The organism is Streptomyces sp. NPDC042371, from assembly GCF_056437465.1.
This window is the reverse complement of sequence record NZ_JBWKAP010000002.1, coordinates 622744-851018: the sequence shown is the minus strand read 5'-3', so window position 1 is coordinate 851018 and position 228275 is coordinate 622744. Positions and strand designations below refer to the sequence as shown.

Here is a 228275-nt window from a genome sequence, read left to right as displayed (position 1 = left end):
CCTGGTGTGCATCGCCACCGGCGGCATGGAACTCGGCGCGACCACGATCATGATCTACGGATTCCGGGATCGTGAACTCGTTCTCGATGTCTTCGAGCTCATCACCGGCCTGCGGATGAACCACGCGTACGTCCGGCCAGGCGGCCTCGCCCAGGACCTGCCGCCCGGCACGGTGGACCAGCTGCGCGAGTTCGTGAAGACGATGAAGAAGAACATCCCGGAGTACGACAAGCTCGCCACCGGGAACCCCATCTTCAAGGCCCGCATGCAGGACGTCGGCTATCTCGACCTCGCGGGCTGCATGGCCCTCGGCGCCACCGGACCGGTCCTGCGCTCGGCGGGCCTCCCGCACGACCTGCGCAAGTCCCAGCCCTACTGCGGGTACGAGAACTACGAGTTCGACATCCCGACCGCCGACACCTGCGACTCCTACGGACGCTTCCTGATCCGCCTGGAGGAGATGCGGCAGTCGCTGCGCATCGTCGAGCAGTGCATCGACCGGCTCGCCCCCGGACCGGTCATGGTCGAGGACAAGAAGATCGCCTGGCCCGCCCAACTGGCCCTCGGCCCGGACGGCCTCGGCAACTCGCTCGACCACATCAAGAAGATCATGGGCACCTCCATGGAGTCCCTCATCCACCACTTCAAGCTGGTGACCGAGGGATTCCGGGTCCCGCCCGGGCAGACGTACACAGCGGTCGAGTCGCCCAAGGGCGAGCTCGGCGTGCACGTCGTGTCCGACGGGGGCACCCGCCCCTACCGGGTCCACTTCCGCGACCCGTCCTTCACCAACCTGCAGGCCATGGCGGCGATGTGCGAGGGCGGCCAGGTCGCCGACGTCATCGTCGCCGTCGCGTCCATCGACCCCGTGATGGGAGGCGTCGACCGGTGACCACCACCCCTTCGGAGCAGGGCGCGGGCGTCAGCCTGGGCATGCCCCAACTCCCCGCCCCCGACTACCCGGCCGACGTGCGGGCCCGCCTTGAGGTGGATGCCAAGGACGTCATCGCGCGCTACCCGGACTCCCGGTCCGCCCTCCTCCCGCTGCTGCACCTGGTGCAGTCCGAGGAGGGCCACGTCACGCGCACGGGCATGCGGTTCTGCGCCGAGATGCTGGGCCTGACCACGGCAGAGGTCACGGCCGTCGCGACCTTCTACACCATGTACCGGCGCAAGCCGTCCGGTGACTACCAGGTCGGCGTCTGCACCAACACGCTGTGCGCGGTCATGGGCGGCGACGCGATCTTCGACGAACTCAAGGAGCACCTGGCCGTCGGCAACGACGAGACGACCGGGGACGGCAAGATCACCCTTGAGCACATCGAGTGCAACGCCGCCTGCGACTTCGCCCCCGTGGTGATGGTCAACTGGGAGTTCTTCGACAACCAGACCCCGGAGTCCGCCAAGCGGCTCGTCGACGACCTGCGCGACGGCAAGGTCGTACGGCCCACCCGCGGGGCGCCCTTGTGCACGTACAAGGAGACGGCCCGGATCCTGGCGGGCTTCCCGGACGAGCGGCCCGGCGCCGTCGAGGCGAGCGGCGGCGCGGGCCCCGCATCGCTGATCGGACTGCGCCTGGCCAAGGGCGAGGAGCCGCAGCCGCGCGTGGTCCACCCGCGCACGGGAGGCCCTCAGGACGAGGCCCCCGCCGAGCACCTCAGCTCGCACGACGCGCCGCAGCAGACCTCGGCGTCCGACCCGGCGCACCCGGCGGGGCCGACCGCCGAGGAGGGGGAGTGATGACCTTGGCAGCCGAGATCGACAACGAGACCAGCCCCGAGAAGCTGCTGGCACCCGTGCTTTCGGCGTTCTGGGACGAGGAGAAGTCCTGGACGCTGGACACCTACCGACGGCACGAGGGGTACGAAGGCCTGCGCAAGGCGCTCGCCATGGCCCCGGACGACGTCATCGCGTACGTGAAGGACTCCGGGCTGCGGGGCAGGGGCGGCGCGGGATTCCCCACCGGAATGAAGTGGCAGTTCATTCCGCAGGGAGACGGCAAGCCGCACTATCTAGTGGTCAACGCCGACGAATCGGAGCCGGGGACCTGCAAGGACATCCCGCTCCTCTTCGCGAACCCGCATTCCCTCATCGAGGGGATCGTGATCGCCTGCCATGCGATCAGGTCGTCGCATGCCTTCATCTATCTGCGGGGTGAAGTCGTCCCCGTACTGCGCAGGTTGCACGAGGCGGTCCGCGAGGCCTATGCGGCGGGCTACCTCGGGAAGAACGTGCTGGGCAGCGGGCTCGATCTCGAACTCACCGTGCACGCGGGCGCGGGCGCGTACATCTGTGGTGAAGAGACCGCACTGCTCGACTCGCTCGAAGGCCGCCGCGGCCAACCGCGACTGCGTCCCCCCTTCCCTGCCGTCGCGGGCCTCTACGCATGCCCCACTGTCGTCAATAACGTCGAGTCCATCGCGTCCGTTCCCGCGATCCTGAATCGGGGGAAAGACTGGTTCAAGTCGATGGGCAGCGAGAAGTCGCCCGGCTTCACCCTCTATTCGCTGAGCGGGCACGTCACCAACCCCGGTCAGTACGAGGGGCCGCTCGGCATCACCCTGCGCCAGCTGCTCGACATGAGCGGCGGCATGCGCGCCGGACACCGGCTCAAGTTCTGGACACCGGGCGGCTCCTCGACGCCGATGTTCACCGACGAGCACCTCGACGTCCCCCTCGACTACGAGGGCGTCGGCGCCGCCGGATCGATGCTCGGCACGAAGGCGCTGCAGTGCTTCGACGAGACGACGTGCGTCGTGCGGGCCGTGACCCGTTGGACCGAGTTCTACGCGCACGAGTCCTGCGGCAAGTGCACGCCCTGCCGCGAAGGAACGTACTGGCTGGTGCAGTTGCTCCGGGACATCGAGGCCGGCAAGGGCGTCATGTCCGACCTGGACAAGCTGAACGACATCGCCGACAACATCAACGGCAAGTCCTTCTGCGCCCTGGGTGACGGCGCGGCCTCGCCGATCTTCTCCTCGCTGAAGTACTTCCGTGCGGAGTACGAGCAGCACATCACCGGCAAGGGCTGCCCCTTCGACCCGGCCAAGTCGACTCTCTGGGCCGACAGGCCCGCTGAAAGCGCGCAGGTGAACGCATGACAGTGACCACCAACAACGCTCCCTCCGGGGGCGGGGAGGCGGCGGTTCCGCCGGCGGATCTCGTCTCGCTGACCATCGACGGCATCGAGATCAGCGTCCCCAAGGGGACGTTGGTCATCCGGGCCGCCGAGCTGCTCGGCATCGAGATCCCGCGGTTCTGCGACCACCCGCTGCTCGACCCTGCGGGCGCCTGCCGCCAGTGCATCGTCGAGGTGGAGGGCCAGCGCAAGCCGATGGCGTCCTGCACCATCACGTGCACCGACGGCATGGTCGTGAAGTCGCAGCTGACCTCGGCCGTCGCCGAGAAGTCGCAGCGCGGCGTGATGGAGCTGCTGCTCATCAACCACCCGCTGGACTGCCCCGTCTGCGACAAGGGCGGCGAGTGCCCGCTGCAGAACCAGGCGATGCAGGTCGGCGACTCGGACACCCGCTTCGAGGGCAAGAAGCGGACGTACGAGAAGCCGGTGCCGATCTCCACCCAGGTGCTGCTCGACCGCGAGCGGTGCGTGCTCTGCGCCCGCTGCACCCGCTTCAGCAACCAGGTCGCGGGCGACCCGATGATCGAACTCATCGAGCGCGGCGCTCTCCAGCAGGTCGGCACCGGCGAGGGCGACCCCTTCGAGTCGTACTTCTCCGGGAACACGATCCAGATCTGCCCGGTCGGCGCGCTGACCTCGGCGGCGTATCGCTTCCGCTCCCGGCCCTTCGACCTGGTGTCGTCGCCCTCGGTGTGCGAGCACTGCGCGGGCGGCTGCGCGACGCGCACGGACCACCGGCGCGGCAAGGTGATGCGTCGGCTCGCCGCGGACGACCCCGAGGTCAACGAGGAGTGGATGTGCGACAAGGGACGCTTCGGCTTCCGTTACGCGCAGCGCCCCGACCGGCTGACGACACCTCTGGTGCGCGACGCCTCGACCGGTGAACTGGAGCCCGCCAGCTGGCCCGAGGCCCTGGAGATCGCGGCCCGCGGTCTCGCCGCCGCGCGCGGCCGGGCCGGGGTCCTCGTCGGCGGCCGCCTCACCGTGGAGGACGCCTACGCGTACAGCAAGTACGCGCGCGTGGCGCTCGACACGAACGACATCGACTTCCGCGCGCGCGTGCACAGCGGCGAGGAGGCCGACTTCCTCGCGGCCCGGGTGGCGGGCCGGGGCCGGGACCTCGACGGGACGGGCGTCACGTACGCCTTCCTGGAGAAGGCGCCCGCCGTGCTGCTCGCCGGGTTCGAGTCCGAGGAGGAGGCGCCCGGCGTCTTCTTGAGGCTGCGCAAGGCCTGGCGCAAGCACGGCCAGCGCACCTTCTCCCTCGCGCCGTTCGCGACCCGCGGCCTGGAGAAGGCGGGCGGCACGCTGCTGCCCGCGGCGCCCGGCACCGAGACCGAGTGGCTGGACGCGCTCGCGGCGGGCGTCGGCCTGGAGGCTCCCGGCACCGAGGCGTCCGAGGCGCTGCGCACCGAAGGGGCGGTCATCGTCGTCGGTGAGCGGCTCGCGGCCGTGCCCGGCGCCCTCACCGCCGCCGTGCGGGCCGCCGCCGCGACCGGCGCCCGGCTGGTGTGGATCCCGCGCAGGGCCGGGGAGCGTGCCGCCGTTGAGGTGGGCGCACTGCCGTCGCTGCTGCCCGGCGGGCGTCCGGCCACCGACCCGCGCGCGCGGGACGAGGTCGCGGCCGCCTGGGGCGTCGCCGAACTCCCGCACCGCCACGGCCGCGACACCGGTCAGATCGTCGAGGCCGCCGCGACCGGCGAGCTCGGTGCCCTCCTGGTGGCGGGTGTCGAGGTCGCCGACCTGCCGGATCCGGCACGCGCGCGTGTGGCGCTTGACGAGGTCGGCTTCCTGGTCTCGCTGGAGCTGCGGCCCAGCGAGGTCACGGACCGGGCCGACGTGGTCCTGCCCGTCGCCGCCGTCGCCGAGAAGCCGGGCACCTTCCTCAACTGGGAGGGCAGGGCGCGGATGTTCGACGCCGCGCTGAAGCCGGACCAGATGACGCGCAGGCTGGCACCCACCGACGCGCGCGTGCTGCACATGCTCGCCGACGCCGGGGACATCCACCTGGGCCTGCCCGACCTGCTGACCCTGCGCCGAGAGCTGGACCGGCTCGGCGGCTGGGACGGACCGCACGCCACGGACCCCCTGGAGACCGGCACCCAGCCACCGCGGCCCGCCGCGGGCGAGGCCGTCCTCTCGGGCCACCGGCTGCTGCTCGACCAGGGCCGTCTGCAGGACGGCGACGAAGCGCTGGCCGGTACGCGGCACGCCGCCCACGCGCGCGTGTCCGCTGCCACCGCGGCGGAGGCGGGCGTGCAGGACGGCGACCTCCTGTCGGTCGCCGGACCGGCAGGGACGACCGAACTCCCGCTCCAGATCACGGAGATGCCCGACCGCGTGGTCTGGCTGCCGCTGAACTCGACCGGGGGAGGCGTCACGTCGGACACCGGCGCCCGCCCCGGCGACCTCGTCCGCATCGGCCCGGCGGTCCTGCCGGAGCCCACTGAGGCCCCGGAGGTGACGTCGTGACGCACACGCTGGTGCCGCTTGCGGCGGAAGACCTGTCCATGTTCGGCCGTGACCCCTGGTGGCTGGTCGCCTTCAAGGCGGTCTTCTGCTTCGCGTTCCTGATGGTGACGGTCCTCCTCGCCATCGTGTGGGAGCGCAAGGTCGTCGCCTGGATGCAGCTGCGCATCGGCCCCAACCGGAACGGTCCCTGGGGCCTGCTGCAGTCCCTCGCGGACGGCGTCAAGCTGATGCTCAAGGAAGACGTGATCGTCAAGCGCGCGGACAAGGTGGTCTACGTCCTTGCTCCGGTCATCGCGGCGATCCCGGCCTTCATGGCGATCGCGGTGATCCCGTTCGGGCCCGCGGGCAACGAAGTCTCGATCTTCGGCCACCGCACCACGATGCAGCTCACCGACCTGCCGATCGCGATGCTCTACATCCTCGCGGTCGCCTCCGTCGGCATCTACGGCATCGTGCTCGCGGGCTGGAGCTCCGGATCGACGTACCCGCTCCTCGGCGGTCTGCGCTCCTGCGCGCAGATGATCTCGTACGAGATCGCGATGGGCGCGGCCTTCGCCTCCGTCTTCCTCTACTCGGGTTCGATGTCGACGTCGGCGATCGTCGAGGCGCAGGCGGACCGCTGGTACGTACTGCTGCTGCCCGTCTCTTTCATCATCTACATCGTGACGATGATCGGCGAGACGAACCGTGCGCCGTTCGACATGCCGGAGTCCGAGGGCGACCTCGTCGGTGGCTTCAACACCGAGTACTCCTCCATCAAGTTCGCGATGTTCATGCTCGCCGAGTACATCAACATGGTGACCGTCTCTGCGGTGTCGGCCACGCTCTTCCTGGGCGGCTGGCGGGCGCCGTATCCGATCAGCACGTTCTGGGAGGGCGCGAACCACGGCTGGTGGCCGATGCTCTGGTTCGTGATCAAGGTCCAGCTGCTGCTGTTCTTCTTCATCTGGCTGCGCGGCTCGCTGCCCCGCGTCCGTTACGACCAGCTGATGAAGCTCGGCTGGAAGGTCCTGATCCCGGTCTCGGTCGTCTGGCTGATGCTGGTCGCCACGGTCAGGGCGATGCGGAACGAGGACTACGAATTCACCTCGATCGCGCTCTATGTCGGCGGCGGGGTCATCGCGCTGCTGCTGCTCTCCGTCGTCGTCGACATCTTCCGCGACAAGCGCGAGAAGGAAGCCGCCGCGGAGGAGGAGAAGCCGGTCGCCTTCGACCCGATGGCGGGCGGCTTCCCGGTGCCGCCGCTGCCAGGCCAGAGCCTGCCACCCGTCCCGCGCCGACGCTCGCGCCAGGAGCGGGAGTTGATTGTCAGTGGTGGCCCGGATACTCAAAGTGACGGATCCCGAAGTGACGGAAAGGAGGCGTCCGATGGCTGAGTCGAACCAGGAGTCACACGAGTCGAACCAATCGAACCAGGGGTTCCAGAACCCTGTCGCGGGCTTCGGCGTGACCTTCAAGGCCATGTTCAAGAAGCGGCTGACCGAGCAGTATCCGGAGCAGCAGAAGACCACTGCTCCCCGCTTCCACGGCAGGCACCAGCTGAACCGCCATCCGGACGGCCTGGAGAAGTGCGTCGGCTGTGAGCTCTGCGCCTGGGCCTGTCCCGCGGACGCCATCTATGTGGAGGGCGCGGACAACACGGACGAGGAGAGGTACTCGCCCGGTGAGCGGTACGGCCGCGTCTACCAGATCAACTACGCCCGCTGCATCCTGTGCGGTCTGTGCATCGAGGCGTGCCCCACGCGCGCGTTGACGATGACGAACCAGTTCGAGCTGGCCGACAGCAGCCGCGAGAACCTCATCTACACCAAGGAGCAGCTGCTCGCCGGTCTCGAAGAGGGCATGGTCGACTCGCCGCACGCCATCTTCCCCGGCACCGACGAGCAGGACTATTACCGGGGCCTGGTGACCGAGGCCGCGCCGGGCACGGTGCCCCAGGTCGCCCTCTCCAAGGGAGAGGCGCCCCAGGAGGCGGCCGCGGACTTCGGGGACGGCGAGCCCGCTTCGGAGAAGGTGACCGGCCGATGACGCAGCTCGCCGCCTACTCCACCTCCTCCACCGGCGAGGCCTTCCAGTTCTGGGTGCTCGGCACGGTCGCGGTGATCGGCGCCCTGTGCACCATCCTCATGAAGAAGGCCGTGCACAGCGCGCTCTGCCTGGCCGGGACGATGATCATCCTCGCGGTGTTCTACCTGGCCAACGGCGCGTACTTCCTGGGCATCGTCCAGATCGTCGTCTACACCGGCGCGATCATGATGCTCTTCCTCTTCGTGGTCATGCTCGTCGGCGTCACCGCCGCCGACTCCCTGACGGAGACCATCAAGGGGCAGCGCTGGCTGGCGCTCCTCTGCGGGCTCGGCTTCGCGGTGCTGCTCTTCGCGGGCATCGGCAACGCCTCGGTGAAGGAGTTCAACGGCCTCGGCAAGGCGAACGCGGGCGGCAACGTGGAGGGCCTCGCGGGGCTCATCTTCACCAAGTACGTCTTCGCCTTCGAGATCACCGGTGCCCTGCTCATCACGGCGACGGTCGGCGCGATGGTGCTCACCCACCGCGAGCGCACGGAGCGTGCCAAGACCCAGCGCGAGCTGTCCGAGGAGCGTGTGCGCGAGGGCAAGCACCTGCCGCCGCTGCCCGCCCCGGGTGTGTACGCACGGCACAACGCCGTGGACATCGCGGGCCTGCTCCCCGACGGCACCCCGTCGGAGCTCACGGTCAACAAGACGCTGCGTGAGCGCGGCCAGATCCGCGACGTGTCGAACGAGGCGCTGGACGACCTGCGGGCTCTTGAGCAGCGCTCCACCGATCGTCTGGAGCGGCCCGACCTGCGGCGCAGCGACATCGGGCGGACCGAGGAGGCGTCGAAGTGAACCCCGTCAATTACCTGTACCTCGCGGCGCTGTTGTTCACGATCGGCGCGACCGGCGTGCTCATCAGGCGGAACGCGATCGTGGTGTTCATGTGCATCGAGCTCATGCTCAACGCCTGCAACCTCGCGTTCGTGGCCTTCTCCCGGATGCACGGCAACCTCGACGGCCAGATCATCGCGTTCTTCACGATGGTCGTCGCCGCCGCGGAGGTCGTGGTCGGACTCGCGATCATCGTGTCGCTCTTCCGCTCCCGCCACTCGGCCTCGGTCGACGACGCCAGCCTGATGAAGCTCTGAGGGGTCGCTGAATCGTGGAGAACTTGATTGCGCTGCTCGTCGCGGCGCCTCTGCTCGGAGCGGCCGTACTGCTGTGCGGCGGGCGGGCACTGGACCGCGCGGGCCACTGGCTCGGCACGCTGCTGGCGGCCGCCTCCTTCGTCATCGCCGTGGTGCTCTTCTCGGACATGCTGGGCAAGGGCGCCGAGGAGCGCTCGCTGTCGCAGCACCTGTTCAGCTGGGTGCCCGTGGAGGGCTTCCAGGCGGATGTCGCCTTCCAGCTCGACCAGTTGTCGATGACGTTCGTCCTGCTGATCTCCGGTGTGGGCACCCTGATCCACATCTACTCGATCGGATACATGGAGCACGACGAGCGGCGCCGCCGCTTCTTCGGCTACCTGAACCTGTTCCTCGCGGCGATGCTCCTCCTTGTCCTCGCCGACAACTACCTGCTCCTGTACGTCGGATGGGAGGGCGTGGGCCTCGCCTCGTACCTCCTGATCGGTTTCTGGCAGCACAAGCCCAGCGCGGCCACCGCCGCGAAGAAGGCCTTCCTGGTCAACAGGGTCGGCGACGTGGGCCTCTCGATCGCCATCATGCTGATGTTCACCACCTTCGGGACCTTCGCCTTCGGGCCCGTCCTGGAGGCCACGGGGGACACCAGCGAGGGCAAGCTCACCGCCATCGGCCTGATGCTGCTGCTCGCGGCGTGCGGCAAGTCCGCGCAGGTGCCGCTGCAGTCCTGGCTCGGTGACGCGATGGAGGGCCCGACCCCGGTCTCGGCCCTGATCCACGCCGCCACGATGGTGACCGCGGGCGTGTACTTGATCGTCCGCTCCGGCGCGATCTTCAACGGCGCACCGGACGCACAGCTCGTCGTCACCGTCGTCGGAGCGGTCACGCTCCTGTTCGGTGCGATCGTCGGTTGCGCGAAGGACGACATCAAGAAGGCCCTCGCCGGGTCGACGATGTCCCAGATCGGGTACATGATCCTGGCCGCGGGCCTCGGCCCCATCGGCTACGTCTTCGCGATCATGCACCTGGTGACGCACGGCTTCTTCAAGGCCGGGCTCTTCCTCGGCGCCGGATCGGTCATGCACGGCATGGACGACGAGGTCGACATGCGGAAGTACGGCGGCCTCCGGAAGTACATGCCGGTCACCTTCGTGACCTTCGGTCTCGGCTATCTCGCGATCATCGGCTTCCCCGGTCTGTCCGGCTTCTTCTCCAAGGACAAGATCATCGAGGCGGCGTTCGCCAAGGGCGGCACGGAGGGCTGGATCCTCGGCTCGGTGGCGCTCCTGGGCGCGGCCATCACCGCGTACTACATGACGCGCGTGATGGTCATGACCTTCTTCGGAGAGAAGCGCTGGCAGCCCGATGCGGACGGCAACGAGCCGCACCCGCACGAGTCGCCGAAGTCCATGACCATCCCGATGATCGTGCTTGCCTTCGGGTCGGTGTTCGCGGGTGGCTTCTTCAGCATCGGCGACCGCTTCATGCACTGGCTGGAGCCGGTCACCCAGCACGACCACGGCGACTCGCCGCTGAGCGCGACCACGGTCACGGGCGCCACCATGGTGGTCCTCGTCATCGGCGTCGCCCTCGCCTACGTGCAGTACGGACGCAAGCCCGTCCCGGTCACCGCCCCGCGTGGCTCGGTGCTCACCCGCGCCGCCCGCCGCGACCTCCTCCAGGACGACTTCAACCACGTCGTCCTGGTGCGCGGCGGCGAACACCTCACGCGGTCCCTGGTCTACGTCGACCACACCCTGGTCGACGGCGTCGTCAACGGCACGGCGGCCTCGGTCGGCGGCCTCTCCGGACGGCTGCGCAAACTGCAGAACGGCTACGCCCGCTCCTACGCGGTCTCGATGTTCGGCGGCGCTGCGGTGCTCATCGCCGCGACCCTGCTGATGAGGGCGGTCTGATACCGATGTCCTTTCCCCTGCTGACAGCGACGGCGGTCCTGCCCGCGGTCGGCGCGATCGCCACGGCAGCCGTTCCGGCCGCCCGGCGGACCGCCGCCAAGTGGCTCGCACTGCTCGTCTCGCTCGCCACGCTCGGCCTCGCGGTTACCGTGCTCGTGCGGTTCGACCCCGACGGCGACCGCTATCAACTGACCGAATCGCACGCCTGGATCAAGGAGTTCGGGGTGCGGTACGAGCTCGGGGTCGACGGCATCGCCGTCGCGCTCCTCGCGCTCACCGCGCTCCTGATCCCGTTCATCATCCTGGCGGGCTGGCACGACGCGGATCCCTTGGAGACCAAGTCGTCGCGCTGGCGGCCGACCCAGGGCTTCTTCGCCCTGATCCTGGCCGTCGAGGCGATGGTGATCATCTCCTTCGAGGCCACCGACGTCTTCCTCTTCTACATCTTCTTCGAAGCCATGCTCATCCCGATGTACTTCCTCATCGGCGGCTTCGGAGACCGTGCCCACGCGGGCTCGGACGAGAACGCCTCGGCCCAACGCTCGTACGCGGCCGTCAAGTTCCTCCTCTACAACCTCGTCGGCGGCCTCATCATGCTGGCCGCCGTCATCGGGCTCTACGTAGTGGCGGGCAACTTCTCCCTCCAGGAGATCTCCGCCGCGCGCGCGGACGGCTCGCTCGACATGGCGACCAACACGGAGCGGCTGCTCTTCCTCGGCTTCTTCTTCGCCTTCGCGGTGAAGGCGCCGCTGTGGCCGCTGCACACCTGGCTGCCGAACGCGATGGGGGAGTCCACCGCCCCGGTCGCCGTACTGATCACGGCCGTCGTCGACAAGGTCGGCACGTTCGCGATGCTGCGGTTCTGCCTCGGGCTCTTCCCGGAGGCGAGCGACTGGGCGACGCCGGTCGTCCTCGTCCTCGCGCTGATCAGCATCATCTACGGCGCGCTGCTGGCGGTCGGCCAGCGCGACATCAAGCGCCTGGTGGCGTACGCGTCGATCTCGCACTTCGGCTTCATCGTCCTCGGCATCTTCGCGATGACCTCGCAGGGCCAGTCCGGCGCGACGCTCTACATGGTCAATCACGGCATCTCGACCGCCGCCCTGATGCTGGTGGCCGGGTTCCTGATCTCGCGCCGCGGCTCGCGGCTCATCGCGGACTACGGAGGAGTGCAGAAGGTCGCACCGGTGCTCGCAGGCACCTTCCTGATCGGCGGTCTGGCCACGCTGTCGCTTCCCGGGCTCGCGCCGTTCGTGAGCGAATTCCTGGTCCTGGTCGGCGCGTTCGCCCGCTATCCGGTGGTCGGCATCATCGCGACCGTCGGCATCGTGCTCGCCGCGCTGTACACGCTCGTCCTCTACCAGCGGACGATGACCGGCCCCGTGAAGGCGGAGGTCTCGGCCATGCCCGACCTGCGGGTGCGTGAACTGGTCGTCGTCGCTCCGCTGATCGCCCTCCTGATCGGCCTCGGCATCTACCCGAAGCCGCTCACCGATCTGGTGAACCCGGCGGTCGAGCACACGATGTCCGACGTGCAGAAGAAGGACCCCCAGCCCGATGTGGAGGCGGCCAAGTGAGCGCATCAGCCGTCCACAGCCTGTGGACAACTGCGGCCGATCCGATCGACAAGATCGACGCGCCCAATATCGAGTATGGGCAGCTCTCGCCGATGTTGATCGTCATCGGCGCGGCCGTCATCGGAGTGCTCATCGAAGCCTTCGTCCCGCGCAAGACCCGTTACTACGCCCAACTGTTCCTCTCCGTGGTCGCCCTGGCCGCCGCCTTCGCCGCGGTGGTCGGGCTCGCGGCCCGCGGCTTCGGCACCACCAAGGCGCAGATCGCCGCGATGGGCGCCATCGCGGTCGACGGCCCCGCGCTCTTCCTGCAGGGCACGATCCTGCTCACGGGCATCTTCGTGATCTTCACCTTCGCGGAGCGGCGCCTCGACCCGGAGGCGCACGGCAATCGCGTCGACTCGTTCGTGGCGCAGGCCGGAGCCGTACCGGGCAGTGAGGGCGAACAGGCCGCCACCAAGGCCGGGTTCGCCACCACCGAGGTGTTCCCGCTGGCGCTCTTCGCCATCGGCGGCATGCTCGTCTTCCCCGCGGCCAACGACCTCCTGACGCTCTTCATCGCGCTGGAAGTCTTCTCCCTGCCGCTGTACCTGCTGTGCGCGCTCGCCCGCCGCAAGCGCCTGATGTCGCAGGAATCCGCCGTCAAGTACTTCCTGCTCGGCGCGTTCGCCTCGGCATTCACGCTCTTCGGCATCGCGCTCCTCTACGGGTACGCGGGTTCCGTGTCGTACGCGACGATCGCGGACGTCGTCGAGGGCAACGTCAAGACCGTGGACCCGGCACTCGCCGACACCATGGGCAACGACGCGCTGCTCCTCATCGGCGTCGCGATGGTGGTGATGGGGCTGCTCTTCAAGGTGGGCGCGGTGCCGTTCCACATGTGGACCCCGGACGTGTACCAGGGCGCCCCGACGCCCGTCACCGGCTTCATGGCGGCGGCGACGAAGGTGGCCGCGTTCGGTGCGCTCCTCCGGCTCCTCTACGTGGTGCTGCCCGGTCTGCGCTGGGACTGGCGGCCGGTCATGTGGGGCGTCGCGGTCATCACGATGCTGGGCGGCGCGATCATCGCGATCACGCAGACCGACATCAAGCGGCTCCTCGCGTACTCGTCCATCGCGCACGCCGGTTTCATCCTCGCCGGTGTCATCGCCACCACCCCGGACGGCATCTCCTCCGTCCTCTTCTACCTGGCTGCCTACTCCTTCGTGACCATCGGCGCCTTCGCTGTCGTCACGCTGGTGCGGGACGCGGGGGGCGAGGCCACGCACCTGTCCAAGTGGGCGGGGCTCGGCCGGAGGTCTCCGCTGGTGGCCGCGGTCTTCGCGGTCTTCCTCCTCGCCTTCGCGGGCATTCCGCTGACCTCCGGGTTCACCGGAAAGTTCGCGGTCTTCAAGGCCGCGGCGGAGGGCGGCGCGGGACCGCTGGTCGTGGTCGGTGTGCTGTCGTCGGCGATCGCCGCGTTCTTCTACATCCGAGTGATCGTCCTGATGTTCTTCAGCGAGCCGAAGGCGGACGGCCCCACGGTCGCCGTGCCCTCGCCGCTGACGATGACGGCGATCGGTGTGGGCGTCGCGGTGACGCTGGTCCTGGGCGTGGCCCCGCAGTACTTCCTGGATCTTGCGAACCAGGCTGGGGTCTTCGTCCGGTAGCCCTTTCCATTTCGAACACACGTTGCCGCCCGGCATCCCGAGAAGGGGTGCCGGGCGGCGGCCTGTGGATAACTGTCCGGGGTGTCGGTGAGGAGCCCTATCGTGGAGGCAGTGGTCGAGGCAGGACGTACGGCGGGGGACAGGGCGATGGATGGGACCAAGGGCATGAGCGAGGTGACGGCGTCGGTACCGACGCCGGGCGCGGCAACCGGCACGGTGACGGAGAGCGACGCCCTGCGCACGCTCCACCGCGTCTTCGGGTATGAAGCCTTCCGCGGCGAGCAGGAACCGATCATCGAGCACGTGGTGGGCGGCGGGGACGCCGTCGTCCTCATGCCGACCGGCGGCGGCAAGTCCCTCTGCTATCAGATTCCGGCCCTGGTCAGGCCGGGCACCGGCGTCGTGATCTCCCCGCTCATCGCGCTGATGCAGGACCAGGTGGACGCGCTGCGGGCGCTCGGCGTGCGCGCCGGGTTCATCAACTCCACGCAGGACTTCGACGAGCGGCGCGTGATGGAGGCGGAGCTTCTCGCGGGCGAGCTCGACGTGCTCTATCTGGCGCCGGAGCGGCTGCGCCTGGACGCGACCCTGGACCTTCTCGGCCGGGCCAAGATCTCCGTCTTCGCCATCGACGAGGCGCACTGCGTCGCCCAGTGGGGCCACGACTTCCGGCCCGACTATCTCGCGCTCTCGCTCCTCGGGGAGCGCTGGCCGGACGTGCCGCGGATCGCCCTGACCGCCACGGCCACCGATGCCACGCACCGGGAGATCACCCAGCGGCTCGGCATGCCCGACGCCAAGCACTTCGTGGCGAGCTTCGACCGGCCCAACATCCAGTACCGCATCGTGCCGAAGGCCGAGCCGAAGAAGCAGCTCCTCGCCTTCCTGAAGGAGGAGCACGCGGGCGACGCCGGGATCGTCTACTGCCTGTCGCGCAATTCGGTCGAGAAGACCGCCGAGTTCCTGTGCAAGAACGGCATCGAGGCCGTCCCGTACCACGCGGGTCTGGACGGCGGCACGCGCGCGACGAACCAGTCCCGCTTCCTGCGGGAGGAAGGCCTCGTCGTCTGCGCCACGATCGCCTTCGGCATGGGCATCGACAAGCCGGACGTCCGCTTCGTCGCCCACCTCGACCTGCCCAAGTCGGTCGAGGGGTACTACCAGGAGACGGGTCGCGCGGGCCGCGACGGCCAGCCCTCCACGGCGTGGATGGCCTATGGCCTCCAGGACGTCGTGCAGCAGCGCAAGCTGATCCAGGGCGGCGAGGGCGACGAGGCGTTCCGCCGCCGCGCCTCCTCCCATCTGGACTCGATGCTGGCGCTCTGCGAGACCGCCCAGTGCCGCCGCGCCCAGCTCCTGACCTACTTCGGCCAGGAATCGGCCGCGCAGTCCTGCGGCAACTGCGACACGTGCCTGACCCCGCCCGAGACCTGGGACGGCACGGTGGCGGCGCAGAAGGTGCTCTCCACGGTCGTGCGCCTGCAGCGCGAGCGCGGTCAGAAGTTCGGCGCGGGCCAGATCATCGACATCCTCCTGGGCAAGAAGACCGCGAAGATCATCCAGTTCGACCACGACCAGCTCTCGGTCTTCGGAATCGGCGAGGAGCTGGCGGAGGCCGAGTGGCGTGGTGTGATCCGGCAGTTGCTGGCACAGGGCCTGATCGCGGTCGAGGGGGAGTACGGCACGCTGGTCCTCACCGAGACGAGCAGCTCCGTCCTGGGCCGGGAGCGCGAGGTGCGGCTGCGCAAGGAGCCGAAGCGGGCTCCGGTGGCGCGATCGTCCAAGGGCGAGCGCAAGGCGAAGTCAGCGGCGGCGGTCGCCGAGCTGCCCCAGGAAGTGGTCCCACTCTTCGAGGCGCTCCGTGCCTGGCGCGCCGCCCAGGCGAAGGAGCAGGGCGTCCCCGCGTATGTGATCTTCCACGACGCGACCCTCCGCGAGATCGCGACTCTGCGACCCGCGTCCGTGTCGGACCTGTCGGGCATCAGCGGAGTGGGCGAGAAGAAGCGGGCGACGTACGGCGAGGGTGTGGTCGGAGTCGTCGCGGAGTTCCTGGGCGGGTCGCCTGCGGTCGGCGAGGCGGCTCCGGTCGGTCCGTCGTCGAGTGGGCCCTCTGGCGGGGCCGAGCGGCTGGTGAGCGATGAGGTGGAGCCGGACTGGGGGGATGAGGAGCCGGACTGGACCTCATAGGGAGCTTCGCCGCCTCAGCGCCCCCGGCCCGGCGAGCGCTCTAGGCCTCCTCGACGTCACGCATGATCTCGGTGAGGTCCAGCGAGATCGGGAAGGCACGGACCGACGCTCATCAGTGCTCCCTCATGGGGTCTCCCCTGCTCGAACGAAGTTGAGAGCTTGGGGAAGGAGTCTCACCGGGTGGTTCAGCGTATCGGGGAGGAACCCTCAAAGGTGCCCACGCACGTGTGAACGAGTGTCGGGGTCTTGCCCCGGCAGGGGCGCGTTCGGCGGGGTCAGGGCGCGCCCCACGCCTCCCGCACCGCCCGGAGGGCCTCCGCTTCGTCCGCTCCCAGCGCGCGGGCCGCCGTGGCGAACTGCCGGGCCAGCGCGGCAAGTTGTGCCGGGTCAGGATCGGAGGTACCCGCCGGAAGCGGGGCGACCCTCGTCCCGGCGCCCCGGCGGGTGTGGATCAGGGAGGCCGATTCCAGCTCGCGGTAGGCGCGGGCCACGGTGCCTGCCGCCAGGCCCAGGTCGGCGGCGAGCTGGCGGACGGGCGGGAGGCGTTCGCCCTCGGGGAGGCGGCCCGTGGTGATCAGGGCGGAGAGCTGGGCCCGGATCTGTTCGTAGGGCGGGACGGGGCTCGTCGTGTCGACCCGGACGGCGGCGCCTCTGGCCGGGCCCGTCATCGGCGGCCTGCCCGGGGGGAGGCGATCGTGGTCAGGGACCACGTCATGGTGGACGCCGCGGAGAGGGCCACGGGGATCAGGATCCAGCCCGCCCCGGACGCGCCCATGCAGTCGAGGCCGAGCAGGGCACCGGCGGCGAACGTCGTGGTTCCCAGCAGGGGAGTGGAGACCAGCAGACCCCAGGCCGCGGTGATCGCCAACGCCCGGTCGCGGCGCGGCTGTTCCTCCGAGGGGCGGCGGGTGATGCGGCGCAGGGACCACGCGCACGCGGCCGTGCCGATGGCGAGCGAGGCCAGGACCGGTGCGCCGTAGAAGAGTCCGGGCCAGGGGCCGACCGTCTCCGTGATGCCCTGGCAGGTGGCGGAGAGGGTGCGCCCGGCGCGGCCCTGGTCGTCCGGTGCGGCCATGGCGGCCGCCGTGACGAGGAGGGTGATCAGTGCGAGCGCCTGGGCGGCGAGCAGGCGGGTGGTCCGGGGCGGCACGTAGTCCCGGGCTCTGCGCGGTGTGAGGTCGGCGCTGCGGACCGCGCCGCGTGGTGGAGGTGTGAGGGCGTCGCCGAGCAGTACTCCTGCGACGGCGCAGAGGCCGAATGCCGGGATGGCGTACAGGATCCCGATGCCCAGGCCGTCGTCACGGGAGGCCGCGGCCCAGGCCACGGCGGCACCGGTGGCCAGCCCCGCCCAGCGGGCGTACAGATCGACGCGGGCGCGCGCGGCTGTCTCTGGAGGGACGGGTGGGAGTGGTGGGGCGATGTGAGTGCGGGTGCGGGTGCGTGTGTCCGTGCCCGTGCCGGTGTCGTGCATGTGTGAACCCCCGAGTGAGTGGTGCCGGGTGGTCGGGCCCGGACCTGTACTCAGCGCTCGCTTGTATCAAGCGCCGAGTACAAGTTCACCTCACTCGGGGATTTGTGTCAAGCGGTCGGTACAAGTTGCCGGTACAAGGGCGTCGGGCTCAGCGTGCGGACGCGATCCGGCCCGTCACCTCGCCGAGTCCGACCTTGGTGCCGTCGGGTCCCGGCGCCCAGGCCGAGAGCGTGACCACGTCGCCGTCCTCCAGGAACGTCCGCTTGCCGTCGGGGAGTTCGAGGGGGTCGCGGCCGTTCCAGGTGATCTCGATCAGTGACCCGTACTGACCGGCCTCGGGACCGCTGACCGTGCCCGAGCCGTACAGGTCGCCGGTGCGCAGTGAGGCGCCGTTGACCGTCATGTGCGCCAGCTGCTGCGCGGCCGTCCAGTACACGGTGGAGAACGGCGGCTCCGAGATGACCTGGCCGTTGAGGGTGACCGACATGCGCAGGTCGTAGCCGCCGGGCTCGTCCGCCACGGACTCCGCGGAGTCGTCCAGGTAGGGCAGGAGCTCGTGCGTGCGCTCCGGGGGCGCGATGCGAGCCGAGTCCAGGGCCTCCAGCGGGGTGATCCACGCGGAGACCGACGTGGCGAACGACTTGCCGAGGAACGGCCCCAGCGGAACGTACTCCCAGGCCTGGATGTCGCGTGCGGACCAGTCGTTGAGCAGGGTCAGTCCGAAGACGTGCTCCCGGAAGTCCGCCAGCGGGACGGGGGCCCCGTGCTCGGAGGAGGCGCCGACTACGAAGCCGACCTCCGCCTCGATGTCGAGCCGGACGGACGGGCCGAAGACCGGGGCCGCGTCTGTGGGCGCCTTGCGCTGGCCCGAAGGGCGGACGACGTCCGTCCCGGACACGACCACCGTGCCGGACCGGCCGTGGTAACCGATCGGCAGGTGCTTCCAGTTGGGGGTCAGTGGCGTCGGCGAGTCCGGGCGGAACATCTTGCCCAGGTGGGTCGCGTGGTGCTCGGAAGCGTAGAAGTCGACGTAGTCCGCCACCTCGAAGGGCAGGTGGAGGGTGACTTCGGAGAGGGGGTGCAGCAGGGGGCGTACGGCCTCCCGGTGGGCCGGCACCGTCACCCATGCGGTCAGGGCGCGCCGCACGTCCGACCAGGCCCTGCGGCCCGCGGCGAGTAGCGGGTTCAGCGTGGGCCGGGCCAGGAGCGAGACGTACGGGGAGCCGAGTGCGGCGGCCGCGGCGCCCGCGTCCAGGACGTACGAGCCGAGCCGCACCCCCACCCTGCGTCGTCCGTCCGCCTCCCCGGCCAGGGAGAACACGCCGTAGGGAAGGTTGTGGGGTCCGAAGGGGTCGCCCTCGGGAAGGCCGAAGGGATCGCCTCCGGGAAGGTCGGTGGAGTCACCGGCGGCCGGGTCGAGCGGGGTCTGCTCGGACATGCGTACCTGCCTCGCTTTCCTTAGGGGTGTGCCACACGTTACGTGTGGAGACCCCTGTTGCGGCAGTGTCTAAAGAGTTAGCAATGTCCGGATAAGTCTTGCTGGACTTTCCGATTCCGGCCTAGCTTTCTTTGGGGGACGCGGGCTGGGTGGGGTCCCATTCGGTTTGGCATACGTGGGGGGAACCCGTGGCCAGGATCGCCGCCAGTGCGCCGCTCGCGCCGGACCGGAACGTCCCGGGACTGATCGTCAAGTTCGGCGACTACCCGTTGCACCACGGTGGTGTGGGAGCGATCCGCAGCCTCGGCCGACTGGGCGTTCCCATGTACGCGATAACGGAGGACCGTTACACACCGGCCGCCGCTTCCCGCCATCTGACGGGCGCCTTCCCCTGGCCGACCACCGGCACCGAAGAGCCGGAACGACTGGTGGAGGGGTTACTTCGGGTCGGGCGCCGCATAGGCAGACCGGCCGTTCTCATCCCCACGGATGAGGAGGCTGCCGTCCTGATCGCCGAACATCAGGACGAGCTCTCCGGAGACGGCACGGGATTCGGCGGATTCCTCTTCCCGCGCGTGGAAGCGGAATTGCCCCGGCAGTTGGCGAGCAAGCAGGGCCTGCACGGACTGTGCGTGGAGCACGGCATCGCCTCGCCCACGGCCACCTTTCCGGAAAGCCCAGCGGACGTCGCGGAGTTCGCGGCCAGTGCGCGGTTCCCCGTGGTGGCCAAAAACCGCGAGGCCTTCACGCGGCGGAAGTGTCCCGCGGTGCACGGCACCACCCGTATCGAGACCCCCGGCGGCCTCCTCGCCCTCGCCCGTGACTGGGGCGAGCGGCCCGGCGTGATCCTCCAGGAGTATCTGCCCCGGGAAGAGGCCGAGGACTGGATCGTGCACGCGTACTTCGACGCGAACTCCGTCCCGCGCGCGTTGTTCACAGGGGTCAAGGTCCGCTCCTGGCCGCCGCATGCGGGGATGACGTCGAACGCGTACGTCGTCGACAACCCGGAACTCGCCGATCTCGCCACGCGTTTCATCAAGCAGATCGGCTTCACCGGCATCATCGACCTGGACCTGCGCTTCGACCGGCGCGACGGTCAGTACAAGCTGCTCGACTTCAACCCCCGCATGGGCGCCCAGTTCCGGCTCTTCGAGAACGAGTCGGAGATCGACGTCGTCCGTGCCCTGCACCTCGACCTGACGGGGCGCGCCGTCCCCGAGGGCGACCAGCGCACCGGCCATCGGTATGTTGTGGAGAACATCGACCTGCCCGCCCTCCTCGCATACCGCCGCAGTGGATACACGACGCCGCACGCGCCCGTCCGCGCGAGCGGGACGGAGCTCGCGTGGCTCGCCGCCGACGACATGAAGCCGTTTTTCACGATGCTCGCGCGCTGCGTCAGGCCCGGGGTGAAGCATCTGCACCAGCTGTGGCGCACCCAGCGCCGCGGCAGCACCACCGCAACGTGACTTCCTGGGGAGGGACTTCGTGACGCAACCGGTAGCAGTCATCGGGGCCGGGCCGTACGGCCTGTCCACCGCCGCCCATCTGCGGGCGCGCGGCATTCCGGTGCGGGTGTTCGGCGACCCGATGGTGAGCTGGCGTGCCCACATGCCCCAAGGGATGCTGTTGAAGTCCACGCCCGTCGCCTCCAGCATCGACGCGCCGCAGCGCGGCCACACCCTCGCCGACTACTGCGACGCGGCCGGTGTCCGGCGCCTCGTCACGGACGAGGACATCATCCCGGTAGAGACCTTCGTGGCCTACGGAGAGTGGTTCCAGCACCGGCTCGTCCCCGGGCTGGAGCGCGTGAAGGTCGTCTCGGTGGACCGCCGCGCCCCGGCTGGTGGTCAAGGAGGCTTCGATCTGAAGCTGGACTCCGGGGAGCAGTTCACGGCCCGCGCGGTCGTCGTGGCGACGGGTCTCTCGGGCCTCTCGCGGCTGCCGCGCGAGCTCGCAGGGGCGGTGCCGGACGGGCCTTCCGCCACCGGCCCCGTCTCGCACAGTTCCCACCACCACGACCTGACCCGTTTCGCGGGGCGCGACCTGATCGTCGTCGGGTCGGGCCAGTCCGCCCTGGAGACGGCCGTGCTCGCCGCCGAGGCGGGCGCGCAGGTGAGAGTGGTGGCCCGCGGCAAGGGGGCGGTGGCCTTCGGTGAACCGCCGTGGCGGCAGCCGAAGTTCCGCCCCGAATCGCCCTTCGGCCGCGCCTGGTCGCTGTACGCGATCAGCTACCACGCCGATCCGTACCGCCATCTGCCGCCCCAGGCACGGCACTTCCTGGTCCGGCGCGTCCTGGGGCCGCTCGGCGCGTGGTGGCTGCGGGACCGCTTCGAGGGCAAGGTCCGCACGCACGAGGTGCGCCGGATCAGGGCCACGCGCGTGGCGCAGGGGCAGCCCGTCCTGACGGTGGAGACGCTGGGTGGCCGCGTGGCGGAGCTCTCCGCCGACCACGTCATCGCCGCGACCGGGTACCGGGTGGACCTCGCGGCGATGGACTTCCTCGGCCACGGCCTGCGCGCCCGCCTCGCGGCGAGCCGCGGCACGCCGAAGCTGGGCGCCGGATACTGCTCGTCCGTCCCCGGGCTGTACTTCACCGGGATGCTGGGCGGTTCGTCGTTCGGCCCGGTGATGCGGTTCGTGTGCGGCACGGAGTTCGCCTCGCCGCGCCTGGCGCGGCACTTGGCGGCCGCGTGCGGCTGACGGACAGGGGGGCGTGCGTGAGGGTTCGGCGCGGGCCGTGCGCCAGGGGTCGGCGCAGTACCGCAGGTGGTGCCGCATAGTCGGAACGAGGCATGCCGGAATGTAATCCTCCACTTTCCGGTGAACCGGCGGGGCGTCGATGCGGTCCGGTCTCACCCACGCGTATGCGCACCTTGCCAAGCAGCTTCCGGCGGGGCCCAGGATCCGTATTCTCTGGATCATGTCCGCTCCCCTCGCATATGCACTCATCGCCACTGACCTGGACGGGACGCTGCTGCGCGGCGACGACACGGTCTCGGACCGGTCGCGGCGGGCGCTGGCCGCCGTGGGCGAGGCGGGCGCCCGGCACCTCGTGGTGACAGGCCGCCCGGCCCCCCGGGTCCGCCCCCTCCTCGACGAACTCGGCTACGACGGCCTGGCCGTCTGTGGCCAGGGCGCTCAGCTGTACGACGCCGGGGCGAACCGGATGGAGTGGTCGGTGACGCTCGACCGCGAGCTCGCCGAGGCCGCGCTCGGGAAGATCGAGGCGGAGGTCGGGCAGGTCCACGCGGCCGTGGACCAGGACGGCGTGGAGGGCCTCACGCTCATCGAGCCGGGCTACGAGATGCCGCACCCCACGCTCCCCGCGGTGCGGGTGCCCGCGCGGGACGTGCTGTGGGAGGAGCCCATCAGCAAGGTGCTGCTGCGCCATCCGAAGCTGGCGGACGACGAGCTGGCGGCGGTGGCGCGGGACGCGGTGGGCTCGCTCGCCTCGGTGACCATGTCGGGGCCCGGCACGGTGGAGCTCCAGCCGTGCGGGGTGACCAAGGCGACCGGGCTCGCGCTGGCCGCTGAGCGGCTCGGCCTGACGGCCGCCGACACGATCGCCTTCGGGGACATGCCCAATGACATCCCCATGTTCCTGTGGGCCGCACACGGGGTGGCCATGGCCAACGCCCATGGGGAACTAAAAGCGGTGGCTGATGAGTTGACCCTCTCGAACGAGGACGACGGCATCGCCGTCGTCCTCGACCGTCTGCTGCGAGCGCAGGGCCCTTCCTGACCCGCGGCCCTTCCTAGCCCGCCGTCCGCCGGATCCGCCGCTCCCAGGTCCGGTGGAAGACGACCTCGTCGCCGTCCTTGCACACCACCTCGTTCGAGGTGATGAAGTCCGCCGCGTCGCAGGTGATCTCCGAGCGCGTCTCGACGCGCGTGTCCCAGCCGAGGTCGGGCCGGTGCAGGCGGATCGTCCAGTCCGAGCGGGTGCGGGCGCTCAGCGGATCGTCCTCCTGGATCGTGTACGTCTCCACGGCGTCCTCGGTGAACTCCAGCCCGTCGGGGTACACGCGCGTGCCGCCGTAACGCGGGTCGACCTCTAGCCGCCACTCGCCCTTGGCGACATCGCGTACGACAAGACGCTCGGGCCGCTGCTCGTCCAGGGTCGCCGGATACACCACGCCCAGTGGCTCGGACTGCTCGGCGGGTCCGAAGGTGATCGACGGGTCCAAATCGCCTTCACGGACCGGCAGTTCCAGGGAGCTGCCCACCGGCTCCAGGGTGAAGCCCACCGAGTCCGCCTGCGGCCAGATCCAGGGCCAGTAGGCGGAGGACACCGCGAGGCGGATGCGGTGCCCCGGCGGGAAGGTGTGGCCGATGCCGTTGAGCTCGAAGGTCACGTCCTCCGTGCCACCGAGGGGCCAGGGGTCCACGCGGTCCCTGCCGTTCCGCGCGGACAGGTTGAGCACGCCCCGGGTGACGAGGGTGGACGAGCCGTCCGGCGCGATGTCGCAGAGGCGGGCGACGGCCTGGCCGTACGGCACGTCCATCCGCAGCCGCAGGGTCACCCTGGGGCGCCCGAGGACCCGTACCTCCGCGGGGACCTCGAACTCGAAGCACGCCGACTTCGCGTCCTCGTCCCGCTGGTCCGGCGGCAGGTCCGCGTCGTTACCGAAGGGGAAGTAGCGGCCCGCGTCCAGGCCCGTGTGCTGGGGGGAGTCGACGACGACGGGCGTGCCCTGGAGGGCGTACCGGACGGGGGTGACGTTCGGGGACGGCCAGGACGGGTCGCCGACCCAGCCGCCGGGCAGCTCCGGGTAGACCGTCGCGGGCGGGTGGGAGTCGCTGATCCAGGAGCGGAGCTTCGGCTCGGCCATCACTCCGGTGTCGATGCCCTTGAGGTGGTGGTCCCACCAGCGCAGGGTCTCCTGGAGGAACCCGATCGAGGGGCCAGGCGGCAGGCCCCGGTCCGGGTACTGGTGCGACCAGGGGCCGATGAGTCCTCGTACCTGGTCGTCGGGGAGGTGCTCGACGAGCCGCAGGACCGTGTCGCGGTACGGGTCGTGCCAGCCGCCCACCGCGAGGACCGCGGCGCCGATCGCGGAGTAGTCCTCGCAGACGCTGCCGTGCCGCCAGTAGTCGTCCCGGGTCTGGTGGTCCAGCCAGGTGTGGATGAACGGCTCGACGGCCGCCAGGCGCGTCAGCCACATCTCGCGCCACGCGTCACCCACGAAGTACGGGTCCGGCGGGCGCGAGACGAAGGCCAGCATCGTCGCCGCCCACGCGTGCATGTCCACCGCGAGGACGGAACCGCCCATGTAGTGCACGTCGTTGTCGTAGCGGTCGTCCGCCGAACAGACCGTGACGATCGCCTTGAGCGGCTCGGGCGCGAGCGCCGCGATCTGGAGGGAGTTGAAGCCGCCCCAGGAGATGCCGAACATGCCGACCTTGCCGCTCGACCACTCCTGCGCGGCCAGCCAGTTCACCACCTCGACGCCGTCGGCCAGCTCCTGCGCCGAGTACTCGTCGGTGGGCAGGCCATCACTGTTGCCGTGCCCGCGGACGTCGACCCGCACGGAGGCGTAGCCGTGGCCCGCGTACCAGGGGTGCCGCTGCCAGTCCCGGGGCGCCGTCCAGTCGCTCAGGCGGTAGGGGAGGTACTCCAGGAGCACGGGGACGGGCTCGTCGGTGACAGGGCGCCACACGCGCGCGTAGAGCGTGGTCCCGTCGGCGAGGGGTACGCGGAAGTCCTCGCGGGTGGTCTCGTACGGGTAGGAGTCGCGGATCTGCATGAGTGGAACCTCAGTGGACGGGGTGTCCTCAGTGGACGGGGTGCATGGTGCGGCGCAGCCACGGCGCCAGTGCGATCACGGCGATGCCCGCGAGCACGGCGATCGCGCCGTTCACGCCGAAGTACGCCGGGTTGGAGACCTCTCCGTACAACTTCACGACCTGCGCCTGGATGCCGTTGGCGAGCGCGAGGGAGAGGAACCACAGCGCCATGGTCTGGCTGGCGAAGGCCTTCGGGGCGAGCTTCGTCGTCGCCGACATCCCCGAGGTCTCCAGGAGGATGTCGCCGAGCCCGAGCAGCAGATACGAGCCGACGATCCACCAGGCCGCCATCTTGTACGTGTCGTCGGCGTGCCCGGAGGTGGGCAGCATCATCAGGAGGAACGACAGCCCGCCCAGGATCACGCCGAACGCGATCTTGTTGGACGCGTGCGGCTGGCGCGGGCCCATCCGCGCCCAGACGGCGGCGACGACCGGCGCGAGCGCCACCTCGAAGGCGCCGAGCGCGGAGGCGTACCAACTGGCGGGGAAGTGGTAGCCGAGGATCGACGTCTCGGCGTTCGACGCGGCGAGCAGCATCATCGTCGAGTACGCCTGGAAGAGGATGAAGTTGAAGACTACGGAGGCGAGGAACAGCACTACGTAGGGACGCAGTCGGCGTCTTTCCTCGCCCGTGACGCGCGGGCTGCGGAACATCACCGCGAAGTAGACGACCGGCGCGATCACCGAGATGAGGGTGAGCAGGTCGACGAAGCGGTCCATGGTCAGCCAGCCGATGGCGGCGAGGAGCCCCGCGAGCGCGGCGACGACGGCACAGCCGACGACGATCATGAGCACCGCGCGGCGCATCGCCTCCCGAGGCAGGGCGAACTCCGCGGAGGCCTTGCGCCCGGCGAGGTGACGCCGCCCGGCGACGTACTGGATCAGACCGAAGGTCATGCCGATGGCGGCCGCGGAGAAGCCCCAGTGCCAGCCCTTGTGGTCGCCGAGCCAGCCGGTGATCAGCGGGCCCGCGAAGGCACCCACGTTGATCGCCATGTAGTACAGCGCGAAGCCCGCGTCGCGGCGCTCGTCCTCGGTGCGGTAGAGCTTGCCGACCATCGAGGCGACGTTCGGCTTGAGCAGGCCGGTGCCCGCGCTGATCAGGCCGAGGCCCACCCAGGTCATCGTCGGCGTCGGCACGGCCATCGAGTAGTGGCCGCAGGCGATGAGGATGCCGCCCCACAGCACCGCGCGGTAGGAGCCCAGAATGCGGTCGGCGAGCCAGCCGCCCGCCACGGAGACCAGATAGACCAGAGTGCCGTACGCCGCTGACACCGACGCGGCCGTACCGGCATCCATCCCCATGCCGTCGTTCGCGACGGAGTCGGCGAAGTAGAGGACGAGGATGGCCTGCATGCCGAGGAACGAGAAGCGCTCCCAGACCTCCAGGCCGGAGAGCGTGAGCAGGCCGCGCGGCTGCCCGAAGAAGGCGTGGTCGTCACCCGGCGGGGGGTCGTCGGGCGGCTCGGCGGGCGGCTCGTACTCGGCCGTAGTACGGGACAAAGAGTCTTCTCCCGGTCGTTACGGTTCTTGTGGTGCAGGACGGGCTTGTCAGTCGTATGGGCTGATCAAGAACATACCGGTGAGCTTCGGTCGCCGCGCGGGCTGGTGTGCCGGGCGGTGCGGAAGGGGCCTCCCGCACCGCGCCGACCAGGGCTTCGACGTGCGACGGGCGGGCAGGTGCTCGCCGTGATCGAAAGTCGACCGGATACGCTGACTTGAGTGATGGCAGCGACACATCGACAAACCCGTGTCATCGACCGAGATCCAATGATCGACCGAGTTGGCCGTGTGATCGTCAGCAGACAGGAGAACCTCTCGTGACCGTCGTCGGGCCTTTCGGGCTGAGCGTGCGGGACCAGGCTCTCGAAGCCGATGTCCAGGTCGGATTGGCGGCTGTCGAGGAGGGACTGCTCGAGGCCACCAAGAGCGAGGTGCCCTTCATCACCGAGGCCGCCCAGCACCTCGTCCGTGCCGGGGGCAAGCGTTTCCGTCCGCTGCTCGTGATGCTCGCCGCCCAGTTCGGCGACCCGTACGCGCCGCGTGTCGTGCCCTCCGCGGTCGTCGTCGAGCTGACGCACCTGGCGACGCTGTACCACGACGACGTCATGGACGAGGCGGACGTGCGCCGTGGAGTACCGAGCGCCAACCAGCGCTGGGGGAACTCCGTCGCCGTCCTGACCGGCGACTTTCTCTTTGCCCGCGCCTCCTACATCCTGGCCGACCTCGGCCCGGAGGCCGTCCGCATCCAGGCCGAGGCGTTCGAGCGCCTGGTCACCGGCCAGATCCTGGAGACCGCGGGGCCGACCGAGGGCCGCGACCCGGTCGACCACTACCTCGACGTGCTCAGGGGCAAGACCGGCTCGCTGGTCGCCGTCGCCTGCCGGTTCGGCGCGATGATGTCCGGCGCCGACGAGACCGTCGTCGACGTCCTCACCCAGTACGGAGAGCGGCTCGGCGTCGCCTTCCAGCTCGCCGACGACGTGCTCGACATCGCGTCCGACTCGCACGAGTCCGGCAAGACGCCGGGCACCGACCTGCGCGAGGGCATCCCCACGCTGCCGGTGCTGCGCCTGCGCGAGCGTGCGGCGCGGCTCGGCCTCGCCGAGGACATCGCGCTGTGCGAGCTGCTCGACTCGGACCTCACGGACGACGCGCGGCACGCTGAAGCCCTTGTGCGGCTGCGCGCGCACCCCGCGCTGGAAGACGCCCGCAGGGACACCGTCTGCTACGCGGAGGGCGCACGGGCCGCGCTGGGGCCGCTGCCGGAGGGCGACGCGAAGGCGTCCCTGGTGGAGCTCTGCGACCTGGTGGTGCACCGGGCGGGCTGAGAGCCCTTCCTTACGATCGGCGGTGTCGACCCCCTACGGGATGGGGGAGGCGCCGCCGTTTCATGTCATCCCAGGGCAGTACGTGGAGTTGCGCCCGGGGTCTGACGCTTCTCGTTGGCCGATTTGGTCGGATGGAGTCCAGCGAGAACAACCACTCCTGACCAATTCGGGTGAGAATGGCGGCACAGGGTGGACGAAGGCACGTACAGGTAAGGCCGCCGCCGACCACGGAGGTAAGGCAGACAATGGCACCGTACGAACCGGAGAAGGACACCAGCGAGGCCGGGGAACTGCGCGCGGGACGCCGCAAGGCGGCCCGCTATGCGGTCCCGATCGCGGTGGCGGGGGTGGCGGCGGCGACCATCGGGCTCGTCCCGGCGCTCGCCACGTCGGGCGACCCGGACCTGCCGAAGGTCACCGCACAGGAGCTCATCGAGAAGATCGCCGCTTCGGACACGCAGCAGCTGTCCGGCAACGTCAAGATCAGCACTGACCTGGGCCTGCCGTCGGTCGGCGGCATGGCGGGCGGCTTCGGTGGCGGTGGCGGCGCGGACCGGGGCGAGGACGGCGGGCAGAAGGGCTCGGCGGCCGACCCCAAGAGCAAGCTGATGGAGCTGGCGTCCGGCACGCACACGCTGCGCGTCGCGGCCGACGGCCCCGACAAGCAGAAGGTGTCCGTCCTGGAGGACGCCGCCGAGTACAGCATGATCCACAACGGTGACGACGTCTGGGCGTACGACAGCGCGTCGAACGAGGCCTACCACGCCAAGGACGAAGGCGCCTCTTCGGAGAAGCACGAAAAGGGCGCCGACAAGGGCGAGAAGGGCGTACCGAAGGGGCTCGACGGTGAGCTGCCCTCCACCCCCAAGGAGTTCGCCGAGCAGGCCCTCAAGGCCGTCGACAGCACCACGTCCGTGAAGGTCGACGGCACCGCGCAGGTCGCGGGCCGCGACGCGTACCGCCTGGTGATCAAGCCGAAGCAGTCCGGTTCGACGATCGGCCAGATCACGGTCGCGGTGGACGAGAAGACCGGTACGCCGCTGAAGTTCACCATGACCCCGGCCTCCGGAGGCGCGGCCGTCGTCGACGCGGGCTTCACGAAGGTCGACTTCGGCAAGCCGTCCGCGGCCACCTTCGACTTCACGCCGCCCAAGGGCACGAAGGTCACCGAGGCCGACGAGCACGGCAAGGAAGGCCGCGGCTTCAAGGACAAGGGGGGCAAGGGCGCCGAGGAGTTCGGCAAGGGCGACCTCAATGAACCGAAGACCATCGGCGAGGGCTGGAGCACCATCGCCGAGCTGAAGCTGCCGGGTGGCCAGGGCCTGCCGACGGCCGGTTCGGGCGACGTCCCGCCGGACGCGCAGAAGCTGATCGACTCGCTGGGCGACCAGGTCGACGGCAAGTTCGGCTCCGGCACGGTCTTCTCGACCCGCCTGATCAACGCCCTCGTCACCGACGACGGCAAGGTCTACGTGGGCGCGGTCACGAAGGACGCGCTGGTGAAGGCGGCGAACGACGCCCACTAGCGGGAGGCGTACCTGAGGTGCGCACGCCCCCGGGCAACGGCGGATGGAAGGTGCCGGTCGGCACCTTCCATCCGTCTCGTCGGTCCTCCGACGAGACGGAACAGCGGACGAGGGAGGGCTACGTGCCGGGCACCAACGGCATTCCGGTGGGGGAAGCGGACGCGGTGAAGCACGTCATCGAGACGCATGGGCTCACCAAGCGCTACGGAAAGCACCTCGCCGTCGACGGGCTCGACCTCACCGTCCCGGAGGGCAGCGTCTTCGGCTTCCTCGGGCCGAACGGCTCGGGTAAGACGACGACGATCCGCATGCTGATGGGCCTCATCGAGCCGACCTCCGGACGCGCCCAGGTCCTCGGCCGCGCCATGCCGCGTGCCACGCGCAGCGTGCTCCCGCACGTGGGCGCGCTGATCGAGGGCCCCGCCCTCTACGGCTTCCTCTCGGGCCGCGACAACCTCCTGCGCTACGACTCCGCCGACCCCACCGCCGACCCGCGGACCCGGCGCGCGCGGGCCGAGGCGGCGCTGGACCGGGTCGGGCTCACCGCGGCCGCGGGCAAGAAGGCGAAGGCATACTCCCTCGGCATGAAGCAGCGGCTCGGGCTCGCCGCCGCGCTGCTCCAGCCGCGCAGGCTCCTCGTCCTCGACGAGCCGACGAACGGCCTCGACCCGCAGGGGATGCGCGAGATCCGCACCCTGGTGCGGGAGTTGGCGGCGGAGGGCACGACCGTCTTCCTCTCCTCGCACCTTCTCGACGAGATCGAGCAGGTCTGCACGCACGCGGCCGTGATGACCCAGGGGCGCCTGATCACCCAGGGACCGGTCGCCGAACTCGCGGCGGGCGCGCGGGGCAGGCTCGTCGTGACGACACCGGACACGGGCGACGCCGCGCGCGTCCTGAAGGAGCACGGCGTGACCGACCTGGCCGTGACGGAGGACCGCGTGACGGGTGAACCACCGGCCCAGGACGAGAGCGGCCGGGAAGTGGAGCTGGCCGAGCTGAACGCCGCGCTGGTCGGAGCGGGCGTCCGCGTCCGCGGATTCGGACTCGAACGGGCCTCTCTGGAGGATGCGTTCGTGGCACTGACGGGAGAGGGTTTCGATGTCGCGGGCTGAGGCCGTTGAGGCCGCTGAGGTCATGGACGGCTCCGGGCCGGAACCGGCGGGCGGCCCGCGGGAGGTCCGTCGGCTCTGGACGCTCGGCCTCTTCCGCAGCGAGCTCGGGATCACCTTCCGCCGCTGGCGGACCCTCGCGCTGCTCGGTGTGCTGGCCGCCGTGCCGATCCTCGTCGGCATCGCCGTCAAGATCGAGACCAGCGACGGCTCCACGATCGGCGGGGGCGGCGACGAGGGCGGGCCCGCCTTCATCGCGCAGATCACCAACAACGGCCTGTTCCTGGTCTTCACGGCGCTCGCCGCGACCCTGCCGTTCTTCCTCCCGATGGCGATCGGCGTCATCGCGGGGGACGCGGTAGCGGGCGAGGCCAACGCTGGAACGCTGCGGTACCTCCTGGTCGCGCCCGCGGGACGGACCAGGCTGCTCCTCGCGAAGTACGCGACCACATTGACGTTCTGCCTGGTCGCGACCCTGGTCGTGGCCGTGTCGGCGCTCGCGACCGGCGCGTTGCTCTTCCCGCTCGGCGAGGTCACCACGATCTCCGGCACCCGTATGGGCTTCGGCGAAGGGCTGTTGCGGGCCCTGCTGATCGCGCTCGTCGTCGCCGTGTCACTGATCGGTGTGGCGGCGCTCGGCCTCTTCGTCTCCACGCTCACGAGCAGCGGCATCGCGGCGATGGCGACGACCGTCGGACTGCTGATCACGGTCCAGATCCTGGACCAGATCCCGCAGCTGCACGGCCTCCACCCGTACTTCTTCTCGCACTACTGGCTGTCCTTCGCCGACCTGATGCGCGAGCCCGTCTACTGGGACGACATCATCAAGAACCTGCAGATGCAGGGGCTGTACGCGGCCGTGTTCGGCTCGGCGGCGTGGGCGCGGTTCGGGGCGAAGGACGTCATGGCGTAGGGGGCCCGTCCGGGGCGCCGCTGTCAGTTGTCGTACGGGTAGCGGGCCAGCGGCGGCTCCTGCGCGAAGAAGGTCTTGGCGCGCGCCAGGGCCTCGTCGTCCTCCAGGACGTGGCCGGGCCGGGTGCCGTTGCCGAGCAGGACGCCGCCGAAGTGCATGGGGAAGAAGGCGGCCGTGCTGCGCAGCGTGCCGATGAGCGGCTCCGCCACCTCCTCCTCGCGGTGCGCGAGCGCCGTCACGCCCCACAGGGTGCGGTCCTTGAGGGTGTCCTTGAAGGCGATCTCCGGAGTCTCCAGCCACGCGTCCCAGTAGTCGAGGTAGCGCTTGACGGTGGCCGACAGCGAGTACCAGTACAGGGGCGACACGATGACGATGTCCGTGGCCTCCAGGGTGGCGTCCAGGAGCGTCGCTTCGTTGTCGCCGGTGGGGCGGGGGCGGGCCCGGGGGCGGGTGCCGTCGTGGCGCCGGTCCTCGAAGTCGGGCAGCGGCAGCTCCGCCAGGTTCAGCCAGCGCTGCTCCACGTCCGAGGGGAGCTGCTCGGCCGCCTTGCGGGCCAGGATCTCCGTGTTGCCCTCGGGGCGGGCGCTGCCGAGGACGAAGAGGAACTTGCGGGTCATGGGATCCCCCTGGGTTGCTTGCGCACGGCGTTGCTTGCGCGCGGCGATTGCTTGCACGTGCACTATATGCACGTGCAAGCAATGCCGTCCAGGGTCAGGGAGGGTGCCCTCAGGGCGCGCCGCAGGGCCTGTTCTGTGAAAGGCCTGCCCTGCGGAGGGGCCTGTTCTACGAGAGGCCTGCTCTACGGGGGGCCTGTTCTGCGAGAGGCCTGCTCTACGGAGAGGCCTGCTCTACGAGGAGAGTCCCCACACCGCGTACGCGACCGCGTCACTGTTGCGGTCGAGCGCGGTCCCGTCGATGTTCGACACGCCGTCGCAGGACGAGTGGTAGCACTTGTCGAACGCCTCGCCTGCCGTCCCGCCCCACTTCTCCGCCTGCTCGGCCGACTTGGTGGTCTCGGCACCGCTGAACACGCCGCCGACCGGCACGCCCGCCTGCTGGAACGGCGCGTGGTCGGAGCGTCCGTCGCCCTCGTCGTCCGGCTCCGTGGCGACGTTCTTGCCCGCGTAGTAGTCCTTGAAGGTCTTCTCGATCGTGGGGTCGTCGTCGTAGACGAAGTAGCCCGCGTTCGGGGAGCTGAGCATGTCGAAGTTCAGGTAGGAGCTGATCTTCGAACGGTCGGCGCCGGCCAGACTGTCGACGTAGTGCGAGGAGCCGACCATGCCGATCTCTTCGGCGCCCCACCAGGCGAACCGCAGGTGCTTGGTGGGCTTGTACTTCTCGCGTGCCACGGTGAGCGCGGTCTCCAGGATGGCGGCGGAGCCCGATCCGTTGTCGTTGATGCCGGGTCCGTCGGAGACGCTGTCGAGGTGGGCGCCCGCCATGACGACCTTCCCCTCGTCGCCGCCGGGCCAGTCGGCGACCAGGTTGTAGCCGGTCTCGCCGCCCGCATTGAACTCCTGGACGGAGGTGGTGAATCCGGCGTCGTCGAGCTTCTTCTTCAGTTGGTCGATCGAGGCTTTGTACCCGGCGCTGCCGTGCGCCCGGTTGCCGCCGTTCGCGTCGGCGACGGACTGCAGGTCGGCGAGGTGGGCCTTGACGTTCTCGACGGAGATGTCGGGAGCGGCGGCCGCCTTCGGGGCGGGTGTCGCGTTGGATATCGCGCTGGTCGTCAGGAGTCCGGCGACGGCTATGACTGCGGCCGCGGCGGAACGTCCGGGAACGGAGAGTTTCATGTGGGGGGCTCCGGTTTCCGTGGGTGACATGCGAACTCGTACGCGGTGTGGCGCTTTGCGGATTGCGGTCTCTGGTCTGTGGGGTTGTGAAGTCCGTTTTGCCGACGGCGAGTTGTGGGGTGCTCGGGGCGTAGGGCCCGTTGCGTGTGACCGTCGACGAGTCGCGCGCGAGTTCGGAGTTGCCTGATGGTGCGGGCGGGACTGAGGTGACGTCAAGACCGCAAAACGGGCAGCGGGTTCCGGATAGCGTGCGTACGCGCGCGGGGACACGCCGCGTCTGTCGCGGTTGCACGCGCGCGTGGAGCTCGTTCGGTGCTCGCATTCACGGGCGTACGTGGACGACCCACCCCGGTGCGTAGGTGCCGGGCACCTGGTGGCGGGGCCAGGTGCGGGCCCAGTCCGGGGGTTCCGCATCGCGCAGGACCAGGGCGGTGGAGCGGCGCGGGTCGCCGGGGCCGCCGGGTGCGCAGCCGGTGGCGTACGCGACGGGGATCACCGAGGTGTTGCCGCGCAGGACGCAGGAAGGGTCGTCCCTGTCCCCGGCTCCGGCTCCGGCTCCGGCTCCGACGCCGTGCTCATGCAGGACTTCGGCGACGCGCGCCCAGTCGCCCCGGGCGCCCGCCTGGATCGTGGCGTTGCTCTGGGTGAGGGGGAGTTGAACGGCGAGATGTCCGAGGAGGGCGAGCCCCAGGGTGGCGGTGGCGACGTACGGCCGACGGGACGCGAGGGCGCTGTCGCCGAGGGCGAGCACGCCGAGGGCGGCGGCCGGGGCGAGCAGGGCGTGGGTGGGGGCGAGGAAGCGCGGAGCGGCGTAGGGGACGAGGAGGAGGTAGGGGAGGGCGACGCACAGGGCGGCGACCACGGCGAGCAGACACCCACGGAGGTCCGCGGCTCGGAGGGCTGTGGCGGCGGCTGAAAGGCCCGTGGCTCGGCGGCCCGTGGTGCTGGACTGCCGCGGCTCGTGGCGCTCTCGGCGCGCCCCGGAGCCGCCCCGCGCGCTCCACCACACCCCCACCGCCACCAGGAAGGGCAGCACCAGCCACCACTCCGCCGCGAGCGGGCAGATGTGGTCGCTGTCGCAGGGGCGGCAGAGCAGCGGCCCGTCCATGACGGTGAGGTGGTGGACGAAGGAGAGCAGGGGGCGCAGGGTCCCCTGCACTTCACTGGCCTCCGTCAGCCGCTCGCGGGGCCCGCCGAACCGTACGTACGCCTCGACGACCCACGGCAACGCGCCCGCCGCGAGCCCGCCGAGCACGGTCAGGGCGCGGCTCCACCCCCGCCAGGCGGGGACCAGCAGGGCGGCGGCCAGAAGGGGGGCGCCCAAGGCGAAACCGTCGTTGGGCCGCATCAGGGTGGCCACGGCGAGGCCGGTGAAGATCCCGGCACAAGTGGCGGGGGACTGGCGCGCCCGGAGGAAGAGGCCGACCGCTCCGACAGCACCCATGGCGGTGTAGTGGTTGGGCATCGCAGCGCTCGCGTAGAACAGCACGAACCACAGGCCGCCGTAGAGCGCGGCGGCGACCGCGGCCGCCGCGGGCCGCCCCAGTGAGCGCAGCCAGGGGCGGAACCCCAGGTAGAGGGCGGTGGTCGAGAGCAGCGTGAGCCACACCCTGAGCAGCACGACGGAGTCGCTCCAGGCGGCCACGGGCACGATGAGGAACGGGACGCCCCGCGTCCGGGGCGCGCTGAACGGCGTGGCGGGGGCGTACGGTGCGAAGCGGCTTGTGTAGACGGTCTCGTCCCAGCCGAGCGGCAGGGTGAGCGGGACGAGGACGAGGGACAACAGGGCGAAGGCGGCGCAGACAGCCAGGAGGAGGTGGTGGGCGCGCGACTGCGATGCCATGCGGACAGGCCTCCCTGATCCGACGTGCCCGACGTGCCCGACATGGCTGACGTGCCCGGTGCGCCCGGTGTGCCTACCCTCGCGGGCAACTGCCCTGGGCGGTCAGTGGACGCAGAACTCGTTCCCCTCCGGGTCCTTCATGATCACCCACTCGCCTCCCGGCTCCTTGACGTGCCGCGCCACGGCGGCGCCCAGCGTTTCGAGGCGGGTCACCTCATCGTCCCGGCGCCCCGGCCCGGTGTGCACGTCGAGGTGCAGCCGGTTCTTGCCGCTCTTGGCCTCGGGTACGCGCTGGAAGAGGATCCGGCGGCCCAGGCCGGTGCCGCTGGCCTCGTCGTACGGGTCGTCGGGGTGCCGGACGGCGATCAGATCCCGCCAGGCCCGGCGGCCGTCGAACTCGAGGGTCGCGGCCTCGGGGGCGGTGCCGAGGCCGAGGAGGCGCTCGATCAGTGCGCTGTTGTCCTCGACCTGATAGCCCAAGGTCTCGGCCCAGAACGCTGCTTGGGCGTGCGGGTCGGTGGCGTCGATGACGAGTTTCCAGTGCAGGGTGGTCATGGTAACCAGCTATAGCGGTTACGCGATGCCGACGCGCGCCACTTCGGCGAACCTCTGTCACCTAGGGGCCGATTGAGGGTCAGGTCGGGGCGGTCCCGGATCGTGCGGGGGCGGTGCGAGCGGCACTCTGGAATGGCTCGGACCGCGAGCGGGACGCGGCCTCCTCCTCGGTGGCCCGCGCGTCGTAGTCGGCCCGGGCCGCGGCGATCTCGTTCTGGTGGTCCTCCGTCCAGGAGACCAGGGCCTGGATCGTGTGGTGCAAGGTGCCGCCGAGCGGGGTGAGTTCGTACTCGACCCGGGGCGGCACGACGGGGTGCACGGTGCGCTTCACGAGGCCGTCGCGCTCCAGCTGTCGGAGCGTGACCGTCAGCATCCGCTGGCTGATGCCGTCGATCTCGCGCCGCAGTTCCGTGAAGCGCAGACGACGACGGTCCAGGAGGGCGATGACCAGCAACGACCATTTGTCGGCCACCCGGTCGAGGATCTGCCGCACCTGGCAGTCCTCGCGGGTGTCCCACTGAAAGGGATCCGCTTCGCCGTAGTCCACGGTGCCCGGGAGGTTACTCGGTGACTTTGAAGTGCCTTCTTCCACGACTCCCGATGCTGGCGCAGGATGCCATTGGTTACAAGAGGGAACCGACCCTCATCCGCGTAACCGCCCCTGCTTGCTGTGCTGCCTGTAAGGAGTCCCGTCATGAGTGCACGCGCCTGGGCGTTACTGCTCGTCCTCTGCGGCACGATCTTCCTCGAAGGCATCGACATCGCGATGATCGCGATAGCGATCCCGGACATCAGGTCCGACCTGGGGCTTTCGACCGGCACGGCCGCGTGGGTCATCAGTGCGTACGTCCTCGGGTACGCCGGGTTCACGCTGCTCGGCGGCCGGGCGGCCGATCTGCTCGGCAGGCGGCGGATGTTCCTCGGCTGGCTGGTGGTCTTCATGGCCTTCTCCGGGCTCGGCGGCTTCGCGACCGAGGGCTGGATGCTGGTCGTGGCACGGTTCGTGACCGGGGTGGCCGCCGCGTTCATGACTCCGGCCGCGATGTCGATCATCACCACCTCGTACGAGGAGGGGCCCGAGCGGAACAGGGCGCTGCTGATCTTCGCCGGGACGTCCGCGGGCGGCTTCTCGCTCGGCCTGGTGGTGGGCGGGCTGCTCACCGAACTCGGCTGGCAGTGGGTGTTCTTCACGCCGGTGTTCTTCGCGGGCGTGATCCTCGCGGTGGGGGTCCGGCTCATTCCGAAGCGGGCGGACGAGGTGGACAGGGCGGGCGAGACGGGCGGGGCGGGCGCGACGGACAGGGCGGGCGAGACGGGCGAGGCCGGGGTGGCTGCCCCGCACGCCCCCCGAGACCCGCACACCCCGCACACCCCACGCGTCCCGCGGCGGTTCGACCTGCCCGGTGCCGTCTCGGCGGCCGGGGCCATGCTGTTGCTGGCCTTCGGTATCGTGCGGCTGGAACACGGCTTCTCCGGCTGGCCGTTGACGGTCGGCGCGGCGGTCGCGGGGCTGGTGCTGGTCGCCGTCTTCGTGCGGGTGGAGCGGCGTACGGACGATCCGCTGGTGCGCCTCGGGATCTTCCGCACGGGGTCCGTGGCGCGGGCCGGGACGGGAGCGCTGCTGTACCTGGGGGCCTTCATGGGCTTCCAGTTCGTCCTGACGCTCTACCTCCAGGAGCTGCGCGGCTGGTCGTCGTGGCAGACCGCCGTCGCGATGATCGTGCTGGGCTGCGACGTGTTCCTGTCGCCGACGCTCACGCCGCGCCTGGTCCGGAGGTTCGGCAACGAGCGCGTGATCTTCGGCGGCTTCCTGCTGGCCACCGTGGGGTACGGCGTCTTCCTGCCGGTCGGCGCGGACTGGCCCTACCTGGCGATGTTCCCGACGCTGCTCCTCGCGGGCCTCGGCTTCGCGCTCACGCTCGGCCCGCAGATGATCGCGGCGACGGACGGTGTGCCGGAGAAGGAGCAGGGCCTGGCGAGCGGGCTGCTGCAGACGGCCACGCAGTTCGGTGCCGCGATCGGGATATCCGCGGTGACGGCCGTCCACGGCCTGGTCTCGGGAGGAATGGGCGGAGGGGGCGGTGGCGGCGCGGATCTGTCCGCGTACCGCGTGGCGTTGATGGTGCCGTTGGTGATGGCGGCGCTGGGTGCGACCGTCGCGGCGGTCGGCGTACGGACGGCAAAGGGAAGGGCCAGCGCCCCGCTCCCCGAGCCCCGGCAGGCCGCTCTACCTGTGTGCGAGGCGAGCTAGGACCCTTCTGCCCCGCACCCCTCAAACCGCGCCCCCCCTCAGACCGCGACCCGCACCCCTCAAACCGCGACCCGCACCCCTCAAACCGCGCCCCCCGCCCCTCAGACCGCGACCCGCACCCCTTAAACCGCGCCCCGCACCCTTCAGACCGCAGCCTCCCGCTCACCCCGCTCAGCGGCGGGCCCGGCCCCGACCTCCGTACCAGCCTCTGCCGCCAACACCCGCGCCGCAGCCAGCCGCCCCGCGTTCCGCCGTGCCGTCCGCAGTGCGTCCCACGTCAGGAGGGAGAGCGCCAGCCACACCAGGGCGAAGCCCGCCCAGCGTTCGGCGGGCATCGCCTCGTGGAAGTACAGGATTCCGAGCAGGAACTGGAAGACGGGAGCGAGGTACTGCAGGAGACCCAGGGTGGAGAGCGGCACCCGGATCGCCGCCGCCCCGAAGCAGACCAGGGGAGCGGCGGTGACCACGCCGGTGGCCGCGAGCAGCGCCGCGTGCCCGGTGCCCTCCGTGCCGAAGACGATGTCGCCCTGCGTGGCGAGCCACCCCAGGTAGGCGACGGCGGGCAGGAACTGGACGGCGGTCTCGGCGGCCAGGGACTCCAGGCCGCCGAGGTTGACCTTCTTCTTCACCAGGCCGTACGCGGCGAAGGTGAAGGCGAGGCAGAGGGAGATCCACGGCGGCCTGCCGTACCCGAACGCGAGCACGAGCACCGCGGCGACCCCGACGCCGACCGCCGCCCACTGCACCGGCCGCAGCCGCTCGCCGAGCAGCAGGACGCCGATGGCGATGGTGACCAGCGGATTGATGAAGTAGCCGAGGGACGCCTCGACGACGTGGCCGGAGTTAACGGACCAGATGTAGACGCCCCAGTTGACGGTGATGACCGCCGCGGCGACCGTCACCAGCAGAAGCCTGCGCGGCTGGCGCAGCAGCTCGCGCGCCCAGTCCCAGCGTCGTACGAAGAGCAGCGCGATGCCGACCACCACGAGGGACCAGGCCATCCGGTGGGCGAGGATCTCGACGGCACCGGCCGGTTTGAGGAGCGGCCAGAAGATGGGGACGAGGCCCCACATCCCGTAGGCGGCGAAGCCGTTCAGCAGCCCGACGCGCTGCTCGTTTCTTCCCGACGTCCCGGCTGCTCCGCTGTCCACGGCTCCTCCTAGGTGCACGGCAGTCCCACTGCTGCCGCACTGAAGGTAGCGCCGCGAACCCCCGCCTGTCATGCCCGTAAACAAAGGACAGTCATGACGGGGGAACCGGTCCTCAGAGCGCCGCGGCGACGGCCTCGGAGAGGGGCGTGGTGGGCCGACCGATGAGCCGCGCCAGGTCGCCGCTGGTCCCGGCGAGCAGGCCTCGGGCGACCGCCGCGTCCACGTCGACGAGGATCGCGGCCATCGGCTCCGGCACCCCGGCGCCGGTCAGCACGGCGAGGTGCTGCTCGGCGGGGACGTTGGCGTACGAGATGTCCTTGCCGCTCTGCGCCGCGATCTCCGCGGCGTACTCGGCGAAGCCCCACGCGACGTCGCCGCTGAGCTCGTACACCTTGCCCTCGTGGCCCTCGCCGGTTAGCACGGCGACGGCCGCCGCGGCGTAGTCGGCACGTGAGGCGGAGGCGACCCGGCCCTCGCCCGCGGAGGCGACGACGGCGCCGTGCGCCAGGACCGGGGCCAGGTGCTCGGTGTAGTTCTCGTGGTACCAGCCGTTGCGCAGGAAGGTGTGCGGCAGGCCGGAGTCGAGGATGATCTGCTCGGTCTCCTTGTGCTCGGCGGCCAGCTCGAAGTCGGCGTCGGGGCCGCCGAGGATGCCCGTGTAGGCGAGGAGCGCGACGCCCGCCGTGCGCGCCGCTTCGACGACCGCGCGGTGCTGCGGCACGCGCTGCCCGACCTCGCTGCCGGAGATCATCAGGACGCGGTCGCCCGCGGCGAAGACGCCGTCCAGGGTCTCGGGGGCGCTGTAGTCCGCTATCCGCAGCTCGACGCCGCGCTCGGCGAGGTCGGCGGCCTTGCCCTTGTCGCGCACGACGGCCGCGATCTCCCCGGCGGGGACCCGGGCGGCGAGCAGCCCCTCGATGACGAGGCGGCCGAGGTTTCCGGTGGCTCCGGTGACGACGATGCTCATGGCTGAAATCTCCTGATGAGTGGCGCTTCGGTGCGGTCTGCCACTCACCCTAGCCGGGGTACTAACTATTCGTAAGTACCCACTTTGAAGTAAGGTACTTGCATGGCCGTAAGTAATGCGAAGCCGGGCACCGAGGCGATGTGCCCCTACCGACTGGTCCTGGAGCACGTCACCAGCCGCTGGGGCGTGCTCATCCTGATCGCGCTCGAAGAGCGCTCGTACCGCTTCAGTGAGCTGCGCCGTGCCATCAGCGACATCAGCCGCGTGAGCGAGAAGTCGCTGACCCAGACCCTGCAGACCCTGGAGCGCGACGGCCTCGTGCACCGCGACGCCAAGCCGGTCATCCCGCCCCGCGTGGACTACTCCCTGACGGACCTCGGCCGCGAGGCGGCCGTGCAGGTCAGGACCCTCGCGGCATGGACGGAGCGGCGCATGGACGACGTGCAGGAGGCGCGCCGGGCATACGACGAGGCCCGGCCCTGAAGGATCAGGACCGGGCCTCGTCGTGCGGAGCCGGGACGGCTAGCCGACGACCGTCCACGTGTCGCCACCCGCGAGCAGTCCGGCCAGGTCGCCCTTGCCGTTCTGCTCGATGGCGCTGTCGAGCTGGTCGGCCATGAGCGTGTCGTAGACCGGACGTTCGACGCTGCGGAAGACGCCGATCGGGGTGTGGTGCAGCGTGTCCGGGTCGGCGAGCCGGGAGAGCGCGAAGGCCGTGGTCGGCGACGTGGAGTGCGCGTCGTGGACCAGGATGTCGCCCTCGGTCTCCGGCGTGACGGCGACGACCTTGAGGTCGCCGGTCACCGCGTCGCGTACGACGCCCTTCGATCCTTCGGTGCCGAAGCGGATCGGCTGCCCGTGCTCGAGGCGGATCACCGCCTCCTCGGCCTGCTGCTTGTCCTTGAGGACCTCGAAGGCGCCGTCGTTGAAGATGTTGCAGTTCTGGTAGATCTCCACCAGCGCGGTGCCGGGGTGCTCGGCGGCCTCGCGCAGCACCGAGGTGAGGTGCTTGCGGTCGGAGTCCACCGTGCGTGCCACGAAGGAGGCCTCGGCGCCGATGGCCAGCGAGACCGGGTTGAAGGGCGCGTCCAGCGAGCCCATCGGCGTCGACTTGGTGATCTTGCCGACTTCCGATGTGGGGCTGTACTGGCCCTTGGTGAGACCGTAGATCCGGTTGTTGAACAGCAGGATCTTCAGGTTCACGTTGCGGCGCAGGGCGTGGATCAGGTGGTTGCCGCCGATGGACAGCGCGTCGCCGTCACCGGTGACCACCCACACGCTCAGATCCCGCCGCGAGGAGGCCAGACCCGTCGCGATGGCCGGGGCGCGGCCGTGGATGGAGTGCATCCCGTACGTGTTCATGTAGTACGGGAAGCGGGAGGAGCAGCCGATGCCCGAGACGAAGACGATGTTCTCCTTCGCCAGGCCCAGCTGAGGCATGAAGCTCTGCACCGCGGCCAGCACGGCGTAGTCACCGCAGCCGGGGCACCAGCGCACCTCCTGGTCGGACTTGAAGTCCTTCATGGACTGCTGGGCCTCGGCCTTGGGTACCAGGGAAAGCGCTTCGATCGTGCTCCCGGTCCCCTCCGGTCCGGCCGTTTTCGTGTCAGCCATCGATGGCCTCCTTGAGAGCCGTGGCGAGCTGCTCGGCCTTGAACGGCATTCCGTTGACCTGGTTGTACGAGACGGCGTCCACCAGATACTTCGCCCGGATCAGCGTGGCGAGCTGACCGAGGTTCATCTCGGGGATCACCACCTTGTCGTAACGCGCGAGGACTTCGCCCAGATTCCGCGGGAACGGGTTGAGGTGGCGCAGATGGGCCTGCGCGATGGACTCACCCGCGGTGCGCAGCCGCCGGACCGCCGCGGTGATCGGCCCGTACGTCGAACCCCACCCGAGGACCAGCGTGTCGGCGTCGCCGCCTGCGTCGTCGACCTCCAGGTCGGGCACCGCGATGCCGTCGACCTTGGCCTGGCGGGTGCGGACCATGAAGTCGTGGTTGGCCGGGTCGTACGAGATGTTGCCCGTGCCGTCCTGCTTCTCGATGCCGCCGATGCGGTGTTCGAGGCCCGGCGTGCCCGGGATCGCCCACGGGCGGGCCAGCGTCTGCGGATCGCGCTTGTAGGGCCAGAACACCTCGGTGCCGTCGGCCTCGGTGTGGTTCGTCCCGGAGGCGAACTGCACGCGCAGGTCGGGCAGTTCGTGGACCTCGGGGATGCGCCAGGGCTCCGAGCCGTTGGCCAGGTAGCCGTCGGAGAGCAGGAACACCGGCGTCCGGTACGTCACCGCGATCCGGGCCGCCTCCAGCGCCGCGTCGAAGCAGTCCGCCGGGGTCTTCGGCGCCACGATCGGCACCGGCGCCTCGCCGTTGCGTCCGTACATCGCCTGCAGCAGGTCGGCCTGCTCGGTCTTGGTCGGCAGGCCCGTGCTCGGGCCGCCGCGCTGGATGTCCACGATCAGCAGCGGCAGTTCGAGGGAGACGGCCAGGCCGATGGTCTCCGACTTCAGCGCCACACCGGGCCCCGAGGTCGTCGTCACCGCCAGCGAGCCGCCGAACGCGGCGCCCAGGGCCGCGCCGATGCCCGCGATCTCGTCCTCGGCCTGGAAGGTCCGCACGCCGAAGTTCTTGTGCTTGGACAGCTCGTGCAGGATGTCCGAGGCCGGGGTGATCGGGTAACTGCCCAGGTAGAGCGGCAGATCCGCCTGCTTGCCCGCCGCGATGAGACCGTACGACAGGGCCAGGTTCCCGGAGATGTTGCGGTAGGTGCCGGTCGCGAACGCCTGGGAGGCCGGGGCGACTTCGTAGGAGACCGCGAAGTCCTCGGTGGTCTCGCCGAAGTTCCACCCCGCGTGGAACGCCGCGATGTTCGCCTCGGCGATCTCCGGGCGCTTGGCGAACTTGGCTCGAAGGAACTTCTCCGTGCCCTCGGTCGGCCGGTGGTACATCCACGACAACAGCCCGAGCGCGAACATGTTCTTCGAGCGCCCCGCGTCCTTGCGGGAGAGGTCGAATTCCTTCAGGGCCTCCACGGTCAGCGTGGTCAGCGGCACCGGGTGCACGCTGTAGCCGTCCAGGGAGCCGTCCTCCAGCGGGGAGGTGGCGTAACCGACCTTCTGCATGGCGCGCTTGGAGAACTCATCGGTGTTCACGATGACCTCGGCGCCGCGCGGCACGTCACCGATGTTCGCCTTCAGCGCCGCCGGGTTCATCGCCACCAGGACGTTCGGGGCGTCGCCCGGCGTCAGGATGTCGTGGTCGGCGAAGTGCAGCTGAAAGGAGGACACGCCCGGCAGCGTTCCGGCCGGTGCGCGGATCTCGGCGGGGAAGTTCGGCAGCGTCGACAGGTCGTTGCCGAAGGACGCCGTCTCTGAAGTGAAGCGGTCACCCGTGAGCTGCATACCGTCACCGGAGTCCCCCGCGAAGCGGATGATCACCCGGTCCAGGCGCCGCACGTCTTTGTCACCTGCGGGCTTGCGTTGCTCTCCGACGAGTGCTCCGTCGGCCTGCTCGGCTTGGCTACTGACCTGGCTGGTCACTGAACTGGACCTCCCTCGAGGCGACTGAGCGGAATCGCCGGGACGACCGGCACTCCCAAGGTCCACCCTACGTCTGTAAGGGTCGCCTTCCTGGGGTTGTTCGCATGGTGGATGCACTTCTGAGACACCGTGTTGCACTGCTTTGCCATGGTTTGCCTCGCCCCCCGGTCCTTCATGGATGACGCTCCCCGCTCATCCTTTGGTTCTAGGACTTGCTTCCCGTGACCTGCTTCCGGCCGACTCCGGCCGCCTGTGACGCTGCGCGACTTTCCGTGACCCGCCGTGGCCTTCCCAGCTTCCGCACCTGCTCCCGCCGCTGTTCCCGCTTCCGCCCCCGCTGGTCGCGCCCCTCGATCCCGGTGTCACCCGACCGTGTCCCGGGAGTGTCCGGGCGGGCCCCTCGGTGCCCCTTTTCGGGGGTTCCGCGGCACCCGACCGGTACTCCAGTGACGCCCGACCGGGACTGTGGCCACAGCTCCGGACCGGCGCCTTCCGCCGCATCTGACAGGGTGTCAGTTATTCAAGAGTTGAGGTAGGTGAGGACCGCGAGCACGCGTCGGTGATCCCCGTCACTCTGGGACAGGCCGAGCTTCAGGAAGATGTTGCTCACGTGCTTCTCGACGGCGCCGTCGCTCACCACGAGCTGCCGGGCGACCGCCGAGTTCGTCCGTCCTTCGGCCATCAGGCCGAGTACCTCGCGTTCGCGCGGAGTAAGCCCCGCGAGCACGTCCTGTTTGCGGCTGCGGCCCAGCAACTGCGCCACGACCTCCGGATCGAGCGCAGTGCCCCCGTCCGCCACCCGCACCACGGCGTCGACGAACTCCCGCACCTCGGCGACCCGGTCCTTGAGCAGATAGCCCACGCCACGGCTCGAACCGGCCAGCAGCTCGGTGGCGTACTGCTCCTCGACGTACTGCGAAAGGACCAGGACCCCGAGCCCCGGATGCTGATGGCGCAGATACACCGCGGCGCGCACGCCCTCGTCGGTGTGGGTCGGCGGCATCCGCACGTCGGCGACGACCACGTCCGGCAGGGCGTCCTGCGCGGCGAGGTCGGTGATCGTCTTGATCAGGGCCTCCGCGTCACCCACCCCGGCGACGACGTCGTGCCCGCGGTCGGTCAGCAGCCGGGTCAGGCCCTCCCGAAGCAGCACTGAATCCTCGGCGATGACCACCCGCACTTTGTCCTCCACTTTTTGGCCCCCCGGCACTTTTGTTCCCCCGGCGCGCTTGTCCGGCCCGGATCGGTCCGACATCGGTTGTGTCAGCCGAACACATGGCGCCGAACGCGGGCGCCGAACACTCGGCACCTCAGTATCGCGCGATCCGCCGCGGCCCACCGGCCCGCTCGCCGGACTGGTGCGCCGGTGGCCCACCGCGCGCAGCGCGCCGCCCCCGGCTCGGTGTACGAACCGGGGGCGGCGCGCTGCCGACGGGAACGCGTGTGCGGGTGGGCTCAGCTCAGGCCTGTCGCCACGGCAGTTCCGCCGTGATCGTCGTCGGTCCGCCCACCGGCGAGTCGACGACCAGGATTCCGTCGACCGCGTCGAGCCGCTCCGCGAGCCCCGCGAGGCCGGAACCCGCCGACACGTCCGCGCCGCCCGCCCCGTCGTCGGTCACCTGGAGCATCAGCCGGTTCTCGGCCCGCCAGACGTCGACGCCCGCGGCCTTGGCGCCGCTGTGCTTGCTGATGTTCTGCAGCAGCTCGGAGACCGTGAAGTACGCGATGCCCTCGATGGCCGCCGCGGGACGGCTGGTCAGGTCCACCTCGACGTGCACCGGGACCGTGCAGCGGGCGGCCAGCGAGGAGAGGGCGGCGTCCAGGCCGCGGTCGGTGAGGACGGCGGGGTGGATGCCGCGGGCCAGGTCGCGCAGCTCCTGCAGGGCCACCTTCACCTCGCCGTGCGCCTCGTCCACCATGCGCGCCGCGGCCTCCGGGTCCTCGGTCAGCTTCTCCTTGGCCAGGCCCAGGTCCATGGCGAGGGCGACGAGGCGGGCCTGTGCGCCGTCGTGCAGATCGCGCTCGATGCGGCGCAGGTCGGCGGCCGCGGTGTCCACGACGACGCCGCGGTCCGACTCCAGCTCGACGACGCGGGTCGCGAGCCGCGAGGGGCCGAGCAACCCGTAGACCAGCACGCGGTCCACGGTCGTCAGGGCCCGCAGGATCCACGGGGTGGCCAGCGTGACGAGGAGTCCTGTCGCGGCCGTGATGCCGATCTCGAAGGGGTTGTCGAGGTAGATGCGGTGGCCGTCGTCCCCGCCGTACAGCTGGATGCCGTCCTGTCCGCCGTACATCGGGAAGAGCCAGAACCACAGCGGGTACGTGAGCATCAGCCAGCCGTACGACCAGAAGACGATCGCCACCGTGAACGAGAAGATCGACCACGGCAGCATCAGCAGCGAGTACAGGACGTGCCGCCAGGACGCGCCGCTCTTGAGGATCGCGCCCATCAGCGCCATCGGACCGCCGCCCTTGGGGCGCAGCTGCTCCGGCGACGCGACGTCCAGGCCGAGCAGCCCGCGCGCCCGCGCCCGCTCCAGGGCGCCGATGCCGCGGCAGCCCGCGAGACCGGCCGCGAGCACCGGGATGCCGATGAAGGTGATCAGCAGGCCCGCGCCGAGCGAGAGCATGGTGATGGCGAAGACGAAGGACATGATGCCGATCGGCAGGCTCAGCATCGTGTAGCCGAACTCCCGCCAGGTGCGGGCCTCGACGGGGGCCCGCAGTCCGGCGGGCAGCCGGTGGCTCCGCCGCTCCTCGACGTCGGTTCCCCGGAAGTCCGGCCGGTCCATGTGCGGGTACCCCTGTCCGTAGTCCGTGGCCATCGTTGCCGTCCGTTTCTGCGTCTGTGTCGGTGTGGTTCCAGATTCGCCGGTGCGGCGGTCCACGACCATGGAGCGGGTCGGCGTCTTCGACCGGGGGTTTTCCCTACCTTTGAGGGCTGGGGGGACGGGGTCCGTCACTTTCGGGCGCCGGGCGCGGCGTCCGTCGAGCGGTCCCGCCACGGCAGCTCCGCCGTGATCGTCGTGGGCCCGCCCTGGGGCGACTCGATCACGAAGAGCCCGTCGACCGCGCCGAGCCGGTCGGCGAGGCCGGACATGCCCGTGCCGCCGTCGAGCCGCGCCCCGCCGCGCCCGTCGTCCCAGACCTGGATGAGCAGCCGCTCGTCCGCCCGCCAGACCTCGACGCTCGCGGACCTCGCGCCGCTGTGCTTGCTGACGTTCTGCAGCAGCTCGGAGACCGTGAAGTACGCGATGCCCTCGATGGCCGCCGCCGGGCGCGCCGGGAGGTCGGCGGTCACCTTCACGGGCACGGTGCAGCGCGAGGCGACCGAGGAGAGCGCCGCGTTCAGGCCGCGGTCGGTGAGGACGGCGGGGTGGATGCCGCGGGCCAGGTCGCGCAGCTCCTGCAGGGCCAGCTTCACCTCGCCGTGCGCCTCGTCGACCATCGAGGCCGCGGCGTCGGGGTCCTCCAGGAGCTTCTCCTTGGCGAGGCCCAGGCCCATGGCGAGGGCGACGAGGCGGGCCTGTGCGCCGTCGTGCAGATCGCGCTCGATGCGGCGCAGGTCGGCGGCCGCGGTGTCCACGACCACGCCACGGTCGGACTCCAGTTCGGCGATCCGCCGCTCCAACTCGTCGGAGGGGGAGAGCAGTCCGCGCACCATCGCCCGGTCCGCGTTGGCGAGGCCGCGCACGATGAAGGGCAGCACGGGCCAGAGCACGAAGAGCCCGACGGCGGTGATGGCGAAGGTCAGCACGCCCCAGGGCAGCCGGATGAACCCGTACAGCATGGTGCGCCAGCCCACCGGGTCCTTCAGGTTCGACCACAGCCGCCCGAGGAAGCTCTGCCCGCGGTGCCCCGGCATCGGACTCGGCTCGTCCACCTGCACGCCGAGCAGTTTCCTGGCCCGCGCCCGCTCGAACCTGCCCAGGAGGCGCGCCCCGAGCAGCCCCATCGCGAGCAGCGGCAGACCGATCACCGTCACCGTCAGACCGATGCCGACGGACAGCACGCTCACCGCGTAGACGAACCCGACGACCCCCATCGGCAGGTTCACCAGGAGGTGGGCGATCTCCTTCCAGGTGTACCGGCCGTACGCGAAGCGCGCGGGTGGCGGCCGGTCGTCTTGCGGGGGCGTGGTGCGTGCGGTCATACGCGCTAGGGTGCCCGGCCCGACGCCGCAATGCCATGAGGGCGGCCGCCGGGGCGACCGGGGGATAACCCCACCTCGCCGAATCGTGGGGTGACAGGTCCGCGAACCGAGCGGTTGACCGATCCGTGAACTGAGCGGTTGACCGATCGGCGAACCGAGCGGGGTGACTGATCCGCGACCACGTGGCCTGACCGATGCGTGACGCTCTGCTTACCGATCCTTTAGCAGGCCCTAGACTCCCGTGCGTACAGATCGTCGAAAAGGGTCAGGGTCAAGGACGGTCAGGGAGTGAGGGACTGACGTGCACGTGACGAACGTCGCGGCGAGTTACTACCAGTCGTACTCCGTCGTCGGACTGCTCGCCGTCGTCGGCGTGCTGTTCGTCGCAGTGGCCTTCGGCGCGGGGCGGCTGTTGCGCCCCGTGGTGCCCACCCCGGAGAAGCTCCTGACGTACGAGTGCGGCGTCGACCCGGTCGGCGAGGGCTGGGCCCACACCCAGGTCCGCTACTACGTCTACGCGTTCCTCTACGTCATCTTCGCCGTCGACTCGATCTTCCTCTTCCCCTGGGCGACGGTCTTCGCCGCGCCCGGCTTCGGCGCGACGACGCTCGTGGAGATGTTCATCTTCCTCGGCTTCCTGGCCGTGGGCCTGCTGTACGCATACAAGAAGGGCGTCCTGACGTGGACGTGACCCCGGACCCCAACGGGCAGCCCGTGTCGCAACCCGTGCTGCTTCCCGAGCCGAAGAGGCTGGGCGCGCTCGCCCGGCTCGCTCCCGAACCGATGAAGGTGGTCCTCAACTGGGGCCGCCGCTACTCGCTCTGGGTCTTCAACTTCGGCCTCGCCTGCTGCGCCATCGAGTTCATCGCCGCGTCCATGGCGCGGCACGACTTCATCCGGCTCGGAGTCATCCCCTTCGCGCCCGGGCCGCGCCAGGCCGACCTGATGGTCGTGTCCGGCACGGTCACGGACAAGATGGCGCCCGCGGTGAAGCGCCTGTACGAGCAGATGCCCGAACCGAAGTACGTCATCTCGTTCGGCGCCTGCTCCAACTGCGGCGGCCCGTACTGGGACTCGTACTCCGTGACCAAGGGCGTCGACCAGATCATCCCGGTCGACGTGTACGTCCCCGGGTGCCCGCCCCGCCCCGAGGCGCTGCTCCAGGGCATCCTCAAGCTCCAGGAGAAGATCGCGCGGGAGTCGCTGGAGGAGCGGTACGCGACCCCGGGCCCGAACGGGACTCCGAGCCCCCACGGCACCCCGAGCCCCAGCGGAAACGGCGCCCGCCCCTCGGTGGCCGCCCTGCAGAGCGGTTTGGTGAAGGCGCCCGCGCCGGGGAAGGACCAGGCATGACCGGCTGGCTGCCGAGCCCCGTCGAGGAGCTCTTCGGCGCGGAGGCCACGGCCGAGGAGTCGTACGACGTCCTGACCGTCGACGTACCTCCGGCCCAGTGGATCGCGGCCCTCGAAACCGCCCGCACCACGCTGACCTGCACCTACTTCGACTGGCTGAGCGCGGTCGATGAACCGGGCACCGGCTTCCGCGTCGCCGCCCACGTGGTCGCCCTCTCTCCCGTACGCCGACTCCTCGTCCGTACGACGGTCGCGCACGACGCCCCCGTCCTCGCCTCCGCCGTCGACGTCTACGCGGGCGCCGCCTGGCACGAGCGCGAGACGCACGAAATGTTCGGCGTGACGTTCGAGGGCCACCCCGGCCTGACCCCGCTGCTCCTGCCCGACAGCTTCGAGGGCCACCCCCTCCGCAAGGACTTCGTGCTCGCGGCCCGGGTCGCCAAGGCCTGGCCGGGTGCCAAGGAGCCGGGGGAGTCGGAGCACGGCGGCCCCAAGCGCCGCCAGATGCTGCCGCCCGGCGTGCCCGATCCGAACGAATGGGGCCCTCTCAAGGGCCGCCTCCCCGCGGCACCGGCCCGCCCTGCCCGTGGCGCGGGCCGGGCGGCGGGTGCGGGTGCGGGGGCAGGTGCCGGTGCGGGCGCCCCGGGCCGTGCGGCGGCCGGAGAACGCCCGCCGCGCAGGACCCGCTCGGCCAGCCAGGGCTCGGCAAGCCAGAGCCAGACCCCTCCCGAGGGCCAGCCCACCCCGGCCACCGAGGGACAGCCCACCGAGGGACAGCCCGCCGAGGCGCAGCGGCCGGAGACTCCCGCCCGCCCTCCGCGGCGTTCGCGCAGCGCAAGCCAGGGCTCGGCGTCACAACAGGCGGCGCCCCCGGCACCGGAAGCCGCGGCACCTGAGGCCCCGGCCCCTGAAGCCCCGGCCCCCGCGACTCCGGCCGCGGAGTCCGCACCCGAGGCGAAGTCCGACGCTCCGTGGCACCACGCCCGCCCGGCATTCGAGGACCCGGAGAAAAATCCGCAGCCGGAGGCCACCCGCTCTCCGGCCCCCGAGCCCACCGAGCCCCCTGAAGCTGAAGACGAAAACGGCGACCGCACGACTGGAGGCACCGAGTGAACGACGCCCTCGACGTCGCCCTGCGCCTCGTCATCGTCTTCGCGGTGTTCCTGGTCCTCCCGCTCGTCATCGGTCAGACCGAGCACAAGGTGATGGCCCACATGCAGGGCCGCCTCGGCCCCATGCACGCGGGCGGCTTCCACGGCTGGGCGCAACTCGTCGCCGACGGCGTGAAGTTCGCCCAGAAGGAAGACGTCGTCCCGGCCGAGGCCGACCGCCGCGTCTTCCAGCTGGCGCCCGCCGTCGCCCTGCTGCCCTACCTCCTCGTCCTGATCGCGATCCCGATCGGCCCCGACGAGGGCGCGGTCGGCGAGGTCGTCGACGCGGGCATCTTCTTCGTGCTCGCCGTGATGGGCGTCGGCGTACTCGGCTCGCTCATGGCGGGCTGGGCCAGCGCCAACAAGTTCTCCCTCCTCGGCGGCCTCCGCACCGCCGCCCAGCTCCTCGCCTACGAACTTCCGATGCTGCTCGCCGCCGCCTCGGTCGCGATGGCCTCCGGCACGGTCTCGCTGCCCGGCATCGTCGACGCGTTCGAGTGGTGGTGGGTGCCCTGGCAGATCGTCGGCGCGCTGGTGTTCTTCATCGCGGGCCTCGCCGAACTCCAGCGCCCGCCCTTCGACATGCCGGTCGCCGACTCCGAGATCATCTTCGGCGCCTACACCGAGTACACCGGTCTGCGTTTCGCCCTCTTCCTCCTCGCCGAGTACGCCGGGATCGTCGTCCTGTGCGGACTGACCACCGTCCTCTTCCTGGGCGGCTGGCACGGCCCGTGGGGCGCAGACGGCCTCGGCTGGGTCTGGACCCTCCTGAAGACGGCCGTCCTCGCCTTCGTCGTGATCTGGCTGCGCGTCAGTTACCCCCGTCTCCGCGAGGACCAGCTCCAGAAGCTCTCCTGGACCCTCCTCGTCCCGCTCGCCCTCGCGCAGATCGCGCTCACCGGAATCGTGAAGGTGGCGATCAACTGATGCCCCCGATCCCAGGCGCAGGCCTCGCCAAGGGCCTCGCCGTCACCCTGCGCACGATGACGAAGAAGACCGTCACCGAGCAGTACCCCGAGCACCAGCCCGAACTGCCGCCCCGCACCCGCGGCGTCATCGGCCTGTTCGAGGAGAACTGCACGGTCTGCATGCTCTGCGCCCGTGAATGCCCCGACTGGTGCATCTACATCGACTCCCACAAGGAGACGGTCCCGCCCGCAGCCCCCGGCGGCCGCGAGCGCAGCCGCAACGTCCTCGACCGCTTCGCCATCGACTTCGCCCTCTGCATGTACTGCGGTATCTGCATCGAGGTCTGCCCCTTCGACGCGCTCTTCTGGTCGCCGGAGTTCGAGTACGCCGAGACCGACATCCACGAACTCACCCACGAGCGCGACAAGCTCCGCGAGTGGATGTGGACCGTCCCGGCCCCGCCGGCCCTGGACCCCGCCGCCGAGGAGCCCAAGGAACTCGCCGCCGCCCGCAAGTCCGCGGAGAAGGCGGCCGCCGAGCAGCTGGCCGCCCAGCAGTCGGCGGCTGAGCAGTCGGCTGCCGAGCAGGCCGCCGCCGCGGAGAAGCCCGAGCCGCCCCGACCGGAGGGAGACGCGTGACCTTCGCAGCAGCCTCCACGACGGCCGCGAAGGCAGCCGAGACCCAGAGCTTCCTGTCCCCGACGGGCGTCGAGATCGCCTTCCTCCTGGTCGGCCTCGTCACCCTCGGCGCGGCGGTCATCACGGTCACGACCAAGCAGCTGGTGCACGCCGCGCTGTGGCTGGTGGTCGCGCTCGGCGGGCTCGCCGTCGAGTACCTCCTCCTGACCGCCGAGTTCATCGCCTGGGTACAGGTCCTCATCTACGTCGGTTCCGTCGTCGTGCTCCTCCTCTTCGGACTGATGCTCACCAGGGCGCCCATCGGCCGCTCCCCGGAGGCCGATTCGGGCAACCGCGTGGTCGCGCTGGCGGTGGCCGTCGCCGCTGCCGCCGCCCTGGTCTGGGTCGTCGTGGACGCGTTCCGCACCACGGTGATCGACCTGGACGGCGCCGCCCAGGGCTCCACCGACGTGACCGGATCGATCCTCTTCCGGCACTGGGTGCTCCCCTTCGAGGCCCTCTCGGTCCTCCTCCTCGCCGCCCTCGTCGGCGCGATCGTCCTGTCCCGCAAGAACGCCGCCCAGGACCAAGCCGCCCAGGACCAAGCTGCCCAGGACCAGGGGGAGAACCGCTGATGCACCTCCACCTCGCCTATCCCGCCGTCCTCGCCGCCCTCCTCTTCTGCGTCGGCCTGTACGGCGTACTCGCCCGGCGCAACGCGATCCTGGTCCTGATGTCCGTCGAGCTGATGCTCAACGCCGTCAACCTCAACCTGGTCGCCTTCGACGTCTGGCTCCGCGACTCCCTCCACGCGGGACAGGCCCTGACCCTGTTCACCATCGCGATCGCCGCCGCCGAGATCGGCATCGGTCTCGCGATCGTCCTCGCCGTCTACCGCAACCGCGGCAGCTCCGCCGTCGACGACCTCCGCGACACCGCCGAGGGCCCGGGCGACGACCCCGGCGACAGCGAAGCCGCCGACGGCCCCGACGGCCCCGACGAAACCGACATCTCCGACGCAGAGGCCACACCGGCGCAGAAGGCTGAGGCCACCGCGTGACCACGACCACCCTCGCCGTCCTCGTCCCCCTCCTGCCGTTCCTGGGCGCGGCCGCGGGCCTGCTGCTCGGCCGTCGCATCCCCGGCCTTGTACGCCCCCTCGCGGTGCTGCCCACGCTGACTGCGCTGCTGCTCGCCGTCCTGGTGGCGGTCCGTCAGGGCGGTGGCACCGGCGGCGGGAAGGCCTCCGTCGACGCCGCCACCGAGCTCACCCCGACCGGCTCGGTCCCCATCGAGCTCGCCCTGCACATCGACGGCTTCGCCGCGCTCGTCGCCGTCCTGGTCGGCGTCGTCGCGTCGTGCGTGCAGATCTACTCGACGGGCTACCTCCGCGAGGACCCGCGCTACCCCTCGTACGCCGCTCTCGTCTCCCTCTTCACCTCCGCGATGCTGCTCGTCGTCTACTCCGGCGACCTGATGGTGCTCTTGGTCGGCTGGGAGATCATGGGCATCTGCTCGTACTTCCTGGTCGGCCACTACTGGGAGACCCCCGAGGCGCGCGCCGCCTCCCTGAAGGCCTTCCTCGTCACCAAGCTCGGCGACGTCCCCTTCCTGATCGGTCTTTTCGCCCTCGCCGCCGACACCGGCTCGTTCCGCATCACGACGATCCTCGCGACGGTCGCGGACGGCGGCCTGAACCACCCGACGCTCATCGCCCTGCTGCTGCTCGCGGGCGTGGCGGGCAAGTCGGCGCAGTTCCCGCTGCACACCTGGCTGCCCGACGCGATGGCAGGCCCCACACCCGTCTCCGCGCTGATCCACGCCGCGACGATGGTCGCCGCCGGTGTCTACTTCGTGGCCCGGCTCCTCCCCGTCTTCGCCGCCTCCGCGGCCGCCCTGGTCGTCCTCGCCGTGATGGCCGCCGTCACGATGGCGGGCTCGGCCCTCGCCGCGCTCGCCCAGGACGACATCAAGCGCGTCCTCGCGTACTCGACGATCGGTCAGCTCGGTTACATGACCGGCGCCCTCGCCGTCGGCGACCGCGGTGCCGCCGTCTTCCACCTCCTGTCGCACGGCGCCTTCAAGGCGCTGCTGTTCCTCGCGGCGGGCGTGATCATCCACGCCGCGGGCACCAACTCCCTCGCCGCCATGTCCCGCATGAGCGGTCTGCGCGACCGCATCCCCGACGCGTACTGGACGATGACCGTGGCGCTCCTCGCGCTCGCCGCGATCCCGCCGTTCAGCGGCTTCTTCTCCAAGGAGGCGGTGCTCGGCGCCGCCGAGCACACGGCCACGGGCCATGCCGAGTCCGTGCCCACCGCGGCGGGCTGGATCGTCCTCGTCGCCGGTCTGCTCACCGCCCTCCTCACCGCCGCCTACGCGACGCGTCTGTGGCTGCTCACCTTCCACGGCCAGGGAGCGCAGGCCCCCGACCACGGGCGGCAACCCATCGCCATGACCTCCGTGCTCTGGGTGCTCGCCGTGCCCTCCCTCGCCTTCGGTCTCGCCGTCGGCGTCCTGCCGGACTGGTTCGACGGCCACTCGCTCACCCCGACGCTCACCACCTCCGTCCTGGGCACGGGCCTCGCGCTCGTCGGCGGCCTCGTCACCTACGGCGCATGGCGGCACACCACGGCGCTCGCCGCCCGCGTCCCGTTGGGCGCGGTCGCCGCGGACCCCGACGGCGACGGGGGACAGGTGGAGGCGGAGGCCATCGCCACCCACGCGCCCGCGTACGGAGACGTCGCCTCGGCCCCGGACCCGGCCGACCCCGGCCGCCTGCTGCTCGGTCCGCTGCACCGGCACGCGGCCGTCGGCTTCCACCTCGACGCCGTCTACACGGCCCTGTTCGTACGCCCCGTCCGCGCCGCGGCGAGCCTGGTCCGCTTCCTGGACCGCGAGGTCGTCGAGACGTACGTACGCGGCGCGGGCACCGCACCCCGCTGGCTCGGCGCGGCCGTCCGCCGCGCCCAGACCGGCAATGTGCAGACCTACCTGAGCGCGCTGCTCGCAGGCACGGTCGTCCTGGCCGTCGCCGCCGTCCTCGTCGCCACCGCCGGAGCGTGAGCAGCCGTGATCGGTATCAGTGAGTCCGTGATGCAGTTTCTTCTGGCGTTGATCGTCGTCGGCCCGCTCATCGGTGCCGTGGCCGCTCTCCTGCCCGCCCCGCCCGGGCTGAAGGGGAAGTCGCCCGACCAGGCCGTGCTGCGCCACGGTGTGGTCGTGACCGGCGTGATCCTGCTCGCCGCGATCGTCCTCGCGCTCGGCTTCGACCACGACCAGCCGTCGAAGATGCAGGCCACGACCGATATCAGCTGGATCCCCGCACTCGACGTGCGCATCCATCTCGGCATCGACGGCATCTCGCTCCCCCTTCTGGTCCTGACCGCGCTGCTGACCTTCCTCTGCGCGCTCTACTCCTACTTCAAAATGCCCGCGGGCCCGTCCCCCAAGGCATTCGTCGCGCTGATCCTCATGCTCGAGTCCGGCACCCTCGCGACCTTCGCCGTCCTCGATCTGCTGCTGTTCTTCCTGGCGTTCGAGATGGTTCTCATCCCGATGTACTTCCTCATCGCCCGCTGGGGCGGTGAGCAACGCACGCAAGCCGCCTGGAAGTTCATCCTCTACACCCTGCTCGGATCCGTCGTCATGCTGCTGGGCCTGCTCCTCATCGGGCTCAAGTCCGGCACATTCGACATGGTGGCACTCGCCACTGACAACGGCCGGGGACTGACCACATCCGTGCAGGTCATCGCGGTTCTGGCGATCGGTGTCGGGCTCGCGGTCAAGACGCCGATGTGGCCGCTGCACAGCTGGCTGCCCGACGCCCACACCGCCGCGCCCACCGTCGGATCGGTCCTGCTGGCCGGCGTCATGCTGAAGATGGGTACGTACGGGTTCGTCCGGATCGTCCTGCCCATCGCGCCGGACGGAATGCGGGAGTTCGCGCCGTACCTCGCCGCCTTCGCGGTCGTCGGCATCATCTACGGATCCCTGGCCTGCCTCGCGCTCGCCAAGCAGGGCGCGAAGGGCGATCTCAAGCGCCTCATCGCGTACTCGTCCGTCGGTCACATGGGCTTCGTCCTGCTCGGCATCTCGACGATGAGCCCCACCGGCGTGAACGGCGCCCTGTTCGCCAACATCGCCCACGGCCTCATCACCGGCCTGCTCTTCTTCCTCGTCGGCGCCCTCAAGGACCGCACCGGCACGACCGACCTCGACACCCTCGCGCAGGAATCCGGCGCCGCGCTCTACGGCAAGGCGCCCCGCCTCGGCGGACTCCTCGCGTTCGGAGCCGTCGCCTCGCTCGGCCTGCCGGGGCTCGCCGGATTCTGGGGCGAAATGCTCGCGCTGTTCGGCGCGTTCGAGCCCGCCGCCGACCTGAGCCGCCCCGCCTTCCTCACCTTCATGGCCATCGCCGCGTTCGGCACCCTGCTCACCGCCGCGTACATGCTCATCGTCGTACGCCGCGTCTGCATGGGCCCGATGCCGAAGACCACGACCGACGAACCCGCGCCCAAGGCGCTCGCCGACGTCCACGGCTACGAGTTCGCCGCCTGGACCCCGCTCGTCGCCCTCACCGTCCTCGCCGGACTCTGGCCCGCGGCTCTCCTCGGCCTGACCGACCCGGCCGTGCAGAAGCTCCTCACTGGAGGCAAGTCGTGACCGTGGCCGCCGCAAGCGCCGAGAGCGCCACAAGCCTGGTCCAGTCCGTCGACTGGCTCGCGATCGCGCCGCCGACCATCGCGGCGGTCGTCGGCCTCGTCGTGCTCGTCGCCGACCTCTTCGTGAAGGACGGCAAGAAGGCGCTCCTCGGCTGGATCTCCGTGGCGGGCCTGGTCGCCGCCGCGCTCGCCCTGCTGCCGCTCCTGAACGACGACCGCTCGACGTTCTGCCTGACCGGCGGCGGCACGCACGCGTGCAGCTACAGCGCGGACCGCTTCACCCTCGTCATCCAACTCCTCGTCCTCGGTGGCGCCCTGCTCGCCGCCCTGCTCTCCATGAGCACCCTCAAGGACTCCGGCGACGAACTGCCCGCAGGTGAGTACTGGTTCCTGCTGCTCTCGTCCGCGGCGGGCGCCGCCCTGCTGCCCGCATCGCGCGACCTCGCGACGCTGATCGTCGCCCTCGAAGTCGCGTCCCTCCCGGCGTTCGCCCTCGTCGGCCTCAAGAGGGGCGACAAACGCTCCTCCGAAGCGGCCCTGAAGTTCTTCCTCTCCTCGGTCACCGCGACCGCGGTGACCCTCATGGGCGTCAGCTTCGTGTACGCGGCCACGGGCACCCTGCACCTCACGGAGATCGCCACCGAGCTCCAGAACGTCGACGGACAACTGCACACCCTGGCCCAGACGGGCGTCGCCCTCACCCTCGTCGGCTTCGCCTTCAAGGTGGCGGCCGTGCCCTTCCACTTCTGGGTACCCGACACCTACGTAGGCGCGCCGCTGCCCGTCGCCGCCTACCTCTCCGTCGTCGGAAAGGCCGTCGGCTTCACCGGCCTCATCCTCGTCACCGTCGTCGCCTTCCCGTCGTACGCGGACGTCTGGGGTCCGGCGCTCGCCGTCCTGGCCGCGCTCACCATGACCGCGGGCAACGTCGCGGCCCTGCGCCAGCAGGCCACGCGCGCGTACAGCGCGGTGCGCCTGCTCGCCTGGTCATCGGTCGGCCAGGCGGGCTACCTCCTCGTCCCGATCGCCGCCGCCGGATACGCCGACGATACCGCCGGTGCCGAGAAGGCCATCGGCTCCACCGTGGCCTACGCCCTGATGTACGCGGCCGTGAACCTCGGCGCCTTCGCCGTGGCGGCCCTCGTGGGCCGTACGAGGCGCCTGAACCGCGTCAGCGACTACCGCGGGCTGTACGCGCGCAGCCCCCTGGCCGCCCTCGTCCTCGGCTTCTTCCTGCTCTGCCTGGCCGGTCTGCCGCCCGGCATCATCGGCCTCTTCGCGAAGGTCACGGTCTTCTCGGCCGCCGTCGACGCAGGTCTCGGCTGGCTCGCCGTGGTGATGGCCGTGAACGTGGTGATCGCGCTCTTCTACTACCTCCAGTGGACCGCGCTCCTGTTCCGCGCCCCCGAGGGCGAACCGGTCAAGCACCGCGTCCCGGCACCGCTCACCGCGGCCATCGCGCTGACGGCGGTCCTCGGGATCGCCCTCTCCGGAGCGCCCCAGCTGATCCTGAGGTTCTCGGACACCGGTCTGTTCTGAGACCGGCCCCGGGGCCGGGCCCCACAAGGTGCGCGCGTCCGTCACCCGCGCGGCCTACATCGCTCCTGCGTGCACAAGGGAACTAGTGCTCCCCGCCTGGCGTTGACCAGTACGGGAGGGTCCACTGAACAGTGGAAGCACCAGTCAGCAGAGGGTTCCCCCACGCACCACCAGGAGGGCGTACCGTGCACCGCCGGCACAACGGATTGAAGACCGCCGTACTCCTCGGGGGACTGTCCGCGCTCATCCTTGTCATCGGCAGTTTCTTCGGGCGTACGGGCCTGATCATCGCGCTCTTCGTGGCGCTGGGCACCAATGCGTACGCGTACTGGAACAGCGACAAGCTCGCCCTGCGCGCCATGCGTGCCCGCCCGGTGAGCGAATTCGAGGCCCCCGAGCTCTACCGCATGGTCCGCGAGCTCTCCACCCAGGCCCGCCAGCCCATGCCCCGTCTGTACATCTCGCCCACCGAGGCGCCGAACGCGTTCGCGACGGGCCGCAACCCCCGCAACGCGGCGGTGTGCTGCACCGACGGCATCCTGCGCCTCCTCGACGAGCGCGAGCTGCGCGGAGTCATCGGCCACGAGCTGAGCCACGTCTACAACCGCGACATCCTGATCTCCTCGGTCGCGGGCGCCCTGGCCTCCGTGATCATGTTCCTGGTGAACTTCGCCTGGCTGATCCCCGTCGGCCGCTCGAACGACAACGACGGCCCCGGCATCTTCGGAATGCTCCTGATCATGCTGCTCGGCCCGCTGGCGGCCTCCATCATCCAGCTCGCGATCAGCCGCTCCAGGGAGTACGAGGCCGACGCGTCCGGCGCCCAGCTCACCGGCGACCCCCTCGCCCTGGCGAGCGCTCTGCGTAAACTCGACGCAGGGACGAAGCAGTTGCCGCTGCCGCCCGAGCCCCGCCTGGAGACAGCGAGCCACATGATGATCGCGAACCCCTTCCGTCCGGGGCAGGGCATGTCCAAGATGTTCTCCACGCACCCGCCGATGGCGGAGCGGATCGCCCGACTCGAGCAGATGGCAGGTCGTCAGCAGTGAAGACAATTCTCAACGTCATATGGCTGGTCCTCTGCGGCTTCTGGATGTTCCTGGGCTATCTGTTGGCGGGCGCACTGCTCTGCATCACGATCATCGGCATCCCGTTCGGCCTTGCCAGCTTCCGCATCGGCCGCTATGCCCTGTGGCCCTTCGGCTACACGACGGTCGAGCGCCGTGACGCGGGCGCGCCCTCCTGTGTGGGCAACGTGCTGTGGCTGGTCCTCGCGGGCTGGTGGCTCGCTCTCGGCCACATCGTCACGGGCTTCCTGCTCTGCATCACGGTCATCGGCATCCCCCTGGGCATCGCCAACTTCAAGCTGATCCCCGTCTCCCTGCTGCCGCTCGGCCGCGAGATCGTCCGTACCGACCAGCCGTTCGCCGCGCGCTACTGAAGCAGGGCGCACTCCGGTGCAGCAGCCCAAGTACGGCTTGCCCAAGTACGCCCTCGTCGCGTACGACCCCGAGGCCGCTCCGTACGACGAGATCTGGGCACTCTGCGCGGACGCGCACCACTTGTTCGCCGATCAACTGCCGGACCGGCCGGGCGTCTCCGAAGAGGGTGACCCCCCGTCGGACGCGCTGACGGAGCCCCCCGTGCGGCTGCTCGGCTGCTCCCCGCGCGGCGCCCTGAAGGACGCGCTGGAGTCCGGCAGGGGCGACCTCGGCCACGGCAGGGTCCTGCGCCTCGGCAGTCTGGGGCGGCCCCTGCAGCACGCCGTGGAGGGCGAGATCGTCGCCTGGATCCCCTCCGCGCGCGGACCGGGCCTGGTCGACCTCGCCCTTGACCCGTGGACCGTACGACCCCCGAGCGCCGCTGAGAAGGTCTGGGACGCCTGGTGGCCCGGCCGCCCCACGGAGCCCAACCTCTGGGCGCGCGACGGCACGGGCGCCGACGGCCGGTCCCACTGGCTGTCCGTCGCCCGCGCGTACGGGGGGCAGCCCGGTCCGGCACCCGCCCCCGGCGCCACGTACCACCTCGACGGCCGCCACATCACCGACGAACCTGCCTTCTACTGCGCGCTCGGCGAGGCGCTGAACGGCCCCGGAGGGTACGCCGGACGCAGCCCGGACACGCTCAGGGACTACCTCCACGGAGAGGCGGACGCACTGCCGCTCCGCAAAAAGGCGGATGCACCGCCGCCCCGCACCCTCGTCTGGCACGCCGCACACACCGCCCGCACCTGCCTCGGCGTCACACCCCGCACGGACATCCGCCCGCCGTCCTTCGAGGAACTCCTGTCCCTGCTGAGGCAGATGGGCGTAGAGGTGGTCCTGGCCTGAGGAACCGCAACAGCCGACCGGGACACGCCCCGGCCGATTGTCAGTGCCGTGGTCCACCATGAACTCATGACCGACAGCGAGCAGTTGCTGGCCCGTGTCGCCGCCCAGGCGCGCGCCACCCGCCCCTGGGGCTGGGACTCCCTGCCCGCCCCCGTGGACGCGGCCACGCTGGCCCGGGCGGAGGCATCCCTGGGCTTCACCCTGCCGCCGCTGCTCGCCGCGTTGTACACCGGCATAGGAGACGGCGGATTCGGTCCGGAGTACGGATTGTTGTCGCTGCTCGAAGGCAAGTCCTCCGGAGGAGAGCCGGCCGTCGTCGAGAAGTGCCTCGCGCTGCGCGAATCCGACTGGGGCTGGCCCGAAGGCGTGGTGCCGATATCGCACTGGGGCTGCGCGATGTACGCGTGCGTGGACTGCCGCAGCGACGACGCCCAGGTCCTGCTCTTCGAGCCCAACGGCGGTGACCCGCGGCACGCCTGGTTCGTCGACGCCCCGAGCCTCACGGCCTGGCTCACGGCGTGGCTCGACGGCACGGGATGGTACGAGGAGGACAGCGACGGCACGGACCTGCTGCCGTGGCAGGACGCCCGCAAGCGCACGTGAGACGCCCCCTCCGCCCCCGGGATCACGGCCCACGGCGCTGTGTCATATGCCGCACCTAACGGATCACCGCAACCGAGCCTCTCCGTAGACACGTCCTACAGGACAACAGCGCACACAAGCTCTCCGCGCGGGAAAGGCCGGGTCATCACATGGGCATCATCAGCTGGGTCCTTCTGGGACTACTGGCCGGAGCCGTCGCCAAACTGCTGCTGCCCGGCCGCGACCCGGGCGGATTCATCGGCACGACCGTCATCGGTATCGCAGGCGCCTTCATCGGTGGCTGGATCTCCGCCCGCTACCTGGACCGCCCGATCGTCAACGACTTCTACGACGGCGCCACCTGGGTGGCGGCCATCGGCGGCTCACTGGTCCTGCTCGTCGCCTACCGCATCCTCTTCGGCCACTCACGGCGCTGAGACGCCGTCCCACGGTCTGCGGCCAGCAGCAAGGGCGGGCGCCCCATCCGGGGTGCCCGCCCTCCGTAGTCCGTACGACAGTGAACCGTCCGGCGAACCGACTACCGTCTAGCGGTAGTTCACGAACTGCACCGCGAAGTCGAAGTCCTGGCCCTTGAGCAGCGCCTGCACGGCCTGCAGGTCGTCGCGGCTCTTCGAGCTGACCCGCAGCTCGTCACCCTGGACCTGCGCCTTGACGCCCTTGGGGCCCTCGTCGCGGATGATCTTGGCGACCTTCTTCGCGTTCTCCTGGGAGATGCCCTCTTCGATCGAGGCGAAGATCTTGTACTCCTTGCCGGACAGCTGCGGCTCACCCGCGTCCAGCGACTTCAGCGAGATGCCGCGCTTGATCAGCTTGGACTGGAAGATGTCGAGGATCGCCTTGACCCGCTCCTCGCCGTTCGCCTCCATCAGGATCTTCTCGCCGGACCAGGCGATGGAGGCGCCCGTGCCCTTGAAGTCGTAACGCTGCGAGATCTCCTTGGCGGCCTGGTTGAGGGCGTTGTCGACCTCCTGCCGCTCGACCTTCGAGACGATGTCGAAACTGGAGTCGGCCATGTCCTGTGGCTCCTTGTATCGGGGGCTGCGTACTCAGCGGATATGCGGCCGACCGACGCCGACCGCGTCCGCAAAGCCTAGCCACCGCCCCCGTATGGGGTGCCGCTCAATCGGGTGGCGAAGCACCCCTGTGCATCAGGTATCGTTTACGTCGTTGCCACGGAGCGCCGCGAAAGCGGAGTGAGGCAGCAAACCCGGCGGTGTGCCCGAGCGGCCAAAGGGAGCAGACTGTAAATCTGCCGGCTCAGCCTTCCCAGGTTCGAATCCTGGCGCCGCCACATGAAGGTAAACCCCCTCCGATCTGCGGAAACGTAGATCGGAGGGGGTTTCTTCGTTGGTGTCCTGGCCCACTGCCGCCAGTGTCTCGCAGTGTCCCGGGCGGGCCGACGCTCGCCGTTCAGGCGTCGTCGTCCAGCTTCTCCACCACGCGGACGGAGATCTCGGCCAGGGTTCGGAGCTCTGCCGCGGTGAGGTGTTCCAGGAAGAGGGAGCGGACGGCCTGCACGTGCAGGGGAGCCGCCGCCGCGATGGCCTCGCGTCCCGCTTCCGTGATCACCGCGAAGGCGCCCCGGCCGTCCTCGTGGCACTCCTCCCGCACCACCAGCCCCCGCTTGATCATGCGCGCGATGTGGTGGGACATCCGGCTCTTCTCCCACTCCAGCGCCCGCGCGAGGTCCTGATACCGCTGACGGCCCTCCGGCACGTCCGTCAGGTTGACCAGGACCGCGTAATCCGCGGACGCCAGACCGGATTCCGTCTGCAGCAGATGTGACAGGCGGCCGATCAGCCGCTCATGCAGCCGGACGAAACTCCTCCACGCGTGCTGCTCCTCCGCCGTCAGCCAGTTCACACCGTCAGTCGCACCGTCAGTCACGAGGCCGAGTGTAGTGAACTGGTCGATGCGTCATCTACCTACTGGGTCCTCTGCTGGGTCCTCTACTGGGCCCTCTGCTGGATGGGCGTAGGGCGGGGCGCAGGGGGCGGTACTCCGATACGTCGCCGGGGCCGCCCCACCGCCCCCACCCCCAACCCCGTCGCCTCTACGCCCCGGCCGTCTCAGCGACCGGGGTGTTCAGGAGCTGCTGCTCCCAGATCGTCGCGATCCCGGTGGCGCCCGTGTGTTCCAGGGCCGCCAGCTGGTCCTCCGGCGTGATGCGGTCCGTCCGGGCCCAGTCGCGCTGCCACTCACCCATCACGGCCAGCCAGGTGATCGGGGTGACCCCGGCCTGGATCATGCGCTGCACCGCCATGTCGTGGGCCTCGGCCGACACGCCCCCGGAGGCGTCGGTGACGGCGTAGACGTCGAAGCCCTCGCCCGCCGCCTGGATGGCGGGCATGGCCACGCAGATCTCCGTCCACAGGCCCGCGATGATCAGCTTCTTGCGGCCGGTGGCCTTCACGGCGTCCACCACGACCTGGTCCTGCCAGGTGTTGATGAAGGTCCTGTTGATCGGCTTCTGGTCCGGAAAGACGTCCTGCAGTTGCTGGATCAGCAGGCCCCCGCGCTCTTCCACGACCGTGGTCAGGATCGTCGGGACGCCGTAGCCCTTGGCCGCCTTGGCCAGGCCCACGACGTTGTTGGTGACCATCATCGGCTCGTGGCTGTGCAGGTTGGCGAACTGGTACGGCTGGTGATCTATCAGCACCAGGACGCTCTCCTCGGGGGTCAGCAGGGCTTCGAGGCCGGTCTTCGGCGACGTGCTCATAGAGGTCAATCTCCTTAAGGAGGGGGGCGGGCGCGCAGAACCTATTTGGCATTTGGGTGACGCGTCACCTTTCTATATGACACGTCAACTATCCGTCCAGGGCTGGCTGTTCAGGGGCAAGGCAGGGCAGAGCAGAGCAGGGGCAGGCCAGGGGCAGTGAGCTGTCGTCGGTCGGGCAGCGACCGTCGCCGCGTCAAACCGGGCCCAGACGTCCTCGTACGACCGCCGTGGACTCCGGAAGCAGGTGGGAGCCGACGAGGACCGCCTCTTCGGGGACGCGGAGCGTGAGCAGGCTGCGGACCCTCTCCAGGGTGCTGAGGTCGATGTGCGGGTGGAGCGTCTCGATGGTCAGTTCGCACAGCTTGGGGAAGAGGCCCAGCCAGTCCCACGTGGCTCCCATGTCGGCCTCGACCCACAGATGGGTGAGGCGCTGCCCCGGGCACGTCGCGACGAACTCGTCCATGGTGATCTCCCCCGTGATCTTGATGCGGGAGCGTCCTCCGTAGCTGCGCAGCGCGCGCAGCTCAGGCAGGTTCGACACGGGGAAGTAGAGGCCGTCCTCGGCGAGGTGCGCGACCACTTCCTGGCCGTACAGATCCGTCTCGTATCCGCCCCACGCGCGGGCGAGTTCATTGCGGACCCGCAGGTCCGGATGGTTGCGGTACTTGGCGAGCACCTCGATCGCGGCGTCCGTCGCGATCGGCGTGGCCGTCAGCACGGTGAAGTACGCCTCGTCGGCCACCGCGCGGTAGGCCGCCTCCTGTGCCACGGCCTTCGCCTTCTGCGCGTGCGTGGCGAACGGGTCCGGGGCGTTCGGGCGCGGCGGCAGCTCGCGCGGGCCGGGCAGCAACTCCAGTACGACGGGTCCGATCGCCGCCAGCGCACGCGCCTGGTCCGGCGAGCGCGGGGGGATGAGGGCGGCCGCCCGCTCCTGCACCTCCGCCCGCACCGAAGGGGCGAGCTCGGTCGCGTGCTCCAGGCAGGCGGCCGCGAGGAGGTGGAGACGGTCCTTGTCCTGGTGCGAGGTGTCCTCGCGCCTGATCAGGCCGGTGAGCAGGTACGTGCGTTCGGTGGGGCGCGCGTGGGCCACCGCCATCCTGATGACGTCCTCCCACTGGTCCAGGTGCGCATTGGCGATCAGGAAGTCGAAGTCGAGCCCTTCGACGGCCGCTTTCGCCCCGAGATAGTCCTGGAAGGTGCGGTGGACGAAGTCCATGGAGTCGGCGCTCGGCTCCCGGAGCAGGCCACTACGGACGAGCAGATGCCTGTAGACCGTCTCCGGAGAGCCCTGTTCGGCGACCTTGGGCATGGCGGGCAGGGCCTGGCCCAGGAGCTCCACCGCGTCGGTGCGGGTCATCTCGGAGCGGCCGTTGCGGATCATCCAGTAGGCCAGTTTCTGGATCAGCTGGATGTGCTCGGCCTCGCTGACGTGGATGGGGCCCGTCTTGTAGACACCGCGTTCGCGGTCACGCCTGAAGAGCAGCATCGACAGGGCCGCGTCGTAGATCTCCTTGCGGCCCTCCGGGAGGTAGCCGCGGCGGTCCTGGTGCAGTGCGCAGATCAGCCCGCACATCAGCGGGTTGATGGCCAGTCGGCTCAGGTCCTGCTGGGCCCGTACGACACGGAGCAGCTCGCTGGCGTACTGGTCGCTGATGCCCGCCGCCTTGTGCCACCGCTGGATGAACTCGGCGATGTCGTCGCGCTTCATGGGGGCGAGGTCCAGCTCGGCGAAGTCGTCGTCGTTCAGCCAGCGTTCCCGCACGGCCGACGGCCGCGAGGTGACGAGCCAGCGGTTGTCGGGGTAGGCGCTGAGCAGTTCCCGGAGCCAGCGGCGGGCGTCGTTGCGGTCGTCCTCGGGGATCTCGTCGATCCCGTCGATGAGGATGAGCCCGCGGCCCGCCTGCAGCACCCTGTCGATCCACCCGTGCGGCTGGCTGCCCGCGATCGGACAGTCCACGGCCGCCAGGAACCCGTCCGGCGCCGGGAGCGGCGCACCGCTGCGCGTCAGGGTGCGCAGGGGGAGTACGAACGGCACGAGTCCGTAGAGGTGGAGCAGCTGTTCGTCGAAGGACTTCTTCGCCGTGGACACGGCCAGCCACTGGATGAGGGTCGTCTTGCCGGAACCGGCAAGTCCGCGGAGGAGTACGCGGTTGCGGTTCGCGAGGACGTGATCGGCCGGGACCACGGAGGGGGCGGCGCTCAACACGTCGGCGGCCGCGTTCAGCCGGAGGTAGGCCACGTCGAGCCGCCAGCTCTCCGGCGCGCCCGACAGGTCGAGGCCGAAGATGCTCAGCTTGCCGTGCTTGGTCGCGATGTAGTGCGCGTACCGCTCTTCGAAGGGGCTGTCCGCCGGGGACGGCGACCGGGTGATCAGGGAGTCGATCTTCCGGGTCAACTCCTCGATCCCGCGGCTCTGTTCGAGCAGGGTGCGGGGAACGAAGGTGGACCGCTGGGTGAAGAAGTTCAGGATGTGCAGACAGGCGGTGTCCAGGACACCGGCGTGCAGCGTGACCGCGTCGTGGGACAGGCCGAGCGTCGCCGTCCTGTTCTGCGCGCGCAGGTGCTGGGAGAGCGCGAGATGGCCGAGGCGCACGGCCTGCACATCGTCCATCTCGAGTGTCCCGAGGGACCGCAGCGAGTCGGTGACGGCGTGGATGACGGCCTGCTTCTCGAAGGACGGAAGCAGCTCCTCCACGCCGGTCGAGTGCGCGGCACGCTTGACGAGCTCTTCCGCGATCTTGCGCAGGTCCTTGTCGGAGAGCGTGCGCTTCTCGCCCCGGAAGGAGACGAGACGGGACACGCGGATGGGCTTGTCGACGAGGTCCGCCCCGGCGCCCTCGGGCAGGAACAGCTTCTTGATCAGCGGCCCCACGACGCTCGACGCGAGTCGGGCTCCGATCACGGCGGGTTCCATCTGCCCTCCGGGGCATCCATGCGGCGTGACCTGCCAGCCGTCCTGGGGCCAGGATAGGGCCGCGCCCGCAATGGGGATGCTCAACTGTGTTATTCCGTGCGGAAGTTGGGGCGTGCGCCGATGACCTGCGGAAACCGCGGGGATTCAGCCCGGAATTATTTTCGTACGTGCATCCGGGGCGTTCCGCAGGGGTGGCGATCGCCGGGCGCCCCGGATGGGCACACTGATCACATGTCGTCCCGTCGCAGAAACTGCCCGGAGTGCCGCCGCGAGATCGCCGTCGTCGGCGGCCGCTTCGCCCGTCACGACCCGCCCGGTCCGCGCGGCACCGGTGAGCTGATCTCCTGCCCCGGCTCCCGCAGCCAGGCCCACCTGGGCGCCGCACAACCGGCTCTGGACGGTTACGTGGTCCCGGACTGCCCCGGACAGCTCCCGCTGTTCTGAGGGGTTCTCAGAGGCCCTCAGGGGCTCTCAGGCGCCGTCCTGAGCCCCCTCGGCCCCCTCGGCGGTCCGTCCGACCTCAGTTGCCCGCAACCGACTTGACCGCGACCGACACCGGCACGGACCCGCTGACCAGCTCAAGCGTCAGCCCGGCCGTCGCGGGTGTCTCCAGGAGCTCCGCCAGCACCGCGGCCACGTCGTCCCGCGGGATCGGCCCGCGCCCGGTCGACGCCTCCAGGCGTACGAGACCGGTGCCCGCGTCGTCCGTGAGCATCCCGGGACGCAGGATCGTCCAGTCCAGGGCGGCACGCGCGCGTACGGACGCGTCGGCCTCGCCCTTGGCCCGCAGATAGGCGTCGAAGATCTCGTCGCCCTGGTGCACGGGATCGGCGCCCATCGACGACACGACGATGTACCGCCGCACTCCGGCCCGCTCCGCCGCGTCCGCGAAGAGGACGGCCGCGCCCCGGTCCACGGTGTTCTTGCGGCCGACGTCGCTGCCGGGCCCCGCGCCCGCCGCGAAGACGGCCGCGTCGGCGCCGCGCAGATGCCCGGCGACCTCGTCGACGGATGCCGACTCCAGGTCGCACAGCACCGGTTCGGCACCGGCCTCGCGCAGATCGGACTCCTGCCCGGCGTTGCGGATCAGACCGGCGACTTCGTCACCGCGCGCGGCGAGCAGACGCTCCAGCCGCAGCGCGATCTGACCATGACCTCCAGCGATGACAATGCGCATACTCCCGACCGTACGACAGGGCGGACGCGAGCGCTCAACACGCGCGTGGAGACCCGCTGATCCGCCGCCCGCAAACACCCGCCGAGCCGCTGTGCAGAAGCACCACCGCGCAACCGCACACCCTCACGCCGACGGCTCGTCACCCGTCGGCCGCGCGGGCCCCGTCCCCGTAGACCGCCCCTGCCGCGGCAGGTCCAACGCCACCGCCGCGGCGGAATCGCAGTACTCACGCACCGCACTGGTCCGCGCCACGACCCGGCCGCGGTGCACCACGATCCGGCTGTACGCGAGTGACAGCGCACCCGAAAGACGCTCGCCGCGCACGGCGAGCAACTCGGCGGGGAAACCCGCCTCCACCCGCACCTCCGACAGCCCCATGGCCGCCCGCGCGGCCCCGCTCACCGCGCCGTAGGCGTCCTCGGGCCGCAGTCTGCACCGCGAGGCCAGCAGATACGCGGCCTCCAGCGGATCCCCGCGCCCCACCGGGTTCGACAGGTCCCGCATGGCCCCGCTGCCCGCGGCGACCCGCACCCCCGCCGACCGCAGCAACCGCACGGGAGCCACCCCGTGCCGCTCCGCGCTCCCGCAGCCGCCCTGCGGCAGACAGACCACCGTCACCGCGGCCGCCGCGAGTTGCTCGGCGGCGCGTGAGGCCACGTCGGAGGGCAGCCGTCCGAGCCCGGCACACGGACCGATCGTCACCCCGGCCCGCAGGCCGCCCGCCATCGCGGCGAGCCGTCCGAGGCGCGCCGGTTCGTCACCGTCCGTGTGCAGGTCGACGGGGCAGCCGTGCTCCGCGGCGATCTCCAGGACCGCCTCCGCGTACCCCGCGGGGTCGGGGTCGAGATCAGGGCAACCGCCCACTACGGAGGCGCCCATTTTCACCGCGTCCCTCAGCATCGCTAGCCCGTCCGCGCCCGCGACGCCGGTCAGCAGCCGCGGCACGGCGACGGCCGTCAGATCGACCAGTCCCCGGAGCGAGCGCCGCGCCTGCAGCACCGCCTCCATCGGGCCGAGCCCCTGGACGTCCCCGATCCGCACGTGCGACCGCAGCGCCGTGGCGCCGTGCCCGAGCTGCAGCAGCGCCGCTTCGGTGGCCCGGCGCTGGACGTCCGGCGCGTCGTACGAGACCGGGCCCGCCGTGTCCGCCGACAGTGCCGTGTCGCCGTGCCCGTGCGGCTCAGCGGCCGCGGGCAGCAGGAGGTAGCCGCCGAGGTCCACGCGCGCGGCGTGGGCGCTCAGGCTGCCTGCCGTGCCGACCGCCTCGATGCGTCCGTTGCCGAGCCGGACGTCCACGGTCCGGCCGTCGGTGAGCCGGGCGCCGCAGAGCAGCAGGGCCCCGGTGTCCGCGGCGGGGCCGGAGCCGGAGGGCCCGGAGGCGCCGGAGGAGTGGGGCTGCTGCGGCTGGCTGTCGGGCATCGCGCGCTCCTGGGGCTCGGGGGCGGCTGCAGTCGTCGAGGCGTCAAGATCACGCAGCGCGCGTCGAGCCTAGGACGGTGAAAGGCCCGCTTCGAGGAGGAGCGGAATAGTCGTACCGGTGTGGTGCGAGTGCACGGATGGGGTGCTCACAGACGCCTGAGGCGGGCTGCCCGATGCCCTTGGACAGCCCCGGCGAAACGGATTTGGGCGATCGGCGACCAACCGTGTAATGTCTTCATCGCTCGCCCCAATAGCTCAGTCGGTAGAGCGTCTCCATGGTAAGGAGAAGGTCTGCGGTTCGATTCCGCATTGGGGCTCTGATGTCGCGTGATCCTCACCTTCGGGTGAGGGGATCCGGCATCGCAGCGGTGTAGCTCAGTCGGTAGAGCAAGCGGCTCATAATCGCTGTGTCACCGGTTCAAGTCCGGTCACCGCTACTAACAGTAGCCGATTGTGGGGTCGGTCCTTCGATCGGCTACTCTTTTATGCGTTCATCCGTCCATCCGTCCGTCAAGGAGCACTCACGTGGCTGCCACAGACGTCCGCCCGAAGATCACGCTGGCCTGCGTGGAGTGCAAGGAGCGGAACTACATCACCAAGAAGAACCGGCGTAACGACCCGGACCGTCTTGAGATGAAGAAGCACTGCCCGCGCTGCAACGCGCACACTGCGCACCGCGAAACGCGCTAAACACAGGCTCGTACACGAGGCCGTCCCCGATTGTTGGGGGCGGCCTCGTGTCGTGTTTTCTGAAACCAACCGCAGTGAAACCAACCGCAGGAGGTGCCGAGTCCATGGCGCTCGACCAGTCCTTCGTGGGGCGTTCCTATCCCCCCACTGATCCTTATGAGGTCGGCCGGGAGAAGATCCGCGAGTTCGCCGAGGCCGTGGGGGACGCAAATCCCGCGTACATCGACACGGAAGCCGCCAAGGCGCTCGGTCACCCCGATGTGATCGCCCCGCCGACTTTCGTGTTCGCGATCACCTTCAAGGCCGCGGGCCAGGTCATCGAGGACCCGCAGCTGGGCCTCGACTACAGCCGGGTGGTGCACGGCGACCAGAAGTTCGCCTACACCCGCCCGGTGCACGCGGGCGACCGGCTCACGGTGACCTCGACCATCGAGGCCATCAAGTCGATGGCGGGCAACGACATCCTGGACATCCGCGGAGAGGTCCACGACGAGACGGGCGAGCACGTCGTGACCGCCTGGACGAAGCTCGTCGCGCGCGCGGCCGAGACAGCGGCAGAGGAGGCCTGAGGCGATGACGGCGAAGATTGCGTACGGTGACGTCGAGGTCGGCACCGAGCTGCCGGCCCAGAGCTTTCCGGTGACACGCGCCACTCTCGTGCAGTACGCGGGCGCTTCCGGGGACTTCAACCCGATCCACTGGAACGAGAAGTTCGCGCTCGAGGTCGGCCTCCCCGACGTCATCGCGCACGGCATGTTCACCATGGCCGAGGCGATCCGCGTCGTGACCGACTGGGTGGGCGACCCGGCGGCCGTCGTCGAGTACGGCGTCCGCTTCACCAAGCCCGTCATCGTCCCGAACGACGACAAGGGCGCCACCATAGAGGTGAGCGCCAAGGTCGCGGCCGTCCTTGACGACAACCGCGTGCGGGTCGACCTGCTGGCGAAGAGCGCGGACCAGAAGGTCCTCGGCATGTCGCGGGCGGTCGTGCAGCTGGCCTGACGGCTGTCGCCGGTCCACGTGGATACGTAGATGCGTGTGGATACGTAGATACGGCTGTAGGTACGGGTAAGGGGCGTCCTCCATGGAGGGGCGCCCCTTACCCGTACTCCAAGGCGGTCCCCGCGACAGACCGCCCGTGAGCCCCGGGCAACCGCGCCACTTGACTACTTAGTGATTGGCCACTAACTTTCTCGCATGGTCAGGATGAGCGCAGAAGAGCGACGCGAAAGCGTCATCCGCGCGGCGGTCGTCGAGTTCGCCCGCGGCGGCCACAAGGGCACCTCCACCGAGGCGATCGCCAAGCGTGTGGGTGTCTCGCAGCCGTATCTCTTCCGGCTCTTCCCGGACAAGCGGGCCATCTTCCTCGCCGCGTCCGAGCGGTGCTGCCAGGAGACCACCGAGGTCTTCCGCAAGGCGTCCGACGGACTGGAGGGGCAGGCGGCCCTGGAGGCCATGGGGGCGGCCTATCAGGCCCTCATCGCCGATGACCCGGACAAGCTCCTCATGCAGATGCAGATGTACGTCGCCGTGGCGTCCGCGGAGGCGTCGGGCGACCGGGAGTTCGGTGACGCGCTGCGGGCGGGCTGGATGGAGATGTACGACACGGTCCGCCTGGCGCTGGGGGCGGACGTCGGAGAGACGACGCAGTTCCTGGCCTACGGGATGTTGGTCAATGTCCTGGTGTCGATGGGGTTCCAGTCCGATCACCGGGTGTGGTCGGGCTTCTACGAGTCGGTGCAGCCCAAGGCGTGAGCTGTACGGGGACGGGGGGTCTCCTTCTGTGCCCATAAAAGTTAGTCATCAATAACTAACCACAGGGGAAGCAATGCCGGAGCAGAAAGCTCGGACGGAAGCGCAGGCAGAAGCGCAGTCAGGACCGACCACGGCACGCGGGGGAATGGTCTGGGCCCTCGTCATCACCAGCGTCGCCGGGTTCATGGCGGCACTGGACAACCTCGTCGTCACCACCGCCCTGCCCTCCATCCGCGAGGACCTCGGGGGAGCCCTGCACGACCTCGAATGGACGGTGAGCGCCTACACCCTCACCTTCGCCGTGCTGCTGATGTTCGGCGCGGCCCTGGGGGACCGGTTCGGCCGCCGTCGGCTCTTCATCGTCGGCCTCACGGTCTTCACCGCCGCCTCCGCCGGAGCGGCACTCGCACCCGGCCTGGAGACGCTGATCGCCGCCCGCGCGGTGCAAGGTGTCGGCGCCGCGATCATGATGCCGCTCACGCTGACCCTGCTGACGGCTGCCGTTCCACCGGCCAAGCGCGGCATGGCGTACGGGATATGGGGTGCCGTCAACGGCCTCGCGGTCGCCAGTGGCCCGCTGATCGGCGGAAGCCTCACCGAGCACGTCTCCTGGCAGTGGATCTTCTGGCTGAACGTCCCGCTCGGCCTCGTCCTGCTCCCGCTCGCCCGCCTCCGCCTCGCCGAGTCGCACGCCCCCGGCGCGCGTCTGGACGCGGTCGGCACCCTGCTCGCCAGCGGTGGGCTCTTCGGAATCGTGTACGCCCTTGTCCGCGGTCCCATCGACGGCTGGTCCAGTGCCACCGTCCTCGTCAGCCTGACCGCGGGCGTCGTCCTGCTCGCCGGATTCATCCGGCACGGGATGCGCCACAAGGCGCCGATGCTGCCGATGCGCCTCTTCCGTAGCCGTGCGTTCGCCGGAATCAACGCCGCGAGCCTGCTGATGTTCCTCGGGATGTTCGGCTCGATCTTCCTGCTCAGCCAGTACATGCAGGGCGTCCTCGGCTACTCGCCCACCGAGGCCGGACTGCGCATGCTCCCCTGGACCGGCATGCCGATGCTCATCTCCCCGCTGGCGGGCTATCTCTCCGACCGGATCGGCGGCCGCCCGGTCGTCGCCGCCGGGCTCTTCCTGCAAGCCGTGGGCCTTGCCTGGTACGGCGCAGTGGTGGCGGTCGACGCCTCGTACACCACCCAGCTGCCCGCCCTGATCATCAGCGGCGTCGGGATGTCCCTCTACTTCGCCCCGGCCTCCAACCTGGTCATGTCCAGCGTGCGGCCGCAGGAGCAGGGCATCGCGTCCGGCGCCAACAACGCGCTGCGCGAGGTCGGCGGCGCCCTCGGCATCGCCGTGATGTCCTCGATCTTCTCGGCGCAGGGCGGCTACGCCTCCGGGCAGGACTTCGTGAACGGGCTGGAGCCCGCGCTGTGGGTGGGCTCCGCGGTGGTGGCCCTCGCGTCGGTGGCGGCGCTGTGCATCCCGTCCCGCCGGTCGACTCCGGGCGCGCCCGGGGCAACCGCTCCGAAGTCGGAGGACACGTTGGTCGCCGTCTGAACGACCTGAGGAGAACGGCCCCGCCCTGACCGGCGGGGCCGTTCTCGTACTCTTGAGCACGTGCAGGAACTCCACGATGCCCCCCTCGCCCCACTGACCACCTTCCGGCTCGGCGGCCCCGCGACCCGTCTGATCACCGCGACGACCGACGCCGAGGTGGTCGCCGCCGTCCGGGAAGCCGACGACTCCGGAACCCCGCTGCTGCTCATCGGCGGCGGATCGAACCTGGTCATCGGCGACAAGGGCTTCGACGGCACGGCCCTGCGCATCGCCACCCGGGGCTTCGAACTCGACGGCACGCGGCTGGAGCTCGCGGCCGGTGAGATCTGGACCGACGCGGTCGCCCGCACCGTCGAAGCGGGTCTTGCGGGCATCGAATGCCTCGCCGGGATCCCCGGCTCCGCGGGCGCGACGCCGATCCAGAACGTGGGGGCGTACGGCCAGGAGGTCTCCTCGACCATCACCGAGGTGACCGCTTACGACCGGAAGACCCACGAGACGGTCGTGATCCCGAACGCCGAGTGTGAGTTCTCGTACCGTCACAGCCGCTTCAAGGCCGACCCCGACCGCTTCGTGGTGCTGCGGGTCCGCTTCGAGCTGGAGGACGCGCAGGGGATGAGCGCGCCCCTCAAGTACCCGGAGACGGCCCGCACGCTCGGCGTCGAGGCGGGTGACCGGGTCCCGGCCGCGGTCGCCAGGGAGACCGTCCTCAAGCTCCGCGCGGGCAAGGGCATGGTGCTCGACCCCGAGGACCACGACAGCTGGTCCGCCGGGTCGTTCTTCACCAACCCCATCCTCACCGAGGAGGAGTTCACCGCCTTCCACGCGCGCGTGAAGGAACGCCTCGGCGCGGACGTCGCCCCGCCCGCCTTCCCGACCGGCGACGGCCGCGTGAAGACCTCCGCCGCCTGGCTCATCGACAAGGCGGGCTTCACCAAGGGCTACGGAGAGGGCCGGGCCCGCATCTCCACCAAGCACACGCTCGCGCTCACCAACCGCGGCGGCGCCACCACCGAGGACCTGCTGGCCCTGGCCCGCGAGGTCGTCGCAGGGGTCCGGGACGCCTTCGGAGTCACCCTGGTCAACGAGCCGGTGACGGTGGGCGTCAGCCTGTAGAGCACGGCAGGGTGGTTCAAGGGCGGGGTCAGTAGGCCACGCCCACGCCCTGCTTCACGGTCCCGCGGTCGTCGATCATGCCGAGCATCGCGTGCGCCACGTCCGCGCGCCCGATCGTGCGCCCCGAGCGCGGGGAGCCGCCCACGACCGTGCGGTACGTGCCGGTGAGGGGTTTGTCCGTCAGTTTCGGCGGGCGGACCGAGGTCCAGTCCGTCGGGCCCGCGGCCAGCTCGGCCTCCATGGCCGACAGGTCGGTGTAGACATCCCTGAGGACCCGGCCGACCACGCCCAGGACGGCGCGGTCGAGGAACGGCGAGTCCGCGGGCTCCGGGCCCACCGGGGCCGCGCTCACGACCAGCAGCCGCCGCACGCCCTCCGCGTCCATCGCCCGCAGCACACCGCGCGTGAGCTCCGTCGCGACGCCCCGGGCCGCGTCCGCGCGGCTGCGGGCACCGAGCCCCGAAAGGACCGCGTCCCGGCCCGTGACCGCGGGGCGCACCGCCTCCGGATCCAGGACGTCCGCGCGGAACACCTCGAGCCCCTCGCCGGTCACCGTGAGGCGCGCCGGGTCGCGCACCACAGCCGTGACCTTGTGTCCTGCCGTGAGCGCCTGCCGGACGATCTCCTGACCGATGCCACCGGTCGCACCGAACACCGTGAGTCTCATCGCGCACCCTCCCAAGGTGGGTAAGTATTCACTCACCTCTAGAGTGAGTAAGCACTCACCTCCCCGTCAAGCCAGGTTGGACGCCAGCCCATGCAGCAGAAGCCCACCCGGGCCCGCATCCTCGACGCGGCCCACGAACTCATGTTCACCCACGGCCTGGCCCGCGCCACCACCAAGGAGATCGCCAAGGCGGCGGGCTGCTCCGAAGCCGCGCTCTACAAGCACTTCGCGAGCAAGGAGGAGCTGTTCGTGAGCGTGCTGCGGGAGAGGCTGCCCAGGCTGAACCCGCTCCTGAGCGAGCTCGTGGAGAAGCCGGGGGAGCGCAGCGTGCTGGCGAACCTCACCGAGATCGCCCGCCTGGCCAGCGACTTCTATGCGCAGAGCTTCCCGATCGCCGCCTCCTTGTATGCGGAGACCAAGCTGAAGCGCCGCCACGAGGACTCCATGCGCGAGATGGGCACGGGTCCCCACATGCCCATCGAGGCCCTGGACGCCTACCTGCGGACCGAGCGCGACGCGGGCCGGATCGCACCCGACGCCGACACCTTCGCGGCCGCCTCACTCCTCATGGGCGCCTGCGCGCAGCGGGCCTTCGCCTACGACGCCACGGTCGGCAAGGAACCCCCGCAGCCCGTCGAGGAGTTCGCGGCCGCCATCGCCCGCACGCTCCTGAGAGGCATCACACGCTCCTGAAGGGCATCACACGCTCCTGACGGACATCAGCTGACCAGCCACTCGTCCACCCCGGCCAGCATCTTGTGCTGTACGTCGAAGGGCGCGGCCGAACCGCGGACCGACTGCCGGGCCAGCTCCGCAAGCTCGGCGTCCGTGAAGCCGTGGTGCATGCGCGCGATGTCGTACTGGGCGGCGAGCCGTGACCCGAAGAGCAGCGGGTCGTCGGCGCCGAGTGCTATCGGCACACCCGCGTCGAAAAGCGTGCGCAGGGGCACGTCCTCCGGCTTCTCGTAGACCCCCAGGGCGACGTTGGACGCCGGGCACACCTCACACGTGACGCCCCGGTCCGCGAGCCGCTTCAGGAGCCGCGGATCCTCGGCGGCCCGCACCCCGTGCCCGATGCGCGCCGCCTCCAGGTCGTCCAGACAGTCCCGCACCGACGCGGGCCCGGTCAGCTCGCCGCCGTGCGGCGCCGCCAGCAGACCGCCGTCGCGCGCGATGGCGAAGGCCCGGTCGAAGTCCCGCGCCATGCCGCGCCGCTCGTCGTTGGAGAGCCCGAAGCCGACGATGCCGCGGTCCGCGTACCGCACGGCGAGGCGCGCCAGCGTGCGGGCGTCCAGCGGGTGCTTCATGCGGTTCGCGGCGACCAGGACGCGCATGCCGAGGCCGGTCTCCCGCGAGGCGCTCTCGACCGCGTCCAGGATGATTTCCAGGGCCGGGATCAGACCGCCGAGCCGCGGTGCGTACGAGGTCGGGTCGACCTGGATCTCCAGCCATCCCGACCCGTCCCGCAGGTCCTCCTCGGCCGCCTCGCGCACCAGGCGCCGGATGTCCTCCGGTTCGCGCAGACAGGAGCGCGCGGCGTCGTAGAGCCGCTGGAAGCGGAACCAGCCGCGCTCGTCCGTGGCGCGCAGCTTCGGTGGCTCGGCACCGGTCAGCGCCTCGGGGAGCCGCACTCCGTACTTGTCGGCCAGCTCCAGCAGGGTGCTGGACCGCATCGACCCGGTGAAGTGCAGATGGAGATGGGCCTTCGGCAGTTCTCGTACGTCTCGTACACGCTCGTCTCGTACACGCTCCATTCGAGGATCTTGCCGTATGCACCTGGCCTCCCGGTAGCGGCTTTCCCCCTTCGGGTCCCCCTCCGAACGAAGAAACGGGCCGCCTCTCCGAAGGAGAGACGGCCCGCACGCTTCTGCCGGGGCTGCCGGGTGTCAGTCGCGGGCCTCGGCGAGCAGCTTCTGGATCCGCGAGACGCCCTCGACGAGGTCCTCGTCGCCGAGCGCGTACGAAAGGCGCAGGTAGCCCGGCGTCCCGAAGGCCTCACCAGGAACGACCGCGACCTCGGCCTCCTCCAGGATGAGGGCGGCCAGCTCCACGGAGTCCTGCGGGCGCTTGCCGCGGATCTCCTTGCCGAGGAGGCCCTTCACCGACGGGTACGCGTAGAAGGCGCCCTCGGGCTCGGGGCAGACCACGCCCGTGATCTCGTTGAGCATCCGCACCATCGTCTTGCGGCGCCGGTCGAAGGCCTCGCGCATCTTCTCGACGGCGACCAGGTCACCGGAGACGGCCGCGAGCGCGGCGGCCTGCGCGACATTGGAGACGTTGGACGTGGCGTGCGACTGCAGGTTCGTCGCGGCCTTCACGACGTCCTTCGGGCCGATGATCCAGCCCACCCGCCAGCCGGTCATCGCATACGTCTTGGCGACGCCGTTGACCACGATGCACTTGTCGCGCAGCTCGGGCAGGAGCGCGGGGAGCGAGGTGAACTTCGCGTCTCCGTAGACGAGGTGTTCGTAGATCTCGTCGGTCATGACCCACAGGCCGTGCTCGACGGCCCAGCGGCCGATCGCCTCGGCGTCGGCCTCGCTGTAGACGGCGCCCGTCGGGTTCGACGGCGACACGAAGAGCACGACCTTCGTGCGCTCCGTGCGTGCGGCCTCCAACTGCTCGACCGAGACGAGGTAGCCGGTGGTCTCGTCGGCGACGACCGGGACGGGGACACCGCCCGCGAGACGGATCGACTCCGGGTACGTCGTCCAGAACGGCGCGGGGACGATGACCTCGTCGCCCGGGTCCAGGATCGCGGCGAACGCCTCGTAGATGGCCTGCTTGCCGCCGTTGGTCACCAGGATCTGCGACGCGTCGACCTCGTAACCCGAGTCACGGAGGGTCTTCGTGGCGATCGCGGCCTTGAGCTCGGGGAGGCCCCCGGCCGGCGTGTAGCGGTGGAACTTCGGGTTCTTGCAGGCCTCGATGGCCGCCTCGACGATGTAGTCCGGAGTCGGGAAGTCGGGCTCGCCCGCCCCGAAGCCGATCACCGGGCGGCCGGCGGCCTTGAGGGCCTTGGCCTTGGCGTCGACAGCGAGGGTCGCGGACTCGGAGATCGCGCCGATGCGCGCGGACACCCGGCGCTCGGTCGGAGAAGTTGCAGCGCTCATGGCCCCATCGTTCCAGACCCGAAACGCCCCCGGCGGGTGGGTTTCCAAGACCGTCGGAACCCATTCTGTTCGACGGGGGGCCGCAGAGCACGTACACTCACTGCTCGTTGGCCTTCACCGGCCGCTTCCTCTCTACGCACTCCGTGCACATGGGCGGATGCGGTAGGTTGGGGGAAATCAAAGGGTCGTAGCTCAATTGGTAGAGCACTGGTCTCCAAAACCAGCGGTTGGGGGTTCAAGTCCCTCCGGCCCTGCTACACACTCCTTCGCCAGGATGTGTGCGCATGTACGTACTGCATTGCACCGCCGTGCGGCTCAACCGGGCGCGGCACGGCCACGACCCGGAATCAGGTGAGGACGAGTGACGGACGCCGTGGGCTCCATCGACATGCCTGATGCCCAGGACGAGGCGCCGGAGTCCAAGAAGAAGGCCCGCAAGGGCGGCAAGCGCGGCAAGAAGGGCCCCTTCGGCCGTCTCGCGCTCTTCTACCGCCAGATTGTCGCGGAACTCCGTAAGGTCGTCTGGCCGACTCGCAGTCAGCTCACGACCTACACCACAGTGGTGATTGTCTTCGTCGTCATCATGATCGGTCTCGTGACCGTGATTGACTATGGCTTCAGCCACGCTGTCAAGTACATCTTCGGCTGAGCCGAGAGCGAAGGGCGCCGTTCCCGGCGCCCCTTTCGCGCGTTCCACCCCTCTGTATCCAGGAAGAAGCAGCCACCGTGTCTGACCCGAACCTGAACGACGCCATCGAGTCGGCCGAGTCCGTGGAGGACCAGCTCGACATCGTCGAGGCGGCGGACGCCGCGGCGCCGGATCAGGCCGAGGCCGCCGACGCTGCCGCGGGCGAGCCCGCCGAAGAGGCCGCCATCCACCTGGAGGGTGACGCCGAGGCCGTCGCCGAGTCCGAAGAGGACGAGGCCGCTGCCGCCGAGGTCGCCGACGAGGAGCCCGTCGAGGGCGCCGAAGAGGCCGAGGCCGCGGACGAGCCCGAGGAGGAGGCCGAGCCGGTCGACCCGATCGTCGCCCTCCGCGAGGAGCTCCGCACCCTCCCCGGCGAGTGGTACGTCATCCACACCTACGCCGGTTACGAGAACCGCGTGAAGACCAACCTCGAGCAGCGCGCCGTCTCGCTGAACGTCGAGGACTTCATCTTCCAGGCCGAGGTGCCGCAGGAAGAGGTCGCGCAGATCAAGAACGGCGAGCGCAAGACCATCCGTCAGAACAAGCTCCCCGGCTACGTGCTGGTGCGCATGGACCTGACGAACGAGTCCTGGGGCGTCGTCCGCAACACGCCGGGCGTCACCGGCTTCGTCGGCAACGCCTACGACCCGTACCCGCTGACCCTGGACGAGATCGTCAAGATGCTTGCTCCGGAGGCCGAGGAGAAGGCAGCCCGTGAGGCCGCCGAGGCCGAGGGCAAGCCGGCTCCGGCCCGCAAGGTCGAGGTCCAGGTGCTCGACTTCGAGGTGGGCGACTCGGTCACCGTCACCGACGGCCCGTTCGCGACGCTGCAGGCGACGATCAACGAGATCAACGCCGACTCGAAGAAGGTCAAGGGCCTCGTCGAGATCTTCGGCCGCGAGACCCCGGTCGAGCTGAGCTTCGACCAGATCCAGAAGAACTGACGTTCCCTGGAACACACGCTTCCGAACAGGTCAGACGGGCTGCCAAAGCCGGTCTGACCTGCTCGGTTTTTAGCCGCGCGACTATACCCGTTATCGTGGTGCGGTATGCCTCCATCCGGATGACCGGATGGTCGGCTGAAAACTCTCACTAGGACCCGGAGAGAGCAATGCCTCCCAAGAAGAAGAAGGTCACGGGGCTTATCAAGCTCCAGATCCAGGCTGGTGCCGCCAACCCGGCCCCGCCGGTCGGCCCCGCGCTGGGCCAGCACGGCGTCAACATCATGGAGTTCTGCAAGGCCTACAACGCCGCGACCGAGTCGCAGCGTGGCTGGGTGATCCCGGTGGAGATCACGGTCTACGAAGACCGCTCCTTCACCTTCATCACCAAGACGCCGCCGGCCGCCAAGATGATCCTGAAGGCCGCTGGTGTCGAGAAGGGCTCTGGCGAGCCCCACAAGACCAAGGTCGCCAAGGTCACCGAGGCGCAGATCCGCGAGATCGCGACGACCAAGATGGAAGACCTCAACGCCAACGACCTGGACGCCGCGTCGAAGATCATCGCCGGCACCGCCCGTTCCATGGGCATCACGGTCGAGGGCTGAGACTCCTCACCCCGTCTGACCTTTCTCAGTGGTAGGGCCAAGCGCTGGTCCGTACCACGACTCCATACCTGAACCACCAGGAGCAGAAGTGAAGCGCAGCAAGACTCTCCGCGCTGCGGACGCCAAGATCGACCGGGAGAAGCTGTACGCCCCGCTCGAGGCCGTCCGTCTCGCCAAGGAGACCTCCTCGACCAAGTTCGACGGCACCGTCGAGGTCGCCATGCGTCTGGGTGTCGACCCGCGCAAGGCCGACCAGATGGTCCGTGGCACCGTGAACCTCCCGCACGGCACCGGCAAGACCGCCCGGGTCCTGGTCTTCGCGACCGGTGACCGTGCTGCGGCCGCGGAAGCCGCTGGGGCCGACATCGTCGGCGCCGACGAGCTCATCGACGAGGTCGCGAAGGGCCGCCTGGACTTCGACGCCGTCGTCGCCACCCCGGACCTCATGGGCAAGGTCGGCCGCCTCGGCCGCGTGCTCGGTCCGCGTGGTCTGATGCCGAACCCGAAGACCGGCACCGTGACCCCCGACGTCGTGAAGGCTGTCAACGACATCAAGGGCGGCAAGATCGAGTTCCGCGTCGACAAGCACTCGAACCTGCACTTCATCATCGGCAAGGTGTCCTTCGACGACACCAAGCTGGTGGAGAACTACGCCGCGGCCCTGGACGAGATCCTCCGTCTGAAGCCGTCGGCCGCCAAGGGTCGCTACATCAAGAAGGCCGCCATCACCACCACGATGGGCCCCGGCATTCCGCTGGACTCGAACCGCACCCGCAACCTCCTCACCGAGGAGGACCCGGCCGCCGTCTGAATCTGACGGCAGCCGCGTCGCGTACGCGTTCTGTGGACGGGCCCCGCAACCTTTCGAGGTGCGGGGCCCGTCCTGTTTGTGTACGGGCAGTTCGGATAGGTGTGTCAATGGCCTGTGCCAGCGTGCAGGCTCCATGAGTGCCAAGGGGTGGGACAACATGAACAGCACGACCATGCGCCGTGCCGGTCTCTCGATCGCGGTGGTCGCCGCGCTGACGGGCCTCACGGCCTGCGGTTCGGGTGACTCCTCCGACAAGGCGGACGGGGGCGGCAAGGACAAGGGCGGCATCAACCTCAGCCCGATAGCCGCCCTGCGCTCCGTCGAGAAGTCGACCGACAAGGCCGACACCGCCCGGATCGAGAGCTCCACCACCCTGGGCACGGTGTCCTCGATGGACGCGAAGGGTGTCATGGGCTGGTCCGACGGCATCACGGGCAACGTGACGGTGACCTTCACCGGCGGCTCGCAGGCCCAGCAGATGGCTCAGCTCGGCCAGACGAAGCTCGACTACCGCTATCTGAAGAGCGGCTTCTACGCGAACATGGGCGACAAGTTCGCGGACCAGGCGGGCGGGGGCAAGCACTGGCTGGAGTACGACTACGCCACGCTGGCCGAGCTGAGCGGCGCCGCGGGCGAGGCCTTCCAGGACCAGATGCAGAACACCTCCCCGAACCAGTCGGTGAAGATGCTGCTGGCCTCCGGTGACGTGAAGCGCGTCGGCGAGGAGGAGGTCCGCGGCACGAAGGCGACCCACTACTCCGGCAAGGTCGACATCGCGGACTTCACCGCCAAGAGCGCGGACCTGGACGAGGACAAGCTGGCCGAGCTGAAGAAGCAGTTCGAGCAGGCAGGCCTCAGCACCGAGACGATCGACATCTGGGTGGACGACGACGACCTGCTCGTCAAGAAGAGCGAGAAGGGCGACACCAAGAACGGCCCCTTCTCGCAGACGGCCTACTACAGCGACTACGGCACCCGGCTCTCCGTGGAGAAGCCCCCGTCCTCGGACACCATGAGCTTCAAGGAGCTGCTGAACAAGCAGCCCGCGGCATAAGAGCCTGTGTCATCACCCCGGCCGGGTGGCCGTCGTCTGGCACGCACGCTCGCGGCGTTGCCGAAACGCCCTAGTAGCTCCGCTACGAGGACGCTCCGGCGCCTTGCGATCGCACGCACCAGACGACGCCCACTGATCCGACCGGGGTGATGACACAGGCTCTAACTCCTGAGCTGCCCTTCCCACCCCTCAGGTACTCTCGGCAAACAAAGATGTGTCGATCATGTGTTCTTTGTTCCTAGGGGTGGGGTCATGACTGTAGGTGTCGTACGTGGACGCAGGGGACGTCAGCGGGCGGCGGGCGCCGTGCTCAGCACCGCGCTGCTGTGTGTCGGCGCGGTGGCCTGTGGAGGCTCGGACGACAAGTCCGACAACAGCGCGGGGGACTCGGGCAAGATCCAGTCCCGTTCGCAGGTGACCGACGTCATCACCGCCGCGTACAAGAAGACCTCGGCCGCCAAGTCGGCCAAGGTCAAGATGACGATGTCGACGCCGCCCGGCGAGATGGGCAAGGCCATGGGCGGCGCAGGCGAGATGAAGATGACCGGCGTCATGGGCTGGGACCCGACCGTCATGGACGTGACGGTCTCGGGCTCGGCGCTCACGGAGGGTGACCCTCAGGCCCCGGAGAAGATCCGGATGCTCTGGAGCGACAACGTGATGTACATGGACATGGGCGCCAAGGCGGCCAAGGACATGGACGGCAAGCGCTGGGTCAAGATGGACCTCAACTCCATCGCGAAGCAGGCCGGTGACGACAAGCTCGCCAAGCAGATGACCGGCGGCCTGGACAGCATGAACCAGGACCCGGCGCAGCAGCTCGCGATGCTCCTGGACTCGCCGAACCTCAAGCACCTGGGCTCCGCGAAGGTCGACGGCGCGCAGACCCAGCGCTACAAGGGGCGGCTCACCGTCAAGGAAATGATGGAGTCCAACGACGGCCTGAAGGACGTGCTCAGCAAGAGCGAGCGCGAGCAGCTCTTCAAGAACGTCGAGAAGTCGGGCATCAAGGGCTACGACACCGAGGTCTGGGTCAACGAGGACGACTACCCCGTCCGCATGGACATCGACATCAAGACCCCCGAGGGCACGGTGAAGACCTCGCAGACCTTCTCCGACTACGGCTCCGCCACCAAGGTGACGCCTCCGCCCGCCGGGGACACCTTCGACATGATGAAGATGTTCGAGGAGCTCGGGAAGCTCGGCAAGGGCGGCTCGGGCGCCGGTTCGGACAGCGCCTTCTGACCGGATTTGCTTGCCGCGGACCCGTTCGCGTACTCTTCCACAGAAGCCAAAGACCGCTGGTCGTTGCCGTGTTCTCGCAAGAGGGTGCGGTGGCCGAAGGATCCGCTGAAACGGCGGACGACCCGCGCAGGTGACTGTGGATGTGCTCCTGGATCGCATGCGATTCGGTAGAGCTCACGCCCCGTGCGCCTGCGCCGGGGCGTTTCGTTTTGTCGGCCCCTTCTGAGCGGTCCTCATCACCCGGAAGGAGGCCGACGCTCTATGCCGACGCCCGACAAGGCTGCCGCGGTAGCCGAGCTCACGGACAAGTTCCGCAGCTCGAACGCCGCCGTGCTGACCGAGTACCGGGGTCTCACCGTGGCCCAGCTCAAGCAGCTGCGCCGTTCTCTCGGTGCGAACTCCGAGTACGCCGTGGTGAAGAACACGCTGACCAAGATCGCGGCCAACGAGGCCGGGATCAACACGCTGGACGACCTCTTCACGGGTCCGACGGCGGTTGCCTTCGTCACCGGTGACCCGGTGGAGTCGGCGAAGGGTCTTCGTGACTTCGCCAAGGAGAACCCGAACCTCGTCATCAAGGGCGGTGTCCTTGACGGCAAGGCGCTGTCCGCCGACGAGTTCAAGAAGCTTGCGGACCTCGAGTCCCGCGAGGTTCTGCTCAGCAAGCTGGCCGGCGCGTTCAAGGGCAAGCAGTCGCAGGCTGCTCAGCTCTTCCAGGCGCTGCCCTCGAAGTTCGTCCGCACCGCGGAGGCGCTTCGTGCCAAGCAGGCCGAGCAGGGCGGTGCCGAGTAATTCGGCTCGCGCATTGATCGACGCCCACTAGGGCGACGGTCGCAGCGGGCCCAACGTACGCCCGCCTTCATATACACCCGGCACCAGCCGAATTAGTGGAAGGACGCCACCATGGCGAAGCTGTCCCAGGACGACCTGCTCGCACAGTTCGAAGAGATGACCCTCATCGAGCTCTCCGAGTTCGTGAAGGCCTTCGAGGAGAAGTTCGACGTCACCGCCGCCGCGGCCGTCGCCGTTGCCGCCCCGGGCGCCCCGGGTGCCCCGGTCGAGGCCGCTGAGGAGCAGGACGAGTTCGACGTCATCCTCACGGGCGCCGGCGAGAAGAAGATCCAGGTCATCAAGGTCGTGCGTGAGCTCACCTCGCTGGGCCTGAAGGAGGCCAAGGACCTCGTCGACGGCACCCCGAAGCCGGTCCTCGAGAAGGTCACCAAGGAGGCCGCCGAGAAGGCTGCCGAGTCCCTCAAGGGCGCCGGCGCCTCCGTCGAGGTCAAGTGACTTCACGAGTCGTCTGACTCTTTTCCCGTACGTACGGCGTAACGCTGTAACGCACGGGCCGCCAAAGGCGATCACCCATGTGGGTGGTCGCCTTTCGGCGTTCCCGGGGCTCCCGCGGAGGGTGCCTTGCGATGTCGGTCCCGACGAGTATGGTGATCTTCGTTGTGCCTCGGGACGGCCCGTGACGGTGACGATCTCAGAGTGATGTCGGGGCAGGGGGGCCTTGACGAACCGCACGCAGCGCGCAATTCTCAGGACGCGTCGTGACAACGATCCGGATCCGAGGCATGGATCGGCGGCGAAGAGGGCAGTATCGATGTGCATCGAGGGCGTGGCTTGCAGCAGGGGTTGAGAACAACGAGGGTCTTCAAAAACCCGCACTGGACATCAGTGGGCCGAGTGGCTACACTGACCCTTTGCGCTGCCTGTTAGCTGCCTCCTGCCCGTCACCAGGGGCATGCCCATGCTTGAGCACTGTGGACCTGACTCTCCCTGACCTGGGATGTCTGTCTCTGTGTCCAGCCTGGGACCGGTACGCGCGTAGTGAGTCCGAGCCCTCGGAAGGACCCCCTCTTGGCCGCCTCGCGCACTGCCTCGACCGCGAATACGAACAACGGCGCCAGCACCGCCCCGCTGCGCATCTCCTTTGCAAAGATCAAGGAGCCCCTCGAGGTTCCGAACCTTCTTGCGCTGCAAACCGAGAGCTTTGACTGGCTGCTCGGCAATGACGCGTGGAAGGCTCGTGTCGAGGCGGCTCTGGACAGCGGACAGGACGTCCCCACCAAGTCCGGTCTGGAGGAGATCTTCGAGGAGATCTCCCCGATCGAGGACTTCTCTGGGTCGATGTCCCTGACGTTCCGCGACCACCGTTTTGAGCCTCCGAAGAACTCGATCGACGAGTGCAAGGAGCGCGACTTCACGTTCGCCGCCCCGCTCTTCGTCACCGCCGAGTTCACCAACAACGAGACCGGCGAGATCAAGTCGCAGACGGTCTTCATGGGCGACTTCCCGCTCATGACGAACAAGGGCACCTTCGTCATCAACGGCACCGAGCGTGTCGTGGTGTCGCAGCTGGTCCGTTCGCCCGGTGTGTACTTCGATTCCTCGATCGACAAGACGTCCGACAAGGACATCTTCTCCGCCAAGATCATCCCGTCCCGGGGTGCCTGGCTGGAGATGGAGATCGACAAGCGCGACATGGTCGGTGTCCGCATCGACCGCAAGCGCAAGCAGTCGGTCACCGTCCTGCTCAAGGCTCTCGGTTGGACGACCGAGCAGATCCTTGAGGAGTTCGGCGAGTACGAGTCCATGCGCGCCACCCTGGAGAAGGACCACACCCAGGGCCAGGACGACGCGCTGCTCGACATCTACCGCAAGCTCCGTCCGGGCGAGCCGCCGACCCGTGAGGCCGCTCAGACGCTGCTTGAGAACCTCTACTTCAACCCGAAGCGCTACGACCTCGCGAAGGTCGGCCGCTACAAGGTCAACAAGAAGCTGGGTGCGGACGCTCCGCTCGACGCGGGCATCCTCACGGTCGAGGACATCATCGCCTCGATCAAGTACCTGGTGAAGCTGCACGCCGGTGAGGTCGAGACCGTTGGCGACAGCGGCACGTCGATCGTCGTCGAGACCGACGACATCGACCACTTCGGCAACCGTCGTCTGCGCAACGTCGGCGAGCTCATCCAGAACCAGGTCCGCACGGGTCTGGCTCGTATGGAGCGCGTCGTCCGCGAGCGCATGACGACCCAGGACGTCGAGGCGATCACGCCGCAGACCCTGATCAACATTCGCCCGGTCGTGGCGTCGATCAAGGAATTCTTCGGCACCTCGCAGCTGTCGCAGTTCATGGACCAGAACAACCCGCTGTCGGGTCTCACCCACAAGCGCCGTCTGTCGGCGCTTGGCCCGGGTGGTCTCTCCCGTGAGCGGGCCGGCTTCGAGGTCCGTGACGTGCACCCGTCCCACTACGGCCGCATGTGCCCGATTGAGACGCCTGAAGGCCCGAACATCGGTCTGATCGGTTCGCTCGCCTCGTACGGCCGCGTCAACGCGTTCGGCTTCGTCGAGACGCCGTACCGCAAGGTCGTCGAGGGCCAGGTCACCGACGACGTCGACTACCTGACGGCCGACGAGGAGGACCGCTTCGTCATCGCGCAGGCCAACGCGCCGCTGACGGACGACCTCCACTTCGCCGAGGCCCGCGTCCTGATCCGCCGTCGTGGCGGAGAGATCGACTACGTGCCCGGCACGGACGTCGACTACATGGACGTCTCGCCGCGCCAGATGGTGTCGGTCGCGACCGCGATGATCCCGTTCCTCGAGCACGACGACGCCAACCGTGCCCTCATGGGCGCGAACATGATGCGTCAGGCCGTGCCGCTGATCACCGCCGAGGCCCCCCTCGTCGGCACCGGCATGGAGTACCGCTGCGCGGTCGACGCCGGTGACGTGATCAAGGCCGAGAAGGCGGGTGTGGTCCAGGAGGTCTCCGCGGACTACGTCACGGTCACGAACGACGACGGCACGTACACCACGTACCGCATCGCCAAGTTCTCCCGGTCGAACCAGGGCACCTCCGTCAACCAGAAGGTTGTCGTCGACGAGGGCGCCCGCGTGATCGAGGGCCAGGTCCTGGCCGACGGTCCCGCGACCGAAGAGGGCGAGATGGCCCTCGGCAAGAACCTGCTCGTGGCGTTCATGCCCTGGGAGGGTCACAACTACGAGGACGCGATCATCCTGTCGCAGCGCCTCGTGCAGGACGACGTCCTCTCCTCGATCCACATCGAGGAGCACGAGGTCGACGCCCGTGACACCAAGCTGGGCCCGGAGGAGATCACCCGGGACATCCCGAACGTCTCCGAAGAGGTCCTCGCCGACCTCGACGAGCGCGGCATCATCCGTATCGGTGCCGAGGTCGTCGCCGGCGACATCCTCGTCGGCAAGGTCACGCCCAAGGGTGAGACCGAGCTGACGCCGGAAGAGCGTCTGCTCCGCGCGATCTTCGGTGAGAAGGCCCGCGAGGTGCGCGACACCTCGCTGAAGGTGCCGCACGGTGAGATCGGCAAGGTCATCGGCGTCCGCGTCTTCGACCGTGAAGAGGGCGACGAGCTGCCGCCGGGCGTGAACCAGCTGGTTCGTGTCTACGTGGCGCAGAAGCGCAAGATCACGGACGGCGACAAGCTGGCCGGTCGTCACGGCAACAAGGGTGTTATCTCGAAGATCCTTCCGATCGAGGACATGCCGTTCCTCGAGGACGGAACTCCGGTCGACATCATCCTGAACCCGCTGGGTGTGCCGTCCCGAATGAACCCGGGACAGGTCCTGGAGATCCACCTCGGCTGGCTCGCCAGCCGCGGCTGGGACGTCTCCGGCCTCGCGGACGAGTGGGCCGAGCGCCTGCAGGCCATCGGCGCCGACCAGGTCGACCCCGGCACGAACGTCGCCACCCCCGTCTTCGACGGTGCGCGTGAGGACGAGCTCGCCGGTCTGCTGCAGCACACCATCCCGAACCGCGACGGCGAGCGCATGGTGCTCCCGTCCGGCAAGGCGCAGCTGTTCGACGGCCGCTCCGGCGAGCCGTTCCCGGACCCGATCTCGGTCGGGTACATGTACATCCTCAAGCTGCACCACCTGGTCGACGACAAGCTCCACGCTCGCTCGACCGGTCCGTACTCCATGATCACCCAGCAGCCGCTGGGTGGTAAGGCTCAGTTCGGTGGTCAGCGCTTCGGTGAGATGGAGGTGTGGGCGCTGGAGGCATACGGCGCCGCGTACGCCCTCCAGGAGCTGCTGACGATCAAGTCCGACGACGTGACCGGCCGCGTGAAGGTCTACGAGGCCATCGTCAAGGGCGAGAACATCCCCGAGCCCGGCATTCCCGAGTCCTTCAAGGTGCTCATCAAGGAAATGCAGTCGCTCTGCCTCAACGTGGAGGTGCTGTCCTCGGACGGCATGTCCATCGAGATGCGTGACACCGACGAGGACGTCTTCCGCGCGGCGGAGGAGCTCGGTATCGACCTGTCCCGGCGCGAGCCGAGCAGCGTCGAAGAGGTCTGACGGGTTGGCCGGCCGGACCTCGTGTCCGGCCGGCTCTCCCCGGACCCGTTCAGACCATGATTGAGACTCGACCCCGAAAGAGGGATTGACGACAAAGTGCTCGACGTCAACTTCTTCGACGAGCTGCGGATCGGCCTTGCCACCGCGGACGACATCCGACAGTGGTCCCACGGCGAGGTCAAGAAGCCGGAGACCATCAACTACCGCACGCTCAAGCCCGAAAAGGACGGACTCTTCTGCGAGAAGATCTTCGGTCCGACCCGGGACTGGGAGTGCTACTGCGGCAAGTACAAGCGTGTCCGCTTCAAGGGCATCATCTGCGAGCGCTGCGGCGTCGAGGTCACTCGCGCCAAGGTGCGTCGTGAGCGGATGGGTCACATTGAGCTGGCCGCCCCTGTCACGCACATCTGGTACTTCAAGGGCGTCCCGTCGCGCCTTGGTTACCTCCTCGACCTCGCCCCGAAGGACCTCGAAAAGGTCATCTACTTCGCGGCGTACATGATCACGTTCGTGGACGAGGAGCGCCGCACCCGCGACCTGCCCTCCCTGGAGGCGCACGTCTCCGTGGAGCGCCAGCAGGTCGAGAACCGTCGCGACTCCGACCTGGAGGCCCGCGCCAAGAAGCTCGAGACCGACCTGGCCGAGCTCGAGGCCGAGGGCGCCAAGGCCGACGTGCGCCGCAAGGTGCGCGAAGGTGCCGAGCGCGAGATGAAGCAGCTGCGCGACCGTGCGCAGCGCGAGATCGACCGTCTCGACGAGGTGTGGAACCGCTTCAAGAACCTCAAGGTCCAGGACCTCGAGGGCGACGAGCTGCTCTACCGCGAGCTGCGTGACCGCTTCGGCACGTACTTCGACGGCTCGATGGGTGCCGCTGCACTGCAGAAGCGCCTCGAGTCGTTCGACCTCGACGAGGAGGCCGAGCGCCTCCGCGAGATCATCCGTACCGGCAAGGGCCAGAAGAAGACCCGTGCGCTCAAGCGCCTCAAGGTCGTCTCCGCGTTCCTGCAGACCAGCAACAGCCCCAAGGGCATGGTTCTGGACTGCGTGCCGGTCATCCCGCCGGACCTGCGTCCGATGGTGCAGCTGGACGGTGGCCGCTTCGCGACCTCCGACCTGAACGACCTGTACCGCCGCGTGATCAACCGCAACAACCGCCTGAAGCGCCTTCTCGACCTCGGTGCGCCCGAGATCATCGTGAACAACGAGAAGCGCATGCTCCAGGAGGCCGTGGACGCCCTCTTCGACAACGGTCGTCGTGGTCGCCCGGTGACCGGTCCCGGTAACCGCCCGCTGAAGTCCCTGAGCGACATGCTCAAGGGCAAGCAGGGTCGTTTCCGTCAGAACCTTCTCGGTAAGCGTGTGGACTACTCCGCGCGTTCCGTGATCGTCGTCGGTCCGCAGCTGAAGCTGCACCAGTGTGGTCTGCCGAAGGCCATGGCGCTGGAGCTCTTCAAGCCGTTCGTGATGAAGCGCCTGGTCGACCTCAACCACGCGCAGAACATCAAGAGCGCCAAGCGGATGGTCGAGCGCGGCCGCACGGTCGTGTACGACGTCCTGGAAGAGGTCATCGCGGAGCACCCGGTTCTCCTGAACCGTGCGCCCACGCTGCACCGCCTCGGCATCCAGGCCTTCGAGCCGCAGCTGGTCGAGGGCAAGGCCATTCAGATCCACCCGCTCGTCTGCACCGCGTTCAACGCGGACTTCGACGGTGACCAGATGGCCGTGCACCTGCCGCTCTCCGCGGAGGCGCAGGCCGAGGCCCGCATCCTGATGCTGTCCTCGAACAACATCCTGAAGCCGGCCGACGGCCGTCCGGTCACGATGCCGACCCAGGACATGGTCCTCGGTCTGTTCTTCCTGACCACCGACGGTGAGCTCCGTGACGTCAAGGGCGAGGGCCGCGCGTTCGGCTCCACGGCCGAGGCGATCATGGCGTTCGACGCCGGTGAGCTCGCGCTGCAGTCGTCCATCGACATCCGCTTCCCGGTGGGCACCATCCCGCCGCGCGGCTGGACCCCGCCGGTCTCCGAGGCCGGGGACGAGGGCGTCGAGGAGCGGCCGTACCAGCAGGGCGACAGCTTCCGGCTGCGTACGTCCCTGGGCCGCGCGCTCTTCAACGAGCTGCTGCCCGAGGACTACCCCTTCGTCGACTACTCGGTCGGCAAGAAGCAGCTCTCCGAGATCGTCAACGACCTCGCCGAGCGCTACCCCAAGGTCATCGTGGCGGCGACGCTCGACAACCTGAAGGCGGCGGGCTTCTACTGGGCGACCCGTTCCGGCGTCACCGTGGCCATCTCCGACGTCGTGGTCCCCGAGGCCAAGAAGGAGATCGTCGCGGGCTACGAGGCCCAGGACGAGAAGGTCCAGAAGCAGTACGAGCGCGGTCTGATCACCAAGGACGAGCGCACGCAGGAGCTCATCGCGATCTGGACCAAGGCGACCAACGAGGTTGCCGAGGCGATGAACGCGAACTTCCCGAAGACGAACCCCATCTTCATGATGGTTGACTCGGGTGCCCGAGGAAACATGATGCAGATGCGTCAGATCGCGGGTATGCGTGGTCTGGTGTCGAACGCGAAGAACGAGACCATCCCGCGTCCGATCAAGGCCTCGTTCCGTGAGGGCCTGACCGTTCTCGAGTACTTCATCTCCACCCACGGTGCCCGTAAGGGTCTGGCGGACACGGCTCTCCGCACCGCCGACTCCGGTTACCTCACCCGTCGTCTGGTCGACGTCTCGCAGGACGTCATCATTCGCGAGGAGGACTGTGGCACCGAGCGCGGTCTGAAGCTCAAGATCGCGGTCAAGGGCGAGGACGGTGTGCTCCGCAAGACGGAGAACGTCGAGACCTCGGTCTACGCCCGCATGCTGGCCGAGGACGTCGTCATCGACGGCAAGGTCATCGCGCCGGCCAACGTCGACCTCGGTGACGTCCTCATCGACGCCCTGGTCGCCAACGGCGTCGAGGAGGTCAAGACCCGCTCGGTCCTGACCTGTGAGTCCGCGGTCGGCACCTGTGCCTTCTGCTACGGCCGTTCGCTCGCCACCGGCAAGCTGGTCGACATCGGTGAGGCGGTCGGCATCATCGCCGCCCAGTCCATCGGTGAGCCCGGCACGCAGCTGACGATGCGTACCTTCCACACCGGTGGTGTGGCCGGTGACGACATCACCCAGGGTCTGCCCCGTGTCGTCGAGCTCTTCGAGGCTCGTACGCCCAAGGGCGTCGCCCCGATCTCGGAGGCGGCCGGCCGCATCCGTATCGAGGAGACCGAGAAGACCAAGAAGATCGTCGTCACGCCGGACGACGGCAGCGACGAGACTCCCTTCCCGATCTCGAAGCGCGCCAAGGTCCTCGTGCGTGAGGGTGACCACGTCGAGGTGGGCCAGAAGCTCACCTTCGGTGCCACCAACCCGCACGACGTGCTGCGGATCCTCGGTCAGCGCGCGGTCCAGGTCCACCTGGTCGGCGAAGTCCAGAAGGTCTACAACAGCCAGGGCGTGTCGATCCACGACAAGCACATCGAGATCATCATCCGGCAGATGCTGCGCCGCGTGACGATCATCGAGTCCGGCGACGCGGAGCTGCTGCCGGGCGAGCTCGTCGAGCGCTCGAAGTTCGAGACCGAGAACCGTCGTGTGGTCACGGAAGGCGGCCACCCGGCCTCCGGCCGGCCGCAGCTGATGGGTATCACCAAGGCCTCGCTGGCGACGGAATCCTGGCTGTCGGCCGCCTCCTTCCAGGAGACGACCCGAGTCCTGACGGATGCGGCGATCAACGCCAAGTCCGACAGCCTCATCGGCCTCAAGGAGAACGTCATCATCGGTAAGCTCATCCCGGCCGGTACGGGTCTTTCCCGCTACCGCAACATCCGGGTCGAGCCGACCGAAGAGGCCAAGGCCGCGATGTACTCGGCCGTCGGCTACGACGACATCGACTACTCCCCGTTCGGCACGGGCTCCGGCCAGGCCGTTCCGCTGGAGGACTACGACTACGGGCCGTACAACCAGTAAGGCCTGAGTTGGTCTGTTGAAGGGCGCTCATCCCGTACGCGGGATGGGCGCCCTTCGGCGTTTCCGGGCTCCGGTGGCGGGACAGGACGGGCGCAGAGCCGTCCCGGCGGCCACCAGGGCGGCGGACACGCCGTCGGTGGCACGGTTGCCCCGGAGGGCGGCGTCGTGCGGGCCGAGGGGCGTTCGCGGACGAATCGAAAAGCCCGGCGTGTCGCCCCCCATCGCATTTGTTTTGACCGAACCCGATGAGGTAGGTACGCTCAGACCTTGTGCCTGGGGTGTGCCTGGGCTCGCGCGCGTGTCCTCAACCGCAGCGGGAGTCCTAGAACGGCCACCGTAATCTGCGCCCCTTTCCGCCTTGCGGCGGGAGTCTGCAGCATTCGACACACCCGACCGCGTGGGTCGGCGACGTTCCAGGTTAGCTTTACTATTCGGCACACAGAAACCGGAGAAGTAGTGCCTACGATCCAGCAGCTGGTCCGGAAGGGCCGGCAGGACAAGGTCGAGAAGAACAAGACGCCCGCACTCGAGGGTTCGCCCCAGCGCCGCGGCGTCTGCACGCGTGTGTTCACGACCACCCCGAAGAAGCCGAACTCGGCACTCCGTAAGGTCGCGCGTGTGCGTCTGACCTCCGGGATCGAGGTCACGGCCTACATTCCGGGTGAGGGACACAACCTGCAGGAGCACTCCATCGTGCTCGTGCGTGGTGGCCGTGTGAAGGACCTGCCGGGTGTTCGCTACAAGATCATCCGCGGCTCCCTTGACACCCAGGGCGTCAAGAACCGCAAGCAGGCCCGAAGCCGCTACGGCGCCAAGAAGGAGAAGTAAGAATGCCTCGTAAGGGCCCCGCCCCGAAGCGCCCGGTCATCATCGACCCGGTCTACGGTTCTCCTCTGGTGACCTCCCTCATCAACAAGGTGCTGCTGAACGGCAAGCGCTCCACCGCCGAGCGCATCGTGTACGGCGCCATGGAGGGCCTGAAGGAGAAGACCGGCAACGACCCGGTCATCACCCTCAAGCGCGCGCTCGAGAACATCAAGCCGACCCTCGAGGTCAAGTCCCGCCGTGTCGGTGGCGCGACCTACCAGGTCCCGATCGAGGTCAAGCCGGGCCGTGCGAACACGCTCGCCCTGCGCTGGCTCGTCGGTTACTCCCGCGCCCGTCGCGAGAAGACCATGACCGAGCGTCTGCTCAACGAGCTCCTCGACGCCTCCAACGGCCTCGGTGCCGCTGTGAAGAAGCGCGAGGACACCCACAAGATGGCCGAGTCCAACAAGGCCTTCGCGCACTACCGCTGGTAGTCGCTACCCCCATCGAGACCGAGAGAAGACTGAGCCGACATGGCTACCACTTCACTTGACCTGGCCAAGGTGCGCAACATCGGCATCATGGCCCACATCGACGCGGGCAAGACGACGACCACCGAGCGGATCCTGTTCTACACCGGTGTGTCGTACAAGATCGGCGAGGTCCACGACGGCGCCGCCACGATGGACTGGATGGAGCAGGAGCAGGAGCGTGGCATCACGATCACCTCTGCTGCCACCACCTGTCACTGGCCGCTGAACGACGTCGACCACACCATCAACATCATCGACACCCCGGGCCACGTCGACTTCACCGTCGAGGTGGAGCGTTCGCTCCGCGTGCTCGACGGTGCCGTGACGGTGTTCGACGGTGTCGCCGGTGTTGAGCCCCAGTCCGAGACCGTGTGGCGTCAGGCCGACCGCTACGGCGTCCCGCGTATTTGCTTCGTCAACAAGCTCGACCGCACCGGTGCCGAGTTCCACCGCTGCGTCGACATGATCGTCGACCGCCTCGGTGCGACCCCGATCGTCATGCAGCTGCCCATCGGTGCAGAGGCTGACTTCAAGGGCGTCGTCGACCTCGTCACGATGAAGGCCTTCGTCTGGTCCGCAGAGACCAAGATGGGCGAGGCCTACGACATCGTCGACATCCCCGACACGCACACCGAGGCTGCCGACGAGTACCGCGGCAAGCTCCTCGAGGCTGTCGCCGAGAACGACGAGCAGATGATGGAGCTGTACCTCGAGGGCCAGGAGCCCACCGAGGAGCAGCTGTACGCGGCGATCCGTCGCATCACCATCGCCTCCGGCAAGGGCGGCGACACCACCGTCACCCCCGTGTTCTGTGGCACCGCGTTCAAGAACAAGGGCGTCCAGCCCCTGCTCGACGCGGTCGTGCGTTACCTGCCGTCCCCCCTGGACGTCGAGGCCATCGAGGGCCACGACGTCAAGGACCCGGAGACGGTCGTCTCGCGCAAGCCGTCCGACGACGAGCCGCTGTCGGCCCTCGCGTTCAAGATCGCGAGCGACCCGCACCTCGGCAAGCTCACCTTCGTCCGGATCTACTCCGGTCGCCTGGAGGCCGGCACCGCGGTGCTGAACTCCGTCAAGGGCAAGAAGGAGCGCATCGGCAAGATCTACCGCATGCACGCGAACAAGCGTGAGGAGATCGCGTCGGTGGGCGCCGGTGACATCGTCGCCGTCATGGGCCTGAAGCAGACCACCACCGGTGAGACGCTCTGTGACGACAAGAAGCCGGTCATCCTGGAGTCCATGGACTTCCCGGCGCCGGTCATCCAGGTCGCCATCGAGCCGAAGTCCAAGGGCGACCAGGAGAAGCTGGGTGTCGCCATCCAGCGCCTCTCGGAGGAGGACCCCTCCTTCCAGGTTCACTCGGACGAGGAGACCGGCCAGACCATCATCGGTGGTATGGGCGAGCTTCACCTCGAGGTGCTCGTCGACCGCATGAAGCGCGAGTTCCGCGTCGAGGCGAACGTCGGCAAGCCGCAGGTCGCGTACCGCGAGACGATCCGCAAGACCGTCGAGCGCGTGGACTACACCCACAAGAAGCAGACCGGTGGTACCGGTCAGTTCGCCAAGGTGCAGATCGCGATCGAGCCGATCACGGACGGCGACGCGTCGTACGAGTTCGTGAACAAGGTCACCGGTGGCCGCATCCCGCGGGAGTACATCCCGTCGGTGGACGCCGGTGCGCAGGAGGCCATGCAGTTCGGCATCCTCGCGGGCTACGAGATGACTGGTGTTCGCATCACGCTTCTCGACGGCGCCTACCACGAGGTCGACTCCTCGGAGCTGGCCTTCAAGATCGCCGGTTCGCAGGCCTTCAAGGAGGCCGCGCGCAAGGCGTCCCCCGTGCTGCTCGAGCCGATGATGGCCGTCGAGGTCACCACGCCCGAGGACTACATGGGCGATGTCATCGGTGACATCAACTCCCGCCGTGGCCAGATCCAGGCCATGGAGGAGCGCAGCGGCGCTCGCGTCGTGAAGGGCCTCGTGCCCCTCTCGGAGATGTTCGGCTACGTCGGAGACCTCCGCAGCAAGACGTCGGGTCGCGCAAGCTACTCAATGCAGTTCGACTCCTACGCCGAGGTTCCGCGGAACGTCGCCGAGGAGATCATCGCGAAGGCCAAGGGCGAGTAACTCACCCGAGTTCACGCTTTAGGCTTGACACCATCCGCCGGGGTTCTTCCCCGCAGGGCAGGAACCCGGCGGCTGGCTTCCCAGCAAAGATCACCTGGCGCCGATGAAGCAAGGCGTACAGAACCACTCCGCAGGAGGATTCAGTGGCGAAGGCAAAGTTCGAGCGGACTAAGCCGCACGTCAACATCGGCACCATCGGTCACATTGACCACGGTAAGACGACCCTCACGGCCGCCATTACCAAGGTGCTGCACGACGCGTACCCCGACCTGAACGAGGCCTCGGCCTTCGACCAGATCGACAAGGCTCCCGAGGAGCGCCAGCGCGGTATCACGATCTCGATCGCGCACGTCGAGTACCAGACCGAGGCGCGTCACTACGCCCACGTCGACTGCCCCGGTCACGCGGACTACATCAAGAACATGATCACGGGTGCCGCGCAGATGGACGGCGCGATCCTCGTGGTTGCCGCCACCGACGGCCCGATGCCGCAGACCAAGGAGCACGTGCTCCTGGCCCGCCAGGTCGGCGTTCCGTACATCGTTGTCGCCCTGAACAAGGCCGACATGGTGGACGACGAGGAGATCCTGGAGCTCGTCGAGCTCGAGGTCCGTGAGCTCCTCTCCGAGTACGAGTTCCCGGGCGACGACCTTCCGGTCGTCAAGGTCTCCGCTCTGAAGGCCCTTGAGGGCGACAAGGAGTGGGGCAACTCGGTCCTCGAGCTCATGAAGGCCGTGGACGAGAACATCCCGCAGCCCGAGCGCGACGTCGACAAGCCGTTCCTGATGCCGATCGAGGACGTCTTCACGATCACCGGTCGTGGCACCGTCGTCACCGGTCGTATCGAGCGCGGCATCCTCAAGGTCAACGAGACCGTTGACATCGTGGGCATCAAGCAGGACAAGACCACCACCACGGTCACCGGCATCGAGATGTTCCGCAAGCTGCTCGACGAGGGCCAGGCCGGTGAGAACGTCGGTCTGCTCCTCCGTGGCATCAAGCGCGAGGACGTCGAGCGCGGCCAGGTCATCATCAAGCCCGGTTCGGTCACGCCGCACACCGAGTTCGAGGCCCAGGCGTACATCCTGTCGAAGGACGAGGGTGGCCGTCACACCCCGTTCTTCAACAACTACCGCCCGCAGTTCTACTTCCGCACCACCGACGTGACCGGCGTCGTGACCCTCCCCGAGGGCACCGAGATGGTCATGCCGGGCGACAACACTGAGATGACCGTTGAGCTCATCCAGCCCGTCGCGATGGAAGAGGGCCTGAAGTTCGCCATCCGTGAGGGTGGCCGGACCGTCGGCGCCGGCCAGGTCACCAAGATCAACAAGTAAGCATTCGCTTGCGCGTTGATCGGGGTAACCCGGTTGCTCTGAACTGAGCGCTCAGTAGTACCTCGCAGTATCGGAAGGGCCCGTACGACTTCGGTCGTACGGGCCCTTTTGCTTGCCTGCCGGGCTCTCCGGCAGCTGTGGCACGGGGGACTCGACTGCGTCGACGCGATAGGTGGGGGTCTCGTCGTCGGGTTCGTAGAGGCGCGCCCTGGTGAAGCGGCCGTCGGGGACCGCCGCCCAGTAGGCGCTCGGCCGGACCTCCTCGGTGGGGAACAGGACCGCCGCCCCGGTCGCCACGGCGACCTGTCGTGCCAGCGCCGACTCCGCGGGCGGCGCGGTGACGGACTCCTGCGCATAGATCTCGTAGGACCACGCCAGGTGCCCGCGCAGCCTGGTGTACTCGCACGACACGGGGGCGTCCCAGTTCCGTGCGTCGGGATCGCCCAGGGAGTCGGCGACATCCACGTCCTGGACGCCGACGCCGAAGGCCGATGCCAGGACCGCGGCGATCCTGCCGGGACCCGCCGTCTCGGTGACCAGCAGGTTGTACATCACGGGCTCAGGACCGGTTCCAGGAGCGGCCCAAGGCCCCCAGCCGCTCCCCGTACTCCACCGCGTCCACCCACTCCGGCGGCCACCCCGAAGGCCCGCGGCGCGCTCCGGCGAATGCCCCGGTCAGCGCTGCCGTCGCCGCGGAGGCGCCCGACGTGTGGGCCGCGCGGCGGAGGGCGTTGCGCGGGTGGCTGTCCGTGGTGAGGAAGGCGTACAGGGCACCGGCGAGGACCGCGTCGGCCGTCCAGGCCGCGCCCACCGCCCGGCCGGGCTCATGGCGCGGGGCGCCCGCCCCCACCGCGGTGTCCACGGCCGACAGTGCCGCCAGGCACTCGTCCCAGCCCGCCGCGATGAACTTAGCGGGGTTACGGGCCCCGGCCCGCGCCGCCAGGTCGCCGAGCCAGTCCGTGCGGTACGCGGAGCGGGACATCTGCGCGTGGGCGCGCAGGCGGGGCAGCAGGTCGGCGGGGGCGCAGCGGTGGGCGAGGAGGTCGACCGCGTGGGCCGCCAGGTCGCTCGCGGCCAGTGCGGTGGGGTGGCCGTGGGTGAGGGCCGCCTGGAGCTGGGCGATGCCCGAGCGCTGGTCGGGGGTCAGGTGGGGGGCCAGGCCCACGGCCGTCGCCCGGACCACCGCGGCGCAGCCCTTGGAACCGATGGCGGATGCCTGCTGCCAGGGGGCGGGGGCCGTCAGGGCCGTGCAGGCGTCGAGTGTCGTACGGCCGGGGGAGCGGTCGTTGTCGGGGGAGCGGAGCCAGTTGACCAAGTGCGTGCGCAGGGCCGTGGTGACCGCCGCAGGGGTCAGCCAGGGCGGGGCCGGGAGGGCGCCCCGCAGCGTGAGGGCCCGGCGGGCCTCCGCCTCCGGCACGGCGGCCTGCACCGCGACCTCCGCCAGTGCCTCGGCGATGGCCAGGGCGAGCTGCGTCTGGTCGGAGACGCGGACCGTGCCGTCGCCGGAGAGCGGCAGCTCCATGGACTCCCAGGTGCCGTAGAGCGCAGTGATGCGGTCCATGGGCAGGAGCGAGAGGGGACGGCCCATCGCGTCGCCGATGGCGAGGCCGTGCAGGGCGGCGCCGGGCGACCGCCACACGGGCCGTCGGAAGGGCTGGTCCGCCAGGTCGTACAGGGAAGCCAGGTCCGGGGCCGTCGTGAGCGAGCCGGGCACCACGGCAGGGACGTCCCGTATCAGCTCGTGCAGGACCGCCGTGGGGGCGATGCCCCGCTCCTTGCCGTCGCGCAGCCGCCGCATCCACCGGCCGTCGTTGACCGCCTGGTTCCCGGCGTCCCTGCGGACGATCCACCCGGCTGCGTCGTCACCGTCGCTCGCCCAGACGTAGGTGGTGACGGTGCCGTGCTCGTCCGCCGCCGCGAGGTACCGGACGGGACGGGTGCTCTCGTGCGCGTACTCGGCAGGGCCGCTCACGTACGAGAACGCCAGGTCGTCCTCGAAGTGGGGGTTGATGTGCTTCCGCGGGACGAAGCGCGGCGCGGAGCGGGGGTCGGAACCGGCGCCTGGGCCGGGGGCAGCTGCATCACTCACCCCGCCCACCCTGCACGAACGGAGGCCCGGCGCGCCGACCGCACCCCGGGTTTGATCTCCGTCACGCAGCGGGTACTCTCTTCGGCTCGATTGGCACCAGACATGCCCCGTATGGCAGACTGTCCTAGTTGCTCGGTTGAGTGCCGATGCTGCGCGCCTCCCGCCGGGAGGACCGAAAGCGAGTCCCACAGTACTCGTCGCCCCATCTGTCGAAGGGTCCGCAAGGATCTGCAGGCAGCGCTGAGGCGGACGTACGGGAATCTTTCGGGAAGTGCAGTGCGGTCGCTCGGCCAGGCGCCCGGTGGGTTTCTTCCCCCGGACCCGCGGTCATTCAGGGCCGCAGCCCCTAGCAGGGAACTCCTTCGGGAGAACTGTGTGAGCGGGACTGCGACACGCCCGACCGCGTGGGTCGGCGGAAGTAGAAAAAAGGGCCTTCCGGGGGTCAGAGCTTTCGAGACAAAGGACTACTAAGTAGCCATGGCGGGACAGAAGATCCGCATCCGGCTCAAGGCCTACGACCACGAGGTCATCGACTCCTCGGCGAAGAAGATCGTCGAGACGGTGACGCGAACTGGTGCGTCGGTCGCGGGCCCGGTGCCGCTGCCCACTGAGAAGAACGTGTACTGCGTCATCAAGTCGCCGCACAAGTACAAGGACTCGCGCGAGCACTTCGAGATGCGCACGCACAAGCGCCTGATCGACATCCTCGACCCGACGCCCAAGACCGTTGACTCGCTGATGCGCCTGGACCTTCCGGCCGGCGTTGACATCGAGATCAAGCTCTGAAGGGCGCGGAGAAGATGACCAAGCAGATCAAGGGCATCCTGGGCGAGAAGCTCGGCATGACCCAGGTCTGGGACGAGAACAACCGTGTCGTCCCGGTGACCGTGGTCAAGGCCGGACCCTGCGTCGTTACCCAGGTCCGTACGAATGACAGCGACGGCTACGAGTCGGTCCAGATCGCCTTCGGCGAGATCGACCCGCGCAAGGTGAACAAGCCCCTCAAGGGCCACTTCGCCAAGGCCGACGTGACCCCCCGTCGCCACCTCGTCGAGATCCGTACCGCTGGTGCCAGCGAGTACACCCTCGGCCAGGAGCTGACTGCCGAGACGTTCGAGGCCGGTATCAAGGTCGACGTCACCGGCAAGAGCAAGGGCAAGGGCTTCGCCGGTGTGATGAAGCGTCACAACTTCGCCGGTGGCAAGGCGTCCCACGGTGCCCACCGCGTGCACCGCAAGCCCGGTTCCATCGGTGGCTGCGCCACGCCTGGCCGTGTGTTCAAGGGCCAGCGCATGGCCGGTCGCATGGGCAGCGAGCGGGTCACCACCCAGAACCTGACCGTCCACGCCGTTGACGCGGAGAAGGGTCTGCTGCTCATCAAGGGCGCGGTTCCTGGTCCGAACGGCGGCCTCGTCCTGGTCCGTACTGCGGCCAAGGGGGCCTGAGGTAACCCATGAGCACCATTGACATCCTTTCGCCGGCAGGCGACAAGACCGGGACGGTCGAGCTCCCCGCGGAGATCTTCGACGTCGAGAAGATCAGCATTCCGCTGATCCACCAGGTCGTCGTCGCGCAGCTGGCCGCTGCCCGTCAGGGCACGCACAAGACCAAGCGTCGCGGCGAAGTCCGCGGTGGCGGCAAGAAGCCTTACCGCCAGAAGGGCACCGGCCGCGCGCGCCAGGGTTCGACCCGTGCGCCGCAGTTCGCCGGCGGTGGCGTCGTCCACGGCCCGCAGCCGCGTGACTACTCGCAGCGGACCCCGAAGAAGATGAAGGCCGCGGCCCTGCGCCACGCCCTCACCGACCGGGCCCGCAACGCTCGCATCCACGTTGTCACCAACGTGGTCGAGGGCGACATCTCCACGAAGGCCGCGAAGACGCTGCTCGGCAAGGTCAGCGAGCGCAAGAACGTGCTCCTGGTCATCGACCGTGCGGACGAGACTTCGCTGCTCTCCGCCCGCAACCTGCCCCAGGTGCACATCCTGGAGCCGGGCCAGCTGAACACGTACGACGTGCTCGTCTCGGACGACGTGGTCTTCACCAAGGCCGCCTTCGAGTCCTTCGTGTCTGGCCCCAAGGCCGATGAGACCGAAGGGAGCGAAGCCTGATGGCTATTCGTCACCAGAGCATCGCGTCCAAGGCTGCGAAGGCCGCCAAGGCCGCGCGTGTCGCCAAGGCGAAGCGCATCGCGACCGAGGGCAAGATCGCCGTTGAGCCCACCCCGCTGAGCAAGTCCTTCTCGGACCCGCGCGACGTCCTCGTCAAGCCGGTCGTCTCCGAGAAGTCGTACGCGCTGCTCGACGAGGGCAAGTACACGTTCATCGTGGCCCCGGGCGCCAACAAGACCCAGATCAAGCAGGCCGTCGAGGCGGTCTTCTCGGTCAAGGTCACCGGCGTCAACACGATCAACCGTCAGGGCAAGCGGAAGCGTACGCGCACCGGGTTCGGCAAGCGTGCCGACACCAAGCGCGCCATCGTGACCCTTGCTGAGGGCGACCGTATCGACATCTTCGGCCAGGCCTCCTAACGGAGCGCCCTGGTCCGAATATCGGACGAGGACTGAGAAATGGGAATCCGCAAGTACAAGCCGACTACGCCGGGCCGTCGTGGCTCCAGCGTCGCCGACTTCGTCGAGGTAACGCGGTCCACGCCGGAGAAGTCGCTGGTTCGCCCGCTGCACAGCAAGGGCGGCCGTAACAACGCCGGTCGGATCACCGTTCGTCACCAGGGTGGCGGACACAAGCGCGCCTACCGCGTGATCGACTTCCGTCGTCACGACAAGGACGGCGTGCCGGCCAAGGTCGCGCACATCGAGTACGACCCCAACCGCACCGCGCGCATCGCGCTGCTGCACTACGCGGACGGCGAGAAGCGCTACATCCTCGCCCCGCGCGGCACGCAGCAGGGTGACCGGATTGAGAGCGGCCCTGGCGCCGACATCAAGCCCGGCAACAACATGGCGCTGCGCAACATCCCGGTGGGTACGACCATCCACGCCATCGAGCTGCGGCCCGGCGGCGGCGCGAAGTTCGCCCGCTCCGCGGGTGCCTCCGTGCAGCTGCTCGCGAAGGAAGGCGCCATGGCGCACCTTCGCATGCCGTCCGGTGAGATCCGTCTGGTCGACGTCCGCTGCCGCGCCACCATCGGCGAGGTCGGCAACGCCGAGCAGTCGAACATCAACTGGGGCAAGGCCGGCCGCATGCGCTGGAAGGGCGTCCGCCCGACCGTGCGTGGTGTCGTGATGAACCCGGTCGACCACCCGCACGGTGGTGGTGAAGGCAAGACTTCCGGTGGTCGTCACCCGGTCTCGCCGTGGGGTCAGAAGGAGGGTCGTACTCGTGATCGCAACAAGGCGAGCAACAAGTACATCGTCCGTCGCCGCAAGTCGAACAAGAAGCGCTAGGAGCGGGTTTAGATGCCGCGCAGTCTCAAGAAGGGGCCCTTCGTCGACGACCACCTCGTAAAGAAGGTGGACGTCCAGAACGAAGCCGGTTCCAAGAACGTCATCAAGACCTGGTCCCGACGCTCGATGATCATTCCCAGCATGCTGGGTCACACGATCGCGGTGCACAACGGCAAGACCCACATCCCGGTGTTCGTCACCGAGTCGATGGTCGGCCACAAGCTCGGCGAGTTCTCGCCGACTCGCACCTTCCGCGGCCACGTCAAGGACGACCGGAAGTCGAAGCGCCGCTAGCGCGGGGTGGAAACGACTATGACTAACACCGAAGGGACAACCATGGAAGCCAGGGCCCAGGCGCGGTACATCCGCGTCACGCCCATGAAGGCCCGCCGCGTGGTGGACCTCATCCGTGGCATGGATGCCACGGAGGCTCAGGCGGTCCTGCGTTTCGCCCCGCAGGCCGCGAGCGTGCCGGTCGGCAAGGTGCTTGACAGCGCCATTGCCAACGCCGCGCACAACTACGACCACTCTGACGCCTCTTCGCTGGTCATCAGCGAGGCGTACGTGGATGAGGGCCCGACCCTGAAGCGGTTCCGTCCGCGTGCTCAGGGCCGTGCCTACCGGATCCGTAAGCGGACCAGCCACATCACCGTGGTCGTCAGCAGCAAGGAAGGAACCCGGTAATGGGCCAGAAGGTAAACCCGCACGGGTTCCGGCTCGGTGTCACGACCGACTTCAAGTCGCGTTGGTACGCCGACAAGCTGTACAAGGACTACGTCAAGGAAGACGTCGCCATCCGTCGGATGATGACGTCCGGCATGGAGCGCGCCGGCATCTCGAAGGTTGAGATCGAGCGCACCCGTGACCGCGTGCGTGTGGACATCCACACCGCTCGTCCCGGCATCGTCATCGGCCGTCGTGGCGCCGAGGCCGACCGCATCCGCGGTGACCTCGAGAAGCTCACGGGCAAGCAGGTCCAGCTGAACATCCTCGAGGTCAAGAACCCCGAGGTCGACGCTCAGCTCGTGGCCCAGGCCGTTGCGGAGCAGCTGTCCTCCCGCGTCTCCTTCCGTCGCGCCATGCGTAAGAGCATGCAGTCGTCGATGAAGGCCGGCGCCAAGGGCATCAAGATCCAGTGTGGTGGCCGCCTCGGTGGCGCCGAGATGTCGCGCTCGGAGTTCTACCGCGAGGGCCGTGTGCCCCTGCACACGCTCCGCGCGAACGTCGACTACGGCTTCTTCGAGGCCAAGACGACCTTCGGCCGCATCGGCGTGAAGGTCTGGATCTACAAGGGCGACGTCAAGAACATCGCCGAGGTCCGCGCCGAGAACGCTGCTGCCCGTGCGGGTAACCGCCCGGCCCGTGGCGGCGGCAACGACCGTCCGGCCCGTGGTGGCCGTGGCGGCGAGCGTGGCGGCCGCGGCCGCAAGCCGCAGCAGCAGTCCGCGCCGGCTGCCGAGGCCCCCAAGGCCGACGCTCCCGCCGCTGCCGCTCCGGCTGCTGAGAGCACCGGAACGGAGGCCTGACCGAAATGCTGATCCCCCGTAGGGTCAAGCACCGCAAGCAGCACCACCCGAAGCGCAGCGGTATGTCCAAGGGTGGCACGCAGGTTGCGTTCGGCGAGTACGGCATTCAGGCGCTGACCCCGGCGTACGTGACGAACCGTCAGATCGAGGCAGCTCGTATCGCGATGACGCGTCACATCAAGCGTGGCGGCAAGGTCTGGATCAACATCTACCCGGACCGCCCCCTCACCAAGAAGCCTGCCGAGACCCGCATGGGTTCCGGTAAGGGTTCTCCGGAGTGGTGGATCGCCAACGTCAAGCCCGGACGCGTCATGTTCGAGCTGTCGTACCCGAACGAGAAGATTGCTCGTGAGGCGCTCACCCGCGCTGCTCACAAGCTTCCGATGAAGTGCCGCATCGTCCGGCGCGAGGCAGGTGAGTCGTGATGTCGGCCGGTACCAAGGCGTCCGAGCTGCGCGAGCTGGGCAACGAGGAGCTTGTCAACAAGCTTCGCGAGGCCAAGGAAGAGCTGTTCAACCTCCGCTTCCAGGCGGCGACGGGTCAGCTCGAGAACCACGGTCGGCTCAAGGCCGTCCGTAAGGACATCGCGCGGATCTACACCCTCATGCGTGAGCGCGAGCTGGGCATCGAGACGGTGGAGAGCGCCTGATGAGCGAGAGCAACGTGACTGAAGAGACGAAGGCCGGCCGCGGCTTCCGCAAGACCCGTCAGGGTCTGGTCGTCAGCGACAAGATGGACAAGACCGTCGTCGTCGCTGTCGAGGACCGCGTGACCCACGCGCTGTACGGCAAGGTCATCCGCCGTACGAACAAGCTCAAGGCGCACGACGAGCAGAACGCTGCCGGCGTCGGCGACCGCGTCCTCCTGATGGAGACGCGTCCGCTGTCGGCGAGCAAGCGCTGGCGCATCGTCGAGATCCTCGAGAAGGCCAAGTAGGTAATTCCCGCAAGGGAATTCCAACAAATGTAGCTCTGAGGCATCCCTCAGAGTTCGTTCCGCCAGGCTCGGTAGGGGCCGGTCCCGTAAGGGAGAAGCCCCTACCGGGAACCGGCAGACAAACAGGAGATAGACGTGATCCAGCAGGAGTCGCGACTTCGCGTCGCCGACAACACGGGTGCGAAGGAAATTCTCACCATTCGTGTTCTCGGTGGCTCGGGTCGCCGCTACGCGGGCATCGGTGACGTCATCGTCGCCACCGTCAAGGACGCGATCCCCGGTGGCAACGTGAAGAAGGGTGACGTCGTCAAGGCGGTCATCGTTCGCACCGTCAAGGAGCGTCGCCGTCCGGATGGCTCGTACATCCGTTTCGACGAGAACGCCGCCGTCATTCTGAAGAACGACGGCGACCCCCGCGGCACCCGTATCTTCGGCCCGGTCGGCCGTGAGCTGCGCGAGAAGAAGTTCATGAAGATCATCTCGCTCGCGCCGGAGGTGCTGTAAGCATGAAGATCAAGAAGGGCGACCTGGTTCAGGTCATCACCGGTAAGGACAAGGGCAAGCAGGGCAAGGTCATTGCCGCTTACCCGCGCGACGAGCGCGTCCTGGTCGAGGGTGTCAACCGGGTCAAGAAGCACACGAAGGCCGGCCCGACCGCCAGCGGCTCGCAGGCCGGCGGCATCGTGACCACCGAGGCCCCCGTCCACGTCTCCAACGTCCAGCTGGTCGTGGAGAAGGACGGCAACAAGGTTGTCACGCGTGTCGGTTACCGCTTCGACGACGAGGGCAACAAGATCCGCGTTGCCAAGCGGACGGGTGAGGACATCTGATGACGACCACCACCACTCCGCGTCTCAAGACGAAGTACCGCGAGGAGATCACGGGCAAGCTGCGTGAGGAGTTCTCGTACGAGAACGTCATGCAGATCCCCGGCCTGGTCAAGATCGTGGTCAACATGGGTGTCGGCGACGCCGCCCGTGACTCGAAGCTGATCGACGGCGCCATCCGCGACCTGACCACGATCACCGGTCAGAAGCCGGCCGTGACGAAGGCCCGGAAGTCCATCGCGCAGTTCAAGCTGCGCGAGGGCCAGCCGATCGGCTGCCACGTCACGCTCCGTGGCGACCGCATGTGGGAGTTCCTGGACCGCACCCTGTCGCTCGCGCTGCCGCGCATCCGCGACTTCCGTGGTCTGTCCCCCAAGCAGTTCGACGGCCGTGGCAACTACACCTTCGGTCTCACGGAGCAGGTCATGTTCCACGAGATCGACCAGGACAAGATCGACCGCGTCCGGGGTATGGACATCACCGTGGTCACCACGGCGACCAACGACGCTGAGGGCCGTGCCCTTCTCCGTCACCTCGGCTTCCCGTTCAAGGAGGCGTAAGCGAGATGGCGAAGAAGGCTCTGATTGCCAAGGCTGCTCGTAAGCCCAAGTTCGGTGTGCGTGGCTACACCCGCTGCCAGCGCTGCGGCCGCCCGCACTCCGTGTACCGCAAGTTCGGCCTCTGCCGCGTGTGCCTTCGTGAGATGGCTCACCGTGGCGAGCTCCCGGGCGTGACCAAGAGCTCCTGGTAGTCCCGCTGCCCCTAGGGGCTTTGGGATTGTCCGGAACTCTCGGTAAGTAAAGGGTTGGCAGATGCCCTCCTCCAGATGGCTTAGGCTAGGAGGGTTGGGCGTCTGCCGCCCTGACCGACTTACTACGCCGTAGGTCCCCGCGCCGCACCCGTCCTGCCTCTGAGTGGGGAGAGGGATGGCGCAGATAGGAAACCACGGCGAGAGAGGCCGAAGGCCAATTCATGACCATGACTGATCCGATCGCGGACATGCTGACTCGTCTGCGTAACGCGAACTCGGCGTACCACGACACCGTGGCGATGCCGCACAGCAAGATCAAGTCTCACATCGCGGAGATCCTCCAGCAGGAGGGCTTCATCACGGGCTGGAAGGTCGAGGACGCCGAGGTTGGCAAGAACCTCGTTCTCGAGCTGAAGTTCGGCCCGAACCGTGAGCGCTCCATTGCGGGCATCAAGCGGATCTCCAAGCCCGGTCTCCGGGTTTACGCGAAGTCCACCAACCTGCCGAAGGTCCTCGGCGGCCTCGGCGTGGCGATCATCTCCACGTCGCACGGTCTCCTGACCGGCCAGCAGGCAGGCAAGAAGGGCGTAGGTGGGGAAGTCCTCGCCTACGTCTGGTAGTCGGGAACGGAGGAATAGCTAATGTCGCGTATTGGCAAGCTCCCCATCACGGTTCCCGCCGGCGTGGACGTCACCATCGACGGCCGGACGGTCTCGGTTAAGGGCCCCAAGGGTTCCCTTTCCCACACCGTCGTCGCGCCGATCGACATCGCTAAGGGTGAGGACGGCGTCCTGAACGTCACCCGCCCGAACGACGAGCGTCAGAACAAGGCCCTGCACGGCCTGTCCCGCACGCTGGTGGCGAACATGATCACCGGCGTGACCACGGGTTACGTGAAGAAGCTCGAAATCAGCGGTGTCGGTTACCGCGTCCTCGCGAAGGGCTCCAACCTGGAGTTCTCGCTGGGCTACAGCCACCCGATCCTGGTCGAGGCCCCCGAGGGCATCACCTTCAAGGTGGAGTCCGCGACCAAGCTTTCGGTCGAGGGCATCGACAAGCAGAAGGTCGGCGAGGTTGCGGCCAACATCCGCAAGCTGCGCAAGCCCGACCCGTACAAGGCCAAGGGCGTCAAGTACGAAGGCGAAGTCATCCGCCGCAAGGTCGGAAAGGCGGGTAAGTAAGCCATGGCATACGGTGTCAAGATTGCTAAGGGCGACGCTTACAAGCGTGCTGCCATCAAGCGTCGTCACATCCGCATCCGTAAGCACATCTCGGGTACGGCTGAGCGTCCGCGCCTGGTCGTGACGCGCTCCAACCGCCACATCGTGGCCCAGGTCATCGACGACATCAAGGGTCACACCCTGGCGTCGGCGTCGACCCTGGACACCACGATCCGCGGCGCCGAGGGCGACAAGTCCGCGGCTGCCAAGTCGGTCGGCGCCCTGGTCGCCGAGCGCGCCAAGGCCGCCGGTGTCGAGACTGTCGTGTTCGACCGTGGTGGTAACCAGTACGCCGGGCGCATTGCTGCCCTGGCGGACGCCGCCCGCGAAGCCGGACTCAAGTTCTGAGTCGGTTCCGTAGCTAGCGGAAACAGAGAGAGGTAATTCCAATGGCTGGACCCCAGCGCCGCGGTGGCGGTGCCGGTGGCGGCGAGCGGCGGGACCGGAAGGGTCGCGACGGTGGCGCTGCCGCCGAGAAGACCGCATACGTTGAGCGCGTTGTCGCGATCAACCGTGTCGCCAAGGTTGTGAAGGGTGGTCGTCGCTTCAGCTTCACTGCGCTCGTCGTAGTGGGCGACGGTGACGGCACCGTGGGTGTCGGTTACGGCAAGGCCAAGGAGGTGCCGGCCGCCATCGCCAAGGGTGTTGAGGAGGCCAAGAAGCACTTCTTCAAGGTCCCCCGTATCCAGGGCACCATCCCGCACCCGATCCAGGGCGAGAAGGCCGCGGGCGTCGTCCTGCTCAAGCCTGCTTCCCCCGGTACCGGTGTTATCGCCGGTGGCCCGGTGCGTGCCGTGCTCGAGTGCGCCGGCGTGCACGACATCCTGTCGAAGTCCCTGGGCTCCGACAACGCGATCAACATCGTGCACGCGACCGTGGCGGCCCTCAAGGGCCTGCAGCGTCCCGAGGAGATCGCGGCTCGCCGTGGTCTGCCCCTCGAGGACGTCGCCCCCGCGGCTCTGCTTCGTGCGCGTGCAGGAGCGGGTGCGTAATGGCACAGCTCAAGATCACGCAGACGAAGTCGTACATCGGCAGCAAGCAGAACCACCGCGACACCCTGCGTTCCCTTGGTCTCAAGGGCATCAACACGCAGGTCGTCAAGGAGGACCGTCCCGAGTTCCGCGGCATGGTGCAGACCGTCCGCCACCTCGTGACGGTTGAGGAGGTCGACTGACATGGCGGAGCAGAACCCGCTGAAGGTCCACAACCTCCGGCCCGCCCCGGGCGCCAAGACCGCCAAGACCCGTGTGGGTCGTGGTGAGGCGTCCAAGGGTAAGACCGCTGGTCGTGGTACCAAGGGCACGAAGGCCCGTTACCAGGTTCCGGAGCGCTTCGAGGGTGGCCAGATGCCCCTCCACATGCGTCTCCCGAAGCTCAAGGGCTTCAAGAACCCGTTCAAGACCGAGTTCCAGGTCGTGAACCTCGACAAGCTGAGCGCGCTGTTCCCCGAGGGTGGCGAGGTCACCGTCGAGGCCCTCGTGGCCAAGGGTGCGGTTCGCAAGAACAGCCTCGTCAAGGTCCTCGGCCAGGGTGAGGTCACCGTGGCGCTGCAGGTGACGGTCGATGCCGTCTCCGGCTCCGCCAAGGAGAAGATCACCGCCGCCGGCGGTACCGTCACCGAGCTCGTCTGATATTCCCTCAGACGTGTCGATGACATGAGCGATTCCCAGCCGGGGATGCCCCACAAAAGGGGCATCCCCGGTTGGTCGTTCCTAGGGGGGCACGGTCGCCGGTAAGGTGGCGTGCACTGTCTAAGCTCCGTGCGGTCTGTCCGCACGGTTTTCTTGACTGATACGTATTCGTCGAACCTCAGACCCTTACCTCTGACGCACGCGCGCGGGGGTCGCAGGAGGCACCGTGCTCACCGCGTTCGCCCGGGCGTTCAAGACGCCCGACCTGCGCAAGAAGCTGCTCTTCACACTCGGCATCATCGTGATCTACCGGGTGGGTACGCATGTGCCGATTCCCGGTGTCGACTACCGGAACGTCCAGACCTGCATCGACAACGCCAATGCGAACCAGGGCTTGTTCGGTCTCGTCAACATGTTCAGCGGTGGCGCGCTGCTGCAGATCACGATCTTCGCGCTCGGCATCATGCCGTACATCACGGCGAGCATCATTCTGCAGCTGCTGACCGTGGTGATCCCGCGGCTGGAGGCCCTCAAGAAGGAGGGTCAGGCCGGCACCGCGAAGATCACGCAGTACACGCGCTATCTGACCATCGCGCTCGCGATCCTGCAGGGCACCGGCCTGGTGGCCACCGCCCGCACCGGCACCCTCTTCCAGGGCTGCCCCGTCGCCAGCGAGATCGTTCCTGACCAGTCGATCTTCGTCACCGTCACGATGGTCATCACCATGACCGCGGGTACGGCCTGTGTCATGTGGCTCGGTGAGCTCATCACCGACCGCGGCATCGGTAACGGCATGTCGATCCTGATGTTCATCTCGATCGCCGCGACCTTCCCGAGCGCCCTGTGGGCCATCAAGCAGCAGGGCGACCTGGCGGGTGGCTGGATCGAGTTCGGCACCGTCATCGCGGTCGGTCTCGTCATGGTCGGCCTGGTGGTCTTCGTCGAGCAGGCGCAGCGGCGCATCCCGGTCCAGTACGCGAAGCGAATGATCGGCCGCCGGTCCTACGGCGGAACGTCGACGTACATTCCGCTGAAGGTCAATCAGGCGGGCATCATCCCTGTGATCTTCGCCTCCTCGCTGCTTTACATTCCGGCTCTCGTGGCCCAGTTCGCGGGTGGCAACTCGGGATGGAAGACGTGGATCGAGGCGAACCTGACCAAGGGTGACCACCCGATTTACATCGCCACGTACTTCATCCTGATCGTCTTCTTCGCCTTCTTCTACGTCGCGATCTCCTTCAACCCCGAGGAAGTCGCCGACAACATGAAGAAGTATGGTGGCTTCATCCCGGGCATCCGGGCTGGCCGTCCGACCGCTGAGTACTTGAGCTACGTACTCAACCGGATCACCTGGCCGGGTTCGCTGTATTTGGGTCTGATCGCTCTTGTGCCGACGATGGCGTTGGTGGGCTTCCAGGCGAACCAGAACTTCCCGTTCGGCGGGACGAGCATCCTGATCATCGTGGGTGTGGGTCTGGAAACCGTGAAGCAGATCGAGAGCCAGCTCCAGCAGCGCAATTACGAAGGGTTCCTCCGCTGATGCGAATCGTCCTCGTCGGGCCGCCCGGTGCGGGCAAGGGAACGCAGGCCGCGTTCCTGGCCAAGAACTTGTCGATCCCGCACATCTCCACCGGCGATCTCTTCCGTGCCAACATCAGCCAGGGCACGGAGCTCGGCAAGCAGGCGAAGGCGTTCATGGACGCCGGGAACCTCGTGCCGGACGAGGTGACGATCGGCATGGCGAAGGACCGCATGGCGCAGTCGGACGCCGAGAACGGCTTCCTGCTCGACGGGTTCCCGCGCAACGTGTCGCAGGCGGAGGCGCTGGACGTGGCGCTCAAGGCCGATGACGTGAAGCTCGACGCCGTCCTGGACCTCGAGGTACCCGAGGACGAGGTCGTCAAGCGGATCGCCGGCCGCCGGATCTGCCGCAAGGACTCCAGCCACGTCTTCCACGTGACGTACAGCAAGCCGAAGCAGGAAGGCGTCTGTGACGTCTGCGGCGGCGAGCTCTACCAGCGCGAGGACGACAGCGAGGACACCGTCCGCAAGCGCCTCGAGGTGTACCACACGCAGACCGAGCCGATCATCGACTACTACCGGACCCAGGGTCTGGTCGTGACGATCTCGGCGCTCGGCAAGGTGGACGAGGTCACCGAGCGCGCGATGGACGCCCTCAAGGGCGACAAGTAGTCAGTACGCTGTTTCGGCCGCGGTGCCCTTGGGGGGACCGCGGCCGTACTGTTGTTTACGTACCGGTTCGTTTGTGCAGCCGGTTCGCCGACGATGACGGAAGACGGAGAGCGGTAGCCCCATGGTGCAGATCAAGACCCCCGAGCAGATCGCGAAGATGCGTGAGGCGGGCCTTGTCGTCGCCGCCATCCACGCCGCGACCCGTGAGGCCGCGGTGCCCGGCGCCACCACGAAGGACCTCGACGACGTCGCCCGCAAGGTGATCGCCGAGCACGGCGCCAAGTCCAACTTCCTCGGGTACGGCGGGTTCCCCGCCACGATCTGCACCTCGGTGAACCAGGTCGTCGTGCACGGCATCCCGGACGACAAGACCGTCCTCAAGGACGGCGACATCATCTCCATCGACGCGGGCGCCATCATCGACGGCTGGCACGGCGACGCGGCCTACACCGCGTTCGTGGGCACCGGTCACGCTCCGGAGCTGATCGAGCTCTCCCGGGTGACCGAGGAGTCGATGTGGGCCGGTCTGGCGGCCATGAAGCAGGGCAACCGGCTCGTCGACATCTCCCGTGCCATCGAGACGTACATCCGTCGGCAGCCCAAGCCGGGCGGCGGCAAGTACGGCATCGTCGAGGACTACGGCGGCCACGGCATCGGCACCGAGATGCACATGGACCCGCACCTGCTGAACTACGTCGAGCGCCGCCGCGGCAAGGGCCCCAAGCTGGTCCCCGGCTTCTGCCTCGCCATCGAGCCCATGGTCTCCCTCGGCACCCCCCGCACGGAGGTCCTGGAAGACGACTGGACGGTCATCACCACGGACGGCACCTGGTCCTCGCACTGGGAGCACTCCATCGCGCTGACGGAGGAGGGGCCGATCGTTCTCACGGCTCCGGACTGCGGCAAGGCGAAGCTGGCGGAGTACGGGGTCACGACGGCGCCGGATCCGTTGGGCTGAGGCGGCCGTCGGTGCCGGGCGGGTCGCCTGCTTAAGGATCTTGCCCGTGGGGCAGACTTTCTCGATTCGTCTTTCCGAGTGCACTGACGTAGACTGACGCGTCGGCTCTCGTGCATCCGTGTGTCTGCATTTGGGGACACGGAAGTACGCGGCCGATCAAGGTAGTCGATTCGAAGGGCGAAGCGTGGCCAAGAAGCAAGGTGCCATCGAGATCGAAGGCACTGTCGTCGAGTCTCTCCCGAACGCCATGTTCAAGGTGGAGCTCCAGAACGGCCACCAGGTCCTGGCACACATCAGCGGCAAGATGCGCATGCACTACATCCGCATCCTCCCTGACGACCGGGTCGTGGTGGAGCTGTCTCCGTACGACCTGACGCGTGGCCGGATCGTCTACCGGTACAAGTAGATCTTGCCCGCATCCCGCTCGCGCGGGGTGGTGGCACTGACCCGGAGAACCTCACCAATGAAGGTCAAGCCGAGCGTCAAGAAGATCTGCGACAAGTGCAGGGTGATCCGCCGTCACGGCCGGGTCATGATCATTTGCGACAACCCGCGCCACAAGCAGCGCCAGGGCTGACGCACGACTGCAGTTCGCAGATTTTCGCGCGACGCACGTAAGTAGATACGCAGGACCCGTCCCTCTTCAGTTCCTTTGGTAGTGGAGGGCGACACCCCCGGTCGGAGGCCGGGGACCCGGTTCGTACCAACCCTTTTCAGAAGGGGACGGCGACCGGGAGTGGTTCTGCTGAAGACCTCCGAAGAATCAACAGGAGCCATGAATGGCACGCGTTGAAGGCGTTGACCTCCCGCGCGACAAGCGCATTGAGGTCGCCCTCACCTACGTGTTCGGCATCGGCCGCACGCTGGCCCAGCAGACGCTGGACGCCACCGAGGTGGACCGCAACACCCGCGTTCGCGACCTGACCGAGGAAGACCTCGTCAAGATCCGCGAGTACGTGGACGCCAACGTCAAGACCGAGGGTGACCTCCGTCGCGAGATCCAGGCCGACATCCGCCGCAAGGTCGAGATCGGCTGCTACCAGGGTCTCCGTCACCGTCGTGGTCTGCCGGTCCGCGGTCAGCGCACCAGCACGAACGCCCGCACCCGCAAGGGCCCGCGTCGCGCCATCGCCGGTAAGAAGAAGCCGGGCAAGAAGTAGTCCTCGCTCAGCGGTCTATCGACAGCTGACGCTGCAGGACCGACCACCTCCCGTAGGAGTTATAGATGCCCCCCAAGGGTCGTCAGGGCGCTGCCAAGAAGGTGCGCCGCAAGGAAAAGAAGAACGTCGCTCACGGCCACGCGCACATCAAGAGCACGTTCAACAACACGATCGTGTCCATCACGGACCCGACCGGCAACGTGATCTCGTGGGCCTCCGCGGGCCACGTCGGCTTCAAGGGCTCGCGCAAGTCCACGCCGTTCGCCGCGCAGATGGCTGCCGAGTCGGCTGCCCGTCGCGCCCAGGAGCACGGCATGCGCAAGGTCGACGTCTTCGTCAAGGGCCCGGGTTCCGGTCGCGAGACCGCCATCCGTTCGCTCCAGGCGACCGGCCTTGAGGTCGGCTCGATCCAGGACGTGACGCCCACGCCGCACAACGGCTGCCGTCCGCCCAAGCGCCGTCGCGTCTGACGTTCGTACGTCGCTTGACTTGAGGTTTCGGGCGGTACGGCTCTTCTGAGTCGTATCGCCCGTACCCTTGTAATAACTCAGGGCATCAAATAGTGGGTGCCCCTGACTGAAGGAATCACTTCATGCTGATCGCTCAGCGTCCCTCGTTGACCGAAGAGGTCGTCGACGAATTCCGCTCCCGGTTCGTGATCGAGCCGCTGGAGCCGGGCTTCGGCTACACCCTCGGCAACTCCCTCCGCCGCACCCTGCTCTCGTCGATCCCCGGCGCTGCTGTCACCAGCATCCGCATCGACGGTGTCCTGCACGAGTTCACCACCGTGCCGGGTGTCAAGGAGGACGTCACCGACCTCATCCTCAACATCAAGCAGCTGGTCGTCTCCTCGGAGCACGACGAGCCCGTCGTGATGTACCTGCGCAAGCAGGGCCCGGGCCTCGTGACCGCCGCTGACATCGCGCCCCCGGCCGGTGTCGAGGTGCACAACCCCGACCTCGTCCTCGCCACGCTGAACGGCAAGGGCAAGCTGGAGATGGAGCTGACCGTCGAGCGCGGTCGCGGCTACGTCTCCGCCGTCCAGAACAAGCAGGTCGGTCAGGAGATCGGGCGCATCCCGGTCGACTCGATCTACTCGCCGGTTCTCAAGGTCACGTACAAGGTCGAGGCCACGCGTGTCGAGCAGCGCACCGACTTCGACAAGCTGATCGTCGACGTCGAGACCAAGCAGGCCATGCGTCCCCGCGACGCCATGGCGTCGGCCGGTAAGACCCTGGTCGAGCTGTTCGGTCTGGCGCGCGAGCTCAACATCGACGCCGAGGGCATCGACATGGGCCCGTCCCCGACGGACGCCGCGCTCGCCGCTGATCTGGCGCTGCCGATCGAGGAGCTCGAGCTCACCGTCCGGTCGTACAACTGCCTCAAGCGCGAGGGCATCCACTCCGTGGGTGAGCTCGTGGCCCGCTCCGAGGCGGACCTGCTCGACATCCGCAACTTCGGTGCGAAGTCGATCGACGAGGTCAAGATGAAGCTCAACGGCATGGGTCTTGCGCTGAAGGACTCGCCTCCCGGCTTCGACCCGACCGCCGCCGCCGACGCCTTCGGCGCCGACGACGACGCGGACGCCGGTTTCGTGGAGACCGAGCAGTACTAGGCGCTCCGCGCTGAGGACGGAATTTGGCTGCGGGCCCGCTTCGGCTGGTCGCGCAGCTCCCCGCGCCCCTTACGGGGCGCGGGTCTCCGACGGGCGACCGCCTGCTCGGACACTGCCATCGGTACCTCATACGGCCGGTGCAGCGATGAAGGAGAAACACCATGCCGAAGCCCACCAAGGGTGCCCGTCTGGGCGGCAGCGCCGCGCACGAGAAGCTTCTGCTGGCGAACCTCGCCAAGCAGCTCTTCGAGTACGGCCGCATCACCACCACCGAGGCGAAGGCCCGTCGTCTGCGTCCGTACGCGGAGCGTCTGGTCACCAAGGCGAAGAAGGGTGACCTTCACAACCGCCGCCAGGTGCTGACCGTCATCACCGACAAGAGCATCGTGCACACGCTCTTCACGGAGATCGGCCCGCGCTACGAGAACCGCCCCGGTGGTTACACCCGCATCACCAAGATCGGTAACCGTCGTGGCGACAACGCGCCCATGGCGATCATCGAGCTGGTGGAGGCCCTGACCGTGGCCCAGGAGGCCACCGGTGAGGCCGAGGCCGCCACCAAGCGTGCGGTCAAGGAAGACACCCTCAAGAAGGACGCGCCCGTCGAGGACGCGCCGGTTGAGGCCGCTGAGGAGTCTAAGGACGCCTGAGGCACTTGCCTTGCAGTGAGCGGGTCCGCCCTTCGGGGCGGGCCCGCTTTCGCATGTACGTGGCGCTGAGAGGATTGCGGTGTGAGTGATGAAGTAGAGCCCGGGTTCGTGCGGGTGCGGCTGGACCTTTCGTACGACGGCAGGGAGTTCTCCGGCTGGGCCAAGCAGCGGCAGGGGCAGCGGACCGTCCAGGGCGAGATCGAGTCCGCGCTGCGGACCGTGACGCGGTCGCAGGAGACGTACGAGCTGACCGTCGCGGGGCGCACCGACAGCGGGGTGCACGCGCGGGGGCAGGTCGCCCACGTCGATCTGCCGGAGAGTGTGTGGGCCGAGCACAGCGAGAAGCTGCTGCGCAGGCTCGCGGGGCGGCTGCCGCACGACGTGCGGGTGTGGAAGGTCGCCGAGGCGCCCGCGGGGTTCAACGCCCGGTTCGCGGCCGTGTGGCGGCGGTACGCCTATCGCGTGACCGACCATCCCGGTGGGGTCGACCCGCTGCTGCGGGGCCATGTGCTGTGGCACGACTGGACGCTGGACCTGGACGCGATGAACGCCGCCGCCGAGCGGCTGATCGGCGAGCACGACTTCGCGGCCTACTGCAAGAAGCGCGAGGGCGCCACGACCATTCGCACGCTGCAGGAACTGCGGTGGGAGCGGCGGCCCGACGGCATCTTCGAGGCGACCGTGCGCGCCGACGCGTTCTGCCACAACATGGTGCGGTCGCTGGTCGGCGCCATGCTGTTCGTGGGGGACGGGCACCGGCCCGTGGAGTGGCCGGAGAAGGTGCTCAGGGCGGGGGTGCGGGACTCCGCCGTGCACGTCGTGCGGCCGCACGGGCTCACGCTCGAGGAAGTCGGCTATCCCGCCGACGCGTTGCTGGCCGCGCGCAGCAAGGAGGCGCGCAACAAGCGGACGCTGCCCGGGGCCGGGTGCTGCTGAGCCCCGGCCGCCGGACTACTGCGGGGCCTCGGCCGCGGCCGAAGCCTGGGCCTCGCCCCGCTGGTTGATCCGCTGGAAGGCGAAGCGGGCGAGGTCGTCGCCCGCGCCGTACGCCTTGCGGTCGCCCGTCTTCACGTCCTTGCCGCTGGTGTAGCCCGTGGTGGTGAAGTACGCGTAGCGGCCGAAGGAGTTATAGGTGCCGCGGCACACGCCCGTGCGGCAGAAGGTGGGCACGCCCTTGCCGGACAGCGAGTTCACGAGGCCCTTCTTCACCTGGGCCTTGACCTTCTCGGCGTCGGCCTTCGTGTCGAAGACGGCGACGCCGATGGTGATCGCGACGCCGTCCTTGATGTAGCTCGCGCGGATCAGACGGGTGCAGTCGTTCTTGGCGAGGACCGAGCCGAGGGCGGACTGGGTGACCGACGTGCACTTCGTGGTGCTGTCGGTCGGGCCCTTCTTGTAGAGGCGGTCGCCCGTCCGCCAGGACTTGCCGGGGAACAGGCCCTCGGGGGTGAGCGGCGCCTTGTCCTTCTTGGCGCTGGAGATGAAGTCCTTGGGGTCCGGCGGGGGCGGCGGCGTGGTCGCCTCGAAGGACGGCCCCGAGTCCTTGCTCGCGCCGGGGATGTCCGCGGCCGTCGGCAGCTCGCTCGCCGGTTTGTTCGACGCGGAGGTGTCGTCGCTGTTCGCGGAGACGACCGTGATGGCCACGGCGGCCGCGATGCCGATCGTCGCGAACGCTCCGCCGCCGATCAGCAGCCACTTGCGGCGGCGCGTGCGCGCCTCGGAGGCCTCGGCGAGCGCCGCCCAGTCGGGTGTGGGCCCGCTGCCGGGGCCACCCGTTCCGCCCGGACCCCACTGAGGTCCCCCTTGCCCAAAGCTCATGGGGCGCATCTTAGACGGGCTTCCCGGGATGTTGAGCGGGGGCTGCGTAGGGTGCTCGGCCTAGCCTAAAGCCTATGAATTCGGGCAAAACGGCAGTTTGTGGATGGTTGTTGCGGCCGGCCGAGTCATACGTCCGGTGGGTGCTCGGGGTGGTGCTTGTCGCCGCGGTCGTGCGGGTGGGGCTGCGCGTTCCGGACGGTGGGATGGACAACGCCATCGTGGTGCGGGCCGCCGAGGCCTGGCTGGACGGCCGCTCGCCCTACGCAGACCGGCACTTCCTCTATCTTCCCGGCGCCGTGCTCGCCGCGCTGCCGCAGGCGCTGCTGCCCGCGGACGTGGTGCGCTTCCTCGTCCCCGCGGGGGTGACCGCGGGCCTCGCCGGGGGCTGGGCGTGCGCCCTGCGCATCCACGGGGTGCCGTGGCGCAGCCGGTTCGCGGTGTACGGGCTGCTCGGCCTCGCGCTCGGCTTCGCGCCCTTCGGGCACCTCGTCGAGCTCGGCAACTGGACGGTGGGGTCCGCACTCGCGCTGCCGCTCGCGCTGCTCCTCGTGTGCCGTGGCCGGTGGGTGGCCGCGGGGCTCGTGATCGGGGCGGCCGTCGCGGTGAAGCCGCTGCTCGCGCCCGTCGTGCTCCTCTTCGTGTTCGCACGCAGGTGGCGGGGGCTCGGGGCGGCGGTGGGCGTGCCCGCGCTGGTGTCGGCGGCCGCCGCGCTCGCCATGCCGGACCCCGCCGGGTTCTTCACGCGGACGCTGCCCTTCCTGCTGCGCGGCGAGGACTCCTTCGTGCGTCTTTACGAGGCTTCTCCCGCCGCGGTGCTCGCGCGGCTCGGGGTGCCGCAGACGGGTGCCACGCTGCTGGCCGGGTGTGCGGCCGTGGCCGGGGTGTGGTGTGCGTGGCGGCGGTGGGGGAGCGGGGGTGCGGCGGACGCGGCGCCCGCGAGGGTCGTGGAATGCGCCGCGATGCTGATGCTTTCGGCCTTTCTCGTCTCCCGGCCCTCGTACGACCACTACCTGCTGGTCGTGCTTCCGCTGCTGCTCGCGGGGGTGCTGACGCCGGGGGCGGCGGCGCGCAGCCCGTGGTTCTGGGTGGCGCTGGTGCCGCAGGTGCCGGGTTTCTCGTGGCCGTGGCTGGAGCCGGGGACGCGGCGGGCCTTCAAGGACGCGGTGACGCTGTGCATGCTCGCGGGCACGGTCGGGTGGGCGTGCGTGGCGGGCCGGGGCGGCGGTGACCAGGGGGACCGTTACCCTGGGAAGCGCAGACCTGCCTGTGGTGAGGAGTCGCCGGTGCCGGTCTCCAGGGCCGCGTTTTGACCGGTGTGGGGCCGCGCGGGTAGTCTCGGGGACTGATACGTATTGGCTTCCTCGTTCTCACGCGAATGGGCCCTTACGTAGGTTCCCTGGAGCAGTTACCAGTGGCTCGCATACGGGCAGCGTCCCCGGCATTGTGGGCCCCAGCTGCATGATCGCTTCCTGGGTGCCGTGTGTCTGGACCCCATCCACTGAAGAAGCGAAGGCTACGAAGTGCGTACGTACAGCCCTAAGCCCGGCGATGTGACCCGCCAGTGGCACGTCATTGACGCCCAGGACATCGTCCTGGGGCGTCTGGCGACCACCGCTGCCTCCCTCCTGCGGGGCAAGCACAAGGCGATCTACGCCCCCCACGTTGACACCGGTGACTTCGTCATCATCATCAACGCGGAGAAGGTGCACCTCTCCGGCAACAAGAAGACCCAGAAGATGGCGTACCGCCACTCCGGTTACCCGGGTGGTCTGCGTTCCGTCCGTTACGACGAGCTGCTCGAGAAGAGCCCCGAGAAGGCCATCGAGAAGGCCGTCAAGGGCATGCTCCCCAAGAACACCCTGGGCCGTCAGATGCTCTCGAAGCTGAAGGTCTACGCGGGCGACCAGCACCCGCACGGCGCTCAGCAGCCGGTCCCGTTCGAGATCACCCAGGTCGCGCAGTAGTTCCGGCCACCCCCAAAGACGTAAAGAAATCTGAGGAGAATCGTGGCCGAGACCACCGTTGAGCAGCCGGTCGAAGAGACCGAGGTTGTTGACGTAGAGCAGTACACCACCGAGTCCGAGGCGCCCGTCGAGGGCGAGTACACCTCGGAGTCGAACGCCGCGCGCTTCGGTGACCCGCAGCCGGCCGCCGGCCTGGGCCGTCGCAAGAACGCCATCGCGCGCGTTCGCATCGTGCCCGGCACCGGCAAGTGGAAGGTCAACGGGCGCACGCTCGAGGACTACTTCCCGAACAAGGTCCACCAGCAGGAAGTCAACGAGCCCTTCAAGGTGCTCGAGCTCGACAACCGCTACGACGTCATCGCCCGCATCTCGGGTGGCGGCGTCTCCGGTCAGGCCGGTGCGCTCCGTCTCGGTGTCGCCCGTGCGCTGAACGAGGCCGACGTCGACAACAACCGCGCCGCCCTCAAGAAGGCCGGTTACCTCAAGCGTGACGACCGTGCGGTCGAGCGCAAGAAGGCCGGTCTCAAGAAGGCCCGCAAGGCTCCGCAGTACAGCAAGCGCTAATCGCTGCCTGCTCGTACTTTTCGAACGCCTCGGCGGCACTCACCGTGCTGCCGGGGCGTTCGTCTATTCAGGAACCCCTGGGGCCCTGGAACTCTTCTGATTCTGGGACCCTCTGACTCTGGGACCCATGTGTCAGGGGTTCGTGGTTTTTCTTGAACGTTCGGAGGACAGCAGTGGGACGACTCTTCGGCACGGACGGCGTGCGTGGTGTCGCCAACGCGGATCTGACGGCCGAGCTCGCGCTCGGACTCTCCGTGGCGGCGGCGCACGTACTGGCCGAGGCGGGCACCTTTGAAGGCCATCGCCCGGTGGCGGTGGTCGGGCGTGATCCGCGCGCGTCCGGGGAGTTCCTGGAGGCCGCGGTGGTCGCCGGCCTGGCGAGCGCGGGCGTGGACGTCCTGCGCGTCGGTGTGCTGCCCACCCCCGCGGTGGCGCATCTCACCGGTGCGCTGGGCGCCGACCTCGGTGTGATGCTCTCCGCCAGCCACAACGCGATGCCCGACAACGGCATCAAGTTCTTCGCCCGCGGCGGGCACAAGCTCGCCGACGAGCTGGAGGACCGCATCGAGTCCGTCTACGACGAGCACCGCACGGGTGCTCCGTGGCAGCGGCCCACCGGCTCGGGCGTCGGCCGCGTGAAGTCGTACGACCAGGGCCTCGACCAGTACGTGGCCCACCTCATCGGGGTCCTCCCGAACCGCCTCGACGGACTGAAGATCGTCCTCGACGAGGCGCACGGCGCCGCCGCCCGCGTCTCGCCCGAGGCCTTCGCGCGTGCCGGTGCCGAGGTCATCACGATCGGCGCCCAGCCCGACGGGCTGAACATCAACGACGGGTGCGGGTCCACGCACCTGGAGCTGCTCAAGGCCGCCGTCGTCGAGCACAAGGCCGACTTCGGCGTCGCGCACGACGGGGACGCCGACCGCTGCCTCGCCGTGGACCACACGGGTGCGGAGATCGACGGCGACCAGATCCTCGCCGTGCTCGCCCTCGCCATGCGGGAGCACGGCACGCTGCGCCACGACACCGTCGTCGCCACGGTCATGTCCAACCTCGGCTTCAAGCTCGCCATGGAGGGCCAGGGCCTCGCCCTGGTGCAGACCGCCGTCGGCGACCGGTACGTGCTGGAGTCGATGAAGGAGCACGGCTTCGCCCTGGGCGGCGAGCAGTCCGGGCACGTGATCATCCTCGACCACGCGACGACCGGTGACGGCACGCTGACCGGGCTGCTGCTCGCGGCGCGGGTCGCCGAGACGGGGCGTTCGCTCGCGGACCTCGCCAGTGTCATGGAGCGCCTTCCGCAGGTCCTCATCAACGTGCCGGACGTGGACAGGACGCGCGTGAAGACCTCCGCGGAGCTGACCGCCGCGGTCGTCGACGCCGAGCGCGAGCTGGGCTCCACGGGGCGCGTGCTGCTGCGTCCTTCCGGGACCGAGCCGCTGGTGCGGGTCATGGTCGAGGCCGCTGACATCGAGCAGGCCCGGTCCGTGGCCGGACGGCTGGCCGACGTGGTGAAGTCCGCGCTGGGCTAGGACCCTAGGGGTTCCACCGGCGCGGGTGCGCCGGGTGTGCGTGTGTGAGGGTCCTCGCGGGGTGCGCGAGGGCCCTCACTGCTTGCCTCGCCGTTTGCCTCACAGTTTGCGCAGGCTGAGGCGCTGGACCTTGTGGTCGGGGCCCTTGCGGACGACCAGGGTGGCGCGGCTGCGGGTGGGGGCCACGTTCTCCACGAGGTTGAGCTTGTTGATCGTCCGCCAGGTGGTCCTGGCGTAGTCGAGCGCCTCCTCCTCCGACACCTGCGTGTACTTGCGGAAGTACGACGACGGGTCCTGGAAGGCGGTCTGGCGCAGCTTCTTGAAGCGGTTCAGGTACCAGCGCTCGATGTCGTCGGCGCGGGCGTCGACGTACACGCTGAAGTCGAAGTAGTCCGCCAGGCCCACCCGGGTGCGGCCGTCCTTGCCGGGGAGTGCGGGCTGCAGGACGTTCAGGCCCTCGACGATGAGGACGTCCGGGCGGCGGACCGTGAGGCGCCGGTCCGGCACGATGTCGTAGATCAGGTGGGAGTAGACGGGTGCCGTCACCTCGTCCTTGCCCGCCTTGATGTCCGCGACGAAACGGGTGAGCGCGCGGCGGTCGTAGGACTCCGGGAAGCCCTTGCGGGACATCAGGCCGCGGGCCTCCAGTTCCTTGGTGGGCAGGAGGAAGCCGTCCGTCGTGACGCGCTCCACGCGCGGGTGCTCCGGCCAGCGGGAGAGCAGGGCCTGGAGGAGGCGGGCGACGGTCGACTTGCCGACCGCCACGGAGCCCGCGACTCCTATGACGAAGGGGGTCCCGGACTGGGACCCCTTCTCGCCCAGGAACGTGTTGAGCGCGCCGCGCAGGCCGTCCGTCGCGCCTACGTAGAGGTTCAGGAGGCGGGAGAGCGGGAGGTAGATGTCGCGGACCTCGTCCAGGTCGATGACATCGCCTAGGCCGCGGAGCCGTTCCACCTCTTCCGCCGTCAGGGGGAGCGGCGTCTTCTCCCGCAGCGCGCTCCACTCGGTGCGGGTGAGGTCGACGTAGGGAGTCGCCTCCGGCTTGGGCCGGTGGGCGCTCCGGGGTGCCGTCGGGGGCACGGAGACCGAAGAGATCACAGTCCATTGTTACGGCTGTTTGAACGGGACGGGGGGTGGGGTGGGGGGTGGGGTGCGTCACGTGGGGTGTGGCACGGGTGTGTCACTCTGAGCCGGTGATTATTGGGGTAGGCATCGACGTCGCGGAGATCGAGCGGTTCGGGGCCGCGTTGGAGCGGACGCCGGGGATGGCGGAGCGGCTCTTTGTGGAGAGCGAGCTGCTGCTGCCGGGCGGGGACCGGCGCGGGGTCGCGTCGCTGGCGGCCCGGTTCGCGGCGAAGGAGGCCCTGGCGAAGGCGCTGGGGGCGCCTGCGGGGCTGCGGTGGACGGATGCCGAGGTGTACGTCGAGGAGAGCGGGCAGCCTCGGGTCCGGGTGCGGGGCACTGTGGCCGAGCGGGCCTCTGTGCTGGGTGTGCGGGCGTGGCATGTGTCGCTCAGCCATGATGCGGGGGTTGCTTCCGCGGTGGTTGTCGCTGAGGGGTAGCGGGGTCTGGCGGGGCGCCTTGGGCGGGGTCTGCGCCTTGGGTTCGGCTGTGGGTGCGGGGCGCCTTGAGTGTCTGCGCCTGGGGTTCGGCGGTGGAGCGGGGCCGCGGGGGTGCGGGGCAGACTGGGGCCATGCGTACTGCTTACGGCGTGGAGAGTGTCCGGGCGGGGGAGCGGGTCGTCATGGCTCGGGGGCCCGAAGGTGTGTTGATGCAGCGGGCTGCGGCGGGGCTTGCCGCCGAGTGTGTGCGGCTGCTCGGCAAGGTGTACGGGGCGCGGGTCACTCTGCTGGTGGGCAGCGGGGACAACGGGGGTGATGCCCTGTTTGCGGGGGCTCGGCTTGCTCGGCGTGGGGCCGGGGTCAGTGCCGTGCTGCTCGACCCGGAGCGCACGCATGCCGGGGGGCTTGCCGCGCTGCGGGCCGCCGGGGGTGTGGTGGTGGGTGCCGGGGAGGAGCGGGCTGAGGGTCTTGTGGCTCGGGCTCGGCTTGTTGTTGACGGGATCGTGGGCATCGGGGGGCGGGGCGGGCTGCGGGAGCGTGCCGAGCAGCTCGTGGCGGGGGTGCGGGACGCTGTCGTTGTTGCCGTGGATCTGCCCAGCGGGGTCGACGCGGATACCGGTGAGGTGCACGGGGACGCGGTGCGGGCCGATGTGACGGTGACCTTCGGTGCGTACAAGCCGGGGCTGTTCATCGATCCGGCGCGGGAGTACGCCGGTGTCGTGCGGCTCGTCGATATTGGGCTCGAGCTGGGGGAGGGGGAGGCTGAGGCCGAGGCTCTGCAGTTCGAGGATGTCGCGCGGCTGTTGCCTGTGCCCGTTGGGGAGAGCGACAAGTACCGGCGCGGAGTGGTGGGCATCGTCGCCGGGTCCGCGCGGTATCCCGGGGCGGCCGTGCTCGCCGTCGCGGGTGCGCTGCGCGGGGGCGCGGGGGCCGTGCGGTATGTGGGGCCCGCCGCGGACGCCGTCATCGCGCGGTTCCCCGAGGCCCTGGTGTCCGCCGGGCCGCCGTCGAAGGCCGGGCGCGTGCAGGCGTGGGTCGTGGGACCCGGGCTGGGGGACGACGCGGAGCGGCTGGGGGAAGTGCTTGCCGCCGATGTGCCCGTGCTGATCGATGCCGACGGGCTGCGGCTCGCCGCGGAGCGGGACGTGCGGGCGCGGCGGGCCCCGACGCTGCTCACGCCGCATGCCGGTGAGGCCGCCGCGCTGCTCGGCGTGGCCAGGGAAGAGGTCGAGGCGGGGCGGCTCGCCGCCGTACGGGAGCTGGCGCGGCGGTACGGGGCGACGGTGCTGCTGAAGGGGTCCACGACCTTGGTGGCCTCGGGGGAGGGGCCGGTGCGGGTCAATCCGACCGGGACGCCCTGGCTCGCCACCGCGGGCAGCGGCGACGTGCTGTCCGGGCTCGCCGGGTCCCTGCTGGCCGCGGGGCTCGACGCGCGGGACGCGGGGTCCGTCGGCGCGTATCTGCACGGGCTTGCGGGGCGGCATGCGTCGAAGGGTGCGCCCGTGGGGGCGCAGGACGTGGCGGATGCCATTCCGGTGGTGTGGCGGGAGGTCGGGAGGACCGACTGAGGTGGTTGGGGTGGGGGCTGCGGGTTGCTCAGGGGCCCCTTCGAGTGACGTTTCCGCGCGGCTGTCGGGCGTACGGCATCCGGCCGGGTTCGCTCATCACATGATCAGTAAGACAGTCCGGCGCGGTCTCACCGTGCTGCTCGTCCTTGCCGCGGCCCTGCCCGCCGCCCCCGCGTCCGCCGGGCCCGTCCCGCCGCCGCGGCCCGCGGCCCCCGGCGCCTCCCCGCTGGTCCCCGGCATCCCGTCCGCGCCGACCCACCCGTGGCAGCTGGACACCCGCGATCAGGTCCTGGCGCCGCAGGTGTACCGGCCGAGCGCCGCCGAGGACGCCATCGAGCCCATGGAGGCGCCGGCCGGTACCGACGCCCTCGTCGAGTACGTGCCGTCGAGCGAGGTCGCCGCCGCCGGTGCCGCTCCCGTGTGCACCCGGCGCGCGGGCCCCTACCAGCGGCAGGTCGAGCGCTGGCTCCACAGGAAGGTGGACGGCAAGCAGTCCGCCGCGGACTGCCGGGCGATCCGCGCCTTCCAGCGCAAGCAGGGGATCCGGCCCGCGAGCGGGTTCGCGGGGCCGGTGACCTGGGCCCGGATGCGGTTGATCACGGCCCGCAAGAACCCGAACGCCACGAAACAGTGCCCCACGCGCGCGTACCGCGTCGCCTGCGTCGATCTGACCCGGCAGCTGATGTGGGTGCAGAAGGGCAAGAAGGTGCTGCTCGGCCCCGTGCCCGTCCGCACCGGGCGGGCCGGTTACCGGACCCGTACGGGCTGGCACAAGGTCTACTGGAAGCACAAGAACCACTGGTCGTCGCTGTACGAGACGCCCATGCCGTACAGCCAGTTCTTCAACGGCGGCCAGGCGTTCCACGCCATCTACGGCAACGTGTACAGCCCGCCGGGCTCGCGCGGCTGTGTGAACATGCGGGTCGCCGACGCCCGCGCGCTGTGGAAGACCCTGTTCAAGGGCGACCGGGTCTATGTGTGGGGGCGTAAGCCGGGGACCTGAGCCGGGCGGCCAAGACCTGCGGGAGCGGGGGCTGTCGGCGGGCTCTGAGACACTTGTCCGCGATGAACGAGACAGCACCTTTCCGTGTCCGGGCCGAGATCGACCTCGCCGCCCTCCGCGCCAACGTGCGCGCGCTGCGTGCCCATGCGCCGGACGCCGCGTTCATGGCCGTGGTGAAGGCGGACGGATACGGCCACGGAATGGTGCCCTGCGCCAAGGCCGCCCGTGAGGCGGGCGCCACCTGGATCGGCACCGCCACCCCCGAGGAGGCCCTGGCCCTGCGCGCCGCGGGCCTGCCGGGGCGGATCATGTGCTGGCTGTGGACGCCCGGCGGGCCCTGGCGCGAGGGAGTCGAGGCCGACCTGGACATGTCGGTGAGCGCCCTGTGGGCGCTGGAGGAGGTGACGGCTGCCGCGCGCGAGGCGGGGCGGACCGCCCGTATCCAGCTCAAGGCCGACACGGGACTGGGGCGCAACGGCTGCATGCCCGCGGACTGGCCCGAGCTCGTCGACCGCGCCCTGCGCGCCGAGGACGACGGGCTGGTCACGGTCACCGGCCTCTGGTCGCACTTCGCGTGCGCCGACGAGCCGGGGCATCCGTCGATCGCCGCCCAGCTCACGGTCTTCCGCGAGATGGTGGCGTACGCGGAGGACCGCGGGATCCGGCCGGAGGTGCGGCACATCGCCAACTCCCCGGCGACGCTCACCCTTCCGGAGGCGCACTTCGACCTCGTGCGTCCGGGCATCGCGATGTACGGGGTGTCGCCGAGCCCCGAGGTGGGCACCTCCGCGGACTTCGGGCTGCGGCCCGTCATGACGCTCACCGCCTCGCTCGCCCATGTGAAGCGCGCCCCGGCGGGCCACGGCGTGAGCTACGGCCATCACTACGTCACCCCCGGCGAGACGACCCTCGGCCTCATCCCTGCCGGTTACGGCGACGGGATCCCGCGCCACGCCTCCGGCACGGCCCCGGTGCTCGTCGACGGCAAGCTGCGGACGGCCGCGGGACGGGTCGCGATGGACCAGTTCGTGGTGGACCTCGGCGGGGACGAGCCCGCAGTGGGCACGGAGGCCGTGCTGTTCGGCCCCGGCGACCGCGGCGAGCCGACCGCGGAGGACTGGGCGCAGGCCGCGGGCACCATCGCGTACGAAATCGTCACCCGCATCGGATCGCGCGTCCCGCGCGTCTTCGTGCACGAGCGGGCTGACGACTGACCGGGAACTGACGAGGAGCGGCACGTGAGCGAGAGCAGCACGGGGGCGGCCGCGGTGGAAGCGGTGTCGGAGGCCGCCGCCGCGGCCGGGAACTGGCGCAAGGCAGGAGTGGCGGGCGCCGCGATAGGCGTCCTCGCCGCGGGCGCGGCCGCCGGTGTGGCCATAGAGCGGCTCACCGTCGGCCGCGGCATGCGCAAGAAGGCGCGGCTCGCGCTCGACGCGTCGGGGCCGTACGGCTCGCTGCGCGGCATGCCGGGCACGGCGTACGCGGACGACGGCACGGAGCTCTCCTACGAGGTGGAGGAGGCCGAGGAGGCCGGGGGCGGCGGCGACCAGGCCCCGCGGCGGCGTCGGCTCTTCGGCCGCCGGTCTCCCGCGCCCGTCACCGTCGTCTTCAGCCACGGCTACTGCCTGAGCCAGGACTCCTGGCACTTCCAGCGGGCCGCCCTGCGCGGCGTCGTCCGCGCGGTCTACTGGGACCAGCGCAGCCACGCCCGTTCGGCGCGCGGGGTCGACCAGCTGGAGCACGACGTGCCGGTCTCCATCGACCAGCTGGGGCGCGACCTGAAGGCCGTCATCGACGCCGCGGCGCCCGAGGGGCCGCTCGTCCTCGTCGGGCACTCCATGGGCGGCATGACGACCATGGCGCTCGCCGACCAGTTTCCCGAGCTGATCCGCGACCGCGTGGTGGGCGTCGCCCTGATCGGCACGTCGTCGGGGCAGCTCGGCGAGGTGAACTTCGGGCTCCCGGTGGCCGGGATGAACGCGGTGCGGCGGGTGCTGCCAGGACTGCTGCGGGCGCTCGGCTCGCAGGCCGAGCTGGTGGAGCGGGGGCGGCGGGCCACCGCGGACCTCTTCGCGGGCGTCATCAAGCGGTACTCGTTCTCGCGCAAGGACGTGGACCCGGCCATCGCGCGGTTCGCGGAGCGGATGATCGAGGCGACCCCGATCGACGTGGTCGCGGAGTTCTACCCGGCCTTCGCCGAGCACGACAAGGCGGAGGCGCTGAAGCACTTCGCCGAGCTGCCGGTGCTCGTCCTCGCGGGGGACCAGGACCTGGTCACGCCGAGTGAGCACAGCGAGGCGATCGCCCACCTGCTGCCCGACGCCGAGCTGGTGCTCGTCCCGGAGGCCGGGCACCTGGTCATGCTGGAGCACCCGGAGGTGGTCATGGACCGGCTCGCGGATCTGCTGGTGCGGGCGGGCGCGGTCCCGGTGGCCGAGGGCGCGGTGGGCGGCCGGTCGGGGCGGGCCGACGGCTGAGCGGGCGGGCCGGGGCGCGGGTTGACGGGCGGGCCTGAGCGAGAGCTCCCAGCCGCTAACGTGGTCGGTATGGAAGCACCGCACCACCAGGCCCCGGCCGTCACACTCAAGATCACTGTCAACTCCCCCGAGCACATGGGCGAGTTGGGACGTCGTCTGGCCAAGCTCCTGCGCCCGGGCGACCTCGTCATGCTCACCGGCGAGCTCGGCGCCGGGAAGACGACGCTGACCCGCGGCCTCGGCGAGGGCCTCGGCGTGCGCGGCGCCGTCACCTCCCCGACCTTCGTCATCGCCCGTGTGCACCCCCCGCTCGGCGACGGACCCTCGCTGGTCCACGTGGACGCGTACCGCCTGGGCGGCGGGCTCGACGAGATGGAGGACCTGGACCTCGACGTCTCGCTGCCCGAATCGGTGATCGTCGTGGAGTGGGGCGACGGCAAGGTCGAGGAGTTGTCGGACGACCGGCTGCGGGTCGTCATCGACCGTGCCGTGGGCGACACGACGGACGAGGTGCGCGAGGTGACGCTCACCGGGCTCGGCGCGCGGTGGGCGGACGCCGACCTGGCGTCGCTGGGCGCCTGAGGGGCGCCTGAAGGGCTTCGCGGCCCCCTCGCACACTCCCGCCCCGGGCCCTCGGCCCGGGGCGTTTCTCGTACGTTCGACCGAACGTTCCGACAAGACGTCGGCAAAATGTTGCGTTGCGTGCGCCAGGCATGGTCACATGGATACAGGTCCTGGTTAGGTCTACCTAACTACGTCTGCCCCCGGAGCCCCCAGGAGGCATCCATGTCGGCTTCAAAACGTGACGCCTGCGCTCAGCCGCGCGGCGAAAGGCTGCCTGGGCCATCGGCCGCCGTGGACCCCTCGAACCTGTCGATGAGTGATCTGCTCGCGTCGTGCGCTGCCGCGAGCGCCGTCTCCACGCCTCCGTGCGACCCTGCGCCCGCGGGGGACGCGCCCACGCCCACGACGGAGCCGAGTCGTCCGTCCTGCTGAGTTCTGCCGGGTTCCGCTGAGTTCCGCCCGGTTCCGCTGATCAGGGAACGACGACGACCTTCTTGTCGCGCAGCGCGAACTCCCACATCGCGTTGGCGTGCGCACGGGACTGGCGGATGCCGCCGGTCTTCTTCGCCGCGTCGGGCGGCGGCGTCGAGCCGTCGACGGCCGCGCTGAAGCCGATCGCGACCCCCTCGTTGGCCGTGAAGATCACGACGTGCTCGATCGGCACGCCATCCGTACCGGTGATGCGGCCCGTCCGGGAAGTGACGGCGTACGTGCCGGGGACCGGGTCGACCGTGCCAGGCGTGACCTTGAAGGTCTGCTTGGCCTTGCCGGACGCCTCGACGAGCCAGACGCGCTGGTCGTCCAGGGAGTACACGACCCGCTCGCCCGCGCCGGACCGCGCGGGCACGGCGGTGGGGTTCTTCTTGTCCTTGGGGGAGCGCGACGCGGAGGCGGAAGGGGACTTGTCGGCCTTCCGCGGGTGGTCCGGCGCGCTGGCCGAGGCCTGATAGGCGAGGAAGCCGACCGCGGCGAGCGCGACAGCGGTGAGCCCGGCCACGATTCCCGAGCTGCTCCTTGACACCTTGCGCCACCCACCTCTTCGTACTGCGTACGGCTACGGAGTGACGGTAGCAGCAGCCGTGCCGCATCCCCGGGCACCGCACCTGACCCCTCATGCCGGTGCGGCCGTGCGCGGCGCCCGGGAGCCGTAGGCTGTTTGCGTGCTCTTGCTCGCTCTGGATACCGCAACGCCCGCCGTCACCGTCGCCCTCCACGACGGCTCCTCTGTCGTCTCAGAGTCGAGCCAGGTCGACGCCCGCCGCCACGGGGAACTGCTGCTCCCGGCCGTCGACCGTGTGCTCGCCGACGCCGGACTGAGACTCGACGCCGTGACCGGCATCGTCGTCGGCGTGGGCCCCGGCCCCTACACCGGACTGCGCGTCGGCCTGATGACCGCCGACACGTTCGGCCTCGCGCTCGGCGTCCCGGTGCACGGAGTGTGCACGCTGGACGGCCTCGCGTACGCCTCGGGCATCGAGAGCGGCCCCTTCGTGGTGGCCACCGACGCCCGCCGCAAGGAGGTCTACTGGGCCCGCTACGACGACGTGCGCACGCGCGTGGGCGAGCCCGCCGTCGACCGGCCCGCGGACATCGCCGCCGAGGTCGAGGGGCTGCCCGCCGTCGGCGCCGGCGCGCTGCTCTACCCCGACACCTTCCCCGACACCCGCGCCCCCGAGCACGTGTCGGCGGCCGCGCTCGCCGCCCTGGCCGCGGAGCGGCTCGCGGCGGGCGAGGAGCTCCTGGAGCCCCGGCCGCTGTACCTGCGCCGCCCGGACGCGCAGGTGCCCAAGAACTACAAGGTGGTCACCCCGAAGTGACCCAGGTGACCGAGTCCGCCGTGCTGCGCGAGATGCGCTGGTGGGACATCGACGCGGTGTTCGTCCTGGAGAAGGAGCTCTTCCCGGACGACGCCTGGTCGCGCGGGATGTTCTGGTCCGAGCTCGCCCACGCGCGCGGACCGCTCGCCACCCGCCGCTACGTGGTGGCCATGGACGGCGACCGCCTCGTCGGGTACGCGGGACTCGCCGCCGCCGGGGATCTCGCCGACGTCCAGACCATCGCCGTGGCCCGCGATCACTGGGGCACCGGCCTCGGCGCCCGGCTCCTCACCGACCTGCTCCAGGCCGCGACCGCCTTCGAGTGCGCCGAGGTGATGCTGGAAGTGCGGGTCGACAACACACGGGCGCAGAAGCTGTACGAGCGCTTCGGCTTCGAGCCCATCGGCTTCCGGCGCGGCTACTACCAGCCGGGCAACGTGGACGCCCTGGTCATGCGCCGCACCGATCCCTCCACCTCCGCACCTGGCGTACAAGGAACCGAGATTCATGGCTGACTCGCGCGACGAACCCCTCGTCCTCGGCATCGAGACCTCCTGCGACGAGACCGGCGTCGGCATCGTCCGCGGCACCACGCTGCTCGCGGACGCCATCGCCTCCAGCGTCGACGAGCACGCCCGCTTCGGCGGCGTCGTGCCCGAGGTCGCCTCCCGCGCACACCTCGAAGCGATGGTGCCCACCATCGACCGCGCCCTGAAGGAAGCGGGGGTGAGCGCGAAGGACCTCGACGGCATCTCGGTGACCGCGGGGCCCGGCCTGGCGGGCGCGCTGCTCGTCGGCGTCTCGGCCGCGAAGGCGTACGCGTACGCGCTGGGCAAGCCGCTCTACGGCGTCAACCACCTCGCCTCGCACATCTGCGTGGACCAGCTGGAGCACGGGCCGCTGCCCGAGCCGACGATGGCGCTCCTGGTCTCCGGCGGCCACTCGTCGCTGCTGCTGTCCGAGGACATCACGTCCGACGTCCGGCCGCTCGGCTCGACCATCGACGACGCGGCGGGCGAGGCCTTCGACAAGATCGCGCGGGTGCTGAACCTCGGCTTCCCCGGCGGTCCCGTCATCGACCGCTACGCGCGCGAGGGCGACCCGAACGCGATCTCCTTCCCGCGCGGCCTGACCGGGCCCCGCGACGCCGCGTACGACTTCTCCTTCTCCGGGCTGAAGACGTCCGTCGCCCGCTGGATCGAGGCGAAGCGGGCCGCGGGCGAGGAGGTGCCGGTGCGGGACGTGTCCGCGTCCTTCCAGGAGGCGGTCGTCGACGTGCTGACCCGCAAGGCCGTGCGGGCCTGCAAGGACGAGGGCGTCGACCACCTGATGATCGGCGGTGGCGTGGCCGCCAACTCGCGTCTGCGCGCCCTCGCCCAGGAGCGGTGCGAGAAGGCGGGCATCCAGCTGCGCGTGCCGCGCCCCAAGCTGTGCACGGACAACGGCGCGATGGTCGCGGCCCTCGGCGCCGAGATGGTGGCCCGCAACCGGGCGGCATCGGACTGGGACCTGTCGGCGGACTCGTCGCTGCCGGTGACGGAGCCGCACGTGCCGGGACACGCGCACACCCACGATCACGACCACGTGCACGAGGTCAGCAAGGAGAACCTGTACTCGTGACCGTCGCACTGATGTGGGAGGCCCGGGCCGTCGAGGGGCGCGGCGACGAGCTGCTCGCCTGGGCGCGGGCCCAGGCGATCGGCGGCGTCGACGGCGCCCCGGTCCGCCGCGAGACCTTCCGCGCGCCGCAGGACCGGGTGCTCGTCATCACCTGGTGGGACGCGGCGTTCGACGCCGAGCTGCCGGAACTTCCCGAGCCCGACGGCGGGTTGGTGACGCGGGCGGTGCACCGGTGGCGGTTCGAGTCGGTGGAGGAGGCTTAGGAAGGGTCGTAGAGGCCTAGGCCTCCTCGGCGCTCAGCAGTACCGCGACCGTCACGAGTGACAGGACCGCCGTGCAGATCGTGGAGAGCACCACCAGTGTGCCGAGCGTGCTGTCGAAGTACCGGTCGACGGCTCCGTCGGCCACGTACGAGTACAGGCCGCGCCCGTCCAGGTAGAGCAGCACGAACGCCAGCGCGAGCCCCGCGCCCCGGCCCGCCGCACGCCCCGCGAGCAGCGCCGCCCCGACCAGCAGGGGCGCGAGGGCGAAGGCCGCGGTGTGGAAGCTGTACGGGATCGACGTGGAGTACGAGGCGTCGACCACGTCCCGGAAGAAGCCGCCGACCCCGGCGTCGGGCGAGCCGCCGACGAGGAACACCTGCGCCCGCGTCAGCCGGTAGATCAGCCAGGCGACGGCGATGGCACCGGACAGCAGCAGGCAGACGCCCGCGGTGGCGAACTGCGGGCGCACGGCCGTCGGCATCGGTCGCGGGGCGTCGTACGGCGCGTACGGCGCGTACGACCTGGGGATGACCTGGCGTCGGCCCGCGCGCGTCATCCCGATCAGCGTCGCCGCGCCCACGAGCAGCCCGAGCACCCGGAAGCCGATGAGGAGCTGTCCGTACTCGGAACGCCTCAGCACGGCCCGGTAGTCCGAGGAGACCGCGAGGCCCACCAACTCCCGCAGGGAGAGGGCGATCAGCACCACCGCGAGCAGCATCAGCGCGCCGCGCGCCACCCGGCGGCGGGCGACCGCGATCCCACCGAAGACGAGCGCGGCCGTGATCAGCGCCCAGTCGTGCGGGGTCTGGGCATAGGGGATGAACGGGATCCGTGGGTCGTACAGGGCGGTGATGAAGTCGCCGCCGTCCGCGCCGCGGCTGTCCACCTCGTAGCCGATCCAGCCCGCCGCGGCGACGGCGTAGAGGCCGACGAGCAGGCCGATGCGGACGTACGCCGCCGAGGCCGCGTCCCCCGCCCGGTCCAGGTCCTGTTGTGGTGTGCCGTACTGCGGCATCGTCATCCGAGTCCCCCGTCTTTGAGCTTCTGGTGTCAGGGACACGTCGTGGCGGTGGGTCAGTTCCCCGGGCGGGCGTCGGCTCGCCACCGCGAGCGAGGACGGCACCGTGCGCCTGTGGAACCTCGACGAGCTGCTCTGATCACCGTCGGTACGTCAGCAGATAGCGCCAGAAGAGCAGTTGGCGCACGCTGCTGCCGGGCAGGAGGCGGGCCGCCTCGGTGCGGACCTGAGGGAGCCGCATGTCCGGCTGGTGCACCGGGGCCTTGAGCGGGGGAGTGCGCTCGCCGCGCAGGCGTTCGGAGGCGTACACGGTCACCCTTGCCACCGCGTTCGCGGGGGACGCCGCGAAGTCCCACCAGGTCATGCCCGCGTAGCAGCCGAGGACGAGCAGGGTGCCGCCCGGGGCGAGGGCGTCGCGCAGGCGCGTCACCGTATCGAACGGCATGTGGTGCAGGCTCGCCAGGCAGGTGATGACGTCGTAGTGGCCCTCGGGGAGGTCCTCCGCGGTCACGTCGGCCTGCCGGAAACGGGGGCCGCCGCCCGTCGCCTCCGCTTCGGCGATCACCTCCGCCGACGGGTCCAGCGCGTCGACCTCGTAGCCGCGGGCCGCGAGGAGGCGGGCGAAGCGGCCGGTGCCGCAGCCGATGTCGAGGGCGGTGCGGCCGCCGGGCGGCAGGTTCCGCAGGAGCAGCGGGTGGTAGTGGTCGTTGTGGTCGAAGGGCATGCGGGGGAGCCTGGCACACCCGCCCGGGATCACTGGGAGTGCGCTGCCCGGCCCAGCAAGCCGTCGACGACCGCGCCCAGTTGGCGGGTCACGTCGTAGTCCTCGGTGAGTTCGGCCCAGCGGCCCGCGAGCGCCGCGAGGTGGGGGAGTTCGGCCGCGTCCGCGTCGGCGAGCAGGTCGGGGAAGTGGCGCTTGCGGCCCGGGTCCTCGGCGCGGCGCTCCATGGCGTGGCGGAAGGCCAGGTCTCCGTAGACGCAGTGCCAGATGGTCCGGTACGCGCGCACGGCCTCCTCGGGGGTGAGCCCGCACGCCATGCCGCAGGCGATGATCTCCTCGACCATCCACAGGGCGCCCTCGTCGGTGAGGTCGCCGAGGCTGAGCACCTCTACCACCCAGGGCATCCGCGCCAGGATGCCGTGCATGTGCAGCGAGACGGCGAGGAGGCGGTCGCGCGGGTCCGCGGGCAGTTCGGGGCGCGGGACCGTGGCGGCCGTACCGGCGAGCGTGAGCATCAGGAGCTCGTCCTTGTCGCGCACGTGGTGGTAGAGCGCCATCGGCGTCGTGCCGACCTCTTTGGCGACCCGGCGCATGCTCAGGGCCGCGACGCCCTCCGTCTCCAGGATCCGGCGGGCCGTCGCGACGACGGTCTCCGTCTCGATACGGCGGGGGCGCCCCACGGCGCGCTTCTTCCCCGCCGCCGGAGCTTTCCCGGACGCCTTCCCGGACGCCTTCCCGGACGCCTTCCCGGACGCCTTCTCGGGGGCCTCGGCTCCCGCCTGCTCGTTGTCGTCTGCTGCCACCCGCTCATTGTCGCCCCTGGGCAAGGTCGCCGAGCAGCGACCCTTGCGTAATTTCTATACGCGTATAGTAATGTCCGGCGCATGGTGAACGTGAACCCGAATCCGAGCCGGAACCCGGGCGCGCAGCCCGGGCGTCGGCTGCTGCCGGTGCTGCTCACCGTGCAGTTCCTCGTCTCTCTCGACATGTCCGTCGTCAACATCGCCCTGCCCGACATGGGCGACGACCTCGGCTTTGCCCCCGACGCGCTGCTCTGGGTCGTCAACGCCTACGCGCTCGCCTTCGGCGGCCTGCTCATGCTCGGCGGCCGCCTCGCCGACCTGGTCGGCAGACGGCGCACCCTCACCTGGGGCTTCGCCGTCTTCGGGGCGGCGAGCCTGGCGGGTGGGCTGGCCCTCGCGCCGGGGCAGCTGATCGCCGCGCGTGCGGTGCAGGGCGCGGGCGCGGCGGCGCTCGCACCCGTCGCGCTCGCCCTGATCACCGTGAACTACGCGGCGGGGCCCGCGCGGTCCCGGGCGCTCGGCCTGTGGGGCGTCTCCGGGGCGCTCGGCGGCGCCGTCGGGATCATGGCGGGCGGACTGCTCACCGACTGGGTGGGCTGGCGCTCCGTGATGCTGATCAACGTCCCCGTGGTGCTCGCCGCGCTCCTCGCCGCGCGCCGCGGCATCCCCGCCGACCGCCGCACCGGACCCGCGCCCCGCCTCGACATCACCGGCGCCCTGCTCGTCACGGCCGGTACGACCCTGCTCGTCCTCGGCCTCGTGCGCACGGAGACGACCGGCTGGGGATCGGGCGCCACACTGGGCACGCTCGGCGCCGCGGCCGTGCTGCTCGCCGCCTTCGTCGCCGTCGAGGCCCGCAAGCGGGAGCCGCTGCTGCGACTCGGCCTGCTCGGCACGGCGCACCGGCCCGTGCTCTCCGCGAACGTCTTCGCCCTGCTGATGTCCTCGGGACAGTTCGCCGCCTTCTACTTCACCTCGCTCTACCTCCAGCAGGTGATGGGGTACGGGCCGACGGCGGCCGGCGCCGCGTTCCTGCCGTTCTGCGCGGGCATCGTGGCCGGTTCGACGGTCGCCACCCGCACCGTCGGGCGGCTCGGCCAGCGGACGCTCCTCGTGGCGGGCGGGCTGCTCGGGGCCGCCGGGTTCGGCTGGTTCGCGCTGACGGTCGAGGCGGGCGGCACGTTCCTCGGCTCCGTCCTCGGGCCCTCGCTGGTCGCGAGCGTCGGCATCGGCCTGTGCTTCGTGCCGCTCGGCACGGCGGCGACCAGCGGCGTCGCCCCCGAGGAGACCGGCATGGCCTCCGGGCTGCTCAACAGCTCCCGCCAGCTCGGTGGCTCCCTGGGCCTCGCGGTCCTGGTCACGGTCGCGGCGAGCGCCACGGGGCAGGGGCGGGGCCGCGGCGCCCTCGCCGAGGGGTACGCGGCGGCCTTCGCGGTGTCCGCGGGCCTCCTGGTGGCGGCCGCCCTGGCGACTGCGGCGTTGCACGGCCCGCGTACGTCTCCCACCGCACCGCTACGACCTGCGAAAACGCCGACCGGAGAAGAAACTTCGAAGAACTTCGGCGACGATGTCGAAACGGGCGTCTCCCGTTCGACGCAAGGGTGAGAGGCGAGGAGAAGCCCCGCCGCCACCCGATTGGGAGACCACCATGCCGCGCTACATGACGCTGATCCGCATCGACGAGAACAACGCGCCCGAGGGCGGCCCGAGCCCCGAACTGCAGGAGCGCATGGGCGCGCTGCTTGAGGAGATCACCAGGGCGGGCGTGATGCTCGACACCGCAGGGCTCCGGCCGACCTCCGAAGGCACCCGCGTGACCTGGGACAAGGGCGAACTGTCCACGACCGACGGACCGTTCACCGAGACCAAGGAGGTCATCGGCGGCTACTCCATCTGCCAGGCCAAGGACATGGCCGAGGCCGTCGAGTGGACCAAGCGGTTCCTCAAGACCCACGAGGACTACTGGACGATCACCGCGGAGGTCCGGGAGCTCGAGGGCTGAGCCTCGCCTCAGTGCCTTTGCGGCGGTGGCGCCGGGGTGCTCTGATGGATGGCCGTGAGCCATCCTCCGGAGCACCCCCGCCAGGCCATCGAGACCGTCTTCCGCATGGAGTCGCCGCGCATCATCGCCGGGGTGACGCGGATCGTACGAGACGTCGGCATCGCCGAGGAACTGGCGCAGGACGCCCTCGTGGCGGCCCTCGAACAGTGGCCCGCGCAAGGCGTCCCCGACAACCCGGGCGCCTGGCTCATGGCCACCGCCAGGCACCGCGCCGTCGACCTGGTGCGCCGCCGCGAGCGCTATGCCCGCAAGCTCGCCGAGGTCGGCCGCGACCTGGAGACCGCCCCGCCCCCCACCGACCCCGTCGGGGACGTCGTGTCCGCCGACCCCGACGCCATCGACGACGACCTGCTCCGCCTCGTCTTCATCGCCTGTCACCCGGTGCTCTCCACCGAGGCCCGCGTGGCGCTCACGCTGCGCCTGCTCGGCGGTCTGACCACCGCGGAGATCGCCCGCGCGATGCTCGCCCCCGAACCGACCGTGGCGCAGCGGATCGTCCGCGCCAAACGCACCCTCGCCGCCCGTGCCGTCGCCTTCGAGGTCCCCTACGGCCCGGACCGCGAAGCCCGCGTCGGTTCGGTCCTCGAAGTCATCTACCTGATCTTCAACGAGGGGTACGCCGCCACGGCGGGCGACGACCTGCTGCGCCCCGCCCTGTGCGAGGACGCACTGCGCCTGGCCCGGGTGCTCACCGCTCTGCTGCCCGACGAGTCCGAGGCGCACGGCCTGGCCGCGCTGCTCGAACTGCAGGCCTCGCGCACGGCGGCGCGCACGGGCCCGGCGGGCGAGCCGGTGCTGCTCAAGGACCAGAGCCGGGCCCACTGGAACCAGATGCTGGTCCGGCGCGGTTTCGCCGCCCTGGCGCGGGCCCAGAGCACGGCGCCCTCACCCGCGGGCGCCCTGGGCCCGTACGCCCTGCAGGCCGCGATCGCCGCCTGCCACGCCCACGCGCACACCTACGAGGAGACCGACTGGCAGCAGATCGCCGCCCTCTACGGCCTGCTCGCCGCCCGCGCCCCGTCCCCGGTCGTCGAGCTCAACCGCGCGGTCGCCGTCGCGATGGCCCAGGGCACGGAGGCAGGCCTCGTGCTGGTCGACGCGCTCACCGCCGAACCCGTCCTGAAGGACTACCACTTGCTGCCCAGCGTGCGGGGCGACCTGCTGGAGCGGCTCGGGCGGGCGGAGGAGGCCCACGCGGAGTTCGAGCGTGCGGCGTCGCTGGCGCGCAACGAGCGGGAACGGGAACTGCTCCTGGCGCGGGCCGCGGACTGCTGGGCGGGGCCGGGCCGCGGGGCGGTGGACGGGCGTCAATAGCGCTGCCGCACCCGTACGGGAGTCAGGGCCGGGGCGCTGCCGGGTGGCCGATCAGCATCGTGGGGGCGCCCGCCACCCGTGTCAGGAAGACGGTCGCCGCGTTCTTCCCCTGCGGTTTCACCTTGCGCCGCAGCTCCTCGGGCTCGACGGCGGAGCCGCGCTTCTTCACGGTGAGGATGCCGACCCCGCGCTCGCGCAGCAGCGCCTTCAGCTTCTTCACGCTGAACGGGAGTTGGTCGGTGATCTCGTACGCGGTGGCGTACGGGGTGTCGTGCAGGGCGTCGGAGGTGACGTACGCGATGGTCTCGTCGATGAGTCCGCCCTCGACCCGGGCGGCGACCTCGGCGACCAGGTGCGCGCGGATGACGGCGCCGTCCGGCTCGTACAAATAGCGCCCGACGGGCCGTGCCGGTGGGTCGGGCAGCATCGCGGCGAGCGAGGTCCACAGGGAGGCGCCACCGGGCAGGAGCGTGGCGCGGTGCGAGGCGGGGGCGTCCGTGCCGAACCACAGCACGGCCTCCTTCACGTCGCCGCCGTCCGAGATCCACTCGGCGCCCGCCTCGGCGGGGATCGCCTCGTGCGGGATGCCGGGGGCGATCTTCAGCGCGGCGAGCGGGGCCCCGAGCGCCGCCCCGACCGCCCAGGACAGCGGCGGGGAGTAGGCCTCGGGGTCGAAGATCCGCCCGCGGCCGCCGCGCCGCGCCGGGTCCACGAAGACGGCGTCGTACGCGGACGTGTCCACCTCGGTGACGTCCGCCTCCCGCACCTCGATCAGGTCGCCGAGGCCGAGGGCCTCGGCGTTGGCGCGGGCGGCCGCGCAGGTCAGCGGGTCGCGGTCGACGGCGAGCACGGAGATCCCGGCTCGCGCGAGGGCGATGGCGTCGCCGCCGATGCCGCAGCAGAGGTCGGCCAGTGAACGTACGCCCAGGGCCCTGAAGCTCTCGGCGCGGTGCGTGGCGACGGAGGCGCGGGTGGACTGCTCCACGCCGTTCGGTGTGAAGAACATCCGGGCCGCGTCCTCGGCGCCGAACTTCGCCGCGGCCCGCTGCCGCAGCCGCGCCTGGGCCAGGGCCGCGGAGACCAGGGGCGCGGGGAAGGTGCGGCGCAGCCGGGTGGCGGCGGCGAGCTCCTGGGCCGGTTCGACGTCCCGCACCTCGTCGAGCAGGGCCCGGCCCTCCTCGGTGCGGAGGGCGGCGAAGGCGGCGAGGGGGTCGCCGAGGTCGGTCTCGTGGGCGCTCGGCGTGTTCGGGTCGTTCACCTGCCCCATTGTGGGCCAGTCGGTGGATGGTGCGCGGCCGGTGGCGGTGTCGGGCCCTCGGCAGGGCCTTGAGCTGCGAGGATCCGGCGCCATGCAACTAGTACGACAAAACGAAGAATACGCCGGAAGGCGGAAGAATCAGGCACGCGTCCTGATCGCCGTCCTGTCCCTCGCGGCGATCGCCTCGGGCTGCGCGTCCGGCGGCGACTCCGACGACGTGCGCCCCGCCCACGGCCAGCAGCCGCTCAAGGCCCCGCCCGCCCGCGCCCTCGACTCGTACGCCCAGAAGCTCGCCACGGCCCAGGTCGCCCGCACCATGGCCGCCAAGCGCTGGGGCCTGGCCAAGACCCCGCTGGCCGCGCCCCCCGCGCCCAGGACCAAGCCGCGGATCACCACCCGCAAGGGGTTCGAGGTCAAGGGCCAGTCGAGCCTGCCGCCGGTCTTCACGACGATCCCCACCAAGGAGAAGGTCGTCTTCCTGACCATCGACGACGGAGCCGAGAAGGACCCGGCACTGCTGAAGATGATGAGCGAACTGAAGCTCCCCTACACGGCGTTCCTCAGCGACTACCTGGTCAAGGAGGACTACGCCTACTTCAAGAAGATGCAGGGCCGCGGCGTCTCCCTGAACAACCACACGCTCAACCACCGCTACCTGCCAGGACTCTCGTACGACAAGCAGCGCCGCGAGATCTGCGGCATGCAGGACACCATCGAGAAGCACTACGGCAAGCGCCCCGAGCTCTTCCGCCCGCCCTACGGCAACTACAACCAGGACACGCTGCGCGCCGCCAAGTCCTGTGGCGTCAAGGCGGTGCCGCTGTGGGCGTCGGAGGCCTTCGCCGACCACATGGAGTGGCGCGAGTGGGACCGCGACCTGCACCCCGGCGACATCATCCTCACGCACTTCCGGGGGCGCGAGGACTGGAAGGGCACCATGCCGGACATGATCCGCAGGGTCATGAAGACGGTCACGGACAAGGGGTACGCGGTCGCCAGGCTGGAGGACTACCTGTGACCCCGCGGGCGCGGGCGCGCCGCCGCCTCCTCGCCGGGGCCCTGCTGTGCGGAGTGCTCGCGCCCGCACTGCTCACGGGGTGCGCGGAATCCGTGGACCCGATCGAGAGGCTGGGCAGGAAGGCGGCCCAGAAGGTGCCGAGCAAGCCGAGCAAGGGCAGACCGGGTCCTGGCCCCTGTGCGGAGCGCCGGGAATTGAGGCCTCCGTGGCGCGTGGCGGCGGAACTGGCACCCGTCGTCGTGCGTTGCCCCGAAGGGGTGCTCGGCACCCCCACCGGCTGAAGTCGGACGCAGTCGATTGGCACTCCGCTTGACCGAGTGCTAATCCCCGTCCTAGTCTCGCTTCTGGCACTCCCCACTGGAGAGTGCCAACAGCGACGGGCAGGTCCGGCACCCGCGACGACGGATCCACCTGGTCGCCACACTCAGACTCTTAACCCCGTGAGATCTCCGAAGGGGGAGACCGGATCGTGACGACCGCAAGCTCCAAGGTTGCCATCAAGCCGCTCGAGGACCGCATCGTGGTCCAGCCGCTCGACGCCGAGCAGACCACGGCCTCCGGCCTGGTCATTCCGGACACCGCGAAGGAGAAGCCCCAGGAGGGCGCCGTCCTCGCCGTGGGCCCGGGCCGCTTCGAGAACGGCGAGCGCCTGCCGCTCGACGTCAAGGTCGGCGATGTCGTGCTGTACAGCAAGTACGGCGGCACCGAGGTGAAGTACAACGGCGACGAGTACCTCGTCCTCTCGGCTCGCGACGTGCTCGCGATCGTCGAGAAGTAGTTTCACCGCTTCACCTGCTTCACCAGCAGATTTGCTTTTGAGCTGCGCCCCTGGTCACCCCGCTGATTGCCGGGCGGCGAGGGGCGCAGTTCGTTCACCCGAGTTTTCGAGAGGGCTGAATCGCTCCCATGGCGAAGATCCTGAAGTTCGACGAGGACGCCCGTCGCGCCCTTGAGCGCGGCGTCAACAAGCTTGCCGACACGGTCAAGGTGACGATCGGCCCCCGCGGCCGCAACGTCGTCATCGACAAGAAGTTCGGCGCCCCGACCATCACCAACGACGGCGTCACCATCGCCCGTGAGGTGGAGGTCGAGGACCCGTACGAGAACCTCGGCGCCCAGCTGGTGAAGGAGGTGGCGACCAAGACCAACGACATCGCTGGTGACGGCACCACCACCGCCACCGTGCTCGCCCAGGCCCTGGTCAAGGAAGGCCTGCGCAACGTCGCCGCCGGTGCCTCCCCGGCCGCCCTCAAGAAGGGCATCGACGCCGCCGTCGCGGCCGTCTCCGAGGAGCTCCTCGCCACCGCCCGTCCGATCGACGACAAGGCCGACATCGCGGCCGTCGCCGGTCTGTCGGCCCAGGACCCGCAGGTCGGCGAGCTCATCGCCGAGGCGATGGACAAGGTCGGCAAGGACGGTGTCATCACCGTCGAGGAGTCCAACACCTTCGGCCTGGAGCTCGACTTCACCGAGGGCATGGCCTTCGATAAGGGCTACCTGTCGCCGTACATGGTGTCCGACCAGGAGCGTATGGAGGCCGTCCTCGACGACCCGTACATCCTGATCCACCAGGGCAAGATCTCCTCCATCCAGGACCTCCTGCCGCTGCTCGAGAAGGTCATCCAGGCCAACGCCTCGAAGCCGCTCCTGATCATCGCCGAGGACGTCGAGGGCGAGGCCCTCTCGACCCTGGTCGTGAACAAGATCCGCGGCACCTTCAACGCCGTCGCGGTGAAGGCCCCGGGCTTCGGCGACCGCCGCAAGGCCATGCTCGGTGACATCGCCACCCTCACCGGCGGCACCGTCATCGCCGAAGAGGTCGGCCTCAAGATCGACCAGGTCGGTCTCGACGTGCTCGGCACCGCCCGCCGCGTCACCATCACCAAGGACGACACCACGATCGTCGACGGCGGTGGCAACAAGGCCGACGTCGAGGGCCGCGTCGCCCAGATCAAGGCCGAGATCGACGCCACGGACTCCGACTGGGACCGCGAGAAGCTCCAGGAGCGCCTCGCGAAGCTGGCCGGCGGCGTGTGCGTCATCAAGGTCGGCGCCGCCACCGAGGTGGAGCTGAAGGAGAAGAAGCACCGTCTGGAGGACGCCATCTCCGCGACCCGCGCCGCGGTCGAGGAGGGCATCGTCTCCGGTGGTGGCTCCGCTCTGGTGCACGCCGCCAAGGTGCTCGGCGACTCGCTCGGCAAGGACGGCGACGAGGCCACCGGTGTGGCCGTCGTCCGCCGCGCCGCCGTCGAGCCGCTGCGCTGGATCGCCGAGAACGCCGGCCTCGAGGGCTACGTCATCACCTCGAAGGTCGCCGAGCTCGACAAGGGCTTCGGCTTCAACGCCGCGACCGGTGAGTACGGCGACCTGGTCAAGGCCGGTGTCATCGACCCGGTCAAGGTCACCCGCTCCGCCCTGGAGAACGCCGCGTCCATCGCGTCGCTGCTCCTCACGACCGAGACCCTGGTCGTCGAGAAGCCGGCCGAGGAAGAGGCCGACGCCGGTCACGGCCACGGCCACGGTCACTCGCACTGACCCGCTGCGCTCGGCTTGAACGGTGACTGAGGCCCGGCTCCCTTTTCGGGGGGAGCCGGGCCTCAGCCCTTCTCGGGATACGTCCTGCCGGGTTGCCGCTGCGTTGCCGACTGCGGATCGTGGTCCGTCCTCGCGCAGTTCCCCGCGCCCCTGACGGGGCTACTGCGGGCCGTACTTGCGGCCCGTACGGGACGTCACTCCGCCCAGCAGCGCCCTCGGGGTCACCTTCACCACGCCCATCAGCGCCTTGTACCTCGGGTCCGGGATCGACACCGTCCTGCCGCGCGCCAGGTCGGTGAGCGCCACCGTGACCAGCTTGTCCGCGTCGAGCCACATCCAGTTGGGGATGTTGGACGTGCCCATCCCCGCGCGCTGGTGGAACTCCGTGCGCACGAAGCCGGGGCACAGCGCCATCAGCCGCACCCCGGAGCCCGCCAGGTCCTTCGCCGCGCCCTGGGTGAACTGCACGACCCACGCCTTCGATGCGCCGTACGTCCCGCGCGGCACGAACGCCGCCACCGACGCGACGTTCACGACCCCGCCGCGGCCGCGCTCCCGCATCGACTCCGTCGCGGCCGACGTCAGCCGCAGCACCGCCTCGCAGTGCACCTTGAGCATGGTCAGCTCGTCGGCGAGCGAGACCTCCAGATACCGGCCCTTGTTGCCGAACCCCGCGTTGTTGATCAGGAGGTCGACCGCGTCCCTGCGGTTCGCGAGCCGCTTCTCGACGGCCTCGATGCCCACGTCCGTCGCGAGGTCCGCGGTCAGCACCTCCGCCTCGATGCCGTGCCGGTCGTGCAGCTCGGTCGCCTGCTCGTGCAGCCGCTCGGTGTTGCGAGCCACCAGCACGAGGTTGTGCCCGTCGGCCGCGAGGCGCCGCGCGAAGGCTGCGCCGATGCCGGCGGTCGATCCCGTAATCAGAGCCGTAGTCATGGCCCAAGGCTAGTGAGATCGCGTGACCACTGTGTTGCACGGACCGCCAGGTCTCAGGGAGAGGCAGGAGCACCCTGCTGCGCCAGGTACTTGCGGGCGCGCTCGGCCGTCTCGGGATGCAGGGCGTCGCCCGCCGCGAGCAGCTCGGGCAGCAGGTCCTTCTCCGTCGTGACGGCCCGGAACTGGAGGGCGACGGTCACCTCGTGCGCAGGCCGGTGCACGATCTCGATCGGGTCCCCGGCCCGGATCTCACCCGGCTCCACGACGCGCAGATACGCACCGGGAACGCCCTCCTCCGTGAACCGTTTCACCCACCCCTTCTCGTCGAGGTGGCCCTGGAACGTACGGCAGGGGATGCGCCCGCTCGTCACTTCGAGCACCAGATCGGAACCCACCCGCCAGCGCTCGCCGATCCGCGCGCCGCTCACGTCGACGCCCGAGGTCGTGAGGTTCTCGCCGAAGGCGCCGTCGGACAGCGCGCGTCCAAGGGTGCGCTGCCAGGCGTCGAGGTCCTCGCGGGCGTAGGCGTACACCGCCTGGTCGTTGCCGCCGTGGTGGCGCAGGTCGCAGATCTCGTCACCGGCCATGCCGCTCCCGCCGACGCCCTTCGCGCCCGGCGCGGCCACGCGCACCGGGCCGCGCACCGGCCGCTTGTCGATGCCGGTGCCACCGGAGGGCGCACCGGCGTACGCGACGGTCTTGCGGCGTCCCACGTTCACAGAAAGAAGCTCCATGAAAGGCAGGCTAGGCGAGACCTCCTCAAAGTAGCGACGCATTATTTCGCGATACACCCAAGCGTCGCTTATGCTCGAACCATGATCGAGGCCCGTCATCTCCGTGTCCTGCGCGCCGTGGCCGCCACCGGCTCCTTCTCCGCCGCGGCCCGCGAGCTCGGCTGTACCCAGCCCGCCGTCAGCCAGCAGATGAAGGCCCTCGAATCCTCGGCGGGCACGCCGCTGCTGATCCGCACCGGCCGCGAGATGCGGCTGACGCAGGCGGGCGAGGCACTGGTCAGGCATGCCGCGGGGATCCTCGCCGGGCTCACCGCCGCCGAGGAGGAGGTCGCCGCCATCGCGGGCCTGCGCGCGGGCCGGGTCAGGCTCGTCTCCTTCCCCAGCGGCAGTTCCACCCTCGTCCCCTGCGCCCTGGCGGCGCTGCGCGCGGCCCACCCGGGCACCCGCGTCTCCCTCGTGGAGGCCGAGCCGCCGCGCTCGGTGGAGATGCTGCGCGAGGGCGACTGCGACGTCGCCCTCGCCTTCCGGTACGAAGGAGCGACGGCCGCGGAGGAGTGGGGCGACCTCGTCGTGCGCCCGCTGCTCGCGGACCGGCTCGTCGGTCTCGTGCCCGAGGGGCACCGGCTGGCCGGTGCGGACTCGGTCACCATCGGCGAGTTCGCCGACGAGTCGTGGATCGCGGGCTGCCCCCGCTGCCGCAGGCAACTGGTGGAGGTCTGCGAGAGCGCGGGCTTCGCACCCCGGATCGACTTCGCGACCGACGACTATCCGGCGGTGATCGGCCTCGTGGGCGCCGGTCTGGGGGTGGCGGTGCTGCCCGAGCTCGCGATCGAGTCGGTGCGCCCCATGGGTGCACGCACCGTGACGGTGGAGCCCGCCGTGCGGCGGGAGATCGTCGCGCTCACGCTGCCGGACCTGGCGCAGGTGCCGGCCGTCGCCGCCACGCTGGACCACCTCGCGCGGGCCGCCGCCCGTTGATCGACGCCCTGTGGGCGCCCCCGTACGGGCGCGTACGGGCGTTTATTCGAAGAAACGTTCCTTCAACTGTGCGACACGGCTCTGGCCGTCGAGGCGGCGGCAGCCGTGACGGTGGAGGCCGTGACGAGGCGGTTGCGCGCGCGGCCCATGAGCTCCTCGCGCTCGTCCTCGGTCAGCCCGCCCCACACGCCGTACGGCTCGCGCACCGCGAGCGCGTGAGCGGCGCACTCCGCGCGCACCGGGCACCGCATGCAGACCTCCTTGGCGGAGTTCTCACGTGCGCTGCGCGCCGCGCCCCGCTCGCCCTCCGGGTGGAAGAAGAGCGAGCTGTCGACCCCACGGCAGGCCGCGAGGAGCTGCCAGTCCCACAGATCTGCGTTCGGTCCGGGAAGGCGGGAGAAATCTGCCATTGCTGGTCCCCTTGGTGCCGTTCTGACGCGGATACGGTGCGCATAACCGTCATGACCGTACATCTACTGTCTAAGGAGATGAAAATATGACTCATTGCGAATCTAGCTATAGACACCAGGAAAAGGGAAGAAGAGGCGCTAAATGGGGCATAGGTTGTGATGAAACGTTGAGGGTCTGCCGCGCTCTCTGCGCTGTGTCCGCGCCCTCACGTAGAGTGCCGAAGGTGTCAGACTGCCCCGTAACTCTTTCGGGTGACCGTCGTTGAGAGTGCGGAGGCGGTTGAAAGAACAAGCGCTCGGGCAGGTGTCCGAGAGCGTCAACCGCACAGGTGACGAATAAGTACCAGCCTGGAGGCTCAAGGTGACGCGCAGCAGCTGTGAGAGCCGCGGAGGACAGTCATGACATCGGTCCTCGTCTGCGATGACTCCCCGCTTGCCCGAGAGGCGCTCCGCCGCGCGGTAGCGACCGTGCCCGGCGTCGAGCGCGTGACCACGGCGGCCAACGGCGAGGAAGTCCTCCGCCGCTGGGGCGCCGACCGCTCGGACCTGATTCTGATGGACGTACGCATGCCCGGTCTCGGCGGCGTGGAGACCGTCCGCCGGCTGCTGTCCGCCGACCCCGGTGCGCGCATCATCATGCTCACCGTCGCCGAGGACCTGGACGGGGTCGCACTCGCGGTCGCGGCCGGTGCCCGCGGCTATCTGCACAAGGACGCCTCGCGTGCCGAGCTGCGCGCGACCGTCACCCAGGCGCTCGCCGACCCGACGTGGCGGCTCGCTCCGCGCAGGCTGCGCTCGGCCGAGATGGGCGCCGCGCCCACCCTCACCGCGCGTGAGATCCAAGTCCTCGAGGGCATGAGCCACGGCCGTTCGAACGCGGAGATCGGGCGCGAGCTCTTCCTCTCCGAGGACACCGTGAAAACGCACGCCAGGCGGCTCTTCAAGAAGCTCGGCGCCTCGGACCGCGCACATGCGGTGGCGCTCGGTTTCCGCTGGGGTCTGGTTCGCTGAATGTGCCGTCGCGGGGGCACGGCGATCCCCGCCCGCCGTCCGGTGGGCGGGGCGACGTACGCCCGGCGACGCTTGTTTCGCCGCCGATGCCGCATCCTTGAGGTGTGGAGTTCCTCGGGGACGAGTCGATCGAGCGGGAGGGGAGGGCGCAGGAGATGAGTTCCGGCGCACCTGCTCATAACGCTTCAGTGCACAACTACGGACGCGGTGCCACGGATCAGTCGCCGTCAAGGCACCATGGACTGATGCGCGATGACAAGACGCCGGTGATCGGTGCCCTCGTTCTACGCGCTGTGGAGGGCGACGAGCAGGCCACGCACGACCTCCTGGCCCACGTCCACCCCCTCGCGCTGCGCTACTGCCGCACCCGTCTGTCCCGGCTGCCGGGTGACGCGCGGCACTTCGTGGAGGACCTGGCGCAGGAAGTGTGCGTCGCCGTGCTCCTGGCCCTGCCGCGCTACAAGGACACGGGGCGCCCCTTCGAAGCGTTCGTCTTCGCGATCGCGGCACACAAGGTGGCCGATCTGCAGCGCGCGGCGATGCGGCACCCCGGATCCACCGCCGTGCCCTCGGACGAGATGCCCGAGCGGCCCGACGACTCGCTCGGCCCGGAGGAGCGCGCCCTGCTCAGCAGCGATGCCGAGTGGGCCAAGAAGCTCCTGGCCAACCTTCCGGACAACCAGCGCGAGCTGCTGCTCCTGCGGATTGCCGTCGGCCTCACGGCCGAGGAGACCGGGCAGATGCTGGGGATGTCCCCCGGGGCGGTGCGGGTCGCGCAGCACCGGGCGCTGAGCAGGCTGCGGGCGCTCGCGGAGCAGTAGTCCGGATCCTTCCGGGGTGCGGTGGCGTACGTGTGAACGTACAAAGCTTGGTAATGATCTTGATCGTGGAATGAGACACGCTCGAAGGCCGTTAGCATGGACATCCGCACCGATCAAGGCCATTTGGGGAAGGTGTCATGACTGCAAACGGCGGTTCTTCGACTGGGGTGCCCGAGAAATTCGCGACGCTCGGGCTGACCTACGACGACGTGCTGCTGCTGCCGGGCGCGTCGGACATGGCGCCCGACCAGATCGACACTTCCTCGCTCGTCTCCAAGAACGTCCGGGTGAACGTCCCGCTGCTGTCCGCGGCGATGGACAAGGTCACCGAGTCCCGCATGGCGATCGCCATGGCGCGGCAGGGCGGCGTCGGTGTGCTGCACCGCAACCTCTCCATCGCCGACCAGGCCAACCAGGTCGACCTGGTGAAGCGCTCCGAGTCCGGCATGGTCACCGACCCGATCACGGTTCACCCGGACGCGACGCTCGCCGAGGCCGACGCGATCTGCGCGAAGTTCCGCATCAGCGGCGTCCCGGTCACCGACCCCGCGGGCAAGCTGCTCGGCATCGTGACCAACCGCGACATGGCCTTCGAGTCGGACCGCACGCGCCAGGTGCGCGAGGTCATGACGCCGATGCCGCTCGTCACCGGCAAGGTCGGCATCTCCGGCGTGGACGCCATGGAGTTGCTGCGCCGCCACAAGATCGAGAAGCTTCCGCTGGTCGACGACGCGGGCATCCTCAAGGGCCTCATCACGGTCAAGGACTTCGTGAAGGCCGAGAAGTACCCGAACGCGTCCAAGGACGCCGGAGGCCGCCTCCTGGTGGGTGCCGCCGTGGGTGTCGCGGGTGACGCGTTCGAGCGCGCCCAGGCCCTCGTCGCGGCGGGCGTCGACTTCATCGTCGTCGACACCGCGCACGGCCACTCCCGCCTGGTCGGCGACATGGTCGCCAAGATCAAGTCCGACGCCCCCGGCGTCGACGTCATCGGCGGCAACATCGCGACGCGCGACGGCGCCAAGGCGCTCATCGACGCCGGTGTCGACGGCATCAAGGTCGGCGTCGGACCCGGCTCCATCTGCACGACCCGCGTCGTCGCCGGTATCGGCGTACCGCAGGTAACGGCCATCTACGAAGCGTCGCTCGCCGCCAAGGAGGCCGGTGTCCCGGTCATCGGCGACGGCGGCCTGCAGTACTCCGGAGACATCGCCAAGGCGCTCGTCGCCGGTGCGGACACGGTCATGCTGGGCTCCCTGCTCGCAGGCTGTGAGGAGTCTCCCGGGGAGCTGCTCTTCATCAACGGCAAGCAGTTCAAGTCGTACCGCGGCATGGGCTCGCTCGGCGCCATGCAGACGCGCGGCGACCAGCGCTCCTTCTCCAAGGACCGGTACTTCCAGGAGGGCGTCGCCTCCGACGAGAAGCTGGTGCCCGAGGGCATCGAGGGCCAGGTTCCCTACCGGGGTCCGCTCTCGGCGGTCGTCCACCAGCTGGTGGGCGGACTGCGCCAGTCGATGTTCTACGTGGGCGGTCGCACCGTGCCCGACCTCCAGGCCAACGGCCGTTTCGTACGCATCACGTCGGCGGGCCTCAAGGAGAGCCACCCGCACGACATCCAGATGACGGTCGAAGCGCCGAACTACAGCCGCAGCAAGTAGTCTTCCGGCGCCACGCGCGCGTGGAAGGGGCGGTCCCGGATCACCGGGACCGCCCCTTCCGTGTGCGTCGGGGATACTGGACAGGCAGACCAAGAGGGAAAGGCCCCACAACGTGACTGAGATCGAGATCGGGCGCGGCAAGCGCGGCCGCCGCGCGTACGCCTTCGACGACATCGCCGTCGTACCGAGTCGGCGCACCCGCGACCCGAAGGAGGTCTCGATCGCGTGGCAGATCGACGCCTACCGCTTCGAGCTGCCCTTCCTGGCCGCTCCGATGGACTCGGTGGTATCGCCGCAGACCGCCATCCGGATCGGTGAGCTGGGCGGCCTCGGCGTCCTGAACCTCGAGGGCCTCTGGACGCGGTACGAGGACCCGCAGCCGCTGCTCGACGAGATCGCCGAGCTGGACGCGGAGACCGCGACCCGGCGCCTCCAGGAGATCTACGCGGCCCCGATCAAGGCCGACCTCATCGGCCAGCGCATCAAGGAGGTGCGCGACGCCGGTGTGGTCACCGCCGCCGCGCTCTCCCCGCAGCGCACCGCCGAGTTCTCCAAGGCCGTCGTGGACGCCGGGGTCGACATCTTCGTGATCCGCGGCACCACCGTCTCCGCCGAGCACGTCTCCGGCGCGGCCGAGCCGCTGAACCTGAAGCAGTTCATCTACGAGCTGGACGTCCCGGTCATCGTCGGCGGCTGCGCCACGTACACCGCGGCGCTGCACCTCATGCGCACGGGCGCCGCGGGCGTCCTGGTCGGCTTCGGCGGCGGCGCCGCGCACACCACGCGCAACGTGCTTGGCATCCAGGTGCCGATGGCCACCGCGGTCGCCGACGTCGCGGCCGCCCGCCGTGACTACATGGACGAGTCCGGCGGTCGCTACGTGCACGTGATCGCCGACGGCGGCGTCGGCTGGTCCGGCGACCTGCCCAAGGCCATCGCGTGCGGCGCCGACTCCGTGATGATGGGCTCCCCGCTGGCCCGCGCCACGGACGCGCCCGGCAAGGGCCACCACTGGGGCATGGAGGCCGTCCACGAGGACGTGCCGCGCGGCAAGAAGGTCGACCTCGGCACGGTCGGCACCACGGAGGAGGTCCTCACCGGCCCGTCGCACATCCCGGACGGCTCGATGAACTTCTTCGGGGCGCTGCGCCGCGCGATGGCGACCACGGGCTACAGCGAGCTCAAGGAGTTCCAGCGCGTCGAGGTGACGGTCGCGGACTCGCAGCACAAGCGCTGACGCGTCGTTCGCACGCTTCGCGGAAGGGCCCCGGTACTTCGTACCGGGGCCCTTCTTGTCGTCTTTTGTCGTCACAGGCGGTGTGCCGCGCCCGCCGGGGTCGCGCCCCGGGTGTCCAGGAGCAGCTGGGCCTTCACGGCGAGGCCCTGCAGGTCGTACGTGCGGTGGTGCTGGAGCAGGATCGTGAGGTCGGCGTCTGCCGCGGCCTCGTAGAGGGAGTCCGCGCGCGGGACGGGGCGGCCGAGCACGCTCCAGTTGGGCACGTAGGGGTCGTGGTAGCTGACGGCCGCGCCGAGCTCCATGAGGCGGGTCGCCACCTCCTGGGCGGGGGCGCCCTGCTGGTCGGCGAGGTCGGGCTTGTAGGTGACGCCGAGGAGCAGGACGCGGGCGCCGCGGACGGACTTGCCGTGCTCGTTGAGCAGGGTCGCCGAGCGCTGGATGACGTACTGGGGCATGCGGTCGTTGACCTGCTGGGCCAGCTCGACCATGCGCAGGGGGCGGGCGCCGCGGGAGGGGTTCGGGACGTCCAGGGGGACGCCGTGGCCACCGACGCCGGGCCCGGGGCGGAAGGCCTGGAAGCCGAAGGGCTTGGTCTCGGCGCAGCGGATGACGTCCCACAGGTCGATGCCGAGGTCGTGGCAGAGCACCGCCATCTCGTTGACCAGGGCCATGTTCACGTGCCGGTAGTTGGTCTCCAGGAGGTGCACGGTCTCGGCCTCGCGGGGGCCGCGGGCGCGGACGACCTTGTCGGTGAGGCGGCCGTAGAAGGTGGCGGCGGACTCGGTGCAGGCCGGGGTGAGGCCGCCGATGACCTTGGGGGTGCCCGCGTAGCCGTGGGAGCGGTTGCCGGGGTCGAGGCGTCCGGGGGAGTACGCGAGGTGGAAGTCGCGCCCGGCCCGCAGGCCCGAACCCGATTCGAGGATCGGACGGAGGAATTCCTCGGTGGTCCCCGGGTACGCGGGGGACTCGAGGATCACGGTGGTGTGCGGACGCAGCCGTGCGGCCAGTGCATGGGCTGCTTCGGCCACCTGGCTGAGGTCGAGCGAGCGGTCGGCCGCCGGCGGAGTGGGGGCGCAGATGACAGCGGTGCGGACCCGGCCGAGCTCGGCCGGGTTGACGGTCGGCCGGAAGCCCCCCGAGAGCATCCGGCGGACGTCGGCGGCGGTGAGGGTGGACTCGGCGCCGTCGCAGGGCAGTCTGCCGCCGGCCAGGTCGGCGGCGCGGGCGGGGTCGTAGCCGATGGTGTCGATGCCGCGTGCGACGGCGGCCTGCGCGAGGGGCAGGCCGAGGTGGCCGAGACCGATGACGGCGAGATCTGCGGGCATGGCGGTGGGCCGTCCTCCCAATAGCCGGAGTGGAACAAGTGCGCAAGCCCTGTGGACAAGGCGGACCAGCGCAATGTCAGACTAGGAGTAAATATGACCGATTTGCGGTATTGCGCCGCACGGGACTCCGGAGTGTTGTCCACAGGCTGGGGTCGCGTTCAGCGAGCGGCGGGGAAATCTGGGCATGATGTGAGTCCGACCACACCCGATCACAGCGGGAGGCAGCGGTGAGGACAGCGACACTGGGGCCGGCGGAGCGCGCCGAGTCACTGGCGGGAATGGCCGAACGGGAGCTGGACGTCCTGGTAGTGGGCGCAGGCGTGGTCGGCGCGGGCACGGCACTCGACGCGGTGACCCGCGGCCTGTCCACCGGCCTGGTCGAGGCCCGCGACTGGGCGTCCGGCACGTCGAGCCGGTCGAGCAAGCTGATCCACGGCGGCCTCCGCTATCTGGAGATGCTCGACTTCGCCCTCGTGCGGGAGGCGCTGAAGGAGCGCGGCCTGCTCCTGGAGCGCCTCGCCCCGCACCTCGTGAAGCCGGTCCCGTTCCTCTACCCCTTGCAGCACAAGGGCTGGGAGAGGTTGTACGCCGGATCGGGCGTCGCGCTCTACGACGCCATGTCGATGTCCCGCGGACACGGCCGCGGCCTGCCCATGCACCGCCATCTGACCCGCCGCCACGCCCTGCGCGTCGCCCCGTGCCTGAAGAAGGACGCCCTGGTCGGCGCCATGCAGTACTACGACGCCCAGATGGACGACGCCCGCTATGTCGCCACGCTGGTCCGCACCGCTTCGGCGTACGGCGCAAAGGTCGCCAACCGCGCCAAGGTCACGGGCTTCCTGCGCGAGGGCGAGCGCGTCGTCGGCGCCCGCGTGCAGGACGTCGAGGGCGGCGGGGAGTACGAGGTCAGGGCCAAGCAGGTCGTGAACGCGACCGGGGTGTGGACGGACGACACCCAGGCCATGGTCGGCGAGCGCGGCCAGTTCCACGTCAGGGCCTCCAAGGGCATCCACCTGGTCGTGCCCAAGGACCGGATCAACGCGACGACCGGGCTGATCCTGCGCACCGAGAAGAGCGTCCTCTTCGTCATCCCGTGGGGACGGCACTGGATCGTGGGCACGACCGACACGGACTGGGACCTCGACAAGGCGCACCCGGCCGCCTCCAGTGCCGACATCGACTATCTCCTGGAGCATGTGAACTCGGTGCTCGCCAGGCCCCTCTCCCGGGACGACGTCCAGGGGGTGTACGCGGGCCTGCGGCCGCTGCTCGCGGGCGAGTCGGACGCCACCAGCAAGCTGTCCCGCGAGCACACGGTCGCGCACCCGGCCCCGGGCCTGGTCGTCGTCGCGGGCGGCAAGTACACGACGTACCGGGTGATGGCCAAGGACGCCGTCGACGAGGCGGTGCACGCCCTGGACCAGCGCGTCGCCGACTGCGTCACGGAAGACATCCCCCTGGTCGGCGCCGAGGGGTACAAGGCGCTGTGGAACGCCCGCGCGAGGATCGCCGCCAGGACGGGCCTGCACGTGGTCCGCGTGGAGCACCTGCTGAATCGGTACGGCTCGCTGGCCGAAGAGGTCCTCGAACTCATCACCGCGGACCCGACCCTCGGCGCCCCCTTGCAGGCGGCCGACGACTACCTGCGGGCCGAAGTGGTCTACGCCGCCTCCCACGAGGGCGCCCGCCACCTGGACGACGTGCTGACACGGCGGACGCGCATCTCCATCGAGACGTTCGACCGGGGCACGCGCAGCGCCCGGGAGTGCGCCGAGTTGATGGCACCGGTCCTCGGCTGGGACAAGGACCAGATCGAGCGGGAGGTCCAGCACTACGAGAAGCGGGTGGAGGCCGAGCGGGAGTCGCAGCGCCAGCCGGACGACCTGACGGCGGACGCGGCACGGCTGGGCGCGCCCGACATCGTGCCGCTCGGCTGAGGGGGCCCGGAGCAGGAGGCTCTAAGGGGCGCGGGGGCAGAACTGGGCTGTGAGGAGGGCGGGTTCCAGGGCCGGGTCGGCCAGCTTGTCCGTGTTGACCCGGAAGGTGATGACCCGTCGGCCGTCTCGGGTGGCGGCGGTGCGGACGTAGCTGCCTGCGATGCGGCCGTTGTGGCCCCAGACGGTGGTGCCGCAGGGGAGCTTGTGCGGGTACAGGCCCATGCCGTAGTGGCCGTGTGCGAGGCGGGTGTTGAGCATCTCGTGCAGCAGCGGCGCGGGCAGGAGGCGGCCGGAGAGCAGGGCGGCGTAGAAGCGGTTCAGATCGGCGAGGGTGGAGATCAGTTCGCCGGCGGCACCGGCCACGCGGGGGTCGAGCGCGGTGATGTCCCGGCCGTTGCCGGTGAACGCGCGGCCGTGCGGTGCGGGGAGCGTGGTGCGGGCACCGGGGAACGAGGTGCCGGTGAGGTGGAGGGGGCGGAGGATGCGGCGTTTGGCTTCGGTGGCGTACGAGTTGCCGGTGACCCGTTCGATGACCATGCCGAGTACGACGTAGTTCGTATTGGAGTACGTCCAGTGGCTCGCGGGGGCCGCCGGGTGGGTGAGGGCGGTGCGGACCGCTCGAGCGGGGGTGACGGGGGTGGTGCCTCTGGTGTCGGCGGTGAAGTCGCGGAGGCCGCTGGTGTGGGTGAGCAGGGCACGCAGGGTGAGGGTGCGGCCGTCGATGCCCGGTCCGTGCACGAGTCCGGGCAGATGGTGCTCCACCGGGTCGGACAGGGACAGACGGTGTTCGGCGGCGAGTTGGAGGACGACGGTGGCGATGAACGTCTTGGTGATGCTGCCCACCCTGAAGTGGTCGGCGCGGGTCAGGGAGGGGCCGGTCCTGGCGAAGTGCAGGTAGGGGTGCGGGCTCGGCACGGAGGACTTCGGCCACGCGGGGCGTGACGGCGGGGACTGTTGTGCGGAGAGTTGCACGGCGACGGGAGATGCCTGGTGGCGTAGGGTGCGTGCACCCGGGAGCGGTTCGGGCTGAGTGTGGCTCAGGAGCGCCGCGGCCGGGGCCTTGCCCCGGGTGGTGAGCAGCGGAAGAGTGGAGTCCGTGGCCGGTGCCGCGGGTTGCGGGCGGCCCGCCGCCAGGCCGATGAGCGCCGCCGCCAGCAGGATGGCCGGTATTGAGCGAGCTGTTGGCAAGGCGGTCCCTCCTCGTGCGCGGTCCATCATGGGGCACGGGAAGAGGGCCGACGGACCCTGGGCGCCGACCGGTCCCCGGGTAAGGGACAATGAAGGCTCTGTCAGGGCGGGTTGCTCGGGTAGCAGCGGTAGCAGCAGAGGGGACGCATGTCGGACGCGGAGCAGACGGGTGACGCCCGTCGGGACAAGAGCGAACGTCTCCTCGCCGGCCGGTACCGGCTGGGAGAGGTGCTCGGCCGCGGAGGCATGGGCACCGTCTGGCGGGCCAAGGACGAAACCCTTGGGCGCACGGTAGCGGTGAAGGAACTGCGGTTCCCCTCGAGCATCGACGAGGAGGAGAAGCGGCGGCTCATCACGCGCACGTTGCGTGAGGCCAAGGCGATTGCGCGGATCCGCAACACCAGCGCCGTGACGGTCTACGACGTGGTCGACGAGGACGACCGCCCGTGGATCGTGATGGAGCTCGTCGAGGGCAAGTCGCTTGCCGAGGCGATCCGGGAGGACGGGCTGCTCACGCCGCGTCGGGCGGCCGAGGTCGGCCTCGCCGTGCTCGACGTGCTGCGGTCGGCCCACCGGGAAGGCATTCTGCACCGCGACGTGAAGCCGTCGAACGTGCTGATCGCCGAGGACGGCCGGGTCGTCCTCACGGACTTCGGCATCGCACAGGTCGAGGGCGACCCGTCGATCACGTCCACCGGCATGCTCGTGGGCGCCCCGTCGTACATCGCGCCGGAGCGCGCACGAGGGCACAAGCCCGGTCCGGCGGCCGACATGTGGTCGCTGGGCGGCCTGTTGTACGCGGCCGTGGAGGGCGTGCCCCCGTACGACAAGGGGTCCGCCATCGCGACCCTCACCGCGGTGATGACCGAGGACGTCGAACAGCCCACCAACGCGGGACCGTTGGAGAAGGTCATCTACGGCCTGCTCGCCAAGGACCCCGAGCAGCGGCTCGACGACGCGGGAGCGCGGGCGCTCCTCATCGACGTCATACACGCCCCTGAGGCCAAGCCGGAACCCGAGCCGATGGAAGCGACCAAGGTGGTGCCGCTGCCCCCGGCCCCGCCCAAGCCGCCGCGGACGCCGAAGACATCGCGGACGCCGAAGGCCTCGAAGTCGAGCAGACTGACGAAGTCGTCGAAGAGCGCGAAGGTCGCGGGCGCCGCTGCTGGTGCCGGTGCGGCTGGTGCGGCCGGTGCCGCGCAGGGAGCGGCCGGGGCCTCCGCCTCCGCTCCCGCTGGGACTGCTGCCGGGGCTCCTGGGACCACTGGGACCGGGACCGCGTCGACGTCCGGGGCGTCCGGGGCGTCCGGGGCGTCCGGGGTGTCGCGTCCCGCCGGACGCAAGGCCGAGGAGGCCGCCGACCGGCTGAAGGGCGCCCTGCAGTCCGTGCGCAAGGCGGCCGCGTCCGCCACCGCGCGGGGCACGGGGGCGGCCGGGGCCTCGACGACGTCCGCGTCCACCGGTACTTCGGGTGCCGGGGGGCAGCCGCCGCGGGCGCCCGCCAAGGCGTCGCTCACCGATGTGGTGCCGCGCCGGACGCTGGTCATAGTGACCATGGTGGTCGTGCTCGCCGTGCTCGGGACGGTGCTCGCCCTCGCGCTGGGGGACGACGGCGAAGGCAGCGAGGACAACAAGGGCGGCGACAAGGCCGCGTCCGCCGGGGCGACCGGCGGCGGGGGCCAGGGCAAGGGCGAGGACAAGGGCTCCGGCAAGGATGCCGACAAGGGCACCGGCACCGGCGACGACGCGAGCAAGGACCCGGGCAAGGACGAGAGTCCCAGCCCGGACGAGGGCGAGGGCCACGACCCGGGCAAGGACGACGGCGGCAAGAAGCCGGGTGACGGCGCCGAGTCGACGTACAAGCACTCCCAGGGCTTCAAGATCGGGCTTCCGAAGGGGTGGAAGTTCCAGTCCACGGGTCGGGCGGGCGCGCGCTTCGGCGGCCCCGACGGGCAGAAGCTGCTGATCGGCTGGACGACCACGCCCAAGGACAACCCGGTCAGCGACTGGAAGAGCCAGGAAAACTACATGGTCCGGCCGCAGTACGACCGGATCCGGATAGAGAAGGTTGGCTTCCGCGGCTGGAACACGGCCGACTGGGAATTCACCTACGTGGACGGCGGGACCAAGTACCGGTCGATAGACCGCGGATTCGTCGTCAACGGCGGTCTGGGCTACGGAATGATGTACACGGCCAAGGCCGACGACTGGGGCAGCGAGAAGCGGCGGGCCGCGTGGCGGACCTTCACCAGGACGTTCGAGCCGAAGTCCTGAGCCCGGGATCTGGCATCCCCTCATTGCGGTTCGCTCACGGCACGTATCGTGAGTGCTTGCGGACCGTACACAGCCGCAACGCGCCGCAAGACGAACGGATTTGACCACCGGGCGGACGGGGAAGGCATCGTGGACGACTACGCGGGACGGGTGCTCGCCGACCGCTACCGCCTGCCGCTGCCGCCCTCCGACGTGTACGAATTCGCCGAGTCGCGCGCCTTCGACACGTACAGCGGGCAGGAAGTTCTCGTCCGGCAGGTGCCGCTGCCCGAGATCGTCGAGGCGGAGGTGCTCGACGAGGACGATCTGCCCGAGGGGTTCCTGCCGCGGGCGGGGGCGGGCGGACCCGGCGTGCGCCGGTCCGGGACCAGGACGACGCGCAGGCCCACGGACCCGGCGGTGCTGCGCGCGATAGAGGCGGCGCAGACCGCCGCCCAGATCCCCGACCATCCACGGCTCGACCAGGTCTTCGACGTGTTCGCGGAGGACGGCTCGCTGTGGATAGTGAGTGAGTTGGTTGCCGCGAGGCCGCTGGCGGCGCTCCTTGCGGACCGGCCGCTGAGTCCGTACCGGGCGGCCGAGGTCGCGGCGGACGTCCTGGCGGCGCTGCGGGTGCTGCACGCGTACGGCTGGGTGCACCGGAACATCACCGCGCGGACCGTGTTGATATGCGATGACGGCCGCGTGATGCTGACGGGCCTCGCGGCGGGCGCGGCCGAGGAAGCGCTCTGCGGGTACGACCCCCGGCCGGTCGAGGCCGGGGAGGCGGCGGGCTCTGCGGGGTCGGTCGGCAATGTGGCGGAGTATGCGGAGCACACAGGGCATACAGGGCGCACGCGGCACTCAGGACACACACGGCACACAGTGCACTCCGAAGACGTGGCGATCGAGCCCGCGCCGGAGTCGGCGGGGAGCGGTGCGCGGTCCGGGCCCACGGGGGCCGTGACGGCGTATCAAGCGGATGAGCCCGAACCCGCCGGACGGATCTCGGACCCCTATGGCGTGGCGGGCAAGAAGCCCTGGCACGGGGCTGTGCCGCGCAAGGACCCGAGCGAGAGCACGCGCGAGAACGAGAGTGCGTACGAGAGCGAAAGTGCATACGAGAGCGAGGGTGCGTACGGGCGCGAGAGCGGGCGCGGAGGGTGGGACGACGGCCCGGCCGAAGGCGCCCCCTCGCGCGGGCCCGCCACCGCCCTCGCCGCCGAACGGGCCCGGCACGCGCGCATGGTCGTCGTCGGAGCCGTCACCGAGCGGTGGGCGCCCGAGCAGGCCGGACCCGTGCACGAGAACTGGCAGCTCGCCGCGCCGATCGGCCCCGCCACCGATCTGTGGGCCCTGGGAGCGCTGCTCTTCCGCGCCGTTCAGGGCCACGCGCCGTACCCGGAGGACAGCTCGGCCGAGCTCGTGCAGCTCGTGTGCGCCGAGCCGCCCGCCTTCGCCGAGGAGTGCGGACCCCTGCGGCCGGTGGTCGAGTCGTTACTGCGTCAGGACCCGACCGAGCGGCTCGACTTCGAGGAGGCGAGCGGCTGGCTGCGTTCGCTGGTGCGGTCCGCGCCCGAGCCGGAGGCAGGGGCGCACGTCGTGCCGGTGCCGCCGTACGACGCGGGTCGGCTGCCCGTCGTGCGCCGACGGGGCGAGATCGTGCGCAAGCGGCGTGGAGCCGCGGTCGCCGGTACCAGCGGCACCGCGGGGAAGAGCGGTGAGGGGCACGGGCGGCACAAGCGCGGCAAGGGCAGTGGAGGCAAGGGCAGCGGCGGCAGGACGAAGGGCGGGCCGGGGCACGACGTGCCCGTCGTCTCCCCCCTGCAGGGCCACAGCGGCCCCAGGCCGCCCCGCGAGCCCAAGACCCGCGGCCCGGCCCGCCCGCGTTCGCTGGGTCGGCTGCTGCTGATCGCCATCCTGCTCGGACTCGCCGCGGCGATCGCGTACGCCCTGGTGTTCATGCCCAAGTCCGACGACCGCTCGGGCGACCGCGCGGGGACGGCGGGCGAGGTCAGCTCGGCCCCGGAACCGAGCGACAGCAAGGACGAAGGGAAGGACCCCGACAAGGGCAAGGGCAAAGAGAAGGACGGAGACAAGGACAAAGATAAGGACAAAGACAAAGACAAGCCCGGGAAGAGCCCCAGTTCGCAGAGGCCGCAGACCTCCGACCCCGAGGTGCCCCGGGGATTCACCGTGCGCAAGGACCCCGAGGGCTTCCAGGTCGCCGTGGCGGGAGGCTGGGACCGGCAGCCCAAGAACGGCAGGGGCCAGGTCCGTTACACCCACGGAAGCTTCGAGCTGCTGCTGGTGCCGGGCCGCGACACCACCGACAGCTACGGCAACGACCCCATGAAGTACCAGCGCGAGCACGAGCGCGAGCTGCAGCCGTTCCGCGACTCCTCCTGGGCGACCTCCAGCGGCATGCGCCGCATCGACGTCGGTGGACGGGCCATGGCGGAAGGGCAGTTCACCTGGCAGGACGACGCGGGCAGCGAGGTCTTCGTACGCAATCTCGCGATGGTCGTCGGCGGGAAGTACCACGTGCTCCAGGTGCGGGGGCCGGAGGCCGAGCGGGACGAAGTGACACGCCTGTACGAGCAGGCGACGGCCACTTATCGGGTTACCGACTGAGTCGATTCCGACCATCGGGACATGCGCGGCATGCGTCACAGTGCGGTCTCCTAAGCCCCCCTGTGGTTCCCTGCACGGCTCCCGCTCCTTAACCTGGCTCTGTCAAGACCATTGCGGGGGAACGTGAATCAGATGCAGGGACTGCTCCTCGCGGGCCGCTACCGACTCGCAGAGTCCATCGGCCGCGGTGGCATGGGACGGGTGTGGCGCGCGCAGGACGAGGTCCTGCACCGGGCCGTGGCCGTCAAGGAGCTGACGGCTGCGCAGTTCGTGCAGGAGGCCGACCGCGCGGTCCTCTTCACGCGTACCCAGACGGAGGCGCGGGCCGCCGCCCGGATCAACCATCCCGCCGTCGTCACCGTGCACGACGTACTCCAGTACGACGACCGCCCCTGGATCGTGATGGAGCTGGTCGAGGGCCGTTCGCTGGCGGACGCGGTCAAGGACGACGAGCGCGTCGAGCCCATCGAGGCCGCCCGCATCGGCCTGTGGACCCTGAAGGCCCTCCGCGCCGCCCACGCCGCCGGAGTCCTGCACCGCGACGTCAAGCCCGGCAACGTACTGCTCGCCGACGACCGGCGGATCCTGCTCACCGACTTCGGGATCGCCGCGATCGAGGGCGACTCCACGGTCACGAGGACCGGGGAAGTCGTCGGCTCCGTGGACTATTTGGCACCCGAGCGCGTGAGCGGCAGCAACCCCGGCCCCGCGTCCGACCTGTGGGCGCTCGGCGCCACGCTGTACACGGCCGTCGAGGGCATCTCGCCCTTCCGGCGCACGTCGCCCATCGGCACCATGCAGGCCGTGGTCACGGAGGAGCCCGAGCCGCCCCGGCACGCGGGCGTCCTCGCCCCGGTCATCAGCGCGCTGCTGCGCAAGGACCCGGCGACCCGGCCGACCGCCGAAGAGGCCGAACACATGCTGGCCGAGGCGGCGGAGGGGCGGCGCCCGCAGGGGGCGCAGGCGTACGTGCAGACGCAGGTGCACCCGGCCTCCGGCGCGCACACGGCCGTTCAGGGGCAGCCCTCGGCGGGCTACCCCGCCGCGGTCTACCCGTCCTCGTCGTACACGCAGAGCGGCAGCCAGAGCCACAGCCAGGGCTACAACCACGGTCAGGGCCAGGGGTACAGCCACACTCAGGGCCACGGCCAGACCCACACGCCCCCCACGCCCCACGCGGCTCCCCACCCGACACCGCACTCCTCCACCCCCGTCCGCGGCACCCCGACCGACGACGCCTACACCGTCACCGTCGGGCCCCAGGCGCGCGAGCCCCGTCGGTGGCCCGCGATCGTCGCCCTCGTCGTCGCGGCCGCGCTGCTCGGCGGCGGTGGCGTCTTCGGCTATCTGCACTTCGCCGACGGCACGCAGGGGCAGTCGGCGAACGGCTCGGACGACGGTCCCGCCAAGGTCGTGGGCGGCATACCCGACGACTGGGAACGGGTGCCCGACCCCGACGGGTTCAGCCTCATGCTGCCCAAGGGATGGAAGCGCGAGGCGGACGGCAACCAGGTCGACTACACCCCCGACGGGGGGCGTCGCTTCCTGCGCATCGCCGTCGACAAGAACCCGCAGTTCGAGAGCTCCTACATGCACCAGTTGGCGCTGGAGAAGAACCTGCGGGTCAAGCTTCCCAAGTACCGGCGGCTCGAGCTGAACTCCAACACCTTCCGCGATCAGCAGGGCGCCCTCTGGGATTTCAGCTGGCGTGCGGGTGCGAACGACGTGACGGCGGGCCCGCGCCGCGCCATCTCGCAGTCGTATCTCAGCAGTGACGGCGTGGAGTACGTGCTCTACATGTCGGCTCCGGCGAAGAACTGGGACGCCACCAGGGAGCAGTTCGACGCGATGCTCCGTGGATGGCGGGAGAAGTGAGCGCACCCGCCCGCTCCTGACGCCCCCTGAGGAGCCTGGTGACAGCGGCCGGAACCGGCCCGCGGCGCGCGCAGAACCGATTCCGTTCGCACACGTGTGGGGCATGATGGCCGCATGGGGAGCCTGGGAGACCGCGCCGGTGAGGCAGGTGAAGGCAACGCCCGGGTGATCGCGGGCCGTTACCGCCTGGAGGCGCCGCTCGGCCGGGGCGGCATGGGGGTCGTGTGGCGCGCCACCGATCTGCTCCTCGGCCGCCGGGTGGCCGTCAAGGAACTCGTGCGCGACGAGACCCTCTCCGACGCCGAGGCGGAGCAGCAGCGCGAGCGGACCCTGCGCGAGGCGCGGGCCGTGGCGCAGTTACGGCATCCGCACGTCATCGTCGTCCATGACGTCGTGGTGCAGGACGAGCAGCCGTACATCGTCATGGAGTTGATCGACGGCGGCTCGCTGGCCGGGCGGATCGCGCGGGGCGGGCCGCTGGACGCGCACGCCGTGGCGCGGATGGGCATCGACCTGCTCGGCGCTCTGAGCACCGCGCACGAGGCGGGCATCCTGCACCGTGACCTCAAGCCCGCCAACGTGCTCCTGGAGCGGGCGACCGACCGTGTCGTGCTCACCGACTTCGGCATCGCGCAGCTCACGGGCGCGACGACGCTCACGGAGGTCGGGTCGTTCGTGGGCTCGCCCGAGTACACCGCGCCGGAGCGGATGGCGGGAGAGCGGACCGGGCCCGAGTCCGATCTGTGGTCGCTGGGCGCGTTGCTGGTCACCGCGCTGGCCGGGGAGTCGCCGTTCCGCCGCGACTCCATCGGCGGCGTCCTGCACGCGGTCGTCATCGACGAGATCAGGCCACCCGCGTCCGTCGACCCGCTGCTGCCCGTGGTGCTCGGCCTCCTCGACCGCGATCCGGCGCGGCGGCTCGGCGCGGCGGAGGCGGAGGGGCTGCTGCGGGTGTACGTCGAGACGGGGCGGATGCCCGCTGTGGTGCGGGAGAGACCGGGGCCCGGGTCGCCGGGGCGGGGGCTGCCCGGACTGCCGGGGTTTCCCGGGCGGACGGGCCGGGGCGCCCCCACGGCGGCCGAGCGGGAGCTCCTCGCCGCCCGGGCCGCCGCGGGGCTCGTGCGGCCGGAGAAGCACGGCAGGACCTTCATGATCGCCGCGGCGCTGGTGGCCGCCCTCGCGGGTGCGGGGATCTCCGCGGCGCTCCTGTTGAGCAGGGGCGGCGACGGCGGCGGCACGCCGGCCCCCTCGTCCGCCACGTCGGCGCACGGCTCACCGACGCCGACGGTCACCGTGACGAGCCGCACGCCGACGCCGTCGTCGCCCGAGGCACCCCAGGGCTACCGCATCGCGAAGGACCCCAAGGGCTTCGCGCTCGCCGTCCCCGAAGGGTTCCGGCGCCGGGTGGACGGCCCCCGCGTCTTCTACGCATCCCCCGACGGCACGTACCGCATCGGCATAGAGGAAACGGCGGCCGGACCGGGCGGCCCGCTCGCGGCGCAGCGCCGCGCCGACGCGAACGGCCCGCGCGACCAGGCCGGTTACCGCGACAGCAGGGTCACCGAGACCACGCGCAACGGCAGACCGGCCGCCCTGCGGGAGTTCTCCCGGGACGGGACCGGCAGTGAGAAGGGCGCCCGCCGCACCTTCGACCTGTGCTGGCAGGAGCGCGGGCGGATGCTCGACGTGTGGGTCTCGGGGCCGGTCGGGAAGGCGTCGCAGGCGCGTCGGTACTTCGACGCGGCGGTCGACACGTTCGTACGCCGATGACACCTGACCACGTGCATCACCCCGGTCACAATGAAGGGCTTGGCTGGAATCCGAGGTGCCCGGCAAGGTAGGCATGTCGTCATGAGTAATGACGGGGGAGCCTCCTACGGGCCGTACGAACCCACCAGTTTCGGCCTTCAGCCACCACAACAGCCGGGCGTACCGGGACAATCCGGCCCGAGTGGTGGGGCCAACCCCGACAACCCCTACGCGCAGCCGCAGACCCAGCCGCAGGCCCAGCCCACCCAGGTCGCGCCGATCCAGCCGCCGAACCAGCCGCCGAACCAGCCGCCGAACCAGACACCCGAGCCCGAGCCGGGCGCGGGCCGACTGGTCGCGAACCGCTACCGGCTGCTCGCCAAGCTCGGCCACGGCGGCATGGGCACGGTGTGGCGCGCCAAGGACGAGACGGTGGACCGGGAGGTCGCCGTGAAGGAGCCGCGCCTCCCCGACCACCTGCCGGAGCGCGAGCGGGCCAACGCCTTCGAGCGGATGCGCCGCGAGGCGCGCGCCGCCGCCCGCCTGGACCACCCGGCCGTGGTCAACGTCCATGACGTGGCGGTCGAGGACGGCCAGCCGTGGATCGTGATGGAGCTCGTCCAGGGCCGTTCCCTGGGCGCCGCGCTCCAGGAGGGCACGCTCGGCGCCCGCGAGGCCGCGCGGGTCGGGCTCGACGTCCTGAACGCCCTCGACGCCGCGCACCAGGCGGGCATCCTGCACCGCGACGTGAAGCCGGACAACGTGATGCTCGGCCGCCACGACCGCGTCGTCCTCACCGACTTCGGCATCGCCCAGATCGAGGGCGAGACGAATCTGACGGACACCGGCGGGTTCGTCGGTTCGCCCGAGTACATCGCGCCGGAGCGCGTGCTCGGCCAGCGGCCGGGCCCCGCGTCCGACCTCTGGTCGCTCGGAGTCGTCCTGTACGCGGCGACCGAGGGCGTCTCGCCGTTCCGCCGCACCAACACCCCCGCGACGCTCCAGTCCGTCCTGAACGCGACGCCCGCCGCGCCCGCGTCCGCCTCGGGCCCGCTCGCCGAGGCGATCAACCGGCTGCTGGCCAAGGACCCCGCCCAGCGCCCGAACGCCGCGCAGGTCCGCGTACTCCTGGAGGAGGCGGCCAGGCCCCCACAGCCCGCGCCGACGCAGCACGTCACGGTCGCGGGCGGTGGCGACCAGGAGCGCGGCAAGGGGATCTTCCTGAGCCGCAAGGCGCTGGCCGCCGTCGCCGGTGTGGTCGTCGTGGCCGTGGCCGCGGGCGTGCTCGTGGCGCTCAACCCCTTCGGAGGCTCGGACGCGGAGGGCTGGGAGAGGCACGCGTCCAAGGAGCTCGCGGCGACCGTCGCCGTGCCCGGGGGCTACAAGAAGACCGAGGACGACAACGAGGCCCCGAACAAGCACTGGGTCCAGTACACCGATCAGAGCGGCAGCGTCTGGATCAACCTCTCCCTGGACAAGAAGTCCGAGGACGACGGCGACGCGATCGCCGAGACCGCCGCCGCGGAGATGTGGGACGACAACGCCGACTTCAAGGAGTCCGGCAGCTACGACCTCGGTATGGCTTCCGAGCCCGCGCCCAAGAGCGACGGCAAGGAGACGACGTTCAAGGACCGCAAGGCCGCGGAGAACACCGTCGTCTACGCCTCCAGCGACAGCCAGAACCCGCTTCCCCGCGAGCTGCGGGTCCTCTACTACAAGACCGAGTCCGGCGACATGTACAAGCTGACGATCGGGTACCCCGGCAAGGGCGACTTCACCGAGCGGGGCCGCGAGGTGGCCAAGACCGCAATCGCCGACCTGGAGCTCGACAAACTCTGACGAGGGTCGGTAACGCCCTGATCAGCGGCTTTGTCGCCAGCAATCACTGGCGTCGTGTGCGCATGTCGTGAACCCCCGTTACCGATGGGTACCCAAAACCCTGACGTAGGCCTACTCTCACGAGCATGACGGACTCGCAGGCCACCGCAGCGCCCCTCGGAACGAACCCGACCGCCCCGGCCCCCGAAGGCGCGCGCACCGCCGCCGACGTGGTCACGCCCGAGCTGATCGCACAGCTCACCCGTGACGTCATCGGGTCGGGACGGACGGCCAACCACTCGCCGCTCACCGGCGAGAAGCTGGCCGACCTGCCCGAGTCCACCCCCGAGGACGTGGCCACCGCCTTCCAGCGGGCCCGCACCGCCCAGATCGCCTGGGCCAGGACCCCCGTGAAGCAGCGCGCCGCCGTCCTGCTGCGCTTCCACGACCTGGTGCTGCAGCGCCAGGCCGAGGTCCTCGACCTGATCCAGCTGGAGACCGGCAAGGCCCGCCTGCACGCGCACGAGGAGGTCCAGGCCGTCGTGGTCGCCGCCAGGCACTACGGCCGCAGGGCCCCCGCGTACCTGGGCCCCAAGCGGCACACCGGCGTCGTCCCGGTCCTCACCAAGGTCACCGAGAACCGTCAGCCGCGCGGCGTCGTCGGGCAGATCGCCCCGTGGAACTACCCGCTGGAGCTCTCCGTCGGCGATGCGCTGCCCGCCCTCGTCGCGGGCAACGCCCTCGTGATGAAGCCCGACACGGCCACCTGTCTGACCGCGCTGTGGGCCCGCGACCTGATCATCGAGGCGGGCCTGCCCGCGGAGGTCTTCCAGGTCGTCCTCGGCGAGGGCCCGGTCGTCGGCCCCGAGGTCGTCAAGCACGCCGACTACGTCTCCTTCACCGGCTCCACCCGTACCGGCCGCGAGGTCGCGCAGGGGGCGGCAGCGCGCCTGGTCGGCGTCTCGCTCGAACTCGGCGGCAAGAACGCCATGCTGGTGCTGCACGACGCCGACATCGACAAGGCCGCCTCGGGCGCGGTGCGCGCCTGCTTCTCCTCCGCCGGTCAGCTGTGCATCTCCATCGAGCGGCTGTACGTCCACGAGTCGATCGCGGACGAGTTCGTGGCGCGCTTCGCGGAGCGCACGAAGGCGATGCGGCTCGGCAAGTCCCTCGCGTACGGCGCCGACATGGGCTCCCTCGTCGGCGAGCGGCAGCTGGAGACCGTGACCCGGCACGTCGAGGAGGCCGTCGCCAAGGGCGCCACGCTCGTCGCGGGCGGCGCGGCGCGCCCCGACATCGGCCCGTACTTCTTCGAGCCGACGATCCTGGACGGCGTCGAGGCACCGATGGCCGTCTGCAACGAGGAGACCTTCGGCCCGGTCGTCTCCATCTACCGCTTCACGGACGAGAACGAGGCGGTCGAGCTCGCCAACGCCACGCCGTACGGCCTGAACTCCTCGGTCTGGACGAAGGACGGCGGCCGCGGCCGCAAGGTCGCCGCCCGGCTGCGCACCGGCACGGTCAACGTCAACGAGGGCTTCGCGCCCGCCTACGGCAGTGTGCAGTCGCCGATGGGCGGCATGAAGGACTCCGGCCTCGGCCGACGGCACGGCTCCGAGGGAATCCTCAAGTACACCGAGGCGCAGACCATCGCCACCCAGCGGGTCATGCCGCTGGCGCCGTCGTTCGGCCTCGACGACGAGAAGTACGCGGCGTTCATGAGTACCAGCCTGAAGGTCATGAAGGCGCTTCGCCTGCGCTAGTGCGTTAGTTCTCAACGAGGAGAGTCAATGTCACAGGAGAGCTCTGCCCGGAACCGGGCGGGCGACGACGCTTCGTACGACCACGACGGGCACGGCCATGACGGGCACGGCCATGACGAGCACGGCCATGACGGGTACGACTACGACGTCGTCGTCATCGGCAGCGGCTTCGGCGGTTCGGTGTCCGCGCTGCGCCTGACGGAGAAGGGCTACCGCGTCGGCGTGCTGGAGGCGGGCCGTCGCTTCACGCGCGCGACGCTGCCCAAGAACTCCTGGGACCTGAAGAACTACTTGTGGGCCCCGGCGCTCGGCCTGTTCGGCATCCAGCGCATCCACCTGCTCGGCAACGTGATGGTCCTCGCGGGCGCCGGGGTCGGCGGCGGCTCGCTGAACTACGCCAACACCCTCTACGTGCCGCCCGAGCCGTTCTTCAAGGACGCGCAGTGGAAGGACATCACCGACTGGCAGGACGAGCTGAGCCCCTACTACGAGCAGGCCAAGCGCATGCTCGGGGTGCGGCTCAACCCGACGATGACGCCGTCGGACGTCCATCTGAAGGCCACCGCCCAGACGATGGGGGTCGGCGACAGCTTCCACATGGCGCCCGTCGGCGTCTTCTTCGGCGACGAGAAGGACGCGGACGGTACGTCGACGTCCCGGCCCGGCGCGGAAGTGCCCGACCCCTACTTCGGCGGCGCGGGCCCGTCCCGCAGGGCCTGCACCGAGTGCGGCGAGTGCATGACCGGCTGCCGTCACGGCGCGAAGAACACCCTGAACGAGAACTACCTGTACCTGGCGGAGAAGGCCGGTGCGGTCGTCCACCCGATGACGTCAGTCGTCGCCGTCACCGAGGACTCCCGGGGCGGCTTCGCCGTCGCGACCCTGCCGACCGACGACAAGCGCAAGGGCAAGGGGCGTACGTTCAAGGCCCGCAAGGTCGTCGTCGCCGCCGGTACGTACGGCACGCAGACGCTCCTGCACCGCATGAAGGACACCGGCCTGCTGCCGCAGATCTCCGAGCGGCTCGGCACCCTCACCCGCACCAACTCCGAAGCGCTGGTGGGCGCCCAGACCACCGACCGCCGCTACCGCAAGCGGCACGGGGCCGAGAAGGCCGACTTCACCAAGGGCGTCGCGATCACCTCGTCGATCCACCCGAACGACAACACCCACATCGAGCCCGTCCGCTACGGCAAGAAGTCCAACGCCATGGGCGGCCTGACGGTGCTCCAGGTCCCGTACAGCGTGCAGGGCGGCAAGGCGCGGGTCGCGGGCTGGCTCGGCAACGTGGCACGCCACCCGTGGCTGACGGTCCGCTCGCTCTCCAACCGGCGCTGGTCGGAGCGGACCATCATCGGTCTGGTCATGCAGTCGCTCGACAACTCCCTGACCACGTACCGCAAGGAGAAGGGCGTCGGGAAGGGGCTGCTCACCGCCCGGCAGGGCCACGGCGCGCCCAACCCCGAACAGATCCACGAGGCCACCCGCGCGGCGACGATCCTCTCCGACGAGATCAACGGCTTCCCCGGGTCGAACGTCGGCGAGCTCATGGGCACCCCGCTGACCGCGCACTTCCTCGGCGGCTGCCCGATCGGCGACTCCGCGCGCACGGGCGTCATCGACCCCTACCACCGGCTCTACGGCCACCCCGGCATCTCGGTCGTCGATGGCGCCGCGGTCTCCGCGAACCTGGGCGTGAACCCGTCCCTGACGATCACCGCGCAGGCCGAGCGCGCCATGTCGTTCTGGCCCAACAAGGGCGCTGAGGACCCGCGTCCTGCGCAGGGCGGGGAGTACGTGCGGCTCGCCCCCGTCGAGCCGAAGACCCCCGCGGTCCCCGCGGACGCCTTCGGCGCGCTGAAGCTGCCGTTCCTCGGGATGCCCGCGGTGCCGCCCAAGAAGTGAGGCCGGTCCGCCCCGGACACACGTCCAGACACACGTAAGGACCTGCGCCCCCCTCCGAGCGCAGGTCCTTCCGCGTGATCAGGTGCCGTCAGCCGCCGGGGGCGGCCTGAACGGCTCGGTGTCGGCTCAGACGGTGCCTTCGGCCTTGCGGCGACGCACGGCGAACACGACGCCCGCACCGGCGACGACGGCGATGCCGCCGACGATGCCGACGGTCGGCAGCATCGAGCTGGAGCCGGTCTCGGCGAGGTTGCCGGTGACCGGGGCCGGGGTCGGGCTCTCGTCGGCGCTGCCCTGCGGCCGCGGCTCCGAACTGGCCTGCGCGGTCTTGGACGGCTTCGGCTTGGGCGTGGGCGACGAGTCGTCGCCACCGGCCTTGACGATGGTGAGCGGCCGGTACTTGGACGACGTGTGCGTGCAGTCCTGCTCGGAGTCGACGTACGTGCCGAGACCGACCGCGTACCCGTCGATGGCCGGAGCCTTGGCGCCGACCTTGGCCCGCAGCTTGATGACGGCCTTGTCCTCGGCGTCCAGGTCGACGGTGCCGTAGGCGAGCCCCTCGCCGCGCGGGCTTTCGACCGTCGTCCACTCATCGGTCTCCGGGTCGAGGAACTGCACCTCGGTGAAGTACCGCAGCCCGTCCTTCTCCTCCGGGTCGGCGCCGAGGTTGTTCACGAACGCAGTCCAGTCCACCTCGCCGAGCGGCTCGTCGGTGGGGTTGGCGGCGCTCAGCTTGAACTGGTGCCAGCCGCTGCCCGCGACGATCTTCTTGGGCAGTCCGACGAGGTCGACGTCGAGTACGGATTCGTCGTCCGTGTCGCCGTCGTCGGACGGGCACATCTCCGGCTCTTCCTCGGAGTCCTCATCCGGGACCGGCGGGAGGTCGCCCTTCCCGTGCTTCCCGGGCGCCGGGGGCTCCACGGGCGGGGTCGGCTTGTCGGCGGGCTTGGGCGTCGCGGGCTTCGCGGGCGTCTCCGGTGTCTCGATGGGGGGCGTCACCGGCGGAGTCACGGGCGGGGTCGGCGTGCCGGGCTCCGTCGTGGATCCCGCGGACGGGACGGGCGGAGTGGGCGTGTCCTCGGTCGCGGAAGCGGCCGGGGCCGAGAGCAGCGCGATCGGGGCTATGACAGCCGTAGCGGCCGCGGCAGCCATGGCACGACGAAGCTTCATGAAGACCTCAGAAGTCCGGTGCACTGCCCGGTCGGCAGCGCGGAGGTGGAGGCCTCCGCGGTGGGGACGCGGGTGTGGCCGTTGTTACTGCATGCATGACCTGCGATCCCTGTGAATGGTTGTCCTCGATTTCACAGAATTCTTATGTGGCGTGGCTCACAGCGCTGGTGGGGTGCGGGCGGGACTTGTGCTCCCGTGAGGGGGTGCCGTAGAACTTCCCCCGCCCAAAGGGCACATGAGTTCGGGGAACTCGGGGAAACTCGGGGAAATTTGGGGAAAAGGGGAGGGGACAGCGTGGCCATACCCGATGAGGTGTGGGAGAGATTCGAGAACGACAGCGAGCGGGAGATCCGTTCGTCCGCGCCGAAGGAGCCGTCCGCACGGGCGCGGATGGTGGCCGAGCGGCTGCGGCGTCTGGACGAGGAGGCCGCGCGTCGACGGGTCGAGGAGGCGGGGCGGTTCCGCCGCAGGCGCGCGAAGCGCGAGGCCGAGTCCGAGCGGTGGCGTCCGGACGAGTGGCGGTCGGCTCCGACGGGCTCGACGGGGGCCCGCGGCGGGCGGTCCGAGCGCAGCCGCCGGGTGTGGAGCGTGGTGATCGTCATCGGCGGCATGGCCCTCGCGATTGCCCTGCTCAGCCCGTTCCGCTTCTGGATATGGGGCTGGTGAGACCGCGGGGAACCAGATCCGATCTTCCTCCGTCGTAGCTGTCGTAGTTGTTGTGGTCCTGGTTCCAGATGCAGAACAGCAAGCCGGTGAGGGAAACAGAACGTGAAGTCAGCTGTGTCGCGGGTCGTGGCGGTCGTCTCGGTCGTGGTCGCGCTCGGAGCGAGTGCGGGCTGCGGCGGGAGTGGGAGTGACAGCGGTGACGCCGATGCCCGGAAGTCCGCGAAGCCGGGCGCGAGTGCGGGCCCCTCGAAGCTGGAGAAGGCGGCCCTCACCGCGGCGGACGTGAAGGGCTACAAGGTCGAGGAGCCGGACGAGTCCGAGGCGGGGACGGGAGTGGGCTCGGGGAAGCCGTCCCGCCCGGAGTGCGGCCCGCTCGCGGCGATGCTCGGCGGCGGTGGTTCCGGCGCAGGCGGCGTCGCCCCGGAGAAGGCGAAATCCCACGTCGACCGCCTCCTGACCGCCGCCGACGGCAAGGGCTCCACGACGACCGACGTCGGCCTGTCCTCGTACGCCGGGACCGACGCCAAGCAGGCGATGGCGGACCTGCGCGCGGCCCTGCGGTCGAAGAAGTGCGCCGCCTTCCGGGTCGGAGAGCAGCGCTACCTCGGCGCCCGGTCACTGGCCGCGCCGGACAAGGGCGATGAGGCCGTCTCGTACAAGATCGCCCACCGCAGGGGCGAGTACGTGACGCGGGAGAGCGTCACGGTCGTGCGCAGCGGCTCGACGCTCGCCGCCTTCGGTGCGTCGAACCTCTACGACCCCGAAGGCGTCCAGCGCGACAAGGACGCCGAGAAGGACGGCATGGACGGCAGCGGAACGCCCACGGCGGACCAGGACCCGAAGGTGGACCCCAAGATCGTCGACGCCCAGCTCGACAAGGTCTAGGGCTCCTCCGGCGGGTCTCCGCCTCGCCCGGGAACCGGATCACACATTCACACACGCCACGTACAACCTTTTCGGCGGTTTCCGATCGTTACGAAAAACGCTGGTCAGAGACGTGTGCTTGCCGCTTTCATGTCGCCTCGGCGCGGGCCGTCGCCCGCGCCGTGAGACTGAAGGTAGGAAACGTGAAGTCATCTGTGTCTCGGGCCGTCGTGGCCGCGTCCGTCATGGTCGCGCTGGGCCTGACCGCAGCGTGCGGCGGCGACAGCAACAGCGGCGGCAGCAGCCGTGACAGCGACAAGAAGCCGTCGCGGAAGTCTGCCCCGGCCGAGACCCCGGCCGAGAAGAAGTCGACCGCGCTGACCGCCGCCGACCTGGAGAAGGCGGTGCTCGCCAAGGGCGACCTCAAGGGCCACAAGGTCGAGAAGCTGTCCGCGGCGGACATGCCCTCCCAGACCGTGCCCGCCGACCCGGCCGCCTGCCAGCCGTTCGCCGACATGTTCATGTTCGCGTCCCAGCCCGCGGCTACGTCCCGGGTCGGCCGGACCGTGACCGGCCCCGACGAGCTGGACGCCACCGTCATCTCGCTCGCGCTGCTCGCGCACGAGCAGGACGACGCCGAGAAGGTCATGGACGACCTGCGGACGGCCACGAAGAAGTGCACCGCCTACGAGCACGCGGACTCGAAGTACCGCGACGTCGCCGCCCTGACCGCGCCGAAGGTGGGCGACGACGCCGTCTCGTACAAGGTCGTGGGTGTCATCGAGGGCCAGAAGACGCCGATGAGCTTCACCGTCGTACGCAGCGGTTCGACGCTCGCGGCCTTCTACTCGATCAACCTGCTGGAGCCGAAGAAGTTCGGTGTGCCGACCGAGGTCGTCGAGGCGCAGGTGAAGAAGGTGCAGGACCTGTAGCCGGGCCGCCGGGCCGCCGGTTCGCCGGGCGGCCGGGTGCGGGAAAGAGCGAAGGGCCCCGCGGGACGGATCCGCGGGGCCCTTCGCTGTCAGCACCGACGTCAGGGCCGCGTCAGTGCCTCGGGGGCGGCGCCAGGGGGGGCGTGCGCCGCTTTGGTCTGGGTGCCGGTGGCCGACCCGGCGCACGGGGGGCGCTCGCGTGGTATCGACCAATGGCAATGAAGTTGTGGACGGGGGGATTCGCTGCCCGCCCTTCTAGGCATCGTGCTCGATGTGTTGTTGGCTGCGCAACCGTTTCGGCCACATCTGGCGGGGAGGAGGCCTGGGACTCGGCCGGGTTCCGGGACGGAGGCCGGCCGGCTCCGGGCGTCCCCGAAGCCGACCGTTCTCTTGGGTGACCGGGCTGCTGTCCCCTGCCGTCCGGTCACGTCACTGGAGCGAGGTCCCACGGCGCAAGGAGCAATCCTTGCGCCTCATCGCTCCAGCGGAGCCACGCGTGGTTCTTGCGGGCCCGCACCTGGCTGACACGGACATCGGGACCAACGAAGCCCCTCCGGGACCGGTCACGCGCCGTACGGGTGAGAGCGGATCCGAACTCAGGTCCGCACCCCTCGGAACTCAGGTCCGCACCCCTCCGAACTCAGGCCCGCACCCCTCAGACGCGGCCCCGGCACAGCTCAAGGAGCGTCATCGCGAGCGCCGTGCCGGGCTTGCCGAGCGCGTCCCTGTAGTGGCCGAGAACCTCCATCTCGCGGGAGAGGTTCACGCGGCGGCCGCCGGAGGTGATGCGCGCCTCCTGGATGACGGCCGAGACGGCCATCCGTTCCTGGACGAGGCCGATGATCCGGTCGTCGAGCGCGTCGATGCGTTCCCGGGCGTTCTCGATCACGTCCACGGCCTCGGGGGTACGGGCGCCGGTCTTGTCGGCGGCGGTGACGGCGGACGTGGTGGGGGCGGCGGACGCGGTGGTGGCGGTCATCTTGGGGCTCCTTCGTTGGAAGAGGTGCCCCGGATCGGCAGGACCCGCGTACGACAGAGCGCCCCGGGCCTTGTCGGCCCGGGGCGCCCGGTAAGTCGCTTGTCGGTGGGATCAAGCAGCTCGACCATGGCAGCCGGCAGGCCGGTTGCCATAGGTAAAGAGGAAGCTGAGGTGCTTGGTCACGGGCTCAGTATGCCCCCACGCGCGCGTCCCGGGTCAATCGGGATCCCGTACGGCTCGGATGCTGAGACGGCCGCTGAGATGCCCACGGTGATGTGACGCCCCTACGGCGGGGCCCCGTCGGAAGCGACGAAGGGGTCACGCCGGGCCCGTTAGAATTGACAAACACAGACCCCCTGCTCACGCACGAGCCTCTGCTCACGCACCGCTCAAGCTCAACGCCGGAAGGCCGCCGCCGTGCCATCAGCGTCCCCCGCTGCCGCCGCTCCCGACACCGTTCTGGTCGTCGACTTCGGAGCGCAGTACGCCCAGCTCATCGCCCGTCGCGTCCGTGAGGCCCGCGTCTACAGCGAGATCGTGCCGAGCACGATGCCCGTCTCCGAGATGCTCGCGAAGAAGCCCGCGGCGATCATCCTGTCCGGCGGCCCCTCGTCGGTGTACGCGGAGCACGCGCCCACCGTCGACCGCCAGCTCTTCGAGGCAGGCGTCCCCGTCTTCGGCATGTGCTACGGCTTCCAGCTGATGGCGATCACCCTCGGCGGCACCGTCGACAACACGGGCGCCCGTGAGTACGGCCGTACGCCCCTGCATGTCTCCAAGGCCGGATCCACCCTCTTCGAGGGCACCCCCGCCGAGCAGCCCGTGTGGATGTCGCACGGCGACGCGTGCAGCGCGGCGCCGGAGGGCTTCTCGGTCACCGCGTCCACGGACGTCGTGCCGGTCGCGGCCTTCGAGAACGACGAGAAGAAGCTGTACGGCGTGCAGTACCACCCCGAGGTGATGCACTCCACGCACGGCCAGCAGGTCCTGGAGCACTTCCTCTACCGCGGCGCCGGTCTCAAGCCGGACTGGACGACCGACAACGTCATCGACGAGCAGGTCGCCGCGATCCGCGAGCAGGTCGGCACCAAGCGCGCCATCTGCGGCCTGTCCGGCGGCGTGGACTCCGCCGTGGCCGCCGCCCTCGTACAGAAGGCCATCGGCTCGCAGCTGACCTGCGTGTACGTCGACCACGGCCTGATGCGCAAGGGCGAGACCGAGCAGGTCGAGAAGGACTTCGTCGCCGCGACCGGCGCGAACCTGAAGGTCGTCGACGCGAGCGAGCGCTTCCTGGACGCGCTGGCCGGAGTCTCCGACCCGGAGACCAAGCGCAAGATCATCGGGCGTGAGTTCATCCGCGTCTTCGAGCAGGCGCAGCTGGAGATCCTCCAGGAGGACGGCCCCGAGGTCGCCTTCCTCGTGCAGGGCACGCTCTACCCCGACGTCGTCGAGTCCGGCGGCGGCACCGGCACGGCGAACATCAAGTCGCACCACAACGTCGGCGGCCTGCCCGACGACATCGAGTTCGAGCTCATCGAGCCGCTGCGCAAGCTGTTCAAGGACGAGGTCCGGATGGTCGGCGCCGAGCTCGGCCTGCCGGACGAGATCGTCCAGCGCCAGCCCTTCCCGGGCCCCGGCCTGGGCATTCGCATCGTCGGCGAGGTCACCAAGGACCGCCTCGACCTGCTGCGCGAGGCCGACGCCATCGCCCGTGAGGAGCTGACGGCGGCCGGTCTCGACCGGGAGATCTGGCAGTGCCCTGTCGTGCTGCTCGCGGACGTCCGCAGCGTCGGCGTCCAGGGCGACGGCCGTACCTACGGCCACCCGATCGTCCTGCGCCCCGTCTCCTCCGAGGACGCCATGACGGCCGACTGGACCCGCATGCCGTACGACGTCCTGGCGAAGATCTCGACGCGCATCACGAACGAGGTCGCCGACGTGAACCGCGTCGTGCTCGACGTGACGTCGAAGCCGCCGGGGACCATCGAGTGGGAGTGACCCCCACGGTCCTTCCCGCAGCTTGCTGAGCGCCGGTGCCGCCTCCTCGTCCCTGTGGCGGAGGGGCGGCACCGGCGTTCTCACGTCCGCCGCGTGGTGCGCACCCCGGCGCCCGGCTTCCACAACTGCACCACCAGATACCGCTCGTCCTCGATAAACGTGCGCACGACCTCCGTCAGCTCGGTGCGGAAGAGGTGGAAGGCGTCCGGGTCCGGCGGGTCCACCGCTTCCGTGTAGCGCGCGACGGTCTCCGGGTCCCGCACCTCGATCGCGCGGCCCGCGACACGGACGTCGCCGCCCGCCATCTCCGTGCCCGGGCCCGGGTTCGCCTGCAGCACGAAGCGCGGATCGCGGCGCAGGTCGAGCGCCTTGAGGGAGTTCGGCATCATGCCGAGCCACAGCTCCCCGTTCAGGAAGCGGACCTCCAGCCCCGTGGTGCGTGGCGACCCGTCCTTGCGCAGGGTCGCGAGGACGTGATGGGTGAACGCGCCGAAGCGCTTCTCGACGGTCGCGGCAAGATCCGGCTCTGCTTTGGCGAAGGCTTCCCAGTTGAACGTCATACGTCGAGTCTGTCGCCGATACCCGACACCTCCTGTCGCCTTTCATCGCACCGTTGATCGTGCCGCGCCTCTGTCCTCCTGTGCTTCCCGCCGGTAACTTCCGCCCCGTACAGCCATGGATGGAGGACACATGCAGGCGCCCACACCGATACCCGTCGAGCGGTTGCAGTTCGCGATGCCGCCCGTCCACGAATCCGTGGCGGACGAACGAAGGCACCGCAAGGAGCGGCTCGCCGGCGCGCTGCGGATCTTCGGCAGGCTCGGGTACGAGGACGGGGTCTCCGGCCACATCACCGCACGCGACCCGGAGCACACCGACTGCTTCTGGGTGAACCCCTTCGGGATGCCCTTCAAGCACGTCACCGTCGGCGACCTCGTCCTCGCCAACGCCGAGGGGCAGGTCGTTGAGGGGCGCCACCACGTCAACCAGGCCGCGTTCACCGTCCACGCCCAGGCGCACCTGGCGCGGCCCGACGTCGTCGCCGTCGCACACTGCCACTCGCTGCACGGCCGCGCTCTCTCCACACTCGGCGAACTCCTGGACCCGATCACCCAGGAGGCCTGCGCCTTCTACGAGAGCCACGCCCTGTACGACGGCTATACCGGTGTCGTCGTCGACGCAGAGGAGGGGCGCAGGATCGCGTCCGCGCTCGGCGGCCACAAGGCGGTCGTCCTGCGCAACCACGGCCTGCTCACCGTCGGGGACTCCGTCGACGCCGCCGCCTGGTGGTTCATCTCCATGGAACGCTCCTGCCAGGTCCAGCTCAGCGCGCGGGCGGCGGGGCGGCCGGTGCTGATCGGCCACAAGCAGGCGGTGCAGACCCGTGAGCAGCTCGGCAGCGATCTGGTCGCGTGGATCAACTACCAGTCCCTGTGGCAGGACATCAGCCGCAGCGAGCCGGATCTGCTGGCCTGACCCCGACGTCAATGCCGGGCTGGGCCTTTCACCCCCGCTGACCTGACCCCGGGCATTCGTTCGCCTTTCAGTACGGCACAATTCCCCTTCTCTGCAAGGAAGTTCGCGGGAAGCCCCAGGGGCTTCGAGGGTGGGGAAGGCGGCGTACGCGGTGGCAGTGCAGGAGGCGGGGCAGGGCGTGCACGGGGGCGGTTGCACGTGCGGCGGCTGCCCGCACGGGGCGCGGGAAGGGCACCGGCGTGCCGTGGCCGCGTTCCTCGCCCAGCGCGACGGGTTCGCGGCGGGGGAGGGGCTGCCCGCGGCCGTCGCGCACTCGGCGGGCGCCTCCAGACAGTGGGTGTCGGACGAGCTGACGCAGTCCGCGCGTGCCGTCGCCGAGCGCGGCAGGGCCGAGGGCGAGGTCTGGCTGCGACGGCTGTGGACCCGCACGCTCGGCGTCGTCTGGGGCTCCTTCGTCGCCCTGCTCCTCGTCCAGGCGCTCACCGCGATCGGCGCCGGCTGGTCGGACGCGCGCACGGCCGGTCTCCTCGCGGCCCTCGTCGTGGGCGGGCTGCTGACGGGCGCCGCATACGCGCACCGGGCGCGCGGCGGGGTCCTCGCGCCGGTGATCGGCGAGGACAACCGGCTCTCCACCTCGCGTGCCGTGGCCGCCTGTTGGGTGCTCCTCGTCGTCTTCGCCGTGCTCGTCCTCGCGGGCGAACTCGCCGCGGCCTCGGGACACGCGCAGCGCGACGAACTGATCGACGGCCTCGAACTCTCCCGCGCCGCGGGCACGGTGACCGTCCTCGCCGTGGTGTGCGCGGTCGCCGTCCTGGTGCGCAGGGTCGTCGGCCTGCGCGTGCTGGGCCAGCGGCTGCAGAAGGTGCGCGCGGACCGGCCGAGGGCCTCCGACCCGCTCACCGACGACGCGGGCCGAGGCAGCTTCGCCGACGCGCAGTACGTCCTGATCAGTGCCGTCGCCGTGGTCTTCGCCGCCGTACGCCTGGCACGGCGGCCCGAGCAGCTGCCCGATCTGCCGTGGGGTCTCGCCCTCCTCGTGCTGGTCTCCGCCGCGACGTACCTGGCGGGGAAGTACTCCGAAGGCGGCCGTCCCGTGATCCTCTCCGTCGTCCGCGCGCGGGAGGCCGGTGACCTCGACGCCCCCATCCGCACGGGCGACGACATCGAGATCCGCGGCGCGGGCTTCGTCCCGCCCGGCGCCGGGGACGCGGACCGGCTCGCCCGCACGGTCGTCCGCATCGGCGCCGTGCACGTCCACGTGCCGCTCGTGCCCGTGCCGGGCGGCTTCACCAATCCGACCGACGCGGTGCTGACCGTCCCGATCCCCGTCGACGTGGAACCCGGCCGCGTCGACGTCCAGGTCGTCACGGCCGCGGGCGTCGAGACGAACCGCGTCACGATCGACGTAACGGACTGACCCACAGCACCTCCCCCTGACCTCTTCGTACCGCCTTCGAACTACCTTCGGACCGCCTTCGAACCGTCTTCGGGCCGCCGCTGAATCGGGCCGCCGTGGAATCCCCCGCACGCCACTGAGCAGCAGCCCCTCTTCGTACGTATCGTCAAAAGACGGGACCACGCGAGAGGCGGCGGAGTGCCATGGCGCACGGCATGCGTACGGACGGCCACACCATCCACACCAGCCACATCAGGCGTGCCGACTGGCGGGAGACCGCCACCCGCTACGCCCTGCTCCCCCTGCGGATCTTCCTCGGCATCACCTTCATCTACGCGGGCCTGGACAAGCTCACCGACAGCGCCTTCATGCAGGCGAGCGGCGCGGGCTCGATCGGCGCGCAGATGGAGGGCGTCCGTGACATCTCCGCGATCCCCGCTCTCGTCGACCTCTCCCTCAAGAACCCCGTCGGCTTCGGCTACGCCATCGCCCTGGGGGAACTGGCCGTCGGCATCGGCGCCCTGATCGGCCTCTTCGCCCGCGTCGCCGCACTCGGCGGCGCCTTCATCTCGCTCAGCCTCTGGCTGACCGTCAGCTGGCACGAGGAGCCCTACTACTACGGCAACGACCTGGCCTACCTGATGGCGTGGCTGCCGCTGGTCCTCGCCGGAGCCTCCGTCCTCTCCATCGACGCCCTGCGCACCGCCCGCCGCGCGAACGCCCCCGGCCCGGGCCGGTCCCGCTAGTCCCGCGGCTCCTTGACGCCCCCGGCACCGCCCGGACGGGCCGCGCCCCTCGGGCGTATCCCATGGATCGCCGCCGCCACGCCCGCGATGAACAGACCGGCCATCACGAGCGGCAGCGCGATGAACCACGGTGCGTCCCAGGCACCGCCCGCGTCGCCCGCGTACACAACGGCGACCGCAAGCAGGAAGAGCCCTGCCACCAGCTTGCCGGGGTGGAATTCATGACGTAGCACGGGTCACCTTCGCTTGTCCGACGCCGACTTTGAGGTGCAGATCGATCGTGCCGCCGTCGCCGCCCGAGTGCGGTCGCAGCGTCACCTTCTTCTCCCGGCCCGGAGCGATGTCCAGGTCCTTGTTCTTGTCGCCCGGCAACACGATGTCGCCGACGCCCACCTTCGCGTCGAGCCGCACGGTGGCGTCCTTCGGCAGGACCACCCTGAGGTCGCCCGCACCGACCTCGACGCCGGTCTTCAACGTCTTGTCCTTGCCGACGTCGACCTTGCTCAGATCGAGCGTGCCCGTGCCGAGCCCCACCTCGTAGCGGGGCTGGACGTCCGCTGCCTCGGTCGGTATCCAGTCCGTGCGGGCGTAGTGCGTCGTGATGTTCTCCGGCAGGGCGGCCGCGCCGGTGAGGAGACCGGCGGTCAGCACCGCGAGCACGATCGATCCCGCTCCGGTGCGCCCGAGGAAGGCGCTGACCGCGATGCCGAGACCGAACACCCCGAGCGCACACGCGAGGCCGACCTGCAACGTCGTGCCGAGCGGCTGCTCCTCCCAGGTCAGCCCGGTCCCGAGGCCGCCCGCGAGCAGGGCGAACAGGAACACCCAGCCGCCGATCCAACGCGGCCCGCGGGGCTTGGGCGCCGGGGTGGGCACCGCCGCCTTGCGGGGCACGCCCTGGTGGTGACCCGTCGGCTGATACTCGACGTGGAGACCTTTGGGGCCCCAGAAATAGCCCGAGATCCCCTCGTGCGTGCCGTCCTTGATTATCGGGTCGCGCCACCACGAAGGACTTCCGGCGACGGGCGGCGCCTTCGCCTCGGGCGGGGCGTCCGCCGCGGCCTGGGCCGCCACCGGGTCGGAGTCGAGGGTGTCGCGCTGCTGCGACCAATATCCCGCGCCCGCGAGGAGCAGGGTGAGGACGGCGGCGAAGGTGAGCGCCCCGCCGTTGTTCAACAGGGTCAGGAAGACGCCGCAGCCGACGAGCGCGAAGAGCACGGCGGTCAGCGCCTGGCCGTCCACCCTGCCGGAGAGGAGCCTGCGCACCTCGTTCTCCTCCTCGTCCTCGTACGGCGTGAAGAGCCATGCGAAGCCGTAGAACACCAGGCCGATGCCGCTGGTGATCGCGAGCACGGCCAGGCCGATGCGGAAGATCACCGGATCCATGTCGCAGTGCCGACCGAGCCCGGCGCACACCCCGCCGAGCTTCTTCTGCCGACGGTCACGGCGGAACTTGCGCTCCTCCGCGGGCAGGCCCGGCTCGGGACCGTCCGCGGGATCACCCGGGACGCCGTGCGCGGCACGCAGGGCGTCGCGGATGGCGGCCTCGGTCTCCGTCTCGGCGGGCTGCTGATCTGTCATGTGTCCATGGTGACCGCCGCAGGCCCGCCGCGGCAGTCGGGACGACCCTGGACGAACCCTGATATCGCCCCTGAGACGCTTCGGGCCGTACCCCTGACAGGGCCGGGACAGGGGACCGGATCAGGGAAGTCTCGGGGGTCGACCCTGATGCCCGGACCCGCGCCCGCGTGTGAATATCGATGACATGCCGGAAGCCGCTGCACCGCCCACCGACGACGTCCGACCGCTGCGCAAGCTCTATCGCAGCGGTGACGGGCGTTGGCTCGGCGGAGTCGCGCGCGGTCTGGCCGGACATCTCGGGCTGCCCGTGATCTGGGTCCGGCTGATCTTCGTCGGGCTGTTCACGGCGGACGGGCTCGGCGGACTGCTCTATGCGGCGTTCTGGTTCTTCGTCCCGCTCGGCGTGGGCGGCGTGGGTGCCGAGCGGCCGCCCGCGGCCTTCACGTCCGAGACGGCACCGGACGGCCGACGCAGACTCGTGGCCCGCAAGCCGGACAAGGGCCAGTTCGTCGCGCTCCTCGCGATGGTCGTCGTCGCCATGGTCTTCGTCAGCAACGTGGACCTGGACGGCTCGACGAAGGCGTATGTCGTCCCGACCCTGCTCATGGCCGCCGGTGTCGCCCTCGTCTGGCGGCAGGCCGACAACGCCCGCAGGGCACGCTGGATGGCCGTCGGCCGTCGCAGGCGCACCCTGACGATCGCCCGCTCGGCGGCCGGAGTGCTCCTGGTCGGCGCCGGGGTGTCCGGCATCTTCGTGCTGCAGGGCTCCGCCGCACACCTGGGCGCCGTGCTGCAGGCCTCGCTCGCTGTGCTCGTCGGCGTCGCGCTGCTCGCCGGGCCCTATCTCGTCCGCATGATGCAGGACCTCTCCGAGGAGCGGCTGATGCGCATCCGGGCCCAGGAGAGAGCCGAGGTCGCCGCCCATGTGCACGACTCCGTGCTGCACACCCTGACCCTGATCCAGCGCAATGCGGAGAGCGCGAGCGAGGTGCGCCGCCTCGCCCGCGCCCAGGAGCGCGACCTGCGCGCCTGGCTCTACAAACCCGAGGGCACCGGCAAGGACGAGGACGAGGAACCCGACACCCTCGCCGAGGCGGTCCGCCACAGCGCCGCGGAGGTCGAGGACAAGCACGGCGTCCCCATCGAGGTCGTCGTCGTCGGGGACTGCCCGCTCGACGAGCGGCTGACCGCACAGATGCAGGCCGCGAGGGAAGCGATGGTGAACGCCGCCAAGTACGGTGGCGAGGGCGGCGCGGTGCAGGTCTTCGCCGAAGTCGAGGGGGAGACGGTGTTCGTGTCCGTACGGGACCGCGGTCCCGGGTTCGATCTGGACTCCGTGCCGGACGATCGCATGGGCGTACGAGAATCGATCATCGGCCGTATGCAGCGCAACGGCGGCACGGCGCGGCTCCGCGCGGTGCCCGGCGGCGGCACGGAAGTCGAGCTGGAGATGGAGAGGACGGCGACGACATGAGCGACGCGACCGGGGCGAGCGGGCCCACGGAGCCGACCGGGACGGACGAGGGCGGCGGTGCGGACGGACGTCGTGTGCGAGTCGTCCTGGTCGACGACCACCGGATGTTCCGCACCGGAGTGCAGGCCGAGATCGGCCGCACCGACATCACCGGCGTCGAGGTGGTCGGAGAGGCGGCCGACGTCGACCAGGCGGTCACGGTCATCACGGCCACGCGCCCCGAGGTCGTCCTCCTTGACGTGCATCTGCCGGGCGGCGGAGGCGTGGAAGTCCTGCGCCGCTGCTCGCCGTTGATGGCGGACGCGGAGAGCCCGGTGCGGTTCCTCGCGCTGTCGGTCTCCGACGCCGCGGAGGACGTCATCGGTGTCATCCGCGGCGGCGCCCGTGGCTATGTCACCAAGACCATCACCGGCACCGACCTGGTGGACTCCGTCTTCCGTGTGCAGGACGGCGACGCGGTGTTCTCGCCGCGCCTCGCCGGATTCGTCCTGGACGCCTTCGCCTCCACCGACGCGCCCCCGGTCGACGAGGACCTGGACCGCCTCACCCAGCGCGAGCGCGAGGTCCTGCGGCTCATCGCACGCGGCTATGCGTACAAGGAGATCGCCAAGCAGCTCTTCATCTCCGTGAAGACGGTCGAGTCGCATGTCTCTGCGGTGCTGCGGAAGCTTCAGCTGTCCAACCGCCATGAGCTGACGCGGTGGGCGACGGCGCGGCGGCTGGTCTGACCGGGCGCTGGGGCGCCGGGGGACTGGGGCCCTAGCGGTGTGCGGCGGCGCCGGGCGGTGCCGCCGGGCCGAGATGGCGCAGGGCCCAGCGGTAGTGGCCGACCGCCTTCGCGGCGCCGATGAGGCCCGTGAGCCAGAGGAGCAGGCCGATGCCCATGCCTAGGGCGACGTCGGCGTAGGTCTCGTGGCCCGGTTCGGCGTACGCGGCCGCGGTGAAGGACAGCCAGAGGCCGAGTGTGCACACGGCCAGGGACGACAGGAGCCAGACGAGGCTGCGGCCGGGGGAGCGCAGCCTGGCGTCGGACGTCGGGTGACTGTCCAAGGCGAGCCAGGCGTCCTTCAGTTGCCGCAGGCGCCGGTCGTGGCGGATGCCGAGGGCGACGCCGATGACCGAGGGGGCCAGCACCGCCAGGCCGAGGACCATGAGGACCGGGCCCAGGAGGAAGGCGCTGGGGTCCTTGTCGTCGATGTACCGGATCGGCTGGACCAGCAGGGACCAGCCGATGACGCCGCCGAGTCCGCACAGCCACAGCAGCAGGAGCCGGATCAGCCCGAAGTGCCGCCTGTGCAGCTCTTGGAGGGCCATGCCGCGGTCGGTGAGCAGCGTCTGCCGGTCCGGCCAGGTGCGCAGATACACGGGTGGCGGGGGCGGAGGCAGCGTACGGCTAGGCATGTCCGTGACAATACTGGCGGGGCTGCTCCTTGATCGCCGCGGCCCGGTTGCAGGGCCTGGTTGCAGAGGCCTGGTCGCCGCGGCCCGGTCGGCGGCGGTCGGGCGTTCAGGACACGCGTGTGGCTCCCGCGAACGGCATCTGGTCGATGGGGGCGAGCCGGACGGGGGCGCTCGGGTTCGGGGCGTGGATCATCTGGCCGTTGCCGACGTAGAGGCCGACGTGGCTGATGCCCGAGTAGAAGAACACCAGGTCGCCGGGGCGCAGTTCGGAGCGGGGGACTCGTCGGCCCGCGGCGATCTGAGCGTAGGTGGTGCGGGGCAGGCCGACGCCCGCCGATCGGTAGGCGGCCTGGGTGAGCCCCGAGCAGTCGAAGGCGTCGGGCCCGGTGGCGCCCCAGACGTAGGGGCTGCCGAGGGCCTTGGAGGCGTACGAGACGGCGGACGCGGCGCGGGCGTTGGGGGCCTTGGCGGCGCCCGGGGCGGTGTCACGGGCCGTGGAGCGGTTGGCGCGGTCGTCGCCCGCCGGGCCGGTGAGTTCGTCGCGCTGCGTGGCGCTGAGGCGGGACAGCAGCCGCTTCGCCTCGCCGAGCTTTCCGGTGATCTTCTTCTTCTGCGTGCGCAGTTCCGCCTGGCGTGCGCGGAGGGCGGCCAGCCGGTCGTCGGCCCGGCCGCGCAGCCGGTCGATCTCATGGGCCTGCTCCCGCACTTCGCCGACGGCCAGGGCCTGACGGCTGCCCGCCCGGTCGGCGCGCGCCGCGCGGTCCAGGAACTGCGCGGGGTCGGAGGAGAGCGCGAGCTGTACGGAGGGGTCGATGCCGCCCGCACGGTACTGCGCCGCGGCGTACGAACCCAGGCTGTTGCGGGCGGAGTTGAGCTTCTCCGTCTTGCGGGCCGCTTCGTCGCGCAATTTGCCGAGCGTGGTTTCGGCCTTTTCGGCCTTCTCCTTCGCGCCGTTGTACTTCTCGGTGGCGGTCTCGGCCTCGCGGTAGAGCGAGTCGACCTTGGACTTCACCTCGGCGGGGCTGAGTCGGGGGTCCGCGTGTCCCGTGCCGTCGAAGGCGGTGGCCGATGCGGCTCCCGCGAGGGCGAGGGTCAAGGCGGTGCGGGCCGTGCTGCCGCTGAGCGAGCGCTGGCTGGGCTTGCGGTGCGCTGCCACGAAGTGGGGCTCCTTACGTGTCCGGCGGCGGCCCGCACAGGGGGAGCAGGCCGCCGCCGGGCTTCTCGGCGGTGGTGACCGACGGCCGTCCTGGGCCGGACGGCGGTGGGGAGTCGGCCACCTGGTGGAGGACGCTAAACCTGGGCGTCACGGGTGAGTGACGGATTGTGCGCAACTGACAGAAGTGGGCGGAACGGCGACCCGCCGCGACCGTGTGCATCGCCGGGCTGCGGCGGCTTCGCACAGAGGTGTGACCGATGGCTCGTTTCCGACCTACCCGGCCGTGGGGCAGTGATATGGGGGCGCCTGCCGGGAGGGCCGGGGGCCCCGGCTAGGCTCCGGCCTCATGGACCTACTCATCCATCTCTTCGTCGGCCTGCACATCATCGGCATCGCCTCGCTCCTGGGCGGTTTCCTCACCCAGATGAAGCAGATGGGCCAGGGCACCGCCCGATTCAGCCCCGGGATGCTGCACGGTGCGCTGATCATGCTCCTCACCGGTGTGGTCCTCGTGGGCCTCAACCAGGCGGACGACAACACGGTCAACAACGTCAAGATCGGCATCAAGATGGCCGTCCTGATCGTGATTCTCGCGCTGGTCTACGTGAAGCGGGACGAGGAGAAGATCGACAAGAGCCTGTTCGGCGCGGTCGGCCTGCTGACCACGGCGAACATCTTCATCGCGGTGCTGTGGACCTGAGTTTTCCGCCTGCACGCGCGCGTGGAAGGGGTGCTCGGGAGAGCGGTTCTTTCCTGCGGGGCGCTTCGTCGTCAGGCGGGGCGCACCACGCTGTGGATCGGCATGTAGTAGATCGACTCGACGCGGACGTTCGCGCCCGGCTTCGGGGCGTGGATCATCTTGCCGTTGCCGATGTAGATCCCCACGTGACTGATGTCGTCGTAGAAGAACACCAGGTCACCCGGTTTGGCGTCGGCGGTCTTCACCGTCGTGCCGACCTTCACCTGGTCCCACGTGGTGCGCGGCAGGGAGATCCCCGCGGCCTTCCACGCGTCCTGGGTGAGCCCGGAGCAGTCGTAGGAGTCGGGGCCGGTGGCGCCCCAGACGTACGGCTTGCCGATCTGGGCCTCCGCGAAGGAGATGACCTTCGCGGCCTTGGTGGCGTAGCCGCCGTCCGGGCTCCCGGAGCCCGAACCGGAACCTGAGCCGGAACCGGAGCCCGAACCCGCGTCGGAACCGGAACCGGAGTCCTGGCCGCCGTCCCGCTCCTTCTCCCGCTGGGCCGCCTCCTCCGCCTTGCGCTTGCGCTCCGCCTCGGCGGCCTGCTCGCGCGCCAGCTTCTCGGCCTTGCGCTTGGCCTCCTGCTTCTTCTTCCGCTCGATCTCCGCGAGCCGCGCCTTCTCCTCGGCGGTCAGCTTCGAGAGCATCTCGCGCGCGTCGCCCAGCTTCTTCTGGACCGTCTGCTTGCTCGTCCTGAGGTCGTCCCGCGAGTCGGTCAGCGTCTTGAGGCTCTTCGCGGCCTTCGTGCGCTGCTTCGTCGCCGACGCCTGCTCCATCTGGTAGGCGTCGACCGCCTTCTTCTGGCGCGTGGTCAGCCGGTCCGCCAGATGGTTCTGGTCGAAGTAGCCCTGCGGATCGTTGGCGAGCATCATCGTCGCCGTCTCGGAGACGGCGCCGGTGCGGTACTGCGCCGCGGCGAAGGAGCCGAGCTCCTTGCGCGCGTCGTTCAGCTTGTCGGTGCGCTTGGCCACGTCGTCGAGCAGCCGGTCGACCTTCTTGCGCTGCTTATCGGTGTGCTCCTTGGCCGAGTTGTACTTCTGGGTGGCTACACCCGCCTGCTGGTAGAGCTCGTCGACCTTCTTCTGTACCTCTTCGAGGCTGGGCTTCGTCGGCGCGGAGGGCGCTGCCTGTGCGCTCTGCGACAGGAGGGCGACGGAGGTGAGGGCTGCCGTCGTGATGCCGAGGGCGGGGGCCGTGCGTAGGCCGGCCGTCCGGTTCCGCGGCTTGCGGTGCGACGCCAAGGAGGCGACTCCTTCCGTAGACCGCCTACCGGGTTAGCTGTCGGGTTCGGGCGGTTGGTTCGGAAGGCTGCCCTACAGTCCCGTACTTCGTACGGGACCGATTCACCCCAAGGTCTCGGTGGGTCCCCGGCTCCGACCATGTCGGACTCGGCGGAGGCCGCCCGTTCCCGGCGGGGTTCGCCGGTGGGGGGACGAGTGGCCCGTCGGGCACGCTAGCCAACTCGTGTGGCCCGTGTGAAGGTTGATGTTCGATATGCCCGATACATTTTCGTGACTTTACGAGACCCGAGACCTGAGCCCTGAGACACGGCCCGCGGCCCGCGGTGAGACACCATAGCGGAATGCGATCGTCCATGTGCGGGGAGTCAGGATCGCGGGGGTGTCCGGAACCCGCAGCGGGTTGTCAGTGGGGCCGCCTAGACTCGGGAGGCGATGAGCAGCCTCTTTGATGACAGCTTCCTGGCGGACCTGCAGCCCTCCCGGGCCACGGACGAAGCGCCCCCGCCGCCGCCCGAGGACAGCGCTCCGGAACCCATTCCGGACGACCTGTTCGACGGGAAGTTCGACGCGCCCATGACCCGGGATTCGCATTACCGCGACGGCGCCCCGCGCCCGGTCATCGACCCGGCGACGCTCCTGGACGGGCTGAACGAGAACCAGCGCGCGGCGGTCGTGCACGCAGGTTCCCCGCTGCTCATCGTCGCCGGTGCCGGATCCGGCAAGACCCGCGTGCTGACCCACCGCATCGCGCACCTGCTCGCCGAGCGCGGCGTGCACCCCGGCCAGATCCTCGCGATCACCTTCACGAACAAGGCCGCGGGCGAGATGAAGGAGCGGGTCGAGCAGCTCGTGGGCCCCCGGGCGAACGCGATGTGGGTGTCCACCTTCCACAGCGCCTGCGTCCGTATCCTCCGCCGTGAGTACAAGAAGCTGGGCTTCACGTCCTCCTTCTCGATCTACGACGCCGCCGACTCCAAGCGCCTCATGGCCCTGGTCTGCCGTGACCTGGACCTCGACCCGAAGAAGTTCCCGCCGAAGTCCTTCAGCGCCAAGATCTCGAACCTGAAGAACGAGCTGATCGACGAAGAGGACTTCGCAGGTCAGGCCGCCGACGGCTTCGAGAAGACCCTCGCCCAGGCCTACGCGATGTACCAGTCGCGCCTCCGCGAGGCGAACGCGATGGACTTCGACGACCTGATCATGACGACGGTCCATCTGCTGCGCGCCTTCCCGGACGTCGCCGAGCACTACAGGCGCCGCTTCCGGCACGTCATGGTCGATGAGTACCAGGACACCAACCACGCCCAGTACGCACTGGTGCGCGAGCTGGTCGGGCCCTCCGGAGGCGAGGGGGACGACCCCGCCGAGCTCTGCGTGGTGGGCGACGCCGACCAGTCGATCTACGCCTTCCGTGGCGCCACCATCCGCAACATCCTCCAGTTCGAGGAGGACTACGCGGACGCGACGACGATCCTCCTGGAGCAGAACTACCGCTCCACGCAGACGATCCTGACCGCCGCGAACGCGGTCATCGAGCGGAACGAGAGCCGCCGCCCCAAGAACCTGTGGACCAACCAGGGCGCGGGCGCACGCATCACCGGATACGTCGCCGACACCGAGCACGACGAGGCCCAGTTCGTCGCCGACGAGATCGACCGCCTCACCGACGCGGGCGACGCCAAGTCCGGCGACGTGGCGATCTTCTACCGGACGAACGCCCAGTCCCGTGTCTTCGAAGAGATCTTCATCCGCGTCGGCCTGCCCTACAAGGTCGTCGGCGGAGTCCGCTTCTACGAGCGCAAGGAGGTCCGCGATGTGCTGGCCTACCTGCGTGTTCTCGCCAACCCCGAGGACGCGGTCCCGCTGCGCCGCATCCTCAACGTGCCGAAGAGGGGCATCGGCGACCGCGCCGAAGCCATGATCGACGCGCTCGCGCAGCGCGAGAAGATCTCCTTCCCGCAGGCGCTGCGCCGCGTCGACGAGGCGTACGGAATGGCGGCCCGCTCGACCAACGCCGTCCGGCGCTTCAACACGCTCATGGAGGAGCTGCGGACCATCGTCGAGTCCGGTGCGGGCCCGGCCGTCGTCCTGGAAGCCGTGCTCGAACGGACCGGCTATCTCGCCGAGTTGCAGGCCTCGACCGACCCGCAGGACGAGACCCGCATCGAGAACCTCCAGGAGCTCGCCGCCGTGGCGCTGGAGTTCGAGCAGGACAACAACGGCCAGGCGGCGGACGGCAGTCAGGCGGCGGACGACGCTCAGGTGGCGGACGGCGCTCAGGCAGAGGGCGAAGCGGGCGCGGGTGACGCGGGCGAGGGTGAGGGCGATCCGGGTGAGGGTGCGGCTCCGGCCGGTACGCTCTCGGACTTCCTGGAGCGTGTCGCCCTGGTCGCCGACTCCGACCAGATCCCCGACGAGGAGGACGACGGCTCCGGAGTCATCACGCTCATGACCCTGCACACCGCCAAGGGCCTCGAATTCCCCGTCGTGTTCCTGACCGGCATGGAGGACGGCGTCTTCCCGCACATGCGCTCTCTCGGGCAGGTCAAGGAGCTGGAGGAGGAGCGTCGCCTTGCGTACGTGGGCATCACGCGCGCGCGTGAACGGCTCTACTTGACGCGGTCCTCGATGCGCAGCGCCTGGGGCCAGCCGTCGTACAACCCGCCGTCCCGCTTCCTGGAGGAGATCCCGGACGCGCACCTGGACTGGAAGCGGACCGGCTCGGTCGGCGCACCGGCCTCGTCCGGACCTGCCGCGGGCATCGCCTCGTCGCTGTCCTCGTCGCGCTCGCGTTCCGGCGGCGCGCAAGGCTTCGCCACGCGCCGCGCGTCGGAGAAGCCGGTGGTGTCGCTCGCCGTCGGTGACCGTGTCACGCACGACCAGTTCGGTCTCGGGACCGTGGTCGGGGTGAAGGGGACGGGGTCGAACGCCGAGGCGACGGTGGACTTCGGCGAGCCCAAGCCGAAGCGTCTCCTGCTGCGGTATGCGCCGGTGGAGAAGTTGTAACGCGGGCCGCGGCGGCCGGAGTTACGTCGGGTCGAGGCCGTGGCTGCGCAGCCACGGCAGCGGGTCGATCGCCGAGCCGCCGGCGGGCCGCACCTCGAAGTGCAGGTGGGGGCCCGTGGAGTTGCCGGAGTTCCCGGAGAAGGCGATGGCCTCGCCCGCCTTCACGGGACCGCTGGAGATCTTGTGCGTGGAGAGGTGGCAGTACCACGTCTCCGTGCCGTCCTTCGCGGTGACGATCGCCATGTTGCCGTAGGCGCTGTTCCACTTCGTGGAGACGGTGCCGTCGGTCGCGGCGAGGACCTCGGTGCCGTAGGACACCGGGAAGTCGATTCCGGAGTGCGCTGACATCCAGTTGACGCCCGCCTGGCCGAACTGCGCGCTGAGGCCGTGCTGCTTGACCGGCAGGGCGAACTTGGGCCGCAGCCGCTCCTTGCGCGCCGCCTCCGCCGCCGCCTTCTTCTCGGCGGCCGCCTTCTCGGCCTTGAGGTCGATACGTTCCTGCGTGCGGCTCGCGCGGTCCGCGAAGTCGCCCGCGTCCGCGGAGAGGTTCGCCAGCTGGGTGTCCAGCTTGTTGTTGGCGGCGGAGGGCTGCACGGACGTGGGGTCCGGGGCCGACGCCGTCGTCTCCTTGGTGTCGTCCCCGCCGAAGTTGCCCACGGAGGCGGCGGCCACTCCGGCGACGCCCATCACACAGGCCGAGGGCACCGCGACGGTGAGGAGGGCGGAGCGTTTGGCGGGGGTGCGGCGGCGGGTCCTCGACCGGCTGTCCCCGGCGGGTCCGCCGCGCTTCCCGCGGGAGGCGCGGGGCGCGGCACTGCGGGAGTCCGCTGCCGACTCGGGGTCCGCGGGGTCGTACGCGGTGTCGGTGTCGGCGTCGGTCTCGTACGGCTGGGCCGCGTCGTGCGGAACGGGGGCGCCGAGCAGGTCGGGCGCGTCGTGCGCCTCCTGGGTGCCGTGCGCGTCGGGCGAGTTCCACGCCGTCGCGTCGTACGCACCGGTGTCGAAGGTCTGCGTGTCCCACTGACCGGTCTGCGGGCCGTCCGACGGGGCCTGGTTCCAGGCGGTGGTGTCCCACTGGCCCGTGGAGTCGGGGCCCGGCTGCGACGGAATGTCGGCGACCTGCTGATAGCCGCCGGTCGACCACATCGAGCCGGTGTCGTAGCTGCCTGAGTCGTACGTAGCGGCGTAGTACTGCGCCGCGTACGCGTCGTAGGTGGCCGTCTGCTGGGAGCCCGTGGTCGCCCACTGGCCCGTGTCGTGGCCGCCGCCCGGCATGTCGCCGAAGAGGGGGTCGGTCGCGAACGTCCCGGTGTCGAAGCTGCCGGTGGAATGGGTGTCGTAGCCGTAGCCGTTGTGCTGGGCACTCTGTTGGTCGTACGTCGCGTAGTGCGCGTAGTCGGCGCCGGGTGCCGAGGACGGGGGGATCGAGCTCCCCGACGGGTGACGGTCGTTCACCAACTTCTCTTTCGCCTCGGCAGCAGGGGCAGAGCAGTGCGGTGACTGTACCCGGCGGTATACGGGCGCGACAATCTTCGGCAGGTTTCGTGGTTTCAGGAAACGGGCATTCGGCCGCCTTTCGGCGGACTGCGGGCACAGCCTTGGCCCTGCGTTCGAGATCCGTTCGATAGATGTGGCGGTTCAGGCGACCGTCAGCCCGCCCGGCGCGCTCTTGGCGTCGGCTCCCGGGTTCGCCAGGTCGAGTGCCTGACGGATCCCGTTCGCGACCGCGGGGTGCACCGGCAGGGCGAGATGGCCGATTCCGGTCACGCGGACGTTCTGCGCGGTCAGATCGGGGTGGTCGACGCAGGCCGTCTCCAACGGGTCCATGATCTGGTCCAGATCGCTCCAGAAGCTCACGAACTGCGTGCGGCAGCCCGGCGCCGGTTCCTTGAGCTCCTCGATCACGTCGGAGCCGGGACGCATCTGCCGGACGATCGGGTGCGCGTTCGCGAGCGGCACGACGCGGGTGCCCGCGTGCGGTGTGCCGAGCGTGACCAGGGTGCGGACGCGGACATCACCGCCGAGCCGCTGCGCGTAGTAGCGGGCGATCAGGCCGCCGAGGCTGTGCCCGACGACGTCCACCCGGGCGTGTCCCGTGCGTTCGCAGAGCTCCTCGACATGGCGGCCGAGCAGCTCGGCGGCGCCCCGGATGTCGCAGGTCAGCGGGGAGTAGTTGAGGGACTCCACACGGCGGCCGCCGTGCTGGGCCAGGGTGCGGCGGAGCAGTACGAACACGGAGCGGTTGTCGATGAAGCCGTGCAGGAGGAGCACCGGTGGCCTGCCGTCCGCCGGGAGGCGGGGGGCGCCTGGGGGCGGCTGGACGGGGGTGGCCCTGCGTTCCTGGGTGATGCCCGAGGGATAGAGGAGGAGGTGGCCCGCGAGGATCGTCAGCTCCAAGGCCGTCGCTTTCAGGAGGGCGATGGAGAGACCGGCGACCTTGGCAGGCAGCGCAGGCAGCGCAGGGAGGGACGGCAGCGCGGGGAGGGATGGGCGCGAGGGCAGTGGGGCGAGGCCGAGGATTCTCGGCAGCAGTGAGCCGAGCGGGCGAAAGGGGCGGGTCCCTGTGAACGGCATCGTCGACCTCCCGATTGGCGCACGGGAGGACGCCTCTGTCCCCCGTGTGCCCTAGGGGGAGTCGTGGCCGAGGAGACGGCTGTGCGATGGCGATCCCGGCCACCGTTCACTGGTGACCCCGTGCCCCCGTTGCATCGCCGATGTGCGGAATCACCATGCCGTGCGGCTGACGGCGTGGTGTCCCGGCGTCTCGTTGCGGCTCCCCTCGCGCCTGGTCCGGACGCGGAGCGTGAACCCCTCGGTTGCGGATGGGCGCGCAGCGAACGTGTCCCACGTGTGATTTCCCCCTCGCTCTCCACCGTGAAACTGCCGCTTGCGCGATGCTGGGGATAACGTTCGTTTACTTCCCCGGCCGGTGCGGTGCGGGGTATCTGTGCCGGGACAGACTGTTGTCGGTACGGATATCGGTACATGGAGGCAGTGATGGGTGTGGCAGCCGGGCCGATCCGCGTGGTCGTCGCCAAGCCGGGGCTCGACGGGCACGACCGCGGGGCCAAGGTCATTGCGCGGGCGTTGCGTGACGCCGGTATGGAGGTCATCTACACCGGGCTGCACCAGACGCCCGAGCAGGTGGTGGACACCGCGATCCAGGAGGACGCCGACGCGATCGGGCTCTCCATCCTTTCGGGGGCGCACAACACGTTGTTCGCGCGCGTGCTGGAGCTTCTGAAGGAGCGGGACGCGGAGGACATCAAGGTGTTCGGCGGCGGCATCATCCCTGAGGCGGACATCGCGCCGCTCAAGGAGAAGGGTGTCGCGGAGATCTTCACGCCCGGGGCCACCACCACGTCGATCGTGGAGTGGGTCCGCGGAAACGTGCGCCAGGCCGCCGTCTGACCCCCTCTGGTTCAGTCGTACGCGCGGGGGCGCGGGGCCGCGGGCACATGTCCGTACTCGCTGCCCCTGCGTCACGGGGTCCACGGCCGTTACGAGTGACACGGCCGTCACATGCTTCACGGCCGTCACAGGCTTCACGGCGGCGGGAGTTCGTCGCGTATCGCTGCGCGTAGGCGAAGGGTGGTCACGAGGCGCTGGAACGCCTCCGACCAGTAGCCGCCCGCGCCCGGTGACGCGTTCTCCGGCTCGTCGGGGATCGCGGTGAGCGCGTCCAGGCGGACCGCCTCCGACGGGTCCAGGCAGCGCTCCGCGAGGCCCATCACGCCGCTGAAGCTCCAGGGGTAACTTCCCGCGTCCCTGGCGATGTTCAGGGAGTCCACCACCGCGCGGCCCAGCGGCCCGGCCCAGGGGACCGCGCAGACGCCGAGCAGCTGGAACGCCTCCGACAGGCCGTGTGCCGCGATGAAACCGGCTACCCACTCCGCCCGTTCGGCGGCGGGCAGCGAGGCGAGGAGCTTGGCGCGTTCGGCGAGCGACACCGCGCCCGGGCCCGCGGCGTCGGGCGCCGCCGGGGTGCCGAGCAGCGCCCTGGACCAGGCCACGTCCCGCTGGCGTACCGCCGCACGGCACCAGGCGGCGTGCAGCTCGCTCCGCCAGTCGTCGGCCACCGGGAGCGCAACGATCTCGGTCGGCGTGCGGTTGCCGAGCCGGGGCTGCCAGGTGCTGAGCGGGGCCGACTCCACCAACTGGCCGAGCCACCAGGAGCGTTCGCCGCGGCCGGTGGGGGGCTTGGGCGTGACGCCGTCCCGTTCCATGCCCGCGTCGCACTCGTGCGGCGCCTCCACCGTGAGGGTCGGTGCGTCGGAGGTGTGGTCGACGGCCACACAGGAGGCTGCGCGGGTCGACATCCTGCCTGCCAGGGCCGAGTCGGGGAGGGCGGACAGCAGCTCCGCCGCCGTGCAGCGGACGTTGCGGCTGCGGTCGGTGAGGGCCTGCTCCAGGAACGGCTCGTCCGCGGCGGACAGGCCGGTGCGCAGGGAGTCGAGGAACATCAGGCGGTCCTCCGCCCGCTCCGTCGACCACGTGGACGTGAGCAGGTCCAGGGCCGCTCGGGCGTCGTACGCGCGGAGCGCGGTGAGGAGGGCGACGCGCTCGGCGAAGAGGCCCTCCTCCCACAGCTGTTGGACCTTCGGAGCGTCATCCGTGGACGGGAGGGCCACGCCGCCTCCCGGGGTGGCGCGGAGCGCGAACTTCCAGTCGGGGTTCAGACGGGCCAGCCACAGAGCCCGGGGGCCCGCGAAGGTGAGGGCCTGGGGACGCAGATCCGTGCGGCCTCGGGCCGCGTTCAGGAGCGCGGGCAGCAGTTCGGGCGGGGCGCCGTACCCCCGCGCGTTGGCCAGGGCCAGCCACTGGGGCAGGAGCTCCATCAGGTCGGGGGACGCGCCCCTGCGACCGCCGCCGCCGGAACCGGCCTGATCGGTGAGCAGCGTCGCGAGCCTGCGCCTGGCCGCGGGGGGCACCGGTGGCCTGGGGTCGTCCGCCGCGGGCTCGGGCGGTGCGGCGGCCGGGGCCGGGCGCAGTCCCGCCCTGCGGCGCACCGTGTGCAGCGCCGCCGCGTCCAGGAGCGCGATCGGCGCCTCCTTGCCGGGAGTGTGCACGTCGGTCGGCAGTGCGCGGCGCTCGGTGCCCAGCAAGGCCGCCGTGACCAGGTCGTCCCAGGAGGGGGGTGCGGCGGGAGCGGGGTGTGCGGTGGGCGGGGTGGTTTCCTGTCGTGCGTTCTTCAGCACAGCGACACCGTCTCTCCTGCGTACGTCTCTCCTGAGGCTTGCTCTCCTGAGCCCTTCGGCCAGGCCGCCAGTGGTGTGAAGCCTTGGTGGCCGCACTCGCCGAACACCGTCAGTGGTGCGCCCCCGGACAGGGCGACCAGACGCCACAGGCCGGGCCGGGATGCGGCGGACGGTGCGAGGGGGAGGGCCGAGTCGTCTGTCGGGTCGGCCAGTTGCCAGGAGTCCTGGGTCCGGGTCGGTATCACTTCGGCGAGCGTCACCGGCCAGGACTCCAGCCAGGGGTCGTCCTGGAGCGCCGCGCCGTAGCGAGCGGTCGCCTCCTCCGGACGCACGCCCGGTGGCCGGTGCGTGGCGGGCGTCGGCGCCGTGAACTGCTCGCCCAGGTCAGCCCGCAGCTGCCCCGCGCCCGGATACCCGGTCACCTCGGCATCGAGCACCAGGCCCACCGGCAGCGCGAGCGCGGGCGCACGACCCGCCGCCCCGTAGGAGAGAAGGAGCGCGGTGCGGCCGGAATCCGTGCCGTACAGCCATATGCGGCGCGTGGTGAGTCTGCTGTCCGCCGTGTCGTACTGGGCGAGGACCAGCCAGCGGTCCCGCACCGGCAGGCCCTCCGGCCGGGCGGGCAGACCGACCCGGGAACGGACCGTCGCCGCCAGCCCGGCAGGCAGCCGGTCGCGGTGGAGCCAGCCCTGGTCGAGCAGGTGGAGCAGTGCACACTCCTCCAGAAGACGCACGGGCCAGCCGGATCCCGAGGACGGGATGGCACCCAACTCGCGGACTCTTGCCGCCAGTCCCGGGGCCTGGGCGTCGACCATGCGGGCCGCCGTCTCCTCCCACAGTCCGTACCCCGACTGCTCGGCCGATGCCGTGCCGCCGCGGATCAGGTCGGCCAGGCGCTGTTCCAGCTCCGTCGCCCCCGCGGTGATGCGCTCGGCCCGCTTCTCCGCCCGCCTGCGCGCCGCCTCAGGGTCGGCCGTGGCGGAGGCAGCGGGCGTGGTGGCCGAACTCCGCTTGGTCTCCGCTCTTTTGCGGCGCGTCGCCAGCCACGCCTCGGCCCAGGCCGGTGGCTCCCCGCCCGGCGGCACGGTGCCGTCCGCGCCCGCCCAGACCAGCAGCAGCCCCAGCGCGTGCTTGCACGGGAACTTGCGGCTCGGGCAACTGCATTTGTACGCCGGGCCCGCGGCGTCCGCGATGTCGACGACCGTCTGATACGGCTTGCTGCCACTGCCCTTGCACAGCCCCCACACCGTCCCCTCGTCAGAACTGCCCGCCTCCGACCAAGGGCCGGCGACGCCGAGTTTGCTTCCCGCCTTGCGTGACGGGGCGTCAGGAGCCAGTGCGAGCACCTGATCCGCCGTCCAGCGCACCCCCTGCTGAGTCATGTCTCGAAGGTAGGTGCCACCACTGACAATCGGTTCGGTGCCGCGCATTTGTGCAGCTCAGCGGCGTGCGAAGGTCGATTGTCAGTGGCGTGGTGCACGGTGGGAACATCGCCGGGCCAGATGCGTCCGGACGAGCTGGAGGGGGATCGCTCCATGACCGTTTCCGTCGACTCGACGACGTCCGCGACCGCGAATCCGTCGGCGCCCGCGCCCGGTTCCGCCGACGCCGCGCAGGTGCTCCGGCCACACGCCGAGGACGCCTTCGCCGCCGAACTGGCCGCGCTGGCCGCGCAGGACGACCGGCCGCGCCCGCAGCGCTGGAAGCTCTCGCCGTGGGCCGTCGCCACCTACCTGCTCGGCGGGACCCTGCCCGACGGCACAGTGATCTCGCCGAAGTACGTGGGACCGCGCCGCATCGTCGAGGTCGCCGTCACCACCCTCGCCACTGACCGCGCCCTGCTCCTGCTCGGCGTGCCGGGCACGGCCAAGACCTGGGTGTCCGAGCACCTCGCGGCCGCGGTCAGCGGCGACTCGACGCTGCTCGTGCAGGGCACGGCGGGCACCCCCGAGGAAGCCATCCGGTACGGCTGGAACTACGCCCAGCTGCTCGCCCACGGCCCCAGCCGCGACGCGCTCGTGCCCAGCCCCGTCATGCGGGCGATGGCCGAGGGCATGACGGCGCGCGTCGAGGAGCTGACCCGTATCCCGGCGGACGTGCAGGACACGCTGATCACGATCCTGTCGGAGAAGACGCTGCCCATTCCGGAGCTGGGTCAGGAGGTGCAGGCCGTGCGCGGCTTCAACCTCATCGCCACGGCCAACGACCGCGACCGCGGCGTCAACGACCTGTCGAGCGCCCTGCGCCGCCGCTTCAACACCGTCGTCCTGCCGCTGCCGGAGAGCGCCGACGCCGAGGTCGACATCGTCTCGCGCCGCGTCGACCAGATCGGCCGCTCCCTCGACCTGCCCGCAGGCCCCGAGGGCATCGACGAGATACGGCGTGTCGTCACCGTCTTCCGCGAACTGCGCGACGGCGTCACGGCGGACGGGCGTACGAAGCTGAAGTCGCCCAGCGGCACGCTGTCCACGGCCGAGGCGATCTCCGTCGTCACCAACGGCCTGGCTCTGGCCGCCCACTTCGGAGACGGCGTCCTGCGCGCGGGCGACATCGCGGCGGGCATCCTCGGCGCGGTCGTCCGCGACCCGGCGGCGGACCGGGTGATCTGGCAGGAGTACCTCGAAGCGGTCGTGCGTGAGCGCGACGGCTGGAAGGACTTCTACCGCGCGTGCCGAGAGGTGAGCGCATGACGGGGGCGCAGGAGCCGCTGCTGCTCGGGGTGCGGCACCACGGTCCGGGATCGGCGCGTGCCGTGCGGGCCGCGCTCGACGCGAGGCGGTCCCTCCACCAGGGCGTCGTCCTCGTGGAGGGGCCGCCGGAGGCCGACGCCCTGGTGGAGCTGGCCGCCGACGAGGGGATGCGGCCGCCGGTCGCGCTGCTCGCGCACGTGGTGGACGAGCCGGGCCGTTCGGCGTTCTGGCCGCTCGCCGGGTTCTCGCCGGAATGGGTCGCCATCCGATGGGCCCTCCGGCACGGGGTGCCGGTGCGCTTCATCGACCTGCCTGCGGCGCACTCGCTCGCCCTCCGCGCGGAGGGCGGGGACGAGGGGGACGGGGATGAGGGGGAGAGCGAGGGCGGGGACGAGGGGGACGTGCGGGTCGACCCTCTCGGTGTCCTCGCCGAGACCGCGGGCTACGACGACCCCGAGCGCTGGTGGGAGGACGTCGTCGAGCACCGGGGGGCGGCCGACGACGCGTTCGCTCCGTTCGAGGCGCTGGGCGAGGCGATGGGGGCGCTGCGCGAGGCCAACGGGGACGGGGGGCACGCCCGTGACCTCGTGCGCGAGGCGTACATGAGGCTCCAGGTGCGGGCCGCGCAACGGGAGTTCGGGCCCGAGCGGGTCGCCGTGGTCTGCGGGGCGTGGCACGTTCCCGCGCTGCGGCAGAAGACCACCGTGGCCGCCGACCGTGCCCTGCTCAAGGGGCTGCCCAAGGTGAAGGCCGAGATGACGTGGGTGCCGTGGACCCACCGTCGGCTCTCGCGCGCCAGCGGGTACGGGGCGGGGATCACCTCGCCCGGGTGGTACGCCCACCTGTTCGACGCGCCCGACCGGCCCGTCGAGCGCTGGTTGACGAAGGTCGCCCGGCTGCTGCGCGACGAGGACAGGCTCGTCTCGTCCGCGCACGTCATCGAGGCGGTGCGGCTCGCCGACACGCTGGCCGCGATGCGGGGGAGGCCGCTGGCCGGGCTCACCGAGACGACCGATGCGGTGCGGGCGGTGCTGTGCGAGGGCTCGGACGTACCGCTCGCGCTCGTGCACGACAAGCTCGTCGTCGGGGACGTGCTGGGCGAGGTGCCCGAGGCGGCGCCCGCGGTGCCGTTGCAGCGGGACCTCACGAAGCTGCAGCGCAGGCTGCGGCTCAAACCGGAGGCGCTGGAGCGGGAGTTGGAGCTCGACCTCCGCAAGGAGACGGACGCCGGGCGCAGCAGGCTGCTGCACCGGCTGCGGCTCCTCGGCATCGGCTGGGGCGAGCCGGTGGCGTCCCGGGGGAGTACGGGGACGTTCCGGGAGACCTGGCGGCTGCGGTGGGAGCCGGAGCTCGCCGTGCGGGTCGCCGAGGCGGGGGTGTGGGGGACCACGGTCCTGGGCGCGGCCACGGGCAAGGCGTCGTCCGACGCGGTCGACGCGGGGGCGCTCGCCGACGTCACGGCGCTCGCCGAGCGGTGCCTGCTGGCGGAGCTGTCGGACGCGTTGCCCGTGGTGATGCGGGTGCTGGCGGACCGGGCGGCGCTGGACGCGGACGTCGGGCACCTCGCGCAGGCGCTGCCCGCGCTGGTGCGGTCCCTTCGGTACGGGGATGTCCGGGGGACGGGCACGGAGGCCCTCGGTGAGGTCGCCCTCGGGCTCGCCGAGCGGATCTTCGTCGGGTTGCCGCCCGCGTGCGCGGGGCTGGACGCGGACGCGGCCCTGGAGATGCGGCGGCACGTCGACGCGGTGCACCAGGCGGTGGGCCTGCTCGGGGAGTTCGGCCCGGGCCGCTCGGAGGGTGCGGGTGCGGCGCACGGGGTCCGCGCGCGGTGGCACTCCGTACTGAGGGCGCTCGCTCAGCGGGATTCCGTCGCCGGGGTCGTGCGGGGGCGTTGCGTGCGGCTGCTGCTGGACGGCGGGGAACTGGGGGACGAGGAAGTCGCCCGGCTCATGGGGCTCGCGCTGTCCCGGGGGAGCGCGCCCGCCGAAGGAGCCGCCTGGATCGAGGGGTTCGTCGGGGGCGGCTCCGGGGGCGGGATGCTGCTAGTGCACGACGAGCGGCTGCTGGGGCTGGTCGACGACTGGCTGAGCGGGGTGTCGGACGGCGCCTTCACCGACGTACTGCCGCTGCTGCGACGCACGTTCTCGGCGTACGAGCCGGGGGTGCGGCGGACGTTGGGGGAGTTGGTGCGGAGGGGGCCGATGGGGGGCCCTGCCGGGACCGGCACCGGTGGCGCGGACGCGGACGCAGGGGGACTGCCCGGTTTCGCCGGGGAACTCGACCCCACGCGCGCGGACGCGGTCGTGCCGATCGTGCGCCTGCTTCTCGGCCTGCCGACGGGGGCGGATCCGGATGGAGAGGCTGAGGCGGAAACAGAAGCGGAGGCGGGGCGGCGCAGAGAAGCGGAAGCGGGGACGCGGGCAGCGGAGTCCTACAGCGACGACTACATGGGGGTGGCGGGATGAACGGGGTGACCAGGGGAGCCGGGGTGGCCAAGGTGACAGGAGAACCTGGTGTTGCCGATGAGCGGATGCGGCGGTGGCGGCTTGTGTTGGGGGGTGAAGGGGGCGACGGGACGGGGTGTGTGCTTGGGGGGCGGGACGCGGCTATGGATGGTGCCCTCGGTGCGTTGTACGGGGGAGCGAGGGAGGAGACGGGTGCCCGGGGGCGGGAGCGGTCCGCGGGGCTGGGGGCGTCGGCGCCGTCCGTGGCGCGCTGGCTCGGGGACATCCGGACGTACTTCCCCTCCTCCGTCGTGCAGGTCATGCAGCGCGACGCCATCGACCGGCTGGGGCTCTCCACGCTCCTCCTGGAGCCGGAGATGCTGGAGGCCGTCGAGGCGGACGTGCACCTGGTGGGCACGTTGCTCTCGCTCAACAAGGCCATGCCCGAGACCACCAAGGAGACCGCGCGGGCCGTCGTGCGCAAGGTCGTCGAAGACCTGGAGAAGCGGCTCGCGACGCGGACCCGTTCCACGCTCACCGGAGCGCTCGACCGCAGCGCCCGCGTCAGCAGGCCGCGCCACCACGACATCGACTGGAACCGCACGATCGCGGCCAACCTCAAGAACTACCTGCCGGAGTACAAGACGATCGTGCCCGAGCGGCTCGTCGGGTACGGGCGGGCATCGCAGTCCGTGAAGAAGGAGGTCATCCTCTGCATCGACCAGTCGGGGTCGATGGCCGCCTCCGTCGTCTACGCCTCGGTGTTCGGTGCCGTGCTCGGCTCGATGCGGTCGCTCGACACGCGGCTCGTCGTCTTCGACACGAACGTCGTCGACCTCACCGATCAGCTCGACGACCCGGTGGACGTCCTGTTCGGCACACAGCTGGGCGGCGGCACGGACATCAACCGTGCGCTCGCGTACTGCCAGTCACAGATCACCCGGCCCGCCGACACGGTCGTCGTCCTCATCAGCGACCTCTACGAAGGAGGCATACGCAACGAGATGCTGAAGCGGGTCGCGGCGATGAAGTCGTCCGGAGTGCAGTTCGTGACGTTGCTCGCACTCTCCGACGAGGGGACGCCCGCGTACGACCGCGAGCACGCCGCGGCGCTCGCGGCACTGGACGCGCCCGCCTTCGCCTGCACTCCTGACCTCTTCCCGGAGGTGATGGCCGCGGCGATCGAGAAGAGGCCACTTCCCCTGCCGATCGCGTGAGCAACCAGAGCAAACAGGTGGTCTCCGACACCCCAGGGGCCGCCCGGCCACCGCGGCGGCGGCCGGTTTTGCCGCGGTGACCACGCGATCTGTGACCGTCATCACCGCCCAAATGTGATCTGCGATTTAGGGACCTACGTCCCGCGGCGATAACCTGCGAGACGGACATGCCGCGTACCGGACTCCGTCCTACGCCTCCCTTGTGACAGCGCAGTCACGTTGCCCTCCGCGGCACGCCCACGCAGACAGCTGACCACAAAGCAGCGAGATCGCAGCGAGATCACGGAAAAGGGACGGACGCGCGTGGACCTGTTCGAGTACCAGGCGAGGGACCTCTTCGCCAAGCACGGTGTACCGGTGCTGGCCGGTGAAGTCATCGACACGCCTGAGGCGGCGCGCGAGGCCACCGAGAAGCTGGGCGGCAAGTCGGTCGTCAAGGCACAGGTGAAGGTCGGTGGCCGCGGCAAGGCCGGCGGCGTGAAGCTGGCGGCGAACCCGGACGAGGCCGTCGCTCGCGCGACGGACATCCTCGGGATGGACATCAAGGGCCACACGGTCCACAAGGTGATGATCGCCGAGCTGTCCCCGGAGATCGAGGCGGAGTACTACGTCTCGTACCTCCTCGACCGCACCAACCGCACCTTCCTCGCCATGGCGTCGGTGCAGGGCGGCATGGACATCGAGGAGGTCGCGGAGAAGACCCCCGAGGCCCTCGCGAAGGTCCCGGTCAACGCCGTCGAGGGCGTTGACATCGAGAAGGCCCGCGAGATCGTGGCCCAGGCGAAGTTCCCGGCCGACGTGGCCGAGGGTGTCGCCGAGGCCATGGTGACCCTGTGGGACACCTTCGTCGCCGAGGACGCGCTCCTCGTCGAGGTCAACCCGCTGGTGAAGACCAAGGACGGCCGCATCCTGGCCCTGGACGGCAAGGTCTCGCTCGACGAGAACGCCGACTTCCGCCAGGCCGACCACGAGGCCCTCGAGGACAAGGAGGCAGCCAACCCGCTCGAGGCTGCCGCCAAGGCCAAGGGCCTCAACTACGTCAAGCTCGAGGGCGAGGTCGGCATCATCGGCAACGGTGCCGGTCTGGTCATGTCGACCCTGGACGTCGTCGCGTACGCCGGTGAGAACCACGGTGGCGTGAAGCCCGCCAACTTCCTCGACATCGGTGGCGGCGCCTCCGCCGAGGTCATGGCGAACGGCCTGGAGATCATCCTCGGCGACTCGGACGTCAAGTCCGTCTTCGTCAACGTCTTCGGTGGCATCACCGCGTGCGACGAGGTCGCCAACGGCATCGTGCAGGCCCTCGAGCTGCTCGCCTCGAAGGGCGAGAAGGTCGAGAAGCCGCTGGTCGTGCGCCTCGACGGCAACAACGCGGAGCTGGGTCGCAAGATCCTGAGCGACGCCAACCACCCGCTCGTGCAGCGTGTGGACACCATGGACGGCGCGGCCGACAAGGCCGCCGAGCTCGCGGCCGCGAAGTAAGGGACGAGGGACAGAACAGCCATGGCTATCTTCCTCAACAAGGACAGCAAGGTCATCGTCCAGGGCATGACCGGTGCCACGGGCATGAAGCACACCAAGCTCATGCTGGGTGACGGCACCAACATCGTCGGCGGCGTGAACCCGCGCAAGGCGGGCACGAAGGTCGACTTCGATGGCACCGAGGTGCCGGTCTTCGGCACGGTCAAGGAGGCCATGGAGGCCACGGGCGCCAACGTGTCCGTCCTCTTCGTGCCGCCGGCCTTTTCCAAGGCCGCCGTCGTCGAGGCGATCGACGCGGAGATCCCCCTCGCCGTCGTCATCACCGAGGGCATCGCCGTCCACGACTCCGCCGCCTTCTGGGCGTACGCGAAGTCGAAGGGCAACAAGACCCGCATCATCGGCCCGAACTGCCCGGGTCTGATCACGCCGGGTCAGTCGAACGCGGGCATCATCCCGGGCGACATCACCAAGCCGGGCCGCATCGGCCTGGTCTCGAAGTCCGGCACGCTGACGTACCAGATGATGTACGAGCTCCGTGACATCGGCTTCTCCTCGGCCGTCGGCATCGGCGGCGACCCGGTTATCGGTACGACGCACATCGACGCCCTCGAGGCGTTCGAGGCCGACCCCGACACCGACCTGATCGTCATGATCGGCGAGATCGGCGGCGACGCGGAGGAGCGCGCGGCGGACTTCATCAAGGCGAACGTGACGAAGCCGGTCGTCGGCTACGTCGCGGGCTTCACCGCCCCCGAGGGCAAGACGATGGGCCACGCGGGCGCCATCGTCTCCGGCTCCTCCGGCACGGCCGCCGCGAAGAAGGAGGCCCTCGAGGCCGCCGGCGTCAAGGTCGGCAAGACGCCGACCGAGACGGCGAAGCTGGCGCGCGAGATCCTGGCGGGCTGACGTCCGTCGGTTGAGCAGTGTTGAAAGTGGGCCCGCGCCTTTTCGGTGCGGGCCCACTTTTTGGTTTTCGGCTGCGGCTGCGGCTGCGGCTGCGGCTGCGGCTTCGGCTGCGGGTGCGGGTGCGTGGGGGCTTGTCGCGCAGTTCCCCGCGCCCCTGGAATGTGCCCCGCGCCCTGGCTATTCCGCCTGTGGGGTAAGGCGTTCTTCGCCGTTCGTGAGTTCTGCGCGGAGTTTTTCGCGGAGGGTGGTGTCCTGGTAGGTGAGGGGGCCCGGGCCCATGCGGGGCGGTACTCCGCTGATGGCGCGGCCGGGGGCCTGTGGGGGCTCGTAGTGCGTGGGCGCGTTCTTCAGGGTCAGCGCCGTCGCCCCGATGATCAGCGCCGTGAACGCGATGGCGGCGCGCGTCCAGAAGCGCGCGCGGTGCTCGCTGCCGGTGCGGACGCGTTCGGCCCTCGGGAGCCGCAGTTTCTCGGCCTTGCCGACCTCGCCGAGGCGCTGGTGAAGGACCTCGGGGTCCGCCAGGTCGGGCAGCCGTTCGGCGATCGCCTCGCGCGCGTGCAGGAGGCGGTTCGCGGCGGCGGGCGTGCTCGCCTCCGTCTCGGCCGCGGTCTCGGGCAGGTCGAGGCCGACACCGTCGTAGAGCATCAGGGTGCGGCGCTGGGCGGGCGGCAGGCTCAGGAGTACGTCGAGGAAGGCGCGGTCGGCGGGCTGCGCGGGCGGGGCGTCCGGGTGGCGCTGGCTGGGCCGGAAGCGGTGCCAGGGGGACATCGCGTACTCGTACGCCGCCGCGCGGACCCACCCGGCCGGGTCCCGGTCGACCGCCACCTCGGGCCAGCGCTGCCAGGCCAGCTGGAAGGCGCGCTCGACCGACTCCTGGGCGAGGCCCCGCCGTCCGGTGAGCAGATACGTCTGGCGTACGAGGCCGGGGGCGCAGCCTGCGCAGAGGGCGTCGAAGGCCTGGGCGGGGGTGAGGCCCGGCTCCCGGGGCTCCCGGGGCTCCCGGGGTGCCTCGGGCTTCGTCACCCGGACCGGCAGCGGACGGACGCGGCCGTTGCTGTGGCCGTGGGCGGCGGGGGCGGCTGCCGCCAGCGGGGCCGGGGTCCGTGGCTTCGCCGCGCGCTTGGTCGGCTGCTGGGGGCGCGATCTCGATCTGCCGCCGTCGGTACCGACGGCACCGACGGGGGGCTTCGCCCGCCCTGGCTTCCGCGGTGCCGTCTCCGCCGCTGCCTGTTCCGCCGCGACCGCGTTCAGGAGCTTCGCGTACGCCTCGCGCTTGCGGCCGCGCGGGCTGGTGCGACCCGTTTCCCAGGAGCGGACCGTTTCGCGAGTGACGCCGACCTTCGCCGCGAGATCGGCCTGGCTCAGCGACTTCGCCTCGCGCAGCCTGCGGCGTTCCTTGGGGGACGGCAGAGGCGGGGCAGGGCTCTGGGGCATCTCGGAATCTCCGCACCGTGGGCCGACGTACGGCGGGCGGGCCGGGCGCAGCCGATCTGCCGTACGAAAAAGTACATAAACATATATTGAGCGACACATCCGATATTCGCCTGTTACGGGAATAAAGCGCGTGTCGTTGGGAGCATGGCCGGGTGACCCAGACGACCGATCCCCACGCCTCGTCGCCGCCCGTGGAACCGTTGCGCGGACGGGCCCGCGACCGTTCTCCCGCTCTGGCCACCTGCGTGCTGGGCGGGGCCATCGCCGCGGGCCTCGGACTCGGCTCGTTCGCCGTACTGGTGATGGTGCTGTGGATCAGCTCGCCCTACCCGGACAGCGGTCCCGACGGCGCGCTGCACGTCGCCGCCGGGCTGTGGCTGCTGGCCCACGGCACGGACCTGATCAGGACGGACACGCTCTCCGGGGCGCCCGCGCCGGTCGGCGTGACGCCGCTGCTGCTCGTCGTCCTGCCGGGCTGGCTGCTGCACCGGGCGGCACGGGACGCGGCGGCGCCCGAGGGCCGCGGGCACGCGGCGCGCACGGCGTGGTCCGGGGTGGTGGCCGGGTATCTGCTGGTCGGCGTGGCCGCGGCGCTGTACGCGGCGGGCGGCGAGCTGCGGCCCGACTGGATCAGCGCGGCCGTGCACGTGCCGGTCCTCGCGGCGGGCGCGGCCGGGCTCGGCGTGTGGACGGCCCGCGGACGCCCGCACGGGCCGCTCCCCGCGGCCCTGCGCCGCCCGCTGGCCGCCCTGCCGGAGGGGGTACGGGTCTCGCTCCGTGCCGCTCTCGTACGAGGCTTCCTCGCCCGCCGCCTCGCGGTGGCCGTCGTCCGGGCCGGGGCGGCAGCCACCGGCGTCCTCGTGGGCGGCGGTGCGCTGCTCGTCGCGGTGTCGCTCGTGCTGCACGCGGGGCCGGTGCAGACGTCGTTCACGCAGGTGACAGACGTGTGGTCGGGGCGGCTCGCGGTGCTTCTGCTGGCCCTCGCGCTGGTCCCGAACGCCGCGGTGTGGGGCGCCGCCTACGGTCTCGGCCCCGGCTTCGCGCTCGGCACGGGAACCGTCGCCGGGCCCCTCACCGCGGGCGCGGCGCCCCTGCTGCCGCCCTTCCCGCTGCTCGCGGCGCTGCCGACGGCGGGGCCCGGCTCGCCGCTGACCTGGTCGGCCGCGGCGGTGCCGGTGGGCGCGGGGCTCGCGATCGCGTGGTGCGTGGTCCGGGCGGCGGCGCCCGCGTCGGGCTCGGGCGAGCCGAACGAGGTGTGGTCGCGGGGCCGGACGGCCGCGGGCGCGGCGATGGCGTCGGTGGTGTGCGGGACGGCGGCGGCGGGCCTCGCGGCGCTCGCGGGCGGGCCGATGGGTGTGGCGGTGCTGTCCGATTTCGGCCCGGTGTGGTGGCAGACCGGGGCGGCGGCGCTGGGCTGGTCGCTGCTGGTCGGCGTGCCGGTGGCGCTCGGGCTGCGGGCGTGGCGGCTGCGGAGGCGGAGGCAGCGGCTGGACCTGCCGGAGGGAGTGGAGAGGGTGGCGTCCGGTGGGGAGCGGGGGGTGGCCGGGGTGCCCGGGGTGATCGGGTCGTCTGGGGCAGCTGGAGTGACTGGGGCAGCCGGAGTGACTGGGCTGTCTGGGGCGGCCAGGCTGTCCGGGGGATTCGGGGCGGCCGGGTCGTCTGGGGCAGCCGGGGTGACCGGGCTGTCTGGGGCAGTCGGGGCGGCCGGGCTTTCCGGTGAGAAGCGGCGGGTGCGGCTGCCGCGGCTCACGCTGCCTTCACTGCGGCTGCCGCGTCCTCAGAAGGCGCGGCCCTGGATCCCGCACGTCCGGCTTCCGTGGCACGGGCGGGCGGCTGAGGCGGCTGAGCCTGCCGTCGGCGGTGTTCCGGAGGAGGGCGAGCCAGAGCCGACGGCAATCCCGGAGCCGCTAGAAGACCCCAAGATCCTGGAGGTCCACGAACCCCCGGAGACGCCGAACCCCTCGTACGAGCCCTCCGGACCCCCGCCGCCGACCCCGCCCCCCTCCTGGTACGACGAAGCCGCCCGCGAGGCGCGCTGGCAGGCGCTCAAGGAGGAGGGGGAGCGACTCTGGGAGCGGCAGACGCGGCCCCCGGAGTCCCTCTGAGTCCCCTCAGCCCCTCTGAGTTCAGCTAGTCCTGCTCGCCCAGGAGCGGCCGCAGCTGCTTCGGCAGCAGGTCCTCGCAGGACTGCTGCGACGCGCTGGTCAGCGCGTCGTCCACGCACGTGTAGTAGTCCCGGTACACCAGCTGCGCCGTGAACGTACCGGCCACCATGAGGAGCGCGAGCGCACCCGTCACCAGGCCGCTGATCGCGGCCGTCGTCTGCGGCCTCGTGCTCGTCGCCGGTTCGGCCTGCGGCGGCCGGGCGGCGGTCGTGGTGGTCGTGGCGGTCGGCGGGGCGGCGTCCGGCGCCTGCGCCGCTGCCGGTGCCGGAGCCGTCGGATCCGGCGTGCGCTTCTTCGCCCGCAGCGCCTGGACGGCCCACATCACCGCGAGCGCGCCGAGCAGCAGCGCGACGTACCGCCAGCCGAACAGGGCGAAGAAGAAGCCCCACATGCCGGAGAGCAGGGCGTACCGCGCGCGGCGCTGGGCCGGGTCCGTCGGGTCCCAGCGCATGCCGCCGCCGTTGTTGCCGCCGCCGGGCGCCGACGGGCCCTCCTGGCCGGGGCCGTTCTGCTGGCGGGGCCGGTCGCCGAAGCCGCCCTGGGAGCGGCCGGGCTGACGGTCGCTCCACTGGCTTCCCCAGGGGGAACCCTGGCTGCCGCCGGAACCGTCGCCGTCAGGGGCGGAGTCGTCCGAGGGGCGGCGCGGCTGCCACGGCCGGTCCGGTGTCCCCTCGGGCGGCGGCGCGAAGGGGTTGTCGTCGTCCTTGCCCGTTCCCTGGGCGCCCGAGCCCCGGGACTCCGGTCCCTGGGATTCCGGGTCCTGCGGCGGAGACGAAGGGCGGCTACGGTCCGGCATCAGGTGTGCGTCTTCCCCTTGGTAGGGCCCTTGGCAGGGCCGTGGCAGAGCCGTTGTGCGGCTCGACAACGCGGCGTTCTTTGGTATTCAGGCGCTTCCCCACAGACGCTACCTTCCGCCCGCGCCCCCGTCCCGTGAGGGGCGGTTCCGGGTGCCGGTATCGTTGCTGGCGGTCGGCCGCTTCGTAGGGTTCCCCGTATCGCGGGACCCGAAGCCTTCGTACGACCGTACAAAGACACGTCGTCGAAGACGCACCTTCGAAGACGCATCCTCCGAGAAAGGGCCCCGTTGTGGCCAAGAGCGCTGTGGTCGCGCGCCCCAAGCGCCTCGTCGTGCTGGTGTCCGGGTCGGGCACGAATCTCCAGGCCCTGATCGACACCATCCGCGCCGAGGGGACGGAGGGCTACGGCGCCGAGATCGTCGCCGTGGGCGCCGACCGTGACGGCATCGCGGGCCTGGAGCGCGCCGAGCGCGCCGGGATCCCGACCTTTGTCTGCCGGGTGAAGGACCACGCGACCCGCGACGAGTGGGACGCGGCCCTTGCGGAGGCGACGGACGCGCACGGCCCCGACCTGGTGGTCTCCGCCGGGTTCATGAAGATCGTGGGGAAGGAGTTCCTCGCGCGCTTCGGCGGGCGGTTCGTGAACACGCACCCCGCGCTGCTGCCCAGTTTTCCGGGGGCCCACGGTGCGCGCGACGCGCTCGCGTACGGCGTGAAGGTCACCGGCTGCACCGTCCACTTCGTCGACGACGGCGTCGACACCGGCCCGATCATCGCCCAGGGCGTGGTCGAGGTCCGGGACGAGGACGACGAGAGCGCTCTGCACGAGCGCATCAAGGAAGTCGAGCGCACGCTGCTCGTCGATGTCGTGGGGCGTCTGGCCCGGCACGGCTACCGCATTGAGGGACGAAAGGTTCTTATCCCGTGACCGCCGAAGCGAACAACGCCGCGAACGCGAACGACGCCGCGCAGCGCCCCATCAAGCGCGCTCTCATCAGCGTCTACGACAAGACCGGCCTGGAAGAGCTCGCGCGCGGGCTGCACGAGGCGGGCGTCGAACTCGTCTCCACCGGCTCGACCGCCTCGAAGATCGCCGCCGCCGGGGTGCCCGTCACCAAGGTCGAGGAGCTCACCGGCTTCCCCGAGTGCCTGGACGGCCGGGTCAAGACCCTGCACCCGAAGGTCCACGCGGGCATCCTCGCCGACCTGCGCCTGGAGGACCACCAGCGGCAGCTCGCGGAGCTCGGCGTCGAGCCCTTCCAGCTCGTCGTCGTGAACCTCTACCCCTTCAAGGCGACCGTCGCCTCGGGCGCCACGCCCGACGAGTGCGTCGAGCAGATCGACATCGGCGGCCCCTCCATGGTCCGCGCCGCCGCCAAGAACCACCCCTCGGTCGCGGTCGTCACCGACCCGAAGCGGTACGCCGACGTGCTCGCGGCCGTCAAGGCCGGTGGCTTCGACCTGACCGCGCGCAAGCGGCTCGCGGGAGAGGCGTTCCAGCACACGGCGGCATACGACGTGGCGGTGGCGTCCTGGTTCGCGGACGGCTACGCGGCGGCCGACGACTCCGGTCACCCCGACTTCCTCGGCGCGACCTACGCGCGCAAGAACGTCCTCCGCTACGGCGAGAACCCCCACCAGGGCGCGGCGCTCTACGTCGACGGCACGGGCGGCCTGGCCGAGGCCGAGCAGCTGCACGGCAAGGAGATGTCGTACAACAACTTCACGGACACGGACGCCGCGCGCCGTGCCGCGTACGACCACGACGAGCCCTGCGTCGCGATCATCAAGCACGCCAACCCGTGCGGCATCGCGATCGGCGCGAACGTCGCCGAGGCACACCGCAAGGCGCACGCCTGCGACCCGCTCTCCGCGTTCGGCGGCGTGATCGCCGTCAACCGCCCGGTCTCCAAGGAGATGGCGGAGCAGGTCGCCGAGATCTTCACCGAGGTCATCGTCGCGCCCGAGTACGAGGACGGCGCCCTCGAAGTCCTCACCAAGAAGAAGAACATCCGCGTCCTGCGCGCCCACCAGGCGCCGTCGAACGCGGTCGAGGTCAAGCAGATCGACGGCGGCGCGCTGCTCCAGGTCACCGACCGGCTGCAGGCCGACGGCGACAACCCCGCCAACTGGACGCTCGCCACGGGCGATGCGCTCAACGCGGGCGAGCTCGCCGAGCTCGCGTTCGCCTGGAAGGCGTCCCGCGCGGTCAAGTCCAACGCGATCCTGCTCGCCAAGGACGGCGCCTCCGTCGGCGTCGGCATGGGCCAGGTCAACCGCGTCGACTCCGCGAAGCTCGCGGTCGAGCGGGCGGGCGAGGAGCGTGCGCGGGGTGCCTACGCCGCGTCCGACGCGTTCTTCCCCTTCCCCGACGGGCTGGAGATCCTGACCGCCGCGGGCGTCAAGGCCGTGGTGCAGCCGGGCGGTTCGGTCCGCGACGAGCTGGTGGTCGAGGCGGCGAAGAAGGCGGGCGTCACGATGTACTTCACGGGGACGCGGCACTTCTTCCACTGAGCGGGCCCGGTGGCGACCTGACGTGACGTGACGTACAGACGACGGTGGCCGCGCCCCTCGCAGGGGGCGCGGCCATCGTCGTACGTTCCCGACTCGCTCAGTAGCGCGGGCGGTTGAACCAGGCGGTGCCGCTGGGGACAACGGGTGCCAGGGTGATGATGACGCCGAAGACCAGCCAGATCAGCGGGCCGATGACCGCGGAGGCGAGGCCCGTGTCCAGGCCGACGAAGAGGTAGATCAGGCCGACGATGGCGCCGAGCGCCCCGTACACCACCGTGGTGATGCGCACGCCCTGGCCGCCGCGGCTGAACTTCACTCCGAGCGTGATCGACAGGGCCGCGAGACCCGCGACTATGAGCCCGAGGATGACGAACACGCCGGTCGCCGCGTCACCGATCCCCGCGTCGTCGAGCCCGAAGTCGTCGGCGCTGTCGGAGACGTCGTTGGCGATGGCGGCGAGGTAGAGGAAGCCGATCGCACCCAGGATCTGCACCGACGAGATCAGGAACAGGAAGACGCGCGCGGTGACCAGGAGACCCGGCATCGAGTGCTGCATCATGTTGCCGCCCGGGTAGCCGGGGTACGCCGGCTGCTGCGGGTAGCCGTAGGGCTGCTGCGGCGGCATGCCGGGCGGGCCCTGCTGGGGATAGCCGTAACCGGGAGCGGCCGGGGGCTGCTGGGGCGGCTGCCCGTATGGGTTGTTCGGGTCGCCGTAACTCATGGGCGGTCTTCCTCCGTCAGGTGGTGCGGGGACGACGCGGCACACCACGGAGGAAGGTGTTACAGATGCGGTCCGTCCCCCCGACACTGCCCGCGGCACTGTGCCGCACATCGTTCTTTAGGCATGGCTTATTTGTCCAGCCGCATTCCCTATGCGTTGTGCAAGTGCAACCTCGCTGATCAGCGGGTGAACCACCGTGGCGCCAGGGGAGCGCCCTGATTGGTACCGGGCGGGTCTCATCCGGGAAGATGGGGTCATGACCGCCCAGATTCTCGATGGCAAGGCCACCGCAGCCGCGATCAAGTCCGAACTGACCGCCCGCGTGGCGGCCCTGAAGGAGAAGGGCGTCACGCCCGGACTCGGTACCGTCCTGGTCGGCGACGACCCGGGCAGCCAGAAGTACGTCGCGGGAAAGCACCGCGACTGCGCGCAGGTGGGGATCGCCTCCATCCAGCGCGAACTGCCCGCCACCGCCTCCCAGGAGGAGATCGAGGCAGTCGTCCGCGAGCTCAACGAGGACCCGGCCTGCACCGGTTACATCGTCCAGCTCCCGCTCCCCAAGGGCATCGACGAGAACCGCGTCCTGGAGCTCATGGACCCGGACAAGGACGCCGACGGCCTGCACCCGATGAACCTCGGCCGCCTCGTCCTGAACGAGCCTGCGCCGCTGCCCTGCACCCCGTACGGCATCATCCGGCTGCTCCGGCAGCACGACGTGGAGATCAAGGGCGCCGAGGTCGTCGTGGTCGGCCGCGGTGTGACCATCGGCAGGCCCATGCCGCTCCTGCTCACCCGCAAGTCCGAGAACGCCACGGTCACCCAGTGCCACACCGGCACCCGTGACCTCGCCGCCCACCTCAAGCGGGCGGACATCATCGTGGCCGCGGCGGGCGTGCCGCACCTGATCAAGCCCGAGGACGTGAAGCCGGGCGCCGCCATCCTGGACGTCGGCGTCTCCCGTGACGAGAACGGCAAGATCGTCGGCGATGTCCACCCGGGCGTCGCCGAGGTGGCGGGATGGATCTCCCCGAACCCGGGCGGCGTCGGCCCGATGACCCGCGCCCAGCTCCTGGTGAACGTCGTCGAGGCCGCGGAACGCGCCGCGCGCTGAACGGAAAGAGGCGAGGCCATGAGCGAGGCCCAGAGTTCTTCAGAAGCCGGACCGGGCGGCAGCCCCAGCCCGGAGACTCCCCTGGCCAAGGGCACGGTCAGCGCGCCCGGCCCGGACGGGCGGCCGCGGAAGGTATCGCGCCGCTTCCCGCTGTTCACGCGTGACACCGCGCGGCCCGAGGGCGGCGGCCGTGCCGCGGCGGGCGACGCTCCCGCACCGGCCCGGCAGTGGCCGCTGCTCAGCGTCGTCTCGATGGTCGGGCTCGGGCTGCTGCTCACCGCCCTCGACGTGTTCCGCATCGGCACGCTGCTGATCGGCGTCGCCCTCATCGGCGGCGCCGTGCTGCGCTGGGCGCTGCCGGACGTCGGGATGCTCGCGGTGCGCTCGCGGTTCACGGACATGGTCACGTACGGGGCGCTGGGCCTCGCCATCGCGCTCCTCGCGATGATGGCGCAGCCCAAGCCCTGGCTGGAGATCCCGTTCCTGGACGACACGCTGCACTACACGATCTAGACGTGCGCGCTGGGCGTACGCGCTGGGCGTACGCGGTGTTCGCACGCGGATACCGCGGATCACGTACGTGCAGGCGCCTGACGGTGGCCCGTCCTCCCCCGAGGGGACGGGCCACCGTCAGGCGGACCGGGCCTTCCCCCGTGCGGTCTCCCGACGGCCGCGGTCCTGTGGTGCTGGTCCCACAAACTACGGGCGGGTCGTCGGCCGCGTCATCACGCCCTGGGTGGAACTCCGCCTGCTCCAGCGGCGGTAGACGGCCGGTTCCTACAACTTCCGCGGTACCGCGACCGGTTGACGTTCCGCCCCCCATCTGCGCGTTACGCTGCGGCGATGCGGATCCGCCCCCTCGCAGTCGACGCGTTGATCGCGGTCGCCCTGACCACGGTGGCCGTGCTGCTCGGGGACGAGTCCGTCAAACAGGGGTGGATCGCCCTCGACCCCCTGGGATACGCCCTGGTCGCGCTGATCTGCGTGCCCGTCGCGGTCCGCAGCAGAGCCCCGCTCGCCGTGCTGCTCGTCGTGCATCTGGCGTGGTTCGTGTACGTCACCGTCGGCTACTGGCCGGTGGTCGGCAGCTTCGGCCCCATGCTCACCGTCTACACGGTCGCCTCCCTTCGGCCCCCACGCGTCTCCCTCCCCTGCACCGCGCTGATGGCCGCCGTGTGGATCTACGCCGGTGTGATCAGCGAGGACGCCTCGATGCCGTCGGTCATCGGCCAGGCCGCCGGTTTCTCCCTCGTCCTGTGGCGCTTCGGGTACGTCGCCCGCCGGTCGATCGAACTCGCCCGGCAGTTGAAGCGCGAACAGGACGAGCGGGCCAGACGCGAGGTCGCGGAGGAGCGGGGGCGCATCGCGCGCGAACTGCACGACGTGGTCGCCCACCACATGTCGGTGATCTCGGTCCAGGCGGGCCTCGCGACGTTCGTCTTCGGCTCCGACCCCACCACCGCCCGCGCGGCGCTCGGCACGATATCGGGGACCAGCGGCGAGGCGCTCGAAGAGCTGCGCCGCATGTTGCGGGTGCTGCGGGCCGAGGACGGCGAGCACGGTGAGCACGGCGGCGACGCCCCCGAGGCCCCGATGCCGGGCCTGGCCCGCCTCGACGAGATGGTCGAGCGGGTCCGCACCGGGGGAGTCCCCGTCGAACTGCGGGTCACGGGGACGCCGCGGCCGGTGGCGCCCGGCGTGGAACTCTGCGCGTACCGCGTGGTGCAGGAGGCGCTGACCAACGTACTGAAGCACGCCCACGGAGCCGCGGCGACCGTCGAACTCGCCTACAAGCGCGGCTACATCGAGGTCTCGGTGACCAATGACGGAGAGGGGGTGATTCAGGACAGAGTGCGGACGGGTAGTGGACACGGCTTGATTGGGATGCGGGAGCGGGCCAAGCTCTACGGCGGGGCGATCAGTATCGGCCCGCTGAGCGAGGGGGGTTTCGCCGTGCGGCTCACCCTGCCGACCTCGGCGAGGGCCGCGGCGCGGGGGGACGACGCAACGCAATGAGCCGGGTGACCACCGGATGACCGCATGTATCAAAGTGCTCGTCGTCGACGACCAGTTCCTCATCCGTGCGGGGCTGGTGGGGCTGCTGCGGGCCGCGCCCGGCATCGAGGTCGTGGGCGAGGCGGGCGACGGCGACGAGGCCGTGGCGCTCGCCGCGCGGACCTGTCCCGACGTCGTCCTGATGGACATCCGCATGCCGGGCATGAACGGCATCACGGCGACGGCGAAGATCCTGGAACAGGCCGGTGAACCGGCGCCGCGCGTGCTGGTCCTCACGACCTTCGACCTCGACGAGTACGTGTACGGGGCGTTGCGCGCCGGGGCCTCCGGGTTCCTGCTCAAGGACTCCGGGCCGGAGCGGCTGCTCGCCGCCGTGGCGGCGGTCGGCAGCGGTGACGCGCTCTTCGCGCCCAGCGTGACGCGGCGCCTCGTCGAGGCGTTCGCGCGGCAGACGGCGGGGGCGGGGCCGGGGGCCGACGAGGGCGAAACGCCCCCCGACCTCGGGGCGTTGACCCTGCGCGAGGTCGAGGTCCTGAAACTGATCGCGCGCGGCCTCACCAATGCGGACATCGCCGAGCGGCTCTACATCAGCGAGGCCACGGTCAAGACCCACCTCAACCGCACGATGAGCAAGCTCGACCTGGACAGCAGGGCGCAGGCGGTCGTGGTGGCCTATGAGTCGGGGCTTGTCACACCGGGGGCAGGTGGGTGTTGAGGCTCAGCAGGTGACTACCTTGCCGTAGGAACCGCGGCCCCAGTTCCACTCCCACTGCTCCTTGTTCTGGTACGTGAGGCACGGCGAGTCGCTGCCCCAGTCGATGACGACCTTCAGGTGCATGGCCTGGCCGCAGAGGTTGGTCACCTTCACGTACTTGCGGTGCTTGATGACGTCCCGCTTGACGCAGGCGGGCGCGGTGCCGGAAGTCGCAGAGGCCGCGGTGGGCATCGCGAGGGTGGCGCCGAGGAGGGCGGTGGCGGCGATGATGCCGCTTGCGAGCCGCTGGCCGTGGCGGTGGTTCATGGGTGGGGTCCCTTCGGGGGGTGCGTACGTGCGCGTGTAGGCGTCTACGTGTGTACGTGTACGTGTGTACGTGTACGCGTGCCGTTGTTGGGCCGACTCTGCCGAGTGCGGCGGCTCCCGGGGCGCAAGACGTGGCCGAAGTCGCCCTTTCGGGGACGGTGCCCGCCCTCACCCCCGTGAGAGGGCGGGCACCGCCGTTCGGAAGGGTGCTTCCCGCTGGAATCTCCCGATGTAAGCGGTGTGTTCCGCTCGTGATCCAGAGTCATGGACGCGCCAAGCAGGTTCAAGGGATGCCAAGGCGCTGTGTCACGGAGGTGACCATTCCGCAACGGTCCGCGGCAGGTCAGGGGCGGTGCCCGGGGGTGCGAGGGGGGCGTGAGCGGGTGTGGGGGTGGGTGTGGGGGCGGGCGCGAGGGTGGGATGAATGCTGTATTCCGGAAGGTTCGGGAGGTCTCGGCCGGTACCTGGGGTTCCGCATTGTGGAGGGGTGCGGCGGTGGGACACTGGCCCGGTACCGCGGGGAGCGCGGCGGTGTCCGCCGGTACCCGCCGGTGGCCCGAATGCTCCCGTGCGCCCCTGATCCGGGAACTGACATCCTGGCTCCGCGCATCCCTCTGGGTAGTCCAGAACGGAGGGGCAGCGCAGGGGTCGGCGCGGGGGCGGCGCGGGGGCAGAACAGGCACGCACGGGGGGAATAGGGGGAGTAATGCCTCGTTGGAAGGCGCTACCGGACGAGCTCGACCCGCAGGTCAGGGAGTTCGCCAGCCAGCTGCGCAGGCTGGTCGACCGCAGCGGTCTGAGCATCGCGGCGGTCTCCGACCGGACCGGCTACAGCAAGACGTCGTGGGAGCGCTATCTGAACGGGCGGCTGCTCGCGCCCAAGGGGGCGATCGTCGCGCTGGCCGAGGTGACGGGGACGCCGCCCGTGCACCTCATCACCATGTGGGAGCTGGCGGAGCGGGCGTGGAGCCGTTCCGAGATGCGGCACGACATGACGATGCAGGCGATTCGCATTTCGCAGGCGCGGGCGGCGTTGGGGGAGTTGGGGCCTGATCCGTTGGGTGGGGGTGCGAAGGCACCGGGTAAGGCGCCTGGGAAGGCGTCCGCTCCTTCTCGGCCCGCTCAGTCCCCTCCTCCGGGGGGTGGGGGTGTTGCGCGCAACGGGGCCGGGGGCGGCGCCGGGCGCGTGACCGGAGTGGCGGGCCCGGCTGGGGTGTCGCCGACGGTGGGGCCCGCTTCTGTCGGCTCGTACGGGGCGTCCAGTTCGTACGGTGATGTCTCTGCGTCTGCCTTTGGTGAGGGTGGGGGTGGGGGTGGAGGTGCGGGGGGTCCTGGGGGGCCCAAGGGTGCACCGTCGCCATCGCCGTCGTCGCCCCCGTCGCCCGACAAGCAGCGTCGGCGGCGGAAACTGACGATGTTCCTTGCGGGTGTGGTCGGGGCCCTCGTGGTCATCGCGGCGGCGGTCTTCCTGACCGGGTTCGGTGGCGACGACAAGGGCGACGACGAGGCGAAGCCTTCCGTGACGCCGAGCAAGAGCGACACGGATCTGCCCGCCGGGGTCGAGTGCAGCGGCAAGGACTGTGCGGGCAAGGATCCCGAGAACATGGGCTGCGGCGGGGAGCTGGCGAAGACGACGTCGCGGGCGACGATCGGGAAGACGCTGGTCGAGGTGCGGTACAGCAAGACGTGCGGGGCCGCGTGGGCGCGGATCACGCAGGCGACGCCGGGGGACGAGCTGACGATCACGGGGTCGGGCGGCGGGGCCGGGGCGAAGCAGAACAGCACGGTGAACGAGGACTTCGACGCGTATACGCCGATGGTGGCGGCGGAGTCGGGGACGGCGGCGAAGGCGTGCGCGACGCTGACGTCTGGCCAGACGGGCTGCACGGAGTAGTCGGCCTGGTGCCTGCGGGCCGGTGGGGCGCGGGTCGCTTTGGGCCCGTCTGTGGGTGCGGGGCCGCGGGGGTATGTACGTACTCGCTATCCCTGCGCCACGTCTGTAGAGCTTCTGGCTGTCAGGGTGTGCTCGGTGCTCCGTGCGCACATACCCCCGCGTCCCCTCCCGTCTCGTACGCGACTGCGGCCCGGCGGGCGTTGCCCGGCTGGTACCTGAGGGCGTCTCCCACTCACTTGCGTTGGCGGCTGTGGAGGTCCCCCGCCCGCCCTTGCTCCTGCCGGACACGCTGTGGGGCAGCCCCGCCCCCCACTGAACGCGCTACGGCTCGCCCCACCCACCCGCGCTTCTTCCGCTGAACGCTCCGAGCCAGCCCCTCGCCCGCCCGTGCTTCCGCGGGACGCTGCGGGTCAATCCCACCCGCCCCTGCCCGCGCTGAACGTGCTGCGGGTCAATCCCACCGGCTCGTGCTCCCGCCGAACGGGCTGTGGGTCAATCCCACCCACCCGTCCCCGCGCTCAACGGGCTGCGGGTAAACCCACCCGCCGCCTACCCCCGCTGGATGTCGCGGGGCAAACGGGTGGGTGGGATGGATCCGCCGTGGAGTGGCGGGCTTGGTGCTTCTGCCCCGGCGGGCGGCGCGGGGTGCCCTGAGGTCCCTGCCCCCGCAGGGCGGTCACGGCCGTGCTCTCTTGGGGGTGAACTCGCTGGTCAGCGAACGGCGTTGCCGTCGTGGGCAGAAAGTTTGAAAGAGGGGGGCATGACATGGGATCGCGAGGGCAAGCGAACCGTACCCCCACGGGAGTGGTCACACCCCCACGGCGGCCGCCACGCTCCCCCCCCCTCGTGGCGGCCGCCCCCTTTTTTAGGGGGCGGCGCAAGCTGTGGGCCGGGCCACACCGACCCGGCGGCAAGGTGTCGCCGGGGCGCGATAGCCTGACGGCGGATCTCTCTTGATGCCAAGAGATCGATCATCGAGAGGCGATCGAGGACTCGACGAGGCGTCGGCGGGGATCCAGGAACAAGGGGATCCACGTACGAGACCAGGGACCCCACCGCCAGCTGTCTTACGGAGATCGCCATGACCCGCACTCCCGTGAATGTCACCGTCACCGGCGCGGCCGGCCAGATCGGCTACGCGCTGCTCTTCCGCATCGCCTCGGGCCACCTGCTCGGCGCGGACGTGCCGGTCAACCTGCGCCTTCTTGAGATCACGCCGGCGCTGAAGGCCGCCGAGGGCACCGCCATGGAGCTCGACGACTGCGCCTTCCCGCTGCTGAACTCGATCGAGATCAGTGACGACCCGAACGTTGCCTTCGACGGGGCCAACGTGGCTCTGCTCGTCGGCGCCCGCCCCCGCACCAAGGGCATGGAGCGCGGTGACCTCCTCGAGGCCAACGGCGGCATCTTCAAGCCGCAGGGCAAGGCCATCAACGACAACGCCGCGGACGACATCAAGGTCCTGGTCGTGGGCAACCCGGCCAACACCAACGCGCTCATCGCGCAGGCCGCCGCCCCGGACGTACCGGCCGAGCGCTTCACCGCGATGACCCGTCTGGACCACAACCGCGCCCTGTCGCAGCTGGCGAAGAAGACGGGCTCGTCCGTCGCCGACATCAAGCGGCTCACCATCTGGGGCAACCACTCGGCCACCCAGTACCCGGACGTCTTCCACGCGGAGATCGCGGGCAAGAACGCCGCCGAGGTCGTCAACGACCAGGCCTGGCTCGCCGACACCTTCATTCCGACCGTCGCCAAGCGCGGTGCCGCGATCATCGAGGCCCGTGGCGCCTCGTCGGCCGCCTCCGCCGCCAACGCCGCCATCGACCACGTCCACACGTGGGTGAACGGCACGGCCGAGGGCGACTGGACCTCCATGGGCATCCCGTCGGACGGCTCGTACGGCGTTCCGGAGGGTCTCATCTCCTCCTTCCCGGTGACCGTGAAGGACGGTGCGTACTCGATCGTCCAGGGCCTGGAGATCAACGAGTTCTCGCGTACGCGCATCGACGCCTCCGTGCAGGAGCTCACCGAGGAGCGCGAGGCCGTCCGCGGTCTCGGCCTCATCTGAGTCGCCGCGTACGAACGCGACTGAGAGACCGCCCTCCGACAGCCGACAAGGCCGCCGGGGGGCGGTCTTATTGGCGTACGACACAGGGGAGTACTTGCCCGTACGCTGAAAGCGCCGCTGCTTCCGGCTCGCCCGCGAGCCGAGGCGGCCGGCGCATCGGGGGTACTCGTGACGCACACCCAGACACCTCAGCGGACCGGCAGTCTCACCGGCCCCGGCGGCGACCCGAGTGCGAGCGAGGCAACCCGGCTCCTGTGCGCGGGCACCTACGTCGACGTCCGCTTCCGGGAAGCGGTGATCGACGAGCTGTACGTCCATGAGGAGCGCATCGCCGCGCCCTCGCTCGGCATCGACGCCACCCGCGTGCTCGCCCACGCGCTGCGCGCCCGGCGCGTCGAGTTCGGCTGGGCGCTCGTGATCCTCCTGCTGTGGATCGCGGCCCTGCCTCTCACCCGAGGCCTTGTCCTGCTCTACGTGCCGTCCTTCGCGATGGTCGTCCTCGCAGGATGGATCCGGGGGATCGCGAGGCGCTCGTCCCTGTTCTGGCGCGTCGTGGCGTGGCAGCTGCGCTGGGGCGGACGGGGGCTGCTCGTCTTCGTGCTCCTGCTGCTCCTCGGCCTCGCCGCCGGGGACGGCGGCAGTCTTCCCGGCACCGGCATCGACACCGGCGCCGGCGGAGTGGACCCGGCCCCGGCGTGGTTCGCCCTCGCCCTGCCCCTCCTGATGGCCTGGGTGGTGGCCGCACAGGGCGGCCAGTTCGCCAAGGCGCTGACCGGTGAGCTGTCCAGGGCCCGGTTCCCGGATCTCGCCGCCGACCCGGCCGAGCAGGCGGAGGGCGAGCGTTTCCACCGGCTGCGTCGCCGTATCCACGTCGAGCAGCGGGCGCGCCTGATCATGTACCGGGCGCCGGACCCCTTCTGCGGGGCGGGCAAGCCGTACGCGCCGTGGTCCCTGGCGGTGGAGTTGCGGCCGCGTGAGGGCGTCCAGCCCGAGCCGTTGGACAACACGGTGCTCCTGGGCCACATCGTGCCGCTCCTCGAGGCGTTGCGCGTGCCGTCCCCGCACGGTGCGCCCTACCGCGCCCTCGCCGTGCGCGACCGGCTGCGTGAGCTGGAGATCGACGAGGTGGTGTTCCTGCCGGTGGACGGTCTGCCGCGCAGGTCCCAGGCGCCGTACGGGCCCGAGGCGTTCGAGGAGCACCGGTTCCGTTCGGTCGAGGAGGGCGGCGAGACCCGGCGGCACTTCCTGCGGGTCAGGGTCGGCGGCTGGGACGAGGAGATCGTCACGACGGTGTTCGTCCGGGCCCACACCCAGGGCGGGATGCTGATGCTGGAGATCGCCCCTCATGTGCTGCGCCCGGTGCGGCAGCTGTACCAGTACGCCGACCGGGTCGCCTACCGGTACCGGCACAACAACCGCTTCGGCAAGACGGTCTGGGCGCTCGGCCATGTGCCGGCCTCGGCCGGGCGCGCCGCCGTGACGATGTGGCGGGCGTCGGGGGTGCTGTGGCGGATCGCCTCCGGCGGCCATGCGAAGGCCCTCGCCGACGGTCCGTGGATGTCCGTGCGGGAGCTCGGCTCGGACGACAGGGCCTCGCTCTTCCAGGAGATGGACGTCAGCCGCTACCTCAAGTCCATCCAGGACCGGGTGGCGGGCGGGGTGCGGCGGGCGCTGTACGAAGCGGGCTGGGAGACCGAGGGGTTCGAGAAGAAGGTCGACCTCGCCATCGACACGCTGAGCATCGGGACGGTGGGCGCCCTGGCCATCGGCAATCGGAACACCGTCACCAGCAACACCGGTGGTGCGACCGCCACGACGGCGGCGCGCCGGAGCGGGGGAGACCATGGGAACACCTGAGGAACGCGGCGCGGGAATCCACATCGGCAGTGTGGAGGGCGCCATGGCGATCGGTAACGGCAACGAGGTGACGTACTACGCGGCCGGCGGGTCGGGGCGTGACCGGGCCCAGGAGGAACTGCTGTCCGCCGTACGGAGGTTGCGCGAGGACCTGAGGCGTGCGGCCGTCGACGGCCGGACCACCGCCCTCGACGCCGAACTGGCCGCCGCCGAGACGGAGATCGCGGCGACGGGCGGCGCAGGTCCCGGCAGGCTCGCCCGGCTGCGGACCGCTCTGGCGGACGCGGGTGCCGGGATCGGGGTCCTGGCGTCGGGTGCGGCGGTCGCCGAGTCGGTGCGTGCGCTGTTGGGCGGCTGACCATGGGCGGGCGCGGTGACCCCGTGCACTGGAACGCCGCGACCCAGCGCTGGGAAGCGGGCGTGGCCCCCGCCGCAGAGCCGGTGCCGCCGCGGAGCCCCGACGGGCCGGGGCCCCCGGTGCCCCCGGAGCCCCCGGAGCCCCAGGGGCAACGCTTCCCCGGGTACGGCCCGCCGAGCGGCCGTCCGCCCCGCCGGCATCTCGCCGTCGTCGTGGTGGGTGTCCTGGTGGCCGTTGGCCTCGGCGGTGGGTGGCTGGTGTGGGGCCGCGACGACGGCGGGGACGGCCGGGCGCACAGCCGTCCCGCGGTGAGCGCCTCCGTCACGAAGCCCGGCCCCGGAGACCGGACGAGCGCTTCCGCCCCGGCGCCCGAGCCCGAAGACCGGACGAGCACCTCCGTCCCGACGCCCGAGCCCGGAGACCGGACGAGTTCGGTGCCGGAGGGCTACGAGATGCGGGCGGACCCGAAGGGCTTCGCGACCGCCGTGCCGCGCGGCTGGGAGCGTCGTACCGAGGGAGTGCAGGTCTACTACGAGTCACCGGACGGGCGCTCGTGGCTGCAGGTCTCCACGCCCTCGGGCCTGGAGATCACTCCCTACGAGGCGCTGCGTCGCATGTCCGAAGATCTCGAGGAGGGCAGCGACGCCTTCCCCGCCTACCGGCAGGACGAACTGGTCGAGTACAACGACATCACGTCCATGCTGACCTTCACGTACGACAGGCCGGACGACGGCGGGCATCGAGCCTGGGACTGGGCGTTCATGACCGAGAACGCCGGCCCTCAGTACGCCCTCCTCGTCGACGGGCCCGCCGACGAGTGGCCACTACAGCGAAGCAGGGCGAAGATCGCCCTGGACTTCTTCCTGCCCAGGCCCGGCCGGTGACCGGCGCGCGACCTGCTGGTGGGGGGAGTGAGGCGCCCCCGGCTCATGCGTGAGACGAGCCCGCCGCCTGCAACGCCGCCGCCTCCTTGGACAGCTGCACCGCCGACGCCAGGCTCAGGCCCGGCTCGGCCCGGCGCAGGACCTTGACCGCGTGGACGGAGTCGGCGCGGCCCGTGTACCCGGCGTCGGTGATGCGGCGCAGGGCCCAGCGGCCGCGTATCTCGGAGTCCGGGACGGCGGCCGTGCGGGCGAGGAGCGCCGCCGCGCGCTCAAGGCCGGGGCGGTCCCTCTCGTCGGCTGTCGCGAGCGCCTCGCGCAGCTCGTCCGCGACCGCGTCCGTGTCGCGCAGGGCGATCACCGTCAGTTCCCGCTTGGTGCCGAACATGTCTTCCGCTCCCTGTCCTCGTGGCTCTTGCCGCCGGGGTCATTGCCGCCCGGGTTATTGCTGTCGTACTCGTGAATGTAGTACTACTTATACATGAGCGAGCAAGTGCACAACAGGTTGGCGATGGTGCGCGCCGAACGGAAGGTGTCGCGTCAGAGCCTGGCCGAGGCGGTGGGAGTCCACTACCAGACCATCGGCTACATCGAGCGCGGGCAGTACAACCCGAGCCTCGACCTCGCGCTGAAGATCGCGAAGCACTTCGCGCTGCCGGTCGAGGCCCTGTTCTCCCTCGAACCGTTCCGCCCGCTCACGGACGAGGTCTACGGGAGGGACCACTGATGAAGACCGACGAGCAGCCCACCATCACCGGCTACGACCGGCGCATGTACGCGATCATGAACCGTCGCGAGGCCGCCCCGCTCTACGCCACCGCGGCTCGCCGCCGGGCCGCCGTCGTCACGCACATGGTGCTGACCGCGGTCGGCATCGCGTGCTGGCTCTACTCCGTGCTCGGCGACGAGCGCTGGGCCACCTTCGGAATGCTCGGGGTCCTGCTGCCCTGGTGCGTGGCGACCGGCGTCATCAACGGTGCGACCCGTGGCCTCCTCGAACTGCGGGTCCGCGCCCTCGACGAGCGACAGCGCGCCGAGAAGAACCGCGTGGCGGCCCGCGCGCAGTACGTCATGATGTGGCTCCTGCTGGCCGCGACCGTCCTGGTGGGCGGCCTCGGGTTCGCCGGGGTGGAGATCGAGGGGCTGATCTTCCCGGTGCTGTTCAGTGTGTTCGTCGTGCACTGGCTGATGCCGCTGTGGCTGGCCGGGCTGACGGCCGCCGACGAGCCCGCGGACGACCTTGCGGGCGATCTCGCGGACGACTGAGCGACCCGCGTCTTCTGAAGTCGCGCTTACGGGGGATTCCCGGGCGCAATGTTCCGATCATTTCGTCACCTGCGGTGACCGAGTGGGCATCGAGCGTATGTTTTGCTCCGAGTGCCCCCACGCGCAGTGACACGGCGCACTTTCGGCCATGAGACAGGCATGGTTTCTCCCCCTCAGGGCAGGTGCACCCGGCTACCGCGAGTGACAGGCGGGGCATATGACAGGAACGGAAGGCAAACGGGACGTGTCCGCACAACAGACCATCCATGTGGGCGGAGAGTGGCGTGCCGCCACCTCCGGCGCCACCCGCGAGATCCTCGACCCGGCGGATGCCAAGCCGTTCGCCGTGATCGCCGAGGGCGGATCGGAAGACGCGGACGCCGCCATCGCAGCCGCCCGCAAGGCCTTCGACGAAGGCTCCTGGCCGGCCACGCCCGTGGCCGAGCGCGCCGCGCTCCTGCGCCGCGTCGCCGACCTCCTCGTACGTGACCGCGAGGAGATCGGGCTCCTCGAGAGCCGCGACGCGGGCAAGACCCTCGAAGAGGGCCGTGTCGATGTGGACTGCGTCGCCGACGCCTTCCGTTACTTCGCCGACCTGGTGATCGGGGAAGGCGCCGGACGCGTCGTCGACGCCGGGTCCGACGACATCCACAGCGTCGTCGTGCACGAGCCCATCGGCGTCTGCACGATGATCACGCCCTGGAACTATCCGCTGCTCCAGGCCAGCTGGAAGATCGCGCCCGCACTCGCCGCGGGCAACACCTTCGTCATCAAGCCGAGTGAGGTCACTCCGCTGACGACGGTCGCGCTGATCGAGCTGCTCGTCGAGGCCGGTCTCCCCGCCGGAGTCGCGAACATCGTGACCGGCCCCGGCCACACCGTCGGCGCCCGGCTCTCCGACCACCCCGACGTCGACCTGGTCTCCTTCACCGGTGGCCTCGTCTCCGGCACCAAGGTCGCCCAGGCCGCCGCGCTCGGCGTGAAGAAGGTCGCCCTGGAGCTCGGCGGCAAGAACCCCAACGTGGTGTTCGCCGACGCCTGTGCCACGGAGGAGGGCTTCGACACCGCCGTCGACCAGGCGCTGAACGCCGCCTTCATCCACAGCGGGCAGGTCTGCTCCGCCGGTGGCCGCCTCATCATCGAGGAGTCCGTCCGCGAGCGGTTCGTCGCCGAGCTCGCCCGCCGGGCCGCGAAGATCAAGCTCGGGCGCGGCACCGAGGACGGCGTCGAGTGCGGTCCGCTCGTCTCGCAGCAGCAGCGCGAGAAGACCGAGATGTACGTCGCCTCCGCCCTGGAGGAGGGCGCCGTGCTGCGCTCCGGCGGCAAGCGGCCCGAGCCGAGCGAGGTGCGCCCCGCCGAGGGGTACTTCTACGAGCCGACCGTGCTCGACCAGTGCCACCGCGAGATGAAGGTCGTGCGGGAAGAGGTCTTCGGTCCTGTCCTGAGCGTCGAGACCTTCCGTACCGAGGACGAGGCCGTCGCGCTCGCCAACGACACGGAGTACGGCCTCGCGGGCGCCGTGTGGACCAGCGACTCGGGCCGCGCCCGCCGCATGGCCCGCCGGATGCGCCACGGCACCATCTGGATCAACGACTTCCACCCCTACCTGCCGCAGGCGGAGTGGGGCGGCTTCGGCAAGAGCGGCGTCGGGCGCGAGCTCGGTCCCGCGGGTCTCGCCGAGTACCGCGAGGCCAAGCACATCTACCAGAACCTGGCCCCGGAGCCGGTGCGCTGGTTCGCCGGCTGACCCAGGCCGGACAGAGGTACGCGCGGGGCGGGAAGTCCGCCCCGCGCAACACGTTCAAGCACCCCCCGCTCATTACGCGCAAGCACCTTGGCACGACCTCGCAGGAAGAGGAGCACGTACGCATGTCTGACCAGACCGAGTTCGACTACGTCATCGTCGGTGGCGGCACCGCAGGCTCGGTGATCGCGTCCCGCCTCACCGAGAACCCGGACGTCACCGTCGCCGTCATCGAGGGCGGCCCGAGCGACATCGACCGGGAGGACGTCCTCACGCTGCGCAAGTGGCTCGGCCTGCTCGGCGGCGAGCTGGACTACGAGTACACGACCACCGAGCAGCCCCGCGGCAACTCGCACATCCTGCACAGCCGCGCCAAGGTGCTCGGCGGCTGCTCGTCGCACAACACCCTGATCTCCTTCAAGCCCCTGCCGTCCGACTGGGACGAGTGGGAGGCGGCGGGCGCCACCGGCTGGAACGCCAAGGCGATGGACCCCTACTTCGGCAAGCTGCGCAACAACGTCGTGCGCGTCGCCAAGAAGGACCAGAACCAGATCGCCACCGACTGGGTCGAGGCGACGAAGACCGCGCTGGGCGTCCCCGAGGTCATCGGCTTCAACGACAAGCCCTTCGACGAGGGCGTCGGCTTCTTCGACCTCTCGTACCACCCGGAGAACAACAAGCGTTCCTCCGCGTCCGTCGCCTACCTCCACCCCCACATGGAGGCCGGTGACCGCCCGAACCTCCACCTCTTCCTGGAGACCTGGGCCACCAGGCTGGAGCTCGAAGGCAAGACCGCGCGCGGTGTCCACATCCGCACCAAGGAGGGTGTGGAGAAGCTGTTCACCGCCCGCCGCGAGGTGCTGGTCTGCGCCGGTGCCGTCGACACGCCGCGGCTGCTCATGCACTCCGGCATCGGCCCGAAGCAGGACCTCGAAGCCCTCGGCATCCCGGTCGTCCACGACCTGCCGGGCGTCGGCGAGAACCTCATCGACCACCCCGAGTCGGTCATCGTCTGGGAGACCAACGGGCCGCTGCCCGGCAACTCCGCGATGGACTCGGACGCCGGTCTGTTCGTGAAGCGGGACCCGGCCCACAAGGGCCCGGACCTGATGTTCCACTTCTACCAGATCCCGTTCACCGACAACCCGGAGCGTCTCGGCTACGAGCGCCCCGAGCACGGTGTGTCGATGACCCCGAACATCCCCAAGTCCCGTGCCCGCGGCCGTCTCTACCTGACGTCGGCGGACCCGGAGGTCAAGCCCGCCCTCGACTTCAAGTACTTCGAGGACGAGGGTGACTACGACGGGCAGACGCTCGTCGACGGCATCAAGCTGGCCCGCAAGGTCGCGCAGGCCGAGCCGTTCAAGAAGTGGCTCAAGCGCGAGGTGTTCCCCGGCCCGGAGGTCACCGAGGACGCCGAGATCAGTGAGCTCGTCCGCAAGGCCGCGCACACCGTCTACCACCCGGCGGGCACCTGCCGCATGGGTGCCTCCACTGATGAACTCGCCGTGGTCGACCCGGAGTTGAAGATCCGCGGCCTGGCAGGAATCCGTATCGCGGACGCATCCGTCTTCCCGACGATGCCCGCCGTGAATCCGATGATCGGAGTGCTCATGGTCGGGGAGAAATGTGCCGAGATCCTTGGTGGTGAGGGCCGATGAGCGAGGCCACCGTGATGACCACGGACCAGGAGAACACGCCCGCAGCCGGGCCCGTCTTCGCCGTCCAGAACCTCTGGAAGGTCTTCGGCCCCAAGGCCGAGCGAATACCGGACGACACC

The 228275-nt window shown here is 70.2% G+C and carries 213 protein-coding genes, 4 tRNA genes, 4 pseudogenes and 1 riboswitch (2 of these 222 only partly in view); of the genes and pseudogenes, 163 read left to right on the top strand and 58 right to left on the bottom strand.

The annotated features are described in order from the left end of the window. From AC068B_RS09685 to recQ, 12 genes are all read left to right on the top strand, one after another. Positions 1–892, top strand: partial view of an NADH-quinone oxidoreductase subunit D gene (locus tag AC068B_RS09685; protein ID WP_468555814.1) — the 3' portion only. 443 nt of this gene lie to the left of the window's left edge; the window shows 892 of its 1335 coding nt (coding positions 444–1335); the start codon falls outside the window, past its left edge; it ends in the stop codon at positions 890–892. Beyond that, on the top strand, positions 889–1740 hold the full coding sequence (gene nuoE, locus AC068B_RS09680; RefSeq protein ID WP_478670214.1) for an NADH-quinone oxidoreductase subunit NuoE: 852 nt from the start codon (positions 889–891) through the stop codon (positions 1738–1740). The genes AC068B_RS09685 and nuoE overlap by 4 nt, the downstream gene beginning before the upstream one ends. Further along, on the top strand, positions 1740–3101 hold the full coding sequence (nuoF, locus tag AC068B_RS09675) for an NADH-quinone oxidoreductase subunit NuoF (protein ID WP_478670213.1): 1362 nt from the start codon (positions 1740–1742) through the stop codon (positions 3099–3101). Before nuoE ends, nuoF begins: the two co-directional genes overlap by 1 nt. Continuing rightward, a complete protein-coding gene (locus tag AC068B_RS09670; RefSeq protein ID WP_478670212.1) occupies positions 3098–5611 on the top strand; it encodes an NADH-quinone oxidoreductase subunit G in 2514 nt (837 codons plus the stop codon). Before nuoF ends, AC068B_RS09670 begins: the two co-directional genes overlap by 4 nt. A 38-nt stretch (positions 5612–5649) precedes the next feature. Continuing rightward, positions 5650–6987 carry an NADH-quinone oxidoreductase subunit NuoH gene (gene nuoH, locus AC068B_RS09665; RefSeq protein ID WP_478670320.1) on the top strand — a complete coding sequence of 446 codons (1338 nt, stop codon included), beginning with the start codon at positions 5650–5652 and terminating at the stop codon, positions 6985–6987. Next, complete coding sequence (gene nuoI / locus AC068B_RS09660) at positions 6980–7639, top strand: NADH-quinone oxidoreductase subunit NuoI (RefSeq protein ID WP_478670211.1); 660 nt, start codon at positions 6980–6982, stop codon at positions 7637–7639. The genes nuoH and nuoI overlap by 8 nt, the downstream gene beginning before the upstream one ends. Continuing rightward, positions 7636–8478 carry an NADH-quinone oxidoreductase subunit J gene (locus AC068B_RS09655; RefSeq protein WP_478670209.1) on the top strand — a complete coding sequence of 281 codons (843 nt, stop codon included), beginning with the start codon at positions 7636–7638 and terminating at the stop codon, positions 8476–8478. The genes nuoI and AC068B_RS09655 overlap by 4 nt, the downstream gene beginning before the upstream one ends. Further along, entirely contained in the window at positions 8475–8774 is a 300-nt protein-coding gene (gene nuoK, locus AC068B_RS09650; protein WP_003974374.1) for an NADH-quinone oxidoreductase subunit NuoK, read from the top strand. Before AC068B_RS09655 ends, nuoK (AC068B_RS09650) begins: the two co-directional genes overlap by 4 nt. Positions 8775–8788: 14 nt before the next feature. Next, complete coding sequence (gene nuoL, locus AC068B_RS09645) at positions 8789–10684, top strand: NADH-quinone oxidoreductase subunit L (protein WP_478670207.1); 1896 nt, start codon at positions 8789–8791, stop codon at positions 10682–10684. A 5-nt stretch (positions 10685–10689) separates the two neighbouring features. Beyond that, positions 10690–12261, top strand: a complete 1572-nt coding sequence (locus tag AC068B_RS09640; RefSeq protein WP_478670205.1) for an NADH-quinone oxidoreductase subunit M — start codon at positions 10690–10692, stop codon at positions 12259–12261. Beyond that, a complete protein-coding gene (gene nuoN / locus AC068B_RS09635; protein ID WP_478670204.1) occupies positions 12258–13907 on the top strand; it encodes an NADH-quinone oxidoreductase subunit NuoN in 1650 nt (549 codons plus the stop codon). The genes AC068B_RS09640 and nuoN overlap by 4 nt, the downstream gene beginning before the upstream one ends. A gap of 165 nt (positions 13908–14072) precedes the next feature. After that, complete coding sequence (recQ, locus tag AC068B_RS09630) at positions 14073–16094, top strand: DNA helicase RecQ (protein WP_478670318.1); 2022 nt, start codon at positions 14073–14075, stop codon at positions 16092–16094. Positions 16095–16369: 275 nt separating this feature from the next. Here the strand turns inward: recQ and AC068B_RS09625 are convergent, their stop codons facing one another. The 3 genes from AC068B_RS09625 to fahA form a co-directional block, all read right to left on the bottom strand. Continuing rightward, positions 16370–16762: a GntR family transcriptional regulator gene (locus tag AC068B_RS09625; RefSeq protein WP_478670203.1), complete on the bottom strand. Its 393-nt coding sequence runs from the start codon at positions 16760–16762 to the stop codon at positions 16370–16372. Further along, a complete protein-coding gene (locus AC068B_RS09620; RefSeq protein WP_478670201.1) occupies positions 16759–17565 on the bottom strand; it encodes a hypothetical protein in 807 nt (268 codons plus the stop codon). Before AC068B_RS09620 ends, AC068B_RS09625 begins: the two co-directional genes overlap by 4 nt. Positions 17566–17713: 148 nt before the next feature. Next, complete coding sequence (gene fahA / locus AC068B_RS09615) at positions 17714–19003, bottom strand: fumarylacetoacetase (protein WP_478670199.1); 1290 nt, start codon at positions 19001–19003, stop codon at positions 17714–17716. A gap of 188 nt (positions 19004–19191) precedes the next feature. Here fahA and AC068B_RS09610 point away from each other — a divergent pair, with 188 nt between their 5' ends. The 3 genes from AC068B_RS09610 to AC068B_RS09600 all read left to right on the top strand — a co-directional run bounded on the left by AC068B_RS09610 (position 19192) and on the right by AC068B_RS09600 (position 22748). Further along, on the top strand, positions 19192–20472 hold the full coding sequence (locus AC068B_RS09610; protein WP_478670197.1) for a carboxylate--amine ligase: 1281 nt from the start codon (positions 19192–19194) through the stop codon (positions 20470–20472). A gap of 19 nt (positions 20473–20491) precedes the next feature. Then, complete coding sequence (locus AC068B_RS09605; RefSeq protein WP_478670195.1) at positions 20492–21706, top strand: FAD-dependent oxidoreductase; 1215 nt, start codon at positions 20492–20494, stop codon at positions 21704–21706. A 220-nt stretch (positions 21707–21926) separates the two neighbouring features. Further along, on the top strand, positions 21927–22748 hold the full coding sequence (locus AC068B_RS09600) for an HAD family hydrolase (RefSeq protein WP_478670193.1): 822 nt from the start codon (positions 21927–21929) through the stop codon (positions 22746–22748). Positions 22749–22761: 13 nt separating this feature from the next. Here AC068B_RS09600 and AC068B_RS09595 read toward each other — a convergent pair whose 3' ends face one another. Next, on the bottom strand, positions 22762–24753 hold the full coding sequence (locus AC068B_RS09595; protein WP_478670192.1) for a CocE/NonD family hydrolase: 1992 nt from the start codon (positions 24751–24753) through the stop codon (positions 22762–22764). Between the two features lie 28 nt (positions 24754–24781). Beyond that, the gene (locus tag AC068B_RS09590; protein ID WP_478670190.1) at positions 24782–26296 is read right to left on the bottom strand and encodes a peptide MFS transporter; all 1515 of its coding nucleotides are present in this window, start codon (positions 26294–26296) and stop codon (positions 24782–24784) included. A gap of 317 nt (positions 26297–26613) precedes the next feature. Between AC068B_RS09590 and AC068B_RS09585 the strand changes: the two genes are divergently transcribed. From AC068B_RS09585 to AC068B_RS09570, 4 genes are all read left to right on the top strand, one after another. After that, entirely contained in the window at positions 26614–27624 is a 1011-nt protein-coding gene (locus AC068B_RS09585; RefSeq protein WP_356251837.1) for a polyprenyl synthetase family protein, read from the top strand. Positions 27625–27869: 245 nt separating this feature from the next. Further along, positions 27870–29150 carry a LolA family protein gene (locus AC068B_RS09580; RefSeq protein ID WP_478670188.1) on the top strand — a complete coding sequence of 427 codons (1281 nt, stop codon included), beginning with the start codon at positions 27870–27872 and terminating at the stop codon, positions 29148–29150. 122 nt (positions 29151–29272) lie between these two features. Next, the gene (locus tag AC068B_RS09575; RefSeq protein ID WP_478670187.1) at positions 29273–30265 is read left to right on the top strand and encodes an ABC transporter ATP-binding protein; all 993 of its coding nucleotides are present in this window, start codon (positions 29273–29275) and stop codon (positions 30263–30265) included. Then, the gene (locus tag AC068B_RS09570; RefSeq protein WP_478670185.1) at positions 30252–31175 is read left to right on the top strand and encodes an ABC transporter permease; all 924 of its coding nucleotides are present in this window, start codon (positions 30252–30254) and stop codon (positions 31173–31175) included. Before AC068B_RS09575 ends, AC068B_RS09570 begins: the two co-directional genes overlap by 14 nt. Positions 31176–31198: 23 nt before the next feature. Here AC068B_RS09570 and AC068B_RS09565 read toward each other — a convergent pair whose 3' ends face one another. The 5 genes and pseudogenes from AC068B_RS09565 to AC068B_RS09545 form a co-directional block, all read right to left on the bottom strand. Next, positions 31199–31792 (bottom strand): flavodoxin family protein, encoded by a 594-nt coding sequence (locus AC068B_RS09565; protein ID WP_478670184.1) that lies wholly within the window; start codon positions 31790–31792, stop codon positions 31199–31201. Between the two features lie 231 nt (positions 31793–32023). Further along, the gene (locus AC068B_RS09560; protein ID WP_478670182.1) at positions 32024–32968 is read right to left on the bottom strand and encodes a M28 family metallopeptidase; all 945 of its coding nucleotides are present in this window, start codon (positions 32966–32968) and stop codon (positions 32024–32026) included. A gap of 322 nt (positions 32969–33290) precedes the next feature. After that, positions 33291–34811, bottom strand: coding sequence for a hypothetical protein (locus AC068B_RS09555; protein WP_478670180.1), 1521 nt, complete (start codon positions 34809–34811; stop codon positions 33291–33293). 102 nt (positions 34812–34913) lie between these two features. Beyond that, entirely contained in the window at positions 34914–35366 is a 453-nt protein-coding gene (locus tag AC068B_RS09550) for a VOC family protein (protein ID WP_478670179.1), read from the bottom strand. 160 nt (positions 35367–35526) lie between these two features. Further along, positions 35527–35958, bottom strand: a pseudogene (locus tag AC068B_RS09545) (winged helix-turn-helix transcriptional regulator); the annotation flags it as partial. Between the two features lie 102 nt (positions 35959–36060). Between AC068B_RS09545 and AC068B_RS09540 the strand changes: the two are divergent. Then, complete coding sequence (locus AC068B_RS09540) at positions 36061–37617, top strand: MFS transporter (protein WP_478670177.1); 1557 nt, start codon at positions 36061–36063, stop codon at positions 37615–37617. Positions 37618–37760: 143 nt separating this feature from the next. Here the strand turns inward: AC068B_RS09540 and rarD are convergent, their stop codons facing one another. Next, complete coding sequence (rarD, locus tag AC068B_RS09535) at positions 37761–38768, bottom strand: EamA family transporter RarD (RefSeq protein ID WP_478670176.1); 1008 nt, start codon at positions 38766–38768, stop codon at positions 37761–37763. A 112-nt stretch (positions 38769–38880) separates the two neighbouring features. After that, the gene (locus AC068B_RS09530) at positions 38881–39735 is read right to left on the bottom strand and encodes an SDR family oxidoreductase (RefSeq protein ID WP_478670174.1); all 855 of its coding nucleotides are present in this window, start codon (positions 39733–39735) and stop codon (positions 38881–38883) included. Between the two features lie 102 nt (positions 39736–39837). Between AC068B_RS09530 and AC068B_RS09525 the strand changes: the two genes are divergently transcribed. Next, on the top strand, positions 39838–40218 hold the full coding sequence (locus AC068B_RS09525) for a winged helix-turn-helix transcriptional regulator (protein WP_478670172.1): 381 nt from the start codon (positions 39838–39840) through the stop codon (positions 40216–40218). A gap of 39 nt (positions 40219–40257) precedes the next feature. Here the strand turns inward: AC068B_RS09525 and AC068B_RS09520 are convergent, their stop codons facing one another. From AC068B_RS09520 to AC068B_RS09500, 5 genes are all read right to left on the bottom strand, one after another. Then, on the bottom strand, positions 40258–41349 hold the full coding sequence (locus AC068B_RS09520; RefSeq protein ID WP_478670171.1) for a 2-oxoacid:ferredoxin oxidoreductase subunit beta: 1092 nt from the start codon (positions 41347–41349) through the stop codon (positions 40258–40260). Then, positions 41342–43273 carry a 2-oxoacid:acceptor oxidoreductase subunit alpha gene (locus AC068B_RS09515; protein WP_478670169.1) on the bottom strand — a complete coding sequence of 644 codons (1932 nt, stop codon included), beginning with the start codon at positions 43271–43273 and terminating at the stop codon, positions 41342–41344. The genes AC068B_RS09520 and AC068B_RS09515 overlap by 8 nt, the downstream gene beginning before the upstream one ends. Before the next feature lie 520 nt (positions 43274–43793). Then, positions 43794–44453 carry a response regulator transcription factor gene (locus AC068B_RS09510; protein ID WP_055568996.1) on the bottom strand — a complete coding sequence of 220 codons (660 nt, stop codon included), beginning with the start codon at positions 44451–44453 and terminating at the stop codon, positions 43794–43796. Positions 44454–44733: 280 nt separating this feature from the next. Beyond that, positions 44734–46098: a sensor histidine kinase gene (locus AC068B_RS09505; protein WP_478670167.1), complete on the bottom strand. Its 1365-nt coding sequence runs from the start codon at positions 46096–46098 to the stop codon at positions 44734–44736. 134 nt (positions 46099–46232) lie between these two features. Then, complete coding sequence (locus AC068B_RS09500; protein WP_478670165.1) at positions 46233–47426, bottom strand: sensor histidine kinase; 1194 nt, start codon at positions 47424–47426, stop codon at positions 46233–46235. A 301-nt stretch (positions 47427–47727) separates the two neighbouring features. Here AC068B_RS09500 and AC068B_RS09495 point away from each other — a divergent pair, with 301 nt between their 5' ends. From AC068B_RS09495 to AC068B_RS09425, 15 genes are all read left to right on the top strand, one after another. Further along, entirely contained in the window at positions 47728–48117 is a 390-nt protein-coding gene (locus AC068B_RS09495) for an NADH-quinone oxidoreductase subunit A (RefSeq protein WP_468555876.1), read from the top strand. Next, positions 48108–48779, top strand: coding sequence for an NADH-quinone oxidoreductase subunit B (locus AC068B_RS09490; protein ID WP_478670162.1), 672 nt, complete (start codon positions 48108–48110; stop codon positions 48777–48779). The genes AC068B_RS09495 and AC068B_RS09490 overlap by 10 nt, the downstream gene beginning before the upstream one ends. Next, the gene (locus AC068B_RS09485) at positions 48776–49891 is read left to right on the top strand and encodes an NADH-quinone oxidoreductase subunit C (protein WP_478670160.1); all 1116 of its coding nucleotides are present in this window, start codon (positions 48776–48778) and stop codon (positions 49889–49891) included. Before AC068B_RS09490 ends, AC068B_RS09485 begins: the two co-directional genes overlap by 4 nt. Then, complete coding sequence (locus AC068B_RS09480; RefSeq protein WP_468555882.1) at positions 49888–50856, top strand: complex I subunit 1/NuoH family protein; 969 nt, start codon at positions 49888–49890, stop codon at positions 50854–50856. The genes AC068B_RS09485 and AC068B_RS09480 overlap by 4 nt, the downstream gene beginning before the upstream one ends. After that, positions 50856–51476, top strand: coding sequence for a NuoI/complex I 23 kDa subunit family protein (locus AC068B_RS09475; RefSeq protein ID WP_478670158.1), 621 nt, complete (start codon positions 50856–50858; stop codon positions 51474–51476). Before AC068B_RS09480 ends, AC068B_RS09475 begins: the two co-directional genes overlap by 1 nt. Continuing rightward, positions 51473–52090, top strand: coding sequence for an NADH-quinone oxidoreductase subunit J family protein (locus AC068B_RS09470; protein WP_478670155.1), 618 nt, complete (start codon positions 51473–51475; stop codon positions 52088–52090). The genes AC068B_RS09475 and AC068B_RS09470 overlap by 4 nt, the downstream gene beginning before the upstream one ends. Then, complete coding sequence (gene nuoK, locus AC068B_RS09465) at positions 52090–52515, top strand: NADH-quinone oxidoreductase subunit NuoK (RefSeq protein ID WP_478670152.1); 426 nt, start codon at positions 52090–52092, stop codon at positions 52513–52515. Before AC068B_RS09470 ends, nuoK (AC068B_RS09465) begins: the two co-directional genes overlap by 1 nt. After that, positions 52512–54521 carry an NADH-quinone oxidoreductase subunit 5 family protein gene (locus AC068B_RS09460; protein ID WP_478670150.1) on the top strand — a complete coding sequence of 670 codons (2010 nt, stop codon included), beginning with the start codon at positions 52512–52514 and terminating at the stop codon, positions 54519–54521. Before nuoK (AC068B_RS09465) ends, AC068B_RS09460 begins: the two co-directional genes overlap by 4 nt. 6 nt (positions 54522–54527) lie before the next feature. Beyond that, complete coding sequence (locus AC068B_RS09455) at positions 54528–56120, top strand: NADH-quinone oxidoreductase subunit M (RefSeq protein WP_356251773.1); 1593 nt, start codon at positions 54528–54530, stop codon at positions 56118–56120. Between the two features lie 2 nt (positions 56121–56122). Beyond that, positions 56123–57658, top strand: a complete 1536-nt coding sequence (locus tag AC068B_RS09450; protein ID WP_478670316.1) for an NADH-quinone oxidoreductase subunit N — start codon at positions 56123–56125, stop codon at positions 57656–57658. 185 nt (positions 57659–57843) lie between these two features. After that, on the top strand, positions 57844–58707 hold the full coding sequence (htpX, locus tag AC068B_RS09445) for a zinc metalloprotease HtpX (protein ID WP_468555894.1): 864 nt from the start codon (positions 57844–57846) through the stop codon (positions 58705–58707). After that, complete coding sequence (locus AC068B_RS09440; protein ID WP_478670147.1) at positions 58704–59099, top strand: YccF domain-containing protein; 396 nt, start codon at positions 58704–58706, stop codon at positions 59097–59099. Before htpX ends, AC068B_RS09440 begins: the two co-directional genes overlap by 4 nt. Before the next feature lie 16 nt (positions 59100–59115). Continuing rightward, positions 59116–59988 carry a barstar family protein gene (locus tag AC068B_RS09435; protein WP_478670144.1) on the top strand — a complete coding sequence of 291 codons (873 nt, stop codon included), beginning with the start codon at positions 59116–59118 and terminating at the stop codon, positions 59986–59988. A gap of 66 nt (positions 59989–60054) precedes the next feature. Further along, positions 60055–60591 carry an SMI1/KNR4 family protein gene (locus AC068B_RS09430; protein ID WP_478670141.1) on the top strand — a complete coding sequence of 179 codons (537 nt, stop codon included), beginning with the start codon at positions 60055–60057 and terminating at the stop codon, positions 60589–60591. A 149-nt stretch (positions 60592–60740) separates the two neighbouring features. Continuing rightward, positions 60741–61007 carry a GlsB/YeaQ/YmgE family stress response membrane protein gene (locus tag AC068B_RS09425; protein WP_356251758.1) on the top strand — a complete coding sequence of 89 codons (267 nt, stop codon included), beginning with the start codon at positions 60741–60743 and terminating at the stop codon, positions 61005–61007. A gap of 108 nt (positions 61008–61115) precedes the next feature. On the opposite strand, the gene AC068B_RS09420 is transcribed toward AC068B_RS09425, so the two are convergent. Continuing rightward, positions 61116–61604 (bottom strand): YajQ family cyclic di-GMP-binding protein, encoded by a 489-nt coding sequence (locus AC068B_RS09420; protein ID WP_055564526.1) that lies wholly within the window; start codon positions 61602–61604, stop codon positions 61116–61118. 196 nt (positions 61605–61800) lie between these two features. On the opposite strand from AC068B_RS09420, the gene AC068B_RS09415 reads away from it, so the two are divergent. Next, positions 61801–61882: transfer RNA gene (locus AC068B_RS09415), tRNA-Tyr, on the top strand. Positions 61883–62001: 119 nt separating this feature from the next. On the opposite strand, the gene AC068B_RS09410 is transcribed toward AC068B_RS09415, so the two are convergent. The 3 genes from AC068B_RS09410 to AC068B_RS09400 form a co-directional block, all read right to left on the bottom strand. Further along, positions 62002–62478, bottom strand: coding sequence for a MarR family winged helix-turn-helix transcriptional regulator (locus AC068B_RS09410; protein WP_478670138.1), 477 nt, complete (start codon positions 62476–62478; stop codon positions 62002–62004). A 166-nt stretch (positions 62479–62644) separates the two neighbouring features. Continuing rightward, entirely contained in the window at positions 62645–63310 is a 666-nt protein-coding gene (locus AC068B_RS09405; RefSeq protein WP_478670135.1) for a hydrolase, read from the bottom strand. Between the two features lie 193 nt (positions 63311–63503). Further along, complete coding sequence (locus AC068B_RS09400) at positions 63504–66212, bottom strand: NACHT domain-containing protein (protein ID WP_478670132.1); 2709 nt, start codon at positions 66210–66212, stop codon at positions 63504–63506. Between the two features lie 243 nt (positions 66213–66455). Here AC068B_RS09400 and AC068B_RS09395 point away from each other — a divergent pair, with 243 nt between their 5' ends. Then, positions 66456–66668: a hypothetical protein gene (locus tag AC068B_RS09395; protein WP_356251718.1), complete on the top strand. Its 213-nt coding sequence runs from the start codon at positions 66456–66458 to the stop codon at positions 66666–66668. Between the two features lie 76 nt (positions 66669–66744). Here AC068B_RS09395 and AC068B_RS09390 read toward each other — a convergent pair whose 3' ends face one another. Beyond that, on the bottom strand, positions 66745–67401 hold the full coding sequence (locus tag AC068B_RS09390; protein ID WP_478670129.1) for an SDR family oxidoreductase: 657 nt from the start codon (positions 67399–67401) through the stop codon (positions 66745–66747). Positions 67402–67524: 123 nt separating this feature from the next. Further along, positions 67525–68820, bottom strand: coding sequence for an amidohydrolase family protein (locus tag AC068B_RS09385; RefSeq protein WP_478670127.1), 1296 nt, complete (start codon positions 68818–68820; stop codon positions 67525–67527). Between the two features lie 244 nt (positions 68821–69064). Between AC068B_RS09385 and AC068B_RS09380 the strand changes: the two genes are divergently transcribed. The 8 genes and pseudogenes from AC068B_RS09380 to AC068B_RS09345 all read left to right on the top strand — a co-directional run. Continuing rightward, a tRNA-Thr gene (locus tag AC068B_RS09380) sits at positions 69065–69137 on the top strand. Between the two features lie 47 nt (positions 69138–69184). Then, positions 69185–69257: transfer RNA gene (locus AC068B_RS09375), tRNA-Met, on the top strand. Positions 69258–69345: 88 nt separating this feature from the next. Beyond that, complete coding sequence (gene rpmG, locus AC068B_RS09370; RefSeq protein WP_004571794.1) at positions 69346–69510, top strand: 50S ribosomal protein L33; 165 nt, start codon at positions 69346–69348, stop codon at positions 69508–69510. Between the two features lie 104 nt (positions 69511–69614). Then, on the top strand, positions 69615–70079 hold the full coding sequence (locus AC068B_RS09365; protein ID WP_468555924.1) for an FAS1-like dehydratase domain-containing protein: 465 nt from the start codon (positions 69615–69617) through the stop codon (positions 70077–70079). A gap of 4 nt (positions 70080–70083) precedes the next feature. Continuing rightward, positions 70084–70512, top strand: a complete 429-nt coding sequence (locus tag AC068B_RS09360) for a MaoC family dehydratase (RefSeq protein WP_478670124.1) — start codon at positions 70084–70086, stop codon at positions 70510–70512. Between the two features lie 195 nt (positions 70513–70707). Continuing rightward, on the top strand, positions 70708–71265 hold the full coding sequence (locus AC068B_RS09355) for a TetR/AcrR family transcriptional regulator (RefSeq protein WP_478670123.1): 558 nt from the start codon (positions 70708–70710) through the stop codon (positions 71263–71265). 73 nt (positions 71266–71338) lie between these two features. Then, entirely contained in the window at positions 71339–72817 is a 1479-nt protein-coding gene (locus AC068B_RS09350; RefSeq protein ID WP_478670121.1) for an MFS transporter, read from the top strand. A 42-nt stretch (positions 72818–72859) separates the two neighbouring features. Further along, positions 72860–73933, top strand: a pseudogene (locus AC068B_RS09345) (UDP-N-acetylmuramate dehydrogenase); the annotation flags it as partial. Between the two features lie 28 nt (positions 73934–73961). Here the strand turns inward: AC068B_RS09345 and AC068B_RS09340 are convergent. Further along, positions 73962–74600 carry an NAD(P)-dependent oxidoreductase gene (locus AC068B_RS09340; protein ID WP_478670119.1) on the bottom strand — a complete coding sequence of 213 codons (639 nt, stop codon included), beginning with the start codon at positions 74598–74600 and terminating at the stop codon, positions 73962–73964. Between the two features lie 90 nt (positions 74601–74690). On the opposite strand from AC068B_RS09340, the gene AC068B_RS09335 reads away from it, so the two are divergent. After that, a complete protein-coding gene (locus tag AC068B_RS09335) occupies positions 74691–75293 on the top strand; it encodes a TetR/AcrR family transcriptional regulator (RefSeq protein ID WP_478670117.1) in 603 nt (200 codons plus the stop codon). 26 nt (positions 75294–75319) lie between these two features. On the opposite strand, the gene AC068B_RS09330 is transcribed toward AC068B_RS09335, so the two are convergent. After that, positions 75320–76354: an adenosine deaminase gene (locus tag AC068B_RS09330; protein ID WP_478670115.1), complete on the bottom strand. Its 1035-nt coding sequence runs from the start codon at positions 76352–76354 to the stop codon at positions 75320–75322. 132 nt (positions 76355–76486) lie between these two features. Then, positions 76487–77713: a pyridoxal phosphate-dependent aminotransferase gene (locus tag AC068B_RS09325; RefSeq protein WP_356251687.1), complete on the bottom strand. Its 1227-nt coding sequence runs from the start codon at positions 77711–77713 to the stop codon at positions 76487–76489. A gap of 181 nt (positions 77714–77894) precedes the next feature. Between AC068B_RS09325 and AC068B_RS09320 the strand changes: the two genes are divergently transcribed. From AC068B_RS09320 to tuf, 15 genes are all read left to right on the top strand, one after another. Beyond that, a tRNA-Trp gene (locus AC068B_RS09320) sits at positions 77895–77967 on the top strand. A 107-nt stretch (positions 77968–78074) separates the two neighbouring features. Next, a complete protein-coding gene (secE, locus tag AC068B_RS09315; protein WP_055564537.1) occupies positions 78075–78362 on the top strand; it encodes a preprotein translocase subunit SecE in 288 nt (95 codons plus the stop codon). Positions 78363–78439: 77 nt separating this feature from the next. Beyond that, positions 78440–79345 (top strand): transcription termination/antitermination protein NusG, encoded by a 906-nt coding sequence (gene nusG, locus AC068B_RS09310; RefSeq protein WP_478670112.1) that lies wholly within the window; start codon positions 78440–78442, stop codon positions 79343–79345. 167 nt (positions 79346–79512) lie between these two features. Beyond that, complete coding sequence (gene rplK, locus AC068B_RS09305) at positions 79513–79947, top strand: 50S ribosomal protein L11 (protein ID WP_055547825.1); 435 nt, start codon at positions 79513–79515, stop codon at positions 79945–79947. Between the two features lie 88 nt (positions 79948–80035). Next, positions 80036–80758 carry a 50S ribosomal protein L1 gene (gene rplA / locus AC068B_RS09300; RefSeq protein ID WP_361716732.1) on the top strand — a complete coding sequence of 241 codons (723 nt, stop codon included), beginning with the start codon at positions 80036–80038 and terminating at the stop codon, positions 80756–80758. A 157-nt stretch (positions 80759–80915) separates the two neighbouring features. After that, positions 80916–81812, top strand: coding sequence for an SCO4651 family lipoprotein (locus AC068B_RS09295; RefSeq protein WP_478670110.1), 897 nt, complete (start codon positions 80916–80918; stop codon positions 81810–81812). Positions 81813–82064: 252 nt separating this feature from the next. Further along, the gene (locus AC068B_RS09290; protein WP_478670108.1) at positions 82065–83057 is read left to right on the top strand and encodes an SCO4651 family lipoprotein; all 993 of its coding nucleotides are present in this window, start codon (positions 82065–82067) and stop codon (positions 83055–83057) included. A 261-nt stretch (positions 83058–83318) separates the two neighbouring features. Next, positions 83319–83849, top strand: coding sequence for a 50S ribosomal protein L10 (gene rplJ / locus AC068B_RS09285; protein WP_478670105.1), 531 nt, complete (start codon positions 83319–83321; stop codon positions 83847–83849). Between the two features lie 111 nt (positions 83850–83960). Continuing rightward, positions 83961–84344, top strand: a complete 384-nt coding sequence (gene rplL, locus AC068B_RS09280) for a 50S ribosomal protein L7/L12 (RefSeq protein WP_356251670.1) — start codon at positions 83961–83963, stop codon at positions 84342–84344. 573 nt (positions 84345–84917) lie between these two features. Next, on the top strand, positions 84918–88403 hold the full coding sequence (rpoB, locus tag AC068B_RS09275; protein ID WP_468555949.1) for a DNA-directed RNA polymerase subunit beta: 3486 nt from the start codon (positions 84918–84920) through the stop codon (positions 88401–88403). A 96-nt stretch (positions 88404–88499) separates the two neighbouring features. Then, a complete protein-coding gene (locus tag AC068B_RS09270) occupies positions 88500–92414 on the top strand; it encodes a DNA-directed RNA polymerase subunit beta' (RefSeq protein WP_468555951.1) in 3915 nt (1304 codons plus the stop codon). A gap of 456 nt (positions 92415–92870) precedes the next feature. Continuing rightward, on the top strand, positions 92871–93242 hold the full coding sequence (rpsL, locus tag AC068B_RS09265; protein WP_003948652.1) for a 30S ribosomal protein S12: 372 nt from the start codon (positions 92871–92873) through the stop codon (positions 93240–93242). Positions 93243–93244: 2 nt separating this feature from the next. Then, a complete protein-coding gene (gene rpsG / locus AC068B_RS09260) occupies positions 93245–93715 on the top strand; it encodes a 30S ribosomal protein S7 (RefSeq protein WP_055553483.1) in 471 nt (156 codons plus the stop codon). 39 nt (positions 93716–93754) lie between these two features. Beyond that, complete coding sequence (gene fusA, locus AC068B_RS09255) at positions 93755–95881, top strand: elongation factor G (protein ID WP_356251661.1); 2127 nt, start codon at positions 93755–93757, stop codon at positions 95879–95881. Between the two features lie 143 nt (positions 95882–96024). Continuing rightward, a complete protein-coding gene (tuf, locus tag AC068B_RS09250; protein ID WP_468555954.1) occupies positions 96025–97218 on the top strand; it encodes an elongation factor Tu in 1194 nt (397 codons plus the stop codon). A 51-nt stretch (positions 97219–97269) separates the two neighbouring features. On the opposite strand, the gene AC068B_RS09245 is transcribed toward tuf, so the two are convergent. Both AC068B_RS09245 and AC068B_RS09240 read right to left on the bottom strand, forming a co-directional pair. Continuing rightward, the gene (locus AC068B_RS09245; RefSeq protein ID WP_478670102.1) at positions 97270–97773 is read right to left on the bottom strand and encodes a hypothetical protein; all 504 of its coding nucleotides are present in this window, start codon (positions 97771–97773) and stop codon (positions 97270–97272) included. 4 nt (positions 97774–97777) lie between these two features. Continuing rightward, entirely contained in the window at positions 97778–99307 is a 1530-nt protein-coding gene (locus tag AC068B_RS09240) for an ADP-ribosylglycohydrolase family protein (protein ID WP_478670099.1), read from the bottom strand. 477 nt (positions 99308–99784) lie between these two features. Here AC068B_RS09240 and rpsJ point away from each other — a divergent pair, with 477 nt between their 5' ends. From rpsJ to truA, 31 genes are all read left to right on the top strand, one after another. Then, complete coding sequence (rpsJ, locus tag AC068B_RS09235; protein ID WP_003948644.1) at positions 99785–100093, top strand: 30S ribosomal protein S10; 309 nt, start codon at positions 99785–99787, stop codon at positions 100091–100093. A 14-nt stretch (positions 100094–100107) separates the two neighbouring features. After that, positions 100108–100752, top strand: a complete 645-nt coding sequence (gene rplC / locus AC068B_RS09230; protein ID WP_055564825.1) for a 50S ribosomal protein L3 — start codon at positions 100108–100110, stop codon at positions 100750–100752. Between the two features lie 8 nt (positions 100753–100760). Further along, positions 100761–101414 carry a 50S ribosomal protein L4 gene (gene rplD, locus AC068B_RS09225; protein ID WP_356251647.1) on the top strand — a complete coding sequence of 218 codons (654 nt, stop codon included), beginning with the start codon at positions 100761–100763 and terminating at the stop codon, positions 101412–101414. Continuing rightward, positions 101414–101833 carry a 50S ribosomal protein L23 gene (rplW, locus tag AC068B_RS09220; protein ID WP_055564827.1) on the top strand — a complete coding sequence of 140 codons (420 nt, stop codon included), beginning with the start codon at positions 101414–101416 and terminating at the stop codon, positions 101831–101833. Before rplD ends, rplW begins: the two co-directional genes overlap by 1 nt. Before the next feature lie 39 nt (positions 101834–101872). After that, on the top strand, positions 101873–102709 hold the full coding sequence (rplB, locus tag AC068B_RS09215; RefSeq protein ID WP_062775138.1) for a 50S ribosomal protein L2: 837 nt from the start codon (positions 101873–101875) through the stop codon (positions 102707–102709). 12 nt (positions 102710–102721) lie between these two features. Continuing rightward, entirely contained in the window at positions 102722–103003 is a 282-nt protein-coding gene (gene rpsS, locus AC068B_RS09210) for a 30S ribosomal protein S19 (RefSeq protein WP_356251643.1), read from the top strand. 42 nt (positions 103004–103045) lie between these two features. Continuing rightward, positions 103046–103393 carry a 50S ribosomal protein L22 gene (rplV, locus tag AC068B_RS09205; protein ID WP_016645177.1) on the top strand — a complete coding sequence of 116 codons (348 nt, stop codon included), beginning with the start codon at positions 103046–103048 and terminating at the stop codon, positions 103391–103393. Continuing rightward, the gene (gene rpsC / locus AC068B_RS09200) at positions 103393–104235 is read left to right on the top strand and encodes a 30S ribosomal protein S3 (protein WP_055553498.1); all 843 of its coding nucleotides are present in this window, start codon (positions 103393–103395) and stop codon (positions 104233–104235) included. Before rplV ends, rpsC begins: the two co-directional genes overlap by 1 nt. Positions 104236–104240: 5 nt before the next feature. Continuing rightward, positions 104241–104660, top strand: a complete 420-nt coding sequence (gene rplP, locus AC068B_RS09195; RefSeq protein WP_014047785.1) for a 50S ribosomal protein L16 — start codon at positions 104241–104243, stop codon at positions 104658–104660. Next, positions 104660–104884: a 50S ribosomal protein L29 gene (gene rpmC / locus AC068B_RS09190; RefSeq protein ID WP_006347226.1), complete on the top strand. Its 225-nt coding sequence runs from the start codon at positions 104660–104662 to the stop codon at positions 104882–104884. Before rplP ends, rpmC begins: the two co-directional genes overlap by 1 nt. Continuing rightward, complete coding sequence (gene rpsQ, locus AC068B_RS09185; protein WP_356251638.1) at positions 104884–105171, top strand: 30S ribosomal protein S17; 288 nt, start codon at positions 104884–104886, stop codon at positions 105169–105171. The genes rpmC and rpsQ overlap by 1 nt, the downstream gene beginning before the upstream one ends. A 135-nt stretch (positions 105172–105306) precedes the next feature. Beyond that, the gene (gene rplN / locus AC068B_RS09180; protein ID WP_003974257.1) at positions 105307–105675 is read left to right on the top strand and encodes a 50S ribosomal protein L14; all 369 of its coding nucleotides are present in this window, start codon (positions 105307–105309) and stop codon (positions 105673–105675) included. Positions 105676–105677: 2 nt separating this feature from the next. Further along, entirely contained in the window at positions 105678–106001 is a 324-nt protein-coding gene (gene rplX / locus AC068B_RS09175; protein ID WP_016645174.1) for a 50S ribosomal protein L24, read from the top strand. Further along, positions 106001–106558 carry a 50S ribosomal protein L5 gene (rplE, locus tag AC068B_RS09170; RefSeq protein ID WP_055564831.1) on the top strand — a complete coding sequence of 186 codons (558 nt, stop codon included), beginning with the start codon at positions 106001–106003 and terminating at the stop codon, positions 106556–106558. The genes rplX and rplE overlap by 1 nt, the downstream gene beginning before the upstream one ends. A 5-nt stretch (positions 106559–106563) precedes the next feature. Further along, positions 106564–106749 (top strand): type Z 30S ribosomal protein S14, encoded by a 186-nt coding sequence (locus AC068B_RS09165; protein WP_003948630.1) that lies wholly within the window; start codon positions 106564–106566, stop codon positions 106747–106749. A 221-nt stretch (positions 106750–106970) separates the two neighbouring features. Then, on the top strand, positions 106971–107369 hold the full coding sequence (rpsH, locus tag AC068B_RS09160; RefSeq protein WP_018528360.1) for a 30S ribosomal protein S8: 399 nt from the start codon (positions 106971–106973) through the stop codon (positions 107367–107369). A gap of 21 nt (positions 107370–107390) precedes the next feature. After that, a complete protein-coding gene (gene rplF / locus AC068B_RS09155) occupies positions 107391–107930 on the top strand; it encodes a 50S ribosomal protein L6 (protein ID WP_160506667.1) in 540 nt (179 codons plus the stop codon). A 3-nt stretch (positions 107931–107933) separates the two neighbouring features. Beyond that, positions 107934–108317 carry a 50S ribosomal protein L18 gene (gene rplR / locus AC068B_RS09150; protein ID WP_055564833.1) on the top strand — a complete coding sequence of 128 codons (384 nt, stop codon included), beginning with the start codon at positions 107934–107936 and terminating at the stop codon, positions 108315–108317. A gap of 41 nt (positions 108318–108358) precedes the next feature. Then, complete coding sequence (gene rpsE / locus AC068B_RS09145) at positions 108359–108961, top strand: 30S ribosomal protein S5 (RefSeq protein WP_055553512.1); 603 nt, start codon at positions 108359–108361, stop codon at positions 108959–108961. Further along, entirely contained in the window at positions 108961–109143 is a 183-nt protein-coding gene (gene rpmD, locus AC068B_RS09140; protein WP_030567278.1) for a 50S ribosomal protein L30, read from the top strand. Before rpsE ends, rpmD begins: the two co-directional genes overlap by 1 nt. Before the next feature lies 1 nt (position 109144). Beyond that, positions 109145–109600 carry a 50S ribosomal protein L15 gene (gene rplO / locus AC068B_RS09135; protein ID WP_098244248.1) on the top strand — a complete coding sequence of 152 codons (456 nt, stop codon included), beginning with the start codon at positions 109145–109147 and terminating at the stop codon, positions 109598–109600. A gap of 226 nt (positions 109601–109826) precedes the next feature. Next, complete coding sequence (secY, locus tag AC068B_RS09130) at positions 109827–111140, top strand: preprotein translocase subunit SecY (RefSeq protein WP_150216765.1); 1314 nt, start codon at positions 109827–109829, stop codon at positions 111138–111140. Next, positions 111140–111793, top strand: a complete 654-nt coding sequence (locus tag AC068B_RS09125; protein ID WP_478670095.1) for an adenylate kinase — start codon at positions 111140–111142, stop codon at positions 111791–111793. Before secY ends, AC068B_RS09125 begins: the two co-directional genes overlap by 1 nt. 121 nt (positions 111794–111914) lie before the next feature. Further along, complete coding sequence (map, locus tag AC068B_RS09120; RefSeq protein WP_356251625.1) at positions 111915–112751, top strand: type I methionyl aminopeptidase; 837 nt, start codon at positions 111915–111917, stop codon at positions 112749–112751. A 184-nt stretch (positions 112752–112935) separates the two neighbouring features. Further along, the gene (gene infA / locus AC068B_RS09115) at positions 112936–113157 is read left to right on the top strand and encodes a translation initiation factor IF-1 (protein WP_003948620.1); all 222 of its coding nucleotides are present in this window, start codon (positions 112936–112938) and stop codon (positions 113155–113157) included. A gap of 57 nt (positions 113158–113214) precedes the next feature. Continuing rightward, complete coding sequence (gene rpmJ, locus AC068B_RS09110) at positions 113215–113328, top strand: 50S ribosomal protein L36 (RefSeq protein WP_003948619.1); 114 nt, start codon at positions 113215–113217, stop codon at positions 113326–113328. A gap of 202 nt (positions 113329–113530) precedes the next feature. Continuing rightward, on the top strand, positions 113531–113911 hold the full coding sequence (rpsM, locus tag AC068B_RS09105; RefSeq protein WP_356251621.1) for a 30S ribosomal protein S13: 381 nt from the start codon (positions 113531–113533) through the stop codon (positions 113909–113911). A gap of 65 nt (positions 113912–113976) precedes the next feature. Continuing rightward, positions 113977–114381, top strand: coding sequence for a 30S ribosomal protein S11 (gene rpsK / locus AC068B_RS09100; RefSeq protein ID WP_003948617.1), 405 nt, complete (start codon positions 113977–113979; stop codon positions 114379–114381). Positions 114382–114503: 122 nt separating this feature from the next. Further along, positions 114504–115526 carry a DNA-directed RNA polymerase subunit alpha gene (locus AC068B_RS09095; protein WP_016645160.1) on the top strand — a complete coding sequence of 341 codons (1023 nt, stop codon included), beginning with the start codon at positions 114504–114506 and terminating at the stop codon, positions 115524–115526. Between the two features lie 161 nt (positions 115527–115687). Then, entirely contained in the window at positions 115688–116176 is a 489-nt protein-coding gene (gene rplQ / locus AC068B_RS09090) for a 50S ribosomal protein L17 (protein ID WP_356251617.1), read from the top strand. 81 nt (positions 116177–116257) lie between these two features. Further along, positions 116258–117112, top strand: coding sequence for a tRNA pseudouridine(38-40) synthase TruA (truA, locus tag AC068B_RS09085; RefSeq protein ID WP_478670093.1), 855 nt, complete (start codon positions 116258–116260; stop codon positions 117110–117112). A gap of 15 nt (positions 117113–117127) precedes the next feature. Here the strand turns inward: truA and AC068B_RS09080 are convergent, their stop codons facing one another. Beyond that, positions 117128–117994 carry a hypothetical protein gene (locus tag AC068B_RS09080; protein WP_478670092.1) on the bottom strand — a complete coding sequence of 289 codons (867 nt, stop codon included), beginning with the start codon at positions 117992–117994 and terminating at the stop codon, positions 117128–117130. Positions 117995–118068: 74 nt separating this feature from the next. Between AC068B_RS09080 and AC068B_RS09075 the strand changes: the two genes are divergently transcribed. The 4 genes from AC068B_RS09075 to glmM all read left to right on the top strand — a co-directional run bounded on the left by AC068B_RS09075 (position 118069) and on the right by glmM (position 122054). Further along, positions 118069–119304: a glycosyltransferase family 87 protein gene (locus AC068B_RS09075; RefSeq protein WP_478670089.1), complete on the top strand. Its 1236-nt coding sequence runs from the start codon at positions 118069–118071 to the stop codon at positions 119302–119304. A 210-nt stretch (positions 119305–119514) separates the two neighbouring features. Beyond that, positions 119515–119958, top strand: a complete 444-nt coding sequence (gene rplM / locus AC068B_RS09070; protein WP_055569478.1) for a 50S ribosomal protein L13 — start codon at positions 119515–119517, stop codon at positions 119956–119958. Positions 119959–120000: 42 nt separating this feature from the next. Beyond that, positions 120001–120522 carry a 30S ribosomal protein S9 gene (gene rpsI / locus AC068B_RS09065; protein ID WP_249588321.1) on the top strand — a complete coding sequence of 174 codons (522 nt, stop codon included), beginning with the start codon at positions 120001–120003 and terminating at the stop codon, positions 120520–120522. Positions 120523–120695: 173 nt separating this feature from the next. Continuing rightward, complete coding sequence (gene glmM, locus AC068B_RS09060; RefSeq protein ID WP_468555974.1) at positions 120696–122054, top strand: phosphoglucosamine mutase; 1359 nt, start codon at positions 120696–120698, stop codon at positions 122052–122054. Between the two features lie 99 nt (positions 122055–122153). Here glmM and coaA read toward each other — a convergent pair whose 3' ends face one another. Further along, the gene (gene coaA / locus AC068B_RS09055; RefSeq protein WP_356252385.1) at positions 122154–123134 is read right to left on the bottom strand and encodes a type I pantothenate kinase; all 981 of its coding nucleotides are present in this window, start codon (positions 123132–123134) and stop codon (positions 122154–122156) included. A gap of 113 nt (positions 123135–123247) precedes the next feature. On the opposite strand from coaA, the gene AC068B_RS09050 reads away from it, so the two are divergent. The 6 genes from AC068B_RS09050 (at position 123248) to tsaE (ending at position 129246) form a co-directional block, all read left to right on the top strand. Beyond that, positions 123248–123616: a holo-ACP synthase gene (locus AC068B_RS09050; RefSeq protein WP_478670088.1), complete on the top strand. Its 369-nt coding sequence runs from the start codon at positions 123248–123250 to the stop codon at positions 123614–123616. Positions 123617–123747: 131 nt separating this feature from the next. Then, entirely contained in the window at positions 123748–125184 is a 1437-nt protein-coding gene (locus tag AC068B_RS09045) for an NAD(P)H-hydrate dehydratase (RefSeq protein WP_478670086.1), read from the top strand. Positions 125185–125284: 100 nt separating this feature from the next. Then, on the top strand, positions 125285–126187 hold the full coding sequence (locus tag AC068B_RS09040) for a L,D-transpeptidase family protein (RefSeq protein ID WP_478670084.1): 903 nt from the start codon (positions 125285–125287) through the stop codon (positions 126185–126187). Positions 126188–126249: 62 nt separating this feature from the next. Then, complete coding sequence (gene alr / locus AC068B_RS09035) at positions 126250–127401, top strand: alanine racemase (RefSeq protein WP_478670082.1); 1152 nt, start codon at positions 126250–126252, stop codon at positions 127399–127401. Between the two features lie 24 nt (positions 127402–127425). Beyond that, on the top strand, positions 127426–128664 hold the full coding sequence (locus AC068B_RS09030; RefSeq protein WP_478670080.1) for an alpha/beta fold hydrolase: 1239 nt from the start codon (positions 127426–127428) through the stop codon (positions 128662–128664). Positions 128665–128733: 69 nt separating this feature from the next. Continuing rightward, entirely contained in the window at positions 128734–129246 is a 513-nt protein-coding gene (gene tsaE / locus AC068B_RS09025; protein ID WP_468555990.1) for a tRNA (adenosine(37)-N6)-threonylcarbamoyltransferase complex ATPase subunit type 1 TsaE, read from the top strand. A 454-nt stretch (positions 129247–129700) separates the two neighbouring features. Here tsaE and AC068B_RS09020 read toward each other — a convergent pair whose 3' ends face one another. Further along, on the bottom strand, positions 129701–130225 hold the full coding sequence (locus AC068B_RS09020) for a hypothetical protein (RefSeq protein ID WP_478670077.1): 525 nt from the start codon (positions 130223–130225) through the stop codon (positions 129701–129703). Positions 130226–130388: 163 nt separating this feature from the next. On the opposite strand from AC068B_RS09020, the gene tsaB reads away from it, so the two are divergent. Genes tsaB through AC068B_RS09000 form a run of 4 tightly spaced genes read left to right on the top strand, consistent with a single transcriptional unit; the run spans position 130389 to position 132928 of the window. Beyond that, positions 130389–131045, top strand: a complete 657-nt coding sequence (tsaB, locus tag AC068B_RS09015; RefSeq protein ID WP_478670076.1) for a tRNA (adenosine(37)-N6)-threonylcarbamoyltransferase complex dimerization subunit type 1 TsaB — start codon at positions 130389–130391, stop codon at positions 131043–131045. A 32-nt stretch (positions 131046–131077) separates the two neighbouring features. Continuing rightward, positions 131078–131560: a ribosomal protein S18-alanine N-acetyltransferase gene (rimI, locus tag AC068B_RS09010; protein WP_356252382.1), complete on the top strand. Its 483-nt coding sequence runs from the start codon at positions 131078–131080 to the stop codon at positions 131558–131560. Continuing rightward, entirely contained in the window at positions 131553–132665 is a 1113-nt protein-coding gene (tsaD, locus tag AC068B_RS09005) for a tRNA (adenosine(37)-N6)-threonylcarbamoyltransferase complex transferase subunit TsaD (protein WP_478670073.1), read from the top strand. The genes rimI and tsaD overlap by 8 nt, the downstream gene beginning before the upstream one ends. Beyond that, positions 132662–132928, top strand: coding sequence for a hypothetical protein (locus AC068B_RS09000; protein ID WP_478670072.1), 267 nt, complete (start codon positions 132662–132664; stop codon positions 132926–132928). Before tsaD ends, AC068B_RS09000 begins: the two co-directional genes overlap by 4 nt. Before the next feature lie 16 nt (positions 132929–132944). On the opposite strand, the gene AC068B_RS08995 is transcribed toward AC068B_RS09000, so the two are convergent. Then, entirely contained in the window at positions 132945–133949 is a 1005-nt protein-coding gene (locus AC068B_RS08995; RefSeq protein WP_478670071.1) for a hypothetical protein, read from the bottom strand. Positions 133950–134007: 58 nt separating this feature from the next. Here AC068B_RS08995 and AC068B_RS08990 point away from each other — a divergent pair. Further along, a pseudogene (locus AC068B_RS08990) lies at positions 134008–134085 on the top strand (WD40 repeat domain-containing protein); the annotation flags it as partial. On the opposite strand, the gene AC068B_RS08985 reads toward AC068B_RS08990, so the two are convergent. Together AC068B_RS08985 and AC068B_RS08980 are read right to left on the bottom strand one after the other, a co-directional pair. Continuing rightward, complete coding sequence (locus AC068B_RS08985; protein WP_478670068.1) at positions 134086–134670, bottom strand: class I SAM-dependent methyltransferase; 585 nt, start codon at positions 134668–134670, stop codon at positions 134086–134088. It lies immediately after the preceding pseudogene. Positions 134671–134699: 29 nt separating this feature from the next. Further along, a complete protein-coding gene (locus tag AC068B_RS08980; RefSeq protein WP_478670065.1) occupies positions 134700–135470 on the bottom strand; it encodes a TetR/AcrR family transcriptional regulator in 771 nt (256 codons plus the stop codon). 81 nt (positions 135471–135551) lie between these two features. Between AC068B_RS08980 and AC068B_RS08975 the strand changes: the two genes are divergently transcribed. The 3 genes from AC068B_RS08975 to AC068B_RS08965 are packed head-to-tail and all read left to right on the top strand — an operon-like array spanning position 135552 to position 138846. Beyond that, positions 135552–137075 carry an MFS transporter gene (locus tag AC068B_RS08975; RefSeq protein ID WP_478670063.1) on the top strand — a complete coding sequence of 508 codons (1524 nt, stop codon included), beginning with the start codon at positions 135552–135554 and terminating at the stop codon, positions 137073–137075. A 43-nt stretch (positions 137076–137118) separates the two neighbouring features. After that, positions 137119–137472, top strand: coding sequence for a YciI family protein (locus AC068B_RS08970; RefSeq protein WP_478670060.1), 354 nt, complete (start codon positions 137119–137121; stop codon positions 137470–137472). Between the two features lie 48 nt (positions 137473–137520). Further along, entirely contained in the window at positions 137521–138846 is a 1326-nt protein-coding gene (locus AC068B_RS08965) for an RNA polymerase sigma factor (RefSeq protein WP_478670058.1), read from the top strand. Positions 138847–138868: 22 nt separating this feature from the next. Here AC068B_RS08965 and AC068B_RS08960 read toward each other — a convergent pair whose 3' ends face one another. Beyond that, complete coding sequence (locus AC068B_RS08960; RefSeq protein ID WP_478670056.1) at positions 138869–140113, bottom strand: class I SAM-dependent methyltransferase; 1245 nt, start codon at positions 140111–140113, stop codon at positions 138869–138871. Between the two features lie 82 nt (positions 140114–140195). Here AC068B_RS08960 and AC068B_RS08955 point away from each other — a divergent pair, with 82 nt between their 5' ends. From AC068B_RS08955 to groL, 4 genes are all read left to right on the top strand, one after another. Continuing rightward, positions 140196–141122, top strand: a complete 927-nt coding sequence (locus tag AC068B_RS08955) for a polysaccharide deacetylase family protein (RefSeq protein ID WP_478670053.1) — start codon at positions 140196–140198, stop codon at positions 141120–141122. Then, positions 141119–141403 (top strand): hypothetical protein, encoded by a 285-nt coding sequence (locus AC068B_RS08950; RefSeq protein ID WP_478670051.1) that lies wholly within the window; start codon positions 141119–141121, stop codon positions 141401–141403. Before AC068B_RS08955 ends, AC068B_RS08950 begins: the two co-directional genes overlap by 4 nt. Before the next feature lie 188 nt (positions 141404–141591). After that, a complete protein-coding gene (gene groES / locus AC068B_RS08945; RefSeq protein ID WP_006347174.1) occupies positions 141592–141900 on the top strand; it encodes a co-chaperone GroES in 309 nt (102 codons plus the stop codon). 128 nt (positions 141901–142028) lie between these two features. After that, positions 142029–143657 carry a chaperonin GroEL gene (gene groL / locus AC068B_RS08940; protein ID WP_468556005.1) on the top strand — a complete coding sequence of 543 codons (1629 nt, stop codon included), beginning with the start codon at positions 142029–142031 and terminating at the stop codon, positions 143655–143657. 159 nt (positions 143658–143816) lie between these two features. Here the strand turns inward: groL and AC068B_RS08935 are convergent, their stop codons facing one another. Both AC068B_RS08935 and AC068B_RS08930 read right to left on the bottom strand, forming a co-directional pair. Further along, the gene (locus AC068B_RS08935) at positions 143817–144590 is read right to left on the bottom strand and encodes an SDR family NAD(P)-dependent oxidoreductase (protein ID WP_478670048.1); all 774 of its coding nucleotides are present in this window, start codon (positions 144588–144590) and stop codon (positions 143817–143819) included. 53 nt (positions 144591–144643) lie between these two features. Next, on the bottom strand, positions 144644–145324 hold the full coding sequence (locus tag AC068B_RS08930) for an MOSC domain-containing protein (protein ID WP_478670045.1): 681 nt from the start codon (positions 145322–145324) through the stop codon (positions 144644–144646). A gap of 81 nt (positions 145325–145405) precedes the next feature. Between AC068B_RS08930 and AC068B_RS08925 the strand changes: the two genes are divergently transcribed. Continuing rightward, entirely contained in the window at positions 145406–146302 is an 897-nt protein-coding gene (locus AC068B_RS08925) for a LysR family transcriptional regulator (RefSeq protein ID WP_478670042.1), read from the top strand. Between the two features lie 62 nt (positions 146303–146364). Here the strand turns inward: AC068B_RS08925 and AC068B_RS08920 are convergent, their stop codons facing one another. Beyond that, a complete protein-coding gene (locus AC068B_RS08920; protein ID WP_356251534.1) occupies positions 146365–146712 on the bottom strand; it encodes a WhiB family transcriptional regulator in 348 nt (115 codons plus the stop codon). 399 nt (positions 146713–147111) lie between these two features. Between AC068B_RS08920 and AC068B_RS08915 the strand changes: the two genes are divergently transcribed. The 4 genes from AC068B_RS08915 to AC068B_RS08900 all read left to right on the top strand — a co-directional run bounded on the left by AC068B_RS08915 (position 147112) and on the right by AC068B_RS08900 (position 151436). Further along, complete coding sequence (locus AC068B_RS08915; RefSeq protein ID WP_003948568.1) at positions 147112–147723, top strand: response regulator transcription factor; 612 nt, start codon at positions 147112–147114, stop codon at positions 147721–147723. Positions 147724–147968: 245 nt separating this feature from the next. Next, positions 147969–148544 carry a sigma-70 family RNA polymerase sigma factor gene (locus tag AC068B_RS08910; protein WP_478670039.1) on the top strand — a complete coding sequence of 192 codons (576 nt, stop codon included), beginning with the start codon at positions 147969–147971 and terminating at the stop codon, positions 148542–148544. A gap of 137 nt (positions 148545–148681) precedes the next feature. Continuing rightward, the gene (guaB, locus tag AC068B_RS08905; protein WP_478670036.1) at positions 148682–150199 is read left to right on the top strand and encodes an IMP dehydrogenase; all 1518 of its coding nucleotides are present in this window, start codon (positions 148682–148684) and stop codon (positions 150197–150199) included. Between the two features lie 112 nt (positions 150200–150311). Beyond that, entirely contained in the window at positions 150312–151436 is a 1125-nt protein-coding gene (locus tag AC068B_RS08900; protein ID WP_055563246.1) for a GuaB3 family IMP dehydrogenase-related protein, read from the top strand. 71 nt (positions 151437–151507) lie between these two features. Here the strand turns inward: AC068B_RS08900 and AC068B_RS08895 are convergent, their stop codons facing one another. Beyond that, the gene (locus tag AC068B_RS08895) at positions 151508–152761 is read right to left on the bottom strand and encodes a nucleotide sugar dehydrogenase (RefSeq protein ID WP_478670033.1); all 1254 of its coding nucleotides are present in this window, start codon (positions 152759–152761) and stop codon (positions 151508–151510) included. A gap of 227 nt (positions 152762–152988) precedes the next feature. Between AC068B_RS08895 and AC068B_RS08890 the strand changes: the two genes are divergently transcribed. Then, a complete protein-coding gene (locus AC068B_RS08890) occupies positions 152989–154698 on the top strand; it encodes a glycerol-3-phosphate dehydrogenase/oxidase (protein ID WP_478670030.1) in 1710 nt (569 codons plus the stop codon). A 21-nt stretch (positions 154699–154719) separates the two neighbouring features. Here the strand turns inward: AC068B_RS08890 and AC068B_RS08885 are convergent, their stop codons facing one another. After that, complete coding sequence (locus AC068B_RS08885; RefSeq protein WP_478670028.1) at positions 154720–155886, bottom strand: serine hydrolase domain-containing protein; 1167 nt, start codon at positions 155884–155886, stop codon at positions 154720–154722. A gap of 147 nt (positions 155887–156033) precedes the next feature. Between AC068B_RS08885 and AC068B_RS08880 the strand changes: the two genes are divergently transcribed. From AC068B_RS08880 to AC068B_RS08850, 7 genes are all read left to right on the top strand, one after another. After that, positions 156034–158160: a serine/threonine-protein kinase gene (locus tag AC068B_RS08880; RefSeq protein ID WP_478670025.1), complete on the top strand. Its 2127-nt coding sequence runs from the start codon at positions 156034–156036 to the stop codon at positions 158158–158160. A 129-nt stretch (positions 158161–158289) separates the two neighbouring features. Next, positions 158290–160773 (top strand): protein kinase, encoded by a 2484-nt coding sequence (locus AC068B_RS08875; RefSeq protein ID WP_478670022.1) that lies wholly within the window; start codon positions 158290–158292, stop codon positions 160771–160773. A gap of 132 nt (positions 160774–160905) precedes the next feature. Then, positions 160906–162648, top strand: a complete 1743-nt coding sequence (locus AC068B_RS08870) for a protein kinase domain-containing protein (RefSeq protein WP_478670019.1) — start codon at positions 160906–160908, stop codon at positions 162646–162648. A gap of 114 nt (positions 162649–162762) precedes the next feature. Next, positions 162763–164418: a protein kinase domain-containing protein gene (locus tag AC068B_RS08865; protein WP_478670017.1), complete on the top strand. Its 1656-nt coding sequence runs from the start codon at positions 162763–162765 to the stop codon at positions 164416–164418. Positions 164419–164499: 81 nt separating this feature from the next. After that, a complete protein-coding gene (locus AC068B_RS08860; RefSeq protein ID WP_478670015.1) occupies positions 164500–166236 on the top strand; it encodes a serine/threonine-protein kinase in 1737 nt (578 codons plus the stop codon). A gap of 125 nt (positions 166237–166361) precedes the next feature. Then, on the top strand, positions 166362–167978 hold the full coding sequence (locus tag AC068B_RS08855; protein ID WP_478670012.1) for a succinic semialdehyde dehydrogenase: 1617 nt from the start codon (positions 166362–166364) through the stop codon (positions 167976–167978). A 27-nt stretch (positions 167979–168005) separates the two neighbouring features. Further along, a complete protein-coding gene (locus AC068B_RS08850) occupies positions 168006–169883 on the top strand; it encodes a GMC oxidoreductase (protein WP_478670010.1) in 1878 nt (625 codons plus the stop codon). A 126-nt stretch (positions 169884–170009) separates the two neighbouring features. Here AC068B_RS08850 and AC068B_RS08845 read toward each other — a convergent pair whose 3' ends face one another. After that, positions 170010–171053, bottom strand: coding sequence for an LAETG motif-containing sortase-dependent surface protein (locus AC068B_RS08845; protein WP_478670008.1), 1044 nt, complete (start codon positions 171051–171053; stop codon positions 170010–170012). Positions 171054–171347: 294 nt separating this feature from the next. Between AC068B_RS08845 and AC068B_RS08840 the strand changes: the two genes are divergently transcribed. The 3 genes from AC068B_RS08840 to AC068B_RS08830 all read left to right on the top strand — a co-directional run bounded on the left by AC068B_RS08840 (position 171348) and on the right by AC068B_RS08830 (position 173515). Further along, the gene (locus AC068B_RS08840) at positions 171348–171719 is read left to right on the top strand and encodes a hypothetical protein (protein ID WP_478670006.1); all 372 of its coding nucleotides are present in this window, start codon (positions 171348–171350) and stop codon (positions 171717–171719) included. 102 nt (positions 171720–171821) lie between these two features. Continuing rightward, positions 171822–172604: a hypothetical protein gene (locus tag AC068B_RS08835; protein WP_478670005.1), complete on the top strand. Its 783-nt coding sequence runs from the start codon at positions 171822–171824 to the stop codon at positions 172602–172604. A 182-nt stretch (positions 172605–172786) separates the two neighbouring features. Further along, positions 172787–173515: a hypothetical protein gene (locus AC068B_RS08830; RefSeq protein ID WP_478670004.1), complete on the top strand. Its 729-nt coding sequence runs from the start codon at positions 172787–172789 to the stop codon at positions 173513–173515. A 655-nt stretch (positions 173516–174170) separates the two neighbouring features. Here AC068B_RS08830 and AC068B_RS08825 read toward each other — a convergent pair. Then, complete coding sequence (locus tag AC068B_RS08825; protein ID WP_478670001.1) at positions 174171–174494, bottom strand: chorismate mutase; 324 nt, start codon at positions 174492–174494, stop codon at positions 174171–174173. 417 nt (positions 174495–174911) lie between these two features. On the opposite strand from AC068B_RS08825, the gene guaA reads away from it, so the two are divergent. After that, complete coding sequence (gene guaA, locus AC068B_RS08820; protein WP_356251487.1) at positions 174912–176492, top strand: glutamine-hydrolyzing GMP synthase; 1581 nt, start codon at positions 174912–174914, stop codon at positions 176490–176492. Between the two features lie 80 nt (positions 176493–176572). Here guaA and AC068B_RS08815 read toward each other — a convergent pair whose 3' ends face one another. Beyond that, positions 176573–177052: a pyridoxamine 5'-phosphate oxidase family protein gene (locus AC068B_RS08815; protein ID WP_478670000.1), complete on the bottom strand. Its 480-nt coding sequence runs from the start codon at positions 177050–177052 to the stop codon at positions 176573–176575. 130 nt (positions 177053–177182) lie between these two features. On the opposite strand from AC068B_RS08815, the gene AC068B_RS08810 reads away from it, so the two are divergent. The 3 genes from AC068B_RS08810 (at position 177183) to AC068B_RS08800 (ending at position 180110) form a co-directional block, all read left to right on the top strand. After that, positions 177183–177968 carry a class II aldolase/adducin family protein gene (locus AC068B_RS08810; protein WP_356251481.1) on the top strand — a complete coding sequence of 262 codons (786 nt, stop codon included), beginning with the start codon at positions 177183–177185 and terminating at the stop codon, positions 177966–177968. 151 nt (positions 177969–178119) lie between these two features. Further along, positions 178120–179385 carry a hypothetical protein gene (locus AC068B_RS08805; protein ID WP_478669997.1) on the top strand — a complete coding sequence of 422 codons (1266 nt, stop codon included), beginning with the start codon at positions 178120–178122 and terminating at the stop codon, positions 179383–179385. Positions 179386–179567: 182 nt separating this feature from the next. Then, positions 179568–180110: a DoxX family protein gene (locus AC068B_RS08800; RefSeq protein WP_478669996.1), complete on the top strand. Its 543-nt coding sequence runs from the start codon at positions 179568–179570 to the stop codon at positions 180108–180110. Here the strand turns inward: AC068B_RS08800 and AC068B_RS08795 are convergent. Together AC068B_RS08795 and AC068B_RS08790 are read right to left on the bottom strand one after the other, a co-directional pair. Then, positions 180107–180343, bottom strand: coding sequence for a hypothetical protein (locus AC068B_RS08795; protein ID WP_478669995.1), 237 nt, complete (start codon positions 180341–180343; stop codon positions 180107–180109). The two genes, AC068B_RS08800 and AC068B_RS08795, sit on opposite strands and share 4 nt — an antisense overlap. Then, positions 180330–181691, bottom strand: a complete 1362-nt coding sequence (locus tag AC068B_RS08790) for a PspC domain-containing protein (protein WP_478669993.1) — start codon at positions 181689–181691, stop codon at positions 180330–180332. Before AC068B_RS08790 ends, AC068B_RS08795 begins: the two co-directional genes overlap by 14 nt. Before the next feature lie 184 nt (positions 181692–181875). Between AC068B_RS08790 and AC068B_RS08785 the strand changes: the two genes are divergently transcribed. Next, positions 181876–183165, top strand: coding sequence for a PspC domain-containing protein (locus AC068B_RS08785; RefSeq protein WP_478669992.1), 1290 nt, complete (start codon positions 181876–181878; stop codon positions 183163–183165). Continuing rightward, positions 183162–183893 (top strand): LuxR C-terminal-related transcriptional regulator, encoded by a 732-nt coding sequence (locus AC068B_RS08780; RefSeq protein WP_468556057.1) that lies wholly within the window; start codon positions 183162–183164, stop codon positions 183891–183893. Before AC068B_RS08785 ends, AC068B_RS08780 begins: the two co-directional genes overlap by 4 nt. 31 nt (positions 183894–183924) lie before the next feature. Here AC068B_RS08780 and AC068B_RS08775 read toward each other — a convergent pair whose 3' ends face one another. The 3 genes from AC068B_RS08775 to AC068B_RS08765 all read right to left on the bottom strand — a co-directional run bounded on the left by AC068B_RS08775 (position 183925) and on the right by AC068B_RS08765 (position 185873). Then, complete coding sequence (locus AC068B_RS08775) at positions 183925–184566, bottom strand: hypothetical protein (protein ID WP_478669989.1); 642 nt, start codon at positions 184564–184566, stop codon at positions 183925–183927. A gap of 106 nt (positions 184567–184672) precedes the next feature. Continuing rightward, a complete protein-coding gene (locus AC068B_RS08770) occupies positions 184673–185722 on the bottom strand; it encodes a C40 family peptidase (RefSeq protein WP_478669988.1) in 1050 nt (349 codons plus the stop codon). Between the two features lie 13 nt (positions 185723–185735). Further along, positions 185736–185873: a hypothetical protein gene (locus AC068B_RS08765; RefSeq protein ID WP_478669987.1), complete on the bottom strand. Its 138-nt coding sequence runs from the start codon at positions 185871–185873 to the stop codon at positions 185736–185738. 195 nt (positions 185874–186068) lie between these two features. Between AC068B_RS08765 and AC068B_RS08760 the strand changes: the two genes are divergently transcribed. After that, positions 186069–186422, top strand: coding sequence for a hypothetical protein (locus AC068B_RS08760; protein WP_478669986.1), 354 nt, complete (start codon positions 186069–186071; stop codon positions 186420–186422). Positions 186423–186493: 71 nt separating this feature from the next. Here the strand turns inward: AC068B_RS08760 and AC068B_RS08755 are convergent, their stop codons facing one another. Beyond that, positions 186494–187702 carry a C40 family peptidase gene (locus AC068B_RS08755; RefSeq protein WP_478669985.1) on the bottom strand — a complete coding sequence of 403 codons (1209 nt, stop codon included), beginning with the start codon at positions 187700–187702 and terminating at the stop codon, positions 186494–186496. A gap of 7 nt (positions 187703–187709) precedes the next feature. After that, a riboswitch (cyclic di-AMP (ydaO/yuaA leader) is annotated at positions 187710–187865 on the bottom strand. A gap of 269 nt (positions 187866–188134) precedes the next feature. On the opposite strand from AC068B_RS08755, the gene AC068B_RS08750 reads away from it, so the two are divergent. Continuing rightward, a complete protein-coding gene (locus AC068B_RS08750; protein ID WP_478669983.1) occupies positions 188135–190708 on the top strand; it encodes an ATP-dependent DNA helicase in 2574 nt (857 codons plus the stop codon). Between the two features lie 21 nt (positions 190709–190729). Here AC068B_RS08750 and AC068B_RS08745 read toward each other — a convergent pair whose 3' ends face one another. Both AC068B_RS08745 and AC068B_RS08740 read right to left on the bottom strand, forming a co-directional pair. After that, positions 190730–192163: a peptidoglycan DD-metalloendopeptidase family protein gene (locus tag AC068B_RS08745; RefSeq protein ID WP_478669981.1), complete on the bottom strand. Its 1434-nt coding sequence runs from the start codon at positions 192161–192163 to the stop codon at positions 190730–190732. A gap of 183 nt (positions 192164–192346) precedes the next feature. Continuing rightward, a complete protein-coding gene (locus AC068B_RS08740) occupies positions 192347–193282 on the bottom strand; it encodes an esterase/lipase family protein (RefSeq protein WP_478669979.1) in 936 nt (311 codons plus the stop codon). A 423-nt stretch (positions 193283–193705) separates the two neighbouring features. On the opposite strand from AC068B_RS08740, the gene AC068B_RS08735 reads away from it, so the two are divergent. Further along, positions 193706–194119 (top strand): coenzyme B12-dependent isobutyryl CoA mutase small subunit, encoded by a 414-nt coding sequence (locus AC068B_RS08735; protein WP_055569378.1) that lies wholly within the window; start codon positions 193706–193708, stop codon positions 194117–194119. A gap of 134 nt (positions 194120–194253) precedes the next feature. On the opposite strand, the gene AC068B_RS08730 is transcribed toward AC068B_RS08735, so the two are convergent. Next, a complete protein-coding gene (locus AC068B_RS08730) occupies positions 194254–195828 on the bottom strand; it encodes a DUF5691 domain-containing protein (RefSeq protein WP_478670314.1) in 1575 nt (524 codons plus the stop codon). A 71-nt stretch (positions 195829–195899) separates the two neighbouring features. Then, entirely contained in the window at positions 195900–197288 is a 1389-nt protein-coding gene (locus tag AC068B_RS08725) for an SWIM zinc finger family protein (RefSeq protein ID WP_478669977.1), read from the bottom strand. Positions 197289–197441: 153 nt separating this feature from the next. On the opposite strand from AC068B_RS08725, the gene AC068B_RS08720 reads away from it, so the two are divergent. From AC068B_RS08720 to sucD, 5 genes are all read left to right on the top strand, one after another. Next, the gene (locus AC068B_RS08720) at positions 197442–198596 is read left to right on the top strand and encodes an ATP-binding protein (RefSeq protein WP_478669976.1); all 1155 of its coding nucleotides are present in this window, start codon (positions 197442–197444) and stop codon (positions 198594–198596) included. Beyond that, complete coding sequence (locus AC068B_RS08715) at positions 198593–201061, top strand: DUF5682 family protein (protein ID WP_478669975.1); 2469 nt, start codon at positions 198593–198595, stop codon at positions 201059–201061. The genes AC068B_RS08720 and AC068B_RS08715 overlap by 4 nt, the downstream gene beginning before the upstream one ends. Then, positions 201058–202257, top strand: coding sequence for a VWA domain-containing protein (locus tag AC068B_RS08710; protein ID WP_478669973.1), 1200 nt, complete (start codon positions 201058–201060; stop codon positions 202255–202257). The genes AC068B_RS08715 and AC068B_RS08710 overlap by 4 nt, the downstream gene beginning before the upstream one ends. 303 nt (positions 202258–202560) lie before the next feature. Continuing rightward, positions 202561–203739: an ADP-forming succinate--CoA ligase subunit beta gene (gene sucC, locus AC068B_RS08705; RefSeq protein WP_478669972.1), complete on the top strand. Its 1179-nt coding sequence runs from the start codon at positions 202561–202563 to the stop codon at positions 203737–203739. A 21-nt stretch (positions 203740–203760) separates the two neighbouring features. Further along, positions 203761–204645 carry a succinate--CoA ligase subunit alpha gene (gene sucD, locus AC068B_RS08700; protein WP_356251427.1) on the top strand — a complete coding sequence of 295 codons (885 nt, stop codon included), beginning with the start codon at positions 203761–203763 and terminating at the stop codon, positions 204643–204645. Between the two features lie 177 nt (positions 204646–204822). On the opposite strand, the gene AC068B_RS08695 is transcribed toward sucD, so the two are convergent. After that, entirely contained in the window at positions 204823–206079 is a 1257-nt protein-coding gene (locus tag AC068B_RS08695; protein ID WP_478669970.1) for a helix-turn-helix domain-containing protein, read from the bottom strand. A 152-nt stretch (positions 206080–206231) separates the two neighbouring features. Here AC068B_RS08695 and AC068B_RS08690 point away from each other — a divergent pair, with 152 nt between their 5' ends. Beyond that, positions 206232–208184 carry a cell division protein PerM gene (locus AC068B_RS08690; RefSeq protein ID WP_478669969.1) on the top strand — a complete coding sequence of 651 codons (1953 nt, stop codon included), beginning with the start codon at positions 206232–206234 and terminating at the stop codon, positions 208182–208184. A gap of 25 nt (positions 208185–208209) precedes the next feature. Here AC068B_RS08690 and AC068B_RS08685 read toward each other — a convergent pair whose 3' ends face one another. Then, entirely contained in the window at positions 208210–209040 is an 831-nt protein-coding gene (locus tag AC068B_RS08685) for a hypothetical protein (RefSeq protein ID WP_478669968.1), read from the bottom strand. A gap of 290 nt (positions 209041–209330) precedes the next feature. Here AC068B_RS08685 and purN point away from each other — a divergent pair, with 290 nt between their 5' ends. Then, the gene (gene purN, locus AC068B_RS08680; RefSeq protein ID WP_478669965.1) at positions 209331–209969 is read left to right on the top strand and encodes a phosphoribosylglycinamide formyltransferase; all 639 of its coding nucleotides are present in this window, start codon (positions 209331–209333) and stop codon (positions 209967–209969) included. Further along, the gene (purH, locus tag AC068B_RS08675; protein ID WP_478669964.1) at positions 209966–211555 is read left to right on the top strand and encodes a bifunctional phosphoribosylaminoimidazolecarboxamide formyltransferase/IMP cyclohydrolase; all 1590 of its coding nucleotides are present in this window, start codon (positions 209966–209968) and stop codon (positions 211553–211555) included. The genes purN and purH overlap by 4 nt, the downstream gene beginning before the upstream one ends. A gap of 97 nt (positions 211556–211652) precedes the next feature. Here purH and AC068B_RS08670 read toward each other — a convergent pair whose 3' ends face one another. Then, positions 211653–212276 (bottom strand): hypothetical protein, encoded by a 624-nt coding sequence (locus AC068B_RS08670; protein ID WP_478669962.1) that lies wholly within the window; start codon positions 212274–212276, stop codon positions 211653–211655. A gap of 256 nt (positions 212277–212532) precedes the next feature. Here AC068B_RS08670 and AC068B_RS08665 point away from each other — a divergent pair, with 256 nt between their 5' ends. From AC068B_RS08665 to AC068B_RS08650, 4 genes are all read left to right on the top strand, one after another. Then, a complete protein-coding gene (locus tag AC068B_RS08665) occupies positions 212533–213387 on the top strand; it encodes a bifunctional methylenetetrahydrofolate dehydrogenase/methenyltetrahydrofolate cyclohydrolase (RefSeq protein WP_478669960.1) in 855 nt (284 codons plus the stop codon). Positions 213388–213405: 18 nt separating this feature from the next. Beyond that, a complete protein-coding gene (locus AC068B_RS08660) occupies positions 213406–213900 on the top strand; it encodes a DUF3017 domain-containing protein (RefSeq protein ID WP_478669959.1) in 495 nt (164 codons plus the stop codon). Between the two features lie 330 nt (positions 213901–214230). Next, positions 214231–215403: a sensor histidine kinase gene (locus AC068B_RS08655; RefSeq protein WP_478669957.1), complete on the top strand. Its 1173-nt coding sequence runs from the start codon at positions 214231–214233 to the stop codon at positions 215401–215403. A gap of 16 nt (positions 215404–215419) precedes the next feature. Next, on the top strand, positions 215420–216118 hold the full coding sequence (locus AC068B_RS08650) for a response regulator (RefSeq protein ID WP_478669955.1): 699 nt from the start codon (positions 215420–215422) through the stop codon (positions 216116–216118). Positions 216119–216121: 3 nt separating this feature from the next. Here the strand turns inward: AC068B_RS08650 and AC068B_RS08645 are convergent, their stop codons facing one another. Continuing rightward, positions 216122–216424, bottom strand: a complete 303-nt coding sequence (locus AC068B_RS08645) for a hypothetical protein (RefSeq protein WP_478669954.1) — start codon at positions 216422–216424, stop codon at positions 216122–216124. A gap of 706 nt (positions 216425–217130) precedes the next feature. Here AC068B_RS08645 and AC068B_RS08640 point away from each other — a divergent pair. The 6 genes and pseudogenes from AC068B_RS08640 to AC068B_RS08615 all read left to right on the top strand — a co-directional run. After that, positions 217131–217340, top strand: a pseudogene (locus AC068B_RS08640) (helix-turn-helix domain-containing protein); the annotation flags it as partial. A 498-nt stretch (positions 217341–217838) separates the two neighbouring features. Then, the gene (locus tag AC068B_RS08635; RefSeq protein WP_478670313.1) at positions 217839–218318 is read left to right on the top strand and encodes a DUF2690 domain-containing protein; all 480 of its coding nucleotides are present in this window, start codon (positions 217839–217841) and stop codon (positions 218316–218318) included. A gap of 1081 nt (positions 218319–219399) precedes the next feature. Continuing rightward, the gene (locus AC068B_RS08630) at positions 219400–220389 is read left to right on the top strand and encodes a malate dehydrogenase (protein ID WP_356251395.1); all 990 of its coding nucleotides are present in this window, start codon (positions 219400–219402) and stop codon (positions 220387–220389) included. Between the two features lie 168 nt (positions 220390–220557). Beyond that, a complete protein-coding gene (locus tag AC068B_RS08625) occupies positions 220558–222246 on the top strand; it encodes a hypothetical protein (RefSeq protein WP_478669951.1) in 1689 nt (562 codons plus the stop codon). Continuing rightward, positions 222233–222604 (top strand): hypothetical protein, encoded by a 372-nt coding sequence (locus AC068B_RS08620; RefSeq protein WP_478669950.1) that lies wholly within the window; start codon positions 222233–222235, stop codon positions 222602–222604. The genes AC068B_RS08625 and AC068B_RS08620 overlap by 14 nt, the downstream gene beginning before the upstream one ends. 23 nt (positions 222605–222627) lie before the next feature. Next, complete coding sequence (locus AC068B_RS08615) at positions 222628–223488, top strand: hypothetical protein (protein ID WP_478669947.1); 861 nt, start codon at positions 222628–222630, stop codon at positions 223486–223488. Positions 223489–223531: 43 nt separating this feature from the next. On the opposite strand, the gene AC068B_RS08610 is transcribed toward AC068B_RS08615, so the two are convergent. Then, a complete protein-coding gene (locus tag AC068B_RS08610) occupies positions 223532–223873 on the bottom strand; it encodes a hypothetical protein (protein WP_478669946.1) in 342 nt (113 codons plus the stop codon). 93 nt (positions 223874–223966) lie between these two features. Between AC068B_RS08610 and AC068B_RS08605 the strand changes: the two genes are divergently transcribed. The 5 genes from AC068B_RS08605 to AC068B_RS08585 all read left to right on the top strand — a co-directional run. Continuing rightward, on the top strand, positions 223967–224212 hold the full coding sequence (locus AC068B_RS08605) for a helix-turn-helix transcriptional regulator (protein WP_150185819.1): 246 nt from the start codon (positions 223967–223969) through the stop codon (positions 224210–224212). Continuing rightward, entirely contained in the window at positions 224212–224751 is a 540-nt protein-coding gene (locus AC068B_RS08600; protein WP_478669945.1) for a hypothetical protein, read from the top strand. Before AC068B_RS08605 ends, AC068B_RS08600 begins: the two co-directional genes overlap by 1 nt. 217 nt (positions 224752–224968) lie before the next feature. Continuing rightward, positions 224969–226498: an aldehyde dehydrogenase family protein gene (locus AC068B_RS08595; protein WP_356251389.1), complete on the top strand. Its 1530-nt coding sequence runs from the start codon at positions 224969–224971 to the stop codon at positions 226496–226498. A gap of 122 nt (positions 226499–226620) precedes the next feature. Then, positions 226621–228156 (top strand): GMC family oxidoreductase, encoded by a 1536-nt coding sequence (locus AC068B_RS08590; protein ID WP_478669943.1) that lies wholly within the window; start codon positions 226621–226623, stop codon positions 228154–228156. Further along, positions 228153–228275: the beginning of a quaternary amine ABC transporter ATP-binding protein gene (locus tag AC068B_RS08585; RefSeq protein WP_478669941.1), read on the top strand. Its footprint extends 981 nt past the window's final position; 123 of the gene's 1104 nt are visible here — the first part of the coding sequence; the start codon lies at positions 228153–228155; its stop codon lies off the right edge, out of view. Before AC068B_RS08590 ends, AC068B_RS08585 begins: the two co-directional genes overlap by 4 nt.

Coding starts and splice junctions, on each gene's coding strand:
- nuoF (WP_478670213.1), top strand. CDS start 1,740: ATGACCTTGGCAGCCGAGATCGACAACGAGACCAGCCCCGAGAAGCTG.
- AC068B_RS09670 (WP_478670212.1), top strand. CDS start 3,098: ATGACAGTGACCACCAACAACGCTCCCTCCGGGGGCGGGGAGGCGGCG.
- nuoH (WP_478670320.1), top strand. CDS start 5,650: ATGTTCGGCCGTGACCCCTGGTGGCTGGTCGCCTTCAAGGCGGTCTTC.
- nuoI (WP_478670211.1), top strand. CDS start 6,980: ATGGCTGAGTCGAACCAGGAGTCACACGAGTCGAACCAATCGAACCAG.
- AC068B_RS09655 (WP_478670209.1), top strand. CDS start 7,636: ATGACGCAGCTCGCCGCCTACTCCACCTCCTCCACCGGCGAGGCCTTC.
- AC068B_RS09640 (WP_478670205.1), top strand. CDS start 10,690: ATGTCCTTTCCCCTGCTGACAGCGACGGCGGTCCTGCCCGCGGTCGGC.
- recQ (WP_478670318.1), top strand. CDS start 14,073: ATGAGCGAGGTGACGGCGTCGGTACCGACGCCGGGCGCGGCAACCGGC.
- AC068B_RS09625 (WP_478670203.1), bottom strand. CDS start 16,762: ATGACGGGCCCGGCCAGAGGCGCCGCCGTCCGGGTCGACACGACGAGC.
- AC068B_RS09620 (WP_478670201.1), bottom strand. CDS start 17,565: ATGCACGACACCGGCACGGGCACGGACACACGCACCCGCACCCGCACT.
- fahA (WP_478670199.1), bottom strand. CDS start 19,003: ATGTCCGAGCAGACCCCGCTCGACCCGGCCGCCGGTGACTCCACCGAC.
- AC068B_RS09600 (WP_478670193.1), top strand. CDS start 21,927: ATGTCCGCTCCCCTCGCATATGCACTCATCGCCACTGACCTGGACGGG.
- AC068B_RS09595 (WP_478670192.1), bottom strand. CDS start 24,753: ATGCAGATCCGCGACTCCTACCCGTACGAGACCACCCGCGAGGACTTC.
- AC068B_RS09580 (WP_478670188.1), top strand. CDS start 27,870: ATGGCACCGTACGAACCGGAGAAGGACACCAGCGAGGCCGGGGAACTG.
- AC068B_RS09570 (WP_478670185.1), top strand. CDS start 30,252: ATGTCGCGGGCTGAGGCCGTTGAGGCCGCTGAGGTCATGGACGGCTCC.
- AC068B_RS09565 (WP_478670184.1), bottom strand. CDS start 31,792: ATGACCCGCAAGTTCCTCTTCGTCCTCGGCAGCGCCCGCCCCGAGGGC.
- AC068B_RS09560 (WP_478670182.1), bottom strand. CDS start 32,968: ATGAAACTCTCCGTTCCCGGACGTTCCGCCGCGGCCGCAGTCATAGCC.
- AC068B_RS09555 (WP_478670180.1), bottom strand. CDS start 34,811: ATGGCATCGCAGTCGCGCGCCCACCACCTCCTCCTGGCTGTCTGCGCC.
- AC068B_RS09550 (WP_478670179.1), bottom strand. CDS start 35,366: ATGACCACCCTGCACTGGAAACTCGTCATCGACGCCACCGACCCGCAC.
- AC068B_RS09540 (WP_478670177.1), top strand. CDS start 36,061: ATGAGTGCACGCGCCTGGGCGTTACTGCTCGTCCTCTGCGGCACGATC.
- AC068B_RS09530 (WP_478670174.1), bottom strand. CDS start 39,735: ATGAGCATCGTCGTCACCGGAGCCACCGGAAACCTCGGCCGCCTCGTC.
- AC068B_RS09525 (WP_478670172.1), top strand. CDS start 39,838: ATGGCCGTAAGTAATGCGAAGCCGGGCACCGAGGCGATGTGCCCCTAC.
- AC068B_RS09520 (WP_478670171.1), bottom strand. CDS start 41,349: ATGGCTGACACGAAAACGGCCGGACCGGAGGGGACCGGGAGCACGATC.
- AC068B_RS09505 (WP_478670167.1), bottom strand. CDS start 46,098: ATGGCCACGGACTACGGACAGGGGTACCCGCACATGGACCGGCCGGAC.
- AC068B_RS09500 (WP_478670165.1), bottom strand. CDS start 47,426: ATGACCGCACGCACCACGCCCCCGCAAGACGACCGGCCGCCACCCGCG.
- AC068B_RS09485 (WP_478670160.1), top strand. CDS start 48,776: ATGACCGGCTGGCTGCCGAGCCCCGTCGAGGAGCTCTTCGGCGCGGAG.
- AC068B_RS09475 (WP_478670158.1), top strand. CDS start 50,856: ATGCCCCCGATCCCAGGCGCAGGCCTCGCCAAGGGCCTCGCCGTCACC.
- nuoK (WP_478670152.1), top strand. CDS start 52,090: ATGCACCTCCACCTCGCCTATCCCGCCGTCCTCGCCGCCCTCCTCTTC.
- AC068B_RS09430 (WP_478670141.1), top strand. CDS start 60,055: ATGACCGACAGCGAGCAGTTGCTGGCCCGTGTCGCCGCCCAGGCGCGC.
- AC068B_RS09425 (WP_356251758.1), top strand. CDS start 60,741: ATGGGCATCATCAGCTGGGTCCTTCTGGGACTACTGGCCGGAGCCGTC.
- AC068B_RS09420 (WP_055564526.1), bottom strand. CDS start 61,604: ATGGCCGACTCCAGTTTCGACATCGTCTCGAAGGTCGAGCGGCAGGAG.
- AC068B_RS09405 (WP_478670135.1), bottom strand. CDS start 63,310: ATGAGCACGTCGCCGAAGACCGGCCTCGAAGCCCTGCTGACCCCCGAG.
- AC068B_RS09395 (WP_356251718.1), top strand. CDS start 66,456: ATGTCGTCCCGTCGCAGAAACTGCCCGGAGTGCCGCCGCGAGATCGCC.
- AC068B_RS09390 (WP_478670129.1), bottom strand. CDS start 67,401: ATGCGCATTGTCATCGCTGGAGGTCATGGTCAGATCGCGCTGCGGCTG.
- AC068B_RS09385 (WP_478670127.1), bottom strand. CDS start 68,820: ATGCCCGACAGCCAGCCGCAGCAGCCCCACTCCTCCGGCGCCTCCGGG.
- AC068B_RS09365 (WP_468555924.1), top strand. CDS start 69,615: ATGGCGCTCGACCAGTCCTTCGTGGGGCGTTCCTATCCCCCCACTGAT.
- AC068B_RS09360 (WP_478670124.1), top strand. CDS start 70,084: ATGACGGCGAAGATTGCGTACGGTGACGTCGAGGTCGGCACCGAGCTG.
- AC068B_RS09355 (WP_478670123.1), top strand. CDS start 70,708: ATGGTCAGGATGAGCGCAGAAGAGCGACGCGAAAGCGTCATCCGCGCG.
- AC068B_RS09350 (WP_478670121.1), top strand. CDS start 71,339: ATGCCGGAGCAGAAAGCTCGGACGGAAGCGCAGGCAGAAGCGCAGTCA.
- AC068B_RS09340 (WP_478670119.1), bottom strand. CDS start 74,600: ATGAGACTCACGGTGTTCGGTGCGACCGGTGGCATCGGTCAGGAGATC.
- AC068B_RS09335 (WP_478670117.1), top strand. CDS start 74,691: ATGCAGCAGAAGCCCACCCGGGCCCGCATCCTCGACGCGGCCCACGAA.
- AC068B_RS09330 (WP_478670115.1), bottom strand. CDS start 76,354: ATGGAGCGTGTACGAGACGAGCGTGTACGAGACGTACGAGAACTGCCG.
- AC068B_RS09325 (WP_356251687.1), bottom strand. CDS start 77,713: ATGAGCGCTGCAACTTCTCCGACCGAGCGCCGGGTGTCCGCGCGCATC.
- rplK (WP_055547825.1), top strand. CDS start 79,513: ATGCCTCCCAAGAAGAAGAAGGTCACGGGGCTTATCAAGCTCCAGATC.
- AC068B_RS09295 (WP_478670110.1), top strand. CDS start 80,916: ATGAACAGCACGACCATGCGCCGTGCCGGTCTCTCGATCGCGGTGGTC.
- AC068B_RS09290 (WP_478670108.1), top strand. CDS start 82,065: ATGACTGTAGGTGTCGTACGTGGACGCAGGGGACGTCAGCGGGCGGCG.
- rplJ (WP_478670105.1), top strand. CDS start 83,319: ATGCCGACGCCCGACAAGGCTGCCGCGGTAGCCGAGCTCACGGACAAG.
- rplL (WP_356251670.1), top strand. CDS start 83,961: ATGGCGAAGCTGTCCCAGGACGACCTGCTCGCACAGTTCGAAGAGATG.
- rpsG (WP_055553483.1), top strand. CDS start 93,245: ATGCCTCGTAAGGGCCCCGCCCCGAAGCGCCCGGTCATCATCGACCCG.
- fusA (WP_356251661.1), top strand. CDS start 93,755: ATGGCTACCACTTCACTTGACCTGGCCAAGGTGCGCAACATCGGCATC.
- rpsJ (WP_003948644.1), top strand. CDS start 99,785: ATGGCGGGACAGAAGATCCGCATCCGGCTCAAGGCCTACGACCACGAG.
- rplC (WP_055564825.1), top strand. CDS start 100,108: ATGACCAAGCAGATCAAGGGCATCCTGGGCGAGAAGCTCGGCATGACC.
- rplD (WP_356251647.1), top strand. CDS start 100,761: ATGAGCACCATTGACATCCTTTCGCCGGCAGGCGACAAGACCGGGACG.
- rplW (WP_055564827.1), top strand. CDS start 101,414: ATGGCTATTCGTCACCAGAGCATCGCGTCCAAGGCTGCGAAGGCCGCC.
- rplB (WP_062775138.1), top strand. CDS start 101,873: ATGGGAATCCGCAAGTACAAGCCGACTACGCCGGGCCGTCGTGGCTCC.
- rpsS (WP_356251643.1), top strand. CDS start 102,722: ATGCCGCGCAGTCTCAAGAAGGGGCCCTTCGTCGACGACCACCTCGTA.
- rplV (WP_016645177.1), top strand. CDS start 103,046: ATGGAAGCCAGGGCCCAGGCGCGGTACATCCGCGTCACGCCCATGAAG.
- rpsC (WP_055553498.1), top strand. CDS start 103,393: ATGGGCCAGAAGGTAAACCCGCACGGGTTCCGGCTCGGTGTCACGACC.
- rplP (WP_014047785.1), top strand. CDS start 104,241: ATGCTGATCCCCCGTAGGGTCAAGCACCGCAAGCAGCACCACCCGAAG.
- rpmC (WP_006347226.1), top strand. CDS start 104,660: ATGTCGGCCGGTACCAAGGCGTCCGAGCTGCGCGAGCTGGGCAACGAG.
- rpsQ (WP_356251638.1), top strand. CDS start 104,884: ATGAGCGAGAGCAACGTGACTGAAGAGACGAAGGCCGGCCGCGGCTTC.
- rplX (WP_016645174.1), top strand. CDS start 105,678: ATGAAGATCAAGAAGGGCGACCTGGTTCAGGTCATCACCGGTAAGGAC.
- rplE (WP_055564831.1), top strand. CDS start 106,001: ATGACGACCACCACCACTCCGCGTCTCAAGACGAAGTACCGCGAGGAG.
- AC068B_RS09165 (WP_003948630.1), top strand. CDS start 106,564: ATGGCGAAGAAGGCTCTGATTGCCAAGGCTGCTCGTAAGCCCAAGTTC.
- rpsH (WP_018528360.1), top strand. CDS start 106,971: ATGACCATGACTGATCCGATCGCGGACATGCTGACTCGTCTGCGTAAC.
- rplF (WP_160506667.1), top strand. CDS start 107,391: ATGTCGCGTATTGGCAAGCTCCCCATCACGGTTCCCGCCGGCGTGGAC.
- rplR (WP_055564833.1), top strand. CDS start 107,934: ATGGCATACGGTGTCAAGATTGCTAAGGGCGACGCTTACAAGCGTGCT.
- rpsE (WP_055553512.1), top strand. CDS start 108,359: ATGGCTGGACCCCAGCGCCGCGGTGGCGGTGCCGGTGGCGGCGAGCGG.
- rpmD (WP_030567278.1), top strand. CDS start 108,961: ATGGCACAGCTCAAGATCACGCAGACGAAGTCGTACATCGGCAGCAAG.
- rplO (WP_098244248.1), top strand. CDS start 109,145: ATGGCGGAGCAGAACCCGCTGAAGGTCCACAACCTCCGGCCCGCCCCG.
- AC068B_RS09125 (WP_478670095.1), top strand. CDS start 111,140: ATGCGAATCGTCCTCGTCGGGCCGCCCGGTGCGGGCAAGGGAACGCAG.
- map (WP_356251625.1), top strand. CDS start 111,915: ATGGTGCAGATCAAGACCCCCGAGCAGATCGCGAAGATGCGTGAGGCG.
- rpmJ (WP_003948619.1), top strand. CDS start 113,215: ATGAAGGTCAAGCCGAGCGTCAAGAAGATCTGCGACAAGTGCAGGGTG.
- rpsM (WP_356251621.1), top strand. CDS start 113,531: ATGGCACGCGTTGAAGGCGTTGACCTCCCGCGCGACAAGCGCATTGAG.
- rpsK (WP_003948617.1), top strand. CDS start 113,977: ATGCCCCCCAAGGGTCGTCAGGGCGCTGCCAAGAAGGTGCGCCGCAAG.
- AC068B_RS09095 (WP_016645160.1), top strand. CDS start 114,504: ATGCTGATCGCTCAGCGTCCCTCGTTGACCGAAGAGGTCGTCGACGAA.
- rplQ (WP_356251617.1), top strand. CDS start 115,688: ATGCCGAAGCCCACCAAGGGTGCCCGTCTGGGCGGCAGCGCCGCGCAC.
- AC068B_RS09080 (WP_478670092.1), bottom strand. CDS start 117,994: ATGAGCTTTGGGCAAGGGGGACCTCAGTGGGGTCCGGGCGGAACGGGT.
- AC068B_RS09075 (WP_478670089.1), top strand. CDS start 118,069: ATGAATTCGGGCAAAACGGCAGTTTGTGGATGGTTGTTGCGGCCGGCC.
- AC068B_RS09045 (WP_478670086.1), top strand. CDS start 123,748: ATGCGTACTGCTTACGGCGTGGAGAGTGTCCGGGCGGGGGAGCGGGTC.
- AC068B_RS09040 (WP_478670084.1), top strand. CDS start 125,285: ATGATCAGTAAGACAGTCCGGCGCGGTCTCACCGTGCTGCTCGTCCTT.
- alr (WP_478670082.1), top strand. CDS start 126,250: ATGAACGAGACAGCACCTTTCCGTGTCCGGGCCGAGATCGACCTCGCC.
- tsaE (WP_468555990.1), top strand. CDS start 128,734: ATGGAAGCACCGCACCACCAGGCCCCGGCCGTCACACTCAAGATCACT.
- rimI (WP_356252382.1), top strand. CDS start 131,078: ATGCGCTGGTGGGACATCGACGCGGTGTTCGTCCTGGAGAAGGAGCTC.
- tsaD (WP_478670073.1), top strand. CDS start 131,553: ATGGCTGACTCGCGCGACGAACCCCTCGTCCTCGGCATCGAGACCTCC.
- AC068B_RS08995 (WP_478670071.1), bottom strand. CDS start 133,949: ATGACGATGCCGCAGTACGGCACACCACAACAGGACCTGGACCGGGCG.
- AC068B_RS08985 (WP_478670068.1), bottom strand. CDS start 134,670: ATGCCCTTCGACCACAACGACCACTACCACCCGCTGCTCCTGCGGAAC.
- AC068B_RS08975 (WP_478670063.1), top strand. CDS start 135,552: ATGGTGAACGTGAACCCGAATCCGAGCCGGAACCCGGGCGCGCAGCCC.
- AC068B_RS08970 (WP_478670060.1), top strand. CDS start 137,119: ATGCCGCGCTACATGACGCTGATCCGCATCGACGAGAACAACGCGCCC.
- AC068B_RS08965 (WP_478670058.1), top strand. CDS start 137,521: ATGGCCGTGAGCCATCCTCCGGAGCACCCCCGCCAGGCCATCGAGACC.
- AC068B_RS08960 (WP_478670056.1), bottom strand. CDS start 140,113: ATGGGGCAGGTGAACGACCCGAACACGCCGAGCGCCCACGAGACCGAC.
- AC068B_RS08955 (WP_478670053.1), top strand. CDS start 140,196: ATGCAACTAGTACGACAAAACGAAGAATACGCCGGAAGGCGGAAGAAT.
- groL (WP_468556005.1), top strand. CDS start 142,029: ATGGCGAAGATCCTGAAGTTCGACGAGGACGCCCGTCGCGCCCTTGAG.
- AC068B_RS08935 (WP_478670048.1), bottom strand. CDS start 144,590: ATGACTACGGCTCTGATTACGGGATCGACCGCCGGCATCGGCGCAGCC.
- AC068B_RS08930 (WP_478670045.1), bottom strand. CDS start 145,324: ATGGAGCTTCTTTCTGTGAACGTGGGACGCCGCAAGACCGTCGCGTAC.
- AC068B_RS08925 (WP_478670042.1), top strand. CDS start 145,406: ATGATCGAGGCCCGTCATCTCCGTGTCCTGCGCGCCGTGGCCGCCACC.
- AC068B_RS08920 (WP_356251534.1), bottom strand. CDS start 146,712: ATGGCAGATTTCTCCCGCCTTCCCGGACCGAACGCAGATCTGTGGGAC.
- AC068B_RS08915 (WP_003948568.1), top strand. CDS start 147,112: ATGACATCGGTCCTCGTCTGCGATGACTCCCCGCTTGCCCGAGAGGCG.
- AC068B_RS08910 (WP_478670039.1), top strand. CDS start 147,969: ATGCGCGATGACAAGACGCCGGTGATCGGTGCCCTCGTTCTACGCGCT.
- guaB (WP_478670036.1), top strand. CDS start 148,682: ATGACTGCAAACGGCGGTTCTTCGACTGGGGTGCCCGAGAAATTCGCG.
- AC068B_RS08895 (WP_478670033.1), bottom strand. CDS start 152,761: ATGCCCGCAGATCTCGCCGTCATCGGTCTCGGCCACCTCGGCCTGCCC.
- AC068B_RS08880 (WP_478670025.1), top strand. CDS start 156,034: ATGTCGGACGCGGAGCAGACGGGTGACGCCCGTCGGGACAAGAGCGAA.
- AC068B_RS08870 (WP_478670019.1), top strand. CDS start 160,906: ATGCAGGGACTGCTCCTCGCGGGCCGCTACCGACTCGCAGAGTCCATC.
- AC068B_RS08865 (WP_478670017.1), top strand. CDS start 162,763: ATGGGGAGCCTGGGAGACCGCGCCGGTGAGGCAGGTGAAGGCAACGCC.
- AC068B_RS08860 (WP_478670015.1), top strand. CDS start 164,500: ATGAGTAATGACGGGGGAGCCTCCTACGGGCCGTACGAACCCACCAGT.
- AC068B_RS08855 (WP_478670012.1), top strand. CDS start 166,362: ATGACGGACTCGCAGGCCACCGCAGCGCCCCTCGGAACGAACCCGACC.
- AC068B_RS08850 (WP_478670010.1), top strand. CDS start 168,006: ATGTCACAGGAGAGCTCTGCCCGGAACCGGGCGGGCGACGACGCTTCG.
- AC068B_RS08845 (WP_478670008.1), bottom strand. CDS start 171,053: ATGAAGCTTCGTCGTGCCATGGCTGCCGCGGCCGCTACGGCTGTCATA.
- AC068B_RS08825 (WP_478670001.1), bottom strand. CDS start 174,494: ATGACCGCCACCACCGCGTCCGCCGCCCCCACCACGTCCGCCGTCACC.
- AC068B_RS08815 (WP_478670000.1), bottom strand. CDS start 177,052: ATGACGTTCAACTGGGAAGCCTTCGCCAAAGCAGAGCCGGATCTTGCC.
- AC068B_RS08810 (WP_356251481.1), top strand. CDS start 177,183: ATGCAGGCGCCCACACCGATACCCGTCGAGCGGTTGCAGTTCGCGATG.
- AC068B_RS08800 (WP_478669996.1), top strand. CDS start 179,568: ATGGCGCACGGCATGCGTACGGACGGCCACACCATCCACACCAGCCAC.
- AC068B_RS08790 (WP_478669993.1), bottom strand. CDS start 181,691: ATGACAGATCAGCAGCCCGCCGAGACGGAGACCGAGGCCGCCATCCGC.
- AC068B_RS08785 (WP_478669992.1), top strand. CDS start 181,876: ATGCCGGAAGCCGCTGCACCGCCCACCGACGACGTCCGACCGCTGCGC.
- AC068B_RS08780 (WP_468556057.1), top strand. CDS start 183,162: ATGAGCGACGCGACCGGGGCGAGCGGGCCCACGGAGCCGACCGGGACG.
- AC068B_RS08775 (WP_478669989.1), bottom strand. CDS start 184,566: ATGCCTAGCCGTACGCTGCCTCCGCCCCCGCCACCCGTGTATCTGCGC.
- AC068B_RS08760 (WP_478669986.1), top strand. CDS start 186,069: ATGGACCTACTCATCCATCTCTTCGTCGGCCTGCACATCATCGGCATC.
- AC068B_RS08750 (WP_478669983.1), top strand. CDS start 188,135: ATGAGCAGCCTCTTTGATGACAGCTTCCTGGCGGACCTGCAGCCCTCC.
- AC068B_RS08740 (WP_478669979.1), bottom strand. CDS start 193,282: ATGCCGTTCACAGGGACCCGCCCCTTTCGCCCGCTCGGCTCACTGCTG.
- AC068B_RS08735 (WP_055569378.1), top strand. CDS start 193,706: ATGGGTGTGGCAGCCGGGCCGATCCGCGTGGTCGTCGCCAAGCCGGGG.
- AC068B_RS08725 (WP_478669977.1), bottom strand. CDS start 197,288: ATGACTCAGCAGGGGGTGCGCTGGACGGCGGATCAGGTGCTCGCACTG.
- AC068B_RS08720 (WP_478669976.1), top strand. CDS start 197,442: ATGACCGTTTCCGTCGACTCGACGACGTCCGCGACCGCGAATCCGTCG.
- AC068B_RS08715 (WP_478669975.1), top strand. CDS start 198,593: ATGACGGGGGCGCAGGAGCCGCTGCTGCTCGGGGTGCGGCACCACGGT.
- AC068B_RS08710 (WP_478669973.1), top strand. CDS start 201,058: ATGAACGGGGTGACCAGGGGAGCCGGGGTGGCCAAGGTGACAGGAGAA.
- sucD (WP_356251427.1), top strand. CDS start 203,761: ATGGCTATCTTCCTCAACAAGGACAGCAAGGTCATCGTCCAGGGCATG.
- AC068B_RS08695 (WP_478669970.1), bottom strand. CDS start 206,079: ATGCCCCAGAGCCCTGCCCCGCCTCTGCCGTCCCCCAAGGAACGCCGC.
- AC068B_RS08685 (WP_478669968.1), bottom strand. CDS start 209,040: ATGCCGGACCGTAGCCGCCCTTCGTCTCCGCCGCAGGACCCGGAATCC.
- AC068B_RS08670 (WP_478669962.1), bottom strand. CDS start 212,276: ATGAGTTACGGCGACCCGAACAACCCATACGGGCAGCCGCCCCAGCAG.
- AC068B_RS08665 (WP_478669960.1), top strand. CDS start 212,533: ATGACCGCCCAGATTCTCGATGGCAAGGCCACCGCAGCCGCGATCAAG.
- AC068B_RS08660 (WP_478669959.1), top strand. CDS start 213,406: ATGAGCGAGGCCCAGAGTTCTTCAGAAGCCGGACCGGGCGGCAGCCCC.
- AC068B_RS08655 (WP_478669957.1), top strand. CDS start 214,231: ATGCGGATCCGCCCCCTCGCAGTCGACGCGTTGATCGCGGTCGCCCTG.
- AC068B_RS08650 (WP_478669955.1), top strand. CDS start 215,420: ATGACCGCATGTATCAAAGTGCTCGTCGTCGACGACCAGTTCCTCATC.
- AC068B_RS08645 (WP_478669954.1), bottom strand. CDS start 216,424: ATGAACCACCGCCACGGCCAGCGGCTCGCAAGCGGCATCATCGCCGCC.
- AC068B_RS08635 (WP_478670313.1), top strand. CDS start 217,839: ATGTTCCTTGCGGGTGTGGTCGGGGCCCTCGTGGTCATCGCGGCGGCG.
- AC068B_RS08630 (WP_356251395.1), top strand. CDS start 219,400: ATGACCCGCACTCCCGTGAATGTCACCGTCACCGGCGCGGCCGGCCAG.
- AC068B_RS08620 (WP_478669950.1), top strand. CDS start 222,233: ATGGGAACACCTGAGGAACGCGGCGCGGGAATCCACATCGGCAGTGTG.
- AC068B_RS08610 (WP_478669946.1), bottom strand. CDS start 223,873: ATGTTCGGCACCAAGCGGGAACTGACGGTGATCGCCCTGCGCGACACG.
- AC068B_RS08605 (WP_150185819.1), top strand. CDS start 223,967: ATGAGCGAGCAAGTGCACAACAGGTTGGCGATGGTGCGCGCCGAACGG.
- AC068B_RS08600 (WP_478669945.1), top strand. CDS start 224,212: ATGAAGACCGACGAGCAGCCCACCATCACCGGCTACGACCGGCGCATG.
- AC068B_RS08595 (WP_356251389.1), top strand. CDS start 224,969: ATGACAGGAACGGAAGGCAAACGGGACGTGTCCGCACAACAGACCATC.
- AC068B_RS08590 (WP_478669943.1), top strand. CDS start 226,621: ATGTCTGACCAGACCGAGTTCGACTACGTCATCGTCGGTGGCGGCACC.